Below are 230,686 nucleotides of genomic sequence, written 5' to 3'. Positions count from 1 at the left end.
TATGTAAAACAGGTAAAAGAGTTAGCGGAAAAAGAAGAAGCTCCCGTTGTAAAGATCTGTGCTAAGGTAGAAGCAGAATTAGCAGAGCTTGAAAAAGAAGAAAAAGAAGAGTTTTTGAAGGAATTAGGAATGGAAGAGCCAGGATTGAATGCTGTTATTCGAGAAGGATATAAGCTTTTAGACCTAATTACTTTCTTTACTGCTGGAGAACAGGAAGTTAGAGCATGGACTATAAAAAGAGGAACAAAAGCTCCACAAGCTGCAGGAAAAATTCACTCAGATATAGAAAGAGGATTTATACGAGCAGAAGTAACAAAGTATGAAGACCTTATAAGAGAAGGTTCTATGCAGGCATGTAAGGAAAAAGGTCTTATGAAATTAGAAGGGAAAGATTATGAAGTCCAAGACGGAGATATAATCTATTTTAGGTTCAACGTTTAATGAAATTGAAGGGATTTGTCTTAAGATCAAAGCAGTTAGGAAGTAATCTTAAACATATAACGGCATTCACAGATAAGCTTGGAAAAGTTGATTTTATTGTAAAGTTGAAGAGAGGGGATTTTCCCCTCAAATTTGACCTTTTTTCCCTTTCATCTTTTCAACTCAATCAAAAAGGAGAAGGCTACGAGCTCAAAGAAGCTGATCTAATAAAGTCGTACTTTCCAGAAAGTATGGAAAAATTTTTTTATCTAAGTAAAATTTCTAAACTCTTAGTTCCTTATCATTTAGTAGAAAGTAAAAAACTTTTTAAGCTAATTGAAGCTTACTTTTCTGTTGAAAAATCTTATAGTGTTGCTTACACGATGTTTCTTTTAAAGTTTGCTTTCATTGAAGGAATATTTCCTGTTCTTACAAGATGTGTTAATTGTAGTTCTAAGAAAGTAATTTCCTTTTCTATTGAAAAAGGAGGAGTCGTTTGTCAAAGTTGTTTAAATTCTAAGAGCTTTTCGTGGAATTTTGAACTTTCAAAATTAGCTTTAAATTTGGCAAAAAATTCTTTTGAAAAAATGAAAGATATTAAAATTTCTTATGTAAAGCTTGAAAAAATAAATAAGGTATTTGAAGCTCATATAAGGTATAGGTTGTCTTAAATATTTTGGGTTATTGCAATGGAAAGAAGTTTTGGAATATTTGAAACTGTAAGAGTCGAAAATGGTAAAGCAATCTTTGTAAACTATCACTTTAGGCGATTAAAAAAGAGCTCTAAATTACTTAAAATTCCTCTTTCGCTATCTTTAGAAGAATTCAAAAAAAGGATAGAAGAAAGTGCAGATTATGAAGTTTCTCTTGTGAGGTTAACTCTTTACAAAAATGGAAATTATAATATTTACTCTCGTCCTTGCCAGAAAAAAACCTCTGTTACACTCATTCCAGTTAATAGCATAAAACGCTATTACTCTCCTATTTCTCTTCACAAAACAATAGACATTATGGATTCCATTTATGCAATAGAAGAAGCAAGAAAATTGGGTGGAGATGAAGCCTTACTCTTTGATATTAATGGTTTTATCTCCGAAACAGCTTTTGCAAATATTTTCTTTGTAAAAGACGGTGTCTTCTTTACTCCTTCGCTTAAAACAGGCTGTTTACCCGGGACAAGAAGAGAATTTATACTTAATCTTTTAAAAGAAATGGATATTCCTATTTTTGAAGGTTTCTATAGTCTTGAAGATCTAATTTCTGCTGATGAAGTATTTATAACAAGTGCTCGATATGATGTCGCTCAAGTAAAAAGAGTAGGAAAAGTGGAATTAAAAACCCCAGCGGGTAAAAGCTGGGGAAAGAGAATTTTAGATATAATTCAAAGTTTTATATAGATTTACCATTTTCTTCCCCAACCAAATCCAAACCTTCCTCTTCCTTCGCCTCTTCTCCAGCCTCCAAACCAGCCCCAGCCTCTACCTCTTCCTCTTCCAGCTCCTCTTCCGTAACCTTTTCCACACCATCCTGCAGGAGTATCAGCTCTTACAATGTTTTCACTTCCGCATTTTGGACATTTAACCATCCAGCGAGGCTTTCCAAAAGGTTCTTCAAACTCGTGTCCACAGTCAAAACATTTAAACTTTCTCTTCGGTATTACTTCCATAGTTAGTACCTCCTAACAAATGTTTGATTTAAAATTAAAACATAAATGCGGAAAAATCAAGCTAGGTTATTCTATTAGCAAGTGTTTAAAATCTTCAAAAAAGCGAGGATATGAAGTTTTTATACAATCAACATCATCTATTTCTATAACTTCTTCAGATATTAACGAAGCAATGGTGAATGTCATGGCTATTCGGTGATCGCCGTAGGATTGAACCATGCCTCCCCTTAAAGAAGTCTTTCCTCTTATTATCATCCCATCTGGGAGCTCTTCTACTTCTGCTCCGATTGCTCTTAAATTCTCAACAGTTGATTTTATGCGGTCGCTTTCTTTAACCCTTAACTCTTGAGCATCTTTGATGATAGTTTCGCCTTCTGCCTGTGTAGCAAGAAGAGCTATTATTGGTATCTCATCTATTAATCTTGGTATTTCTTCTCCTTTTATTTCTGTCGCTTTCAGATTTGGAGAGTAAGAAACAGAAATATCTCCAACCTCTTCTCCAGATACACTTTTAATATTTTCAACTTTTACATTTGCTTTCATCCTTTTCATTACATCTAATATGCCAGTTCGTGTTGGATTTAAAATAACATCTTTTAATACTATTTCTGAACCTGGAGTAATTGCTGCACCTACTAAAAAGAAAGCAGCTGATGATATGTCTGCAGGAACGTCTATTTCAATATCTTTTTCAAGATTTCTGTTTTTACCAAGACAAACAGTTAAACCTTTAATCTCTACATCTACTCCAAATGCTCTTAGCATTCTTTCTGTATGGTCTCTGCTCTTTGCAGGTTCAGTAACAGAAACAGGTTCATCGCTAAAGAGCCCAGCAAGAAGCACTGCTGATTTAACTTGTGCTGAGGCTTTTGGACTTTTATAGTCAATTCCTTTTAACTTTCTTTTTCCGAGGATTGTTAAAGGAGGATACTTCCCTCCTTCTCTTCCAAAAATCTCTGCTCCCATCATTTTTAACGGAATAGCTATTCTATCCATAGGACGACGACGTAAGTACTGATCCCCTGTAAGGACAGAATAAAAAGGTTGTCCTGAAAGAATTCCTGATATAAGTCTTATGGATGTTCCAGAATTTCCAAGATCTATTATGTTAAATGGCTCTTTTAAAGAATGTTTCCCTTTTCCCTTTATAATAATTACATCTTTTCTATCTTCTATTTCTACACCAAGTTCTAAAAAAGCTTTTAAAGTATTAAGACAATCCTCAGAGCGCAAAAAGTTTCTTACAACAACAGTACCTTTATTTAAAGAACCTAACATTATCGAACGGTGAGAAATTGATTTATCAGAAGGAACTCTTATGCTACCCTTTAGTGTCCCTTTAAATTCTGCTCTAAACACCTTTACCTCTCCTTAGCTTTTTTCACATTACAAAGGCAGTTTGATTTAAAGAAGATACATAATCTCTAATTCCTTTTGCAATCCCTCTTGCAATTTCTTCTTGGTACCAGTTTTGCACAAGTCTTTTTCTATCAAGAGGATTTGTTAAAAAACCTGTTTCTACTAAAACAGCAGGTCTACCCGGCGTTTTTAGAACAACTATATTCCTTTTCATATCTCTTATGCCGTTAACAAGGTCATCATTAACATGAGCTTTTAAATTGTTTACTATTTTTTCTGCTAACTTGGAGCTCTCTACAAAAGTAATAGTTGTTGACATATTAAGTAAGAGTGGACTAATGCTCCAACACATGATGTCATTGCATATTCTGACCTTTTTTGCTACTTCTTTTGCAGTTATCTGTGCCTTTGCAAAAAGTGCAGGAGAAGCTTTAAAGACTGTAACACCATTCCAGTTTGGATAGTGTGGCATTGAATCTGCATGAATACTTACAAAAGCATCGGCACAGGATTTTGCGGCAATTTCTGCTCTTTTTAAGAGAGGAACGTAAACATCTTTTGTTCTTGTCATTATGACTTTAATATCTGAATAACGCTTTAATATCCTTCTTACTCTTAAAGCTATTGATAAAGTAATATCCTTTTCTCTTATTCTTGGATATTTAGAACGAATCGGCCAAACAGCCCCCGGATCTTTTCCTCCATGACCGGGATCTATAACGACAATTCTTTTCTTATTTGTTTTTAATCTACAGTTTGTAACTATAAAGTCAGGGAAAACATCTACTACTATTCGGAACGGTTTTCCTCTATAAGGCTTGAGTGCAAAAATTTTGTACTTATGGGGTTCTTTCATTACAAGTTTGACTTTGACTACATGCTTGTTAATTGGAATTACTTTTACTTCTGAGACAAGAGGACTTTTTAAACTTTTTACTATTTTGTTTGCTCTTACATTCTTTAACTTTATCCAAAGAGTTTTTCCCTTTAGAAAAGGTTCAATGTTTCTCTTGATAACTTTTCCTGTGCAATCTAAAACAATCCTTGTTCTTTCCTCATTAGAAGAATACCTAATACGCTTTATAAGCGAAATACTTGATGCATCGGCTTCTTCTAAAAAAGGAAAAAAGCAAAAGCCTCCGATAAACCCTTTTAAAATCTCTCTTCTATTCATCATGGTTATCAATTCTAACATAACTGTTTGTATAATTTTCATCCAAAAAATCTAAATTTATGGAGATAAATATGAAAGTAGAGGAAATGCTAAATATCGCAAGAAAAGCAATAAAAAACTCTTATTGTCCTTATTCTAACTTTCACGTTTCAGCTGTTTTAATTGGTAAAAAAGAATTCTATACAGGAGTAAATATTGAAAACGTTTCTTATGGATTAACTATGTGTGCTGAAAGAACCGCTATATTTAAAGCTGTTTCTAAAGGAGAAAAAAAATTTTTTTAGTATGCTAATTTACTCTCCAGACGGAATGCCTTATCCTTGTGGTGCTTGTAGACAGGTCATGGCTGAGTTTTGTTCTGAAGATTTTGAAATCATAGTAACTAATGGCAAAAAATTTGAAGTCTTTACCTTAGAAAAACTCTTACCTATCAGGTTTAAGTTATAATTTTAATGATTATCTAAAAGATATAAAGATTTTAGGAGAGGTAAATGGTAGTCTTGTTAGTCGAAGATGATGAAGATCTTGGAGAACTTTTAAAGTATAACCTTGAAAAAAATCAATTTAAAGTTGACTGGACTCTTGATGGAAAAGAAGCTTTAGAGAAAATAAAAACAAACAGTTATGATTTAATCATTCTTGATCTTATGCTCCCAGGAGCAAGTGGGCTTGATATCTGTAAGGAAATAAGAGAAAACTCCATTAATAAAGATGTTCCTGTAATTGTTTTAACGGCTCTTTCAGATGAAGATACGAAAGTAAAAGGTTTTTCCATAGGAGCTGATGATTATGTAACAAAACCTTTCAGTATGAAAGAACTCCTTGCTAGAATAGAAGCTGTCTTAAGAAGAGCTGGTTACGTTCGTAAAGCCATATTAGAGTTTGACGGAATAGTTTATGACAAAAGATCCAAAAGTGTTACAGTAGATGGAAATTCTATCTATCTAACAAAAACAGAGTTCCAGCTTCTTGAGTTTTTCCTTGAACATCCAGAACAGCTCTTTTCAAGGGAAGAACTCCTTGAAAAAATCTGGGGACACGACCATAACGAAACAACAAGGACAGTTGATGTTTATATAAGTAGATTAAGAAAGAAACTTGGAGATAAAGGAAAATATCTAAAGACTTTACCAAGACTGGGGTATAAGTTGACTAAGGAGTGATGTAGAATTATCAAACATGAACACTTATCAAGGAAACCAAAAACTAACTTTTTAAAAGAGGTGATTCATGAAAATTGTAGACCTTAGAACAGAAAGCTGGGAAAAGAATTCAGAGCTCCTAAGAATCAAAAACAGGGGGCAAGGACTTGAAAGCAAATATGCCCAGAGTGTTTTAGAGATAATTGAAAACGTGAAAAAGTTTGGAGATAGTGCGGTCTTTTCTTATGCAAAGAAGTTTGACAAAATTGAACTCACTCCAGAAAACGTTAGGGTTACTGAAGAAGAAATTGAAGAAGCGTTTAAAAAGGTTGAACCTGAAGTTCTTGAAGCTATAAAAGTTGCTGTTACAAGAGTTAGAAAATTCCATGAACACCAAAAAGAAAACTCTTACTTTGTAACTGAACCTGGAATGCTTCTTGGACAAAAGGTTACCCCCCTTGAAAGTGCTGGAATTTACGTTCCCGGTGGAAAGGCTTCTTACCCATCCTCTGTAATAATGAATGCAGTTCCTGCAAAGGTTGCAGGAGTTAAAAAAGTTGTAATGATTACTCCAGCCATTGGTTCCTTTGAAGTTAATCCTTATTCACTTGTGGCTGCAAAGCTTTCTGGAGTTGATGAGATCTACAGGGTCGGTGGAGCTCATGGAGTTGCTGCAATAGCTTTTGGTACTGAGTCTATACCAAAGGTTGATAAAATCGTTGGTCCTGGAAATATCTACGTTGCTTTAGCAAAGAAGTTTCTTTTTGGAACGGTTGATATAGATATGGTTGCAGGTCCAAGTGAAATTCTTGTAATTGCAGACGAATCCGCAAATCCAGATTGGGTTGCTGTTGACCTTTTATCTCAAGCCGAGCACGATGAACTAGCCGGTTCTTTCCTTGTTACTCACGGTGAAGAAGTTGCTAAAGCAGTTATTGATGCTCTTGAGGATAGACTTAAAAAACTAAAACGCCGTGAGATAGCTGAAAAATCTATAGAGAATTTTGGAACAGCTTTTATTACAAGAGATATCTATCATTCCTGCGAAGTAGCAAATATAGTAGCACCTGAGCACCTTGAGGTTGCGACAAAAGAACCTTTTGCTCTTCTTGATCACATAAAAAACGCTGGTGCTATCTTCCTCGGGCATTATACCTGTGAATCTTTGGGAGACTATATATTAGGACCCAACCATGTTCTACCAACAGGTGGAAGTGCAAAGTTCTTTTCTCCTCTAGGAGTTTACGATTTCATTAAACGTTCCTCAATCCTTTACGTTAGTAAAGAAGGATTTAAGCAAATTTCAGAACATGCAAGAAACCTTGCTGAGTGTGAAGGATTAGAAGCCCACAGACTTGCAGTTGAGGTAAGAGAAGCAATCAAAATACCTATAAAAACAGAAGAAAAGGTTTGAGAACGACAAAAGAGGTAAAACATGAAACATCTCATCTCAGCAGAGGACATCTCAAAGGAGCAATTTCAGGAGATATACGAACTTTCTCAGCAGGTAAAGAAAGCTTTAAGAGAAGATAGAAAGAAGTTTTCTGTCTTAAAAGGTAAGTGTATTGTAAATCTTTTTTTTGAACCTTCTACTAGAACGAGAACTTCGTTTGAAAAGGCCGGAAAGTTTCTTTCTGCAGATGTCATTAACATAAGCACTTCCACAAGTAGTGTTAAAAAAGGTGAAAGCTTAATAGACACACTAAAGAACCTTGACATGATGCATCCGGATGTTGTTGTTTTAAGGCATCCTTGTGAGGGAGCTCCATATACTGTAAAAAATTATATTAACGCTTCGATAGTAAATGCCGGAGATGGTTGTCATCAACATCCTACTCAAGCTCTTCTTGATGCAGTTACTTTGACTGAACACTTACAAACTCTTGAAGGAAAAAAAATTACCATAATGGGAGATATATCTCACAGCAGAGTTGCCAGATCTGATGCAATACTTTTTAGAAAATTAGGAGCTGAAGTTTTTGTCTATGGACCATCTCCCATGATGCCAAGATTTCCAGAAGCTATTGGTGTAAAGAAACTTTCTTCATTTGAGGAAGTTGCACAAATTTCAGATGTTGTAATTCTCCTCAGAATCCAACTTGAAAGACAATCTGCAAGGAAAGTATTTCCTTCTTTGAGAGAATATGCAGAACTCTTTGGAATGAATAAAAAAAGGCTTGAAATGTTAAAACCAGATACGGTTATCCTTCATCCAGGACCTTTTAATAGAGGAGTAGAATTAAATAATGATGTTGTTACTTCGACTCGTAGTCTTATATTTCAACAGGTTGAAACAGGACTTGCTGTTAGAATGGTTGTTCTTTCTCTTCTTTGTGGAAAAACTGAAAAACTAAAGGAGGAAATTGATGGGTAAGTTCTTAGTTTCAGGAGCTCTTTTACTTTCTGGACTTTTTATTTTTGGTTGTTTTGAAGGAGGAGTTTTAAATAAAGATTTAGTTTTCAAGAATAAAAATGGAGATGTTGTATTTAGTCATGTTTATCATGTGAAAGCTGCAAAGCAGCACTGCTCTTACTGTCATCCGAAGATTTTTCACAAAAAATTTGGAAAAGATAAATTTTCAATGCACGACATTTGGCAAGGAAAGTACTGTGGCGTCTGTCACAACGGTTCAAAAGCCTTTGATGCTAAAAATCCAAAGAACTGCTTAAGATGCCACAAACAAAAACAAAAAGGAGAGAACAAATAATGACATCTCTTCTTATAAAAGGCGGAAGGGTTATTGATCCATCTCAAGGAATAGATGGTCAATATGATGTTTTAATCGAAAATGGAAGAGTTGTAAAAGTAGAAGAGAATATATCTACAGTTGAATCCTCAAAAGTGTTAGACGTTAGAGATCTTATTGTTTCTCCTGGTTTTATAGACCTTCATTCTCACTTAAGAGATCCAGGTCAGGAATGGAAAGAAGACATAGAAAGTGGTTCTCATGCTGCTATTGCTGGAGGTATAACGTCTGTATGTTGTATGGCAAATACCGATCCTGTAAATGATAATCCTACCGTTACAAGGTATATCATTGAAAAAGCTACAAAAGTAGGACTTTGCGACGTCTTTCCTGTTGGAGCAATAACAAAAGGATTAAAAGGTGAAGAGTTAGCTGAAATCGGCCTTATGGTAAAGGCAGGTGCTGTTGCAATTTCTGATGATGGAGAAACACCAAAAGATGCAAAGCTTTTAAGAAATGCAATGGATTATGCGAAAAGCCTTGGAATTCCCGTTTTTTGCCACAGTGAAGAAAAAAGTCTTTCTGCTAGTGGACATATGAATGAAGGATATCTATCAAGTTATCTTGGAATTCCGGGAATACCAGCTGAAGCTGAAGATATTGGAACTATGAGGGATATTTTAATTGCGAAATTAACAGGAGCTCACGTTCATATTTGTCACGTATCAAGTAAAGGAGCTCTAAAAATAATAAAAACAGCAAAAGAGGAAGGAATAAAAGTTACTTGTGAAATTACACCTCATCACTTTACTTTAACAGAAGAAGCTGTTAAAAATTTTGACACAAATGCAAAAATGGCTCCACCTTTAAGAACTGAAGAAGACGTAAAAATGTGTAAAGAAGCTCTAAAAACCGGAATTGCTGATGTTATAGCAACAGATCATGCTCCTCATACAATAGATGAAAAGTTAGTAGAATTTTGCCAGGCTCCTTTTGGAATAATAGGCTTTCAAACAATGTTACCTTTATCTTTAAATCTTGTTAGGGAAGGTTATCTTTCTCTAAAAAAACTCATAGAAAAGCTATCAACAGTTCCTGCAAGAATAATAAACAAAAATGATATTGGAACGCTTAAAAAAGGAGCTCGAGCAAACATTACGATTTTTGACCCAGAAGAAGAATATACTTTTACAAAAGAGTTAGTTAAATCAAAAAGCTGTAACTCTCCATTTTTAAACAAAAAACTAAAAGGAAAGGTGAAATTTACAATTTATAATGGTAAAATAGTTTATAAAGAATTTTAAGGGAGCTTTCATGCATCAACCAAGTTTTTTTGATCTCTTTTGGCTTTTAATTATTTTCTTTTCTCTATGGCCTATCTTTCAACAGAAAAACCTTGAATGGGCAAGGCTTCGCCTCATCAGAGAAATAGAAAAAAAGAGAAAATCAAGAGTAATAACAATGATTCACCGTCAAGAAAGATTAGCTTTTATGGGCTTTCCTATTATGAGATTCATTACCATAGAAGATTCTGAAAGAATTCTAAGAGCAATAAGAATGACTCCCGATGATATGCCTATAGATTTAATTGTTCATACTCCTGGAGGTCTTGCTTTAGCAGCAACTCAGATAGCTTCAGCTCTTGTTAAACATAAAAGTCCAGTTAGAGTGATAGTTCCTCATTATGCAATGTCTGGAGGAACTTTAATAGCTCTTGCTGCAGATGAAATAGTAATGGATCCAAATGCCGTCCTTGGTCCTCTTGATCCTCAGCTTGGGCAGTTTCCAGCACCTTCAATATTAAAAGCATTTGAGATGAAAAAGAAAGAGATGAAAGATGAAATGCTAATTCTTGCAGATGTTGCAGAAAAATCCTTAGTTCAAATGAAAAACACAATAATTAAGATACTTACAGCCAAAGGACATAGTCAAGAAAAAGCAGAAAACATAGCAGATCTTCTAACTTCTGGTTACTGGACTCACGACTATCCTTTAACTGCAGAAGTTATTAAAGAAATGGGATTAAATGTCTCTACAGATGTTCCTCAAGAAGTTTACGATTTAATGGAGTTCTATTACCAACCTTCAGGACAACCTTCAGTTCAATATATTCCTGTTCCCTACGGAGAACCAAAAAAAGGAAGTGTACCGCTTAGGAAACCCCATTAGGAGTAAAAATGTTTAAGATAGGAGATAAGGTTGCCTGCCCACCTCACGGTGTCGGGATCGTTGAAGGAAAAGAAGAAAGAGAGGTGGGAGGAAAAAAAGTAATCTACTTTAGGATTTCTCTCGTGGGAAAAAGTATGTCAATTTTAGTTCCTGAAGAAAGTATTGAAAATTCAGGAATTAGACCAGTTCTATCGGAAGAAAGTATAGAAGAAATATTTAATTATCTATCGGAAATTCCTACCAACATAAGTGAAAAATGGACAGTAAGACATAGGCTTAATGTTGATAGACTTAAAACAGGTGATATAAAAGAGCTTGCAACAGTTGTTAGAAATCTTTCTTATAGGTCAAAGGAAAAAGAGCTCTCTTATTCAGAAAAAAGAATGTTTGAAGAAGCTTTTGGAAAACTTGCTGAAGAAATAGCTCTTTCCTTAGGAGAACCAGTAAAAAAAGTTAAACAGAAAATAAGAAAAATTCTTAAAGGAGTTAAAAAGCCGTGACTGTTTCTAAATTTTTCGGAGGCTTTTTCCTTTTTCTTCTGTTTGTTTCTGTTGTAATTTTTAAGCACTATGGTTTTACTTTAACCCAATCTCTCATAATTGGTATTTTTATCACTGCCGCTTCTTTTCTTTTTCACGAATTTGTAATGAAAAAGAAACTGAAGATAAGAACTATTATTCTCTTTTCTGCAGGTTTTTTCTTAGGTTTATACATCGCAAAAGGAATTACCCTTTCACTTTATTCTGTATTTACAAGCTTTCCTTATTTACAGGAAATCTTATTTATTACACTTCCCTATCTTTTTGGTTTTACAGCAGTAGAAGTTGCTAAGAATAAGCCAATTTCAGAACTATTAAAAGATGAACAAGGCCTTTACTCAACACCAAAAGTCATAGATACCAGTGCTCTTATAGACGGAAGGATTGTTGAGATTGCAAAACTTGGATTTATTGAAGGAAAAATTATCATTCCACGATTTGTGCTTGAGGAACTCCAAAATCTTGCTGATTCTACCGAACCAATGATTAGAACTAAAGGTAAAAAAGGACTTGAAATGGTTTCAGAATTAAGAAATATTGAAAAACCTTCCGTAGAAATTTATGAAAGAGACATCCCTTGGATAAAGGATGTAGATTCTAAACTTGTGGAGCTCTGTAGAAAATTAAGAGCAAAATTAATAACTACTGATTACAATTTAAATAAAGTTGCTTCAATTAAAGGGGTTGAAATCCTAAATATCAATGATCTTGCAAACGCTTTAAAACCGGTAGTTGCCGTAGGCGAAGAATTAGTAATCTTTCTTGTAAAAGAAGGTAAAGAAAAGAATCAAGCTGTAGGTTATCTTGATGATGGAACAATGGTTGTAGTTGACAACGCTAAACATTTAATAGGTCATAGAGTTAAAGTTCTTGTTAACAATTTACTTCAGACATCTTCAGGAAAGATAATATTTGCAAGAACTAAAGAGGTAGTAAAGTGAGGTTTGCTGTTATTCCTGCTGCTGGAGTTGGAAGAAGATTTGGAGGAAAAAAACAGTTTTTTGAAGTCAATGGAAAGCCTCTTATTGAGTATCCTTTAAAAATCTTTCAAAAAAGTGAACTCGTTCATGGAATTATACTTGTCCTTCCTAAGGGAGATCTTGAGTTTGGAAAAAAATTAAAAGAAAAATTTTCAAAGATTATTAGAATTGTAGAAGGAGGAAGAGAAAGACAAGAGTCTGTTTATCAAGGACTCAAATCTATTAAAGAACCCGTAAAAGAAGTTATTATCCATGATGGCGTAAGGCCTGTTATTTCAACTTCTTTAATTAGAGATTTGGTCATTTCCTTTTCTGACTACGATGTTGATGGAGTTATTTTAGGAGTAAAACCAAAAGAAACTGTAAAAGAAATAGGAGCTCCACTAGAACCAGGTGACTTTTTTGTGAAAAAGACCCTCAACAGAGACAAACTAATTTTAGTTCAAACCCCACAAATTTTCAGTTATCAAGTTCTTTTAGAGTGCCATGAAATAGCTAAGAAAGAAGAGTATTTTGCAACTGATGACTCTGCTCTTCTTGAAAAATATGGCTATTCAATAATATCAATTCCGGGTGATTACAAGAACATAAAAGTTACAACCCCGGAAGACTTAGAGATAGTTTCTACATTTCTCTCTTAACCAAGAAGTCTATCAAGGATAATTGCTGCTGCTGATCTAACAGACAAATGGTTGTAGTCAGTTGCACCCCTTATAGGTTCTAAAATGTAATCTGCGCTTTTTATAAATTCTTCTGTAAGTCCCCATCCTGTTCCGAAACAGATTATTACGTTTTCTCCAGATCTTATTCTATCTCTTAAACATTCAAATGAAATACTATTTTCATACTCTCTTGCAGATGTAACAACAACCTTAGGTTTAACTCCATTTTCTTTCTCTATTTCTTCAAGAACATTTTCAAAATAAGGAACAGCTTTTACGAGTTTTAAGGCTTCCCATCTCTTTGGGTTGTATTCTCTACCATGTCCACCCTGCCAAAATGAAAGAAGTTTATTTGCAAGCCAGAGATGGTTTTCTATTGGTTGAACAATAAAGTACTTTTTTATTCCGTATGTTCTTGATGCTCTCGCTATATCATGAATGTCAAGTGTTGTTAGCGATGTCGCAACCACTCTTTTTTCTTTATTGTAAACTGGATAGTGAAGAAGCGCTACATATACAGCCATTAATTCTCTCCATTTTTCAATTTTGCTACTGAAAGATATCAAAATTTTAACCTATTGTCTTTTATAAAAGCGATTTGTTATATAAACAGCAAAAAGATAAACTAAGATAATTTTTGGAGCAAATGATAAAACTACCGCACTGCCAAGCAAAGCTATTCCCCAAAAAAAGTCTCTGCTTTTAGACACTACTGGAGCTCTACTTAATCTTTCTGGAAGTTTTTCTATTAAATCAACGTAAGTCATTAAAAGACTTAGACTTTTTCTTCTAAATTCATTTATCGCCATTTTGGGTGCTAACTTCTTTAAGTAAGGTTTTAAAAGAGGAGGAAGTCTAAAATCGTCATATATAAGCCTTGCAATTGATTCTGTATGAGCTATTGTCTTCATAAGAATTACTAGTTCTTCAGGTAATATAATCTTAAACTTTCTTGCAGCCGACAACTCTTCATAAAATAGTTTTTCTGCGTCTATTTGTGAAAGTGGTCTGTTATAGTATCTATCAAGAAATATAAGTATCTCTCTTTTGAGCAAAGAAACATTTACTTCCTTTGTAATTGCTCCAATTCTTTTTAGAGAGTTAATTATTAGATCAGGATCTTTATTCATAACTCCTACAGAAAAAGAAAAAAATGCTGCCAGTGTGTCTGGTGATAATCTTCCTACTATTCCAAAGTCTATAAAAGCAAATTTTCCATTCTCAAGAATAAAAATGTTTCCAGGATGAAGATCTCCATGAAAAATTCCTAACTCAAAGACCATTCTATTAACAATCTTCACAAAGTCATTAGCTAACTTCTTTCTTGTTTCTTTGGGAAGATCCTTAATTTCGTTTAACTTTCTTCCTTTAATGAACTCTATTACAAGAACGTTTTCTCTTGTAAGTTCCCAAATAACTTCAGGAATGTAAAGAGAAGGTTCTTTACTTGAAAATTTTCTAAAAAGTTCCATGTATGCTGCTTCTGTTGTGAGGTTTAACTCGTTTAAAAGTACTCTTTCAAGTTCTTCAATTATCTTAAGGATTCTAAATTCTCGGAAAAAAGGAATGAAGTTTGAAAGTAAACTTACACTTTTTTTAAGAACTTTAATATCTTGTTTTATTGTTTCCTTTGCTTTAGGTCTCAGTATTTTTATTGCTACTTCTCTTCCATCTTTTAATCTTGCCCAATGTACTTGAGCAACAGAACCTGAACCAATTGGCTCACGTTCAAACTCAAGTACGTGTTCTTTAAGATACTGACAACTTTTCAATATTTCTTCTAATGGCTCTGGAGGAACTCTGTCTTGAAGTTTTTCCAGTTCTTTTACATACTCAGCAGGTAGAACATCAACTCTTGTAGATAGAATTTGTCCTATTTTTAAATAGGCAGCTCCCAAATTTTCAAAAGCTATTCGTAATCTTTGCGGGGGAGGATATCCAAGAAGAAATCGGTAAGGATGAAAGAGGAAGAAACCAATAAGCCTTACTATAATTTCAGGAATGTAATTAGTAAGGTGTTCATACGTACAAAAGTAAAGATAACCTAAAATTTGCCAAAATCTGTGAAGAAAACGCATCAGTTTTTGCTCTTTTTAAGATTTTCAACTTCTTTTTTCAGCTCTTCTATTTCTTTTTTTAGAGTTTTGATTTCCTCACGAGTTACAAGATTAACTTCCTTTAAGATTTTTTCAACTTGTCTTGATATTTCTTCTTTCTGCTTTTGAAGACCTTTTCTTAATCCATCAACAAACTTCTTTCCTTCTTCTTCAGAAACTTTTCCCTTCTCCTCAAGTTCCTTAATCAATCTTTCTGCTTTTTCGGTCACTAAGGAAATAGCTCCTATTTGGAGAAGAGCAATTTTTCTTAAAAGCTCTGTAAGGTTTTTCATGATTTCCTCTCTGATATGATTTATTTTAAAATTTATTTCAAACTTTGAAATAAGGAAGGAGCTTATTGAGAAAGTTCTTTTTGACAGCCGTTTTTTTGTTAGTGGGAGTTAACGCTCTTTCTTCAGAAATTCCTGTTCATATTACTGCTGATAGGTTAAGCGGTAATGTGAACGAAAAAGTAGTAGCCGAGGGAAAGGCCATCATAACCTATGATGATGTAGTAATTACAGGTGATAAGGCTACTTACGATAGAAAAAATGGCCTTTTAAAAGTTTCAGGAAACGTTGTCATAAAAGAAGGAGAAGTTGAGCTTCACTGTCAAAATATAGTTTACAATTTAATTACTAAAAAAACAGTTCTTGAGAAAGTTTCGGGAAGGCTTTCTCTAACTGACTACTTAAAAGCTGACAGAGTTGAAAGAATTTCCGAAGAAAAATGGATTGCATACGATGGCGAGTATACTCCCTGTTCTCACACCTGTCCAGATTGGTCTGTAGGAGCACGGAAATTTAACATTCTGATAGGAAAAAGCTTTAAAGGAAAATGGATTTCTTTCAGAATAAAAGAAATTCCCGTTTTGGTCGCTCCTTACTTAAGTGGTCCCATTGTTGAAAAGAGAACATCTGGATTTTTATTTCCTCGAATAAGTTATAGAAGTGACGATGGATTAGTCTATAAACAACCTTTTTACTTAGTTTTAGGTAGAAGTGCCGACCTCACTTTAGCCTATGAAAAGCGATTTAGAAATGGAAATGCCCAAAGTGGAGAATTTAGATATGTCCTATCTCAAGATAGTAAGGGAGATATTTATTTTTATAAAATAGATAGAAAAGAAGGAAAAGACTGGAAACTTTCTTTTTCTCACTCATTTAGTCCATCTGACTTTTTTTACGGCAGAAGTGATATAGAGCTCATTAACAGCAGAAGATTTTTTAAGTCTACAGATACTTTTAATATAGAAGAAAAAACAAAACAATACACAAAATCGGATTTAACCGTTTCAAAACTTTGGAAACATTTTATTTTAAATATAAATGCTGTTTATTTGAATAATCTTGATGGTTCCACAGATACTGTCTACCAAAGATTTCCAACTGTTAATTTTTACCTTTTAGATGTTCCAATATGGAAAACACCATTTACTCTTAGTGCCGACTCTGAGCTAACATACTTTTATAGAAAAGCTGGTAATAGCGGATATCGTTTTAACATTGAACCTGCCATAAGATATAGCAAATTTTTTGGAAGATTTAAAAACACAGCAAAATGGGCAATTTTGTTAACAAAATATCAGCATGGTGGAAAGAGAAACATATTTAAATTTTCTAATGTTTTAACTACAGACTTTCATTCCTCTATCTCTAATGATATTTCTCTTTCCTTTAATCCAGAGCTCCAGTTTCACTTCATAGAAAACGAAAATCAAAGTAACAATCCTTTCTATGATGATTCAGATAGAGTAGAAAAAGAAAAGACACTTATCCCTTCCTTAACCACTTATATTTACAAATCAGGAAAAAGCATAGGAAGATTATCTCTTAGTGCTTTTTACAACTTTTACAACAAAGAAAATCCCTGGAACTTGTGGAAGTTAGACATTGATACAAGTCCCTTCTCTTGGTTTCACTTAGAAGAAACTATTTACTACTCTCCTTATAATAATGAAATTAGAAGAACAAATACTTTCCTTTCAACAAAATTACTTAAAGTCTCAGTATGGTTAAATCATTACTACGATTTTGACTCCGTCCTAAATGCAAACTATTTAAGATGGGGTCTTTCTTTACCTATCAATAAAATTCTTTCTTTCTCTTATCAGCAAAGGTACGATTTAAAACTTTCTGAAGATAGAGAAAGGGAATACGGATTTTCTGTTAATAGAGGTTGTTGGAATGGTAGACTATCGTATAGATGGGTCAGAAACTACGACAACACTATAGATTATCAAATACTTTTAACAATAAATCTAGTAAAACTTGGAAATTACGGATATACCTTTACAGGAAAGAAAAAGTAACGCAGTCCTCACTATAGTTGACACAAAATAATGCCTTTCATATTTTTGTAATTGGCAAGTGCGCCCGTAGCTCAGTAGGATAGAGCGCGAGATTCCTAATCTCGAGGCCGCAGGTTCGATCCCTGCCGGGCGCACCATTTTTTATTTTTGTTGACTTTTTTTTAAAATTCCATAAAATTTGCATTCGCTTTTTATCACGAATAAGGAGGTTTTATTATGGCTGGACTTGATGAGCTTATGAAAGTAGTTCAGGAAAAATATAAAAGAACAGATATTCCTGAATTTAGACCTGGAGACACTGTAAGAGTTTATGTAAAGGTTAAGGAAGGAGACAAGGAAAGAATTCAGGCTTTTGAAGGCGTCGTTATCAGAAAAAGAGGCTCTGGAACAGATGCTACATTCACAGTAAGGAAGGTTTCCTACGGTATAGGCGTTGAAAGAACTTTTCCATTTAACGCTAAGGTAATAGACAAAGTAGAAGTTCTTAAGAGGGGTATCGTAAGAAGAGCAAGACTCTACTACCTCAGAGAGCGTAAAGGAAAGGCTGCTAAGATTAAAGAGAAGAAAGAGTGGATGACAAAGAAGTAATTATCCAGTTTGAGAGAGAATATTGGAATAAAGGATATAAACTGATAGCAGGAATTGACGAGGCGGGAAGAGGGCCATTGGCTGGTCCAGTGGTCGCAGCAGCAGTTATCTTCCCGCAGTCTGTCATTCCTTTTTTATTTAAAGACTCAAAAAAACTAACAGAAAAAAGAAGAAAAGAGCTATTTTTTAAAATATTTGAAAAAGCTATTTGCGTTGGTGTAGGTTTTGCTGATTCTTTAGAAATAGACAAACTCAACATCCTAAATGCTACAAAGCTTGCGGTAAAAAGAGCTCTTTCCTCTCTTCCTGTTCAACCTGATTTTCTAATCACAGATGCCTTGGAAATAGAAGAATTTAAAGACAGATCTCTTGTTTTAACTAAAGGGGACGAAAAAAGTTTTTCCTGTGCTTGTGCCAGTGTTGTTGCCAAAGTAACAAGAGATTTTATAATGGAAAAGTTAGCAGAGCTTTTTCCTGCTTACGGATTTGAAAAACACAAAGGATATCCGACTAAATTTCACATTAGTAAAATAGAGGAAATAGGGATTTCTCCAGTTCACAGGAGGAGTTTTGGAAGAGTCAGAGAGAAAAAAGAAAGGGGAATTGGGAGAGAAGATAGCTTCCCGTTATCTGTTGAAGAAAGGTTACTTTATTATCAAGAAAAATTACAAGAGCTCCTTCGGGGAGATTGATATTATAGCTTTTGATGAAACAACTAAAACACTTCTTTTTGTAGAAGTTCGTTTAAGATCTGAAAATTTTCAAGTAAATCCTCTTGAAACAGTTGATTATAAAAAGCAAGAAAGAATTAGGAAAACGGCGCTTAAATTCCTTTCAAAAATAAAGTTTCCCTATGAATCTATTAGATTCGACGTTATAGGAATAATAGACCAAAAAGGAAAATTAAAGATTGATCATGTAGAAGATGCCTTTTAAGAAAAGGTAAATTGTTGCTATAATTCGGCTGTCGTTTATATTTATGTTAAAGTTTCTAACCGTTTAGAAATGGAGGTTTTGTTTTGGCAAAGGTAAGAATTCACCAACTTGCAAAAGAGTTAGGTATGTCGTCAAAGGAACTGATTAAAAAGCTCCGGGAAGAGCTTGATATACAGGTTAAGAGTATTCATTCTGGTCTTGATGAAAAACAAGTCATGCTTGTTAAGGAATTCATTAAGCCTGTTCAGGTAGAAGTTTCTAAAGCTACTATTGAAGATAAAAGTAAAGAAAAAGAGCTCCCTAAGGAGAAAGTAGAAGATAAAACGGAAATTAAGAAAGAAGAAGTCATTATTTCCAAGGATCAAGATATCAAACAGAAGGAAGAAGAATCTATTTCTGAGAAGAAAGAAGAACAGCCTCAGAAAGTAGAAAAAGCAGAGAAGAAAAAAGAGGAAAAGAGAGAAGAAAGAAGAGAAGAAAAAAGAGAAGAAAAGAGAAAGAAAAAATCAGATGTGAGAATTCTTTCTCCTGAAGAACTTGCAAGAAGAAGGAGAAGAAGAAGAAAACCTTTCAGAAGACATGAAGAAGAAAGAAAGGTTGAAGAAAGTAGGGAAAGTAAACCTCCAAGAAGAAGAGAAAAACCTCAAAGATTAAAAAGAGAAGAGAAACAAAAACCTATAGAAGAGAAGGTAACAAGGGAGCAACTTGAAAAACTTGTAGCCTCTACAAAGGAAGGAAGAGAAAGAGAAAAACCTAAGACTGTAGAGGATATGCTTGCTGAGAAGAAAAGGGAACAAAAAGAGTTAGAAGATCAGAAGAAATTTGAAGAACTCATGAGAAAGATAGAGGAGAAAAACAGAGCTAAAAAGAAAAAGCGCAAGAAGAAAAAGAAAGAAGAAGTTAAAGAAGAGATTCCTTTTGAAGAACTTTCAGAAGAAGAACAACTTCAAAGGCTCATTGAGGAAGAGGAGAGAGCAAAAACTGTTATTATTCCAGAAGTAATTTCAGCAAGAGAATTTGCAGAAAAACTTGGTATAGATCCTACACAGCTACTTCAAGATTTAATTACTCTTGGAAAGTTCATTACAATAAATCAGCCAATAGATTTTGAAACTGCTGCAAAAGTTGCTGAAAAATACGGTAAAGTAGTTAAACTTGAAGGTGAAGAGGAAGAAGAATCACTCCTTGAAAAAGAGTTAGAAGAAACGCCAGATAAAGAAGAAGACCTTAAACCTCGTCCTCCAATTATCACTGTTATGGGACACGTTGACCACGGAAAAACAACACTTCTTGACTATATAAGAAACACTAAAGTTGCTGAAAGAGAAGCAGGTGGAATTACGCAGCACATTGGTGCTTCTGTTGTAGAAGTTGATACAAGCGAAGGAAAGAAAAAGCTTGTCTTTCTTGATACTCCCGGTCACGAGGCCTTCACAGCAATGAGAGCCAGAGGAGCTCAAGTAACAGATATCGCGGTCCTTGTCGTTGCAGCTGATGATGGTGTAATGCCTCAAACTGTTGAAGCAATAAACCATGCCAAAGCTGCAGGAGTTCCAATAATTGTTGCAATTAACAAGATAGATAAACCTGGTGCAAATCCTGATAGAGTTAAACAGGAGCTTACTCAACACGGCCTCATCGCAGAAGACTGGGGTGGTGACACTGTAATGGTTCCTGTATCTGCTAAAACGGGAGAAGGCGTTGATGAACTCCTTGAAATGATAGCTTTACAAGCAGAATTAATGGAGTTAAAAGCTAATCCAGACAAGCCTGCTCGCGGAGTTGTTCTTGAAGCAAAACTTGATAGACAGAGAGGACCTGTTGCTACACTTCTTATTCAAAGTGGAACCTTAAAACAAGGAGATGCTATTGTCGCAGGTCTTTATGCAGGAAAAATAAGAGCTATGTTTGACGATAAAGGAAAGTCTATAAAAGAAGCAGGACCATCTATGCCTGTAGAAGTTTTAGGTCTTGATGGAGTCCCACTTGCTGGTGATAAATTCTACGTTGTTAAAGACGAAAAGACAGCAAGAAAAATTGCAGAGAAGAGACAAGAACTTGCAAGAGAATCAGCTCTTGAAAAAGAAAAGAAAGTATCCCTTGAAGACCTCTTTGCACAAGTACAGCAGGGAGAAGTTAAAGAGCTAAATATTGTTTTAAAGGCAGACGCACAAGGTTCTATAGAAGCTATTAGAAAATCTCTTGAAGAACTTTCTACGGATGAAGTTAAAGTTAAAATTATTCATACTGGTGTTGGTCCTATAACAGAAAACGATATTATGCTTGCTGCCGCTTCAAACGCTATTGTTGTTGGATTTAACGTAAGACCTGATTCTGCAGCTAGAAAAGCAGCGGAAAAAGAAAAAATTGATGTTAGAACCTATAGAGTTATCTATGACATAGTAGACGAAGTTAAAAAAGCTATGCAAGGTCTTCTTACTCCTGAAGAAAAAGAAGTTTACCTTGGTTCTGCAGAAGTTAGAGCAACCTTTAAAGTTCCAAAAGTTGGAACTGTTGCTGGTTGTTATGTAAAAGATGGAGTAATTAAGAGAAATGCAGGTGTAAGACTTGTAAGAGATGGAATTGTTATTTACGAGGGTAAAATTGCTTCACTTAAAAGATTTAAAGATGATGTTAGGGAAGTGCAAGCTGGATATGAATGTGGTATAGGTCTTGAGAACTTTAATGACATCAAAGTAGGTGACATTATTGAATGCTATACAACAGAGCAAGTTGAAAAAGAACTTTAAGTTCCATTGTTTTTAGTTTAGATTTTTTTTATTCCTCCCCCTAACTGGGGGAGGAATTAGATAGATATGTTATTTACTCATTACAGAAAACCGTTGCGAGAAAGCCCTGCTTTTTAAAGCAGGGATGAATCACACGGCACAAGCCGTTGAAATCCAAATCTCCTGCAATTAAATTATAGACCATGAAAACAGCAAAAGCTGAAAAGATAAAGCAAACTCTGAAAGAAACAAAAGAGAGGAGAGAAAACCAAGTCTGCAGAGTCTATCAGCTAAAACTTCAGAACCTCTCTAAAAAGGACATCGAGAAGTTAGACAGACTCTTTTTGGAAGCCAAATGGCTTCGTAACTTTGTCGTAGCAGACATCGAAAACAGGATAAAAGACTACAAGTATAAAGAAGTAGAAATCAAAACTCCCGAAGGTTTCGACAAAAGAGAAATCAAACTTTTATCATCCCAGATGAAACAGGAGATAATAGACCAGATAAAAGACGACCTGAAAAGCCTTAAAAAGTCAAAAGAAAAAGGGAACAAAGTAGGTAAACTAAAATTCAAATCAGAAGTTAGAACGATTCCCCTCAAACAGTATGGAGTAACCTACAAGATTTCAGGAGACAGAAACAGAGTAAAGGTACAGGGAATAAAGAAGAAATTCAGGGTTTTAGGACTACATCAGATACCTGAGAATGCAGAGATAACTAAAGGATACCTCATAAAGAAACCCTCTGGATACTACCTGCACATAGTTTGTTATCTTCCGAAAGAAGAGGTAGAAAGAGAAATCAGAGAGAAACAGATACAGCAACCGGTTGGGATAGACTTAGGGATAAAGCATCAGTTAACACTTTCAACAGGAGAAAAGCTGAGCTGGTATATTCCTGAAACGAAAAGACTAAAAAGACTACAAAAGATTCTCTCCAGAAAGCAGAAAGGGAGCAGGAACTATCAGAAGGTAAAAAAAGAGATAGGAAAAGAATGGGAGTATATCTACAACAAGAGACAGGATGCACTGAACAAAGCAATCAGCTGTCTCAAAAGATTTTCGCTTATAGCGGTTCAGGATGATTCAATAGAAGGATGGAAGAAAGGGTTATTTGGTAAGCAGATACAGAACACAGGGATAGGAGGAGTAACTGCAAGGCTTAGAAGTCTTGCAACTCTTATTTCTGTGTTTTTTGTGGATAGGTATGAACCTACCACTCAAACCTGTTCATTTTGCGGATACAGACAGGAGATTTCGCTATCGGAAAGGGTTTTCAAGTGTGAAGGATGTGGGATAGAGATAGACAGGGACGTTAATTCGGCAAGGGAGATTTTAAAGGTAGCGATAGAACTGCTATTGTGGATGTTAAGGATTATTGAGAATGGAGGAGAAGGAAAACTCCTAAAAATCCTACCCGTGGACGGCGGGGAAGTAACGCCTGTGGAGAGGGGAATATCCCTCGTCGAAGCAGGAAGCCCCTCACTTTAGTGAGGGGAGGATGTCACATACTCATGAATAGCCTTTGCAGCTTTTCTTCCATCTCCCATTGCAATAATCACAGTTGAACCGCCATGGATAACGTCACCACCAGCAAAAACTCCTGGTAGATCTGTCATTAAAGTTTCAGGATCTACTAAGATTTCTCCTTTCTTACCTCTTCTTATTTCTTTAACCCCTTCAACAACAACAGGATTTGGTCCTTGTCCAATTGCCATTACTACAGTATCTACTTCAAGGAGAAACTCTGAACCTGGAATAGGTACAGGTCTTCTTCTTCCTGATTCATCTGGCTCAGATAGTTCCATCTTCACACATTCTATTGCTTTAAGCCATCCATTTTCTCCTACAAATCTTACAGGATTTGTAAGCGTTTTGAAGATAATACCTTCTTCTTTTGCATGGTGAACTTCTTCTACTCTTGCAGGCATTTCTGCTTCAGAACGCCTATAGATAACGTAAACCTCTTCAACTTCTTTTAGTCTCTTAGCCGTTCTTGCAACGTCCATTGCAGTATTACCACCACCTATAACAGCTACCCTCTTACCTGTAAATACTGGTGTGTCGTATTCTGGAAATTTATTAGCTCCCATAAAGATAATTCTTGTTAAGAACTCATTTGCTGAGTAAACACCATTAAGATTAAGACCTTCAATATTTAACATGTAAGGAAGTCCAGCTCCTGAACCAATAAATACAGCATCAAATTCTTCAAGGAGTTCATAAATAGTTTTTGTCTTACCTACGATAAAGTTAAGTTCTACCTTAGCACCCATACTAACTAGAAATTCAAGTTCTCTTCTTACTGTTTCATTTGGAAGCCTGAATTCAGGAATTCCGTAAACTAAAACTCCTCCAGCTTCATGAAGCGCTTCAAATATTGTTACCTCATGTCCCCACTTTAGCAAATCTGCCGCACATGCAATTCCAGCAGGACCAGAACCAACTATGGCTATTTTTTTACCGGTTTTTTCCTTTACTTCAACCTTCTCATAACCGACAGAAGCTTCATAATCTCCTGCAAAAGCTTCAAGAGCTCCAATAGCTACAGGATCTCCTACCTTTCCAACAACACAGGCACCTTCGCATTGAATTTCCTGTGGACAAACCCTTCCACAAACAGAAGGCATTATATTTTCTTCTTTTATTTTCCTTGCTGCTTCAACAAACTTTCCTTCCTCGATAAGCTTTATAAACTGAGGAATTGGAACGTTTACAGGACAAGCCTTCACACAAGGAGCTGTAGGACACTGAAGACATCTTTTAGCTTCTTCCATTGCAAGTTGAGGAGTGTAACCAAGCTTCACTTCTTTAAAGTCATTAATTCTTTCCTGTGGATCTCTTTCTGGAACTGGTATTCTCTTTTTTATAATTTCTCTCTTAGCCATTCTTAACCCCTCTTACAACCACAGTGTTTTTCTTGAAATCTCTCCATAGCAACTTTTTCAAGGGACTTAAACATACAGAGCCTATTCATAAGTTCATCAAAGTCAACTTCATGTGCGTTAAACTCTGGACCATCTACACACGCAAATTTCACTTCTCCTCCAACAGTTACTCTGCAGGCACCACACATTCCGGTACCGTCAACCATTATTGGGTTTAGGGAAGCTATTGTTGGAATATTATGAGGTCTTGTAAGGTCTGCGACTGCTTTCATCATTGGAACAGGACCAGCACAAATAACCATGTCTATCCTTTCACCTTCATCAATTAACTTCTTAAGAGCATCTGTAACAAGTCCTTTCATTCCATAAGAACCATCGTTAGTTGTCACTATTACTCTGTCAGCAAGTAGTTGCATCTTATCTTCCCAAAAGATTAAATCCTTCTTTCTAAATCCCATTATCACTGTAAGATTATTTCCTGCTTCTTTTACTCCCTGACAGATATGGTGGATTGGTGCTAGTCCGAGTCCACCACCTATGGCAACAACATTTCCCCAATTTTCTATATGGGTAGGTTTTCCAAGAGGTCCAACAACATCTTTCAAGATGTTACCTTCCTCAAAACAGGAAAGATGGAAGGTAGACTTTCCAACTCTTTGAACCATCAAAGTGATAGTTCCTGCTTCTGGATCCTTTTCAGCTATTGTTAGAGGAATTCTTTCGCCCTTGGCAGTTGTTCTAATAATCACAAACTGTCCTGGCTTTGCTTTTTCTGCTATTAGTGGAGCTTCAATCACAAACTCGTCAACGTTTTCTGCCAGTTCCCTTTTACTAACTATTCTGTACATTTTCCTCTCCTTCTGGGAATATTTGGAGATGAATTTTACAAAATTTTAACAACTTTTTAACATCTATTACACTTTTCCTTTGTTCTTAGCATTCCACAAGCTGCAGAGATATCCTGACCTCGAGAGTCTCTTATAAAAGCTGCGATGTTATGATCCCATAAAACTTTTTGAAATTTTTCTGTTTGTTCTTTTGAGGAAGGTTTAAACGGAGCTCCAGGATAAGAATTAAAAGGAATAAGATTAACCTTTACAGGAATTCCCTTAACCAATTTTACAAGTCTTTTAGCATCTTCTACAGAATCATTTACACCTTCTAACATTACGTATTCGATCATTATCCTTCTTATATTGTCAGCAGGATACCTTCTCAAAGCTGCCATAATCTCAGAAATAGGATATTTCCTGTTAAGAGGAACAATTTTTTCTCTTACTTCATCGGTTGTGGCATGGAGAGAAATTGCAAGTTTAACTTTGTTCATCTCTTTTGCCATTCTGTCAATTCCTGGAACTACTCCAACAGTCGAAATCGTTATTTTCCTTGTGGAAAGATCAAGCATATTTTTATCAGTCATTATTTCAACTGCTTTTTTTACATTCTCAAAATTAAGAAAAGGCTCCCCCATTCCCATAAAAACAACGTTTGAAATTCTCTTATCTTCTCCGACATCTCTTTGAACATGAATGTATTGATCAACTATTTCAGCAGCTGTAAGGTTTCTTGTAAAGCCATCCTTGGCAGTAAGACAAAATTTACATCCAACAGGACAACCAACTTGAGTAGAGACACAAAGAGTATTCCAATCTTTCTCAGGAATAAATACTGATTCAACCCTATTTCCGTCTTCAAGTTCAAAAAGGTATTTTTTAGTTCCATCCATTGATTTTTCAACTTTTACTAATTTAAGTACATCTATCTTTGCATTCTCGGAAAGAACTTTCCTTGCAGCCTTTGAAATGTTCGTCATTTCATCAAATGATTTAACTCTTTTTTTATATATCCACTGAGCTATCTGTTTAGCCCTGTAGTTTTCGAAACCAAGGCTTTGTACAAAGTTTTGAAGTTCTTCAAAGTTTAAATTCTTTATCTCAACCATTTTTTCCCCTTAAATTCGGATTTTAAACTGAGATGAAAAAAGACATATAAGAACACGTTACACTTATGAAATTTTCTTCCTTCTTTTTATCGTTTTAAAAATTCCATATACAGTAGAACCAACGAAAGCAACTGTTAAAACAAGAGATAAAACAAAACTTATCTCATTCATCTATTACCTCTGCTTCATCAATGAGCATTACAGGAATGTCATCTACTATTTTATACGCTAACTTACACTTATGGCATATCAATTTGTCTTCTTTTTCTCTATATTCAAGATCTCCTTTACACTGTGGACATGCTAAAATTTGAAGGAGTTCTCCATCTAACATTTTAACCTCCTAAAAAAGAAAATCTGTTGAAGTTCAGATAGAAGGTGGACACCCTACAATAACCTTTGAATACCACAAGGAGGTGTCCACCGATGAAACAATTGAAAAGATTCAAAGGAACATCCCTCCATATATCAAGCACAAATACAGCATTCAAAGAAACCCTGAAAGAAGGAAGAAGAGTAAAAAAGAAACTTGACCTAACAAAAGACAGAAACGTTAAAAGGAGACTCAAATGGATAGAGTACTACCACAAAACAGGCAACGCCAGAAAAACATGCAGATACTTTGGCATCAGTCCAACAACCTTCTACAAGTGGAAAAAAAGATACGACAAGTACGGGATAGAAGGACTCCAAGACAGAAGCAAAAGACCTCATAAAGTAAGACAACCACAAATAGAACCTGAAATAGAACACATCATCGTCACAATAAGGGAAAAATTCCTAACCTGGAGCAAAGAAAAGATAGCAGCCTTCATGGAAAGATACCTAAATGTAAAAATATCATCCTCTACAGTTTACAGAACTCTCAAAAGACACGGACTAATAGAAAGAACCTGGAAACTAAAAAGTACCTACAAGAGGAAGAAACAGAAAGGGAAAAAGAACCGCACCAGAAAAGGACTAAGAGCAGACAAACCAGGAACAATCCTCATGGACGTTAAATACCTCTACTGGTGCGGTAAAACCTTTTACCAGTTCACGGCAATAGACAAGTTCACCCGAATAGCATTTGCCAAGGTTTATTCTACAAAAAGCAGCAGGAGCGGAAGAAGGTTTTTTGAAGAACTTGAAAAATTTCTTCCCTTCAAGATAGAGAAAGTTCAAACGGATAACGGGAGCGAATTTTTAGGGGAGTTAGACGAATATCTTAAAAGAAAAGGGATAGAACACTACTTTAGTTATCCGAAATCTCCCAAGACTAATGCGCATGTAGAAAGGTTTATTCAAACGACAGAAAGTGAACTATGGATGATAGAAGGAACAGAACCGACTGTTGATGAGATGAATAAAAAACTTTTTGAGTATTTAAAGATTTACAACTTTCTTAGACCCCATCACTCTTTAAATTACAAGACTCCCGCTGAGAAGTTTGAGGACTATATTAGAAGTCATCAAGGTGTCCACCATGTATTGAACTCGAACAAAATCTTGACACACTAAAACATAAGGTATATTTTTCACTTACGCAATTGGAGGGGTGGCCGAGTCTGGCTGAAGGCGGGTGACTTGAAATCACCTGAGGGTCTAACCAGCCCTCCGGGGGTTCAAATCCCTCCCCCTCCGCCAGAAAATCGGGCCGGTAGCTCAGTTGGTAGAGCAACGGACTTTTAATCCGTAGGTCGGAGGTTCGAATCCTCCCCGGCTCACCATTCTTAGGAGAGGTGGCCGAGCTGGCTGAAGGCGCCCGCCTGCTAAGCGGGTGTACGGGTGAAAGCCCGTACCGCGGGTTCGAATCCCGCCCTCTCCGCCATTTATAGTTTTATTCCTACAGCACTATTTCTTATCTCTTTGGCAAGATAAAGTGCTTTATCTGCTAGATGGATAATTTTTTCAAAGTCAAGCCTTCTTTTTGCTGGATTTTCAAGTGTTAAAAATCCTATACTCACTGTAAACCTTATTTTTCTATCATGATAATGTATAAAGTGCTTTCTTACCAGATCTTGAATTTTTTCAACCAGTAATACTGCTTGATCAAAGTTAGTATGACTACAGGCAATGATGAATTCCTCCCCACCAAAACGACCGATAGCATCACTTTCTCTCAGATTATTTTTTAAGATGAGTGCCATTTCTGCAATTACTTTATCTCCAACTGTGTGACCATAGGTATCGTTAATTTTTTTAAAATAGTCAATATCAAGCAAAATTACAGAAAATGGAATGTTATACCTTTTAGCAGTTTTGAACTTTTCTAAAGCTATCTGGAAAAAACCTCTTCTATTTAAGGTATTCCCTTTGACTACTAGATGTATTAAAATGTAGTTAAATTACCACATAACTGGTAGTCAAAAGGACTCAACCCTGCTTAAAAGCGAACTACTACCCGCTATCCCCCTGCATTCGCAGAGAGACTCGCAGGATACTTTGTAGAGAAAATCTGTCAACTTAAATCTAATCGGATTACAGAGCTTAATAAACAAAAGTTTCAAGTCCTTAATCAGTCTTGGGGAGTTCTCTCCCACTCTGATTATGTTGTATGCTCCTACACAGTCAGCATTGAAAATCTTGTCTAAAACTTTGTCTTTTAAAACTCCTCTGCGTCTCCTAACAGCTTGCGTAAGTTTTTTAAGCTTGATGAGGAGTTCTTTAAGTAAATCCTTATCCCCTTCTTCTTTCGCTTTTAGATATTCTTTCCCTATTCTTTTGACCTCAAATATGTCTGCAAAGGGTGAGGTCTTTGAGGTAAATGGTTCTTCTATTTCAAAAACCTTTATCCCTAATTCTTCCGCTTTGTATTTGATAAGTTCTATTAGTCTCCTGAACGGAATTGATACAAAATGCTGGTTGTTTTTCTTTCCAAGATTCACTCCGTCCTTACTCTCTGTCGCTCCTTTCCCTATGTAGAGCTTTTTGTGGTCAGTAGCTTTTAGAACGTCAACTACCTTCCTGCTTATCTTGTGAAAGTCGTTGTCTATTTTCCTCTTTCTGTATGCCGATAGTTCTTTGAGTCTTATAAGTTTTTCTGTAATTAACTGTTTTAAGCTTTCTCCTTCTTTTTCATCTTCTACTTGCGAAAGCTTGTTCCTGATGGTGTCTATTTCCGATTGGAGTTTGCTCTTTTCTTTGTTATACCACTGGTTGAATGCTTTTATCTCTTTTCCCGAAACTATAAAGCTCTTAAGGTCTTTGTTTGTTGAAAGGAGTGTTATCAGGTTGTTGAGTCCCAAGTCTATACCTGCTACGTGCTTTCCTGTCTTTTCTACTTTCGGAAGTTCTGCTTTGTAAACAACATCTGCATAAACGTCTGTTCCAAAAAGTTTCAGTCTTATACTCTTGACTTCAAAGTCAAAGTCTTTGGGTAGTTTTACTTTCAGAAATTCTTTGTTGTTGATTCTTAAGCTTATCAGGATGCTGTCCTCTAAACGTTTAAACGTGTTTACGTTGAGTTCTACCGAAAAGTTCATCAAATACTTTAGCTTCTTCGGTTTTGGAGATCTGGGAGTCCCTTTGAATTTTTTCGGACTTTTTAGATACTCTTTGTATGCTTTCCTGTAGCTTTTGAAACTTTTCACTACGTCTCTTATAACCTGCTGAAGAATGTAATTGTTGTCGGTTTTCTTTTTCTGCTCTTTTAGAGCTTTTAAGAATCTCGTAAGTTCTTCATCTTTTAAGATGTTTTCTTTAACCTCTCTAAAACTTTTGAGTTTTTCTTCTTTCTTAGAGGAATATTCTCCTTCTTTTATGAGTCCGTAGAGGATTGACTGGTCAGTCGGATAGTATCCGTAAAGCTCTTTGTATCTCCTGATAAGAAGTATTAAGAGGTTTTTAAAGTGAGCAAGGTCAAGTAGGAGTTTCCTGACCTTTTCTTTCCTCTCTTTTCCCGATATTCTAATGTTCAAAACTCTATTTGATTGCATCTTCTAAAACCTTTCTGATTTTCCTTCGGTTGCTGTAAAACTTCATTGAAAATGAATGTAGAAGGGTAATTATCTCTTCAATTATCTCTTCTGTGTCGTTCTTCTCATTGGTGTAGTTGTTAATTACAACAATTTCCGTTCCGTAACGCTTGAACAGGTTCTCAAAAAAGTTAAATCCTGTTCTCATAAGTCTATCCTTAAACGTTATCACCACCTTAGCTATGCGGTAGGAGAGAATTTCGTTAAGTAGAAGATGAAAATCTTTTCTCTTGTCAAAGTTTAAAGCACTTGCAATATCTTTATAAACCCCGTCTATCTTCCACCCTCTTGCTATACAGAAATTTTTTGCTACTTCTATTTGGTTGATTAAATCCTGCTTCTGTTTAGGAGTTGACACTCTTGCGTAAATAACTGTTTTCCTTTCTACTGATTTTCCACTCTTTTCAAGGAGATACTTGTAAACACTTTCAGGGTCAAACTCATAGTGTCCATTGGGAAGTCTTTCAGCTTTCAAAATTCCTTCTTTTCTCAAGTTCCTAAGGGTTGACCTTGAAATCCGTAGTATTTCCATTACTTCCCTTGCTTTCATACCCTGAAATATAGTATTTCTAATACATATTGTCAAGTGTAGCTAAAAATTGATGGTTATATTTTTCTGTTTTGTTATAGATTTTATCGATATTCAATAGAGTTTGTTAAAATTTAAGAAAATTATATTGATTAAGGAAATCATATTGGAGGTGTCTTGTGGCTGCTGCTGACTATGTAGAAATCTACAAAGAGCTCAGTATGGATATTGAAAAGCACGAAGAGCTCATGAGTGCTCTTTTTCAGATTTACCCTGAAATCTTCCTTAAACAGAAGAATAGGCCAAAAGGAATGGAGTATTTTGACTGGCTGATGAGCGAGATTCACGGCAAGAGAATAGTGGAGCTCCTTGAGATAAAGAAGCAAGGTAAACCTCTTGTTGGTACTTTCTGCATATTTGTCCCGGAAGAAATCGTTATTGGTGCTGGTGGAGCTTGCTATGGCCTCTGTGGAGGTGCTCAGTTTTCAATTCCAGACGCCGAAAGGGACCTTCCGAGAAATATCTGTCCCCTTATCAAGTCTGCTTACGGCTTTAAAGTTCAGAGAACTTGTCCCTATACACAGTCTTCAGACTTCATCTATGGTGAGACAACCTGTGAGGCAAAGAAAAAGACCTGGGAACTTCTCAATAAACTCCATCCGACCCACGTAATGCACATCCCTCAGATGAAGAGAGAGAGGGAGAAGAATCTCTGGCGTCAGGAAATCTACGACTTTAAGAAACACATTGAAGAGATTATCGGTAGAGAGCTAACATTTGAAGAGCTCAAAGAGGGTATAGAGAAGATAAACAAGAAAAGAGAAGCAATGCAGAGACTTGACTATCTAAGGAGTGCAAACCCTGAAGTTGTCCCTATAAGCAGTAAGGATGGACTTTTAGTCAATCAGATATCCTTCTATGATGATCCGGACAGGTTTACGAGAAAAGTACACGAGCTTTGCGATGAGTTAGAGGAGAGAATAGAAAAAGGAATTTCTGTAGTTCCTCCAGGTACTCCAAGGATTATGGTCATTGGAACACCTATGGCTCTTCCAAACTGGAAACTACACCATGTAGTTGAAACAACGGGAGGTGTAATAATCAACGAAGAAGCATGCATAGGCCATAGATACTACAAAGACAACATTGATATTGAAGGAGCAAAAACGGTTGACGATCTTATTGAAAGGATGCTTGAAAGGTACATGAAAATAGATTGTGCTTGTTTTACTCCAAACGAAGAAAGAATAGAAAAAATAATTAGAATGTATAAAGAGAAAAAGGCTGACGGAATTATCTACTACTCACTTTCCTTCTGCCACACTTACAACGTTGAGTCTAAGAAGGTCATAGACAGGACAGGCTCCAGGCAGAGGGCATTCCGGTCCTAAGAATAGAGTCTGACTATTCAATGGAGGATGTTGGACAGATCAAGACAAGGGTTGAAGCGTTTATTGAAAGTGTTGAAGTTCAGATAGAAGGTGGACACCCTAAAATAACCTTTGAATCCCAGAAGGAGGTGTCCACCGATGAAACAATTGAAAAGATTCAAAGGAACATCCCTCCATATATCAAGCACAAATACAGCATTCAAAGAAACCCTGAAAGAAGGAAGAAGAGTAAAAAAGAAACTTGACCTAACAAAAGACAGAAACGTTAAAAGGAGACTGAAATGGATAGAGTACTACCACAAAACAGGCAACGCCAGAAAAACATGCAGATACTTTGGCATCAGTCCAACAACCTTCTACAAGTGGAAAAAAGATACGACAAGTACGGGATAGAAGGACTCCAAGACAGAAACAAAAGACCTCATAAAGTAAGACAACCCCAAACAGAACCAGAAATAGAACACATCATCGTCACAATAAGGGAAAAATTCCCAACCTGGAGCAAAGAAAAGATAGCAGCCTTCATGGAAAGATACCTAAATGTAAAAATATCATCCTCTACAGTTTACAGGGTTCTCAAAAGACACGGACTAATAGAAAGAACCTGGAAACTAAAAAGTACCTACAAGAGGAAGAAACAGAAAGGGAAAAAGAACCGCACCAGAAAAGGACTAAGAGCAGACAAACCAGGAACAATCCTCATGGACGTTAAATACCTCTACTGGTGCGGTAAAACCTTTTACCAGTTCACGGCAATAGACAAGTTCACCCGAATAGCATTTGCCAAGGTTTATTCTACAAAAAGCAGCAGGAGCGGAAGAAGGTTTTTTGAAGAACTTGAAAAATTTCTTCCCTTCAAGATAGAGAAAGTTCAAACGGATAACGGGAGCGAATTTTTAGGGGAGTTAGACGAATATCTTAAAAGAAAAGGGATAGAACACTACTTTAGTTATCCGAAATCTCCCAAGACTAATGCGCATGTAGAAAGGTTTATTCAAACGACAGAAAGTGAACTATGGATGATAGAAGGAACAGAACCGACTGTTGATGAGATGAATAAAAAACTTTTTGAGTATTTAAAGATTTACAACTTTCTTAGACCCCATCACTCTTTAAATTACAAGACTCCCGCTGAGAAGTTTGAGGAATATATTAAAAACCATCAAGGTGTCCACCATGTATTGAACTCGAACAAAATTTAACAACCGTAGAATAAATTACAAAAGTAAGAGATTACTTTCACCACCGACTCCAGAAGGAGTTGAAAACCAGCTAAGGGTGGTGAAAGGAGCGGTAGGTGAACACCTACCGCAAGGTCTTTGAACAACTGAATAGGCCGGGAAAGAGGCTCCAGTAGACGGTCCGTCTGCTTTGTGCAGGCGTGGGGTGGGGACTGGAGCGAGATAGAAGGTATCTCCGAATCTCTGCTTTTTGCAGGGATAGGAGTAGAGGGTGGAGTGAACCCACCCAGAGGGATAAGGGTAGGAATAACCTACCAAACTCCCTCAGAAGCTCCTTCCGTAAGGAAGGAGTAGTTCACTAAGTAAAAATTCTATAGTCTTTTCTGAGATTAAATCCTAATTTTAAGAAGGAATTAGCAATTTCTGAAGTTCCTTAATCTTATCTCTTAACTCTGCTGCTCTTTCAAATTCCCAATTTTTTGCTGCTTCTTTCATTTCTTTTTCAAGACGAGCTATTTCTTTAAGTAACTCTTCTTCTGTCTTTGGAGTGTTCTCCCTTTCTTCCTTCTTGTAAAAAGGCATTATTCCTGCATCTTCAAGAATACTTGTTTCAAGAGCTCTCTTTACAGTTTGAGGTGTTATACCGTATTTCTTGTTGTATTCTTTTTGAATTTTCCTTCTTCTTTCTGTTTCTTCGATTGCTTTTTTCATAGAAGGAGTAATTTTGTCAGCATAAAGAATTACTTTTCCGTTTACATTTCTTGCCGCTCTACCAATAGTTTGAATTAAAGAGGTAGTCGATCTTAAGAAACCTTCTTTGTCTGCATCAAGTATTGCAACAAGTGATACTTCTGGAAGGTCAAGACCTTCTCTTAAGAGGTTAACTCCCACAAGAACATCAAATTCTCCACTTCTTAATCCTCTTATGATTTCAACTCTTTCAACTGAATCTATCTCCGAATGCATGTATTTTGCTTTTATTCCTTTTTCAAGAAGGTATTTAGAAAGCTCTTCGGCACTCTTTTTAGTAAGTGTTGTAATAAGAATTCTTTCGTTTTTTTCTACTCTCTTTTTTATCTCAGATATTAAGTGATCTATTTGTCCTTCTGTTTTCCTTACTTCAACTATTGGATCAAGGAGTCCTGTTGGTCTTATTATCTGTTCAACAACTTTTTCAGAAACTTCAAGTTCAAAAGGTCCTGGAGTTGCAGAGACAAAAATTGCTTGGGGAACTCGCTTTAAAAATTCTTCAAAGTTTAAAGGTCTATTGTCATAAGCTGAAGGCAGTCTAAAACCATGTTCAATAAGATTATACTTTCTAGCTCTATCTCCTCTCCACATAGCCTTAATCTGAGGAACTGTTACGTGTGACTCATCTATGACAACAAGAAAATCATCTGGAAAGTAATTCAGAAGTGTAAACGGAGGCTCTCCAGGTTTTCTACCATCAAGATGTCTTGAGTAGTTCTCTATTCCTTTACAGTGACCTATTTCAAGAAGAAGCTCAATATCATATTTTGTTCTCTGTTCAATTCTCCTTGCCTCAAGTTCTTTTCCTTCTCTTAAAAAGTACTTTACTCTTTCTTCAAGCTCCTTTTCTATAGACTGAACAGCCTCAACTATCTTTGAGTAAGGAGTTGCATAGTGGGAAGCAGGATAGACTGTATAAGAATTAAACTCCTTCAAGACTTTCTGGTTGAAATAGTCAAGCATAACAATTGAATCAACCTCATCTCCAAAAAGCTCAACCCTTACAAAATGGTCTTCAACATCGGCAGGAAAAATGTCTATAACGTCACCTCTAACTTTGAAAATTCCAGGTTTTAACTCATACTCGCTTCTTTCATACCCAAGTGTTACAAGCTTTCTAATAACTTCATCTCTTTCGATTTCTTCTCCAACTTGAAATCTTAATGAAAGAGTTTTGTAGTAATCTGGTGAACCAAGGCCATAAATACAAGAAACAGAAGAAACAACTATAACATCTTGTCTTGTAAGAAGAGAAACCGTTGCAGAATGTCTCATTCTGTCTATTACAGGATTAATAGAGCAATCTTTTTCTATATAAAGATCTCTACTTGGAATGTAACTTTCTGGCTGGTAATAATCGTAGTAACTTATAAAGTATTCAACTGCATTTTCTGGAAAAAAGTTTTTTAGCTCATGATAAAGCTGAGCAGCAAGAACTTTGTTGTGAGAAATAACAAGAGTTGGTTTTTGAACTTCTTCAATGACTTTTGCAATTGTGTAAGTCTTACCGCTACCTGTAATACCAAGAAGAGTTTGGTACTTAAGACCTTTTTTAATTCCTTCAGAAAGTTCTTTTATAGCCTTAGGTTGATCTCCCTTTGGCTTAAAAGGTGAAACAACTTTAAATCTTCTTTTCATAGATTATAATTTATTCCTGTTTACAATAAATAGTTATCGGAGAAACAAGATGAGACTAAAACTTTTAACTTTATCTCTTATTCTCTGTTCTCAAGCTGTAGCTTCCGACTTCAATCTTGGAGTAAAGTTTTATAGAGATGGTCTTTATTCCCTTGCTGCAAAGACTTTCAGCGAAAATTTAGAAAATTTATCTCCAGAAGATTTTAAAAAGTACTATCAAATTATTTATCTATCGTTTCTAAATTCTAAAAACTTTAAAAGTCTTGAGGAACTAATTAACTACTGGGAAGGTAACTTTTACACATTTAAAAAAGGAGAGCTCTTAGCTTTAAAATCAATAATGAAACTTCATTCAGGTAAACCAATTAACCAGGTAATAGATAGAGAAGAGCTTATTAAACTTTCTATAGATGATAAGATAGCGTTTTTTAAAGTTCTTTCTAAATATTCCTTTTCTCCAGATGAACTTCTCTACATTGTAGATCTTTCTTCAAAAAGTACGGATTTAAAGGGAGCTCTTAAAGAAAGCGGTTTTTTGAAAAAGTGTTTGTCTACTGCACTTGAAAAAAAGAACTATCAATTAATAGATCTTCTTTTTGATGTTTACGGTAAGTGGTTTACTTCTCCAGAGGAAAGACTAGAATATGTTAAGTATCTTGAAAGAAAAAAAAGATTTTCCGAAGCTCTCTTTGAAATAGAAAAGCTTTATAAAGAATACCCAGAGGAAAAAGTAAAACTTGAACTTGCAAAAGTCTATTATCTAAATGGGAAGTACGAAGAAGCTCTTAATGCCCTTGAAAACGTTAATTCAGAAGAAGCAAAGTACTTAAAAGCATGGTGTTACTTTAAGCTTGGACATTCAGAAAAAATTCCTCAACTTATAGGTTTCAACGTATCAAGACCTCAGATTCCAGAAAAACTAAAAATTCTTTTAGATTTTTATCGTTCTACATTTTACGTGGAAAAACTAAAAAAACTATATCCTGAGCTTTATCCAAAAGCCTTAATCTTTTCATTTAGTACACAACAGCCACAATATATAGGTTCTTATCACGATCTTGGATATATTTATTACGAAAGAGGACTTTATAAAAAGTCCTTATCTATGCTTGAAAAAGCTGTTCAAAATCCAACTAACAAATTGCTTTTGCCAAGAACTTTATACCTTCTTGGAAAGATTGGTAGTCTAAATACGGAAATTGCATCTGTTGTTTACACAGAATTAATGAAGAATTACCAAAACACATCCTTTTATAAGGAAGCTCTAATACCAGCTGCAAAAAGTTATCTTTACAGTGGAAACACGGTTCTTGCTATAAAGCTTTTAAAATATGCAGAAGATCAATTAGGATTAGATACAGACGAAGTTAAAAAACTCCTTGGGATTAGCTATACAAATCAAAAAAATTTTAAAAAAGGAGTTCTCTATCTATCAAAGGTTTCCTTTAAAGACGGAGACACATCCACGATTTTAGCATTTGACTATTTCCAAATAGGCAATAAAGAAAAGGCTTTTGAAACTCTAAAAAGACAGATAAGTACAAATGGTTTATATCCCGAAGTCAACGGTGGAAGGTTAGTTTACCTTTCTAAGCTTTTAAAAAAAGAAAGCAAGATAAAAGATTTTCACTTTGAATCTCCAACTGTTCAACTTATGGCTGCTATAGTCTCAAATAATCCTAAAGAAGTTGAAAGACTCCTTCCCAAACTTCAAGGAAATGAGAAAATTGCTGCTGCTCTTTTCTTAGCACTTGAATATGAAAATTCAGCACCAGATAAAGCAATGGAATATCTTACCTTTATTTTCAACTATTCTACCGACAAATCTATATCAGGTTTTGCTAAGAAAATGCTAAATTATATTGCCTTTAAATCTAGGAACTTTGAACCTGTACTCTTTAACGATCCTAAGTTTATAGCTTACAATCCGGAAAATGGAATAACTTCTGTTGATACCTTAGTATCAAAGGCTGAAGACTATATCCAAACCGTAGAATACGGGAAAGCCTATGGACTCCTTAAGTTAGCTCTTCAAAGAACAACATTAGAAGATCTTAGAAGAAAAATCGTAAGAAGATTAGTTGAAATAGATTTAAAAGAAAGGAATTACGAGAGAGCTCTAAAGGACTTAGAACTTTTACCAAATACAAATGAGCTGAATAAAGACCTTAAAAATTACCTAAGATTTAAGGTTTTTCTTAGAATGGGTAAACTAATTGATGCTTACACTTCAGCTCAGTCTGTTAAAAATATAAACAATATTCCACAAGAAGAAAGAAGCCTTTTCTTAGCAAAACTTGCTGGTTATTACAAACTTACAGGAGAAAAGGAGAAAGCTCTAAAATTTATAAAAGAACTTCTAAATCTTGGTAAATTTTCTTCGGTAGACTACAACGACCTTGTCGGACTTGCAATTTTTGCAGAAAAACAAGAAAAACTTTCTGAAGCCGAGAAGTTAATTAACGAAGCCATTAAAAAGGCTAAAACAAAAGAGCAAAAAGCTGAATCTCTCTTCTGGAAAGCTTCAATTCAAGCTAAAAGAGGAAAAACTGAAGAAGCAATTCTTAACTATATGAAAATAAGCTATGAATACGGTGATATTGAGCCTTGGGCGTCTACCTCACTTTACAGAGCTGCTCAACTTTTTGAACAAAAAGGAGATTACGAACAAGCTTTAAAGCTTTATCAAAAAGTAATCAAGTTAAAAGCTGGAACAAAAGAAGGCGAAATAGCCGCAGAAAGGGTAAAATCTCTTTTACAAAAGCTTAAAAAGGAGGAGTGATGGCAAAACAAAATAAGTTTTTAAAACTTCTTGCAGATAGAGTTGCAAATAACCTTTTAGAAAACGAGTATGTCATTGCAGATAATCCTGAAGACTTTAAGAAAAAAATATATGAAATTCTTTATAACGATTACATAGCAGAAAAAGAGTTAGAGGAAGAAGCCGAGAAAATAATTCAGGAAAATGCAGAAGAGGTTACCTATAGAGGCGTTTCTATTCATAAAGCAAGAAAACTCATAAAAGAAAGATTAGCAAAAGAAAAGGGAATTTCTGTAGTCGGTAGTATTTTCTCCAGAGAAAAGGCAAATTATCTTGCAGGAAAAATTCTTAGGCTCATCTTAACGGATGAAGAATTAGACTATACCCAAGAAAGAGGAGTAATAAGATCAATTATAGTCAAGTCTTTTGAAGAAGTAGCAAAGTTAAGAAAAGAAATAGACAAAAACGTAAGAGAAAAAATAGCCTCTCATTCAAGACCGATTTATGAAGGAACTCCCGAATGGTATGCACTTTATAGACGCTACTATAACGAAGAATTAATAGAAAGAGGCTTAATTGACGCCGAATCTGAAGTGTAGATTTCGATACTTGCTTATTTTTTGGATTTTCTTTGTTCCATGGGCTATTTATAGTTACTTCTTTGGAGAGAATTCTTTATCTACATATTTGAAATTAAAGGAAACCTATAAACAGCTGAAGAAAGAGGAAAATTACTGGAAAAACCAAAACGAAATTCTCAAGGAAAGACTTTCTGCTTTTGAGAAAAACAAAGAATTTTACTACCACAAGCTTGCAAGGGAAATGTTTCTTAAAGGGAAAAAAGGAGAAGAGGTGATCTTACTTGTTAAGTGAAAAAATAAAGAAGAAAATTTTACCCTACGGAAAGTTTACAGAAACTTTTATAATTGATGAATTCAGTTTTGATTTTTTTGCTTTTCTTGAAACCAACTTAGTTCATACAACTTTTTTTATAAAAGATTATGAGATAAAAAGTTATTTTTATATCTTTGGAAAAAGGTTTCATCAATTATATCTAGATGATTTTAAAGAAATTTTGAACATTTCCTTATCAGTTTCTAAAAAATTACTAAAAACTCCAGAAGATCATTATCTTTCTACTTTTATTTTTATCCTTGAAACTGAAAAAACAGAAGAAAAAGTTATAGAAACTATTCAGAAAACCCTTATTTCAAAAAGCATTTGGTTTGGACTAAAAGGTTCTTATAAAGTAGGATTTGTTTTGTCTTTCAAGGAAAAACTTTTCTATCCTGAGGAAATAAAACCTTTTCTCTCTTGGCTTCTTGATTGATAGTTCAAAATGGAAAACCAAACGAAATGTGAATTCTTCCTCTTCCTTCTCCCGAAACCTTTTTGAGTTTAAATCCGTAATCAATTCTTAAAGGTCCAACAGGAGTTATGTACCTCAATCCTATACCCACAGAAGAATACCACTTTAAAAAGTTCAAGTCGACATTATTTATCTGTGGAAAAACATTACCTGAATCGTAAAAGAGAGCAAACTGCAAGTTTTTCTTAAAATTGAATCTATTTTCAATACTTAAAAGAAGATACGCATTTCCACCTATGAAGTTTCCTTTTTCATCCTTAGGTGATATCGTTCCATACTTGTAACCTCTAATACTTTCAGCACCTCCAAGATAAAAACGGTCTTGTAGTGGTACGGTACTTCCTCTTATTGGTTCTATTATTCCTACTCCTGTCCTCAATGCTATGACAGAACTTTTAAATAAAGGCAACAAATAAAGGAATTTTGTATTTACCTTATAGTAATCTGTATTTCCTCCTAAGATTAATCCCGATAGTAAAAGGGTAAGTTGAGTAAGATAACCTTTGGTTGGATTAAACGTATTATTTCTTTTATCGTAAATTTGATCGTAGTAAACTGCTCTTTTTACAAAGCGTTTTTCAGTTTGAATAGAAGTTTCGAGAATTTTTTCTCTTCCTATTTCCAGTCCCCATGTTTGTTCTAAATGTCTTGCTCTTCTACGTGTAATTGAAAAATTGTAAATGGTTCTATTAGCTATAAAACTTTCAAAGATCTGTTCTTTTTTTACTATACTATAGGAGGTTTCATAATCTTTTGACGGGAAAAAGGGCTTTCTTAGTCTAAAAACCGCATCATAACCTTCTTTTTGCCTATAATTTCCAAAAAGAGAGTACTTTATACCATAACCTAAAGGAGAAGTGCTTGATAAAAGCCCATTTAAAACATATCCGGAATGAGTTCCATATCCCACAAAACCTCTTGAACGAAGTAAAGCGCCTTCTTTTAACGTTATTACTTCATTAATACATCCGTCAGTTTTAAAATCTTCAAAGTTAACAGTTGAAAAGAGACGACTTTCTGAAAAAAGAGAATACTGCTTTATCACTTTCTTTCTTGAGTAAACTTCTCCCGGTTCCAAGACAAAAATATTCTTGATAAAGCTTAAACGAGTTCTTTTTAAACCCTGAACAAGAACATATCCAAACTTATACTTTTTACCAGGAAGAATAGAAATTGATAAGTGAACAAATTTTTTCTTTTTTTCTTCCTTTATTTTTTCTTTCACATTGATAGATACGTCTGGATATCCCTTTCCTGCGTAACACTCTAATAGTTTATCTTTAAGCTGTTCTATAACTTCTTTTGTGTAAGGAAGAGGCACACTTAGATTTAGTTTCTTTGAACAAGAAATCAAATCACCATGAATGGAGTAAGAAGTTATTAAATACTTTTTTCCTAAATTTACTTTCAAAATAAGAGTATTTTCTTTTACTGCATAAGATACATTTGCATCTTTATATCCTTTCTTTTTTAGATCAAGTTTTATCTGAGTAATAAAATTTTTTATTCTTTCTAGAGAAAAAGGTTTTCCTATAAGTTCTCTTAAACTAAAATCTCTAAAACTATTAGGAATTACTCTTACTGTTTTAATAATAGTATACTTTCCTTCATATATGATAAATGTCAAAATGACTTTTCCTGTATTTTCCTGTGTTTCTACTTTAACTTTTGCAAAAGGATACCCGTTGTTCTTGTAAAAATTCTCTATGTTTTTAATTGAATTTTCTATTTCAAACTCATCTAAGGATTTTGCTTTTTTGAAAGTTAAAAGTTTTTTAAGAGTCTCAGTTGAAAAGTGTTTGTTGCTTTTGAAGTTAATTACATACTTCTTTCCAGGTTTTACCTTAATAAATAGCTTGATACGTTTTTTTCCTTGGATAGAATAATCCTTTTTTTCAAGCAAAATTAATGAATATCTAACTGAAACGTTGTAGTAGTTTTTTTCAATAAAAAAGTTTTCTATTTTTTCAATAGCAGATTTAATTTTGTTTATGTTTACAGACTTTTGAAGAAACTTTCCAAAGGTTTTTTCTACAAAAGGTTTAAATTGTTCCGGAGCAACTATTTCAACCTTATCCACTACAAAAAGAGGACCTGTATATATATTAACTATAAGAACGTAACCTGTGGGAGTTGACTTTTTAAGAAAAGAAATCTTGCTACTTCTATAGCCAAAAGAACGAAGTTTTAAAAGAAGAAGCTGTTTAGCACTATCAAGGAGATCATTGCTTAGTTTTTTCTGAAGAAGAAGGAGCTCTACAGTTTTCAAGGATTCTGATATTTCTTTAGGAGCTCCCTTAAAAACAACTTTTCTAATTATTTCACATTTTTCAACGAAGATTTTATCTCCATGAACAAAAGTTCTATAGCCCAAAAACTCCAGTAATGCAGAAGTAACCTCTTTACAATCTGTAAATTTACATACTTCTTTAGATTGTTCTTTAATTTGTTTCAGAAGCTCTCTATCTAAATAAACATTTTTTCCAACAATAATTTCTAAACCCAAAGCTTTTAAAGGTAGAAAAATAAACAGTAAAAAAATCAACAGTCTCATACTTTACCTTTTATATAGGGTATATTTCCAAATAATACCTTTTCTACCTTTTCTTCAGAAAGAAGCTCATTTACAGCTCTTTCTGCTTCCTCTTCAAGAATTCCAAGAGCTGATGCAATTTCATCAATCGGACAGGGACGCCTTTTAACAAGGTTGTATATCTCTTCCTTTATCTCAGAAATAGGCATTTTTTTCTTTTCGGCTTTGGAAATAGCAACAATTTCCGTTGCAGGATAACCAATCTTTTTCTTTATTCTTTTCAATTCCTCAAAACTTAAACCTACAACATTATAAGCCGGTGGTCTTGCGACTGTATTAATCTGCCATTTTTGAGGCTTAAGCCTGTGAATAATCTCACCTATTCTTTCAATTTCTTCTTCGCTATCATTTATTCCTTTAACAAAAAGAGTTTCTATCCAAACTTCAGACCCACCTTTTTTAATGAGTTTTTCTATTCCCTCAACTATCATTTCAATATTTAATCCTTGAGAAGGTCTATTTATTTTCTTAAAGGTTTTTTGTGTTGCAGCGTCAAGAGAGGGTAAAATTATATCTATTCCATTTATATCCTGAAGAACATCTTCCCGATGAAAAAGAGAGGCATTCGTAAGGAGAGCAAGCTTATAAGAATAGTTTTCTTTTATCCATCTTACAAGTTCTCCAAGCCTTGAAAAAAGAGTGGGTTCTCCATATCCCGAAAAAGTTATGTAATCTATTTCCGGCTTATAACTTAAGAATTCCCTTAGTTCATCCTTTACTGTGTCAAAAGGCACGTATTCAGCTCTTTCTAAGGTTTTCTTTGTAGTTTTTCCTACTTCACAGTAAAGACAATCCATACTACAGACTTTATGAGGAACCAAATCAATTCCAAGGGATAACCCTAAGCGTCTTGAAAATACAGGACCAAAGATATAATTCATAAAAACCCCCAACCGAGTGATAAAATAAACACTCTGAAATTTATACAAAATTTAGAGTGGGGAAGGAAATGGCCGAAACCTTAAAGTACAGGGAACAGTGGAGTACAAAGCTTGGACTTATCCTTGCAATGGCCGGAAATGCAGTAGGACTTGGAAACTTCCTGAGATTTCCTACACAGGCAGCAGAAAATGGTGGTGCCTTTATGATTCCATATATGATTGCAATGCTTGTAATTGCTATACCACTTATGTGGACAGAGTGGGCAATCGGTAGATACGGTGGAGCAAAAGGACACGGAACAACTCCTGCTATTTTCCGACTTCTGTGGAAAAATCCTATAGCAAAGTATATAGGAGCTCTAGGACTTTTCATTCCTTTTGTTGTTCTCTGTTATTACATTTATATTGAATCGTGGACTTTAGGTTATTCGTTCTTTTCTCTGTTTGGAATGCTTCCCCATCCTGATTCTTCACTTCCTCAAGATCAATATTTGAAACCTTTTTCTGAATTCTTAAGTTGGTATACCAAGCCATCTCTTATTGCTTACTTCTTTTTTCTCGTAACCATAGCCTTTAATGCTTATATTCTCTATAAAGGAGTAAGTGGTGGCATTGAAAAATTTGCAAAACTTGCAATGCCAACTTTATTTATTCTCGCAACTATTTTAATGATAAGAGTAATTTTGATAGAAACACCAAATGGAACAGCAGTAGAGGGGCTTAACTTCCTGTGGCATCCAGATTTTTCACAGCTACTAAACCCTCAAGTATGGCTTTCTGCTGCGGGACAGGTTTTCTTTACATTGAGTCTTGGTTTTGGCGCAATCATTACCTATGCTTCTTACATTAAGAAAGATGATGATATTGTGGCATCTGGACTTTCGGCTGCTTCCTTAAACGAATTTGCAGAAGTTATTTTAGGAGGTTCAATAGCTATTCCTGCTGCTGTTGCCTTTTTTGGAGTAATGAATGCTCAAAGCGTTGCAGAAAGCGGTGCTTTTAATCTTGCCTTTGTAAGTTTACCAGCAATTTTCTCAAACCTTACAGGAGGAAATATCTTAGGTTTTCTTTGGTTTTTCTTATTATTTTTTGCCGGTGCAACTTCGTCAGTTGCAATCAGTATGCCTATTGTTGCCTTTCTTCAGGATGAATTTAAACTAAATAGAAAAGTTGCTGTTACTGCGACTGTTATTTTTACTTTCTTAGTGGCACAAATACCTATTTTCCTTCCAAAAGCTCTTGATGAAATGGATTTTTGGGCAGGAACTTTCTTTGTAGTTCTTTTTGCACTTCTTGAAGTTTTAATCTTTTTCTGGTTCTTTGGAGATAAAAAGGCATGGGAAGAGATAAATAGGGGAGGACTATTTAAGGTTCCACGAATTTACTACTATATTCTAAAGTATGTAACTCCTTTTTCTCTTTTCGTTATACTTACTGCGTGGAGTATTGAGATACTTCCAAAAGTTTTATCTGAAACAACAATGGAAGTTTGGATAGCAAGATTTGTAATGATATTTATTTTACTTCTTCTATTCTTTCTTGTTTACATAGCTAATAAAAGAAATGGGGAGTCAGCATGAAAGGGAGCTCTCTTCTTTTTATGATATTTTCTTGGATGCTTGTTGTCGGATTTGTCGTATTCTGCTTTACGGTTATATTGAGAGAAGGAGAAAAGAAAGTAAAGAAAAGTGAAAGAAACTTTGAGTTTGAAAGAGAGGAAATTACTTAAATGATTAGACTCAGAAGTCTGAAATTGGAAGGATTTTTGTCTCACAGGCTAACAGAATTAGAGTTTGACGATGAATCATACGTAATTCTTGGAGAAAATGCTTCAGGAAAGACATCTATTTTAAGAGGAATTTTCTTTGCTCTCTTTGGAAAAGATTTTTCTTCTGATAAGCTGGAAAGAATAGTTAATAAACAAACAAACAAACTTTCAGTTTTTCTATCCTTTTTACATAGAGGAAATCTTTATACAGTAAAAAGAAAGTTTTCTCTTGTAAGAAAAAAAAGTGAAGCAGAACTAGAAAAGAATGGGAAACCTATAGCTATAGGTGTAAAAAACGTTAACCACGTAATAGAGAAAGAATTAGGACTTGATCCAAACATCTTTAGGAATACGGTCTACATTCCTCAAGGAGAAATCCTTACCTTATTTGAAATTGCAAGGAAAGAGAAAAGACAAGTTCTAAATAGACTTTTAGGATTAGAGGAAATTAATCGGAAGCACGAAAAGGTAAAAGTTTTTATAAATAGGATAAAAGTTTTAAGAGATGCTCTTTTAGAAAAGAAAAAAAGTTTTGAGGAATTGGAAGTTGAAATAAGAAAGCTACAAAAAGAAGTAGAAAAGACTAAAAAGAGTATAGCAAAGTTAAGGGCAGAGCTTGCACAGGAAAAAGCACTTTTAGATAATCAGGAAAAACTGTGTAAAAACTATAGAGAAAAAAGAAATGAATATAACAAACTAAGAGAAAGTCTTCGAAATTTAAAAAATCTATTAGAAGGAACGACTGAAGAAGTAAAAAGGCTAAATCAAAAGATAGTTGAGATTGAAAAGCAACAAGCTCTTATTCCTCAAATAGAAAAGGAATTAAAAATTTTAGATCCGTTAAAAATGATAAGAGCTATTCTTGACGAAATTAGTCAACTTAGACTGGAAGAAAAGGAAATAGAATCAAAATTAAAAGAGCTGGAAAACATAGAAAAAGAACTTTTGGAGCTCAGTAAAAAAGTACCTAAACTTAAAGAAACTTTTCGTGAAACTGAACTGCTTTTAGAACATAAAAAGAAAGAGTTAAGAGAAACAGAAAAAGTCTTTAAAGAGCTTAAGACTTTGGAAAAGTCCTTTAGAGAGATTACGATTAGATTATCTGATAAGCAAAAAGATCTGAAAAGTTTAGATGAAAGGATTAGAGAATTACCTAGAATAGAAAAAGCAAAAGAATTAAGTAAGAAAAAGAAGGATACACTAAAAGAATTAGAGAATACGGATAAAGAAATAGCTACCATAGAAGCCAAACTAGAAGAGGTAGAAAAAAGGATAAAAATTCTTGAAAGTTCGGAAAGTCTTAGCTGTCCAGTCTGCGGTTCTCCGATGGATAAAGTAGAGAAAGAAAAATTCCTTTTAGATAGTAAAAAAGAAATAGATAATAGTATTAAGGTCTTAAAACAGCTCAAAAAAAAGAAAGAAAAGCTTAAAGAACTTATGGATTCTTTAGAAAAAAAGGTAGAAAAATTCCTTCAATTAGAAGAACGAAAAAATCAGTTAATAAGAGATCGTGAAAGATTTTTAGAAGAAGTTAAGGAATTGAAAAATAAATTGAATAAACTTTCTTTCAATTACGATAGATTGAGAAAAACCGAAGAACTCTTTACCTCTTTGAAAGAGCAAGTTGCAGCATTAGAGGAAAAGAAGAAAAATTTAGAAAGGGAAGCTAAAGAGTTAGAAACTAAAAAAGCTAATCTGTCAAAAAACTACGATACTAAACTTAAAGAAGAACTGCAAAATAGACTCAAATCTTTAAAAACAAAAGAATTCTTTTTTCTAAACAAAATCAAGAAAATAAAAGAAGAACATAATCTTTGCGTTTCTTCAGCAAAAGAAGTAGACATAAAATTAAAAGAGTTAGAAACTACAAAGGAAAAGCTGAATAAAATTCAAGGAGAAGCGAGAAACCTCAATTTTTACTATGGAGAAAAGAAGAAGAAAGAAGACTTAATAAAAAGTTTAGAAAAAGAAGTACTATCTGTTCAAGAAGAAATAGAAAAACTTAACTACAGTGAAGAAGAATATCTAACCTTAGAGGAAACTTATGAAAAGCAGAAAGAGAGAGTAGAAAGCTTAGAAAAAGAGCTCTCAAGAGAATTAGGAAAACTTGAAACCTTAGAAAAGCAATTAAAAGTAAATATTAAAAAGTTAAAACAGAAAGAAAGCGATATTAAACTTCTTGAAAGGGTAGAAAATGTAGTTAGAGTAGTTAACGCCGTTGCTGAGGGAGTTCATCCTGAAAAGGGCTTCCTTCAGAAAGTAAGGAAATCTCTTCTTCCGCAAATAGCACTATATTGTAAGGATTTCTTTGAAGAATTCGACTTTGAATTTGGGGATATAGATATATCCGAAGACTTAACTGTTACTTTTGGTATTCCTGGAAGAGGAACTATGCAAGTTGAAGAATTCTCTGGAGGACAGCAGATAGCATTTGCTTTATCTTTAAGGTTTGCAATGGCAAGATACTTTTCTCAAAACTTTGAACTTCTAATTCTTGATGAACCAACCATTCATCTTGATCAGCAAAGACGCCAAAGTCTTACAGATCTTCTTATTAAGTTAAAGAACAAAATACCACAAATGATAATTGTTACTCATGATCCAGAATTAGAAGTTGTAGGAGATAGAGTTATAAGAGTCAAAAACATAGATGGAAACTCCGAAGTCTCTGTTATGTAGAAAGTCTTAAAAAGGAGGTTTGATTGATAAAAGTAACTTTAGAGCTTAGTCCTGAAGACTTTTACACAATAGTTGGCCATCACGAGGAAAACTTAAGAAAACTTGCAGAAATTCTCAATGTAAAGCTTGGTTCTCGCGGCAACGAAATAATGATAAGTGGTAGTATGGAAAACGAAAAAAGAGCAGAACAATTTTTCAAAGATCTCGAAGATTTAGTGAAATCTGGACACAAGCTTACAAAAGCCGATGTTGATATGTACATGACTCAGCTTTCAACCGGAAGAGATTCTAAGATAAAAGAAAGTGTAGAAGAAATAGTTACTACCTATAGAGGAAAAAAGATAGTTGCAAAAACATTAACTCAGAAAAAGTATATTCAGGCAATAAGAGAAAATGACATTGTATTTGGAGTTGGACCTGCAGGAACGGGAAAAACATACTTGGCTGTTGCTGCAGCTGTTGCTCACTTTAAAAAAGGTACTGTGAATAGATTAATCCTTACAAGGCCTGCTGTTGAAGCTGGAGAAAAACTTGGTTTTCTTCCTGGAACTCTACAGGAAAAAATAGATCCATACCTTAAACCACTTTATGATGCTCTTTTTGAAATGATAGAACCAGAAAAAGTGAATTCCTTCTTGGAAAGGAATATTTTTGAAATAGCTCCTCTTGCTTATATGAGAGGAAGAACCTTAAACGATGCATTTATCATTTTAGACGAAGCTCAAAATACTACGAGAGAACAGATGAAAATGTTCTTAACGAGATTAGGTTTTGGTTCTAAAGTTGTAATTACAGGTGACATAACGCAAATCGATCTTCCTTCGAAAGAAAGGTCTGGTCTTGTAGAAGCTCTTAAGATTCTAAAAGGAATAAAAGGTATAGAGATAATTAAATTTTCAAGAGAAGATGTTGTAAGACATAGACTTGTTCAGGAGATAATTAAGGCCTATGAAGAGTATGAAAACAGAAACGATAAGTAAGTTATACCTCTATGGACTTATATTCTTAAGTGCTTTTTTCATTACATTTGTAATGTTACCTATAAGTTTTGTTAATATTCCAGTTTTAAAACCTGGAGATATAAGTCCTGTTGATATCCGTTCTCCAATTAGTATAAAAGTAGAAAATAGAGAAGCCACTGAAAAAGCAAAAGAAAAGGCAAGAAGAAAAGTAGAACCTATTTTCATTTACAACAAGGATGCTGAAAAAGAAACAGAAAAAACAGTAAAAGAATTGAAAGAAATTTCTCCTGAAGAAAAAGAGCTTATTAAAAGGCTTTTGCTATCCTATTACAAAAAAGGAATTCTTTCAGAAGTTCCTCAAGGTTACAAGCAAATAGTGGTTATCACACCTAAAGGAAAGAAAAAAAGAAAAGTCTCGGAATTTCTTACTAAGAAAAGACTAAAAGAACAATTACAGAAAGACTTATCTTTATCATTAAAAGACAAGCAGAAAGTAGAAATCATTACCAATCAAATTTTTTCTGATATTAAACCGAACTTTATCTACAGTAAAGAAAGGACAGAAGCTCTTAAAAAAGAAGCTGAATTAAAGGTAAAGCCCATTTATATTGAACTTCGGAAAGGAGAAGTAATAGTAAAGAAAGGAGAAAAGGTTACTCCTTCTGAAGTTGAAAAAATAGAAATAATTAGAAAAGAAAAGGGTAAAGGAAAAAGTTTAAATAAATATCTATCTATTTTCCTTCTCTCTCTAACTCTCTTTTATGTGATGACAAAACTTTACTCAATAATTAGCCCATCTGCAGCTGTAACAAAGAATATAATCTTTTCCTTTTCAGTTGTAATCTTAGACATATTTCTTATTAGAATTTTTACCTTTTTCTTTAAACTTCTCTTTGAAAATCTCAATATTCCTATACATGAAGGTTTACTTTACATTCCTGTATTTACCTCAACTATATTTGCTTCGATGTTTATAACTAAAAAAGTAGCAACGCTTCATATACTTCCAATCTCAATAATTCCTTCTTTTATGCTTTCAAAGCCAGAGTTTTTCATAGTTCCAGTATCAATTGGTATTATCTTTTCTTGTTTTGACTCAAGAAGATATAAAAATAGAGAAGCAATTTATAAAAGTGCTTTTACTGCAGGTGTAGCCATAACCGCAATTCAATTGATCATTCTTTTATACTACTTCAGTTTTGACTTTGATGCTGCTTTTATCATTTATCCTTTATTAACTTTATTTGGAGCACTAATAACTGCAATAACTGTTAATGGTTTAAGTCCAATTTTCATCAACATCTTCAAGTTTACAACTGATATGGTTTTCTGGGAACTCATAAACCTCAATCATCCATTACTTAGAAAGCTAGTACTAAAAGCACCAGGAACCTATAGTCACTCTGTAATGGTTGCGACTTTAGCAGAAGCAGCTGCAGAAACCATAGGAGCAAACGCACTATTGGCAAAAACAGGAGGATTATTCCACGACATAGGAAAACTAAAAAATCCGCAGGCCTTTATAGAAAATCAAACAAACGGCATTAATATACACGACAAACTTTCTCCTGAAAAAAGTGCTACTATACTAAGAGCTCATGTAGAGTGTGGAGAAGAACTTGGAAAAAAATACGGTCTTCCTGTGAAAATAATTGACATAATAAAGCAACATCATGGTACAAAGTTAATGAAGTATTTTTACCATAAAGCAAAAGAAATGTATGGAGAGGAAAAGGTCGACGAAAAAAAATTTAGATATCCAGGGCCTAAACCTCAATTTAAAGAAGCTGGAATTGTTATGCTTGCAGATACAGTAGAAGCCGCTGTAAGATCAATGAAAGATAAAAATATTAACCTTGATGAATTTATTCATAAGTTGATAATGGAAACCGTTGAGGATGGGCAGCTTAATCAAAGTGGACTTTCTTTAAAAGATATTAGTTTAATAGAGAAAGTATTTAAAAAAGTACTATCAGGCGTATATCATAATCGAATAGAGTATCCTGATGATAAAAGCGATAAGAGGAATAATAAAAGGAATTAAGTTTGCTTTAGAAGGTTGGTCTTTTGCTTTTAGAAACGATGAGCATTTTAGAATAAATTCGATTTTAAGTTTTAGCGGAGTTATTCTATCCCTTATTTTTCTTTCAGATTGCAAAGCTTTGTTAATTGCACTGATAAACTATTTAGTTTTTGTTGTAGAACTTATAAACACAGCAATAGAAAGAGCAGTTGATACAGCAACAAGCGACTATCATCTTTTAGCTAAAGCTGCAAAAGATGTATCTGCATCTGCTGTATTATCTATTGGCATTTTCGCTCTTATTGTTGATATAATGTTTTTATTACCGGTAATTCTAAAAAAAATTTAATTTAGGAGTAAATGTGGAGGAGGTAGGAAAATTATTAATATACGCAGGCGTATTTTTAGCAATTGTAGGAGTTTTTGTAATCGGTATATCAAAATTGGGGAGCTCCATACCTATTGGAAAACTTCCTGGTGATATATACATAAAGAGGGAAAACTTTGTCTTCTATTTTCCCCTTGGAACAAGCATTCTTATTAGTTTGATTTTTTTCTTTTCTTACTTTTGTTCTATTTCTATTAATGAGGAAATAAGTTATGAAAACTTTGTTATTACTACTTTTTCTTTTACTTCTTCCGATAAAAACCTATTCAGCAGTAATAGAAAAAATAGAAATTATCGGTTTGAAATGGACTAAAGAAAAATTTGTAAGAAGAGAACTTCTCTTTAAGGAAGGAGATAATTTTTCTAAGGAAAAATTAAAAAACTCTATAAGAAACCTTTTAAATACTCATCTTTTTTACAAAATTACTCCAGAAGTTAAAGAAAAAGATGGGAAAGTTACAGTAGTGCTGAAAACAAAAGAGAGATTTCCCATTGTTCCAATTCCCAAATTTCGGGCAAAGACTAATAGAGCTTTTAAAACAGGTATTGAAATTAGAGACTATAACTTCAGAGGGATGGGAAATCATATCTTTCTTGGTCTAACAAAGTGGTTTAAAAATGAACATAGTGAAAGAAATTTTTATATAAATAGTATGTTTTACAGAATAATAAAAGATAGAATAGATGTTGGTATTACTTTAAACTTCTTTAACAGTTATAACAATGTATTTACAAAAGACAACAAGGTTCTTGGAAACTACGACTTAAAAAGTTTTAAGGCCAATGTTTATATGATTGAATATTTAGATTTAGAAAAAATTCGTAGACTGATGCTCAGTTTTAGACCAGAAATAAACAAGTACTCTAACTGGATAGAAAGTACAAATCAATACTATTTAAGTTTGGGTTTTACTGTAGATAAAACTACAGATATGGTTTATTACACAGAAGGTAGTTTTTACTCTTTCTATATTGATTTTGCAGAACCTAACCTGTCAACAGTTTTTACAGGTAGTTTGATTGGCACATATAGCAATTCTCTAAAAAGAGGAAATATCAACACTCTTTCCTTTGGAGGATCAGTAGGAACGAAAATAGGATACTCTGGAAATGGATTTCTTTTAGATTCAGGTATTCCGGGATATGTTTCAGATAAAGTTAAAGGAAAGAGATTTTTTAATTTTAAGATTTTCTATAGATTAGCACTTATTAACAAGACTGTTTTCATAAAACCTACAATTGCTGGAGGAGACGCTTTTAGTAATATTCCTGATAACTTTCTCATAAGTCCGGGATTTGAAGTGGAAGCTTTCTGGGCAAGACTTGTAGATGGTATCATTAGGTTTAAAATTTTTAAGGGTATTGGTAGTGGAAGTGATGTTCAAACTTCTTTAAAACTTGGCTTTAGGTGGTAATATGAGAGTTTCTGTAGTTCAGTTTAAACCTACACTGGGGAATGTAGAGCTAAACATTGAGAAAACAATAAATTTTGTAAAAGCTGCTTTAAAAGAAGGAGCAAATTTATGTCTCTTTCCTGAATTATCCCTAACAGGTTACTATCTTCAAGATTTAACCTTTGAAGTAGCCTTTACTATAGACGATAAAAGGTTATTGCCTCTTTTAGAACTCAGCAGAAAAATAGGAATTATTGTGGGTCTAATAGAAGAAGACGAGAATCATGTTTTTTACAATTCTGCTTTCTACTTAAAGGATGGAGAAATTAAACATATTCACAGAAAAGTATATCTTCCTACTTATGGAATGTTTGATGAAGGAAGATTTGTTGGATATGGAAAAAGAGTTAGTTCATTTGAAACTGGATTTGGAAAGGGAAGCATTTTAATCTGCGAGGATCTATGGCACTTTTCAAATCTTTATCTTGCATTCCTCCAAGGGACAAAGTTCATCTTTGCTCAGTCTTCAAGTCCTGGAAGAGGATACAGAGAAGAAAACATGTTTGGAAATGCAGAAGTATGGAAGAACATGGGAGAATTCTATTCGAGAATGATGGGAAGTTATTTCTTTTACTCAAATAGAGTTGGTGTTGAAGATGGATTTGTCTTTTCAGGAAAATCATTTGTTGCTGACCCTTATGGCAACATAATTGCAGAAGCTTCAAGCTTTGAAGAAGAAATCTTGACAGTTGAAATCAATTATTCACTTATAAAATCTGCTCGCATTAATCTTCCTCTCTTAAGAGACGAAAGACCTGAAATTGTGTTAGAAAACTTACGGAGAATCCTCAATGAAGGATAAACTAAAAGAATTTTTAAAAATAAAAGACAAAACTTTTATAAGAGATGTTTTGACTTTCTTTATAAGAGAAGAATTTCATAAGGTCGGTTTCAAAAAAGCAGTCGTAGGTATATCCGGTGGTGTTGATTCTGCTCTTTCTGCATTTCTTGGAGTTATGGCTCTTGGAAAGGAGAACATTATTGGAATCTCTATGCCATATAGAACAAGTTCCAACTCTTCAATAGAAGATGCAAGACTTGTAGCAAATACTTTAGGAATAGAATTTCACGAAATAGATATAACTCCTCAAGTAGATTCTTATTATGAGATGTTTCCCGATGCTGATAACGTAAGGCGCGGTAATAAGATGGCAAGAGAAAGAATGAGTATTCTCTATGATTTTGCACATTGGAAGGGAGCTCTCGTCCTTGGAACTAGTAACAAAAGTGAACTTTTAATAGGTTATTCTACTCGATGGGGTGATGGAGTTCACGATATTAATCCCCTTGGAGATCTTTACAAAACTCAAGTTTGGGAATTGGCTGAATTTGTTGGAGTTCCTGAAAGGATAGTAAAAAAGAAACCTTCTGCAGATCTTTGGCCTGGACAAACTGACGAGGGAGAAATAGGTCTTTCTTATCATCTCTTAGATCAAATTTTAGCTGGCTATGTTGACCTAAGATTGGGAGAGAAAGAACTCATTGAAGCTGGATATGAGAAGAAAGTAGTAAAGAGAGTGCTAAAATTGGTTCAAAATTCTCAGTATAAGAGAAGATTACCTATAATCTGTAAAATTTCTCAAAGAACAGTTGATAAAGATTTCCTCTATCTTAGAGATTGGGGGCTGTAGATGATTTTAGACTTCAAGGAACTAGGAATTTGTGGAGCAAGAGAATTAAAAAAAAGAGGTGCAGATTACGGAGATCTCTTTTTCGAAAAGAGATTTACATTTTCAGCCAAATGTGAAGATAATAGAATAGAAAATGTTTCTTGTGGAATAGAAATAGGAGTGGGAATAAGGTATATAAAAAATTTTAAAACTTACTACGGTTTTACAAATAAACTAACTGAAGAATCCATAAAAGAAGTAATAGAAAATCTTGCTGCTGCTTCCCTTTCAGAAAAAGAAGTTGTTCTAGATTTTAATGTAAGAGAGCAACGCTACTGTCAGTTTGTAAACGGCACAGATTTTGATGTTCCTGTGGAAAAGAAAATAGAGTTGCTTTTAAGAGCGAATGAGGTAGCAAGATCTTACGGAGACAGAGTTAAACAGGTTACGGTTGTTTTAAGAGATTCTTTACAAGAAATTACAATAGTAAACACCAATGGAGATATAGTTGAAGACGTAAGACCAAGAGTAGTCTTCTATACTCTTGTGGTTGCTTCTGATGGAAGAGTTTTACAAACAGGCTACGAGCCAGTAGGACACTTAGGAGACTCTTCTCTTTTTGAAGAGTATCCACCTGAAAAGGTAGCTAAGTTAGCTGCAGAAAGAGCTCTTAAAATGCTCAAAGCAAAACCTGCACCGGCTGGTAAGTTTACAGTTGTAATTTCTTCAAAAGCCGGTGGAACAATGATACATGAAGCTGTAGGACATGGTCTTGAAGCTGATCTTGCTGATCAAAAACTTTCTGTTTATTCTGGAAAAGTCGGCGAACAAGTAGCTTCTGAACTTATAACTGTGATTGACAACGGTTCGATGCCAGGAAAGTATGGTTCTTCTGGATATGATGATGAAGGAGTAGCTACTCAAAAGAACGTGCTTATAGAAAATGGAATTCTTAAATGTTTTATGTACGACTTAACAGAAGCTATGAAATCAGGAAAGTTTCCTACAGGTAACGGTAGAAGGCAATCTTACATGCACGTTCCAATTCCAAGAATGACTAATACCTATATAGCTCCAGGGGAAACAGATCCTGAAGAAATAATAAAAGATACTAAAAAAGGAATTTTCGTAGTTAAAATGGGAGGAGGTCAAGTTAACACTGTAAATGGTGATTTTATATTTGAGGTATCTGAAGGTTATCTGATTGAAAATGGTGAAGTTACAGAACCAATAAGGGGAGTTTCACTCATTGGCAATGGTCCAAAAGTTCTAAAGGAAATAGATGCTGTAGGGAATGACCTTGGGTTTGCTATTGGAACGTGTGGAAAAGATGGCCAGGGAGTACCGGTTTCAGATGGACTTCCTACGATTAGAATTCCAGAAATAACTGTGGGGGGAACAAAGTGAAACTTTTAGCAGTAAAGAACATAGAAATTGAAGGTTTAGGAAGTTTTAAAGAAAGTTTTGAAAGAAGAGGTATAGAAATTCAGGAAATAGAAGCTTCTGAGTTAGAGGATATTAAACATAAAGATTTTGACATCCTTGTTCTTCTTGGTGGTCCTATGGGAGCTTATGAAGAGGAACAGTATCCTTTTCTTAAATATGAAAAAGAACTAATAAGGAGCTTTTACAATTCGGGCAAGAAAATATTAGGAATCTGCTTAGGAGCACAATTGATAGCAAGTTCCTTTGGTGCAAAAGTTTACAAAGGGAAGTTTGGAAAGGAAATAGGCTGGTATCCTATATATCCACAAGATCACTTAGAGATAATTTACAAAGATGCAATAGATGTTTTCCATTGGCATGGAGATACTTTTGATCTTCCCGAAGGTGCCGTTAGAATGGCTTCTTCTGTCATGTACAAAAATCAAGCCTTTAGAATAGGTAATCAAGTTGTTGGACTTCAGTTCCACTTAGAATTAACACCTGAAGATATAAAAAAGTGGATAGAATCTTATAAAGATGAGCTTAAATCAGCTGGTATATCTCCAGAAGAACTAATAGCAAATGACGAAAAATGGAAAAGACTAAGACTCTACTCTGATGTTTTTGTTGAATATTTTCTAAATCTATAACTTGATCTTCCTTTTTTTTAACTTCTTTTTTCTCTTTATTTTTTTCCTTTTAGAATTAGTATTTAATACTTGACATAATGCTAAATTCTAATAAGTTAATTATCAATAATAGAAATGAGAGGTAGGGATATGATAAAGAAGTTATTTCTTACTATAGCACTACTTGTCTTAATAACCTCCTGTGACAGGGAAGAAAATGTTCAGCATGTAGAAATCAAAACGGTTCATGGTGTAAAGGTTTCTAATGTTGAAACAATTAAAATCGAAAAGAAAGATTCTTTTTCTGGAACAGTCATTCCTGACAAACAGATAATGGTTTCTCCAAAAGTTGTAGGTTATTTAAAGGAAATTAAAGTAAAAGTCGGTGATAGAGTAAGAAAGGGAGAAGTCCTTGCTGTAATAGATAGCTCCGAAATTAAACCCGACGTAAAAAAAGCAAAAGCTGCTTTAAAAGAAGTAGAAGCTGCTTTAAGAGAAATAGATAAAGCAGTGGAAGAAGTTAAGGCTTTAAAATCTGCAGCAAAAGCAAACTACAATTTTACTCAAAGAACATACCAAAGGTTTAAAAGACTTTATGAATCTGAAGCTGTATCAAAACAAAAATTTGACGAGATAAAAACTAAACTTGAAGAAGCTAAATCAAAACTTAAAGCTATTGAAGCAAAAGAAGCTCAACTTCTTGAAAAGAAAAAAGGATTGTTAGCTAAAAAGGAACAGGTAAAAGCAGAGCTATCTAAAGCTTCAGCTTTTCTATCTTATACTTATCTTAAATCTCCCATTGATGGAATCGTTCTTAAAAAACTTGTTGATAACGGTAATCTAATCTTTCCCCAAACTTCCGTATTTCAGTTAGGTTCATATCCTCTTAGAGTCCATGCGTTCATCGATAGTTCTTATGCTGGCAAAGTCAAAGTTGGAGAAACTCTTCCTGTAAAGCTAAAAAATAAGGTTATTATGGGAAAAGTAACAGAAGTTGATAAAAGTGCAGATCCTGCATCTCACAAATTCGGCATAAAGGTGGATATAGGCAATCCTAAGGGAGTAATTCCTGGTGATTACGCAGTTGTGGAAATTCCTACTATCAAAGTTTCTGAGATAGTCATACCTATTTCCGCAGTTTATAGAATCGGGGCTATTGAATACGTTTTTGTGATAAAAGATGGAATTGCAAACCTTAGAGTTATTAAAACAGGAAAGAGAATTGGAAACAAGGTTATTGTTCTTTCAGGACTTCATGAAGGAGAAAAAATAGCTGTTTCAGGTGTTGAAAACTTATGTGATGGAGCAAGAGTAGAGGGGTAAAAATGAAAAATCTTGGAATAGCAGGAAATATTGCCAAAAGGTTTATTACATCAAAATTAACACCTCTTTTCCTGTTAGCTTCTATGCTTATAGGATTAGCCTCCATTGTTCTTACTCCAAAAGAAGAAGAACCACAAATTGTTGTGCCTATGGTTGACGTTTTCATTCCTTATCCAGGTGCTTCAGCTAAAGAAGTTGAAAGAAAAGTATCAACAGAGTTTGAAAGACTTATATGGGAAATAAAAGGTATAGACTACGTCTATTCTATATCAAAACCAGGAATGTCTTTAATTATCGCCAGATTTAAAGTTGGCGAAAACATGGAAGATTCTCTTGTAAGACTTTATAACCAGTTAATGTCAAATCTTGACAAACTTCCACCAGGAGCTCTAAAACCTTTAGTCAAGCCTATGGATATTAATGACGTTCCTATAGTTTCTCTTACTCTATGGAGCAACAAAAGAAGTCCTTATGAGCTAAGAGAATTGACAAAGGAGCTATGTCTTCAACTTAAACAAGTAGAAAATGTTTCAAAGACCTGGATAATTGGAGGAGATTCAAAAAGATATAAGATCTTAGTAGATCAAGATAAGTTAAAAAACTACAATCTCTCTCTTCTCCAAATAGTTCAATCTATAAAATCTGCAAATGTAAAACTTTCAGCAGGTAAAATTATAGAAAATAACACTGAGTTCCCCGTTGAAGCAGGAGAATTTATAAAAACTATAGATGATCTAAAGAATCTCGTTGTTACCGTTTATGATGGAAAACCCGTTTATCTTAAAGATGTTGCCAAAGTTGTTAATGCTCCGATAGATCCAGAAAACTATGTTTTTATTGGTTTTGGACCTAATTCCGAGAAAAAAGGTGTAGGAAAAAACTTTATTAAAGAAAACGGGAACCTCTTTCCTGCTGTTACTATTGCCATTGCTAAAAAAAGAGGAACAAATGCTGTTACTGTAGCAAAAGAGATTCTTAATAAATTCGAAGATGTAAAAAAGAAGATATTACCTTCAGATGTCCATGTTACTATCACAAGAAATTACGGAAAAACTGCTCAGGACAAGTTTGATGAGCTTATGTTCCACCTTGGAGTTGCTATTTTCGCAGTTGTTATCTTTATCGGACTTACCCTTGGTATAAAAGAAGCTTTTGTCGTATCAATAGCCATTCCAACAACTCTTGCACTAACACTTTTTGTTGATCTCTTGACGGGGTATACCCTTAACAGAGTTACTCTTTTTGCTTTAATTTTTACCCTTGGTCTTTTAGTTGATGATGCTATTGTAGTAGTTGAAAACATTCATAGACATCTAAAACTTAAAAAATTACCGCCATTACAAGCTGCTATTTATGCTGTAGCGGAAGTTGGAAACCCTACAATTCTTGCAACGTTTACTGTTATTGCAGCTCTTCTCCCTATGGCATTTGTTAGTGGTCTTATGGGTCCTTACATGAGGCCTATTCCTGTTAACGCTTCAATTGCAATGTTCTTCTCTTTAATTGTTGCATTCGTTATATCTCCATGGGCAGCATATTATCTTCTCAGGAAAGAAACAGAAAAAGAGAAGAAAAAATTTGAACTTGAAAAAACTATAACCTACAGAGTTTACAATAAGCTGGTTAGACCTCTTTTAGATTCATCATTAAAAAGATGGGCTTTTCTTTTTGGGGTTTTCCTTTTAATGATTGGATCTGTAATGATGTTCTACACAAAGGCTGTAGTAGTTAAGTTGTTGCCATTTGATAATAAAAGTGAATTTCAGGTAGTAGTTGATATGCCTGAAGGAACTTCGTCAGAAGAAACAGCACGGGTTACAAAAGCTATTGCAGATTACCTATCCAAAATCCCAGAAGTTACGGATTATGAGCTTTATATAGGAACTTCTTCTCCTTTTGATTTCAACGGCCTTGTTAGACACTATTACTTGAGAAAAGGAGGTAACGTAGCCGATATCAGAGTTAATCTTATTGATAAAGGAGAAAGAAAACGACAGTCTCACGATATTGCAAGAGAAGAAAGACCTAAGATTCAAGCCGTTGCACGTTCAGTTAATCCAAAAGCTAACGTTAAAATAGTAGAAGTTCCTCCGGGACCACCTGTTCTTTCAACTTTAGTTGCTGAGATTTATGGAAAAGACGACGACGTAAGACGTAAGATTGCCAAGCAAGTTGCAGAAATATTTAGAAAAACTCCTGGAGTTGTTGATGTAGATACGCTTGTAGATGCAGATCACTATAAATACGAAGTCAAAATAGACAGAGAGAAGGCAAGAAAATCTGGAATAACAGAAGAACAAGTAGTACAAACGGTTAATATAGCCTTGAAGGGAGCTTCTATAAGTGTAGCCCATACAGATTACGATTCTGAAGCAGTTTCTATATTCATCAGACTTCCAAGAAAGCAAAGAGAAGGAATAGATGACATTCTTAACCTTTCTGTACTTAATAAAGAAGGTAATTTGATACCACTAAGAGAGATAGCTACTATAGTAAAAGTTCCTGCCGAGAAAACCATTTACCATAAAAATCTTCACCCTGTTTCTTATGTAATTGGAGATGTAGCTGGAAAGTACGAAGCTCCTATATATCCAATACTTGCAATTAATAAATATCTTTCTGAACATCCATTACCCGAAGGCTACAAGCTTAAATATACCTTTATCCCACCATCTATGCCAAAAGATGACTTTAAACCTATGATGAAGTGGGATGGAGAGTGGCAAATTACATATGAAACATTTAGAGATATGGGAGCAGCTTTTATAGTAGCCTTAATTTTTATCTATCTTCTAATAGTCGGGCAATTTCAATCTTTTATTATTCCAATAATTATTATGATTCCTATTCCTCTAACGATGATAGGTATTATTCCTGGACACTGGTTAATGACAAAACTTCTTGGAAAAACTACCTACTTTACAGCTACTTCTATGATAGGTTTTATTGCTCTCGCTGGTATTGTTGTTAGGAACTCTATTATTCTTATGGATTTTATTTTGATGAAGAAAAGAGAAGGAGCTCCTTTGAAAGATTCAATTATTGAAGCAGGAGCTGTAAGATTTAGACCTATTGTACTTACAGCAGCCGCTGCTATAGTCGGTGCAGCGGTTATTCTTCTTGATCCTATATTCCAAGGATTGGCAGTATCTCTTCTTTTTGGTGTCTTTGCTTCTACTACTTTAACACTTATTGTAATTCCAGTTATTTACTATATGCTGGAAAAGAAAAACTGGGAAAAGACTTAAATTTGTTATAATTTTATTTTAAAGAACAAAATTGGAGGAACTATGAGAAAACTACTAATTGCTACAATAATTTTGAACATTTCCATATCTTCTTTAGCTTTTGCAGGTATCTGTGATAATACAAAACCGGAAGCAGAGTCTAAAAAAGAAACACTTCCTATGAAGTATAAGAAACTTAAAGCAGAAAATGAGAAATTAAAAGAAGAACTTAAAAAGTGCTCCGATGAAAAAGAGGCTATTAAATCTGAAATTTCTTCTCTTGAATCTAACATAGATGAACTTGAAACAACAAAAACAGAACTTGAAAGTAAGTTATCTACTTATCCATCAAAGGAAAACTTACTTTATAAAATTCAGCAACTTAAGGAAGAATTGGGGAGGAAATAATGAAGAAATTAATCGCAGTTTTATCTATAACTCTTATTGCGGGAATTTCCAATGTTCAAGCAGGTTGTCCCAAACCAGTGGAAGAATACATCCTCTACCCTCCGGACTTTGCTTTTTATCCTGAATCCCTCTTTAAAGCTTATAAAGAAGCAAAAGCAGAGCATAAGGAACTCCTTTCAAAGCTTGAAAAGTGCAAAAAAGAATTGGAACTCCTTAAAGCTAAAAAAGCAGAACTTGAGGAACGCTATAGCACTTTAAATACTGAAATTGAGAAACTTAAAAGAGAAATTGCAGAAAGAGAATCCCTTATAGCAGAACTTCAACGACTTGAGAAGCTAAGCCGTAAAAAGGTTAATAAATGTGAAGAACTTATTAGAAAGTGGGAATCACTACCTAAGAGTTACATAGTCAAAAAAGGTGACACTCTTTGGGGAATTGCTGCAAAGGACTTTATCTATGGCGATCCGTGGCAATGGCCTCTTATTTTTAAAGCAAATAGAGATAAAATTAAGAATCCACATCTTATATTTCCTAAGCAAGAGCTTGAAATACCAAGAGATATTAACTGTCAGGATATTATAGAAGCAAGAAGAGAAGCTTTGAAAACACCTCCACCTCCTGGAGTAAAACCAAAGAAAGTAGGTCCTGTTAAAGCTGAAGAAGTACCACAAACTGCTACAGATTATTTCTTGTGCAAAGAACATACAATGTGTAAAAAGTGTAGATAAAGAGGGGATAGAATCTCCCCTTCTTTCTTTTTTTGCTATATTGCTCTATCCCTCTATAACTATCTTATTTTTTCCTGTTCTTTTTGCTATATAAAGTCTTCTATCAGCTATTTTAATCAATTCATCTAAGGATTGAAGTTCTTTAACATCTTCAGGAAAATTAGCTACACCTGCACTAAAAGTTACACTTTTTCCTATCCCAAAATCGAATTTGTAGAATTCTTTTTTTATTCTATCAACAACATGAGAAGCTGTTCTTTTATCAGTATTGGGAAAGATTAATAGAATCTCTTCTCCTCCAAATCTTACAGCAAGATCAGACTTTCTTATAGATTTAAGAACAATAGTTCCTAAAGTTTTCAAAACTTCATCTCCTTTTTGATGACCAAAGTTGTCATTTATGAACTTAAAATCGTCAATATCTATCATAGCCACAGATAAAGGGAATTTGTGTCTTTGAATCAATCCTAAAACTTTTTCTGCAAATTGATTAAAATAGTTTCTATTATAGAGTCCAGTAAGAGAATCTCTAATTGCTTGAAGGCGCAAATTTTCTGTTAAAGTAATTACCCTATCTATAAGCTCTACTATTAGGACCCCCACTTGTTTAAATTCCTGAAAGTAAACTTGCTTAAGATAGTTTCTTAGTTTTTCTTTATAATTAGAAAGAACTTCCACTTCCTTTAATAGATTTTCCACAAAAACTATTGTTTTATTAAGAATGGTAAAGTTTTTATGAATACGAATACTCATTTCAAAGAAAAGGAAACCACTAAACACTAAAAAGATTAGAAACAGTGCAATATTTTGAAGAATCCACTGGAAAAGAATATCATTAAGAACATTTTCATCAAATAGAAGAGCAAATATACCTACTCTTTTTCTTTCTGTTATAAGTTGAGAAGCAAATTTTTCATATATGGGATAACAGACAAGGATTCCATCAGTTGTATAAAAGATTTTTTCTGAAGTTATATTTTTACAAAGATTAAATGACTGTTTATAATTTTCTTCTTCAGAAGAAAAATAATTTTTAGCATTTATTCTAAAATAAACTGCCTTAGAGGAGCTTATCTCTGATTTAATATTTTTTAGCTCTTGTTTAATGAGTAAATCGTTAAAGTAAATTTGAGTTGTATCGTAAAGATTTTTTCCAGCAAGAGCAGTTATATATCTTAAATGTTTTTCATACAGACAACTGAAATTATTAATCAAAACAGTAGAAAGAAAAAATATAGTTGCTCCTGATAAAATAAAAGCAAATATAGCACGCTTTATCAAAAAGCGTTTTATGGACTCCATCTTTTAACCTTCGCTGGACATGGTAGTATTCTTTCAGAAGAATTGCTTTCTAGCAAATCTAAAATTTTTTTTGACAACTCCTTAAGATCTACAGCATAAATAAAGTTTATTCCATAATTTCCTAAATCTGGAAGATTTGTGATGAGTACTTTTTTATTTTCTTTTGCAAAGTTCAGTAGTTTTAAAAGTGTTAAAACTTTCAAAATATAAGGATCAGGAAAAATAAAAATATATCTATACTTTAAGAGTTTATACTCCAAACTAAAATAATCCTTTTTTAGTCTTACGAGTTTAAGTATTGAATCCCTTTTAATATAATTTTTGGCAATTTCATAAGTTTTATCACTAACAAGAAGAGCTACCTTCTCCTTTTTTAGCTTTGTGTAGTTAAAAAAAAACTCTACTGTTTTTTGAGGTAAAGGTATAATTCTAATACCAAAAAAGTTTTGTTTCTTTTCAAGATTTAAAGCTTCAGGAAATAAAACAAAACTATAAACTATCCTTTTTTTTATATTTTCTTTCAAAGCTTTTGCTACTGCTGGAGTTCCAAGAAGAATTAAAGAACTACATTCCTTTAGTTTTCTCTTTTTAAATTCCGAAAAGGGAATTTCCACAAAGTTTTCTAACTTTTTTTCTATAAAAGAAACAACTTGTCTTGTTTCTTTTATCTGATAACTATCTACAATACAAACTGTTTGACTCATTCCTTGCTGAGAAAATACAATAAAAAAAAGAACTAGAAGGAAACTTCTAATCCTACCCATAGGTTTCGTCCTTCTCCTATCATTCCTTCTAAATTGCTTGGAGCTAAAGTTTTGTAAAAAGGATATATAACTTTTTTATCAAGTAGATTATTAACTTTAAAAGCCAATTTCAAAGAACTTTTTGGTTTTAAGAGGAAACTAAAGTTGACAAGTCCGTAACCTGGAACTTCTTTTATATTTCCTTTCTTTATTCTTGAGTATCCTTCAAAATTTATATCCCAAGAAAACTTCTCTTCTTCATAACTAATTCCACCGTTTAATTTCCAATCAGGATACGAAAGAAAAATTGTATCTTCTATATCAGTAATAGAAAATACTTTGTTAAATCCTCCGTAAATTTCAAAATTACTCAGCCTTTTACGTAAAGAAAAAATAATACCTTTTACAAGTACAGGATGTTCATAATTTTTCCATTGTTGAGTTCCAGCTACTAATGTTTGCTTGTAGATCATATCTTTAAATCGATTTAAGTAGATTAATAAACTTCCAGATAAAGTTTCTCCACGATATTCAACAGAAGGCATAAAAGAATCAACTTTTTCAAAATCTAAATTACGATTTCCCTGAAGAATTGGATTATTTTTTATGTACATTTCTTCAAATGAGGGAGCTCTAACAGCACGACCAGTATTTAGTTTAAATGTCCAAATATCAGATAGTTTGTAACGAAAAGAAAAAGAAGCCGTTTTTGCATTTCCTACATCGTTGAGTTTATCTAACCTAAAATTTAAAAGAAAACTATAAGTTTTCTTAATAAACTGGTACTGTAAATAAGGAGATATTATTGTTCTACTCACTCTATCCATTAAGATATCTGAAGAAGGAAGTTTTTGAAAAGGAATAACCTTTATCTTGCTAATATCAAAACTTAAAGAAGAAGGAATAAAGTTTGCAGAAAGATTTGTTTTGTAAAGTTGAACAACATTTAAGTCTGTTCCTCCTGAAATCTTTCCAAAGCTAGTATTATAAGTGATAAAAGTACCGATTCCTGGATTCCTTATAGCTCTTTCTTCTACGGCATAAAGACTATCAAGGAAAAACTGAGAACATATATCTACAAGACAAATATTGTATCCTCTTTTTATGTAAAACCAATTAAAATACGTATAAACATCAAAATGTAATTTACCAATATCTCTTTTGTATCCAAAACGATTTATAAAAGCCTTTCTCCTTGTATAAGACTTATCATTAACTATAATACCTACAATATTCAAAGGAAAATTATTGTCTCTATCAACTCCATAGAAATTAAGATAAAAACCGCTATCATGTTTTAATCGTAGATAGTAGGTAAGATGTTTAAAGTAAGCTGACAAATTAGAGCTTCTTCCTGTCCAGTCCACGTAGAATTCATGGGGACCTCTATCTTCTCTATAGTTAAGAGAAAAAATTCCCGATAGTTTTCCCTTTTTAAAAGACTTTATGAAATAGCTATCATTAGAAAAGTCTGTATTTACTACCGTTCCTACTTTTAAGTTTTTAACATCTTCAGCATTATAAGTAATTAAATTTATTACTGCTAAACAAGAATTTACTCCATAAAGAGAAGTCATAGGTCCATAAACTATTTCAACTCGTTTAACGTTATTGAGAGATATATTTTGATTTGTGCTAAAAGAGGAACCGTTAGAAGGATCTGTAAGAGGTACTCCGTCTATAAAAACTTGTACTTTTTCAGAAAAATAGCTTTGTTTAACACCAAAAGCTCCTATGGCTTTTAGGAAAATTTGACTTCTATAAACATAAAATTCGGGAAGATGCTTTAATAGTTCAAAGAGATTTTGAGCTTGCCATTTATCTATTTCTTCTCTCGTTATTATTTTTACAAAGCGCGGTATAGAATCATACGATACAGGCTCTTTTGTTGCAGAAATAACTTGTAGTTCTTTCATTACAAGATAGTAAGAGGTTGTCTGCGAATGAGCTAAAAGTATCGGATATATTAATAACAGAAATATAATTACAAATTTCTTCATTGTATTCCCAGTTTAAACTTATTACTTAAAATTATAGTTTATATTAGCACTTTTTTCAAATTAAAGGCTAACTGTTTTATTTCATTATCAAATACCGTCCTCATATCAAGCAAATATACATTTTCCTTTATTCTTCCTACAACTGGAACTTCCATTTCTCTCATCAAACTTTCAAGTCGTTTTACTGAAATTTTTGAAGGCTTTATTGCTACTGCATAGGTCGGAAGTTTTTGAATAGGCAAAGCTCCACCGCCAACTTCCGATTCATCTTTAACTATTTTTATTTCTGCCTTAATTTTTTCTCTGTCTAAAAGTGAATAAAGCTTTTCAGCTTTTCTTTTTATATTTTCTAACGGTTGAGAAAGAAGATTCCACGTTGGTATTTCTTTCAAAGCTTTCTCTTCATCAAGATAATAAACAAGAGTTGCCTCAAGAACAGAAAGAGTCATTTTGTCTATTCTTAGAGCTCTATTAAGAGGATGCTTTTTTATCTTCTCTATAAATTCTTTCTTTCCAACTATTATTCCTGCTTGGGCTCCTCCAAGGAGTTTATCTCCACTAAAAGAGACAACATCAGCTCCAGCTTTTAAGACGTCCTGAACAGTCGGTTCGTACGAAAGTCCCAACTTCCTAACATCAATAAAACTTCCGCTACCTAAGTCTTCATAAACTGGAATGTTGTACTTTTTTCCAAGTTCTACAAGCTCCTTCGTTGAAACAGATTCTGTAAATCCCAAAACTCTATAATTGCTTGTATGAACTTTTAAGATTAATCCAGTATTTTCGTTTATTGCATTTTCATAGTCCCAAAGATGAGTTTTGTTTGTTGTTCCTACTTCTTTTAAAATTGCTCCGCTTTGAACCATAACATCAGGAATTCTAAAAGAACCGCCTATTTCAATGAGTTCTCCTCTTGATACTACCACCTCTTTTCCTTTAGCAAGAGCCGAAAGAACTAAAAGAACTGCACCAGCGTTATTATTAACTACACAGACATCTTCAGCACCTGTTAGCTTTTTCAGTATCCATTCTAAGTTCTTATATCGCAGTCCTCTTTTGCCTTTTTCAAGATCATATTCAAGATTTGAATAACCTGTTATTATCCACTTTAAGTGCTCTGCTATCTTTTCTGAGATAGGAGCTCTACCTAAGTTCGTATGAAGAACAACTCCTGTAGCATTAATAACTCTTTTAAGCTTAGGAGAAACTAATTTCCTTAATTCATTTTTAATTTGCCCTTTTATCTTTTCTTTATCTAATTCTAAAACCTTTCCGTTAACTATATCTTTCCTTAATCTATCAAGAACGTTTCTTATAGATTCAACAAGCAAAGTCCTTGGATTATTTCCCAAAAGTTCTAAGAGTTCCTTATCCTCAACAAAAACGTCAACTTTAGGAATTCTTTTAAGAAGTTCCTTTCTCAAACTATCCCTCTCAAAAGAACAATAATTCTTAACACTTAAAAAGAGAAGGATCTTCTATCTCCATATACTTACATCTACCCATTTCATAGAGATCATTTCCATAAATATCGTTTACCACAAAAGCTGGAAAATCTTCAACAATAAGCTTTCTTATGGCTTCAGGACCAAGATCTTCATAAGCTATTATTTCTGCAGATTTTACACATCTTGCTAAATATGCCGCTGCACCTCCAACAGCTCCAAAATAAACACCCTTATACTTCTTAATAGCTTCCTTTACCTCTTTGTTTCTTGAACCTTTACCTATCATACCCTTTAGTCCTACTTCAAGAAGCTTTGGTGCGTATGGATCCATCCTATAGCTGGTTGTAGGACCTACAGAACCTATCGGTCTTCCAGGCTTTGCTGGAGCTGGTCCAGCATAGTAGATAATCTGTCCCTTTAAGTCAAAAGGTAATTCTTCACCTTTTTCAAGAGCTTCAACTATCCTCTTATGAGCTGCATCCCTTGCTGTGTATATAACTCCGGAAATTAGGACAAAATCTCCTGCTTTAAGGTTCTCTATTACAGCATCGTCTAATATAGGAGTAGTAATTTTAATTGCAGACATGCCAAAACCTCCTTCCTTTGTAGATACCATAGTATAACAAAAGGTATTAGATTTTACCGAAATTTTTTTAAAGGAGAACAATGAGAAAGTTTTTTCTCGTTGCTATAAGTATTGTTGTTGCTTTCATTATTCCTTTGTTTTTTATGGAAGAACAACAATTACCAAAGGAAGAATTTCCTCTAAGAAAAAAAACAGGAGAAAAAAGAAAAGAGACTATTCCATCCATCTTTTATATTGAAAATCCAACAGTTGAAGAAATCGTACCGATAAATTGCAGTAAAGTAGTTCCTATTGTTTACTCTCATGTTACATGTCTAAGAAATCTATCAATCGAGCAAAGAAAAAAGAAGTTCATAGATGTACTTCTTCCTGAAGTTCTGATAGCAAATGAAAAAGTTTTAAAGGAAAGAAGTTTTCTGCTAAGAACTTTAAGAAAGAAAAAACTATCAAAAAAAGAAAGACTGGAACTTAAAAAATTAAAAAAGAAATATAGAACAGATAATATTGATGAACTTCTTAGAAGAGTTAACAGTGTTCCAGTCAGTCTAGTTCTTGCACAAGGTGCAATTGAAAGTGGCTGGGGAACTTCAAGATTTTTCATAGAAGGAAACAATGTATTTGGAATGTACGCATTTTACACAACAAATAAAAAACTAAAAGCAAGGAATGGAAATGTTTATTTAAAAGTTTACGATGATATTCTTCAATCTGTAGAAGATTACATATACAATCTCAACGTCGGATGGGCCTACAAAGAATTTAGAAGAGCAAGAGAGAAAGGAGCAAGTCTAAGTTTACTTGTTAAAACTTTGGTATACTATTCCACAAAAAGAAACAACTATGTAGACTTAATAAGAAATATTATTAAGAAAAACTATCTTACTTATTATGATAAGTGTTTTTTTAATACTTCTAATAAAAAGTAACTACAAATTTGCTTCTAGCTCCAATTTAATTCTAAAATTCAAATCATTTCCATTTTGTAAAATTTTCCTAAATTAATAATAAGAGAAATTTTGTACTTTGGAGGAAAGTATGCAAATCTACATCTTTGAATGTCACAACTGTGGCACTGAATTTGAAGAGGTTATTTACACTCCTCTTCAACTCATGGAAGTAAAGTGTCCTTCTTGTGGTTCCGAAGATGTTGAAGTAGTTGAAATTGTTAATACCTGTTCACCTTTTGGCTGAGGCTAAAAATAGGGGGCAGTTTGCCCCTTTATTTTTTTACAATCTAAAGTAACATTTTCTTTTTTTTTGCCATAAATTCAAAAGAAAGTTTAAGGGAGGGATTTATGGGAACAAAAGGAAGAGAACTTGTAGGAGAACATGCTGATAAAATCATTGAACTTCTTAACAAAGCTCTATGCGACGAATGGCTTGCATACTACCAATACTGGATAGGTTCAAAAGTCGTTAAAGGGCCTATGAAAGATGCAGTAATTGCTGAACTTATCCAGCATGCAAATGACGAGCTAAGACACGCAGATATGCTTGTTACAAGGATTTTAGAACTTGGAGGAACTCCCGTTCTATCACCAAAACAGTGGTTTGAACTGACAAACTGTGGCTACGATGCTCCTGTGGATCCATTTGTAAAAATTGTTTTAGAACAAAACATAAAAGGAGAGCAGTGCGCAATAGATACTTATAGTGAAATATTGAAAATCACAAAAGATATTGATCCCATAACTTACAACATTGCTCTTCAAATTCTCACAGATGAAGTTGAACACGAAGAAGATTTACAATCTTTTCTTGAAGATTTAGAAAATCTGAAATTTTTAAAGTAATTAGAGGCAGGGAATTCCCCTGCCCCCTGCCTAATTACTCTTCTTCTTCCTTAGTAATTTCAATATGGAGCTCTTCAAGCTGCTCAGGTCTTACTGTATCTGGAGCTCCGGTAAGAAGGCACTGTCCTCTCTGAGTCTTTGGAAATGCTATAACATCTCTAATTGATTCCTCTCCTCTCATGATTGCACAAAGTCTGTCAAGTCCAAAGGCCATTCCACCGTGAGGAGGAGCGCCATACTTTAAGGCTTCAAGCAAAAATCCAAATCTTTCCTTAGCTTCTTCATCTGAAAGTCCTATAACTTTAAATACCTTTTCTTGAATGTCTTCTCTGTAAATACGAATGCTTCCTCCACCAACTTCAACACCGTTTAAGACCATATCGTAAGCTCTTGCTCTAACTTTACCAGGATCTTCAAGAAGCTTTTCGACATCTTCCTCCTTTGGACTTGTAAACGGATGGTGGAGAGCTTCCCACCTGTTTTCATCCTCGTTCCACTCAAACATTGGAAAGTCAACAATCCATAGAACATTTATCTTACTATCATCGATTAGATCAGCCATCTTTCCAAGTTTCAATCTGAGATTTGAAAGTGCAGCATTTACAACATCTGGCTTATCGGCAACAAAGAAGAGAATATCTCCAACTTCTGCTTCAAGCCTCTTTAAAATTTCATTTATTTCTCCCTCTGTAAAGAACTTAACAATTGGAGACTGAAGCCCTTTGTCTGTAACCTTTATCCATGCAAGACCTTTGGCACCGTAAATTCCAACAAACTTTGTAAGATCGTCTATCTCTTTCCTTGAAAGAGTTGCTCCACCTTTAAAGTTGATAGCTTTTACAATTCCACCATTTTCAGTAACCATTCTAAAAACTTTAAAGCTGCATTTTTCAGCAATATCTGTAATTTCCTTTAGCTCAAGTCCAAATCTTGTATCTGGTCTATCTGTTCCAAAACGGCTCATTGCCTCATCGTAAGACATAACTGGAATTTCACCAATTTCGATGCCAAGGAGCTCTTTGTAGAGCCTCCTTAAAACTTTTTCGGCAATATTCATAACATCCTTCTCACGAACAAAGGACATCTCAAAATCAACTTGTGTAAACTCAGGTTGTCTATCAGCCCTTAAATCCTCATCTCTAAAACACCTTGCAATCTGATAATACCTATCAAACCCAGCTACCATCAGAATTTGTTTAAAGAGCTGTGGAGACTGAGGAAGAGCATAAAATTTTCCTGGATAAATTCTACTCGGAACAAGAAAATCTCTTGCTCCTTCTGGAGTACTCTTTGTTAAGAAAGGTGTTTCTATTTCTATAAATCCTTCTTCATTAAAGACATTTCTTGTTATTTGATAAAGCTTGTGTCTAAAGATGATATTATCCATCATTTTCTTTCTTCTAAGGTCAAGAAAACGGTATTTGAGTCTAATGTCTTCTCCAACCTTTACATCATCATCAACTGGAAAAGGAAGAGGCAAGGATTTGTTTAGTATCTTTAGTTTTTCAGCGTAAACTTCTACTTCTCCTGTCTTTAGCTTTGGGTTTTCAGTTCCTGAAGGTCTTCTTCTGACTTCACCTTCAATAGCTACAACATACTCATCTTTTAGTTTTTTTGCCTTCTCAACCAATTCTTCACTAATCTCAGGGGAAAAAACTATCTGAATTTTTCCAGTTCTATCTCTTAAGTCTGTAAAAACAACTCCTCCGTGATCTCTTGTTGTATCAACCCATCCAGCAAGCTTTACTTTCTTTCCAATATCTGAAGCTGAAACCTCTCCACAGTAAGAAGTTCTTTCAAATTCTCCAAGATGTTCTAGCATTTTTATTACCTCTCCTTTCAAAGATTTTGCTTGTGAATTATATGTCATTATCGAAGCTCATACCTTATTGGAATTTCAACTTCAAAATCATCCTTTTTGTATTCGGGTGGAAGAGGAGGAAATTTACACTTTTTTATAAGTTTTAAAGCCGCTTTGTCAAGAACTTTGCTTCCACTTGTTTTAACTATACTAACACTTTCTAAGTTGCCCTTTCTGTCAATCACAATCTTCAGAATAACCTTTCCTTCTATACCAAATCTTTTTGCTAAACGAGGATAGAATTTCTTTTTTTCTATCTCCTCAATAATTAGTCCTATGTACTTACATTTATCAAACTCTTTCTTTCTACTTAAGGATAACGATTTATTTACAGAAGATAATGTGAAAGATTTTGTAAAAACATGCTCTTTGTAAAAGGTTTGTTTATTTTCTGTTTTTTTAGACACAAAAAAATCTTTTCTTGAAAAGCTATCTACCTGTTCTTTTTTCTGACTTTTTTCTGTTTTTTGGATGTGATTTTGTTTCATAGATTCCAAAGTCTTTGGAACTTGTGTTTTTTCTGTTTTCTTTACCTTTGCTATTTCATTTTTTTTCTCAATTATCTCCTTAGATATCTTCTTTTCTTTTCTTGTTGGTTGCTTTATCTTTTTAACTATCTTTTTCTCTACCTTTTTTCTTATTTTCTTTTTTACAGACTTTACTTTTTTAGGATAATTTTTTCTAGCTTGTTTTCTTTCTTTTTTCTGCTTGTTTTCACTTTTATTTTTCATAGATTCAGTAGAAGATATAGAAAAATCAAGAGTTACAATATTTTCTTTTTTAACTTTTTGTGATGGAACATGAAAATCAAAATAGAGAAAGGGGATATGAAGTAATAGAGAAACAAAAAAAGAAATCAAAAAAGTCTTATCTAATTTTGCCATTGTTCTCTTATGAAAAGTATCTTTTTATTTCACAGAACTCCTTTTTTCTTTTGAATTTTCAAAGAAAACCTTAAGCTCTTCTTTATTAGAGTTCCTTATCAAATTTTCTGCCTTCTCTATAGAGTCTTTAAAAGCCTTCAAAACCTTAAGAAGATTTTCTTTGTTTTCTATGCAGATATCTCTCCACATTACAGGATCACTCATTGCAATTCGAGTAAAATCTTTGAAACCTCCTCCTGTAAACTGAAATAGATTAGTTTTTAGGTCTTCTGAAAGTTTAGCTATTGCATCAACAATAGAATAAGCAACTAAATGAGGAAGATGGCTTACAGCAGCAAAAACTTGATCGTGATAAAAAGGATCCATTTCAACAACCTGCGAACCTAAGCTCTTCCAAAGAGAAACTATCTTTTCTAAAGCCTTTTTATCTGTATTTTCTGTAGGTGTAACAATAAACTTTGCACCATCAAAAAGATTTTTTACTGCATTCTCAACTCCTGATTTTTCAGTTCCGGCAATGGGATGTCCTCCTACAAAAGGTGCAAGACCTTTAAGGAATTCCTCGCACATATAAACAAGATGTCCCTTTACACTTCCGAGGTCACTAACTACGGTACCCTTAGATATGTAAGGTTTTAACTGATCTAAAACTTGCCTGTAAACCCCTACAGGAACAGCTAAAACAATTAGATCTGCACTCTTGGCTATGGAGTAATTAGTACTTCCTGAATCAATAACTCCTAACTTTAAACCTTCTTCTACTGCTTTTGGATTTATGTCTACTGCTGTTATTTTTCCTGAATATCCTTTGTGTTTAAGATTAAGGGCAAATGAACCTCCAATTAATCCAAGACCTACTATACATATTTCTTTAAAGTTCCAACTCAATTTACATCTCCATTGCTTTTAAGATTGAAATTATTTTACAAGAATTTTCAAGTGCAGAAAGGTACTTAAGTGCCTCTTCAAGAGTTTTTCCTACTGCAAATGGACCATGTGATTTTACAACAGCAACTGGTGAACTTTTTAAAAGTTTAGGTAGTTCTTGCGCAACTTCATCTGAAGAAACAACTTGTTTTGCTGAAAGAACTGGAATTTTTCCAAGCAAAAGTTTTCCTTCTGAATCAACAGGAACAATTTCATCGTAAACAAGAGAACATGCCACCGTGTAAGGAGAATGAGCATGAACTATACCTTTTACTTCTGGAAAAGCTTGATAAATTGCTCTGTGAACTTTTAGCTCTATTGAAGCATTCTTGTCAAGCATAGGATTTTCATCTACTGTTGTTACCACTATATCAATAGGCTCAAGGTAACCAAGCATTTTACCTGACTTCTTAATTAAGATATAGTCGTCTATCCGCATACTAATGTTACCACCATGAGTATCAGTTAATCCTGACTCAAAAATAATCTTGCCGACCTTTACAAGCTCCTTCTTTTCTTTTAAAAACTCATACATTTGAAATTCTCCTTCAAGTTTCAAGAATTTCTAAAAGTTTTTTCTTTAATCTCTCTTTAAAAATTTCTTCGTCTGTTATACACGATTCAGGAATTTTTTCAATAAGTGTTTCTACAAATTTTTCAGACATTTCAATTGGAATTTCGAATATTTTGAGTTCCTCTAATGCTTCATCAATTAAAAATTCACCCATAGGTCCCATAGTTTCAATTAAAATTTCCTTTAAACTCTCTAATTTATCCTGAGGTATAACAGAAGTAAAAGGTAATTTAGAAGTTGTTGTTTCTTTTTCTATTATATCTATGTCAATTTTAATGAGTCCTGCATTTATAAATTTGGAAATTTTACTTAAGCTCTCATTTAAAGGCATAAATGAAAATATCACCTCTTTTATAGGTTCTCCTTTGATAAGTCTTACTAAAATCTTCCAATCTTTCTTATCAAGAGTTACTTTATCAACAACAAGCTCTTCAGAAAAAGAAAAAGAGGAATTTTTTCTTAGCAAATCGGTTAAACTAGATGGCAACTCATCTATCTCTTTTGTAAATTCCATTATTAAATCTAAAACATTTTCATTTCCTACTTCTTCAACATTTATTTCTTCTTCAAACGAATGAAATTTTCCTCCTTCCCATAAAAAAATGTAATGCATTACAGACTTTATTGCTTCTTTAAATAGAATTTCCTTAATAAAGACTTTTTCTTTTAGTTTTTGAAGGATAGGAATATCTGTATCAAAATTAACAATCTTCCCTTCTTTAAAATAAAAGAAGACTTTTCCCTCTTTTCCTAATAGAAGAAATTTTTCGTTTTTCTCTCCTAAACTTATAATCTGAAATAAATCTATAATTTCCAAGATTGATTTAAACTCTCCTTTAAGTTCCATTCTATTCCCCTTGCTCAAAGTGAAAATACGTAGTGTATAATAATATCATATTCAGAAATTTGTAAATTTAATGGAGGGAAACTTGCGAATATCAGTAAATCAGAACATAAAGTTAGGAAGCAATGTTTATCATGTACAAACAGAATATTATAGAGTATCAAAAAAAATTGTTACAAACATTTTTAAAGGTGGTATGATTATTAAAAGACTTGAAAAGGAAATTGATACCGAAGAAAATATAGAAGAACAAACAAGAAATTTTCATGAGATTATTGTAAAACGAATTAGAAGTATCTATAAAAATTAATTTATAGAAAAACGACGGGCTAAAACCCCGCTTTAAAAAGCGGGGATACAGCAAAGGCACCCCGAAGGGGTGTTGACTTTGAACCAGTAATGGCTTACCTTGGGTTGTAATGATGAAAGTGAAAAGAGCAGTTGTTTTTGAACTTTCTCGTTTAACTGAAGAGCAGGAGATAATACTCGGATGTTTAACCTAACTACCTTGTGAAGAATAAATTAGCCAAACCCCATAAATTTGACCTATACAATAAGCTCAAATGTACTTCCATACACCTACGTTCCCTGCAATCCCGCTCAGCTCAAATAGTCCTTGAAGAACTGTCGAGAGGATGGGATAACTTCCTTAGATTTTTGGAAAACCCTAAAAAGTTTAAGAAGAAAGGGATAAAAGTAGTTAGACCACCGAAATTTGTGAATCCTGAAACACCTCATAGAGTGGTAACGTGGGATAAAACAGGATTCAGGATAAATAGAAGTAGAGTTAGATTGTCGATTTCAAGGGGTTTAAGGAAACACCTATTGGAAAAGTTTGGATTCTCACCAGAATTTTTGTGGATAGAGACAAGATACAAGGAGTTAGAGAAACTTAAAGCACTTAACGTTCAAATAGTTCCGTATAAGTCCTATGGATACGTAAGCTTTAAACTTGTAGTTGTGTATGAAGAGGAATTTCCCGAAGTTAAACCTAAAGGAAGCAAGGTATTAGCAATAGACTATGGAAAAACAAACTTTGCGACCTGTGTAATAGAAGGGAATCCTATTTCGTACATAATAGATGGAAAGGGGCTCAAGAGCTTGCTCTGGAAGAAGCTCAAGAAAATAGCGAGACTCCAGAGTAGATTGGACAATTTAAAAAACAAGGGACTACCGACAATAGCGTTAGAGAAGAAACTCCACAAGTTGTGGAAAAGCATAAAGAACCTGTTAAGGGACTATGCTCATAAAGTGAGTAACGTGATAAAAGAACTTGCGATTAGGAATGGAGTCAAAACGGTAGTAATAGGGAACATACAGGAATCAAAGAACAAAGAAAGTAACCTACCAGCGATAGTGAATCAGATGTTCAGACTAATGCCTCACGGACTTGTGTATAGATACCTTAAGTATAAGCTTGAACCGTATGGGATAGAAGTTCACCCACCGATAAATGAGAGCTATACTTCCCAGACCGACAGTTGTGATGAAAGCACAACTGTTTCAAAAAAAGGGAAAGGTCAGGGAAGGAGGATAAAGAGAGGACTTTTTCTGTCACCTGCTAAAGGAGTCATCAATGCGGATGTAAATGGAGCGAGGAATATCTTAAGGAAGTTCAAGAAAGGATGGTTTGACCTTGTAACAGGACTTGGGAAGGTAGTGAGAGTAAGGATCTACAAGTTCAATGAAAGTATCTCCGAATCTCTGCTTTTTGCAGGGATAGGAGTATGTGGTGGAGTGAACCCGCCACGAGGGATAAGGGCAGGGTAGCCTGTCAAACTCCCTCAGAAGCCTACGACTTTAGTCGTAGGTAGTTCACTGGAATAAATTGAAAGGAAGAAACAACATTTATGACCTTTGAAAATTTTTCCATACTGTTAAGTTCCTCTATATTTAAATCATATATAAGCTGCTTTAAATAATTTTTACATAAATCTTCACAAATAGAGATCTTTGAAGAGAAGTTCTTACATATCTCTTTATAAGAATCTAATCCTATTTTCTTTGATTTTATAAGTTTTTCATAAAACGTTATTACTTCCTCCCTCTTTTCTTTAAAAGAGTCCTTTCTTACGGCCCAAACTGCAAAAACAAATGGTAAACTAAATAGGTTAAACCACTCTTCTGCTAGATCGTATACGAAAGGAAACTTTTGGGTTTTAATCATTTTTAATGCATCATCTCCTATCGTTAAAAGCGCCGTTGGATTTTTTGGAAGATTTCCTTCTTTTAAAGAGTAAAAACGGTAATTCGGCTCTATTCCATAAACTTCTCTCAAAAGATACTTCAGAAGTTCCCTAGAAGTCATGGAGCTCCGTGTCAACCAAACATCCTTTCTGTGAAGCTGATGAATTGGAACAGTTGAAAGAAAAAGGACGCTAATAACTTTTTTCTTTGCAGAAATAGAAAGATTAGGTAAAAGCAAATAATTTTGACTGTTTTTCAAGTATTCGTAAGAGGAAATCACAGAAATATCTAATTTCCCTTCTCTTAACATTTTATTAAGCTCTGATGGAACTTCTTCTACAAAAACAACTCCTGAAGAATCAACTTTACCGCTAAGAAAACCATAATAAACTGGAATTGTATTAAGATACTCTATCTTACCGACTCTTAACATTAATTTTTAACCTCTCCAAAGTTCTACAAACTGAGCAAATAGAAGCAGTTGTCGGCATTTTGCAGATTTTACATTCATTAAGTTCAAGGTGTTCTTTTAATTCCTTTTCAAATATTGGCCGTGCTTTTTTAAGAAACTCTTTGTAAAATCTAAGTTTTGTTCCTGGCATTTCATGTTCTAACATTGCAAGAGAACGCTTATAAAGAATAGAAGTTGCTTCCTTAGCGTTTGGACATCCAGTCTCTAAGTACTCTATTTTGTTTAAGATAGCATAACTAACAATTTCTTTTTCAGTAAAGAAAACAAAAGGCTTTACTTTTCTCGCAAAGCCATTTTTTTCTGGTAAAACTGGATGTTGTCTTCCAAGATATCCAATTTCCCACCTAATTGTATTTGAAAGAAGAAGTGCAGATTCATCGTCTAAATTGTGACCAGTAGCAACAACTTTAAAACCTTGTTCCTTACAAATTTTGTTCATTAAGTATCTTTTAAAAGTTCCACACACAGAACAAACATCTTTTCGACCGCTTCCTTTGGCTATTTCTTCTATGGAATAACCGAACTCATCTTTGATATCAAAAATAATGAGAGGTCTTTCTATTCTTTCAGAAAATTTTTTACAAATATCAAGAGATTTTTTTGAATATTCCCAACCTTCTATACCTAAGCTTATGTGAAAACCGTAAGTTTTATAACCAAGTCTATGAAGAGCATACCAAAGAGAAAGACTATCCTTTCCGCCGGAAACTGCTATAAGAACTTTTTCATCTTTACTGAACATATTAAATTCTTTTATAGTTTTTGCCGTCTGTTTCTCAAACCATTCGATAAAATGCTCTTTACAAAGAGCTAACCTATGGTGTCTTATGTAAATAGAAGCTTTTGTTCTCTTTCCTTTGGACTTACAAATTCTACAGAGCACACTACCTCCTTAAATTTTTTAAAGTTTCAAGAATTTCTGAAACTGTAGTTGTTGCCGTTCCAAGTTTTCCAACAACAATTCCAGCTGCAAGATTTGCAATTTCTCCAGCTTCTTCAGGAGTTGCTCCTGAAGAAATAGCTAAGGTAAAAACACTTATAACGGTATCTCCTGCTCCTGTAACATCAAATACCTGTTTTGCTCTTGTCGGAATGTGCTTCTTAAACTTCCTTCCAATAATTGAAAGTCCTTGTTCGCTTCTTGTAATAACGGCATAATCAAGATTAAACCGTTCTATTAGCCTATTTCCTGCTTTTTCTGTATCTTCATTAGTTTCTGGTTTGATTCCGACTGCTTGAAAAGTTTCTTTAATATTAGGTGTCATAGTTGTAATATTTTTATAAAAAGGAAAGTTTTTTTCCTTCGGGTCAAGAATAATAGGTCTTTCTATTTTTATTTTACCCGTAATTTCAAAGAGCTCTGGAGTAACTACTCCCTTACCGTAATCGGAAATAATGACAGCGTCAAATTCTTTGTAGTTATCAGAAAGTACTTTTATTATTTCCTTTGAGACATCTTTTGAAACATAATCACTATTTTCCCAATCAACTCTTAAAAGCTGTTGTGCTCCTGCAACTATCCGTGTCTTAACAGTAGTTGGTCTATCTTTATCTTCTATAAGCCACTGTGTTTTAGCTTTAAGTTTTTGGAGGAGATCCTTTAATTTTTTTCCTTTTTCATCCTTACCTATAACACCAACAAGATAAGGAATAGCTCCAAGAGAAGAAAGGTTAGCTGCAACATTTGCTGCACCACCAGGCTTTATTGTTACTTCTTTTGCCTCAACCACGGGAACAGGAGCTTCAGGAGAGATTCTCTCTACTTTTCCAAATATATATTCATCTATCATAAAATCGCCAATGACCAATACCTTTTTCCCTTTGAAATTTTTAAGGATTTCTTCCCTAAACATTAGAGCAACCCTTCCTTTTTGAAGCTAAAGTAGGAATTACTACTCAAAACTATATGATCGAGAACTTCTATTTCAAGTAAGTATGCTCCCTCAAGTATTCTTTTGGTAACTTCTATGTCTTCTTTACTTGGAGTTGGATCGCCAGAAGGATGATTGTGAAAGAGAATAACTGCTGCTGCCATATCTTTTACTGCTGGATGAAAGACTTCTTTTGGAGAGATAGAAGTAAAGTTCATACCTCCTTTTGTTATTTCGTGAATAGAAATTAATTTTCCTTTAGTGTTAAGAGTGACTATTCCAAAAATCTCCACTGGTAGGTTATTTACTTTTGGCCAAATGAGATTGACTACATCCTCAGGAGATGTAATTTTGGGAGAATTACCATTACCTAGCAGAGCTCTTCTTCCAATTTCAAAAGAAGCTAAAAGTGTTACTGCTTTTGTTTTCCCAAGACCTTTGAATGAGACTAGCTCTTTTATGTGTGCTCGCGAAATTCCAGGAATTCCACCAAAGTATTCAAGAATCTCCCTTGATAAATCCAAAACATTTTTTCCTTTTAGTCCTGTTCTTAAAATAATAGCAAGGAGCTCTGAGTCTGTTAGATTCTCAACTCCGAACTTTAAAAGCTTTTCTCTTGGTCTATCCGATTCAGGAAGATCTTTTATGGTGTAAAAGGACATTCTTGATTCCTACTGTTATAAAAATTAAAGATGATTCCCCTCAAAAAGGGGAATCATAATCTATTATTCAGAGATTTCCCTTAAAACTCTTGCACATCTTTCACAAACATCTGGAAATTCACTATCCTGTCCAACGGTAGTACTATACATCCAACACCTTTCGCACTTTTGACCTTCAGCTTTTTTAACTTTTACTCTAACACCCTTTAAGATTTCATCATCTCCAACAGAACAACTTGGAGCTGCAGCAAACTGTTTAACTTCTGCTCCTGAAGTTATGAAGATATAAGGTAACAGTTCTTTATATCGTTCTAAAAATTCTCTTAGTTCTCCATCTACATAAACTGTGATGGAAGCTTCTAATGAGTGACCTATCATTTTGTGAGCTCTTGCTTTTTCTAGCGCTTTATTTACAAGAGACTTAACTTTCATCAACTTTTCCCATCTTTCAAGTAATTCTCCATCTGGACTTTCACAAAAGAGAGGAAACTCCTCTAAGAATACAGATTCTTTCTCTCTTCCCGGAATATAGGAATAGATTTCCTCCGCAGTAAAAGAAAGTATAGGAGCGATTAAAGTCGTAAGGCCATATAAAATTTTGTAAATTGCTGTTTGAGCACTTTTTCTTTTCTTGGAGTTAGGAGCTTCACAGTAAAGAGTATCCTTGAGAATATCAAGATAAATAGAACTTAGCTCTGTAGCACAGTAATCGTAAATTAGTCTATAGATTTTGTTAAATTTATAACTGTTATATGCATCTATAATTTCCTTAGCAAGGATAGAAAATCTATTAATAGCCCATTTATCAATTTCTTCTAATTCATCGTATACAAGAGACTCTTCAGGTGTAAAATCACTTAAATTTCCAAGCATAAATCTAAAGGTATTTCTTATCTTTTTATATACTTCAGCAACCTGTTTTAAAATGTTTTCTGAAATTTTTACGTCTTCTGTAAAGTTTTCACTGGCTACCCAAAGTCTTAGGATATCAGCTCCAAATTTCTTTACTACATCCTCTGGAGCAACAACATTTCCTAAGGATTTACTCATTTTATGGCCTTTTTCATCTAAGGTAAATCCATGAGTTAAAACAGATTTGTAAGGAGCTTCTTTCCTTGTTCCACAAGATTCTAAAAGACTTGCTTGGAACCAACCTCTATGCTGGTCAGAGCCTTCAAGATACATGTCAGCTGGCCAGGAAAGTTCTGGTCTTCTTTCAAGTACTGCTGCATGAGAAGAACCTGAATCAAACCAGACATCAAGAATATCCATTTCCTTCTTAAACTTTTCTCCACCGCACTTTGGACACTTAAAGCCTTCAGGAAGTAATTCCTTAGCCTCTCTCTTATACCAAGCATCAGCAGACTCTTTTTCAAAGATATTTGCAACATAATCTGCAATTTCTTTTGAATAAATAGTTTCTCCACATTCTTCACAGTAGAAAGCAACAATTGGTACTCCCCAAATTCTTTGCCTGGAAATACACCAGTCCGGCCTTCCTTCCACCATATTTTTGATTCTTGTTTTTCCCCACTCAGGAATCCACTGAACTTTGTCTATTTCCTTTAAAGCAACTTCTCTTAAAGTAGGATTTCCTTTATCCATAACAATAAACCATTGAGGAGTGGCTCTAAAAATCACCTTACCTTTACATCTCCAACAGTGAGGATAAGAGTGATTAATTTCTCCAGCAAAGAGGAGAGCTCCTATTTCTTTAAGCCTTTTAATAATTACAGGATTAGCCTCCCATATCTTTAATCCTTTAAGCCACGAAGGAGCTTCGTCGGTAAACTTTCCGTAATCATCAACTGGAACAAGAACTGGAAGGTTATACTTTAAACCTACCTGATAGTCTTCTTCCCCATGGCCTGGAGCAATATGAACAAGCCCTGTACCTGTATCTGCTGCTACATAATCAGCAAGTGTAACTTGTCCTTCTCTATCGATAAACGGATGTTCATATTTAATGCCTTCAAGTTCTATACCTTTAAATGTTTTAACAGTTTCTCCTAAAAGGTCTGTTTTCTCTCTAAAGTCTTCAAGAAGAGATTTAGCAATAATAAAGTGTTTTTCGCCAGAGTTTAAAACAACATACTCAAGTTCTGGATTGACAGCAACGGCAACGTTTGCAGGAAGAGTCCATGGGGTTGTTGTCCAAATAACAAGATAGGTGTTTTCGGGTAAGTTTATTCCCTTGTCATTAATTATCTTAAAAGCAACATAAATAGATGGTGATACTTCATCTGCATATTCTATTTCAGCTTCTGCAAGAGCAGTTACACAGTTAGGACACCAATAAACAGGTTTCTTTGCTCTGTGAACTAAACCTCTTTCATAAAATTTTCCAAGCTCTCTTACAATGTCTGCCTGATACTTTGGATCCATTGTTATGTATGGATTTTTCCAATCTCCAATAACTCCAAGTCTAATGAACTCTTCTCTTTGAATATTTACCCAGTTAGTAGCATATTCTCTACACTTCTTTCTGACATCAATAGGATCTACTTCGTCCTTTCTCTTTTTTAACTTCTGAAAGACAGCTCTCTCTATTGGAAGACCATGACAATCCCAACCGGGAACAAAAGGAGTTTGATAGCCTTGCATGGACTTTGACTTTACAACTATATCCTTAAGAATTTTGTTTAGAGCATGCCCGATATGGATATGACCATTGGCATAAGGAGGTCCATCGTGAAGGACAAACTTTCTGTCATATTTATGAGATTCTAAAAGCTTATTATAGAGATCTATTTCGTTCCAATACTTTAAAATTTCCTTTTCCTTCTTGGGAAGATTTCCCCTCATAGGGAATGATGTCTTCGGAAGATTAAGAGTATCTTTATAATCCTTTTTCTCCATTTATCTCCTCCAACTTGAGGCTTAATGAGAAGTAATTATATACTTTGAAAACTTAGAAAGTTGAGGAAAAAGAGTTAAAAGTTCAGTTTTATCTTTAAAAGGTCTTTTTAAAACTATTTCAGTAGCAAGTTTTTTAGAAATACCAGGAATATAAGAAAGAAGTTTGTGGGAAATATTGTTTATATTAATTGGTATAGGAATTCCAATTACAGAACGTTCTCTATGCCCTACAACAATTACATTCTTTACTTTAAAAAGCTCAAGCTTTTCTGGAATTCTTACCAAAACTGGATAACTGCCTATTTGCCTTCCAAGGGTATGTCCTCCGTCGTAGGCTTCAAGAAGTACTTCTTTAATTACTGTACCAACAGGAAATACTTTTTTCATCATCGGAAAGTCTATCTCTTCTCTTACAAACTGTTTAAATTTCTCAAACTCTTTTCTGTACTTGGTTCTTGCCTTTTTCACCATTTCAGAAATCTGTGTTCCTTCAAAAATCATAACCTGCCTTATATTTATCCTTCTAAGAAGTAATCCTTCATCAAGAATTGACTTTAAAAAATCTTTGTTCTTTTCAAAAGTCTTTTTAGTTTCGCCAGGTAAACCCACTAAAAAGTTTATTCCCGGAAGGAGTTTGTAAAGGCCATCCTTCCTTTCTTTAAAAGCACCAACTTCATTAACTATTCGAATAGCTTTTTTTATTCCTTCTGGGTTTACCTTGAGGTAGTTTTTCTTTATTACTTCCTCATCTGCAGTTTCAAGTCCAAAAGGAGCAACGTCACCTTCTGTATCGTGGTTTGCAATGCAGTAAAGAGCTCTTTTTGATTCTTCAGGATAAGCATCTATTGTTCCTGCATTTACGTTATCTATGTGAAGCGTCTTTATATCTCCTATGTTTCTTATGGAACGAAAAAGGTTACATATTACTTCAACATTTGGAATGGAGAATTCGCCAAAAGTGGAAATTGCTTTGTAGCCAAGTATATTTGGTTGTCTTCCTATTCTAAAATACTTAACTCCTGTGCTATAAAGAGCTTTTATTTCTTCAATTATCTTTTCTGGTTCTCTTTCATCCGGATGGCCATAAAAGGCTTCCGTACAGTAAGAGCAATGGTGTTTCCTTTCGCAACCCCTAAAAGTTTCTACTTCACAGATTACATAGGGAAAGTATGGATGTTCTTTAACTATAAAGGCTCCAAGTGGAGCAATTTTATCGATGTAGCTTGCAGTTCTTCTTTCTAAGAAAACACCTTCAGGTAATTGCGTACAACTTGTCAAAGTCTTTCCAATCTTATAAGCTGCAAGTTCAATATCTCCCTTTACAACCAAGTCGTAATTTTCAAAAAGAAGAGGTTTTGCTTTCACCCCTCCTTTTAAGGCAAATCCAAACTTTACAGGTCCTCCAACTACTTTGTAAATTGGAAGTTTTCCTATTTCTTCAATTTCTCTTTCTGTTATTGGTTTTCCTCCTAAATACCTTCCTGGTACTGTCATACCAGCTATAAGGAATATAGCGTCCGAGTCATTTAAAAGACTTCTTTTTTCTTCTGATTTTCTATATTCGTCTATGGTTAAATAGCTAATACTTTCTTCAGGAATTCCTGCAAGAACGAGAGCTCCAGCAACATACCTAACATAAGTAGAAATGTAAGGAGGAACTCCAAGACATGTAGGTTCATCTACATAACCGTCAAGAATTAATATCCTCAATTTCTTCCTCTCTATTAAGAAGATTGAAAAGAGTTGGTGCAAGTACTCCGGTAACAATTGAAAGAAGAATTAAGATATTTTCAAAGTGTTCGTCAATTACTCCTAACTTTTTACCTAGCTCTGCTGTAACTATCACAAGAGTTAAAGGAGCCGATAAAAGAAAACCTCCCGCTATTGCTTTTCTAAGTCCAAGACCTTCAAAAATCAGGAGTAGTGAAGGAATTATTTTTACACTAAAACTCGCAAGAACAAGAGTTCCAAGAAGTGAAAGTGTATGAATGTTAAGTTCTGGCATTTTAAAGTTTATGCCTACATAAATAAAAAATATAGGAACTAGAAAACCAAAACTTATACCTGAAAGTTTTTCTTCTATGCTTTCTGTATCTTCAAAAACAGTAGCAAAGATCATTCCTGCTATAAAAGCGCCTATTATTGGCTCTATGTGAATTATAGAGGCTGCTACTGAAAGCATAAACATCACTGCTAGACTTATTCTTATACCTATTTCTGACGGACTTTTTTCAAAGAAGAATTTGAAGCGATTAGGGTACCACCAAACAAAGCTTTTTAAAAAAAGTAAGACTAATCTAGCAGTAATTAAATACATAATTAGTTTCAAGATACCTATCCAAAACTCTATTCCAAAGTGAAATTCAATGTAGAGAGAAAAGAGAGTAAGAACCGCAATACTTACAACTTCTCCAACAATTCCTGTTAAAAATAAAGCTTTTCCAAAAGGAGTATTCAAAAGAGCTTTTTCTCTTAGAACAGAAACAACAATACCTACTGAAACAACGCCAATAGCTATTGAAACTATAGCAGGGAAAGAAAATTTAGAACCTATAAGAAATGCTAAAAAGAAAACAAAAAGAGGAATGGAAGTCAAAACTATCTTTGTTTTAAGACTCAAGGTACTAATTTCCTTAAGCTTTACTTCAAGACCGGCTACAAACATAAGAAGAAGAAAACCAAAGGATGCTAAAAAGTCTAACCATTGAGAAGGTTCTACTAAGTTAAGAACAGATTTCCCAAGAATTATTCCGTAAAGTATTTCTCCTACTGCTACAGGAATTTTCAAAATTTTGCTAAGAAAAGGTACAAATAAAATTCCCAAGGAAATTAAAATTATTGAAATAAGAGAACTCTCCATTTACTCACCCACGCATACTAAGATTGATGAACAGTTAGATCTATGAATCATATGATAAGGAGGATAAGGATTAAACCAGTTAGTTTTCCTTCCCTTCCTTGCTCCAACTATGGATAAGTCATAATTTTTAGAAATCTTTGCAAATTCGTTAACCGGATTCCCAGTACGTACTAAGAAGTCAATAGAAATTTTGTACATACTTGAAAACTTCACAATTTTGTCTTTAAGATAATTTACTTTTTCATCACTATTATTTAATCGAACATAAAGAGCTGTTAATTTTGCATCTAACAAAATGGAAAGTTCTATTCCAACTTCAAGAGCTCTAAAACTGCTAAAAGAACCTGAAACAGGAACTAAAATTTTATTAACAGGGGTTGTACCTTTTGCAATCATAACAGGTGAAAGAGTTTCTTCGGCTACTAAAATGGGAAAAGTCTTTATTCCAAAATAGAGGGGAAATTCCTTGTACTTATTAGACATAACAATTAAACCAAAATTTTCATCTTTAACTACTTCTTCTAAAAATTCTTTTTCGCAGAGCTTCAATTCTTTTAGATCTACTACCTTCTTTTCATTTGATGAAAACATATTTTTCAAATCAGAGGTTGCTTTAAAACAGGTATATATTGATACTTTAAGAAGTTTTGTATTTTCAAAGAAGAATCTTGCATCTTTTAAAACATTTTGATCTCTTTCTGGAAGAAAAATTAGTTCTTCTGTTCCAAACTGTAAAGGAAATTGAGGTTCTCCTGATCTTATAAGCCCTGCTATATACTTAAGAACTTTTGGATCTCCTACTATAAGAACCTTATCTCCGGGTTTTACTATAGTATTTCGCTGAGGAATTATAAGCTTGCTTCCTCGAAAGATTGCAACTATTTTCCATCTTCTAGATGAAAATTTTCCTACTGGATATCCAGCTATTATAGATGTAGGCATTACGGTTACTTCAACTATCTCTCCTTGGCCAAGCCCGATATTTGTGGGAGTTACTATTCCTGATTTGATCTGTCTTTCAAGAAGTGAAGCAGTTGCAACAGCCTTATCAACGTAGTTTATATCTTCCCTTTCGTACAATTCATCGTTTTCTGTGCTATTAGATACGGCAAAAACAGAAGGTACATCGAATTCTTTTGCTAATTTACACGCCTCTATGTTAACTTCATCGTCTCCTGTACAAGCTGCAAATACTTTTGCATCCTCTATTCCTGCTCTTTTAAGCATGAGTTTACTGGTACCGTCCCCTTGTAAAAGAACAACCTTATTCATTGATTCTGTATCAAGTAAATCCACTATTTTCTGTAGCTTTTCAGCATCTTCATCTATTACAGTTATAAACCAGTCTCTTTTTAATCTTTTTATAAGTTCTCTTCCAACCTCTCCTGCACCAACGATAACTAGTTTCATTAGTTCTCCTTATAGTGACATTATCTCAATTTATTATTATAGGAATTTATAGAAATTTTTCTCTTTTTGGAATTAAAAGGTTTTTATTTGAAGTTTAAGAATTTGTAGAAGATTTTAGGAAAAATTTTGCGCTAATCCTCTCCTTTTCAAAGGGGAGATACAGCGCACGGCGTAAGCCGTTTTTTGACTATGCGTGTGTGAAGAATAAGCGTTTTTACTTTGGTTTACTCCGTAATTTGTTATACTATATGTATGAGCAAAACAAATCTGAAATCCAACGTAAAGAGAGGTAGAACCTGCGTATATAACTGCAACTACCACATAGTTTTTTCAACCAAATACAGGAGAAAGGTATTAACTCCAAAGGTAGAGGAATATCTGAAAAAGGTGATTATAAAAACAGGGATAGAGAAAGGCTTTGAAGTAGCTATGATAGAAGTTGGAGAACAAGATCACGTTCACATATTTGTATCTGCACATCCCAAAATAGCACCTTCCTACATAGTGAAGATGATAAAGGGAATAAGTGCGAGAAAGTTGTTTTTGAAATTCCCCGAGCTTAAAAAGAGGTTGTGGAAAGGACACTTGTGGAATCCCTCTTACTACATAGAAACCATAGGCTCAATTTCTGAAGATGTGATACGCAAATACATAGAGAACCAAAAGAGGAAGTAGATGCTCTACGTTTACAGGTTCAGACTTTACCCTAAGAAAGGACAAGTAGAGTTTTTAAACCGTCAAATAGGTCATTGCAGGTTTGTTTACAACAAGCTTCTTGAAATAGCTAAAGAGTCTTATGAAAAAGAAGGAAAAAAGTGGAACTACTATGAATACAAGAGACTACTGCCAAAACTTAAAGAGGAATTTCCGTTTCTTAAAGAAGCTAACAGTCAATCGCTTCAAGAAGCCGTAAAGTGGCTTGATAGAGCGTTCAAGAACTTCTTTAAAGGACTTGCGAAATCTCCCAGATTCAAGAGTAAAAAGAGAGTAAACAGCGTATCAATTCCTCAGCATTTCCGTATAGAGGGAGACAAAATCAAAATACCAAAACTCAAAACACCGATAAAGTTCAAAAAGCACAGGGAGATAGAAGGAAAAATAAAGAGCATCTCAATAACCAAGTTACCTTCTGGAAAGTTCTACCTTAACGTCCTTGTTGACAGGGAAATAGAACCACTTCCAGAAACAGACAAAGTAGTAGCAATAGACGTAGGACTCAAGTCTTTTTGCACCCTCTCAACGGGAGAGAAGATAGAAAATCTAAGACACCTGTTAAAGACGGAAAAAAGACTTAAAAAGCTCCAGAGGAAGCTATCAGGGAAGATAAAGGGAAGCAACAAATACCTAAAACTGCAAAAGAAGATAGCAAAACTCCACGAAAAGATAACGAACCAGAGGAACGACTTTCTCCATAAGCTAAGCAAAAGGATAGTCGGCGATAACCAAGTCGTGATAGTGGAAGATTTAAACGTCAAAGGGCTACTTCAAAACGGCAACCTTTCAAAGCACATAGCTGACGCAAGCTGGAGGAAGTTCATCACCTATCTGGAGTATAAGGCGAAGCTCTACGGTAGGAAACTCATCAAGGTAAATCCATTCTATCCGTCGTCAAAACTTTGTTCTGTGTGTGGATATAAAAATGAGAATCTCAAGCTGTCTGATAGAAGATGGGTATGTCCTAACTGTGGAACTGAACACGATAGAGATTACAATGCTGCTCTAAACCTGCTAAGAGAAGGACTCAAATTACTCAAGGGGTCGCTCACCTTACGAGCGGTAGGGGTGGAACGCCCCGAACTTATGCCCGTGGAGAGTGCGAGTGCACTCGTTGAAGCGGGAAGCTCCTCATTTCAATGAGGAGTAGTTCACCTACGTTAAATTCTTTCAGAACTTAAACTTTGTTATATAATCCATTCTGCAAAGTTTTAGGTTTGAGGTAAGAAAATGGCAATCTCAAAGATTAATGATGTGAAAAAGGAAATTTTAAAGAAAATTGAAGAAGTTTCTTCTTTAGAAGAACTTGAGAAGTTGAGAGTAGAGTTTATAGGTAGAAAGGGAAAGGTAACAGAACTTTTAAAATCTATACCTACACTTCCACCTGAGGAAAGAAAGGAATTTGGAAAAGCGTGTAACATCCTAAAAGGAGAAATAGAATCTCTTATAAAAGAAAAGCAAAGCTATTTCAAGGAGATTGAAAAAAAGAAAAAGTTAGAAAAAGAAAAGATTGACGTTACCTTACCAGGAAGAAGAAAGCCTCTTGGCTCTTTACATGTAGTAACAAAGACATTGAAAGAAATAGTTAGTATTTTCACTAAAATGGGATTTTCGGTTGCAGAGGGTCCTGAAATAGAAACAGATTTTTACAACTTTGAAGCTTTAAATATTCCAAAGGGACATCCCGCAAGAGAGATGCAGGATACGTTTTACATTTCAGAAGACGTTGTTCTTAGAACTCATACCTCTCCTGTTCAAATAAGAGTAATGGAAAAACACCAACCTCCAATTCAAATAATTGCTCCTGGTAAGGTTTATAGGAAAGATGCCGATGTTACTCACACACCAATGTTTCACCAAGTTGAAGGTTTAATGGTTGACCAAAAGGTAACTTTTGCTGACCTAAAAGGAGTTTTAGAGCTTTTCTTAAAAGAAATTTTTGGTTCGAGCACTAAAGTTCGATTTAGACCGTCATACTTTCCATTTACAGAGCCAAGTGCTGAAGTTGATATTGGCTGCGTAATATGTGGTGGCAGCGGGTGCAAAGTTTGTAAGGGAACAGGATGGCTTGAAATCTTAGGATGCGGAATGGTTGATCCAGCAGTTTTTAAAGCAGTTGACATAAATCCTGATATTTATCAGGGGTTTGCCTTTGGTATGGGAGTAGAGAGAATAGCAATGCTCAAGTATGGAATTGATGACTTAAGACTCTTTTTCGAAAATGATCTTAGATTCTTAAGACAGTTTAGAGGTATGTAAAATGAGGATAACTTATAACTGGTTAAAAGAATTTATAAATATAGAAGATTTATCTGCGCAGGAAATAGCAAATATTCTCACAGATGTTGGAATCGAAGTTGATTCTGTTAGATATGCTGCAGAAAATCTTGAAAAGGTTGTTACAGGAAAGATTGTTGAGATAACCAAACATCCTAATGCAGATAAACTCAAAATCTGTCAAGTTGATGTCGGAAACGAAGTTCTTCAAATAGTTACTGGAGCTGACAACGTTTTTGAAGGAGCTGTTGTTCCCGTTGCTCTCCATGGCTCAAAACTTCCAATTGGAGTGAGAATAAAGAGAAGTAAACTCAGAGGTGTTGTTTCAAATGGAATGTTATGTTCAGAGGAAGAATTAGGGTTAACAGATTCTTCTTCTTCTGGAATAATGATTCTTCCTGATAATGTTGAAATTGGAAAAGATGTTAAAGAAGTCTTGAGTCTAGATGATTGGATAATTGAGTATGAAATAACTACAAATAGACCTGATGCTCTTTCTATTCTTGGAATTGCAAGAGAGCTAAAAGCAGTTCTCAATAGACCCGTTAAATTACCACAAAATGATTTTAAAGAAGGAAACTTTGAAGCAAAAGAAGAAGCATCTTTATCAGTTCTTGATAGTGGGGCATGTCTAAGATACGATGGATTTATTCTTAAAGGAATAGAGAACAAGCCGTCTCCTTTGTTTATGCAAATAAGACTTTATCTTGTAGGTTTAAGACCAATAAATGCAGTAGTTGATGTTACTAACTATGTAATGTACGAGTTAGGACAACCTCTTCATGCTTTTGATCTTGAAAAACTTTCCGGAAGAGAAATTATCGTAAGAAGAGCTAAGGATGGAGAGACTATAGTAACACTTGATGGAGTTGAAAGAAAACTTACACAAGATGATCTTGTAATAGCAGATGCTGAAAAAGCAGTTGCTGTAGCTGGAGTAATGGGAGGAGAGGAAAGCGGTACTTCTTTGTCTACTAAAAATATTTTCTTAGAATCTGCACACTTTGAGCCAATGACAATAAGGAAAACTTCTAAGAGATTATCTCTTTCTACTGACTCTTCTTATAGATTCGAAAGAGGAGCAGATATTGAAATTACGGAATTTGCAGCAAGAAGAGCTCTTCATCTCATTCAAAAATTCTGTGGTGGTAAAGTGGCTAAAGGAAAACTTTCTTTCTATCCAAAACCTTATACTCCAAAGGTAATTGTTTTTAATCCTGAAAAATCTACTAAAATACTTGGAGTTAATATACCTCCAAGGAAATCTTTTGAAATTCTTGCAAATCTTGGATTTACTGTAAAGAAAGAACAAAATTACATAGTTGTCAAAGTTCCTTCTTGGAGAAAGTACGACGTAGCAAGAGAAATTGATCTGATTGAAGAAATTGTAAGAATCTATGGAATGAAAAATGTTATAAGTACTTATCCTTTAATGCATACAGATGTTAATAAGAACCTTGAATACGATAAGTTAAATGAAGTAAAAGAATTTCTAACTGCTTTTTCTTTGAATGAAGCAATAAACTACAGTTTTATAGGAGAAAAGCTCTATAGATTCTTTGGACTTTCAGTTGAAAATCTTATTAAAATTTCTAACCCACTTTCTGAAGAGTGGGTTTACATGAGAGATAAAATATTTCCAAGCCTTGTTCAGAATGCTGTTTTAAACATTAATAGAAATGAAAAAGATGTTTTCCTTTTTGAGATTGCAAAGATCTTTGAAAATAAAGGAGAAAAGCTTCCTGAAGAACATCTCCATCTTGGAATTCTTCTTACAGGAAAGATTCCTGAAGGTATACTTAGTGAAAGAGAAGTAGATTTTTATGATTTAAAGGGAATAGTAGAAGGTTTACTTGAACTTCTAAAGCTTGAAGGAAAATTTGAATCTTTAGACAATGTAGAATATCTTCATCCCGGACAGAGTGCAAAAGTCATTGTAAATGAAAAAGAAATTGGTTTTATAGGAAAGCTTCATCCTGATGTTCTTGAAAGATTGGATATAAAACAAGATGTTTTTGTTGGAGAACTTTCCTTGGATAGACTTTTGGAATTTTCTAAGGAAAGAGAAATCTTCTTTAAACAAATTCCAAAATTCCCTCCAGTAACAAGGGATATTGCAGTTTTAGTAGATGCTGACATGCCTGTTGGAAAACTTGAAGAAGTTATAAAAAGTTCTGCTAAGTATCTTGAAAAGTTGAAACTTTTTGACCTTTACAAAGGAAAGGGAATTCCTGAAGGTAAAAAGAGTGTTGCATTTTCATTAGTCTTTAGATCAAAAGAAAAAACCTTGTCAGACGAGGAAGTAAATAAGATATTGAATGGTATAATAAAAGCACTTGAAAAATTTGGAGCTACACTTAGGGCATAAGAGGAAGATTGTGAGCTTACCTGAAACTGTAGAAGTTGTTATATGTGGTAGAAAATTTAACATAAAAACAGATAAAGACCCCGAATATGTCAAGTCCCTTGCTCAAAAATTGGAGTCCATAGTTGAGAAGATAAGAGCAGGCAACAGCAAGGTAACTTTTGATAAAGCCTTGATTGTTGCCTCTTTTTACATACTTGATGAAAACGAGTCTTTAAGAAAACGGATTCAAGATCTCAGTACAGAAAATAAGAAACTTGAGGAAGGAGCTAAAATACTTAAGAAATTAGCTCCCTGATCTTCCCTTATGCCCCTTGTATTAAAGGGGTTTGAAGTTGAAAAGTCTTCTAAGAGAAGAAATAAAGAAAAAACGTCTTTTGTTACCAGAAAATGAAGTCAAAGCGAAAAGTATCAAGATAGTAAAAAAGCTCTGGGAAATTATTCCTAAGGAAGCAGAAATCTTCATGTTTTATGCTCCTTTTAAAAAGGAAGTAGATCTTTTACCATTTGCAAGAAAGCTTCTTTCTATTGGGAAGCGTGTAGTGTTTCCGCGAGTTTCTGAGAAAGACATAATTCCTCTAGAAATTTTTTCTTTAAAGGATTTATCTCCTGGATACCTATCAATTCTCGAGCCTCCCTTAGAGTATTCTCGGGTTATAAAGAAAATTGATGTTGTGTTCGTTCCAGGAATAGTTTTTGATTTACACTGTTTTCGGATAGGGTATGGAGGAGGATTCTACGATAGATTCCTTGCCAAACAGAAGGTAAGAACTAAAATTGGTATTTGCTTTGATTTTCAGATTGTGGAAAGGGTACCTCACGATCCTTTTGACATCCCGATGGATGTTGTAGTTTCAGAAAAAAGAGAGATAAGGAGGAATGAATGGAGCTAATACTTGTTGCGATACTAGCAATTCTTACAGGACTTACTGTTGGTTATATAGTTGGAACAAAGAAAAGTCATATTGAAACTGAAAAGATAGAAAAGAAGATAAAAGAAGAAGCTAAGGAAGACGCACAGAAAATTCTTGAAAAAGCAAAGGAAGAAGCTTCAGAGTTAAAAGAAAAGGCAGAAAACCTTTTAAGGGAAGCTAAGGAAAAGTTTGAAGAGATGAAAAAGGAAGCTTTCCTTCGTGCTAAGGAAGAGATTCTCAAAGAAAAAGAGAAATTAGAAGAAGAACTAAAAGAGAAGAAAAGAGAGCTCTCTGAGTTAGAAAAAAGACTTCTTCGAAGGGAAGAATATTTAGATAAAAGAGAATCAACTCTTGATAAAAGAGAAAATAACCTTGATAGGAGAGCAGACTTTCTTGATAAGTTAGAAAAAGAGTTAGAAGAAAAAAAGGCTGAAGTTGAAAGGCTTGAAGCAGAACTTCTTGAAAAAGATATGAAAATAACGCAGCTCATAGAAGAAGAACTTAGGAAACTCGAAGAAATTGCTGGAATGAGTCAAGAAGAAGCTCAAGAAGAGCTAATGAGGCGTATGGAAGAAGAAATAAGAAAAGATCTTGCTATTCGTTATAAACAAATAGAAGAAGAGTTCGAGCAAACAGTAGAAAAAAAGGCTAAGAGAATACTTGCAACTACTATACAGAGACTTGCTACTGACCAAGTAGCTGAAACAACAATAGCTGTTGTTGATCTTCCAAACAATGAGATGAAAGGAAGAATTATTGGTAGAGAGGGTAGAAACATTAGAGCTTTTGAACTTGCCACAGGAGTGGATCTCATAATTGATGACACTCCTGAAGCTGTTACGATTTCATCTTTTGATCCTATAAGAAGAGAGGTTGCGAGAATTGCTCTTGAAAGATTGGTTGCAGATGGAAGAATTCATCCAGCAAGAATAGAGGAAGTTGTCGAAAAAGTTAGAGAGGAAATAGATCAAGAAATACTAAATGCTGCTGACGAAGTTCTCTTTGAACTTGGAATTGATAATGTCCACCCAGAACTCAAAAAACTTCTTGGAAAACTTAAATACAGAACAAGTTATGGTCAAAATGTCCTTCAACATGTGAAAGAAGTTGCTTATCTTGCAGGTATGATGGCTGCAGAAATAGGAGCTGATGTTCAGCTTGCAAAACGTGCAGGACTTTTCCATGACATAGGGAAAGCAGTAACGCACGAAGTAGAAGGCTCTCATGCTCTTATAGGAGCAGATATTCTTAAGAAATATGGAGAACCAGAAGCAGTAATAAATGCTGCTGCTGCTCATCATGGAGAAGCAGAATTTACAACTGTTGAATCAGTTCTTGCTGCAGTAGGAGATGCTTTAAGTGCCGCAAGACCTGGAGCAAGGAGAGAAAGTTTAGAAGCTTACATTAGAAGAATTGAAAAGCTTGAAAGTATTGCAGAATCTTTCCCTGGTGTGATGAAGGCGTTTGCTATCCAAGCTGGTAGAGAAGTAAGAATAATGGTTGAGCCAGATAGAATTACTGATGAAGAAGCTGCTTTTCTTGCTCATCAGATATCAAAGAAAATAGAGGAAGAAGTTCAATATCCTGGACAAATAAAAATTACTGTAATAAGAGAAACGAGAGCTGTCGATTATGCAAAATAATCAGCGTAATGTAGGGTAAGGACAAGATGGCTACAGATAACAAAAAGTTTCTAATCGTAGGAACAGCAGGGCACATAGATCACGGAAAAACCTCTCTTATAAAGGCACTTACTGGTATAGATACTGATCGCTGGGAAGAAGAGAAAAAAAGAGGAATGACTATAGATTTAGGATTTGCAAATCTTCAACTTCCAAGTGGAATTTTTGTGGGGATTGTTGATGTTCCTGGACATGAAAAGTTCATAAAAAATATGCTTGCTGGAGCTCACGGTATAGATTTCGTTCTCTTCGTAATTGCGGCAGATGAAGGAATTATGCCGCAAACAGAAGAACATCTTACTGTATGTCAAATGCTTGGAACAAAGAAAGGAATTATTGTCCTTACAAAGAAGGACTTGGTTGATGAGGAATGGTTGGAGCTTGTAAAAGAAGAGCTTAAAGAATATTTTGAAGGAACTTTTTTGGAAAATGCACCTATTGTCCCCGTTTCTTCAAAAACTGGAGAAGGAATAGACAAACTTATTTCAGAAATTGACAAATTAGCTAGGGAAACTTCTCCTAAGATTAAAAAAGGTATTTTAAGACTTCCAGTTGATAGATCTTTCACTGTAAAAGGTTTTGGAACTGTTATAACTGGAACTCTCATATCAGGAAAAGTTTCTGTTGGAGATAACGTTGAAATACTTCCACAAAAAAAACAAGTAAAAGTTAGAGGTGTTCAAGTTCACGGTAAAAGCGTAAGTGAAGCTTTTGCAGGACAGAGAACAGCCCTTAATCTTTCTGACGTTTCAAAGGAAGAGGTCGAAAGAGGAAATGTAATAGCTACTCCATCTTTTTTAAGACCAACCGATAAAGTGGATGTAGAGTTAATTCTTTCAAAAAATGCAGATGTGATTATTCAGTCAGGGCATAAAGTTCACTTTCATCATCTTACAAAAGACGTAGAGGGAGAAGTTTATTTAATAGATAAAGAAGAACTTCTTCCAGGCGATAAATGTTTTGCACAGATAAGATTAAAAGAAGAAATCATTCCTGTTTTTGAGGATAGATTTGTCATCAGAAACTATTCTCCAGCAAGAGTTATTGGTGGAGGAGAAATTCTTAATCCTCTCCCTGAAAGAAAATTTAGAAAAAGATTTAAGAAAGAATGGCTTGAAGATCTAAAAATTTTCAAAGGAAAAGAAAAAGAGAAAATCCTTTGCTATTATGTTGAAAAGTTTCCAGGTAAATTTTCTAAAAAAGATTTTGTTCAGTTAATAAACCTTTCTCCAGATGAAGTTGAGAAACTTATTGAGGATGTGATTTCAAAGAAAAGCTTGTTGTCTTTCGGAGGTAAGCTTTATTCAACAAAGTATGTTGAGGAATTAAAAGAGAAAGTTACATCCACTATCGAAAAATACCACAGAGAATATCCAATTTCAGAAGGAATGAATAAGGAGTCCTTAAGAACGAGCTTGAAAATTCCTACTGAGTTACTTTCACAGGTTATCAAAGAACTTGTAGAAATGAAAAAATTTGAAGATGCTGAAGGAATTGTAAAAATTTCAGGTTTTGTTCCTAAAGCAGAAGGAACTCGTTTTGAGAAAATCATAGAAAAGGTAGAAAATACACTTAAATCCTTTAATTTTGCTCCACCTGATTTAAAGGAATTGCTTTCAAACTTATCTATACAGGAGGAAGATTTAAACCTCGTAGTAAACTACCTTGTAAACAGGAAAAATTATGAAAAGATAGGTGATTTCCTCTATCATCCAGAAAGCATGAAGAAAATAAGGGAAATACTCAAAAACCACTTTATGAAGAAGGAAAGTTTAAGTGTTGGAGAGTTTAAAGATTATTTAGGTATTTCAAGAAAGTATGCTATTCCTCTCTTAGAGTATTTTGATAGAACTGGTGAGCTTGTAAGAAAAGGAAACGAAAGGATTAAAGGGAATTTAAAGTAGATGGGAAATGTTATTTTAAACGTTATCCTACCTTTATATCTTCTCATATTTTCAGGATTTCTTATAGGAAAACTTAATCCTAAGCTAAAAACTGATACGATATCATTTATAGTTCTTTATCTTTTTGCTCCTGCCTTGATATTTACTTCCTTTAGAAATATAGAAATTTCCCTACATAACCTTTCTTGTATTACCTTTACAGCACTTGGGGTTTTCCTCGGAGTTTTCTTCTTATCCTTAATTGTAGAGACTTTCTTTCTAAAAAGAAAAAATGAAGCCTTTGAAATTTCCTCTACAGTTATGAATGCTGGTTACTTAGGAATTCCTTTGATATATCTAATGTTTGGAGACAATGGAATTCCTTATGCAATAACTTTTATGGTTGTCATGGCAGTTCTTCACTTTACATTAGGAATATTTATTCTCCAAAGAGAGAACCTAAAGGAAGGTTTAGTATCTGTTTTGAAAATTCCTCTTATTTATGCAGTCATCTTTGCATTCTTTACAAAAGACGTTTTCATACCTCAAGGTATTGAAAAAGTAATCAAGCTTGCTGGAGATGCTACTCTTCCTCTTATGCTGGTTTCAATAGGTATAAGCCTATCAAGAATAAAACCTTCAGAAATTGCTTTCAGTTTTTGGGGAACTGTTTTAAGATTTTTAGGTGGTTTTTTTACTGCTGTTTTATTTACAGCTTTATTTAACTGTCCAGACTTAATCAAAAAGGTATTGATAGTTCAATCTTCTTTGCCATCTGCAATTTTAAATTACGTTTTGTGTGAAAGATTTAACAAATCTCCAGAAGTAGCTGCATCTATCATTTTTGTTTCAACACTACTTTTTCCTATATGGTTAATAATTTTGGGAATCTTTGTTTGATTGTTGAAGTTGACTATAATTAACATTCACTTTTTAAACCAAGATTTTTATTCTGCGGAGGAGCCATGAAGATAGGAACTCCCCTTTCTCACAATTCTACGCAAGTACTTCTTCTTGGAAGCGGTGAACTTGGAAAAGAATTTGCTCTAGAGGCTTTAAGACTTGGAATAGAGGTTATAGCTGTTGATAATTATCAATTTGCTCCAGCACAGCAAGTAGCGCAGAGGTTTTATGTTATAGATATGAAAGACGGCAGCCAAATAAAGAATATAGTTTATAGAGAGAAACCTGATTTTATAGTTCCGGAAATTGAGGCAATTGATACTGATGTTCTTTTAGAACTTGAAGAGGAAGGCTTTAATGTTGTTCCTTGTGCAAAGGCTGTAAAGTACACAATGGATAGAATAGGAATAAGAAGATTAGCAGCAGAGGAACTTGGACTAAAAACTTCAAAATATCGCTTTGCCTCGGATTTGGAAAGTTATAAGAAAGCTGTTAAAGAAATAGGTCTTCCTGTTGTTGTAAAACCGGTTATGAGTTCTTCAGGAAAAGGACAAAGTATAGTTAGAAAAGAAGAGGAAATAGATGAAGCATTTTTCTATGCTCAAAGAAATGCAAGAGGTAAAGGTAATGCTGTTATTATTGAAGAGTTTATAGATTTTGATTTTGAAATTACGCTTTTAACTGTTAGAACTAAGGAACAGGGAACTCTTTTCTGTGAACCAATTGGTCATGTCCAAGTTGATGGAGATTATCAAGAAAGTTGGCAACCTCAACCTATGACAGAAACAGCTCTTAAGAGAGCAAAAGAAATGGCAAAAGCCATTACCGACGCTCTTGGAGGTTACGGCATATTTGGCTGCGAATTTTTTGTAAAGGAAGATGAAGTTTGGTTTAGTGAGGTTTCTCCTCGCCCTCATGATACTGGAATGGTAACGATGATTACTCAAAACATGAGCGAATTTGAAATTCACTTAAGAGCAATTTTAGGACTTCCTATGGATATAAAACTAATATCACCAGGAGCTTCTCACTGTTTTCATGCCAAAGGTTTTGGAGTTGCTCCAAGATATGAAGGAATTGAAAAAGCTCTATCAATTCCAGATACAACGGTAAAAATTTTTGGTAAACCTACTACAAGGCCAAGAAGGAGAATGGGAATAACCTTGGCTACTGCTGATACTGTTGATGAAGCAAGAAAGAAAGCTAAGGAAGCAGCACTAAAAATAAAGGTCATTGAAAGTTAAAAAGTTATTTCTCTTTTACTTTAACTTTTTTTATTCTCTTTTTTTCTACATCTTCAACTATTATTTCGGCCGTTTCAAGGTCTATTTTTTCCCTTTTTTTAGGAAATCTTCCAAGTTTTGAGAGTATAAGACCAGCAACTGTAACATAATCAGGACTTTTAGGAAGAGGTTTTTTAAGTAGTTTGTTTAATTCCTCTATTTCCACAGAACCATCAGCTAGGATTTCATTTCCTTTCTTAGTAATTGAAAGTTTAGACTTATCAAATTCATCTTCTATTCTTCCAACAATTTCTTCAAGTATGTCTTCAAGAGTTAAAATTCCAAGAGTTGAACCATACTCATCAACAACAATTGCCATTTGATCGCTGGATTTCCTAAATTCTTTAAGTGCATCAAATATACTCATGTATTCTGGAAATACGAGAATTGGTCTCATGAGTTCCTTTACAGATATTTCTCCACTTTCTGTATTAAGAAGATCTCCTATAGAAATGTAACCAACTATATCATCAAATCTCTTTCTATAAACAGGAAGTTTTGAGAAACCAGACTTTTCTAAAAGACTTAAGGCACTTTTTACAGGTGCATTTTCATTTACCGCAACAACATTTAAGAGAGGAACGTAAATATCTCCAACTGTTTTTTCTCTAAGCTTTAAGATATTTTTAAGAATATTTCTTTCCGTTTTTTCTACTGGAAATCTTGAGGAGCTCTCCACAAGAAGCTGAAGTTCCTCTTTTGTTACAAATGGATTTTGCTCGGATTCAGCTCCAACTAACTTTGCAAATGTTTTTGCAAAAGTTATAACAACAAAAGAGATAGGTTTAAAAAGATAATAAAAGAGATAAATTGGATAGACAATCTTAAAGGCTATTTGGTGGGAGTACTTTTGAAACAGGCTTTTAGGAATTAGTTCTCCAAACGTCAAAGTTATCGGAGTAAATGTCAAAACAGTAACAATTTCTGGATAAGCAGACAATTGGGGAAATACTTTAATAATATCTCCAAGTATCAAAGTTGCATAAATTGTTGAACCTGTAACAGTAGAAAGATTGGTACCTATTAAGGTTGTTGTAAGTAGTTTTTCAGGTTCAGAAAGAAGCTTGTTCAAAAGCTTTGCAGCCTTATCTCCCTTCTGCAATCTTTTTTTAAGTTCTACTTTTGGAAGAGAAACTATTGCTATTTCGCTTCCTGAAAAGAAACCTTCAGAAAGAACACATAAAAGTATTAAAAAAAGAGCCCAACCTTCCATTACTTTTCTTTCTCCACAATAACTGATGTAATTCTATTTCCTTCCATTTCATCAACTGTAAACTTGTAACCCTTATAGGTAATAGATTCTCCTTTTATCGGGATTCTTTTTGTAAGAGCCATGATAAGTCCAGCTACAGTATCAACCTCTTCCAATACTGGATCTTCTTCTAAGTTAAGTAGCTCTTTTATTTCTTCGATGGAAGTATCACCTGAAATTAGATATTTATTTTCAGAAATCTTTTTTATCTCTTCTGTTATTTTCTTCTCATCCGGTATTTCTCCAACAATCTCTGTTAAAATATCATCAAGAGTCACCAAACCAGCTGTATTTCCATACTCATCAATAACTATAGCCATGTGTTTTTTTGATCTTTGCATTTCTTCAAGAAGTCTATCAAGAGTGAGAAATTCTGTTACAAAGTAAGGTTTATCAATAAAATGACTTACTGGTTTTTCAAGATCTTCAGGATTTAATCTCAAAGGCAAAATTTTCCTTGTGTATAAAACTCCAACGATTTCATCAAGAGAGTTATCATAAATAGGTATCCGTGAAAACTTTGTTTTCTTTATCTTTTCAATTGCTTCTTTTACAGGTGTATCTTTTTGAATGGCAAAAATTTTATGTTTAGGAACCATTATTTCCTTTACGTCTGTTTCTCCAAGGTCAAGAGTTCTATCTATTAGCTCTTTTTCTTCAGTTGCTATAGTTCCCTCTTCTGCTCCTTCAGAAACTAAGATCATGAACTCTTCATCTGTTAAAACTTTAGGTTTATTAAAGAGCTCTATCCCAAAAGGTTTTAACAAGATAGAAGCAAATTTAACAAAAATCAACCTAAAAGGAGCTATTAGTATACTGACTAGCTTTATAAAGCTTAAAATAAAAAAGGCATATCTTTCACTATACTTGATTGCAAGAGTTTTAGGAGTTACCTCACCAAAAATAAGTAAAATTACGACGGTAATGGGTACGGATAAAGTTGCTCCTAACTCTTTGCCAAGGAGTTTTACAAAGAGTGTTGCAGATGTAGCAGCTATTGCTATGTTTACCATTTCGTTACCAACAAGAATTGTAGCAATAAGATTTGCAGGATTTTGAAGAAACTTTAAGATTTCTTCCGCTTTTCTGTTTCCTTCCCTTGCAAGTCGTTCAAGTCTTAAGGTATTAAGAGAAAAGAAAGCGGTCTCTGAAGCTGAAAAGAGACCGGAAAGAAGAACAAGAATGGGCAAAGCTATATAATAAATGGTTAAATTATCTGATTCCATTTTAGTTACTTTCCCTGTGGAGCATTCTATTTATAATAAAGTTTTGAATAGCTGTAATTATATTGTTCGTTAACCAGTAGAGAACTAAACCTGCTGGAAAACTTGCAAACATAAAAGTAAAAACAACCGCCATTATCATGAATATTTTTTCCTGTTGAGGATTAGTAGTTGGTGTTAATTTCTGCTGAAGAATCATTGAAGCACCCATTAAAATAGGCATAATGAAGGTGGAATCAGGCATTGAAAGATCAGGAACCCAAAGGAAAGAAGCTCCTTTTAGTTCGACTGCATTGAGAAAAATCTCATATAAAGCAAAGAAAATAGGTATTTGAAGAAGTATTGGAAGACATCCACCCATTGGATTTACACCAGCTTCTTTGTATAGCTTCATCATTTCTTCATTGAGTTTCTGTGGATTGTCTTTATACTTGTTTTTTATCTCTTCAAGCTTTGGAGCTAATTCCTGCATCTTTTTCATAGATTCAAAGCTTTTATGAGTGAGTGGATGAAGGATTATCTTTATTAAAATTGTAAGAACTATAATAACCAATCCCCAATTTGGAATAAATTGATGAAGAAATAGAAAGAACTTAAGGAATGGCTTTGCAAGAAATCCAAAGATTCCAAAATCTATTGCTTTATCCATTCCTAAACTTTCGAGCTGATTTAACTCTTTTGGACCACCGTAGAAAATACCACTTCCTATGAATCCCTTTATAACTGTATGGCTGTTAATATTTTCTATAGAAACAGGAAAATCTGTATCTTTTATTGCCATCAGGAAGTATTTATCCTCTTCCCCTGCCCACTTTACATTTTTAAAACTAATGGGAGTCTTTATTTCCTGTGGTTCCAGCCTTTCGATTCCTTTCTCTGTTTCAACAACAGGACCAATATGTCCCATTCTTGAGGTATGAGCTTCATTTACCCTAATATCTGGTCCAATAAGAGTTATTAACTTTTCTCCTTTGAGCTCTGTCTTAACGTCTATTCTGTAAGAATCAGGATAGAAAGTTAGCTCTTTAACAAACTTCCTACCGTCTTGGAGACTTCCTTCTAACTTTAGAATAACTGCTTTATCTTTTACTAGAACCTTTTTCATAGATGGAGTAAGAGAAATATTGGCAAGTTCTTTTGATAGCTTTTCATCAGTTGATATTGTCATTAATGGAAATATTCCCATCTTTTTTGAAAATTCAGAAACAAGCTGAGCATTATATTTTTTTACCGTTAGCGATAAAAGTTTACCGTTTACAGTCGAAATTTCAGCAGAATAAAGAGGAGTTTTTACTTTAACAACTTTTCCTATTTCTCTAGATTCAGGTATATCTACTTTCACAACATGTTCTTGTTTTAAAGCTTCCTTAACATTTTTTCTTTCTTCATTCTTTCCAAAGAAAAATTGAAACCCTAAAACTAAAATAAACGCTAGCAAAGCTGCTTGAACTATTGAAAGTAGCTTGTTCTTTTCCATCTTCCGTCTCCTATGGGTAATCTATTCCACCTTTTGAAAAAGGATTGCACCTTAAAATTCTGTAAATTGCTTTTATACCACCTTTTAAAAGTCCATACTTTTCAATTGCCATAACTGCATAGTTAGAGCAAGTAGGATAGTACCTGCAACTTGCAGGTAAAAAAGGTGAAAAAAACTTCTGATAACCTCTTATAAGTAAGATTACTAATGAGTTTATCTTTCTCACTCTTCCCTCAGAATATCTGCTTTCTTTGCAAGCTTTAAAAAATCACTTTCAACATCATGGTACTTTTTTCCCAAAATTCCTTTCCTTGCAATAAAGATAATATCAACTGGTTTAAGCTTGTGCTTATTTAATCTGAAAACTTCCCTCATTAATCTCTTGGCTCTGTTTCTATCTACTGCTCTTTTTGAAATTTTCTTTGAAGCTATAAAACCAGCTCTTGGATAATCAACATTATTTGACACAAAGTAAAAAGCCACGGTGACACCACCGAGGCTTTTTCCGGAATCGAAAACTCTTTTAAAATCAGATTGTTTTCTTAGCCTTTCGTGTTTTTTGAACGTGAAATTTATCTTCTTCTCCACTCGTCACTTACCGTAAGTTTCTTACGTCCCTTCTTTCTTCTTCTTCTGAGAATTTCTCTTCCGCTTTTTGTTTTCATTCTTGCTCTAAATCCATGAACTCTTTTACCGTGAAGCCTACTTGGCTGATATGTCCTTTTTGTTGACAATTTACACCTCCTTTAATCTTAGCGTAATTGATACGTGGAATTATAATCCAGAGGAAGGATTTGTCAAAAGAGTGTTCGAGTTCAATACATGGTGGACACCTTGATGACTTCTAATATAGTCCTCAAACTTCTCAGCGGGAGTCTTGTAATTTAAAGAGTGATGGGGTCTAAGAAAGTTGTAAATCTTTAAATACTCAAAAAGTTTTTTATTCATCTCATCAACAGTCGGTTCTGTTCCTTCTATCATCCATAGTTCACTTTCTGTCGTTTGAATAAACCTTTCTACATGCGCATTAGTCTTGGGAGATTTCGGATAACTAAAGTAGTGTTCTATCCCTTTTCTTTTAAGATATTCGTCTAACTCCCCTAAAAATTCGCTCCCGTTATCCGTTTGAACTTTCTCTATCTTGAAGGGAAGAAATTTTTCAAGTTCTTCAAAAAACCTTCTTCCGCTCCTGCTGCTTTTTGTAGAATAAACCTTGGCAAATGCTATTCGGGTGAACTTGTCTATTGCCGTGAACTGGTAAAAGGTTTTACCGCACCAGTAGAGGTATTTAACGTCCATGAGGATTGTTCCTGGTTTGTCTGCTCTTAGTCCTTTTCTGGTGCGGTTCTTTTTCCCTTTCTGTTTCTTCCTCTTGTAGGTACTTTTTAGTTTCCAGGTTCTTTCTATTAGTCCGTGTCTTTTGAGAACCCTGTAAACTGTAGAGGATGATATTTTTACATTTAGGTATCTTTCCATGAAGGCTGCTATCTTTTCTTTGCTCCAGGTTGGGAATTTTTCCCTTATTGTGACGATGATGTGTTCTATTTCAGGTTCTGTTTGTGGTTGTCTTACTTTATGAGGTCTTTTGTTTCTGTCTTGGAGTCCTTCTATCCCGTACTTGTCGTATCTTTTTTTCCACTTGTAGAAGGTTGTTGGACTGATGCCAAAGTATCTGCATGTTTTTCTGGCGTTGCCTGTTTTGTGGTAATACTCTATCCATTTGAGTCTCCTTTTAACATTTCTGTCTTTTGTTAGGTCAAGCTTCTTTTTTACTCTTCTTCCTTCTTTCAGGGTTTCTTTGAATGCTGTATTTGTGCTTGATATATGGAGGGATGTTCCTTTGAATCTTTTCAATTGTTTCATCGGTGGACACCTCCTTGTGGTATTCAAAGGTTATTGTAGGGTGTCCACCTTCTATCTGAACTTCAACAAAGAGATAAAATAAATTTGAATCCTAACTTCCTATCTTTTTTGTAGAGCTCTATAGTCTTTTGAAGATCTTCTTTTCTAACTTTAAGCTTTTTTAAGAACTCTTCGTTTTTAATCAAGTGGTATCCAATAAACTGCAAAAGATTTCTTGGTGATCTTGAAAACTTAGCGCTTTCAAAGTCAATAATTCTACACTTCTTTCCATCAAAAATGAGATGTTTTTCTCCTTTAATTTCAGAGTGTTTAATAAAAACTTCGTCAAGAAGATAACAACTTTTTAAAGTCTCCTTGATAACAAAGTAAGGATTAAAGTTATTCATAGCAAATTTAAAAGTTTTTCCTTCTATAAACTCCATAACTATAAATTCTGAATTGTGTAGAAAAGGAGTAGGAGCAGGATTTTCCTCTTTTAATTTGTCTGAAAGATACTTAAGAATTTCATATTCCCTTTTCAAAAAATTTTCTTTCTGTACATCAGAACGTGAAACTTTCACCGCAACAGTCTTTTCTTTGTAAATACCTTTGAAAACAACACCTCTATACCCTTTAGATATAAAAGATACAAGCTCTATGTTCTTTTCCTTTAAAAGTTTTAAAAGCTCTTTTACCCTTTCTTCTCTTCCAGCAGGATAGTCTAAGTATCTATAAAATTGTGAAGTCTGGGATACCATACTTTTCCTTTAAACATTTTTTTATTAAAGCTTTCTTCGTAAGCTGAAGTACTTTTTTATGCCAATAAATATTATAAGGAGCTAGTAATTTTTCTGCATATTTTCTACATTCTTTTCTAAAAGGTGAATTTTTATAGAGAAAACTATAAAAAGTTTTTTCAAAATTTATAAGTTCCTCTTCCAATTCCTTAATATCTTCAATTTTTTTCAATTCTTTTAATTTTTCAAGAAGAGAAAAATCTTCTACTCCTATCTCAAGCAGTATAGACTGTAAAATTTTGTAAAGTTTTTCAAGCTTTGCATAGGGAATAACTTCTTTTCTTAGCGCTCCTAGGGCAAATTTAGCTTCATCTTGAGCATACTTTCTAAATTTTTTTACAACTAATTCATCAATATCTTTGAGAGAAAATCTCTTGGGAAGTTCTTCATCACTAAGTGCTAAAAGTACAAATCCAAGAGGTATATTTAATGAATACCATCTTCTAACTACGGATAAATCGTTAGAACCTGAAAAGAAAAACTTTCCTGGATACGCTTCTTCAAGTCCTATTTGAATTTCATCTATGTATTCGCTGAGACTCTTGTCTTTATCCATTGAGAAAACTCCTGATACATCTTCCGTATCTCCTTCTTGAGAAGTTCAATTCTATCACTGTAAAAGATATACTCTCCAAAAATTCTTTTTTCTGTTTCCGCCCATCTGATCTGCCTGTAAAGCTTTATTGCTTTCTTGAATTTCTTTTCCGTATCTCCAAGGAGAGAAAGAACTTCAAAAGTATTGCCTATCCTCTTTTTTATAAAGAGCTGATAGATATAACTGATAAACTCAAGGTCAACAACTCCTCCGCATGAATATTTTATGTCTTTTTGTCCTTTTCCGAGTTCTCTCTCAAGGACTTTTCTCATTTCAAAGATTTCATTAAGAGTTTCAAAATCTAGTGGCTTTTCAAAGAGAAACTTTTCAACAATTTTTTCTGTTTCTCCTTTTAGATTTCCATAAAGGAATCTAAACCTTGTGAAGGCAAGTCTTTCCCAAACTCTTGCTGTTGTTTCTGTATACTTTTTAAAGTAATTAATCGTAAAAACAAGCTCTCCCTTTTCTCCAAAAGGCCTTAACCTTGTATCAACTTCGTATCCAAGGGATTCAAGTCTCTTTATTATTTCGAGTGCTTTTTGATTATCCTTGGAAGGTAAGCTTGAAAAGAAAAGGAGGTCTATATCAGAACCGATGTTCATTTCTCTGCTACCGTGTTTTCCTACAGATGCAAGAGAGAAATCAGGTCTAACTTCAGTGTAGATAATGTCTAAAAGAAAATCAACAATAGCAGTTATTTCCTTTAAAAATTCTTCTATTTTCACTCTTCCAAGTCTCAATCTAAGTAAAGCTCTTATTTCAGATAAGTTTTTAACAAAACGAAGATTTTTAAACTCTTCAAAGTCCTTTTTTAGTCTTTCTACAGTAATAGGCTCCTCTATATACGTAGGATTGAACATCAGGTCTACAATTTCGGGAGTTTCTCTAAAACGTTTTATGAAAAATTCTTTCGTTGAAAGAAGATAGAAAAGGAGTTTCAAAGCGTGTATTTCTGAAAGAATAGAGAAAAAGAAAACTCTACCTTCTTCCTTTTCAAAAAAGGAAACAAGATTCTTCATAGTATTTTTTGAGCTTGGTACTTCAAAAAGAAGTTCTAAAAATCTATCTCCCATAACATCAAGTGTGTTAACCTCTTCAGGAGAAAGAGTTTTTAAGTTAAGAAGAACTTCTATAAAACGTTTAACTTCTAAAGGCTCTCTAAATCCCATTTTCTCAAGATCTTCAGCAGTAACAACTGAAAGTGGTTTCCTGTCACCTGTAGGGAAGAATTTATTAAAGTAAGCATTAACAGTTTTCATTATCTGATTTAGTTTTTTGAGAAAGGATTCTCTATCTTTAAATCCCATTTTTCTTGCTAATTCTTCTGCTTCTTCTCCTTCAGGATGAAAAGTTTGTGTCTGTCTAAAATTTGTTATCTGAAGCATGTGCTCAGCTTGTCTAAGAAACAAATAAGAACTCCTTAAATCAGAATACTCCTTTTCCGTTATAAATCCCCACTTTAAAAGCCTTTTAAGAGCAATGAGAGTATTCTGCGACCGAATCTGTGGATACTTACCGCCATAAATCAGCTGAAAAGCTTGAACAATGAATTCTATTTCTCTTATTCCTCCTTCCCCTAATTTAAGGTCTATTTTCTTTCCTTTTTTGTTTACTTTGCTCTTAATGAGCTCCTTTAGTCTTAAAACCTCTTCAATTAACGTTAAGTCAACGTACTTTCTGAAAATAAAAGTTTTTGCCAACTTAAGAAATTCTATTCCCGTTCTTTTTACATCACCAGCAGAAGGTCTTGCTTTAAGAAGTGCAAACCTTTCCCACGGACGAGCAACAGCAGTATAGTACTGTTCAAGAGCTTCTATATCATTACAGATAGGACCTAAGGTACCATTTGGACGAAGTCTGAGATCAATAACCATACATATACCTTCTTCTGTTTTCTTTGATAAAAGATCAGTAATGTAATTTGAAAGAAGAACAAAGTAATCGTGGTTTTGAAGTTTTCCGTAATTTCCTCCTGTAGTTTCTCCATACCTACTTTCATAAACGTAGAGAAGATCTATATCTGAAGAGTAATTAAGCTCAAAACCTCCAGCTTTTCCCATATCGATAACGATATAACCTGAAGAAGGTTTTCCATATCTTTTTTCCATTACACTTTCTGCAAACTTTAAAGTTGCTTTGATTATAGAATCATGAATAAGAGTCACATCTCTTACTAACTCTTCAAAATCAGCAAGTTTCAGAATGTCTCTTAAAACGACCCTTGCCATCTGAAAGTTTTTATAAATTCTAATTCTGTTCATGAATTGTTTTTCAGTTTCTCCTTCAATAGTTGGAACAAAAAAGTCAGAAGGGAAAAAACTTTTTTTGTAGATTGTTTTAAGTTTTTCAAGAAGTTTAATATGTTTTATTAAAAACTCTCCTAAAAATGAAGAATAGGAAAAGAGAATTACAATGTGAAAAAGAAACTCGTCAGCAAGAAATTCTGGAATCTGGTGCGATAACCTTTCTCTTAGCTTTTCTGTATAAATAAGAGCTCTCCTTTTATTTGGCAAACCTTCATAACCTTCAATAAAATCAAGCACTTTCTGCCATTCAGTTTCAAAAGTACTTCTACACTTATTCATTAGAAATTCCATCAGTTACTCCTTTTCTCTTCTATGGAAAGCCCCAGGTATTCCCATTTCCTCCCTGTACTTTGCAACCGTTCTTCTAGCTATTTTAATTCCCTCTTTCTTCAGGATTTCAGCTATTTTACTATCGCTCAAAGGTTTCTTTTTGTTTTCTGATTCAATTATCTCACGAATCCGACTTTTTATTTTGTCTATTGATTCTCTCGAAACACTTTTAGGGAAGAAAAATCTAAAAGGAAAGATACCGAAAGGAGTTTCAACAAACTTATCTTTTACAGCGCGACTCACAGTTGATTCATGAATTGAAAGCTTCTCAGAAACCTCTTGATAACTTAAAGGTTTAAGTGTTTTCCCATCATTTAAAAATTCTCTTTGAACTTTAAAAACCACTTCTCCAATTTTTTTTAAAGTCTCATTCCTTTGTTCAATTGCCTTTTTAAGAGCAAGAGCTCTTTGATACTTTTCGCTTATATATTTTTTTATTTCTCCTGTTGTAGCAAAGCGCAGATAACTATTGTTAATTCTTAAGTTAAATTGTCTAAAGAATAAAACTTTTACCACTAATTGTTCATTTTTTAGATAAACTCTTAAATCTGGAGTTATTATTGTATTTAATTCTCCTAAGTTTCCAGGTTCTGGATCAAGACGCTTTAAACATTCTATAAACTTTTGATACTCATCTTCTGTTAATCCTGTTGCTTTCATAAAACGCTGTTTTCCTTTTTTTAGTAATTCTAATTTTTCTACAGCTTTTATAAATTTCTTAGAAATTTGGAGCTCTTCCATTTGAACAGCAAATATTTCGCTTAAGGTGTAAGAAGCACATCCTACCGGTGAAAATCTTTTTACTTGTTCTCTTACCTTTTTTACTTTTTCAGCAGAAACAGATAATTTTCTTGCAATTTCCTCTTCAGAAACCGTTAAATATCCTTTCTGGTCAAGATTATCTACAATGTATAAAGCAATTTCAAATTCTTGAGGATTAAGCTCTAAACGTGCCTGTTCAAGGAGGATATCCCTTAAAGAAGGAGAAGTGGGAATGGTTAATGTCATTTCTTCTTTTGGCTCATACAGATAAATATTTCCATCTTCTATGATAAAGTCTGAAAAAATATCTTCATTTTTTTCATCTTTTTCTTTTGTCTCTTCTTCCATTTCAAGAAGAGGATTTTCCTCTAATTCATTAAGTACTACTTCTTCAAGTTTTAAAATTGGAAGTTGAAGAAGCTCTAAGTTGAGTAAAAGCCCTGGAGTAAGCTTAAGTTGAAGAGCTAATTTACCAATTTGTTTTAGTTCCTGATCCATTAATCTCCTATGATAGAATTTTTACTATGAAGATAAGATATGCTTTTATTTGTCTGGTGGTACTGATTTTTCTTGTAACCGGATGTGGAGTAGTTAGAACTTCTCCTTTTGGAGAAACTTCTTTAATTTTTATTCCTACATCTCAAGAAGTTGCCTTAGGAAGACAGTTAGCTAAAGAAATAGAAAAAAGAGAGAAACTATGTAAAGATCCTGTTATAAATGAATATGTTGCTTCTATTGGAAAAAAAATAGCAGCTGTTTGTGGTAGACGTGATATTACCTATAAGTATAAAGTTATTGAATCAGATGAATTAAATGCCTTTGCTCTTCCTGGTGGATGGATATATGTATATACAGGTTTATTAAAAGCTCTAAAGAATGAAGCACAGCTTGCTTTTGTTCTTGCACATGAAACAGGACATGTAGTTGGAAGACATGCAATAAGAAGACTTCAGTTAATTTACGGAATTAATTTTCTCCTTTCTTTAACTCTTGGTGGTAAAAATTTAGGTCCGGCAGAAAAGGAAGTTATTAAAGTTCTTTATTCCTTAGTGGTAAATGGTTATACGAGAAAGGAAGAGTTAGAGGCTGATGCTATGGGAGCTTACTATACAGGAAAAGCTGGCTGGAATCCAGTTGCTTCTGTTGAAACTATAAAGATTCTTGATTCTCTTATGAAGTTTAAACCCTCTGGAGTTACAGAGCTCTTTATGGATCATCCAACCAACCAAAAGAGAATAGTGAATTTAAACCGCTGGATATCCAATTTTCCAAGGGAGTGGCTTAAAAATCCTTTTTATGAAGATCGCTATAAAGATAATGTTCTTCGGAGGCTTAAGATTGAAAACTCTAAACATAGGAAAAGAGACAATTCTTCAAGAAGCAAAAGCTTTGAAAAATTTAGCAGAGCATCTTGATGAAAATTTTGAAAAAGCAATTGACATACTCTATAAGACTAAAGGTAGAGTTGTTCTTACTGGAATTGGCAAATCAGGATTAATCTGTAAGAAAATAGCAGCTACCCTTTCAAGCACAGGAACTCCTGCATTTTTTCTTCATCCAGCCGATGCTGCTCATGGTGATCTTGGCATGATTAAAGGAGATGATACTGTTATAGCTATTTCAAATAGTGGAGAAACTGCTGAACTTTTAAATATTATTCCAATAATAAAAAGTTTTGGAATTCCTATAATTGCAATAACAAATAATCCTGAATCGTCTCTTGCAAAACTTTCAGATGTAACACTTCTTCTTCATGTTAAAAAAGAAGCCTGTCCACTTGGCCTAGCACCTACAACTTCAACAACTACAACTTTAGCTTTAGGTGATGCTATTTCGGTAGCACTAATGAAACTAAAAAAGTTTAAAAGCGAAGATTTTGCAAGATTTCATCCTGGTGGAAAGTTAGGAATAAGATTAGCTAAGGTTAAGGATATTATGAGAAAAGGGGATTCCGTTCCAATAGTTTCTCCTGAAACTTCTTTAAAAGAAATCATTTATGAAATATCGTCAAAAAAACTTGGAGCTACATTAGTTGCAAAAAATGGAAGACTTATTGGAATAATCACTGACGGAGACTTAAGAAGGGCTTTTGAAAAACAAATTGATTTTAATATGAAAGCTTGTGAATTAATGACTAAAAATCCAAAAACAATTTCAGGAGAAGTTTTTGCTGAAAAAGCAATAGAGCTTATGGAAAAGTACAAAATTACTGTTCTTCCTGTTGTTAAAAACGATAAAAAAATCGTAGGAATTATTCACATGCACGACATCTTAGGAAGGAGAATAAGTTAATCCTTAAATTTTTGTGATAAAATCTATTAATAGAATTTATGAAATTTTGGAGGGGAAAATGGCACGTGGAAGAAAACCTGGAAAAAGAGCTCATAAAACCGTAAAGCTTTCACTTCCAAAAAAACTTTATTTCATTCTTTACGGAATTGCAGGAAATAATGAGCAAAAAATGAACAAACTTATAAGATTAATTATTGAAGAAAAATTAGAAAACACTACTATCTCTGAATTGGCTCAGATGTTAGAAACTCCAAAGAAGGAAGAAGAAAAGGAAGAATAACTATACTATTTTTAAGCTCTTTAGAAGGGCCTTTCCTTTGTGAAGGGTCTCTTCGTATTCTTTTTCTGGTTCTGAATCCCAAACTATTCCAGCTCCTACTTGTAAGAATCCAATTTTTCCTCTAAAAAGAAGAGTTCTAATAACTATGTTTAAATCCATTGTATCGTTAAATCCTATATAACCAACAGAACCTGTGTAAAGAGAACGTCTTGTTGGTTCAAGTTCGGCTATTATTTCCATTGTTCTTACCTTTGGAGCTCCAGTAATTGTTCCACCTGGAAAAACTGCCTTTATGAGATCTATACTGTCCATTCCTTCCTTAATTATTCCTTTAACATTTGAAACGATGTGCATAACGTGAGAATACTTCTCCTTTACCATGAGTTCATCAACTTCAACAGTTCCATATTTACAAACTCTACCTAAATCATTTCTTTCAAGATCAACAAGCATAATATGCTCAGCTCTTTCCTTTTCTGAAAGAAAGAGTTCTTGTTCTAAGGTTTGATCCTCAATTTTGTTGCTACCTCTTCTTCTTGTTCCTGCGATAGGTCTTGTTTCAACTCTTTTTCCTTCTCTTTTTATTAACCTTTCAGGAGAACAGGAAACAGCTTTATATTCCCCAAAATCAAAGAAAAATGAAAAAGGAGATGGATTAATTTTTCTTAATCTATCATAAAGAGCTACGTAGTCTCCTTTAAAAGAAATATCTATTCTCTGAGAAAAGTTAACTTGAAACGTATCACCCTTAGAAATGTAATTTTTAATTTTTTCAACAGATTCAAAAAAATATTTTTTTGTCATATTAAATCCAATAATAGAAGCAGAAAATTCTCCAAAAATTAGTGGTTCTGTTGAAATCTTCGGTATTTCAGAAAACGAAATAACCCAAAATTCCCCTTTTAGGTTATCAAATATCATTGTAATTTCTGGTAAGAAAAAATAAATATCAGGAAGACCAATATCATCTAGTTGTTTACTTTCTATATTCTCTATATATCTATTTGCATCATAGGATATGTATCCATATATTCCGAAAGGAAGAAAATCAACTATAAACTTTTTTGAAAGGTTTCTATGAAACTCCCTTAGCTTATTAAAACCTTCTAAATCGTTCTTTATACTTAGTTCTTCCTTTATTCCAATTGCAATTACTGAATATCTGCCTGTTTTACTATTTACAGATGCTGAATCTAAGAATAACTTAATAGGATAACCCCTTTTCACTAAAAATTTAAAAGCTTCATAAGGAGGTACAAAAGAAAGTCTCTTTATCTTCAAACAAATTCCTCCAAAAGTTTTTGAGAAAAATATATATAGGTTAGAGCAATTGTGCTATTATTTTCACTTACAAGCTGTAAGGAGGCACTAATGAAACTTTCAGGTGCAGAGATTCTTCTTGAAGCCTTAAGACTTGAAGGAGTAGAAGAGATATTTGGATATCCAGGTGGAGCTGTTCTTGATATTTACGATAGACTACCTTTTTCTTCTCTTAAACACTATCTGACAAGACATGAGCAAGGAGCCGCTCATGCTGCTGATGGTTATGCAAGAGTAACAGGAAAAGTAGGAGTCTGTTTTGCCACTTCTGGGCCAGGAGCTACAAACCTTGTTACAGGTCTTGCAACGGCTCAGATTGACTCTGTTCCTATTGTTGCCTTTACTGGAAATGTTCCTACTTATATGATAGGGAACGACGCTTTTCAAGAAGTAGATACGGTTGGAATCACAAGACCAATCACTAAGCATAACTTCCTTGTAAAAGACGTTAGGGATTTAGCAGATACAATCAAGAAGGCATTTCATATAGCAAGGACTGGGCGTCCAGGAGTTGTTTTAGTTGATCTTCCAAAGGATGTAACAAGAGAACTTACAGATTTCTTTGAAGAAGAGTATAAATCTCCAGTGCAAATAAGAAGTTATAAACCCGTTTTGAAAGGTCATCCAGGACAGATAAAGAGAGCAGCTAAGGCAATAGCCTCGGCAGAAAGGCCTGTCCTTTACATAGGAGGAGGAGTTGTTTCTTCGGGAGCTTCTGAGTTAGTTGTGAAAATGGCCGAAGTTGCAAATATTCCAATGGTTGCAACCTTGATGGGACTTACTGCCGTTCCAGGAAATCACCCTTACTTCTTTGGAATGCTTGGAATGCATGGAACGTATGCAGCAAATATGGCAGTAACCGATTGTGATCTTCTTATAGCTATTGGGGCAAGATTTGACGATAGGGTTACTGGAAAGCTTTCAGAGTTTGCTCCAAATGCAAAAGTTATTCATATAGATGTTGATAGTGCAGAGATAGGAAAGAACAAGCCTGTGGACATTCCTATTGTTGGTGATGCTAAGCTTGTTATGGAGGAGCTCCTTCCTGAAGTTGAAAAACAAGTTTCTAAAAATAAAGAGTTTTTACTTTCCCGTGAAAAGTGGTTAATGAAAGTAAAAAGTTGGGCTGAGAGATATCCTCTTTACTACGAACCAAGCGATAGGGTTATAAAACCTCAATTTGTAATAGAGAAACTATGTGAAGTTACCAAAGGAGATGCAATAATCACTACAGATGTCGGACAGCATCAAATGTGGGTTGCTCAGTACTATAAGTTCAGATTTCCAAGACAGCTTGTAACTTCTGGTGGACTTGGAACAATGGGATTTGGTGTTCCTGCTGCAGTTGGAGCAAAAGTAGGAAGACCTGATAAAACTGTATTTTGTATCTCAGGCGATGGAAGCTTTCAGATGAACATGCAGGAGATAGTTACTGCCGTTCAGTACAGCATTCCAATAAAGGTTGCCATAATAAACAATGGATTTTTAGGAATGGTCCGGCAGTGGCAGGGAATCTTTTATGATAAAAACTATTCTCAGGTTCACCTTGATGTTCAGCCAGACTTTGTGAAACTTGTTGAAGCAATGGGTGGAGTTGGAATTAGGGTAGAAAAACCCGAGGATGTGGAGAAAGCTTTAAAGGAAGCAATGACAATTAACAATAGACCTGTCGTAATAGATTTTGTTGTTGATAGAGAAGAAGATGTATTTCCAATGGTTCCTCCAGGAGGAGTTCTCCACGAGATGATACTTCCAAAGTATGGTAAAAAGAAAATTAAAAAGGCAATCTGAGAGGCAGTTATGGAAAGGCCACTTCACAGAAAACATGTGATAAGCGTTTTGGTGGAAAATCAGCCTGGAGCTCTTGCAAGAATAATTGAGCTCTTTAGCTCAAGAGGTTACAATATAGAAAGTCTAAATGTCGGTCGTACAGAAGACCCGACTATATCTAGAATAACCATGGTTGCAAAAGGAGATGAACACACTATTGAACAGATAGTTAAGCAACTTCGAAGAATAATAGATGTTTTTAAAGTAAGAGATTTAACAGATAAAAAGAAGTTAGATAGAGAGCTCTTGATAGTAAGAATAAACGTTGACTCTAATGAGAAGAAAGAAGAAGTAAAGAGACTTGTAGATATTTTTGGAGCTCAAATAGTTGACTTATCTCAGGATACTTACACTGTCGAGTTAACTGGAGATGAGGAACAGATAGATGCATTTTTAGAACTTATAAAACCTCTTGGAATTAGAGAAATGGCAAGAACAGGTAGAGTGGCTATGGTAAGAGCTCTGCAAGGAGACACTTTTGACGAAAAGTGAAAACTTGAATATAAAGTGGAGGTAAAGATGGCAAAAGTCTACTACGATGAAGATGCAAGCCTAGAGTACCTTAAAGACAAAACAGTAGCCATTTTAGGTTACGGAAGTCAAGGACATGCTCACGCTCTTAACTTAAGAGATAGTGGAGTAAATGTTGTTATCGGTTTAAGACCTGGTAAATCTGCTGAAAAAGCAAAAGCTGATGGCTTTGAAGTTCTCCCACCTGATGAGGCTACTAAAAAAGCTGATGTTGTAATGTTCCTTCTTCCAGATCCTGTCCAAAAGAAAGTTTATGAAGAGGCCGTTAAACCAAATCTTAAAGCTGGAATGGCTCTTGCTTTTGCTCATGGATTTAACATTCACTTTAACCAAATTGTTCCACCAGAAGATGTTGATGTTTTCATGGTAGCTCCAAAAGGACCAGGACATCTTGTTAGATGGACATATCTTGAAGGTGCTGGAGTTCCTGCACTTGTAGCAGTTTATAAAGATGCAACAGGAAAAGCTAAAGAGATCGCTCTTGCATATGCAAAAGGAATTGGAGCAACAAGAGCAGGAGTAATAGAAACAACATTTAAAGAAGAAACAGAAACAGACCTTTTTGGAGAACAGGCAGTTCTTTGTGGTGGTGCAGCTGCTCTTGTTAAAGCTGGATTTGAAACACTTGTTGAAGCCGGTTACCAGCCAGAGGTTGCCTACTTTGAATGTCTTCATGAACTAAAACTTATTGTTGACCTTATGTATCAACACGGGCTTGCTGGAATGAGATATTCCATCTCTGATACTGCTGAATATGGGGATTACACAAGAGGTCCGAGAGTCATTGATGAAAGAGTGAAGGAAAATATGAAGAAGATACTTAGAGAAATACAAACAGGCGAATTTGCAAGAGAATTTGTCCTTGAAGCTCAAGCTAATTATCCTGTTCTTAATGCTTATAGAAAAATGGAAGCTGAACATCCTATTGAAAAGGTAGGTAAAGAGCTCCGTGAGATGATGCCTTTCTTAAAGACACAAAAGAAAGAGTTAAAATAAGTATATTAGTAGGGAGGATTATTTCCTCCCTTTAAACTCTTTTTTTAAAACTTCTTCTGATTTTCTCTCAAATTCTTGAGCTAGAACTTTGAGTTCTTTCTCTTCTAAATCTTTAGACAATTCAGAATAAATAGCAGCAGCCTCTAAATATCTTCCTATCTTTTCAAAACTTTCGGCAACAGCTTTTTTTACAAAAGTATCATGAGGATTTTTAATCAAGTAAGGCACCGCTACATCTATTATTTTTTCATAGTTTTCTTCCTTTAAGAGTTTAGAGATAAGTAATTGAAAATTAATACTGTTATTTTTTTCTTTTTTGTACATTAATTTAGTTGCTAATTTACTCAGAATAAAGAAAATAATCAAAATTAACAAAAAAGCTATAAGGAATAACTTAACGAAGAAGTTTTTCCTATCTTTTTTTCCATCTTTTATGTCCTTTGCTGTAATTTCAGAAAGTTTCACTTTAGATTCTGTGAAATCTTCTTTTTCGAAGACTGACTTATTTTTTTCAAAATTGTCTTTTTCCGTTGTTAAATCTTTTTCTTTTTTAGTTTCTACTACTTTAGTTTCAGTAGAGACATTAGCTACAGCAATTTTTGTACTTTTATTTTCTTTAGAGTGTTTTTTTTCTTTTAAACTATTATTTTTAATTTCTCCTTTTTTTGAAAAAGTTTTATGATTAGTAACAGTTTGAGATGCCCCTTTAGAAAGGAAATTTACTCCTTTAGATGAAAATCTAATTCTTGTAATATAAAAATCCTTAATTTTTTCTCTTAAATTAAATTTCCTAATAAAAGCTTCTGCCTCTTTACTGCTTTTAAAGAAACCTACTCTAACTTTATATCTACCATTTCTATAGCTAATTCTGGCATAAGGTAGATTTTCTACTTTTTTTACTCTTTCTTCTGCTTTTTCCTTGTCTATAAACGAACCAACTTGGATTGTATAAACACGTTTACCTTCCCACGGAAGAGAAGAAGCTAAAGAGAAAAAAGGTATAAAGAGAAAAAAAATCCCCAATATTGCCCGTATCATCCTTTCAGTTCTTTCCTTAAAGATTTTACTTCCAATTCTAAATCATGAATAATATCAAGCATTTGTTTAAGAGATTCTGTAACTGGATCTGGAAGTTTTCCATGTTCAAGATCAATTTTTGTGGGTTTAATTCCATTTCTCCTTATTACTTTGCCTGGAATTCCTACAACAGTTGAATTTGGAGGAACGTCTTTAACTACAACTGAATTTGCTCCTATCTTACAGTTATCACCTATTTTAACAGGACCAAGTACTTTTGCTCCTGCACCGATAACTACGTTGTTTCCTATAGTTGGGTGTCTTTTCCCTTTTTTAGTGCTGGTTCCTCCAAGCGTAACTTGATGATAAATTGTAACGTCATCTCCTATTTCTGTCGTTTCTCCTATTACTACTCCCATTCCGTGATCAATGAAAAATCTTCTTCCTATTTTTGCTCCTGGATGTATTTCTATTCCTGTTAACCATCTAGAAAAGTGAGAAACTAGCCTTGCTAGTAGCCTTAAATTATGATTCCATAGCCAATGAGCGATTCTATGAAGCCAAACAGCATGAAGACCAGGATAGCATAAAAGTACTTCTACTATACTCCTTGCAGCAGGATCTCTTTCAAAGACTACTTTTATATCTTCTTTGATCCTTTTTAGCATTCCTTCTCCTGTCTTTAAATGTTAAAATATCGTCTGCCAAACGGGAGGAGATTTGCATGGATAACAAGTGTGGAAAACATTATAAGAAATATACCGAATATGCTAAGCGTTTTGAAATTCTATCAAATCCTATAAGAATAGGAATAATAGTAGCTCTTGCTGATGGTCCTAAAAAACCTAAGGAAATAAGAGCATTACTTGGTGTTCCTCAGCCTCTTCTTTCACAGCATGCCTCGGTTCTTAAGGAAATGGGAATTATTGAGAGAGTAGATAAGTTCAATGTCAAATCTCCTTGCCAATTAAAGGATAAAACTATTTTAGACATTCTTAAAGCAGCTGGAATTAAAGTGTAACTATCTAATCTTTAATAAACTCAAAGCAATTAGTGCAAGAATTATTGAAATGATCCAAAATCTAACTGTTATTTTGGGTTCTTCCCATCCTTTTTTTTCAAAGTGGTGGTGAAGTGGTGCCATTTTAAATATTCTTTTTCCTTCTCCATACTTTTTCTTAGTGTATTTAAAGTAGTATCTCTGAACAATTACTGAAAGAGTTTCTAAAACGAATACACCTCCAGCTATAGCAAGAATGAACTCTTCTTTTGTAATTATCGCTATTGTTCCAAGAAGAGCTCCGAGCGAAAGAGAACCGACATCTCCCATAAAAACTTCTGCAGGATATGTATTAAACCATAAGAATACTAAGGAAGCTCCAATAATGGCAGCACAAACAATTGCTAATTCACCAGCTCCAGGTACATAAGGAAGATTAAGGTAAGTGGCAAGTTTTACGTTTCCAGCAATGTAAGAAAAGACTAAAAAAACAAAACTAGTTGTTATGACAGGCCCTATTGCAAGACCATCAAGTCCATCTGTAAGGTTAACAGCGTTTGAAGCGCCCACGATTATAAATACTACCCAAGGAATAAAGAAATATCCAAGATCTATGTGAAGATTTTTAAAAATAGGAAAATAGAGCTCTGTAGAAAATCCTAATTCAAATAAAACTACTGCTATAACAGTTGCTATAGCAACTTGAGATAAAAACTTCCTTTTTTCTGAAAGCCCTTCAGGATTTTTTAGTCTTGCCTTTATGTAATCATCTACGAATCCTATTATTCCAAATCCCACAACGGCTAAAAGGCACAACCAAATAAAAGGATTAGAAAGATTATTCCATAAAAGTACCGTAAGAACGAGTACAGTAATTATGAGAAGGCCTCCCATAGTAGGAACTTTTTTCTTCTTGTGAGTTTCAGGAAGGTATTCCTTTATTGTCTGTTTAAACTGAAGACTTTTTAGTTTTCTTTCAAAATAGGGATAAAGAAGAAATCCTAAAGTCATAGCTGTAATTGCAGCATAAATACTTCTAAAAGTTATGTATTTAAAGAGTATTATTCCTAATAACTGGTAAAAAATAAGGTAAAGCATTTTTTTACCTCTCCATCTTTACATCAAAATAATCTCTTAATCCATCTCCAAGAAAATTAAATGCCATTATAACGATAAAAATTGCAAACCCTGGGGAAAGCACCCAAGGATAAGCAGAAAGAGTATGAACGTTACTTGCCTCTGAAAGCATATTACCCCACGATGGATAGGGCTCTTGAATTCCTAATCCTATTAAGCTAAGAGCAGATTCACCAAGAATATAACCAGGAATAGTAAGAGTTGCTGCAATAATAACATAAGAAAGAGTATTTGGAATAATATGCTTAAGTATTATGTAAAAATGACTTCCTCCAAGAACTTTAGCTGCCTTTACAAACTCTAATTCTCTTATAGATAAAACCATTCCTCTTATAACCCGTGAAAGCCCTGTCCAACCTATAAGAGATAAAATTGCAACGATTATAATAAAGACCAAAACACTTGGCATATCAACAGGAAACATTGATCTAAGAGCAAGCATGAGATAAAAGGCAGGAAACGCCATGAGAATCTCTATAAGTCTCATTAATACACTATCTACAACACCTCCAAAATAGCCTGCAATTGAACCAATTAAGATTCCTATGGAGAAAGAGATTAAAACCCCAATAAGTCCAATTGTTAAAGATATTCTCGTTCCGTAAAGAAGTCTTGAAAAAATGTCTCTACCTAATCTATCTGTTCCAAAAAGGAAAATATGACCGTTTTTAACACCAAAAAAATGGATGTCTGTTTTTATAAGTCCTAAAAGATAGTGAGTATGGCCTCTAACAAAAAACTCAACTGGATAAATCTTTGAATAATCAGTTTCATAAGTTTTCGTTACAGGATCAACGAGTTTATGACCGTAAACAAAAGGTCTCAAGTGAAACTTTCCTTCTTTGTCAAAAAAGTGAATAGGAGTAGGAGGGTGATAAGGATTGTGTCTAAATTGAACATCATAAGGATAAGGAGCTAAGAAATCTGCAAAGAGAGCTACAAAGTAAAGAAAGAAAATTAAGGTAAAAGAAAAAGCTGCTAACTTATTTTTTGTATAAAGGCCTTCTAGAAAGAGTACTAACTTATCTACCAATTTTTCCTTCTACCTCTTTTTCTCTTATTCTTGGATCATTAATTGCAAGAAGTATATCTGCTATAAGATTTCCAAGAACCAACATTATACCTCCAATATAAAGAGACCCCATAACAAGAAAAAGATCTTGAGACATAACCGCATCAAACATTAATCTTCCTAAGCCCGGCCACGCAGTTATTATCTCAATAAGGGCAGCTCCAGAAAGAAGTCCAGCAATATCAAAACCGATGAGAGTCAAAAATGGATTTAGAGCATTTCTAAAAGCATGTTTTATTACAACTATTTTATAAGGTAATCCTTTTGCTATTGCTACTTTTACATAGTCCTTATTAAGCTCATCAATAATTGTACTTCTAACAAGTCTCAAAAGTCCTGCTATGCTTCCAATAACAAGAACAGTTAATGGAATTGCCATATGCCAAAGCCGGTCAGCAATTTTTCCGATAAAAGAGAGTTCTTCGTAGTTTTGCGAAACCACTCCACCAATTGGAAAAATTCCCGTTTTTGCTGCCATATACATCAGAATAAACGCTAAGAAGAAGTTGGGAATAGAGATTCCAAAGAAAGAGAAAAAAGAAATTATTCTGTCAAGAAGTTTTCCATTGTAGACACCAGCAATTATTCCCAAAGGAACTGATATAAGCCACGAAAGGATAAAAGAAGAAACTGTAAGTTCTAATGTGTTTAGTAATCTTTCTCCTATCAGTTCTGTTACAGGTTTGTGATAGGCAAATGAGTAACCTAGATGGAAGTGGAGTGCGTTCCAGAGCCAGTGAAAGTACTGGATAACGATGTTTTGATCGAGACCGTAAAGCTTTCGGAGCTCCTTAATTGTTTCTTTCGATATAGAAGGATTCATTTCTAATTGTGTAAAAAAGTCCCCGGGAGCAAATTTAATAATGAAAAAAGAAACAAATGTCATTCCAACAACAATAGGAATCATTTGAAGAAGGCGTTTCAGAATATATTTAAACATTGGATCTTCTTACTTTCTTCCGTATTCTGTTACGATTTGATTCCCGCACTTAAAGACCTTTTTGATTTCAAACCTTTTAACTGCATCAAGAGTCTTAAAACCTTCTCCTGATACAAGAGATGGAACATCATCTCCACCAACTACTACAGGAAGATGTATTAATCTTATTTCATCAATAAGATCGTTTTTTATAAGCTCCCAGTTAACTTTGCTTCCACCTTCTACCATGAGTTTTCTAATTCCCATTTCATATAACTTAGAAAAGAGCTCTGCAAAATCAACTTTTTCGTTGCCTGCAACAATAACCTGAACTCCTTTTTCTTTTAACTTTTCTATCTTCTCGGCTGGAGCTTTTTTTGAAACAGCAATAACAGTAGGAGCTACTTCTGTGTTTAAGATATTAGCATCAAGAGGTATATCTCCAGTTGATACTGGAATAATTCTGGTAGGATTTTTTCCTTTAACATATCTTACCGTAAGGTTTGGGTTATCAATCCTTATGGTATTTGCTCCAACCATAATTCCATCACATTCAGCTCTTATCTGATGTAAGTACTTATTAGCTTCCTCATCCATCAGCTTCATTATTTCTTTACTCGAGACACCTTTTGCAAGAGTTAATTTTCCGTCAATAGTTACTTCTGAAACTATAATTACATAAGGTCTTTCCATCTTTACTCCTCGTACTCTTTACCGTAGTGCTTGTATAGATAAAAAACTCTATGAAGCAGAGAAAGTAGGGACATAACAGCTATAAATTCTATTCCGTAGGTTAAGCTTTTTGAATAAAAAGGATATATGATTGACGAAGTAAACAAGACTAAAAAGGTCTCAGGTCTGCCAAAAAAACCCGTATTTTCAAGAGGATCTTTAATCTTTCCGGTAGTTCTCTCTTTATAACCAATTTCTGCATATACAACAGGTTTTATAAATGTGTGAAGCATAGTAGAAACAACCGCCAAAAGAGCTACCCACTCATTAGCATATTTTAATGCTACTGCTCCGAGCACAAAGCCATCTACCCACTTATCTGCCAACCAATCAAAAACAGCTCCAAATTTTGTAGCTTTTCTATTACTAACTGCAACATAACCGTCACATAAGTCAAGAATTCCAGAAGTGAAAAGCATAAATGCTCCAATAACCGGATGACCTAAAAAGTAAAGTATAGCAGCAATAGTTCCCGTAATAACTGCACTCAAAGTAATAAAATTTGGAGAGATGTTTGCCTTTGCTAAAACCCAACCAAACGGCGAATAAAGTTTTTTTAGCGTTTCTCTTTTGCTGGTAATGTTCATTACACTCTCCCTATACTCTCATAGACACAAAACTGTCTCATTACAGAAGGTTCCCAAATATTCCTGCCGTCAATAATAACTTTTCCTTTAAGTTTATCAAATTCTACTTCCTTAAATTCATTCCATTCTGTTATGAGAATGAGAGCATCTGCTCCTTCCAGTGCTTCATACTTATCGTCAACAAATAATAGTTTTTCTCCAAAAGTTTTTATTTCTTCTTTAAATACTTTTTTTGCGTTTTCCATTGCTACAGGATCATATGCTTTTACCTTTGCTCCCAAACTAAGAAGTTTTCTAACTAGTGGTATAGACGGAGCTTCTCTCATATCATCAGTCTCTGGTTTAAATGCAAGTCCCCAAACTGCAATAGTTTTATCTTTTAACTCAGGAATATGCTTTAAAAGTTTTTCTATAGGTCTTAGCTTTTGCTTCTCATTCACCTTCATGACAGAAGATAAAAGTTTTGGTTCCTCACCTACAGACTTAGCAGTATGAATTAAAGCCTTTACATCCTTAGGAAAACAACTTCCTCCAAAACCACAACCTGCATTTAAAAAGTAAGGGCTTATCCTATGGTCAAGACCCATACCTCTTGCTACAACCGTTACGTCTGCTCCCAATTTTTCGCAGATGTTTGCTATTTCGTTAATGAATGAAATCTTAGTAGCAAGAAAGGAGTTTGAAGCATACTTAATCATTTCTGCAGTTGGAAGATCTGTTATAAGCATTGCAGGTTGAAGTTTTTCATATAAAGAAGCAACCATTCCAGCTATATCTCTATTGTCTGCTCCAACAACTACTCTATCTGGTTTCATAAAATCTTCTACAGCTTTCCCTTCTCTTAAGAATTCAGGATTTGAAACAATTTCAAATCTTTCTTCAGGATTTTTTATTCCTCTTTTTTCAAGAAGAGATTTTATAAATTCTTTTGCCCATCTTCCTGTTCCAACAGGAACTGTTGATTTGTTTACAATGATCTTGAAATCTTCATTTCCTATATATTCAGCTATGCTTTTATAGGCACTTTCAACGTACGACAAATCTGCTGAACCATCTTCTTTTGAAGGAGTCCCAACAGCTATAAAGATAAAGTCGGAGTTTTTAACGGCATATTCATAATCAGTTGTGAATTCGATATTTCCCCTTTCCAGAGCTCTCCTTAAGATTCTATCAAGACCTGGTTCATATATTGGAACTTCTCCCTTTCTTAATAGCTCTATCTTTTTCTCATCAATATCAAGTCCAATAACTTTGTGTCCCAAATAGGCAAAGCAAGCTCCGGATACAAGACCAACGTACCCTGTACCTATTACTGCTATCCTTTTTGATGACATTTGACTGCCTCCTTTAGTGCTAATCCGTAAAGTAATCCTAACTCACTAACCGTCAATTTATCCTTCTTAAAGACTTCACAAAAGATAGAGAAAAAAGCAAGTCCAGGAATTATCACATCAGCTCTGTTTTCTTCAAGCCCAACTATTTTTTTCCTTTCTTCAATTGTCATGGAGAAGAGCCTTTGATACCACTTTTTAATTAGATTCTCTGTTACAACATATCCATGAACAATCTCTGGCTTATAAACTGTCATCTGTTCTTCCATTGCAACAACAGAAGTTATGGTTCCTCCGACAGCATAGACAACGAAGTTCTCTTGCGGAATTTCCTTTTTTACTTTTACCAGTTCGTTTCTTATAAAAGTTTCCACTTCTTTAAGTTCACTTTCTTCTGGGGGATCCGACTTGATAAAGGTTTCGTGGAGGAAAACAACGCCAAATTTTAAACTGTTTAGATACTCTACTTTATTCTTACTACCGAAAACGATTTCTGTGCTTCCACCTCCAAGGTCGACTGTCATAGCCTTTCCTGAAGGGTTAAAATGGAGAACGTTGGCAGTGAAAACAACTTCAGCCTCCTCTCTGTCTGAGAGAATTTCGATTTTTAAGCCCAGATCTTCCACTTTTGATATGAATTCTTTTGCATTTTCTGCCAATCTTGCAGCTTCTGTGGTAACAACTATTATTTTTTCTACACTATGCTTCTCGGCCAGCTCTCTAAACTCTTTAAGTGTCTCAATGGTCCTTTCAATACCTTCTTTTGATAGTTTTCCTGTTTTCTTTACTCCCTCTCCAAGTCTTGTTACTCTTCCTGTCTTGAAAATTTGTTCAACTTTCCCATTTTTAACATCTGCTATCAAAAGCCTTGTTGAATTGGTTCCGATATCAACAGTAGCTATTCTCAAGAGCCTACTTCCTCCTATGTATAATTGAATAAAAATTCTACACCAAAAATGGAGATGATATAAAAGATGTCACCCCCTGAAATTCGGGACTATAGTAAAGAGGCAACCTTTAAAGGCAGGAGGCTGGATTTTTCCCTGGGGAATAAGCCCCGTGCGTGGAGATTAGCCGATGCCTCCTGCCGGCTAATTATAGTGGCGGGAAGCGCCGTATTGGAGTATGGGAATAGTCCCGAAGCAGAGGTTGCAAAACACAAAACATATCAGGGGGTAGAGATGAAGGAGAAGGTAGAGAAAACACTGTATGTCGGAGTGGACTACCACAAAAACAGCTTTACAGCAGCTTATTTAGATTGTCTGACAGGGATACTTAATACCAAGAAGTACGAAGCAGAAGAGTTAGAGAAATTTAAAAATCACCTAACAACTTTTAGGAAAAAAGGATATTCAGTAAAAGTTGCGGTAGAAACCTTAACAGGAGTAACATTTTTTACGGAGGAGATAAGGAACTGCGTTGATGAAATAACTTACGTTAACACTAACAAATTTAAGAACATTCTAAAAGGTGTTAACAGTGCTAAAAACGACAGGATAGATGCAGAAACGATAGCCATTTACTATGAAATGGGCTTACTTCCGACAGTTTACGTCCCGACGAGAAAAGAAAAAGAGCTAAGGATAAAGATGAAAGAGAGAGATAGCTTTGTAGATATGAGAAAAGGGGTAATTAACAGACTTCATAGCCTATTGCTTGAATATGGGATAAAGACAAACAAGAGAGAACTCACCACGAAGAAAGGGATGGAAAGGATAAAGGAAGAAACGAAGAAGAAAGTGCCTCCGTCATTACGAGAAACGATATGGAGGCAAATAGAAACAATAGAATACTTAACAGATAAGATAAGAGAGACAGAAGAAGATATCAAGAGTTTTATAGGAGAAGATGAGGAGCTTAAGGGAAAAGTAGAACTTCTAAAAAGCATACCTGGAGTAGGAGATATAGTAGCTATAGCCTTTATATCTGCCGTATGTAACGAAGAGAGGTTTGAAAACGGAGACAAGGTAGCGGCTTATTTTGGACTTGTTCCTCGTGTTAATAGCAGTGGAGACGAAGTTAGAAATGGAAGGATAACAAAGAAAGGGGACAGCAGAACGAGGAACAAGATTATCCAGGCTACGAGAGCGTTATTGAACAGCAAGTTAGACAATTCAGTTAAAAGATTTTACGAAGGGTTAGTTAAGAAAGGTTTAGAGAAGAAGAAAGCGCTGATAGCTGCGGCGAGGAAATTGGTTAAAGTAATGTTCGCAGTTTTGAGAGAGAGAAGGCAATTTATGGATTTTGTTGAAAATAAATGCAACCTCTGTGTTGGGGGTTGACATCTTTCATAGGAGAAAAAATGTTTACAGGTTTAGTGGAAGAAGTAGGAAGAGTTCTTTCCTTGAAAAAGAGTTCTCAATCTGCTGTTTTAAAGATCGGATGTCAAAAGATAACAGAGGATATAAAAATCGGGGATAGTATTTCTGTTAATGGCGTTTGCCTAACTGTTGTTTCTTTTGAAAAAGACTCTGTTACTTTTGATGTTTCTGCTGAAACTTTAAGAAGAAGTAATATTGGAATCTTGAAAACCAACGATTTTGTGAATCTTGAGAGAGCTTTAAGATTTTCTGATCGTCTTGGTGGACATATCTTACAGGGGCATGTTGACACTATAACAAAGGTAGTAGGGATAAAAAGAGAAGGAACAGGATTTTTATTTTCTTTCAAACTGCCACCAGCATACAGACATTTAGTTGTAGAAAAAGGTTCTATTGGAATTGACGGAATAAGTCTTACAATAGCAACTCTTTTTGCAGATACTTTTTCAGTTGCTGTTATTCCTCACACCTATAAGAACACAACCCTGAAGTTTAGAAAGCCAGGTGATATTGTCAATCTGGAGTTTGATATTATTGGGAAATATGTAGAGAAAATGTTGAGAATTCAAATAGGCAAAAGGCAATAAGTAAGGAATAAAAGTGGGAAGTTCTGACAACAAGGAAAGATTGTATTGCATCAATCACTTGATTATCGAACACCCGACGAGGTATACTACGGTAAAGAGGTATTAAAAAGGATAGAACAGTGGTGTAAAAATAGGGGACCATCTCAGGGTGTGGTTGTGTCAATAATTTTGTGTAAGCCATTAGGAGTGCCTCCTGGAGAACATATCTTGAATCTCCTCCTTAGCCTCAAGGAATCCATTAACCACCCTGTTAGACCATCTATCATTAAGCATTGCTACCCTAAGATAAACAAACTTTTCAACAGCACCAACCGACGGTAAAGCTCCTATTACCTTAACCCTCTTCCTTATCTCCTTTATCGTCCTTTCTATCAAATTCGTCGTGTATACCACTCTCTGTATGGACTCCGGATACCTGAGGAAAGTAAGGAGCTTATAAAGTTCCTGCTCCCACGACTTTACTACCTTCGGATACTTTGCTCCCCATTTTTCCTTAAACTTCTCAAAACCTCTTAGCGCATCCTCTTCCGTAGAGACTTGATATATCCTTTTCAGATCCTTCGCCACTTTCTTCCTGTCCTTAGCTCGAACTTTGTTCAAAGTATTTTTGACCTTGTGAACCACGCAGGTCTGAAAATCAGCTTTCGGAAAGTACTCCTTTATCCTTTCTTCAAGTCCAGTAATTCCATCTGCTACAAAAAGGAGTACTTCTCTTACTCCTCGGTCATAAAGTCTTTTTATCATCTCTGCCCAGCTTTCAGCCCCTTCTGATGGGTTAACTTCAAAATCCAGGATTTGTTTGTAACCGTCCTCATCTATGCCGATAACAAAAAGGACAACTTCCTTTTCAACGGTATCTCTTCTAACAGATAGCCACATCCCATCAAGCATTATGACGGAGTATCTACTTTTGAGTTTTTTCTGTTTCCATTTGTTTATCTCCTCTAAAGTCACCTGAGATATTTGACTAATCGTTGAAGGTGAGTATTTAAGCTCAAATGCACTTTCAAGAGCCTGTGCTACTGCTCTTGCACTCATACCAGAAGCAAACATCCCAAGTATTAAATCTTCAAGATTGATATCTCTTCTTCTATAAGGTTCTATCAGTTTTGTTCTGAATTTTCCTTCTCTATCTCTCGGAACTCGCAGGTTTTCAAGCTTACCAATAACAGTATCTAAGTTTCTTACGTAAAAGCCGTTCTTTGTTCCTCCATTTTCTTTAAGAAACACTTCCCTCTCAGCTACCATGATTGATTCTAAAGTCTGTTTTACCACTTCTTTAATGATGTCTGGTAAAATCTTTTGTAGTTTCATCTTGACCTCCTGGGGTTATGGGTTTTTTGGGTTTGTTCCCCAGGAGGTTACTCCATTTTTCCAGCTTACACAAAATATCGTACACTACCCAGGGTGTTCCCCAGGAGGGTATCCCATTTTTCAAGCTTACACAAAATTCTTGACACTACCTTGAGTTACTGATTAGATTGAAGCTACTTATTCATTTATGAAATTGTCTAGTCTATTACTTTGTACTTTGGCTATTCAATGATTTAGAGGACGTGATAAAAACATTTTTCATACTTTTCTTATCTATCCAGTATTTTTTATATTCTGTTCCTGCTATAGCGGAAACCGTGTCTTTTGTGTAAAGTTTTAAATCTACTTTTACGTTTAGGTTTGAATTTCCTTTATTTATTCTAAATGTTTTTGGTTTTCCATTTTCTTCAAATATGCTTTTGTATCCATCTATTTTTTCTAAATATGAAGAATATACACTACCTTTGGGGTCTATAAATAAAATTTTATAGTCATTTCCTTTTTTTAACCAAAAAACAAAATCAGGAATGAATTTTTTTGTTTTTCCTTGGTTCACATAAGGTATATAAATCTCTTTATCTAAATGCTCATCTAATTTACTAAACATCCACCAATCGTAATGCTTATCTATGTCATCTATTATTTCTAATAGGTTTGCGATAAAGTCATATTCACTTTCTATGTTGATTATATGTTTTATCCAGTCTTTTTTTTCTTTAGTGTAGATAATTGGTATGTAATAGTGCTGTAATAGTTTTCTTATTTTTACATCATCTATTTCTTGCTGTAGTAATGATTTTATAGTGTTTTCAATTATATTTCCTTCAATTCCCTGTCCTTTTAGAGTTTCCTTTATGATATTAGCTTTATTTACATCGCTATCTTTTACTTTTTCTACTGCTTTTACAAACTTATCCTTATAATCATTTCTAACTTTTATTTTTCTAAAATGGACTATTTTGTCATTTACAGGTATAAACTCATTAAAGTCTTCTGTTTCGGCATTTATATGATTTATAAGTGAATTTATAAGCATTTTTATATCTTTATAGTTTCTGTTTTTATCTATTGCTATGTATTTGTTACTTTCTTCTACTATCTTTTTTAATGAGTTATAGGTTTCAATATCTGTTTCATATTCAAGTATAAACCTTTCTACTGGCATTAATTGAAAGTATATTTTTAAAATGTCTAAATTCTCTTTACTCATTCTAAACTTAACAGGATAGGCTTGATTTATTATTTTTTCTTTATTTTTTGCATATGAAGGTATTAGCAATAATAGGTTTTCTTTTTTTATCCTTTCATTCTTCCATAAGGATACTTCTTCAAATCCTTCAGATTTTTTTACAAGTTCTAATTCTTTTAGTATTGTTTCTATTGCTTTTTTGTTTGTTGCATATACTAAAAGGGTTTCTAATGTTTTTATCTCTTTTTTATATTCTTCCAATTTTTGATTTAATGATTGATTGTTAACTGCTAATCTATCTAATCTTTTTCTTTGGTTTGGTAAAGGTTCTATTCTTATTCCTCTACCTATTGCTTGCAAAACAAACTTTTTTGCATCTGTTCCTGTTCCTATGTTTATAAAGGTAATTATGTTTGGTCTATTGCTATCCCATCCTTCATAAAATGCTCTACTTCCAAGTAGTATGTTTATTGGACTATCTGGATTGTTTAGGTTCTCAAAATATCCTTTTTCTTCATAGCTTTCATTTTCTTTATATTCTGTTAGATTTTCTTTTATCCATTTTGATATATCACCTATTTTTATAAGTGCAAATGGTTTATCTGATGTATCAAGTTTTAGTGCTATTTCTTGTTTCTGGTTTGGATTTATTATGTATTCTATATTCCCACCTGTGCTTGAGTTATACACATATTGGTAAATATGATTTTTATCTATCTTTTCTACAAACTCATTTATAAAATCTAATGTGTAGCTTCCTTCTCCAAGTGTGTATTTTGCATTTTTAAATTCTTCTATTAGTTCATTTTTGGCTTCATTAAATAAATTTTGGTCTATATTTTTTCCGATTTTGGCTAATTCTTTAAATACTAATTTTAAATCTGCGTCTTTTGTGTTTACTGAATTCATTAAAAATATTAATAATGGATTGTGATATAGGTTTTCATCTTTTATCTTTTCGTATGCTTTTTTTACTGCTGTAAGGTTTATTAGGTTCTTTAAGATTATTTTTCTTTTTGCTTTCTCGTTAAAATCTGATTTTTCTTTAAATGCATTTATTTCTTCATTTGATACGTATATCTGTTTACCATATCCTTTATTTATAAATTCGTTTAGGTTAAGGTTGTAAACTGTTGAGACTATATCAATAGCTTCTGTAAACGTTGCAGAAAAGTTAAATAAAAAACCTTTTTGTGTTAGGATTGAAAATATATTCTGTCTTTTACTTTCTTGTGAGTCTCCTTTATGTGCTTCATCTAATATTAAATACCAATTTCCTATTAGCTTTTCGTTTTGGTTTTCTAAATAATCTCTAAAGTTTAGTATGTTTTCTTTTCTTTCATCTGATATTAAATCTGACCTGTAAATAAATACTCTGTTTGAAAAGTCTTTTTGATTTTTTTCTTTTTCATAATCTTTTAATGAGATTAGCTTTATTTGATTTTCAAGTGATTTTCCTTGATTGTATTCTTCTACATGTTTTTTAAATGCTTTAAGTAAGTCCTGTCTATAGGTTAGAAACATTATTTCTTTTTTAGGAATTAGTCCAAGTTTCATTAGTTTATGAAGTAGTGTTATTAGTTTTACTATGATTAGTGTTTTTCCACTTCCTGTTGCCATCCAAAATGACATTCTGTTTGAAATTTCGCTAAATGGTATGTATTCATTACCTTTATTGTCTATTTCTACATTGAAAAATTCTTTTAACAATTCTGCGTGTTTATTTCCTTTTAGTTTTATATGTAAGTCTTCGTATATATCTAAATCTTTATATATTTTTGCAAATTCTTCTTTGTTTTCCTGTAAGTCTTCAAAGTATTTCCATAATATCTTTAATGCATTTTCAAGTGCTTGCTGTTGATAGTCAAATAATGTTTTTTGTGTTGAAAATGTGTTATCTAATATATCCCAGTTTGGATTTTTTATTTCTATTTCTTCGGCTATTTGTTGTAGTTTTATATAAGGCTGTGCTTTTAATTTTGTTGCCATAGTTATCACCTTAAATGTTTAATAGTTTTGCTAAAGTTTTGTTGTTTATATTTTCTTTTGCTTGATTAAAGCTTATTCCTAATACATTTGATATACTTTCTGCAATGTCTATTTCTTTATCTGGATATAGGTTCTGTATATTTATATTACCTTCTTCATCAACAACTCTTGCTAATTTTTTATCAAATATAAATGGCTCTGCTTTTGAAGATTTAAAATCTTCTCCTAAAACATTAGCTAATTTTTCATAATATTCTTCTACATCTATGTCTGCATATTCTATTGTTTTTAATATATCTTCATACTGCTCAAGTTCATAGTACTTGAAAAATCCACCTGCCTTTTTATCATTATATAGTTCTTTTACATCTTTATCTTTACTTATGCCTGATTTGTCATAGAATAAAACTTTTTTCATCCTTGGTAGTATTACTGAGTAAAAATGTTCCCCAAGCTCTACTCCTATCCATTTTCTTTTTAACTTATGTGCTACTGCTGTTGTTGTTCCAGATCCAAGGAAGAAGTCTAAGATTATATCTCTTTCGTTTAAGGTTGATTGGATAACTCTTTTGAGTAATACTTCCGAATTTTCGGTTTTAAATCCCCAAGTCGGAACTGTAGAATATCCAGGAATATCTGTCCAATTACTTCCTAATTTTCTCTTGTCTAATAATATCTTAATTTTTCCATTTTCTATTTTTAATCTTCCCTTAGCATACATCTCATCAATATTATCCTGCGAATATGCCCATCTCCTGTATTTTGGAGGATAAAACTCTTTGCCTTCCACTACTCTTGGAGGATTATCTTCTACATCTGATGGACGAGTCCCTAGATCCACCCATTTTGGTTTTTCTCTGTCCATCAATTGGTTTATAAAATAAAACTTATTTGTTTTACCAAATACATAAAGATTTTCTGTTTCTTCTATTAAATTAACATCTCCTGTTTTAGGTAAAGATTGGTTTCTTTTAATATCTATTTCATTTCTAAAATTCTCCTTCCCAAAAATCTCATTTAAAAGCATTCTTACATACATATTTCCATTGTAATCACATCTTACAAAAATACTTCCCTTTTCATTCAATAACTCTTTAGCTAAAGAAATTCTATTTTCAAGCATTGTTATCCAAGTAGAATCTTTATAATTCACATTATAGTAATAATCTGCTTCTTGCTCTTTGTTAAACGGCGGGTCAATATAAATAGTTTGTATTTTTTCTTTATGCTTTGGCAGTATTGTATTTAATGCTTGCCAGTTTTCACTTTTTATTAATCTTCCATCTAACTCTTCATCTATGTCAAATATTTCTTCTATTTTTTCTTTTAATCCATTAAAGTATTTTGTATCAACAGGTAAAAACTTCCATTTTTCGTTTAACTCACCATTTTTTAATATCCCATCTACTCCAAAACCTTCTTCTATTATGTCTAATAAATACCATTCCTCTAATTGATTTTTTATTTGATGATTCTCAAATCTTTCCTTATAAGATTTGTAATTCTCTTTTATCTTCTTTAACTGGTTTATACTCTTTTTAAATTCTTTTTCCTGCTCTTTTAACTGGCTTATTATTTCTTCTAAAATTTCTTTTCCTTCTTCTTTATTTGCTATTCTATCAAGTGTTATTACATAGTTTGAGTTAAATACTAATCTTGGTTTTTCCCATATCTTTCTTAATTCATCTTCAAATTGTGCTATAAACTCTATTATCCTATAAGCTATATTCTTTAATGCTTGAAGCTCTTGGAATCTTTTTAAATCAAAACTTGCTTCCTGTGAAAAGAGATACTGATACATCCATAAATCAAACTGTTCTTTTAAAAACTTTTCTGCATTTTTGTTTATGAAGTAATCTACATTTGCCTGTTTTTCAAAGGTTTTTATTGCTTTATTTAGATATTCTTCTGTCAATCTTGAGTGTTTGTATACTTTTTTTACCTGCTTTATTATTTCTTTTTCTTTTGTTTTCTTTCCTCTTTCGGAATATAAAACTTTTAATACTATAGTTCCATCTTCTTTTACTTCTTTTAATTCATAAATTAACTGTTTTTTTTCATTTGCTTTTTTTAGTTCTATTTCTGATGCGTCAAAGTAAAAAGTTAATGCTTCTTCTGGTATTTCTACTTTCATGGAACGAATTATTTTGTCTGTTTTTATGTAATAAAGCATATGCGTTTTCCAAAATAGGCTTACATCTTCTTTATCTGATAAGATTTGTTCAAAATCTGTATTGGAATCAAACTCACTTGGCTTAAAGTAAACTTCTTTCTTTCCTTCGTTTTTATAAACTTTATCGTATATCTTGTAGTAAAGCGGTGTGTATGAAAAATATATACTTCCTGTTTCAGAAAAATATCTGTGAAAGAATGAATATAGTTTTTGATAGAGTTCTTCTTTAAAATCTGGAAAATCTTTTAACTGCTTGTCTATATACTCTAAGAGATTTGGTTTTAAATAATTTTTAAAATATTTTCTTTTTACCTTCAGAAGATTTACATATCCACTTTTACCTTCTACTTCTGCTCCTGCAAATAAATCCTCAAGTATATTCCAAAATTTTTCTTCATAAACTTTTCTTTCTATTTTCATCTTTTAGGCTCCTGCAATCGTTCGAAAACGAATTACTTTGTGTGAAGTATATCAAAAATCTTCCAACCTGTTCTATATCTAACTCTATACACTACAACTTGTCAAAGCCAAGGAATACAATAACTGTGAAGAGAAATTCTCAAAAAGATAGTTATTCCTAAGCTTATCTTCGAAAAATCAATATAACACACAGTAGCGTAACTAACAAACATTAACGCTATCAAGATTCTTTCTCTTTTTCTTATTCCTTAAGCCCATTTCACCTAAGCCAATTTGATGGCGCCCGTAAGGGCGCCAGAAATTATTCCTCAACTTCTACGGTTACTTCTTCACTGTGCCAGAGGCCGTGAAGATTGCAGTATGCATGGGCAGTAAGGGTTGTTGTTTCTTCAAGTTTTACTTTAAAAATAACTTCTGATGCAGCCTTTTCAGGTTCAAGATCTGCTTTTGCTACCAAGAAGTCTCCAGCCCAAAGGGATATATGCGCAATCCAATGTTCTTTTGTATTTGGATGTGCAATATCCTTACCAACAACAACCTTTACATCAAACCACTCACCCTTTTTTACTTTTGCAGGTGCTTCAATTACGGGTGTATGTTTTCTTTTGCCTTCTGGTTCTGGACCAAATACTTTCATCTTTCTCTCCTTATATTTAAATGGTTATTACCCTAGCATTCCTTTAACAATTACGTCAACAGCCTCGTCTTCGTCAAGTCCTTTTGCCATCAAGGTTTCAAGTTGTTTCTTATCAATGCTACCAACAGCAGCCTCATGTGTTACTTTTGCAGTTTCGTTATTAACAACAACTATAGGAATAGCTTTTACTGTAACTTCATTGCCTCTTACTATTTCTGAACAGTCAATGTGACCTCTTGAGTAATCTCCAAATCCATAAGTTTCTCCGTAAAACTCAGCTTTAGTGTTGCCAAGAGCCATTAATCTACTCTTAGCTATAGCTTTAGAGTACTTACCTTTTAGATACATGATATCTTTCACATATATATCATCTCCATCTCTTCCTGCTATTTTTGTTTCAATATCTGCAGTTGCATAGTCAAGAATGTCAACGGTGTATTCTATTCTGACCTTTCCTGCATTATTTGAATCTATTTTGAAAAGACTCTTATAGGAACCTTTTTCTTCTACTACACCTTCTGACTTAGCGTCTATTAAAATATCTATATCCTTCTCGTGATAGTGAATTTCAGAAACTTCAAGAGAAGCTCCTTTTCTTACTCTAAAATTAGTTCTACTTATGTGTTTGATATTCTTACCCTTAAAGGCACAATGGGAAACCATCTTTACTTTTGAGTTTTCGCCAATATCTATAGTAATATCAATAAGTTGATCTCCTGGACTAAGTTTTGAAAGACACATATGGACTGGCTTCTCAACTGTAATATTTGGAAGAACTTTTAAGCTAACTTTTATTCTGTCATCTAAAACCTTTTTTTCAAGCAGAATTCCTGGATAAGGAACTTCCTTAACAACTTTATGCCCTTCAATGACAATAGAAGGATTTTTAAGTACATCTTCTGGCAATCCTAAAGAAAGGATATTATTTAGAAGTTTATCTATCTTTTCCATCTTTTTCCCCCTTTAATTCAAAGTCTAACACATCACAAACTTTACATTCTTCAAACTTTCTCTTTATGGTTTGAGGATCTGACGTATCAAGAACCTTTCCAGCACATAGTAAGGAAGCTCTATCAGCAACGTCAAGAAGTTTTTCGTTGTGAGTAATCATTAAGATTGTTATTCCTTCATCTCTCATAGTTTCTAAAATTTTTTGAATATCCTCTATTGAGGTAAAGTCAATTCCTGAGTCTATTTCATCAAGAATTACAAACTTGGGTTTGAGAGCAAGAATGCTTGCCAGCTCTACTCTCTTTCTTTCTCCACCAGAAAGAGACTCATCAACATACCTTTTAAGGTAGAGCTCAGGAACTAAACCTACTTTCTCTAGACATTTCTTAATATCAACATTTGGATTATTTTTCCCAGAGAGTTTTAAGTACTCTTCTATGGTTATTCCTTCAAATCTTGCAGGTTCTTGCCAAGCAAGAGTTATTCCGAGCCTTGCTCTTTCATAAATCTCAAGACCATTAATAATCTTTCCATCAAAGACAATTTCCCCTTCTGTTGGAGTTTTCAGATTATCAATTCCCATAATGAGCTTTGCAAGAGTTGATTTCCCTGCACCGTTTGGACCTAAAATGGCGTGAATTTCTCCTTTTCTGACAATTAGATTTATTCCCTTAAGAATTAATTTTTCATCAATAGTTAACTTTACATTGTTAATTGCCAGGATTGGTGCCATTATTACCTCCTTCTATGTTTAATTTAAGTTTAATACCAAAATCACGCAATGTCAAAACTTTTTTTCATCTTAATAAGAATAATTTTTATTAAATAGTCTTTTTCTTAAAATTGTTAAAGGAGTAGTTCACACTGATGACGAAAGAAAAAAAGAAAGAAAAGCAAACTGGGGAAAAATTCTTTCAGTAGTTTGAAATTACATAGGCACCTTTCTTAAGGTGCCCATACTTAATGATTAGAAAGATTATTTTTCTTCCTCATTTTTCTTATCTGTTTCATCTTTTTCAGGTTCTTTAACAATAATCTTAACTTCTTTCCTTGCAGAATCTGCTTTAGGAAGTCTAATTTCAAGTATTCCCTTATCATAAATTGCTTCTATTCCTTCCTCTTTTACTTCTACTGGTAAAGGTATTACCCTTTGGAACTCTCCGTAAAAGCTTTCACTAAAGAAAACGTTCTCCTTCTCATCTTTCTTTTCTTGCTTTTTAACACCTTTTATAATGAGGTAGTTTCCTCTTACTTTAACGTCTATACTGTCTTTGTCAAGACCTGGCATTTCAGCCTTTACAACTACCTCATCTGGAGTTTCGTACATTTCTATTCGTGGCTCAAAACCTGCTTCAAATCCAGGAAATTCTCTTCCAAAACCTCTCATCATTTCAGACATAAATCTTTCCATTTCCTGGAACTGTCTGAAGATATCTTCAAAAGGATCATATCCTCCTCTTCTTCCAAAGAATCCTCCAAACATTTCTCCCTCCTTAAAATAGTTTTTTAATTAAATTTAACCTCTGTTTTAATTTTATGCTTATAAAATTTGTTTGCAAGAGAAAGTAAAAAAAACATTATTGTATGTTTCGTTCTAGAAAGCTAATTAAGAAGTGCGTTTTCGCTATAATGATTTCCTATAACTTTTTCTTCATAGCAAAAAATTTGCTTTTCACTTTAAATCGTAATCATTAGTAGCATTTTGCAGACTTTATAAACTGTAAGACTTTTTTCTTATCTTTTTTTCCTGGTTCAATCTCAACTCCACTGCTTACATCAATAGCATAAGGATTGACTTCTTTGATAGCTTTAGCAACGTTTTCAGGGTTTAGTCCACCAGAAAGAATGAGAGGAACGTCAAATCTTTCCTTAACTGCTTTTGCAATCTCCCAGTCAAAAGTTTTTCCTGTTCCCCCGTAAGAATCTTTTGAGTAAGTATCAAGGAGAATAGCTCTTACCTTTCCAATGTAAGGCTCTATTTTTTCAACTTCCTCAACACTTTTCAATCTAAATACCTTTATTACCCTATCCTTTCCGATATACTCACACTCTTTTGGAGTTTCATCTCCATGAAGCTGTGCAAAATCTAAGTGAGCGTAACTAAGGATTTCAAGTACATTTCTTGGATCCTCATTAACAAAAACTCCTGCTTTTAGTATAAAAGGAGGAAGATTTGATGTAATTTTCCTTATTTCCTTTGCTTTTATAAATCTTTTACTTTTTGGATAGAGAATAAATCCAAGTACATCTGCTCCTGCCTCAGTAGCTATTAAAGCATCTTCTAAACTTGTTAATCCGCATATTTTGACTTTTACCATTTTTTCTCCTTGCATATGTTAAACATAAATTCCATTTTTGTTAACATTATTTTATATTATACGAAAAGTGAAGGAACACTGGATGGCAGTGGATTTAACATTTTTTTTAAAAAGAAAGAGTTTTAATAAGCTCTTTGCATTTATCAATTTAAAAGTTGCTTTATTTCTTGCTTTTATATTTTTCATAGGAAATATTCTTAACTATGTTTCAGGAAATATTGAACTTTTTAGAGTTTGGCGTACGTTAGCTCTTTATTATATTGGTCCAGGATTAATTCAAGTCGTTGTATCTTTATTAATTTACTATAAAGATTCTTCAAAATTGGGAATATTAGTATTTACAGCACCTATTTTAGCTTCGTTGATAGATCTTTTTTTTAATACGGGCGTTAGTTTTATATCCGAGACTTACTTTATTATTTTAAATTTCTTATATCTTCTCTTCTACGGTTGGAAAAATTTTTTGGTTGTGGTCTATGTGCTTTTCCTCACTATAATTTTTATTAATTATCCCAATAAGTTAGTAGCTCCATCAATTGTTTTTTTTGAATTTTCATTTTTGCTTGCACTTATAGTTTCCTGTATTTTCGGAATATTTGGAAACATAGTCTTAAAACTTTTTGAAATACAAGAAATTATGAGAAATCTTCAAGAAAAGTTTTCTTTTTTAAGACTAAAGGCTGTTTTATTCAAACTTATGTCCTTTTTAGAGGTAAATTTTATAGAAATAAAGACAGACTTAGAAAATTTTTATCTTAAATTAGGAAGACTTAAATCTGATTATGATGAGTTCAAATTCCATCCTATAATAATAAGAATCGGTAAATCAAAACGACATATGTATAGGAAAACTCTTATACCTTTTACTATAAAGTTACTTATTCCTATTCTTTTAAATAAAAGGCACATAATCTTTGAAGAAAAAAGATTAAATGAAATCATAAAATCTTTTACAAGAGCCATTGAGCTCCGGGATCCTTACACTAGGGGTCATTCAGAAAACGTTGCGTATTACGCATGTGAAATAGGAAAAGCTTTAGGATTAGATGAATCAGAACTAAAAAACTTAAGAAAAGCAGCACTTTTGCACGATATTGGAAAAATAGCAATTCCTGATAAAATCTTATTAAAGCCATTAAAATTGACTAAAGAAGAATTTGAAATTGTTAAATTTCATTCCATAGTTGGATATTCTTTGCTTAAGGAAATAAAAGGAATGTCTTGTATTGCTGACGCAGTAAAACATCACCATGAAAAATGGGATGGTTCTGGTTATCCTGATGGTCTAAAGGGCGAAGAAATACCATATCTTTCAAGAATTCTTGCGATAGCTGATGTCTATGATGCTTTAACTTCGAAAAGACTTTATAGATCTGCTTTTTCAAAAGAAGAAGCCTTAAAATTTTTAAACGAAAACAGAAAATTTTTCGATCCGCGAATTCTTTCCGTTGCTATGAGTGTTTTAAAGAAAATACCTATAGCCGCAGATTACAAAACGAATTTCGTAGAATCAGAGCTCCTTGATAAAGTTAGAAAGCTAAGTTCGTGGGACAATATAAAGATAGGTAAATCCTTTCCTAAAGAGTTAAGTTTTCTTGCAGTTGATTTAAGAAATCATAAAGAATTTAACTATGAAAACTTTGTAAAGGATATTATTTCCAAATTTTCAAATCTTAACTGGTTACAAATTGTAGAAGTAGATAAATATCGACTTTTTATTATTGTCGATAAACAAGACGTTAACAAGCTCTATGATTATTTAAAAGACTTGAAAGCTGTTGTTAGATCTTATTCTTAAAGCTCAAATCAACTGTTATAATGCAATTATTAAAGAGATTGCACAAGCGAAAAAGGAATATATTTTAGCTTATTTGATTTTGAAAACTATATAGAGAGGTAAAGTGTATGTTTGAAACAAAAGTTCCGATGAGAAAATGTTCTTTTTGTGGAAGAGATCAGTCAAAAGTGGAGGCTCTTATAACAGGTCCAAACGGTGTAGCAATATGTAATTTCTGTGTCGATGAATGTTATGAACTTATCCATGGAGAAGGGGAAAAGAAAAAAGGAGCTCCAGTAAAAGTTGATAAGCTTCCAACTCCAAAAGAAATAAAAGAGTTTTTGGATCAATACGTTGTTGGTCAAGAAGAAGCGAAAAAAGTACTTTCAGTTGCAGTCTACAATCACTACAAAAGAATTATGTCAAACGAAGATACTTCTGAAGTTGAGCTTGAAAAGAGTAACATCTTACTAATTGGTCCTACAGGTTCAGGAAAGACCCTTCTTGCAAGGTCTCTAGCAAAACTTCTTGATGTTCCATTTGCGATAGCTGATGCTACAACTCTGACAGAGGCTGGATACGTTGGAGAAGACGTTGAAAACATTCTCCTCAGACTTATTCAGGCTGCTGACTTCGACATAGAGAAAGCTGAAAGAGGAATTATTTATATAGATGAGATTGATAAGATAAGCAGAAAGAGTGAAAACCCTTCTATAACAAGAGATGTTTCCGGAGAAGGTGTTCAACAAGCTCTTCTTAAAATCCTTGAAGGTACCATAGCAAACGTTCCTCCACAAGGAGGTAGGAAACATCCCCACCAGCAGTACATACAAATAGACACTTCTAACATTTTGTTTATCTGTGGCGGGGCATTTGTAGGACTTGAAGATATAATTGCTAAAAGAATAGGTAAAGGTGGAATGGGCTTTACTGCCGATGTCAAAAGAAATAAACTTGAAAGAAGTGAACTTCTTAAACATGTTGAACCTGACGATCTTGTAAAGTTTGGTTTAATTCCGGAACTTATTGGAAGACTTCCAGTTATTGCAACTTTAAACGAATTAACTGAAGAAGACCTTATAAGAATACTCAAAGAACCAAAAAATGCTCTTGTTAAGCAGTATAGAAAACTTCTTGAGCTTGAAGGAGTCGAATTAGAATTTACTGATGGAGCTCTAAGAGAAATTGCAAAGGAAGCTATAAGACGTAAAACAGGAGCAAGAGGATTAAGAGCAATAATGGAGAAACTTATGACAGATGTAATGTTTGAAGTTCCACATAGAAAGGACATTAAAAAGGTTATAATTGACGCTGAAGCAGTAAAAAACTGTAAACCAAAATACGAGCTTACAAAAGCTTCCTAATGGAGGGATTGTGAGACGGTTTCTAATCGCTGGAAACTGGAAAATGCATAAAACAGTTTCTGAAGCTATAGAGCTTGTTAGAGAATTAAAAAATCTTGTTAAAGATGTTAGTGATAGAGACATTCTAATATGTCCACCTTTCACAGCTCTTTATCCAGTTTCTAAAGAGCTTGAAGGTTCAAATATTACTCTTGGTGGACAAAACATGTACTTTGAAGAACAGGGAGCTTTTACAGGAGAAATTTCTCCTTTAATGCTCAAAAGCGTAGGATGTTCTTACGTTATTCTTGGACACTCTGAAAGAAGACACATTTTTGGTGAATCAGACGAACTGATAAATAAAAAAGTTCTTTCTTCCATTAATCATGGTCTCATTCCAATACTTTGTGTTGGTGAACTTTTAGAGGAAAGAGAAAACGGAAAAACAAAAGAAGTTGTGGAAGAACAGATAAGAGAAGGCCTAAAAAATGTTAACAAAGACGCTGAATTTGTTATAGCTTACGAACCTGTTTGGGCAATTGGAACTGGTAAAACGGCAACTCCTGAGTTAGCAGAAGAAGTTCATTTGTTCATTCGCGAAGTACTTTCTGATATGTTTGGAAATGAAAAGGCAAGTTCTGTGAAAATTCTTTATGGAGGAAGTGTAAAGCCTGAAAATGCTGCTGGTCTTTTAAAGATGGAAAATATTGATGGAGCTCTCGTTGGAGGAGCAAGTCTTAAAGCTGAGAGCTTTGCAAAAATAGTTAAGTTTGATATGGAGGCGTGATGTTTACTGCTTTACTAATCTTTCACGCAATTATTGCTCTTCTCCTTATAATTGTTGTTTTAATTCAACCTGGAAAAGGAGATACAAGTTCTCTTCTTGGTGGAGGAAGTGCATCTTCAGCTTTTGGGGCTGACACTGGAGCAGTTCTTACAAAAACAACAGCTATATTGGGAGCTCTTTTTATGCTTAACTCATTAATTCTTTCAGTAGTTGGTTCAAAGCTTGCTCAAGAAAACTCAGTAGTTGAGAAAGTTAAAGTGGAGAAAACAAAATGAGAGTTTTAGCTCTTTTACTACTTTTGTTTTCTCTTTTCTTTTCTTCATGTCAGCAGAGCGAAACTAAAGGTGTAATAACAAAAGAAGCAGCTACCATTACTCCTTATTTTTCTCCGAGAGGAGGCTGTACTTCAGCGATAATTTCTGAAATTGAACATGCTCGAGATTACATAGATGTTGCTGTCTTTAGTTTTACAAGTAAACCTATAGCAAGAGCTCTTATAAAAGCTCACAAAAAGGGAGTAAAAGTAAGAGTAATCATTGACCAAGGTACAGCAAGAGCTAGAAACTGTGTTGGTCCAATATTAGAAGCTGAAGGTATTCCTGTTAGGTACAAAAGAGGAAGCGGTGGTGGTTTAATGCATAATAAGTATGCAGTAATTGACGGAAAAACACTTATAACTGGAAGCTTTAATTGGACAAGAAGCGCTGAGAAAAGAAATGATGAAAACTTAGTTGTAATAAAGAATGCTAACGAAGTTATAAAAGCTTACAAAGATAATTTTGAAAAGCTCTGGAAATTGGCAGGTCTTACAAATTGAAAGTTCTTGAATCTTTAAAAGGAAAGTTCTTTTCAGAAAGAGAAAGAATAAAACAATTACACTTGCAAAAAGAAACAGGGTTTACGGTTGCTGATGAACTTAGAAAAGCACTTGATTCTCTTTTAAAACCTGCATTCAAAGAGTTTTTTGGCAAATGGGATATTCCTGTTGTATTTTATGCACTTGGAGGTTATGGCAGAGGAGAACTCAACTTCCATTCAGATATAGATGTAAACCTTATCTACTCAGGTAAACTTTCTGAAAGTCACCTTGAAGACATAGAAGCTTTCTACTACTTCCTGTTATCTTTAAAGCTTGATGTTGGATTTGCTCCGCGTAGTGTTAAGGAAGCTTTAGAACTTTCAGAAGCAGATCTTTCCGTTTTTACTAATCTTTTCCAAAAAAGATTTCTTGCTGGTAGTAAAAGTCTTGACTCTGAATTTTCAAGGAACTTTAAATCCTTTGTCAAAAAGAATAAAAACTCTCTTGTAGAAGAGATTATTATTGCTAGAAACGACAGATATGATCGATTTTATAAAACTGTTTATTATCAGGAACCAAATGTAAAAGAAAGCAAAGGTGGATTAAGAGATCTCCATGAAGCATTTTGGATTGCAAAAATTGTCTATTCGATAGAAAACTATTCAGGATTTTTGGATGAAAAAATTATCGATTGGAAAAGTTTTAGGGATGTCATATCGGCCTATGACTTCCTTTTAAGAGTAAGAAATCAGCTTCATATATCTTCAGGAAGAAAAAGCGATATTCTTTCTTTTGAAATGCAACCAGTTGTGGCTGAGTACTTTGGCTTTTCTGAAGATAGGAAAGGAATAGAACAATTTATGAAAAACTACTTTAATTCGGCTATAGATCTTTCTGTTATAACTAAGGAAATAATAAAGAAATCCTTAGAACAAATAGAGAAAAAACAAAAAAATTTCATTTACCACCTTTTATTTAAACCAAAAGAGTTAATAGAAGACACATTTTATGTGCATGAAGGAGCTCTTTACGTTGACGAAGAAAAGGAAAGTAGTGTTGTAAAAAATCCGCTTCTTATCCTAAAAGGTTTTAAAATAGTTCAAGAAAAAGGACTTGAACTTTCTGCCAATGCTTTTTCTCTTTTTAAACTTTCTGCAGAAACAACTAGGGAGAAATTTAGAAAAAAGGAAGTCTTAGCTAAATTTAAGGAAATCCTTCTTAAAGCTAAAAGGCTTTCTTATACGCTTGAACTTATGCACGATTGTAAAGTTTTAGGAGCTCTCATTCCTGATTTTGAAAGACTCAGAGGACACTTTCAATTTGATACTTATCATAAGTTTACAACTGATATTCATTCAATACTTACTGTTCGGGAAGTTGAAAAGATAGAAGAAAAAGGAACGAAAAAGACTTCTGTTAGAGAAAAACAGGACTTTTTCCAAATACTTCAGGATTTAGAAAATCCTTACATTCTTTACATAGCTGCTCTCTTTCATGACATAGGCAAAGGAAAACCTGGAAAACATGAGATAGTTGGAGCGGGATTAGCAAAGAAGTATTTATCTGAGATGGGATTTTCTTCTGAAGAAGTTGAAGAAATAGCGTGGCTTATAAAAAATCATCTTCTTATGTCTCATATAGCTTTTAGACGGGATATTTCAGATCCAGAACTAATAGAACAGTTTAAAAACGAATGCGGTACGGAAGAAAGATTAAAGAAGCTCTTTCTTTTAACCTATGCAGATATAAAGGCTGTAGGACCTGGGGCTTGGGATAACTGGAAGAGTTCTCTGTTGTGGAAACTTTATAATGCCACTCACTTTCTCTTTATTGAAGGAAAAAGTGCAGAAGAATTAGTAGCAGAAAAGTTAAAAAGAAGAAAAGAAAAAGTTAAGAAATTAGTTGAAGGAAAAATAAAAGCTCAATCGATAGAAAAATTTTTTAAAAATGCAGATAGAGATTATTTAATAACTTATCCGTCAGATGAAATAGCTAAACATCTTCTTTTAATGAAAGAAATAAAAAAAGAAGAAAAAGACTATGCAATTTATTATGAAAGCTATCCAGATATTGGATTTACAAAAGTCACAATTGTTACAAAGTATAAAAGAGGTTTGTTTAATAAGATTGCGGGAATACTTTCTTACCTAGGATTAAATATAAAAGGAGCCAACATTAATAAAGCTATAGAAGATGAATGTGATTGTATGGTCTATACAATTCATGTATCTACTATTAGTGGAGAGTCTGTCCCTTGTGAAAAATTGGAAAGTTTTGAAAAACTTTTAAAAGAGCTCTATTCTGGAAACTTAGATTTTGAAGACTTTCCACAAAACATTATAAGACCAAAAGGTTTTAGGAGAAATATTCCTCTTCCTGTAAACAAAGTAAAAATAGACAATAAAACATCTGATAGATACACAATTGTTGAAGTGTCTACATATGATAGACTCGGAGTTCTTTATGCAATAACGAAAGTTCTTCTTGAAATGAATACAAGACTTAGAAGAGCTATTATAGCCACGGAAGGAAATAGAGTAATAGATAGCTTTTACATTACAGATATGGAGTATCGTAAAATAACGGATGCAAAATTACTAAAGGAGATAGAGGAGAAGATACTTCAGGTTATCAAATGAAAAATATAAAATTGACCATTGAATACCTTGGTACTAATTACTTTGGATGGCAAATTCTTCCTGAAAAACCAACAATTCAAGGTGAAATTATAAAAGTTCTTGAAAGAATTTTACAGCATCCAGTAAAGCTTACTGGTGCAAGCAGAACTGACGCAGGAGTTCATGCTTTTGGACAAGTAGCAAATTTTAAAACGAAAAAAGAAATACCTCTTTACAAATTACAATCTGCATTAAACGGTCTTTTACCTCCAGATATAAAGATTATCTCTGTTGAAGAAGTTCCCTTAGAGTTTGACTCAAGGAGATGGGCTAAAGGAAAAAGATATAGATATAGGATTTTTAATAGAAAAGTTCCTTCTCCTTTTGAATACAAACGTTCGTGGTTTGTTCCTTATCAGCTTGACATCTCTTTGATGGAAAAAGCAAAGGAATTCTTGATAGGAACGTTTGATTTCACTTCTTTTTCTAAATCCGATAGAAATGTAGATATAAATCCTGTTAGAACTGTGGATAATATCGAAATAGTAAAAAAAGAATCTCACATTGATTTCATTTTTTATGGAAGATCCTTTTTAAGACATATGGTAAGAATTATGGTTGCTACTTTAGTTGAAGTTGGAAAAGGAAAGCTTAGACCTGAAGATATTAAGGAAATAAGAGAAAAGAAAAACCGAAAGTTTGCTCCTTTTTTGGCACCTCCTGATGGACTATATCTTGAAAAAGTCTACTATGATAACTATTCTTATTGAGAACAATTTTCATTTAGAAAAAGGAGAGAAATATGGCTAAGTTTGTAACTCTTATAATTTTAGATGGTTTTGGGTACAATCCAAAGAAAGAAGGGAATGCAGTTGCCTTAGCAAATACTCCTTTTTGGGATTATCTATGGGAAACATATCCAAGAGGTCTGCTTGCAGCATCAGGTGAAGCTGTAGGTCTTCCGGAAGGACAAATGGGAAACTCAGAAGTAGGTCATATGAACATTGGTTCTGGAAGAATAGTTTGGCAGGACATAGTTAGGATTACAAAGTCAATAAAAAGCGGTGAATTTTTTGAAAATCCTGTTATAGAAAAAGCTATAGAAACAGCTAAGAAAAAAGGGAAAAAGTTACACTTAATAGGACTTCTTTCTGACGGAGGTGTACACAGTTACATAGAGCACCTTTTTGCACTACTTGAGTTTGCAAAGAAAAAGGAATTAGAAAAAGTTTGTGTTCATGCAATTCTTGACGGTAGAGACACTCCTCCTAAGAGTGCTGAAAAGTACTTAAGAGCTCTTATCAAAAAAGTCAATGAACTTGGCATTGGAAAAATTGCCACAATGGGTGGTCGCTACTACTACATGGACAGAGATAAAAGATGGGATAGAACAGAAAAAGCTTACGATGCGTTAGTTTTAGGAGAAGGGCTTAGATGTGATGATCCAATAAGAGCTCTTTTTGAAGCCTATGAAAGAGAAGAAACAGATGAATTTGTTAAACCTTACGTTATTTCTCCAGACTGTCTTGTAGAAGATGGAGATGTTCTTTTCTTTTATAACTTTAGAGCTGATAGAATGAGACAAATAGTTTCTGCTTTGGCAATTCCTGAGTTTAATGGTTTTGAGAGGAAAAAAGTTATTAAACCGTCATATGTTGCAACAATGACTCTTTATGATGAAACCTTTCCTTTTGACATAGCCTATCCTCCCCAGGATTTAAAGAATGTTCTTGGGGAAGTTATCTCAAACTTAGGGTATAAACAGTTAAGAATTGCCGAAACAGAAAAATATGCTCACGTTACCTATTTCTTTAATGGTGGTAAAGAAGAACCTTTTAAAGGAGAAGAAAGAATTCTTGTTCCATCACCAAAAGTTTCTACTTATGATAAAAAGCCGGAAATGAGCGCTTATGAAGTAACTGATAAAGTTGTAGAAAGAATAGAAAATGGAGATTACAAACTTATAGTTCTTAATTATGCCAACCCAGATATGGTAGGACATACTGGAAACTTAGAAGCTGCTATAAATGCTATAGAAACGGTGGACAAATGTCTTAAAAAAGTAGTAAAAGCAACCCTAATGAAAGGGGGAACCTGTATAGTAACGGCAGATCATGGCAATGCTGAACAGATGATAGATCCTGAAACTGGAAACCCTTGGACCGCTCATACTACAAATTTCGTTCCATTTGTTGTTATTACAGGTAAATGTGGTTCTTTTGGTGTTAAAAGAAGAGAAAAACAAGATGTGGAACTTCCTTCTGAATTTGATGGAATTCCTGTAATTGGAATTTTAGGAGATATTGCTCCTTCTATTCTTTATATCTTAGGAGAAAAAATTCCTCCAGAAATGACAGGAGATGTTATTGTTAAGGGGAGCTAAAAGCTCCCCTTAATTAAACTGGAACGTTAAATTCTCTAAGAACTTCGTTAAGAGATGTTTTCTTATCCGTAGATTCTTTTCTTTTACCAATAATAAGAGCACAAGGAAGTCCGTATTCTCCGGCTGGAAACTTCTTAATTCTCGTTCCTGGAATAACCACACTTCTTGCAGGAACTCTGCCTCTGTATTCAACAGGTTCATCGCCAGTAACATCTATAATTTTTGTAGAAGCAGTTATCACAACTCCTGCTCCAAGAACAGCTTCTTCTTCAATAACTGCACCTTCAACAATGATACATCTTGAACCTATAAAACAGTTGTCCTCAATGATTACAGGAGTAGCATTTGGAGGTTCAAGGACTCCACCAATACCTACTCCACCAGAAAGATGAACGTTTTTTCCTATTTGAGCACAGGAACCAACTGTAGCCCATGTATCTACCATTGTCCCTGAACCTACATAAGCCCCAATGTTAACATAAGAAGGCATAAGAATAGCTCCTTGTTCAATAAATGAACCATATCTTGCAGTTGCTGGGGGAACAACTCTAACTCCGAGCTTTTCCCAGTTCTTCTTTAATGGGATTTTATCGTAGTACTCAAAAGGTCCAACTTCCATTACTTTCATTTCAGAAATTGGGAAGAAAAGAAGAATAGCTTTCTTTACCCATTCGTTAACCTTCCAGTTTCCAACACTTATTCTTTCAGCAACTCTGATTTTACCTTTGTCAAGAAGATCAACAGCTTCTCTTATAGCCTCTTTATACTTTTCGTCTTTTAAAAGTTCTCTGTTTTCCCAAGCTTCTTCTATCATTTTCTTAAGTTCTTCCATTTTTACCTCCAATTAACTTATTTTTTTTCAGTAATAGAGCTTAATACTCTTTAACTCCAAGAATATGATACACTTTGAGAAAAAAGTCTTCAAGGAATTAAAGATGGGTATTAAAAAATTTCTTATTAAAACAGCCTATCAAAGAAGAGAATGTTTAAAAATTTCAAGGCAGGAAATTAAAAGATTTCAAGAAGCTGTAAAAGAAATATGGGTTCACTTTAATCCAGAACCAGAAATTCCTGATTGTATTTCTGCAGTTGATGGAAGTAGAAACAGAAAAGAGTTTGCCGGTTATATTCTATATGCTGTAGGTGCTGGATCTGTTTCCTTTAGAAAAGGAAAACTATCTAACGAAGAAAATTATTTAGTAGATGTTGACATTTTGAAACCTGAGGAATACTCTGACGCAAGGCTCCGAATACTTATGGGAATTTTGGAAATAAAGGAAGCTTTGAAAACTGCAGAAAAAGTTTCTTACGTTTTTATCGATGGCTCAATAATTGGGTCAATAATAAGACCTACAGTATTTTCCTACGAAATAGAGGTAGAAATCAAAAAAGAGGTTGAAAAGTTATTTAAAGAGCTTGTAAAAAACTTTTCTCTTTCAAAAATTGATTCAAAAAACTTTTACTCAAAAATAGAAAATTTTGCTACTGGAAAGGCTTTTCCTGTAGCAGCTGGATATTTAGAATACTTAGAATACCTTTATTCTCTTTATTTGCTGTTAGAAAACTTTTCTAAAAAAATTGTTGCCATTTCAAAGCGTTCCGATTCAAGAAACTACGATCTTGATACTATTCTTCCTGATATTACAGTTCTTAATTATCTAAATCTATCGGTGGGTTTTAGTAAACCGGTTAGTTTGGAGATACAAAAAGAAAAGAAGTTTAGTTTTCCCAAACCATTTGAAAAGGAGTTAAGAAAGTTTTCATTTAAATCATACTTTGTAAAACTTCCAAAAGGAGCAGGCGTTTATAAGATAGAAACTCAGGTCGAACCAGAAACTCTTTTTCCAATACTTAAATACTTTTCAATAAGAGGTTATCCATATCCCTTAAAGGCTATCCATGAAAAAGTAAAGATAACAAATAAAGACATGGAAGATATAATTTCAATACTTAAAATAAAAGGTATCACAGGAAGAGAAGGCCTTGGAGAGTAGAAATCCTTTTTTTGGAAAAGTCGCTGAAAAATATGACATGTTTTTTGAAACTTCGTACGGTAAAGCTGTTTTTGAATTAGAAAAACAGCTTCTCCTGAAGGTTTTAAGCAGAGAAAACTCTTTACTTGAAGTTGGATGTGGAACGGGATTTTGGTCAAAGGTTTTGATAGAGGAAGATTTTAAAGAACCTACTGGAATTGATATTTCCAAAGATATGTTAGCCATTGCCAAAAAGAAAGGACTAAAAAAACTTGTCCTTGGGAATGCTGAGTTCCTTCCTTTTAAGTCCGATTCTTTCGATACTGCTTTTTTTGTAACAAGTTTAGAATTTATAAAAAATAAAAAAAGAGCCTTTGTAGAAGCAGTGAGAGTTTCAAGAAAATCAGTAGTTGTCGCATTCCTAAACAGGTATTCTTTTCTTTGTCTTTATAGAGCTCTCCGTTCTTTTTTTAAAGAATCCATTTATACACCAGGAAACTTTTTAACCGTTGACGAAGTAAAAAATTTGAGCAAATATGCTGGAAGTGTTTTAAAAGAAAAATTTCTTATTCCTGGTAAACTTCACTCAACCTTAAGTTTATCAATTGATGGATTTGTGAATAAAAAATGGGAAGAGTTAATAGGTTTTGATACTCCTTTTGGTGGATTCACAGTATTAAAATTCTATATTAGAAAACGTCATGGAAATAGTAAAAGAGATAGATATTGAAGAAGCCTTAAAGAAAGGTTTTGTTTTCATCGATGTCAGAACAGAGGAAGAATTTGAAGAATTTCATATACCTGGTGCCCTTAACATTCCCCTTTTTACAAAAGAGGAAAGAGAAAGAATTTCTGAAATTTACTACTTACAAGGAGAAAAGGAAGCTCGATTTTACGCACTTGAAATAGCAGGACCCAAACTTCATGTAATAGCGAAAAAGATCAAGGGAATAAAAGATAAATATAAAAATGTTGTCGTTTACTGTTGGCGTGGTGGAATGCGAAGTTTAGCTGTCGCCTCAATTTGTAATTTAACAGGAGTTCATGTTCTAAGACTTTCAGGTGGATATAGAGCTTTTAGACACTATATTTTGAAAAGACTTGAAGAAATATGTAAAAAGATAAATTTAATTGTTCTTTATGGTCCTACAGGTGTTGGAAAAACAAGAATTCTTAAAAAACTTAAAAAAGAAGGTTATCCCGTTATTGATTTAGAAGATTTAGCAGGTCATAGAGGCTCTGTTTTTGGAGGAATAGGTTTAAGTCAACCTTCTCAAAAAATGTTTGATTCTCTTTTATGGCTTGAACTGGAAAAACTTAAAGATTACCCTTATGTAATTACTGAAGGAGAAAGTAAAAAAATTGGGAAACTCTTTATACCGGATTCTTTTTGGAGAGCAATGGAAAGAGGAAAAAAAATTCAAATAATTACACCTTTAGAAGAAAGAATAAAGGTATCTATGGAAGATTATGGAGTTGGAAGATTTTCGTCAGATATCTATATAAAAGCTTTAAGTAGGATAAAGAAAATACTAGGAGATGAAAAATATAATGAAATAAAAAAACTCATAGAAGAAGAAAGTTACTATGAAGCTATCAAAGAACTAATGGTTAACTATTACGATAAACTTTATAGACGTTCAACCCCTGAGGTTGAAAGAACAATAACAGCAAGAAATGTGGAAGAGGCTATTAGTAAGTTAAGATTAGAACTTGACTGTTAAATTTTTTCCTGCTGATTTTGCATCATACAACGCTTTATCGGCAAAATCTATAAGTTGTTCAACATCTACATCTTTTTTGCCCATAGGATAAAACACATGATAACCAATACTTACAGTTACTGATATTTCCTGTCCTTCATATTTAAAAGTATAACTTTCTACGAGCTTTCTTATTCTTTCAAAAACATCTTTAGCAGTACTTTCATTAGTATTATAAAGAGCAATAAGTATTTCTTCTCCTCCAAATCTTACAGCTAAGTCGTTTTCTCTAATGTTATTTATAACAATTTCTGCAATCTTTTTTAGGATATAATCACCGGCAAGATGACCGTATGTATCGTTAATTCTTTTAAAATTATCTATGTCTAACATTCCTATAGCTATTGGTTTATTTTCTCTTAAAGCTAGTTTGATAATTTCTCGTAATCTTTTAAGTCCAAATCTTCTGTTATAAAGTCCTGTTAACGGATCTATCGAAGACTCTCTTCTGAGTAGTTTGTAAATGTAAGCGTTTCTAAATGCTTGAGCCATAGAATGTCTAATTCTTCTATAAAATGCTACTTCTATTCCTTTGAACTTGTCTGTTTTTCCTAAGATCATTGCACCTTTCCAAGATTCAGTAACAAGGGGAACAATGCAAACTGATTTTAACTGAAATTTACCTAGAAAATTCACAACGATATTATTGACATTTATTACCTTTACCTTATCATTTTCAATGAACTCATTAAGACCATCAAGTATAGTGGATTCAAAATTAGCAAAGAATATAGGTTTCATTTCACCTTTATCTTGGGAGTAAAAACAAATAGCTATTACTCCAAATCTATCATAGAGAAACTGATACACTTTGGATGCAAGAATCTTACTTTCCAGTGTTTTTCCAAAAATGTCGTTAATTTCTTTTTGATACTGATTGAGAAGTTCATCTTCGTATACTGTATTGAGAAAGAAGAGTAACTCTTTAGAAAATTTAGAAAGGAAATCATTTCCTTTAACTGAAAAATTAGAAATTTCAAGATATGCTTTCATTTCATTTATTTTTCCAACTTTTTTTACTCTTCTGAGTCTAGATAGTAGATTAGATAGAGATTCAAAATATGACTTTAAACTACCTTCAATAAGTGTAAAATATATGAAAATTCCTAAAGCAAAATTAGAAAAAAGAGATGTGGTAAACTCTAAGTATCCTAGTTCAAAAGAAGGATTTATGAATTTTAAAACTAATGGAGTAAGTATCCCTGAAAGGGCAGTCATTAATGCAATGTCTCGAAGAAGCCTTTTCTTAATTTCCATTTTAACCTTCTTTGTAAGGAGCAGATTTGAAAAAGAGGGCAGTGGTTTTAAAGTATAATAAAGCTAAAGATAACGCTCCCAAAGTTGTTGCAAAGGGTGAGGGTATCTTAGCTGAAAGAATACTCGAGCTTGCCCAAAAACATAATATCCCCATAGTAGAAGATAAAGAACTTGTTTCATTTCTTTTAAAACTTAACATTGGAGAAGAAATTCCTCCTACTCTTTATAAAATTATAGCAAAAATTCTAAGTTATGCATATAACGTTATTCACCAAGAATATCCTTCAAAATAGCTTCAGAAAGTCTGTGAATATCTATAGAGTAGTTACCTTCCTTTATAGCTTTTTTGATTTCTTCTATTTTTTCTTTTGAAGGAGGCTCAAGACTAATATTGATATTTAACTCTTCTGAGAGCTCTACTATTACTCCTTTATTCTTTTGATTCTCAGCTTCCGTTGAAGACTTCTTTTTTTCACCAGTTTTTGAAAAGTTAACTTCTTTTCCTATAAGCTTCAAAATCTCTGAACTGAGATTATTTATTTTCAATGTTCCATCCTCCGAGGATTTAGAATAAATCTATACCATATAGATATTATCGGAAAAACAGAAGAAAAATTTACAGTAAATCCAGCGAGAAAACTCTGCTTTTCAAAGCAGGGATAAATCGCACGGCGTAAGCCATTGAAGTAACAAACATTGAAAGATATATTTAGAAGTGTTATGAAAAAAGCAGAGAAAATCAAGAAAACTTTAAAAGAGACAAAAGGAAAGAGAAAAAATCAAGTCGGTAAGGTCTATCAAATTAAGCTCCAGAACCTATCAAAACAAGATGAGGAAAACTTAAATCGTCTGTTCTTAGAAGCTAAGTGGCTCTATAACTACATCGTTGCAGACATTAAGAACCGACTAAACAGTACAGCTTGGAAACTAAAAGAAGTAAAAATTAAAACACCTAAAGAAATTGAAAAAAGAGAAATAAAAACCCTCTCTTCTCAAATGAGGCAAGGAATAGTAGATAGGATAAAACACTCCCTAAAAGCTTTAAGAAAAGCAAAAGAGAAAGGACTCAAAGTAGGAAAACTCCAGTTCAAGAGCGAAGTAAGAAGCATACCGTTAAAGCAGTATGGAATAACCTACAAAATATCTAGAGACAGGAATAGAGTAAAGATACAGGGAATCAAGAAAAAATTTAGAGTATTAGGACTGCACCAAATACCTCAAAACACAGAAATAGCAAATGGAATACTTGTTAAAAAATCCTCTGGATACTACCTGTATGTAACCTGTTACCTACCAAAAAACGAAGTAGTAGAAGAGATAAGGAGAAACCGAATACCTAAAGCCGTAGGTATAGACTTAGGAATAAAAGACCAGCTGACCCTATCAACTGGTGAAAAGATAAGCTGGTATATACCTGAGACAGGTAGAATAAAGAAACTCCAAAAAAGACTTTTAAAGAAGCAGAAAGGTAGCAATAACTACCGAAAAATAAAGTTCCTCATTCAAAAGGAATGGGAATACATACAGAATAAGAGGAAAGATACCCTCAATAAGGTAGTAAGCCACCTCAAGAAGTTCTGCCTGATAGCGGTTCAAGATGACCCTATAAAGAGCTGGCACGAGGGATTATTTGGCAGGCAAGTTCAGAACACGGGGATAGGAGGAATAACTGCAAGGTTAAGAAACCTTGCGACTCTTATTCCTGTGGTATTTGTGGATAGATATACACCTACTACACAAACCTGTTCTAAGTGCGGGAATAGACAGAAAATCCCTCTTTCTGAAAGGGTATTTAAGTGTGAAGTTTGCGGATTTGAACTTGATAGGGATTGGAAGTCAGCGATAGAAATACTGAAAGAGGGATTAAGGAAGATAAAAGGAGAAGGAAAACTCCTAAAAACCCTACCCGTGGACTGCGGGGAAGTTAAGCCTGTGGAGAGGGCGACAGCTCTCGTTGAAGCAGGAAGCCTACCACTAAAGTGGTAGGAGGATGTCACCACCAGGTTTCTTCTCTTGCTTCTAAAATAGTTTCAATGATTACTATAATTACAGAAAAAATATTTGCTACAAGAGCTCCCCATGCAAAAGCTTCCACAAGGGTAGACCTCGTCCCCAATTCATAGAAAATAAGAGCAGGTATTAAGTGTAAATCTGCTGCAAGACTTGTTGCTAATAGCTCAGCACTTAAAGTTTTCTTACTTCCGAGTTTAAGTATTGTAGCTATAAGATTAAATACGACAGAAGCTATAAGTTCATAAGGATCTCCATCATAAACAAAACCTACAGTTGTGGTTAATGACATCATAATAAAGAAAGTAGTCCCTACTTTACTCCAGTCCATGAAGTCGCTCCTTTATTTTCTTCTTAAGCATTGCACTTCTTGCAGTTACTTTTCCTTTAAAAAGAACTTTTACAGCTTCTTCCAACTTTTTCTTAGGTGCTACAACAACAAGTATATCAAGAGGTTCTATTTTTATATCTCCTCCTGGAGTAAATATAACTTTTTCATTAGTTTTCTTTACTGCTATAACTGTTATTCCAAACTTTTTTCTAAGATCAAGCTCTTCAAGGGTTTTTCCAATAACAGGAGAATCTTCTTCAACTACAAGCTCTTCTATATCAATAAATGTATGTTCACCAAAGAGAATTTCCTCTAAAAGTGATCTTTCGCCAAATATAGGAGGTTTTCTTGCCAAAATTGCTACTCTTTTTGAGATTATGGATGGGATAGTTTCAACGTGATCTGCTCCAACTAATTTTAGTTTTTCTTTAAATTCTTCCTTCTTAACAAGAGCTAAAATGAAAAACGGTGATATTTCATTTTTTGTTACAACATTTTTCACAGTTAATGTTATAGCAAGATTTCTATAGTCATCCATTGTTGCTATTATTGCTCCAATGGCTTTTTCAATACCTGCTAAGTAGAGAGTATTTTCATCTGCAGGGTCAAGTTGGAGGTAATAGTTAACTTCGTGTTCCTTAGCAAAATTCTCTAAATCCTCCGATGTATCGACAACAACAACGGGAATTTTGTGGTATTTCATTTCTTTTATCAATTGAAGAACATAGTCATTCACTCCAAAAACAATATAATGGCCTTTTAGTGCAGAAATATCAGAAACCATCTTTCTAAACCTCAATATTTTTTTTACTTCACCAGAGGTAACAATGTTTATTAAAACAGCAATAGAATATCCCATTACACTGCCGACACCAAGAGTCATGACTAGAACGTTAAAAATTCTTGCTTTTGCATCCATATCCCACATTTCGCCGTAGCCAATTGTCGTAACAGTAAGAATAGTCATATAGAAAGCTTTTAAGAGATCTACATCAGAAATTAGCATATAACCAATGGTTGAAAGCATTACTGCAAGGAGAGCTACAATGAGAGGAGCTCTAAACTTCATTAAAATTTCAAGAACTCTTTCCTGACCATACTTTGGAGGAATTCGTTTTTCTATTTTCCTCAAAAATCCTCCAGAAAATTTCACTTTTGTTTAATTATGGTTAATGTTTCAAGATCAAATACCATATTATCATAAGCTGCAATAACTTTTACTCCTGTTCTTTTTGAAATTTCAGCGGCTATTTCCCATGGTTTTGCGTTTAGCATCGTTCTTCCAAAATGAGTAAGAATTGCTACTTCTGGTTTTATTTCACCAATTATTTTTTCTGCACAAATAGCAGAGAGATGACTTATTCTTGGATTAGGTTCTTTTAATGTAACGTTTAAAATTAACAAATCACTTGCATCTTTATACTTTTCCTCTATCTTTTCAAAGTAAGCTGTGTCAGAGATATATCCAATATTTTTTTTCCAATAAAAGATCATTCCGTAAGTTTCAACGCCGTGAGTATTGCGAACAGGAAAAGTTACCTTCAGATTATGTGATATCTCAAAATTCATACCTTCTCTTATTATTACTGTTTCTTCAATATTTCTTCTCGTATACTGAAGAACAACAGGATCTATCTCAATTGCATCTTCAGGACAAAGCAAAATCCCCCTTTTTCTCTTTCCTCCGAGAGTCATTGCTTCAAGGATGTGATTGACATCAGCACAGTGGTCAAGATGTCTGTGAGAAAGTATGACAAAGTTAACCCAATTAGGTTCTAAACCTTTTTTATAAGAGTGGATAAAAGCTCCTGGACCTGGATCAACATGGATATTAGTTCCTTCAAAATTAAACCACAATCCACCAGCTTGTCTTTGAAATCCAAAAGCTACATATCGAGAACCACCAGTCCCAAGGAAAACAAGTTTATTGTGAACGGTTTCTTTTGTTAACTTCAAGCTGGACAAATACCCCTCTTGCTACTCCTTATAAAATTAACAAAATCTATAACTTCGGAAAAATTCTTAAATTCTTCTTCTACTTCACTCAACGAAATTTGTATTGGTTCAGCAGTTTTAAAAACTTTTTCAAAAGTTGCAGTAAGAGCTCTAATTGTTTTTCGGGAAAAACCTCTCCTTTTTAGACCAACAATGTTTATACCTGTTAATCTTGCACGATTGCCTTGAGCCATAGTAAAAGGAGGAACATCTCTATGAACGGCAGAGGCTCCCCCAACCATTGCATGTTTTCCAATTCTTACAAACTGATGTATACCTGTAAGGCCACCGACAATCGCAAAATCGTCAATAACTACATGACCTGCAACTTGTACAGAGTTTGCAATAATAACATTATTGCCAATAATAACATCATGAGCTATATGAGCATAAGCCATAAGAAGGACATTATCACCAATTTTAGTTACTAATCCTCCTCCCTCTGTCCCTCTATGAATAGTAACATATTCCCTTACTGTAACTCTGTTTCCAATTATTACTTTTGAAGGTTCTCCTTTATATTTTAAGTCTTGAGGTTCTACACCGATCGTAGCACCAAATATTGTGCATTCCTCACCTATAGAGGTATCCCCTTCAATTACAGCACCTTGTTTTATAACAGTGTTTTTACCTATTTTTACCTGTTTACCGATATAAGAAAAAGCACCTATAACAACTCCTTCATCTAGTTCAGCACCACTTTCAACAATAGCAGTTGGATGAATAGTAACCATTACTTCCTCGCTATCATTGCCATAATTTCAGCTTCGCATACAACATCTTCTCCAACATAAGCTGTACCTACCATCTTGGAAAGTTTCTTCTTTATAGTTTTAGGCTCAAGAACAAACCTTACTGTATCTCCCGGCCTTACAGGTTTTCTAAATCGTGCTTTATCTATTCCCATGAAATAGACAACATATTCTTCTGGAGTAATGTCAAAAGATTTAAACATTAAGACGCAACCTACTTGTGCCATTGCTTCAATAAGGAGAGCTCCTGGCATTATTGGATGTCCAGGAAAGTGTCCTTGAAAATACGGTTCATTTATAGTCACGTTCTTAATTCCAACTATTCTCTTTTTTGGTTCAAATTCAATAATTTTATCTACAAGAAGAAAAGGATATCGATGGGGAATAAGTTTCATAATTTCCATTATATCTATTTCCATATTTCTTCCTCCACTTCTTAGATTTTCCGGAGTAAAACTACAGATTGTGCCGATATTCCTTCTCCTCTTCCTTCAAATCCAAGTCTTTCTGTAGTTGTAGCTTTTATAGATATTCTATCTACAGGAATTTCAAGAACTTTTGCTATATTCTTCCTCATCTGAAATTTGTAAGGAAATAATTTAGGCCTCTGAGCAATAATTATAGAGTCAACATTCTCTATTTGATAACCTAAATTTTTAATCTTTTCATTTACTTCCTTTAAAAGAATTAAACTAGAAATACCTTTATACTTTTCGTCACTATCAGGAAAGTGCTCTCCTATGTCACCAAGAGCCACTGCTCCTAAAATTGCATCACATATTGCATGAACAAGAACATCTGCATCTGAATGCCCCTTCAATCCTTTTTCAAAAGGAATTTTGACACCACCAATTATTAAAGGATAACCCTCTTCAAGTCTATGAACATCGTATCCTATTCCAATTCTAAACATTTAAACCAATCTACTCCTTACAAGTTTTTCTATTTCTTCTCTTATTATTTTTTCTGCTAACTCCGGAACAACTTCCCATATAATTTCGCGGATGGCTTTTTCTATTTCAGGTCTAAGAATTTCTTTTAACCTTTCTGAATCTATATCCATATTAGGAGATTTAGACGCAGATACATCTTCTTTTAAAGGTTCTTCCTTAGAAATTTCAGTTTGGGTATGTTTAGATATTTTGTCTTCTTCATTTTCTAATTCTATTATTTCCTCAGATACTGATGGTACAACTTCCATTTCGTCAGTAGGAATTATCTGAATTTCTTCTTCTTCTTCTTCTTCTTCTTCTTCTTTTTCTTTTTCAATTAAAGGTAATTTGCTTGCTTTAATAATTTCTCCAGGAAGAACAATTTCCAATTCTTCTTCTTTTCTAAATTCAGGAAGTTTTTTCTTAATTTCACTTAGAACAGACAATAGTTCCTCTACAGTAAAAGGTTTCTTTAAGACTTCCGTAGCTCCAGAACTTTTTAGTTTTTCTTCATTAAGCCCATCTTGTTCGTAACCTATTACTAAAACAGGAAATCCAAACTTTACCGCATCAGATAAAACATCTAAAGCAGTACCATTTTGAAGAGTCATATCTAAGATAATTACATCGGGTTTTTCTTGAGAAATCTTATTAAGAACTTCTTTTAACGTATAAGCATGAATAACTGTTATCCCTCTTTCTTTTAAAACCTTTTCTAAAAGGATATGCCAAGTTTTTTTATCATCGGCATAAAGAATTTTCATTTCTTAGCTCCTTCTATTTTCTTCCTGATTTCAGAAAGCATGATTACCAACTCTTTCGAAGTAAGAGCCTGCTTATCAAGATCTTTTAAAAGTTCCTCTTTATCTGGATTTTTAAGAGAGTTAGCAAGAGTAATAAGTTCACTTTTTACCGCTCTTGCATTCAATTCTTTAGCTAGCTTGATAGCCGAATCAATAGAATCCAGAAAGGTTTTCAACTCCTGTATGTTTGAGTTTTCTTGTCTTTTCATGAGTAAAGACTGTAAATCTGTTCTAACAATAATGAGGCTATCCTTTATCTGTGTTAACAAAGATTCATCTAAAGAAGGCAAATTAAATTTAATATTTTTGATAGCTAAAAGAGCTCTTTCTAAAGCTTTAATGCTTTCTACTGATAGATTTTGATTTTTAAGTTCGTCTAGTAAAACTTCCAACTCTTTAGTAAGCTCATTTATCTTTTTCTCTACTTCGGCAATAGAGGTTTCTGAGAATTCTGTAATTCTGTTTTTAACTTCTTTGGCTAAAGTTTCTATTTTAGCCAAAAGAAAAGATAATTTTTCTTCGTATTCCTTTTCTTTTTTCACTTCTTTTAATCTTTCTTCTATTTCTTGGCCTTTAAAGGAAAACTTTCCTACGATAAAACCTATAATCATTCCTAACGTTCCAAAACTTGCGGCAACAATTGCTGTAATAGCTCCTAAGTCCATAATTCTACCCTTAAATTATTTAGGCTAAATCAACTCTAAACTAAGTATATCGTAAATCCTGCTTATAGGTAAACCCATAACATTAAAAAAGTCCCCTTCTATTTTTTCTATAAATAAAGCGCCTATTCCCTGTATTCCGTAAGCACCTGCTTTATCAAGAGGTTCTTCTGTAGAGACATACCACTCTATTTCAGATAAAGATAATTTCTTAAATTTAACTTTACTTTCTTCAAATGAGCTTATTAATCTACCATCTGGGAAACGAAGAGAAAAGCCGGTTATAACTGTATGCCATCTTCCTGAAAGTTTTTTTAAAAAATTTAAAGCTTCTATTTTATCTTTTGGTTTTCCAAGGATTTTATTATCAAGAATAACTATTGTATCAGCTGCAAGTGCAATCTCTTCCTTCTGCTGGTTATCCTTTACACTGAGAACCTTCTTTTCTGCATTTTTCACTGCTGTTTCAATAGGAGAAGAAAGAATTTCTTCTTCAACCGAAGATTTTAAGACTCTAAAAGAAATACCAACCATCGATAGAATTTCTTTCCTTCGGGGAGAAGAAGAAACAAGAAGTAGTCTAATATCATCTATTTTCATCTATAACTCCCAAAACTTTTAGCATTTCTTTTGCAGCTTGCTGTTCAGCACTTCTTTTGGACTTTCCAGTAGAAACAGTTTTTAAGTCTTTTACCCTGCATTCAACCGTAAAAATCTTCTCGTGTTCAGGACCTTCTGCCTTTATAACTGAATACGAAGGAATAACCTTAAATTCTTTCTGGGTAACTTCTTGAAGAAAACTTTTAAAGTCTTTATAAGTAACAGCTTCCTCAAGTATTTCCCATAACTTCATAAGAAAATTTCTTTTGAATACTTCTTTAGCATTCTCAAATCCACCATCAAGATAAATAGCACCAAAAAGAGATTCAAAAACATCACAAAGTATGGAGCTCTTTTCCCTTCCTCCAGAAAGATGCTCTCCCTTTCCAAGGTATATATAACTTCCTAAATCTACCGTTTTCGCAAGTTCAGAAAGGGAAGGTTCACTTACAAGAAAAGCTCTTATCTGTGAAAGTTCTCCTTCCGTTTTTGTAGGAAAACGTTTTATTAACTCCTCACTTACAATAAGTCCTATTACTGCATCTCCAAGAAACTCAAGAACTTCATAATTTTCCTCGCTATCCTTTTCAAAAGAAAAGGATTTGTGCGTTAGTGCCTTTTTCAAAAGTTTCTTATCCTTAAAAAAGTAGTTTATCTTCCTTTCGAGCTCTTCAAAACTCTTTTTCTCCAAACCTTATACCCTCTTAAGCACTAAACAAGCGTTAGTTCCGCCAAACCCAAAAGAATTCTTTAGAACATAGTTTACGTTCATCTCTATAGCCTCATTTGGTACATAATCAAGATCACATTCAGGATCTGGCTCTTCGTAGTTTATGGTTGGAGGAATAACTCCCGTTTGAAGTGTCAAGACAGAAGAAATAACCTCAACTCCTCCAGCAGCACCAAGAAGATGTCCTATCATAGATTTAATACTACTTATTTTTAATTTATAAGCATGATCCCCAAAGATACTTTTTATAGCTAAAGTTTCGTAAAGGTCATTAAATTTAGTTGAGGTTCCATGGGCATTCACATATTCAATCATTTCGGAAGAAATTTTTGCATCCTTTAAAGCATTCCTTATAGCTCTTGCCGCTCCTTCACCACCTGGAGCTGGAGCTGTCATGTGATATGCATCACCACTTGTTCCGTATCCTACAACCTCAGCAAGTATTGGAGCTCCTCTCCGTTTAGCGTGTTCATACTCCTCAAGAACAACTATTCCAGCACCTTCACCCATTACGAAACCGTTTCTATTTTTCTCAAAAGGTCTGCTGGCTTTCTCTGGTTCGTCATTTCTTGTAGAAAGAGCTCTTGCCGCAGCAAATCCGGCAATACTTAGAGGAGTAATAGCACTTTCAGCTCCTCCAGCTATCATAACATCAGCATCACCATACTTAATTGTTCTATAAGCTTCTCCAATAGCGTGAGTTCCTGTAGCACAGGCAGTTACGACAGAGATATTTGGACCTTTAAAACCGAATTTTATTGATACAAGACCGGAAGCCATATTTATAATTTCCATTGGAACACAATACGGAGAAACTCTTTTAGGTCCTTTTTCCAAAAGAGTTTTATGCTGGTCTTCAATTGTTGTAATTCCACCTATTCCTGAACCGATTAAAACACCTACTCTTTCTGGATTAATTTTGTCAGATTCTAAACCTGCACTTTTTACAGCCTGGACAGCAGCTCCCATAGCAAACTGAATAAAAGGGTCTGTTCTTCTAACTTCTTTTTTATCAAAGTACTTTAAAGGATCAAAATCTTTTACTTCAGCTGCTATTTGAACAGGATAGTTAGATGCATCAAATTTAGTTATTTTAGATACTGCCGATTTTCCGGCTGTAATATTTTCCCAAAAAGTTTTAGAATTACTTCCTGCAGGAGAAACTACACCAATACCTGTAATAACTACTCTTCTCATGTTCTGTCTCCTAAGTCTTAAGATTGATTAATATTTTGGACAAAATTATATAATAAAAAGGAGTAATAGAAACATCACAAATAACTTAAGAAAGTTTTTTTTATGTAGAAAAGGAAACGAGCAACGTTGATATAGAGAAAAATGTAATGAAAGGGGGTTGTCATGGTTATTCAAGTAAGTCCTAAAGAAGTAGATTACGATACTTTAGCATTGAGAGTTTTTTTAAAAGCTCTCGAAATTATAGGAGGACCACGAAAACTTTTTGAGTACAGGAATTTAACATGGATTCCAAGTCTTATGGAAGCTGCTTATGCTGTTGTTTTAAAAGAAGAGGGATTTAAAACCGAAGATGAAATTGCAGAATTTATAGGAATTACAAAGCAAACCGTAAGAAACATACTCTCTGCAGATCCTGAAGTTGTCTTATTAAAACTTCAAGGAGAACTTGAAGCAAAAGATGTAAAAGTTCATACCGCTGGTGGACTTGCCAAGCTTGCCTATCAAGAAGTAAAAGCAGGAAGAGACTATATTCCGTTTGTTATTTCAGTTTGCGAAACTTACGTATCAAAACTTTTAGGAATAGCATGGCCAGTAGAGGTTCTTACTGCTATTAAAGGAATGGATTTTCCCGTTGATGAAACAAAAAAAGATGAACTAAAGAGTAAATTAGTAGGAATAAGAATAAAGGATTATTCTGCACCAGAAGTAATTGATAGAATAGAGTTCCCTATTAAAAGTCCAGCAGATCTTCTTCATAAATTAAGTGAAGCTGTGAAAGGTTAAAGCAAAGGAAAGCATAATGCTTAAAGCTGATGAAGATAAACTAAAGGAATTTATCTTTAAGCGCTTAGGAATTTCTTCTAAATCGCTAAAGGATGGAGAGGAAGATTGGCTTAAGTATCTTGTTAACTCAAAATTAGCTACAGAAGAAAAACTTTTATCTCTTCTTTCTGAATATTTTAAAGTTCCCTCCGTTGATTTAAGAAGGATTTCTATTCCTCCGATAATTGCAAAAATTATTCCAAGAACTACTGCCGAGAAGTTCATTTTAATTCCATTTGCAAAATCAGGACCAACTTTAAAATTAGCAATGTTTGATCCTTCAGACATTCAAACGATAGAAAAAGTCCGCTTTTCAACTGGATTTAGAATACAGCCTTTTGTTGCCTTGCCATTTAGAATTAAGGAAAAGATAGAAAAAATTTATGGAAAAGCTGAAGAAGAATTTTTTTCAAAGCTAAAAAATGAGCTTATTAGAGAAAAGGAAAAAGACTTAGAAACGGAAGAAATTAATCTCAGTTCTAATATTGTCTCTTTAGATGACTTAAAGCAGCTTGCAACTCAAGCTCCTATAGTAAAGTTAGTTAATGCAATAATTATAGAAGCTCTTAATAAAGGAAGTAGTGACATTCACATTGAACCTTTTGAGAAAGAGCTCAGGATTAGATACAGAATAGATGGAGTTCTTCACTTAGCCGCAAAGTATCCTTCAGAAGTAAAAGATGCTGTTGCAGCGAGATTAAAAGTACTTAGCAATCTCGATATAGCTGAAAAAAGACTTCCTCAAGATGGAAGAATAAAAGTTAGATTTAAAGGAAGAGAAATTGACTTTAGAGTTTCTACTGTACCAACAATTTATGGGGAAAAAATTGTTTTAAGGATTCTTGATAAGGAAAGTCTAAAACTTGATCTTTCAGAATTGGGATTAGAGGATAGAGAATATAAGCTACTTACAAGAGCAATACGTTCTCCTTATGGAATGATTCTTGTAACAGGTCCAACAGGTTCAGGAAAAACTACTACTCTTTACTCTTCGCTCCTTGCAATAAATACTCCTGAAATCAATATAATGACTGTCGAAGACCCTGTTGAGTATAATCTTTATGGAGTTAATCAAGTACATGTTAAACCAGAAATAGGATTAACTTTTTCAAGAGCTCTAAGAGCTTTCTTGCGTCAAGACCCAGACGTTATAATGGTTGGAGAAATTCGAGATACTGAAACTGCAGAAATAGCTATTGAAGCAGCTCTTACGGGACACCTTGTCCTTTCTACTCTTCATACAAATGATGCTCCAAGTACAGTTACAAGGCTTATTGATATGGGAATAGAAAACTTTCTCGTTTCATCTTCAATTATATTGATTGTTGCTCAAAGACTAGCAAGACGTATATGTCCTTACTGTAAAGAACCTTATCAGTATCCTTTAGAAGTTTTAAAAGAAATCGGTTTTACCGAAAAAGAGATTTTTTCTTTTCAACCGTTTAGAGGCAAAGGTTGTGAACAGTGCAATTTTACCGGTTATAAAGGAAGAGTAGCTCTTTATGAAGTTATGGAAATGACACCAGAAATAAGAGATGCAATAATCAAAGGAAAAAATACTGACGAAATAAGAAAAATAGCGGTAAAATACGGAATGAGAACATTAAGAGAAATTGGAAAGGCTAAAATTTGCAAAGGAATAACAACACCAGAAGAAGTTCTTCGGGTTACAAGGAACTATTGATATGAAAGGGCTGGCAGGAAGGAGAAAGCTACTGAGAATATTCATCAGTCTTGAGGATAAGTTTGAAGGAAAACCCCTTTGGGAATACATACTGGAACTCGTTAAAGAGAACAACATTGCCGGAGCTACTGTTTTAAAGGCAGTTGCTGGGATAGGAAGTCACTCTGAATTTAAAACTTTCTCGGTCTGGCGTCTTTCCCAAAACTTGCCAGTTGTTATTGAAATAATAGATAGAGAAGAAAAAATTAGGGAGTTTTTGAAAGTTCTTGATAGAATAATCGAAGAAGGACTTGTAGTCCTTGAAGACGTGGAAGTAATAGCCTACAGACACAGGAGCTGAGATGCAAATAGGAACTGTAGAGCTGGGTAGTATTCCAAGGGTAATCGTTGCACTGAACGACACAAGGCTGAAGGAGAACCTTGAGAAAGCGAGAGAGTTGAAGATTGACCTTATTGAAGCAAGAGTAGACCTACTAAGTGAAGTAAGTAGAGAATTTATCAAGAACTTTCTGGACGGAATAGCCGATTTTGGATTTTATACAGTATCAACTCTAAGACCGGACTGGGAAGGTGGTAAATTTAAGAAGAGCGAACAGATAAGACTTGAGCTTTTTAAAGAGATTGTAAAACACCCTGCTACAGGAGCTGTTGATATCGAACTCCGATCCGAAATCTTGCCGGATGTAAAAAATCTTGTTAGGAAGGAACACAAAGTTTTAATCGTCTCCTACCACGACTTTGAAAAGACACCAGCAGAAAAGGAAATAGAGGAAATTTTCAATAGAGCTGTTGAATCAGGTGCTGACATAGTTAAACTGGCTTTTACTGGAAGGAAAAAAGAGGATGCAGCAAAAGTTTGCTGTACTCTAAGTAAATTTAACCACCCCAAAATTTTCATGGTAATGGGAGAAAGTGGAAAGTTTACACGAGTAGTTGGATTTTCCTTCGGTTCGCTTTTAACCTACACATTCTTTGGAAAACCTGTAGCTCCAGGACAGATAGAAGCAGAAAAACTTATAAAATTACTTTGTGAATTTTATCCTGAATTTGAAAAAGAAAAAATAAGGTATAATCTATCATCATGAGCACAGATAGCTTTATATATACAACAGCTGTTTTATATGTTATTTCAGCTTTGCACTATTTGCTGTTTCTTGTTCTTAGAAAAGACAAACTTGCTACTGTTGGTCTTTATGGTGCAAGGATTGGCTTTTTAACAAATCTAATAGCAGTTATTCTTCTTGCAGGAACAGGGGGAGGAGTATCTCTCTTTACAGAGAAAGGAGCTTTTTTGCTCTTTGGTATTAGTACTGTTTCTATTTTTCTTTACTTTTCTACAAAGCATAAGTTTTCAATATCAGGAACATTTCTTATGCCCTGGGCAGCAATTTCTTTAATCGTTGCTTCTTTAGCATCAGGAATTCCTAAAAATATCTTCCCTGTTGGAGTAGTAGGGGTTACACACATTGTTTCTGCATTTCTTGGATACAGTGCTTTTGTCTTTGCAGCTATAACATCTCTTATATACCTAATCTTTGAGAGACACTTAAAGAAAAAGAAATTCTCGGTGTTTTATCACAAACTAACGTCTCTTTCTTTATTGGAGTCTATTGTATATCATTCGCTTACAGTAGGATTTATGTTCATAACAATTTCGATGTTTGCAGGAGCAATTTGGTCTGAAAAAATTTTTGGTTCTTACTGGTCTTGGCATCCTAAGGAAATAGCAACACTTGTTACCTGGTTTACATACGCTGGCATTATCCACCTATATCTTTACAACAATTGGAAAGGAAAAAAGCTTTGCTATATGTCTATGTTTGGCTTCTTATTGATAGTATTAAACTTTTTAGGAATAAACTTTTTTTCAGACAAAGATATCCATTCATTTAAGGGGTAGTGATGGGAGATCTTAAGTTATGCTGCCTAGGGTTAAGCCATAAAACAGCTCCAGTTGAAATAAGAGAAAAGTATGCTTTCAAAGGAGATGAAATAGAAAATGCTCTTCTTCAGATGAATTCAATTTCTTCTGTTGAGGAATGCATAATTCTTTCTACATGTAACCGCGTTGAAATTTACTTTACTTCAAGGGCTTCTAATCCTTTCAAGGAAATATACGAATTTTTAATCGAGAGAAAGTCTGCTACAGTAGAAGAAATTAACCAATTTTTCTACAAAAAGGAACAAAAAGAAGCTATCAAGCATGGATTTTATGTAGCTTCGAGTCTTGACTCAATGGTGGTTGGAGAACCACAGATAGTAGGACAGTTTAAAGACGCATTTCAAACTGCAAAAGAACTTGGAACGATTGGAACTGTAATGTGTCGCTTCTGTGAAACAGCTTTAAAAGTTTCAAAAAGAGTGAGAACAGAAACAGGAATTTCAAAAAATGCAGTTTCGATTAGCTTTGCTGCTGTTGAACTAGCTAAAAAGATATTTGGAAACTTTTCAGGAAAGAAAGTTGCAATAATCGGTGCAGGTGAAATGGCAGAACTAGCTGTAAAACACCTTCTCTCAAATGGTGTATCAGAAGTTTTTGTAGTTAATAGAACCTTTGAAAGAGCTGTTAAGTTAGCAGAAGAATTTGGAGGTAAACCCTTTCCACTTACAGAACTTAACACGGTGCTTCAAGCTGTAGATATAGTTATAAGCTCTACAGGAGCTCCTGGTTACGTTCTAACCCCGGAAAATGTTGTTCCTGTATTTGAAAAGAGAAAAAATTCACCAATGTTTTTCATAGATATCGCTGTTCCAAGAGATATTGATCCAGCGCTGAATGAAGTAGAGGGACTTTATGTTTATGACATAGATGACCTTAATGAAGTTGTAAAAGCAAACATTGAAGAAAGATTAAGAGCAGCTGAAATTGCAAAGAGAATAATAGAAGAATATGTAGATAGATTTATTAAGTGGCTAAAGGAACTCGAAGTTGCTCCTTTAATAGCAGAACTAAAGGAGAAGGCAGAAACAATAAGGAAAACTGAAATAGAAAAGAGACTATCTAAACTTAATCTTACAGCTCAACAGACACAGGAGGTAGAAAATCTTACAAGAGTAATAATTAATAAACTTCTTCACCAGCCGATTACAAGTGTTAGAAAAAAGGCAGCAGAAGAAGAAAGAAATCAAGTAGTTCAGATATTCAGAGAAATTTTCGGACTTGGGAAGGAATAAGTAAGAGATAAACTTTAAGGAGTAAGTGATGAAAATAAGAATAGGAACAAGAAAAAGTAAGTTAGCTCTCTGGCAGTCTGAATGGGTAAAAGAACAAATAGAAAAAAAATTTCCAGAAGTTGAAGTTGAGCTTATCAAAATAACAACAAAAGGAGACAAAATTCTTGACGTTCCTCTTGCAAAGATTGGCGACAAAGGACTTTTTACCAAGGAAATAGAAGATGCAATGCTTAAAGGAGAAGTTGATATAGCTGTTCATAGCTTAAAAGACGTTCCAAGTAAACTTCCTGAAGGGTTAAAGCTAATAGCCTTTTCAGATAGAGAAGATCCAAGAGATGCTCTTCTTTCCTGTGGAAAATATACACTCGATACGCTTCCAGAAGGAGCTGTTGTTGGAACGAGCTCTCTTAGAAGAAAAGCTCAACTTAGAATTTTACGTCCAGATCTTGAAATAAGAGACCTAAGAGGAAATGTTGATACAAGGATTAGAAAACTTAAAGAAGAACAGTATGATGCAATAATTCTTGCAGCAGCAGGAGTAAAAAGACTAGGTTGGGAAAATGAAATTGATGAAATTCTTTCTTCAGACAAGATGATTCCTTCTGTTTCCCAAGGAATTCTTGGAATTGAAGGTAGAGAAGACGATCCAGAAATAGAAAGAATAGTCAAAGAGGCAATAAACTCAAGAGAGTCAGAAATAGCTGCAACAGTTGAAAGAGCTTTTCTAAGAACAGTCGAGGGTGGTTGTCAAGTTCCACTTGGATGCTATGCAGTAGTAGTAGAAAATAGAGTTCATGTAAGAGCCTTTATTTCGGATTTAAATGGTAGGTTCTACTATAAAGAAGAAGGTGTCTTTAAAGTAGAAAACCTTGAAGAAGCTGATATGGTAGGAACTGGAGTTGCAGAAAGACTTCTTTCTGCTGGTGGAAAGAAAATTCTTGATGAGCTGATGAAATGTCAGTAAGAGTATTTTTTTCAGCAAATTTAAAAGAAAATCAAAAAGAAATTCTTAAAAAGACAGGCTTTGAGCCTGTCTCAATTCCTCTTATAAAGACTGTTCCTTTTGAATTTTCCGCTGAGGAAGTACTCAAGTTTTCGCCTAATTTTACGGTCATTTCAAGCAAAAATGGAGTTAAACATTTCTTTTCAAAGATTTCTCCTGAGAAAATTAGAAGTTCAAAATTCATTGCAGTTGGAAGTTCAACTGCAGAAAAACTTAAGGAAATAGGCATAGAATCTTTAGTCCCCGAAAACTTTAGTGGCGAAGGACTTGTAGAACTCCTTAAAACTATCAACCTAACAGGTAAAAGATTCCTTATCGTAAGGCCAAAAGTTGCCAGAAAAGTTGTTTCAGAATTCTTAAGAGAAAAGGGAGCAGAGGTTAAAGAAGTAGTTGTCTATGAAACTATAGTAAACGAAGATATAAAGGAAGACTTGATAGCAGAAATAGAGAAAGGTTTTGAAATATTAGCTTTTACAAGCCCTTCCAACTTTAAATCTTTTTTAAAGCTTACAGGTGAAAAAGGAAAAGTAATTCTAAATGAGGGAAAAATTATTCCTATAGGTCATGTAACTCAGAAAGCAATAGAAAAATTAGGTTTTAAAACTTGGAAATTACCTTCGAATTACACTATTGATGGAATTTTGAATTTAATTCTTCAAGGAGGCAGCGATGCTAATAGGGAAATTTCCTGAACTAAGACTTAGAAGGCTTAGAAAAAATGAAAATATCAGAAGAATGGTCAGAGAAAACTATCTTTCAGTTAACGATTTTATATATCCTCTCTTTATCGTTGAAGGAGAAGGAGTGAAAGAAGAAATTCCTTCAATGCCAGGGCAGTATAGATATTCAATTGATAGGCTTGTTGAAGAAGTTCAAGAGGTCAAAGAGCTTGGAATTCCGGCAGTAATTCTTTTTGGAATTCCTGGCTATAAAGATGAACTTGGAACTGATTCTTATTCAGACGAAGGAATAATTCAGAGAGCTCTAAGAGCCATAAAGAAAGAAGTTCCTGACATGTATGTCATTACAGATGTTTGCTTTTGTGAGTACACATCTCACGGACACTGTGGCTATCTAAAATGCCATGGAGAAACTTGCGAAGTTGATAACGATAAAACTTTAGAGCTCCTTAAAAAACAGGTTGTCTCTCACGCTCAAGCTGGAGCTGATATGGTAGCACCTTCTGGAATGATGGACGGAATGATAAAAGCAATTAGGGAAGCTCTTGATGAAGAAGGATTTAAAGATATTCCAATAATGTCATATGCCGCTAAGTATGCCTCAGCTTACTATGGACCTTTTAGAGATGCAGCAGAATCTACTCCAGCCTTTGGAGATAGACGCTCCTATCAGATGGATCCAGCAAATTCCGATGAAGCTTTAAGAGAAGTTGCTCTTGATATTCAAGAAGGTGCAGATATCGTAATGGTTAAACCTGCACTTTCTTACATGGATATTATAAGACGGGTAAAGGAAACATTTAAATATCCTGTTGCAGCTTACAATGTAAGTGGTGAGTATTCAATGGTTAAAGCTGCTGCAATGAAAGGTTGGATAGATGAAAGAAAAGTAGTTCTCGAAACACTTCTTTCAATGAAAAGAGCAGGTGCGGATTTAATTCTTACTTATCATGCAAAGGACGCTGCAAAATGGCTTAAAGATGGAGGGATGGAATCAATCTAACCCCTGTTGTTGAAGTTCAGATAGAAGGTGGACACCCTACAATAACCTTTGAATACCACAAGGAGGTGTCCACCGATGAAACAATTGAAAAGATTCAAAGGAACATCCCTCCATATATCCAGCACAAATACGGCGTTCAAAGAAACCCTGAAAAAAGGAAGAAGAGTAAAAAAGAAGCTTGACCTAACAAAAGACAGAAATGTTAAAAGGAGACTCAAATGGATAGAGTACTACCACAAAACAGGCAACGCCAGAAAAACATGCAGATACTTTGGCATCAGTCCAACAACCTTCTACAAGTGGAAAAAAAGATACGACAAGTACGGGATAGAAGGACTCCAAGACAGAAACAAAAGACCTCATAAAGTAAGACAACCACAAACAGAACCTGAAATAGAACACATCATCGTCACAATAAGGGAAAAATTCCCAACCTGGAGCAAAGAAAAGATAGCAGCCTTCATGGAAAGATACCTAAATGTAAAAATATCATCCTCTACAGTTTACAGGGTTCTCAAAAGACACGGACTAATAGAAAGAACCTGGAAACTAAAAAGTACCTACAAGAGGAAGAAACAGAAAGGGAAAAAGAACCGCACCAGAAAAGGACTAAGAGCAGACAAACCAGGAACAATCCTCATGGACGTTAAATACCTCTACTGGTGCGGTAAAACCTTTTACCAGTTCACGGCAATAGACAAGTTCACCCGAATAGCATTTGCCAAGGTTTATTCTACAAAAAGCAGCAGGAGCGGAAGAAGGTTTTTTGAAGAACTTGAAAAATTTCTTCCCTTCAAGATAGAGAAAGTTCAAACGGATAACGGGAGCGAATTTTTAGGGGAGTTAGACGAATATCTTAAAAGAAAAGGGATAGAACACTACTTTAGTTATCCGAAATCTCCCAAGACTAATGCGCATGTAGAAAGGTTTATTCAAACGACAGAAAGTGAACTATGGATGATAGAAGGAACAGAACCGACTGTTGATGAGATGAATAAAAAACTTTTTGAGTATTTAAAGATTTACAACTTTCTTAGACCCCATCACTCTTTAAATTACAAGACTCCCGCTGAGAAGTTTGAGGAATATATTAAAAACCATCAAGGTGTCCACCATGTATTGAACTCGAACATAGGCTTGGTTATCGCCTTGCTTAAATTATATCAAACAACGGCTTACGGCGTGCGCTGTATCTCCCCTTTGAAAAGGAGAGGATTAGCGCAAAATTCTTCCTAAATGTTAATATTTCCTTATTAAAAGGAGGTTGATTTAAGATGCGAAAAATAGATATTGGAAAAGAGCTCCAACATCTTATCGGTAAAGAAAAAGTTAAATCTTCTCTTGACTGGAGAGTTATTTATTCTTATGACGGTACTCCTACAGGATATAGAGGAATTCCTGATGTTGTTGTTTTTCCTGAAACCACTGAGGATGTTTCAAAAGTTCTAGCTTTTGCAAATGAAGAAAGAATTCCTGTATATCCAAGAGGAGCAGGTTCAGGCTTAACTGGTGGTGCGGCACCGGCATCAGAAGGTGGAATTGTGATTTCAACCGAAAAAATGAATAGAATTCTTGAAATAGATGAAGATAATTTAGGAGTTCTCACAGAACCAGGTGTTGTAACTTATGACCTACAAAAAGAAGTAGAAAAGAGAGGACTTTTCTATCCACCTGATCCTTCAAGCTATAAGTATTCAACCATTGGTGGAAACATAGCTGAAAATGCTGGTGGTCCAAGGTGTGTAAAGTACGGAGTTACTAAAGATTATGTAATGCAATTAGAAGTTGTCTTTGCTGATGGTACTGTTGCAAATGTTGGCTCAAAAGCAGTTAAATCTGTAGCTGGATATAATTTAAAAGATTTAATAGTAGGTTCAGAAGGAACTCTTGCTTTTATAACTAAAGCATATCTAAAGCTTATTCCTGCTCCCGAAGCTGTTAGAACTGCTATGGCTATTTTCCCCAAAGTAGAACAAGCAGCTCAGGCTGTTGCAGATATGTTTAAAGCAAAAGTAATTCCAACTGCTTGTGAATTTCTTGACAAAAATTCAATTATAGCTGTTGAAAACTATGCAAAATTAGGATTGCCTACCTATGCTGAAGGTTTATTAATCATCGAGGTAGATGGATATGAAGCAATAGTTGACGAGCTTATTAATAGAGTAGCAGAAGTATGTAAAAAGGCAGGAGCAGAAGAAATAAAAATAGCAACAGATTTACAAGAACGAGAAGCTATCTGGACTGCAAGAAGAGCGTTATCTCCTGCAATTGTGCAGTTAAAGCCTAAAAAAATAAATGAAGATGTTGTTGTACCAAGAAGTAAAATTCCTGATTTAATTAAAAATGTCTATAAAATTGCCGATAAATATAATTTGATGGTGGTTAATTTTGGTCATGCTGGTGATGGAAACATTCACGTAAACTTTATGTATGAGCCAAAAGAAGAGGATAGAGTAGAAAAAGCAGTGAGAGAAGTTTTCCTTCTTACTCTTGATTTAGAAGGTTCTGTTTCAGGAGAACATGGAATTGGTTGGATGAAAAAAGAGTTTTTACCATTAGAAGCTAAGGATGCACTTGAGAAAATGAAAGCTATTAAAAGAGCTCTTGATCCAAATAACATCCTCAATCCTGGAAAAATTTTCTAATTATAAAAAGGAGAAAGAGAGGAATTAAATGGATATAGCAACTCTTATAGGAATAGCAGGTGCTTTCTTACTTATAATCATTTCTATTGTCATTGGTGGTAGTCCTGGAGCTTTCATTAACGTACCTTCATTACTTATCACCGTAGGTGGCGGTATTGCTGCCGGAATGGCAGGATTTCCTCTTGGAGAGTTTATTAACGGTTTTAAAGCAATCTTAAAGGCTATTAATCCAGGAATGCCTAATCCGATTGAAACTATTGATTTTCTTACGGATGTAGCAAAGAAAGCAAGAAAAGAAGGAATATTAGCCCTTGAATCAGACATTGATGCTTTTTATGGAAGGGATTCATTTTTTGGAGACGTTATGAGAATGCTTATTGATGGGCTTGAAATAGAAGAAATTAAAAGTACAGCAGAAAGCTCAATGGCTCAGATTGAACAAAAATTATCCACGGAAGTTGCTGTTTGGGAAACTTTAGGAGACCTCTTTCCAGCTTTTGGTATGATAGGAACTCTCATTGGTTTAATTCAAATGCTTCAAAACTTAAGTGATCCTTCTGCTCTTGGTCCTGGTATGGCTGTTGCTATGATTACAACGCTTTATGGAGCTATACTGGCAAACGTACTTTGTATACCTGTTGCTAAAAAATTAAAATATTACAAGGATTTAAGACTTCTTTATTTAGAAGCTTACCTTCTTACTGCTGAAGCAATAGAAAAAGGATTGAATCCTAACCTTTTAAAACAAAAACTTGCTGGATTACTAGGAGTAGAAATTAAAGAGGGATAATGGCAAGAAAGAAAAAGGAGGAGTGTAAAGCTCCTCCAGCATGGCTTACTAGTTTTGGTGACTTAATGTCTCTTCTTTTAACATTTTTTATTCTTCTTTATTCAATGAGTACTATTTCTTTAGAAAAATTTTATCAAGCTATAAAAGGAATTATTCAAGCGTTTGGTGGACACTATGTTATACATGAAGAGAGAGTTATCCAAGGAAAAAGAATTCCTTTAGATTTTCCCGATATGTATCCTAAGATGAAGACTCGCAGAGCGATAGAACAAAAATTACAAGAAATTCATCAAATGCTCAAGAAAATGGGAGTAAAATCAGAAATAGCAAAATATGGAACAAGTATCAGATTGAGAATTAATACTGATAAATTGTTCCCTCCAGGAAGTGAAAAACCTTACAAAGAAACAATACCTCTAATAATGGAAATGTGTAAAAAATTAAAGGAATTGGAACTTCCAATAACTATAGAAGGTCATACAGACAATGTTCCAATACGTTCAAAAATTTTTCCATCTAATTGGGAACTTTCTGCTGCTAGAGCTGTATCCGTTTTAAGACTTTTTATACAATGTGGTTATGATCCTAGAAAATTATCGGCTGCAGGTTGTGGTCCTTATAGACCTATAGCTCCAAATACAACTCCTGAAGGAAGAGCAAAAAACAGGAGAATAGAAATTGTTATCCATTTACCAGGGTGATGGATAGAGAAAATGGCAAGAAAAAAGAAAGAAGAGTGTAAAACAGCTCCAGCGTGGCTTACTAGTTTTAGTGACTTAATGTCTCTTCTTTTAACTTTTTTCATTTTACTTTATTCTATGAGTACTTTAGATGTAACAAAAGCTATAAAATTTCTATCTTATTTTCAAGGAGAAAAAGCAAAGAGCTTTGAACATATATCGGTTGTTAAGCCTATAAAAATTTATACTACTGATCTAGCTAAAAAAATAAAGAAAATAATAAAAAGAATACTTCCTGCTTATGGATATCAAATTGTTGTGACTCAAGAGTATGTTCTTCTGAGACTATTTAATAAAGTCCTTTTTAAACCAAATTCGTTAGAGTTAACTCCTAAAGCAAAAGAAGCTCTTGATAAAGTAGCAGAAATAATAAAAAAGCTTCCAGGAAATTATCAAGTTAGAATAGAAGGACATACAAGTATTGAAGAACCGACAAAGTACTTACCCTATATTCATGATGATTGGGATTTGTCAATCAGGAGAGCTACAACTGTTGCAAAGTATTTGGTTTCAAGGGGAGTAAACCCTAAAAAGATTATAGCTGTTGGATACGGAAATACACGACCACTTTATACCTGGAAAAATCCCATACTACAAGCAAGAAATAGAAGAGTTGAAATTTACTTAGAAATTGCAAAGAATAAAGAAGAAAAAGAAAATAAGCAAGAAATAAAAAAAGAGGAGAAAATACCAAAAACAGTAGAAAAGAATAGACAATCCTCTAATTCAGAAAAACGTTAAGCTTTTTTCTTAAGGCATATTCTTTCATCTTTTTCTTTGCTCTTGTTTCCAATTGCCTAACTCTTTCACGGCTAATGCCAAGTTTTTCACCAATTTCTCTAAGAGTCTTAGGTTCATTTCCGTCAAGACCAAATCTCATTATGATTATTTTCTTTTCCTGAGGAGTAAGCTGTTCAAGCATTTCCTGTATACTCTGCTTTAGCTCTTCCTGTACCACTTTTTCCTCTACTTCTGCAGTTCCTTCTCCTTTCAAGAAGTCTTTAAACGTTGTGTCTTCTTCATCTCCTATGGGAGTATCAAGAGAAAGGGGTACTTGACAAACAGTTAAAAGTCGTTCTATTTCTTTTGGTTCCATTCCTACATATTCTGCAAGTTCTTCTGTTGTAGGTTCTCTGCCAAGTTTTTTTAGGAGCTCTCCATAAGAACGGGTAATTTTATTAACAAGAACAGCCTGTTTAACAGGAATTTTTACTGCTCCTGTTTGTTGAGCGAGAGCTTGCATAATAGATTGTCTAATCCACCAAACTGCATAAGAAATGAACTTTACACCTTTGTCTGGATCAAACCTTCTTGCTGCTTCAATTAGTCCTAATATTCCTTCTGCAATAAGATCGTGGAGAGGAAGTCCACAACCTAAATACTTCTTTGCCACGCTAACTACAAATCTCAAGTTTGACTCTACAAGTTTCTTTAATGCTTCTTTATCACCAGCTTTGGCCCTTTTAGCATATTCTATTTCCTCTTCTCGTGAAAGAAGAGGAATCTTTGATATTGACTTTAAAAAAGCATCAAGAGAGTCTTTATCCGGAACAAAAGACTCAATAAGCGATGGATCAATCTGCTGGTTAAATAGGTCTACTTCAGACGGTAAAGATTCGTCTATAGCATCAATAGGATTATCCAGTTCAAAGTTTTCTTCATCTTCAAAGAAAAAACCTTTCTCCTCCATATTCTTACTCCTTATTCTTCAGAGGTTAAAACGAGGAAAATTACATTTTCTCCTCTTACTACTTTAAGAAGTACACCAGAACCATTTGCTTTCTTTATAATAGAAAGTAAATCGTCCACACTTCTCATTATTTCCATACTTCTTGGAGTTGTTCCTGCTTTAACAATAACATCTCCTTCTTTAAGTCCTGCATCATCTGCAGGAGAACCTGGTTTGACTGTAGTAACAATTAAACCGTCTTTTATCCATTTAGGAATTCCAATTCTTTTCTTTAACTCTGGGGTAAGTTTTTGAACGGAAAATCCATACTTTGAAAGTAAGTTTTCCATTGCTACCTGTTTTGAACCCGGCATTTCTCCAATTTTTATAGTAAGAACTTTCTTTTGACCGTCTCTTATTATCTTTACCTTCACTTTCTCGCCAGGTTTTGTGTTAATAACCTTAAGTTGAAGATCAGAAACATTCTTCACGGGTTTTCCGTTGAACTCAACTATTATATCTCCACTCCTAAGGCCTCCTTTTTCTGCAGGACTATCTTTTACAACTTTTGTAACAAGAACTCCTTTCTTAACTCCAAACTTTTTAGCGATTTCTGGTGAAAGATCTTCGATGTATACACCTAACCATCCTCTTATGACTTTTCCATATTTTAGTAAGTCATTCATAACTTTTTGTGCAATATTAATAGGCACAGCAAAGCCAAGACCTTGAGCATTTCTAACAATTGCTGTGTTTATTCCAATTACTTTTCCGTGGATATCACAAAGTGGACCACCACTATTACCAGGATTGATTGCTGCATCTGTCTGAATGAAGTTTTCAATTGGATTTAAACCAAGACCATGTCTTCCTTTTGCAGAAACAATTCCATGTGTAACTGTCCAGTTAAGACCATAGGGATTCCCAACTGCTATAACAAACTCTCCTACCTTTATATTATCAGAATCTCCAAGTTCAACGGTTGGAACTTTCTTATTTCCTATTTTAATCTTAATAAGAGCTATATCAGTTTTTGGATCTTTTCCAACAACTTTAGCTTTGTAAATCGAACCATCACTCAATTTTACTTTTATCTTTGTTGCCTTATCGATAACGTGGTTGTTAGTAAGGATATAGGCCCAACCATTTTTTACTTTCACAATAAAACCTGATCCTAAAGATTTAGTCTTAAATTCGTCAGGCATATTGTCAAAAGGAAATGGAATGCCAAAGTGGAAGAAAAAGTCTCTGAATTCAGGAGGAATTGGTGGATGCTTAAATTTTACTTCTGATACAGTACTAATGTTGACTACAGCAGGTTTTACCTTTTCAGCAACACTTTCAAAAACTTTTTCCAAGGACTCTACAACATTGTAATCTTGAGGGGTTGGTTTAACCTCTTGTCCAAAGGAAGGAAGAGAGAATAAAAATGTAGCGGTTAAAGACAAAGTTACGCCTTTTAGAAGCTGTCTTGTGTTCATCGCACACCTCCTTTTATTTAGTTACCGTTTGCAAGAACTATTTTTTTAACAAGTTTTTCACTTAAAATTCTTTTTGCCCCAATGTAGCGCTTTCTAAAGTAACGACTATCAAGAGAAGATATAGCAAGTCCATGATACATTGACGAAAAATGTACAAATTTACCGTTTCCAATGTATATACCTACATGAGATGGAAATCTTGCATATGTTCTAAAAAAAACAAGATCTCCCACTTTTAATTCCTCTTTTAAAACAGGAACTCCAACGTTAAACTGAGCTCGAGCAGTTCTTGGTAGATTAATCCCTAACTTCCTATAAACATACATAGTAAATGAGGAACAATCAAGTCCATATTTTGGATTACCTCCACCAAAAACGTAAGGGGTATTTTTGAGATTTTTAAAAACTTTTGCAAGTACCTTTAAGAGAGCACTTTTATATTCTGGATCTTCCAAAATGGAAAGATTCCAGTTATCATACGGAACATCAAGAGGAGTAGAAAGTGCATCAGCTAAGCGTTCACCTTCTTCTAATACAACAGTAGTTATGGGGTATATTTCATTTCCTGCTTTGACCATACTATTAGAAACTGTGTTATCTGCTTTTTTTTCAAGAAAAGTTATAGTTTCTAAGCTTTTTTTGGGTTTAAATCTCCTACCCGGAACTATAAGCTTTTGACCAGGACGTATGATATTACTCCTTAAACCATTAAGTCTTTTTATTTTTCTAATAGTTGTTTTAAACTTCTTTGCAATTGTATAAAGAGAATCGCCTCTTTTAACCGTATAGATGTCTCCATATGCTTGAGAAGCAAACAGCATCAAACTAAGTAAAACTATAGAAAACTTCTTCACCTTTTCTTCTCCTAAAACCTTGACATCTATTTTATCACAAGGAATGAACAGCTCCTTATGATTCATTTATTTGGCTCTGTACGTATCTGTAGTAATTAAAGAGACCGTCTACCGTTCCATTCTGTATATTGGAGATGAGCTCTTCAAAGAGCTGGAAAGCTTCCTTTTTAAATTCTACGATTGGATCTCTTTGACCGTAACCTCGCCAGCCTATACTTTCTTTAATATGGTCAAGTGCTAATAGGTGTTGTCTCCAGTAATGATCAAGAGTTTGAAGCATAATCATTCTCTCTATTTCTCTAAGCTGTCCCTCTCCGACTAATTTTTCCATTTTTTCGTACTCTTTTACAAGTCTATCATATATAAGCTTTACAAGTTTTTCTCTATCGTCGTGAGCATCTTCAATAGACAAGTTCATCAGTTCATCATAAGTAGACGGAATGTTAAACTCAAAACCAAATCTTGCTTCAAGAGCTTTCTTTAAAGCACTTAAATCCCACTCATCTGGCAATACATTAACAGGTGCATAGTTTTCAACCATTTCTTTGGCAACTTCTTCCATAAAGTAGAGGATATCTTCCTTAAAGTCTTCTCCCTCAAGAACTTTATTTCTCTGATCGTAGATAACTTTTCTTTGAACGTTGTAAACTTCATCGTACTCTAATAGTCTCTTTCTTATCTGGAAGTTTTGCTGTTCAACTCTTCTTTGTGCATTCTCTAAAGCTTTTGAAACCATTTTATGAGTAATAGGTTCATCATCTGGAACATTCATCATTTCCATCATTTTCTTGATTCTATCCGAACCAAATAACCTTAAAAGATTATCTTCAAGAGATAAAAAGAACCTTGATTCTCCAGGATCACCCTGTCTTCCTGCACGACCCCTAAGCTGGTTGTCTATACGTCTTGATTCGTTTCTTTCTGTACCAATTATGTAAAGGCCTCCAAGTGCTTTTACTTTCTCTTTTTCTTCTTCGGTTATTTTTTTGTATCTTTCAAAAGTTTCTTTGTATATTTCCTGATACTTTTCCTCTCCTACTTTTTCTGGAGTAATTCCTTTCTTTTCTAATTCTTTTTTTGCTAAGAATTCAGGATTTCCACCAAGAAGAATGTCTGTACCGCGACCTGCCATATTTGTAGCAATTGTTACTGCTCCAAGCCTTCCAGCCTGGGCAACAATTTCGGCTTCTCTTTCATGATGCTTAGCATTCAAAACTTGATGAGGAATACCTTTTTTCTTTAAAAGTCTTGAAAGATACTCAGATGCTTCAATTGAATTTGTTCCTACAAGTACAGGTCTTCCTTTTTTGTAGTTTTCTTCAATTTCTTTTACGACAGCATTATACTTTGCTTTCATAGTTTTAAATATCAAATCAGGATGGTCTTTTCTTATCACAGGTTTGTTTGTAGGTATAACTACAACATCAAGACCATAAATTTCCTTAAGCTCAGCAGCTTCTGTCTCAGCAGTACCGGTCATTCCAGCAAGTTTTTTATAGAGTCTGAAGTAATTTTGGAGCGTGATTGTTGCAAGAGTTTGGTTTTCAGCCTCTATCTTAACTCCTTCTTTTGCTTCAACAGCTTGGTGAAGCCCATCGCTCCAGCGTCTTCCAGGCATTATTCTTCCTGTAAATTCGTCAACTATAACTACCTTTCCATCTTTCACAACATAATCAACATCTTTTTTGAAGAGATGGTGAGCTCTTAAAGATTGAATAATCGCGTGAAGAAGGTCTGAAAATTTGGGATCATAGAGATTAAAGTCTTTAATCCCTGTCATACTTGAAACTATTTTTTCTACTTCTCTAATTCCTTCATCCGTTAATACAGCTGTTTTTGTCTTTTCATCAACTTCGAAATGCTTGTCCTTTTTAAGTTGTCTCACAATAGCATCTGCAATGTAGTAAACATCAACGTTTTCTTCGGAAGGTCCGGATATAATTAAAGGAGTTCTTGCTTCATCAATAAGAATAGAATCTGCTTCGTCAACGATGGCAAAAAAGAGCTCTCTTTGAACTTTTTCATCTTTTGAAAATGCCATATTATCTCTTAAGTAATCAAAACCAAACTCACTGTTAGTTCCATAAGTTATATCTCTTGAATACATTTCTTTTCTTTGCTCTTTTTCCATATTATTTTGGAGATATCCAACTGAAAGTCCTAAGTAGTTATAAACTGGTCCCATCCATTCAGCATCTCTTTTTGCTAAATAGTCGTTTACAGTCACAACATGAACACCTTTTCCTGCAAGAGCATTAAGATAGACAGGAAGTGTAGCAACAAGTGTTTTACCTTCTCCTGTTCTCATTTCAGCAATCTTTCCTTGGTGAAGGACCATTCCACCAATTAATTGAACATCGTAATGGCGCATTCCAAGTGTTCTTTTAGCTGCTTCTCTTACTGCAGCAAAAGCTTCAGGAAGGATTTTGTCCATGTATTTAAACTTTTCTTTATCATCTTCAATTTTTGATATTTCCTCTTTCCACTTAGTAGTTAATGCTCTTAGGTCTTCTTTTGATTTTTTTTCAAATTCTGGTTCTAAAGCATTTATCTTTTCAACTATTGGTTTTAATTTCTTTATTTCCCTTTCGTTTTTACTTCCAAAAATCTTAGTTAGTATAGCATTAAGCATTAATTCCTCCTTTTAAAGTCTTGAAAATTTCTTGTTAGCTATATTTACTTAAAGAAAACTTTAAACGATTGGAGATGCACGAGGAGGGAAGGAAACAAATCGGAAGTCAATTCTCGTACTATATTCGACCTGTTCTTTAAAAGATTCTTTTTGATTGCAAATTTTTACTTGTTCTGTTTTTTCCTCTTCTCTTTTTTGAGAAATATTTAAAGCGTAATGATCGCTATAGTGGTACTCTACTTGATGATGAAAGGAAATACTCCCTACTTCCGAGTAACCGTAGACAAAAGCAGTTATAAAGAATATTCCAACAACTAATTTTTTCAGTTTCATAACCGAAGATTATCAAAAATTTCTTTAAATTTCAAAAGTTAAGCTACTGCCTGGCTCTATAATCACTACTTTATCTTGCAAATTACAAATATAACTGTAAGTTTTCAGCCTTTCAACGGCTTTTTCCTTCTTCAGGTAAAAAGGAAATAGATGCCATGTCCCAAAGTGTATGGGTATTAGATAATTAGCTTTTAAAATTTTAAAACCTTTAACTGCTTCTTCAGGTGTTTGATGAAACTTTCTAAAAGGAAAAGGCATAAAACCACCTATAGGGAGCATTGCAAAATCTATATGAGGAGTTTTCTCTAGAATTTCTTCATAGAAAGAACAGGAAAAGGTGGTGTCTCCTGCAAAGTAGAATCTTAAGCCATCTACTTCAAAGACAAATCCACCGACACCTGTATCCGGATGAAGAAGGTTTCTTCCTTTATTGTGAAGAGCAGGAGTCTTTATAATTTTGGTTCCTTTAATTAGCGTTGATTCGAAATCTTTTAGTTCAATAACTTTGTGTCCAGTTCTTATTACTTTTTTACAATTTTCTGGAGTTACAACAATAAAGTTTCCGTTTAACTTCTTTAATGTTTTAAGATCAAGATGGTCATAGTGAGCATGAGAAATAAGAACTAAATCAGGAGAAACCTCTTCTGGAGAAACTGGAGGAGGTAAAATTCTTTTAATGCCTCCCGCAGAACTTGTAAGGAAGGGATCTGTAAGTATTGTTAAATTTTCCTTCTTTACGAGAAAGGTAGAATGCCCTAAATTTCTTATCAGTAATTTTTTCTTATCCTTTTTCATTTCAATTTAGTTTATACCATACTATTCCTGGAGTTAGACCGATGAAAAAAGGGTTTAGAGATATAGAAGAGTATTTCCTTCAGGCTGAAGCAAGACGTGTTCAGGAAAAGACAAAGAAAGTTGTTCCTCAAAGAAATAGAGAAAATCTTATTAATCAGATAAAGAATCTTAATGAAAAACTTAAAGGAAAAGATAAGAAGATAAAGGAACTTTTCAGAGAGATAACTGAACTCAGAAACCAAATAAGAGAACTTAAAAAAGAAAAGGAGGCTTTTGAATCTCAGACTAAAGAGATTGAAAGATTAGATGAATATAAGAGGAAAATAGAATCTCTAACTCAAGAATTAGCTCAACTTAAGGGAGAATTAGCAGAAAAGAATAAAAAGATAGAATCTTTAAAAACAGCAGATGTTCCAAAGCCTAGAGTTGAATTGTTTATAGAAGTAGCTCTTAACTCCTTATCATCTCTTGTAACTGGAAGAAACGATTTTAAAGTCCTTTTTTCTAGAAGATTCAGAAAAGATTTAGTAAAAGAAGTTTCTGTAAGACCCTTTCTTTTTGAAAGTTTTATCTCTGCACTGTCAAGGATTGATACAACCTCAAGGCTTTTAAAAAGAGATAAAAAAGATATTTACCGTATAAGAGTTACTTCTCCTTATGGAGAGTTTAGAGCTATCTATACAAAAATAGCTCCAGATACAATTAAGCTTCAAAGGTTTGGTCCAAGAGAAACTATCTACGAAGAGCTCAATAGCTCTAAATGGAGTCTTGATTGAAGGAATGGCTAAAGGAGCTCCAAAATTTAGTTAGAAATATTGAAAGTATAGAAAAGTTTTTTCCTTTAACAGATGAAGAAAAGGAAAGTTTTAAAAAGGTTACTTCCATTTATCCTTTTCTCTCTACTCCTTACTATCTTTCTCTTGCAGTTAAAAGTTGTGCAATAAAAAGAATGATTTTTCCTAACATAATGGAAATTAGTGAAGCTATTCAGTCGAAAGGAGAAGAAGATCCATTAAGTGAAGAAAGAGATAAAAAAACTCTACACCTTACTCATAGGTATCCAGATAGAGTGCTCGTTGTTACTACAAATTTCTGTCCTACTCTTTGCCGATTCTGTATGAGAAAGAGAAATTGGAAGAAAAAGACCTTTTTTATTAGTGATACTGAAATAGAAAATGCACTTAACTATATAAGGAAAAACGAAAATATCAGAGATGTTCTCATTTCAGGAGGCGATCCTTTATTCTTACCAATTGAGAGGTTAAAGAAACTTCTTTTTGGTTTGAAAGCTATTGACCACGTCGAAGTTGTAAGAGTAGGAACAAGAGCTCCTGTAACTTTACCTCATAGACTTCTTGACGATGATTTACTCGAAGTTTTAGAAAAGGCAGAAAAAGTTTGGGTGAATACTCACTTCAATCATCCTGATGAAATTACTGAACTTTCAAAAGAAGCTGTAAAGAATCTTCTAAAAGCCGGAATACCTGTAAATAATCAGACAGTTCTTTTAAAGGGAATTAATGATTCTGCAGATATTTTAGAAAAACTATTTAGAAATCTTCAAAAAATAAAAGTAAGACCTTACTATCTCTTTCACTGTGATCCTGTAAAGGGGGTAATGCACTTTTCTACTTCTATAACAAAAGGAATAAAAATCTTAGAAAAACTTTTTAAGAGAATTTCTCCCTTTGCTATACCTTACTATGCAGTAGATGGACCAGGAGGAAAAGGAAAAGTTCAAATACTTCCAGATAGATATAAAAAGGAAGGGAATTTTTACATCTTCAGAAGTTTTAATGGCGAAACATTTAAAATGTCAGATATGTAAAGGCCAGACCCTTACCACACACACCCTTCAGGCTTACCGTTGCTCCCTTCCGGGCCTGGCGGGGTTCACCTTCCGGGTGTTGTGGAGGACCCGGCCAATCACTTTTGCCTGTTTAATGAACTAATGGCGGAGGGGGCGGGATTCGAACCCGCGGTACCCCTTGTGGGGGTACACACGATTTCCAGTCGTGCCCCTTCAGCCAGACTCGGGCACCCCTCCATGCGAAAGTTAAATATAGTCATCAAAGTCAGAATGACAATGTTTTCCCTAATTATTTAGTTCCAAATTTCCTTCTTTTTTCCTTTAGAAATTTTTGGAGATCTTTCAGATTTTTCGTATTTATGACATCTTCTTTTCTAACCCATCCTCTTCTTGCTGTTCCAACTCCAAGTTTTATCATCCACATGTGATCAACGTGGTGTGAATCTGTGCTTATTACAAGCTTTACTCCAAATTTAACTGCCAATCGACAGTGAATATCTTTTAAATCCAAACGATTGTAGTAAGCATTAACTTCAAGCGCTGTTCCAGTTTCAGCAGCTTTTTTCATTATGGCTTCAATATCAAGAGGATATCCTTCTCTTTGTCCTATAAGTCTTCCTGTTGGATGAGCTATTGCATTAACATAAGGATTTTCCATTGCCTTTATTATTCTTTCTGTATTATCTTGAGTAAATCGAGAGTGAATAGCCGCAACAACAAAATCTAGTTGAGATAAAATTTCGTTATCATAGTCAAGACTTCCATCAGGGAGAATATCTACTTCCATTCCTTTAAGGATTCTTATTTTTCCTTTAAATTTTTCATTCAACTTATCTATCTCTTCATTTCTTCTTAAAACATCTTCTTCTGAAAGGCCATTGGCAACTTTTAAGGATTTTGAATGATCGGTTATGGCTATGTACTTATAGCCCATTTTTAAAGCCTTTAGTGCTATCTCTTCAATAGTCGAAACCCCATCTGACCAGTTTGAGTGAATATGAAGGTCTCCTTTTATGTCTTTGTAGTCAATGAGATTGGGTAACTTGTGTTCTAAAGCTGCTTCGATTTCTCCTGTATCTTCTCTTATCTCAGGAGGAGGAGTTTCCATTCCAAGAGCTTTATATATTTCCTCCTCAGTTTTTCCGGCTATTTTTTCTTCTTCTTTAAACAATCCATATTCGTTAAGTTTATATCCTTGCTTAAGACAAATAGTTCTTAAGTGAATATTGTGAGCTTTTGAGCCTGTAAAGTACTGAAGAGCAGCACCGTAAGACTCTGGTTCAGTAACCCTTAAATCGACTTGCTCTCCTTCTTCAACAATTACTGTTGCTTTCTTTGTTCCTTTCCATAAAACTTCTTTTATATTTGGAAGATTTACAAAAGCCTCGATAATTTCAAGGTTCTTTCCAGTTGCAAGAATGTCTATATCTCCAACAGTTTCTTTCATTCTTCTTGTTGAACCAGCAACTGAAATTCTCTCTACAGCCGAATGTTCTTTAAGCAAATTAATTATTCTATCTGCAATGAAAACTGCTACTCCTAAGAGAATTCTTCCACCATTTTTTTCAAGGAGCTCTATTCCTTTTTTTATCTTTTCTACTTTTTTAAGTCCAAATCCCGGAAGTTTTAAAAGTTCTCCCTTTTCAATAGCCCTTTTAAGGTCTTCAACGCTTCTTATTCCCAAGGTTTCATAAAGAAGCTTGACTGTTTTTGGGCCTACTCCCGGAATATCTAAAAGAGAGAAAATAGTGTCAGGTACTTGTTGTTTCAATTTTTCAAATTCTTCTATTTTTCCAGTTTTAAGAAACTCTATTATCTTGGCCTGGAGTTTCTGTCCTATTCCCGGAAGTTCCAAAAGTTTTCCTTCTCTTGCTAAAATTTCTATGTCTTCTGATAAATCTCTAATTAATCTTGCTGCATTTCTATAAGCTCTAATGTGATAAGGATTATCTTCTTTGAATTCGAGTATGTCAGCCCATTCATCAAATAGATTTGCAAGTTCTTTATTTTTCACTTTTTTCTCCTTGAGATTAAATTCTATATAATTTTATCGTCATGAAAGAGATGGAACTTAGAAGAGACAATTATTGTTTTGTATGTGGAAAGGAAAATCCAAAAGGAATGCATCTAAGCTTTCATAGAGAAAATGGCAAAGTAAAAGCCCGTTTTTCTCTTGAAAAGTACTACCAAGGATATGATAATGTAATTCACGGAGGAATTATTTCTCTCATCTTAGATGAGGCTATGGCTTATCTTCAAAACTACGAAGAAAGATTTCTTACAGGAAAAATAACTGTTAAGTTTTATAATCCTCTTTTAGCTGGCCAAGAAGTTATCGTCATTGCTGAAGTCAAGGAAGAAAAGAAGAAAATAAAGATAACAAAAGCAGAAATGGTAAGGGTTTCGGATGGAAAAAAAATTGCCGAAGCAGAAGCAATAATGTTTGTAAAAAGGGAGACTAAATGAATCGTTTGATAATTTCTTTAATTTTTCTCCTAATTCCTCTAACTTCAGGAGCTCAAGAAGTAAAAGTTTTAACTGATGCAGTTTCTCTTAGGAATCTTCCCGAAGGAGAAATTGTTAAGACCATTAATGGTGGTGAAACAAGATTTCTCTTTAACAAGTACTCTTTTTGGGGTAAGTTAAGTAAGGGATGGGTAAATCTTGATTATGTTGACTATACTCTTCCAGACTATGTAACAACAGGACACGTTAAACTTAAAATTGCGGTTGTAACTTCTCCCTGCGAAGCAGAAACAGATAATGGCTCTATTTTTTTAGAAGAAAACAGCGTTATACTACTTGGAACAGAGAAAGAAGATAAAGTTTTTGGCTGGTACAAAAAAACGCCTGTTGCCGTAAAGAAGGAAAATGTTTATGTAGAAGACGTTACCTTCAATATTGCTTCTTTGAATAAAGCTTTAAAAATTTACTCTGATTATGGAAAAACTTTTGAGTTTTTACCTGGAGAAGTTATTCTTATTGACAATAACAATAGAGTCCTTTATAAAGACCATTTATGGAACACAGTAGAATTTGAAATGCTCAAGTCCAAAGAGGTTGATATTTCTTCCTTAGAAGAAGAAATCAATCATTTAATAGACATATTTAATGGTGCCAAGTATTCTGCTCCAATTTCTGAAAGAATTGGTTACTATGCCAAACTCTTACCTGTTGATTATTCTTCTTTTAAAGTTTTGAAAACTCCTCAGGGAGTAGGGTTAAAAGTAAAACTCAAATATCAATTTTTCTATCGAGATGGGAAACCAGTAGAAGGAAGAAAAACAAGACTTATCTTGAAAAAGTCTAATTTCAATTTTTGGAAAACAATTTCTGATATGTGTTTTGAGTCAGGAGTAAATAAATTTGTTGAAATTGAGGTATATAGATTTAATGGAGAAGGAGGTTTTTCAAAGGAAGGTTTCATAGCTTCAAGCTACCACTATTACAAAGAGGGAAAACTTAAAACACTTGAAGACTTTATTAACTATTCTGAGTCAGAATTCAGCGATGACCTTTGGTTCTTTGCAGATGAAGTTTATGAGAGGCTTGAAAATGGGAATTAGAGAAAACGTTAAAAGAATAAAAGAACGTATAGAAAAGGCCTGTGAAAGAGCAAAGAGAAATCCAGACGAAGTTTTTATTCTCGCAGCTTCAAAAACAAGAGCTCCCGAAGAAATAAGAAAGGCCTTTGAAGCAGGAATTAAATTGTTTGGTGAAAATAGAGTTCAAGAAGCAAGGGAGAAAATACCTCTTTTATCAGACATTCCGATTGAATGGCATATGATTGGACATCTCCAAAAGAATAAGGTCAAGTATGCTGTAAACCTTTTTAAGGTTATTGAATCTGTTGATTCTAAGGAACTTGCAGATGAATTGGAAAAAAGACTTTCTAAGATTGGAAAAAAACTAGAAGTTTTTATAGAAGTAAAACTTTCTCCTGAAGAAACTAAGCATGGTTGTTCTCCTAATGAAGTTGAGGAACTTGCAAGATACGTGTTAGAACTAAAACATTTAGATCTAAAAGGATTAATGACTGTTCCTCCCTATTTTGAAGATGTAGAACTTGTAAGACCTTACTTTAGAAGATTAAGAAAAATAAGAGATAGATTAGAAGACTCTCTTGGAATGAAAATTCCTCACCTTTCAATGGGAATGTCTCACGACTTTGAAGTAGCAGTAGAAGAAGGAGCTACAATTGTTAGAATTGGAACCGCTATTTTTGGTCCAAGAAACTACTAAAAATTATTGGAGGAGTTATGGCTAAAGAGCTTATTATTCATGTAAAAGATGCTAATAACAAGAAAGTTGTTACAGCAGCTTTAGAATCTGGTGTTTTTGCACTTTTACTTGATAAACCTGAAAGCAAAAAAGTTAAACAACTTGCCAAGGTTAAGACAATAGCTCCTGATGGAGATTACAAACTTGGCGATGAGTTTATTATAGTTGAAATAAAAGGGAAAGAAGACGAGGAAAGAGCGGCACAGCTTTTGAAGCAAGGAAAAAACGTTATAGTAAAGACAACCGACTGGACTATTATTCCTCTTGAAAACCTTCTTGCTCAAGGTGACAACGTTTATGCCTGGGTAAGAAACGCGGAAGAGGCAAAGACTGCTATTACTATTTTAGAAAAAGGAGTAAAAGGTGTTGTGCTTGACACTGAAGATGTAAACGAAATTAAAGCTGCAGGGGAAGCTGTAAATCTTGCAGGTGAAAATGTTAAGCTAGAAATTGCAAAAATAAAAAAAGTAAAACCCTTAGGAATGTGTGATAGAGTTTGTATAGATACCTGTTCGAATATGACAAGGGGAGAAGGAGCTCTTGTTGGTAATTCATCAGCTGGAATGTTCCTTGTTCACGCAGAAACTGAATCAAACCCATACGTTGCGGCAAGACCTTTTAGAGTTAATGCTGGTGCCGTTCATATGTATGTAAGGCTTCCAAACGGTAGAACCAAATATCTTTCAGAAATTGAAAGCGGTGATGAGATTCTCATTTATAACTATAAAGGCGAGGGCAGAGTTGCTTACGTAGGTAGAGCAAAAGTAGAAAGAAGGCCCATGCTTCTTATAGAAGCTGAAACAAAAGATGGAAAAAAAGTTGCTGGAATCTTGCAAAACGCTGAAACAATTAGATTAACTGCTCCAGATGGTACTCCTATTTCAGTAGTAGATTTAAAAGAAGGAGATGAAGTTTTAGTTTATACAGAAGATCCTGGAAGACACTTTGGTATGAAGGTAAGAGAAACGATAGTGGAAAAGTAAGGTGGGGGAACATTATGGCTGAAAATTTTTTCAGAGAATTAATGACTGATGCACTTGCAAAATCTCCGGAAGAACTTTCAAAAGTTTTGGGAGAGCCTTCTAAGATATGTGACATTTTTGTTCAAAGAATATACAAGGACGAAAGTCTTCAAAAATTTGTATGGGGGGTTTCTGTAGTAATATTTGAAGGAGACGAACTTGTTGAATCTTCCACGTATGCAACCTTTCATAGATGGAACTTAGCGAAAAAATATGCAAAAGCTCTTGTAGATTTCTTCAAGCAAAAAGGTTACGAAACCTATTTAAAAGGAGAATTAGGAGAATGAAAGCATTAGTTACCGGCGGAGCAGGATTTATAGGTTCTAATCTCGCATTAGAGCTCCAGAAAAGATACAAAGATATAGAAGTTTTCGTTCTTGATGACTTTTCTTCTGGTCATTTTAAAAACTTAATCGGATTTGAAGGAGAAATCATAACTGGTTCAATTACAGAACCCGAAACCATAGAAAAACTTAGAAAATATGGATTTGATGTTATCTTTCATCAAGCAGCAAACGCCAATACAACAGATACAAACCAGCGAAAAATGATGGAAGCTAACTACGAAGCTTTTAAAGACTTATTGGAAATTGCTAGAGAAAGCAAAGCAAAAGTTATTTATGCTTCATCTGCAGCAGTTTATGGAAACGGTCCAGCTCCAATGAAAGTTAATCAAGAATTACTACCCGAAAACATTTACGGTTTTTCAAAATACGCTATGGATATGCTTGCCTATAAGTTTATGAAGGAAAATCCAACGATATCCGTTGTTGGTCTTAGATACTTTAACGTTTACGGTCCAAGAGAAACTTACAAAGGTAAAATGGCAAGTATGGTTCTTCAATTAACCGTTCAAATAATGAAGGGGAAAAGGCCAAGACTTTTCAAGTGGGGAGAACAAAAAAGGGACTTTGTTTATGTAATGGATTGTATAGAAGCAAACATAAAAAGCTTTGAAGCAAATAAAAGCGGAATTGTAAATATCGGAACAGGAAAGGCAAGAAGTTTTAATGAAATCGTTGATGTAATAAGAAGAACGCTAAACGTAGATGTTGAAATTGAATATTTTGATAATCCTTACGATTTCTATCAAAACTATACAGAAGCTGATCTTACAGAAACAAAGGAAATATTAAACTGGTATCCAGGAACACAAATAGAAGAAGGAATTCCTGCTTACATAAAGTGGATTAAAGAGAATGTAAATATTAACAAGTTACCTTACTAATTTTTCTTTTTGCTTCCCTTTCTTAAAGGAGGATAGTTCCTCCTTATTTCCTTTTTTTTAGAAATCAAGACACTATCAAGTAGCATTTAGAGGAGTTTTATACTATCTTTGTATTTAGCTTAAAAAGTTATTTTAATATAGTTGACAAGATTATTGAATATAACTAAATTAAAATTTAAGGATTAAGGAGGGTGGCAGTGATTGATAAAGATACGCCAGTTTATATGATTAGTATCGTTGCTAAAATTGCTGGTGTTCATCCTCAAACTCTTAGGTTTTATGAAAATGAAGGACTTATAAAACCTTCAAGGACTGAGGGGAGAACCAGACTTTACTCTGAAAGAGATCTTGTTAGAGTTAAAAGAATAGTTTCTCTTACAAGAGAAAGAGGAGTTAATGTTGCAGGTACTCATTTAATACTCAAACTTGAAGATGATCTTGAAAAACTTTTTACTGCACTTGCACAGCAACTTGATGATAGTGCAAGAAGTATGCTCATAACACTACTTAAAGAATTACGGTTTGAGGAGCTTGATACAGAAAAGCTCCTTGATATTCTTAAAAAATAAATCCAATAAAGAAGGAGGGAAAAATGAACATCTGGGATGTTTTAAGTGGAAGAGCAAAGGATGCAATTCTTCTTTCTCAGGAAATTGCAAGACAACTTGGGGAAAGATATGTAGATACAGAACATCTTTTGCTTGCAATGGTTGAACTTCCAGGTTCACCTATACTTGACATATTTACGTTAGCAGGTTTTGATCCTGTAAGAGCTAAAAGATTTTTAAGAGAGCAAGTTGATAGAGTTGGAAGACTTGGACTTCCTTCAAGCTATACAGGGTACGATGAAATCTACATTACACCTACAATGAAAAAAGTTTTTGATGCAGCAATAGATATTGCCCGTCAGATGAAAGCAAGAAATGTTGATCTTGAGCACCTATTTCTAGCATTTTATGAAGTGCCTGAAAGTATGGCTTATAGGATTCTTCTCAAGGCTGGACTTGAAAAAGAAGAAGCATGGAATGCTGTTAAAAAGTACAGAGAAGGCAGAAAGAAACTTTCAAGAGAAATAAGAGGAAGAGCCGGAAGAGGCGGAAAACAAGTTCCTGAAATCTTGAGGAAGTTTGGAATTGATCTTACAGGTCTTGCAGAAGAAGGTAAACTTGACCCTGTTATTGATAGGGAAAATGAAATTAAAAGGGTTATTCAAATACTTTCTAGAAGAACTAAGAATAACCCTGTGCTTGTTGGTCCAGCAGGTGTTGGTAAAACAGCAATTGTTGAAGGTGTTGCTCAAAGAATTGCAAACGGTGAAGTTCCTGATGAATTAAAAGACAAGAGAATTGTTGCTCTTGATATGGCTTCTCTTGTTGCTGGTACAAAGTACCGTGGTGAATTCGAAGAAAGACTAAAACAGGTTCTTGATGCAGTTAAAGAGGAAGGAAACATCATTCTCTTTATTGATGAACTTCACACTGTTGTTGGGGCAGGTGCGGCAGAAGGTTCAATGGATGCTGCAAACATTATGAAACCTGCTCTTGCAAGAGGTGAATTCAGAGTTATTGGTGCTACAACGGTTGACGAGTTTAGAAAGTACATTGAAAAAGATCCAGCACTTGAAAGAAGATTTGCTCCTGTATGGGTAGAAGAACCAAGTATAGAAAGTGCTATTAAGATGCTCAAAGGCTTAAAACCTAAGCTTGAAGAACACCACAAAGTAAAAATTACAGACGATGCGATTGAAGCTGCAGTTAAACTTTCTAAAAAGTACATTCAAGGTAGGTACTTACCAGATAAAGCTATAGATGTTCTTGACGAAGCATGTGCGAGGAAAAAGATAGAAGCCACCTACATGTCTCCTGAACTTGCTGAACTTAAAGAAAAGCTACATGCTTTAAGAGCAGAACTTGATGAAGCTGTTAAGAACGAGGAGTTTGACAAAGCTGCTAAGCTAAAGAAAGAAATTAAGGATATTGAAACAAAGATTAAAGAACTTGAAGAAAAACAGGAGAAGATGAAAGAAGAAGGTGAAAATGTTCCAGTTGTAACGGCTGAAGACATTGCTGAAGTAATTTCCGAAATGACTGGAATTCCAGCATCTAAGCTTCAAGAGGAAGAAATTCAGAAACTTCTCAAGATGGAGGAAGAGCTCCATAAAAGAGTTATCGGTCAAGAAAGAGCTATTAAAGCAATTTCTGAAGCTATTAGACGTGCAAGAGCAGGACTTCAGCCACCAAATAGACCTCTTGGTTCATTCCTATTCCTTGGACCAACGGGAGTTGGTAAAACTGAACTAGCAAAAACTCTTGCTGAATATCTCTTTGGGGATGAAACTGCAATTATTAGACTTGATATGTCTGAGTATATGGAAAAGCACGCAGTTTCTAAACTCATTGGTGCACCTCCAGGATACGTTGGCTATGAAGAGGGCGGACAACTTACAGAAGCAGTTAGACGTAAGCCTTACAGTGTAATCTTACTTGATGAGATTGAAAAAGCGCATCCAGACGTGTTTAACATCTTGCTACAAATTCTTGATGATGGAAGGCTTACGGATGCAAAAGGTAGAACTGTTGACTTTAGCAATACAGTGATAATCATGACATCCAACGTAGGTTCTGAATATCTAATGAATCTTTCTAAAGAAGAGTTTGAAAAGAGATATGACGAGATTAAAGAGCAGATAATGAACGAACTTAAAAAGAGATTCAGACCTGAATTTCTTAATAGAATTGATGAAATAATCATCTTCCATCCACTTTCTGAAGAAGAGATCAAGCAAATCGTTGACCTTCTAATTACAAAGCTCAACAAGAGACTGGAAGATAGAGGAATTAAAATCGTTCTTACAGAAGAAGCAAAATCTGCACTTGCTAAGAAGGGTTATGTTCCAGAGTTTGGAGCAAGACCTCTAAGAAGAACCATACAAAGAGACATTGAAACACCGTTATCTGTAAAAATACTAGAAGGTACAGTAAAGGATGGAGATAAAGTTAAGATCGACTACGACAAAGAAAAAGGTGAATTCACTTTTGAAGTAGAAAGGGAAATTCCTCCAAAACAGGCTGAGATAAAAACTGCAGAAGATTCTGACGAGAAGGAAGAAGACGAAAAGAAAGAATAACTAAAAGAGGGTGCTCTGCACCCTCTTTCTATTTTAACTTAAATTAATTTTTACTTTTTGAGGCTCAGGTGCTGGCTTTCCAATAAACCAACCCTGACCAAGTGAAACTCCAATGTCTTTCATTATTCTGTAAGTCTCTTCATCCTCTATAAATTCTGCCAATGTTCTAATTCTAAAAATTCTTCCTATATCAACAATAGATTTTACAATCGCTAGATCTTTAACGTCTTTCTTTGCATTCTTTATAAAGTCTCCATCTACTTTCAAGACATCTACAGGAAACTTTTTTAAGTACACAAAATTTGAGTAACCTGCTCCAAAATCATCTACTGCAATACCAACGTGAAATTCTTTGAACATTCGAAATATACTTTTTGCTACTTCTTCTTGTATTAACTTTTGAGATTCTGTTATTTCGAGAGTTATATTCTCTAAGTTAATGGAATAAGTTTTTGCAATTTGAAATATATTATTTAGTTCTTTGACGAAATATTTCATTGAAATGTTAAAAAAAAGCTTGTATTCTTTATTTAAATATTTGATAGCCTTTAGAAATAACTGTTTATCTATTTCAGGCGTTAAAGAAAAGGTATCTGCTATACTAAAAACATAATCTCCCTTCAAAAGTTCATTTTTATAAAATATCCTTGCTAAAACTTCATATCCAAATATTTCACCTGTTCTTAGTGATACAATAGGTTGAAAGTAGGGTTTAACACTGTTATCTCTTATAGCTTCTATAAGTTTTTTTCTAATATCTTTCATCTTTTGAAAATCTCTTATTCGTGACTTTTCATCAATAAATATTGTGTTTTTTCCACTTTCCTTTGCTAAAAAAAGAGAATTTTCTGCTTTAGAGAAAACTTCTAAAGGATGTTTTCCTTTACTAGTTCCTGCACTAACAGTAATTGCTATTAATTCATTTCTTTTTTTAAAAAGCATTCGATTTATATGTTTATAAAAAATTTCCTTAATTCTTATTAATGGAATGTCATCAAACAATGCTATTGAAAATTCATTAGAATCTGTCCTTGCTATAAAAATTTCAGAAAAGTAAGTTTGAAAAACTTCCTTAATACGATTTCCACAAGCTTTTAGTATACTATCTCCTACATCATAACCATAGGATAAATTTACAAATTTGAAGTCATCTATATCAAAGATGACAATAATTATTTCTCTATTATCATTTGATTTCTTTCCCAATAAATCAAAGAAAGCCTTTCTTGAAAAAAGACCTGTTATTTCGTCTACCATAAGCGAAGATCTTCTCTTTCTTCAAGTATTTCTCTAACTTGATTAACGTCTTTATCTCCACGTCCTGAAAGGTTAATAACTACAAGTTGATCTTTTAAGTCTTCCTTATGTTTTATCACCCAGGCAATTGCATGGGAGCTTTCAAGGGCTGGAATAATTCCTTCTGTTCTTGAAAGAATCTGAAAAGCTTCAAGAGCTTCATCGTCAGTTACTGCATAATATTCTGCTCTTTTTATATCCTTTAAAAGAGAGTGTTCAGGACCAACTCCAGGATAATCAAGACCTGCAGAAACTGAGTGAGTAGGAGTAACTTGTCCATCTTCGGTTTGAAGAAGATAGGATTTAGCACCGTGGAGAATTCCTACTGTTCCCTTGCACAGGGTTGCAGCGTGTTTATCTGTGTCAAGGCCGTATCCACCAGCTTCAACGCCGATAAGTTTTACAGATTCATCTTCAATGAACGGATAGAAAATTCCTATTGCGTTACTTCCTCCACCGACACAGGCAACAATGGTGTCTGGTAATCTTCCCTCAGCTTCTAATATTTGCTCTTTTGCTTCTCTTCCAATAACAGATTGGAAATCTCTAACCATTTCAGGATAAGGATGAGGACCAACTGCTGAACCGATTATATAGTGAGTAGTCCTTACGTTTGTTACCCAATCTCTTGTTGCTTCGTTTACAGCATCTTTTAAAGTCCTGCTACCGCTTTTTACAACTTCTACCTTAGCACCAAGAAGTTCCATTCTAAAAACGTTTAGAGCCTGTCTCCTTACGTCCTCTTCTCCCATGTAGACAACACACTCTAAACCTAAAAACGCACAGGCAGTAGCCGTTGCAACTCCATGCTGCCCAGCTCCTGTTTCGGCAATTATTTTCTTTTTACCCATACGTTTTGCAAGAAGTGCCTGACCTAAGGCATTATTTATCTTGTGAGCTCCTGTATGATTCAAATCTTCTCTCTTTAAATAAACTTTAATTCCATTTCCAAGATATTGCGAAAATCTTTTGGCATATTGCAAAGGTGTAGGACGTCCAACGTATTCTTTAAGTAGCTTATTGAACTCTTCTTGGAATGATGAATCGTTCTTGATTTTGTAATAGTTTTCCTCGAGTTCTGAAAGAGCTGCCATCAAAGTTTCAGGAACGAATTTTCCACCGTATATTCCAAATTTCCCCTTACTATCTGGATAGTTATACAAAGTTTAACCTCCCTATTTAATAACTCCACTTGCAATACCCCACCTGTGAGCATACATCCTTCCATAAGGTCTTGCACTAACAGGAACAATTTTTACAAATGGCTCAGATAGTATTTCATCAACTGAAATATTAAAGGCTTCAGAAAAGCCTTTGAGCTCTTCTCTTAAAATCTTCATATCCTCTTCATTTACTTCAAAAACCTTAACTTCCTTACCTAAGTACCTTTGCGGAACTTCTCCTCTTACGTACATAACTCCGCCGTGCATTCCAGTTGCACAATAGTCTCCTACTATATCTTCTCCCGGTTTTTTATCTAATCCAAGAAGAATTAGTCTTCCACCAGCCATATATTCACCGAAAAAGTTACCTGCCTTACCTCCAACTATAAAAGTTGGGATTAAATCTTTGTAACCCTTCATATGAATTCCAACCCTATAGCCGACATCTCCCTCTATGTAAATCTTTCCTCCCCTCATTCCATATCCACAAACATCTCCTGCATGACCTCTAACTATAATCTTTCCAGCCATCATGGTATTTCCAACACCATCTTGAGCATTTCCCAAAACTTCTATTTCAGGACCATAAAGGAATATTCCAAGATCGTTTCCAGCAATACCATGAATGTCAATTTTTACATTTCCCCTTATACCCGTTCCAATGTATCTTTGACCGTAAACTTCTTTGAGAATAATTTTCTGAGCTCCTTTTTTTACGAGCTCTTTAATCTTTTTATTTACCTCTTTATAATGTGCAGTCCCACATATAACTTCATATATCCCTTCTGAAACTTGTCTCACTTCCATTTTCAGCTCCTTTTATGCAGGATAGCAGACGTCTTCTTCTTTACAGTCTTTCATTAGGGCTATTACAGGTTCTCCAGCCTTTGGCATCCATACCTTTTCAGGTTCTTTACAGACAACTCTTATTGCAGATTCTTCACTTGCCATATAAACTGTATCTCCATTAACAGCAGCAACAAAAGGTCTTAGTTTAATTCTGTCATTGAATCCAATAACTCCATCCTTAAAGGCAAAAAGCATTGCAAATGGGCCATTGAGCATTGCTGGAGCGTAAACAGTCCTTATCATTTTAGCCATTTCGTAAAGCTTTTCCTTTTCAAGTTCTTTGTAACGATTAATATCTTTCCAAAAAGGAGCAGCCATAGCCATAAAAACAGCCCTTATTGGGAGCCTATGTTTTCTAAATAAAAGGTCAAATAGATATGCACCAACTTCTGTATCTGTTAAAAGAGTACACTTATAACCGAACATCTCAATGTATCTCTTGTTAGTTCCATAAGAAGTAATTTCTCCATTGTGAACAATTGCCCAATCAAGGAGTGTAAATGGGTGAGCTCCTCCCCACCATCCGGGAGTATTTGTAGGAAAACGAGTATGAGCAAGCCATATATAACCTTCGTACTCCTTTATCTCAAAGAAATCACCTATTTCATCAGGATGGCCTACTCCTTTAAAAGCTCCCATATTCTTTCCGCTTGAGATAACATATGCTCCTTTTACTTTATCATTAATTGTCATTACAACTCTTACTACCATATCCTCTTCTGTTTCAAGAGGAAGTATGGCATCTTTTTTAGGCTCCACAAAGTATCTATAGAAAATGGGAGGTTTCGTCTTTTTATATAGAGAAGGAACATTTTTTGTAGGTATTATTTCACTTTTAACAATCTTAAAAAATTTATTCAAAACAGCATTAACTTCTGACTCAACATCTATATCATCGAGCATTACATGAAAAGCATAGTACTCTGCCATTTCCGGATATATTCCATAAGCTGCATAACCTGCACCCATTCCGTTTCCACGTTCTTTCATGGACGTAATTGAGTCATATATGTATTTACCAGATATTTTTTTTCTATTTCTATTAACTATTCCTGCAAGGCCACAGCCCGACATCTCGCATCTTTCAATCATTCTACAGGCCTCCAGTCCTTATATCCTGTTTTATCTTTCTCCAGTTTTTCTCTTCTCCAATCTCTTGGAAGGTCAACAAGACCAAAGTCAAGAGAAATAAGTCTATCTTTGATATTAGAAACATCTATCTTTTGTCTTATGAGATTGGTTAGAATTCCAACTCTATCTATTTCTCCAATTGCAACAAATCCTACAAGCTTTCCATCTTTCAAGATTGCCTTTCTATAGTATCCTTTCTTATCAAATTTGTCGTTAACTAAAACCTCATAGCTATCATCGGGAGGTTCAACGATTCCGGCATTTAGAACAGGTTTGTCTAAGAACTTGAGGGAATTAAGAGGTAATCCGCCTAAGTACTCTATCTCTTTTCCTGCCATATTAAGACCTGCAATAAGTCCTTGTTCAAATGCTAATGGAAAGAGAGGTAGATTTTTTCTTATTCCGTCGGTAATGTCTTTACACTCTACACAATCTCCTGCAGCAAAAATATCAGGTATATTTGTTTTCATAAAGTCATCTGTGATTATTCCTCTGTTTACTCTAATTCCCGCTGCCTTTGCAAGTTCAACATTAGGCCTTACACCTATAGCAATGACAACAGCCTCTGTTTTTAGAACCTCTCCACTTTTTAGTCTAACACTGTTTACTTTCTCTTCCCCTAAAATCTCTTCAACAGTATCGTTAAATTTAAATTGAACTCCTTTTTCTCTTAACATCTTTTCTACTATTTCTGAACCTCTCTTATCAAGAGCTTTTCCTAAAACCCTATCAAGGAGTTCAACGACAACAACTTCCTTTTCAATTTCTCTTAAGTAGTAAGCAACCTCAAGGCCTATAAATCCAGAACCAATAACTACAATTCTCTCTACGCTGTTTTTCTCAAGATATTCCTTCATTTTCTTAGCACTATTTAATTCAGTAAAGGTAAAAACTCCCTCTTTTTCACTTCCAGGAATAGGTGGAACAAAAGGAACAGCACCAGTTGAAATTAAAAGCTTATCGTAAAGTACAGTTTCCTTAGATTCTAAAACCACAAGTTTATTTTCTGTGTCTATATTAACAGCTTTAGAGCCAAGCATTAATCTAACATTGTTCTTTTTAAAGAAATCTTCACCTCTGTAAAGGAGCTTTTCTTCAGAATAGTCTATTAAAACATCTGCAATCATAGGTTTTGAGTAACATCTATCTTCGTAGGAAATAACAACTATTTCACCTTCTTTATCAACTTTTCTAATTCCTGTTATACATCCAACTGCTGCTGCACTGTTTCCTATTATCACGTATCTCATTCTCTCTACCTCTCAAAGTCGTAAATCAGAGCTCTATTTGGACAAGCTTCTACACAAGCAGGAAAACCTCTTCCTTCACAGATGTCACATTTAAATGAATGTTTCCTTTCAAGATGAGGATGGGCTGCTCCAAAAGGACAAACTAAAACACATCCCCAACAAGCCACACATTTTTCTTCATTGAGTATAACTTTTCCACTTTCATCTTGAGTAATTGCTCCAGAAATACAAGCATCAAGGCAAAATGGATGTTTGCAATGTCGACACATAAGGGAAAGAGATACAGGTCCTTTTACTTCTACGGTTGCTCTTGGAAGAAGTCCTTCAAGCTTGCAAGCTTTAATAGGATCTTGAGTTTCACTATGAACCATTGTACATGCAACTTCACAATATCTACATGAAATGCAGTTATCCTCTATTGGATAGACCTTCATAAGCTTTCTCTTCTTTGACATCTTCACCTCTCCTACATTCCGGCAGGAAGTACGCCAAGGATTTTATTCTCCTGTTCAGTAAGTCCCCAGCTTCTAAGTCTTAGTCTGTTTCCTTTGATACTTTCTATTGCATTTATTCCCATTGCTCCAAGGAGCTCTTTAATATCGTGTGCCCAAGCCCTCAATAAGTTGTAAAGATTTTCTGCAACTATATCTGGATTTAATCTCTTTGCAAGTTTTGGATCATTTGTAGTTATTCCCCACGCGCATCTTCCTGTATGGCACTGTTGACACTGGGTACATCCAGCTGCGAGTTTAGCAACTGTTCCAATGTAAACTGCATCAGCCCCAAGAGCGATTGCCTTAAGAACATCAACTGCATTCCTAAAACCACCTGCTGCAATGAGAGAGACTTCGTTTCTTAGACCTTCTTTTCTGAGTCTGTCGTCAACAGCAGCAATTGCAAGTTCTATTGGAATTCCAACATGATCTCTTAAAGCTTTTGGAGTGGCTCCTGTTCCTCCTCTTATCCCATCAATTGCAATTGCATCTGCTCCAGCGTGAGCTATACCACTGGCAATAGCTGCTACATTATGGACTGCTGCTATTTTCACAAAAACAGGCTTTTCGTAGTTTGTGGCCTCTTTAAGGGCATAGATAAGCTGTCTTAAATCTTCAATTGAGTAAATATCATGGTGAGGAGCAGGAGAAATCGCATCAGAACCTACAGGAATCATTCTGGTTTCTGCAATTCCTTCATTAACCTTTTCACCTGGTAAATGTCCTCCGATTCCTGGCTTTGCTCCCTGTCCTATTTTTATTTCAATAGCTGCTGAGGTTTCAAGATAGTCTAGATCAACCCCAAACCTTCCTGAAGCCACTTGAACAATAGTAGAGTCTTTAAATTCTCTTAAACTTTTGTGTAGTCCACCTTCTCCTGTATTCCAAAAAGTTCCAAATTCTTTGGCGGCTATTGCCATTGCTTTTTGAAGATTAAGGTTGATAGAACCATAAGACATAGCTGAGAAAATAACAGGTATTTCGAGTTCAAGCTGTTTTCCGATTTTTGTCTTTATACTTATTCCATCTTCGTCAAATTCAACTTGATCAGTCTTTCTACCGATATAAGTTTTTAGTTCCATAGGCTCTCTGAGAGGATCAATTGGTGGGTTTGTTACCTGACAGGCATCAAGTAGAAGGTGGTCAAAGTAATTCTTTATTGGTTTATCGTTTCCAGTAGAAGTAAGAATTACTGCTCCTGTAAGCATCTGAGTGTGTATGTCTCTTATAGCTTCTTCTGTCCAGTTGGCATCTGGATGGAAAGTTGAAGGATTTTTAACTACTTTAATAGCGTCTGTAGGACAGAAAGCTTCACATCTTTTGCAGTTAACGCAGTTTTCATTACGGTTTACTATCATTTCAAGATCTTCGTCGTAGTAAGTGGCATCAAACGAACACTGATCTACACAAGATTTACATCTCACGCATTTGTAGTCATCCCTTAGAACCATAAAAGGATAAAAAGCAACTTGAGGCTTCCTAAAAAGCATTATGTACACCCCCAAAAGTGGTAAAGGGAATTTTACAAAAAATTTAAGACTTTTTAAAAGAACAAAAAAAGAAACTGTTGCCTTATGATACAATAGCATTGCTTAAAAGGTAAAGTTTATTTGCTAATTTGGAGAAAAATGGCTTACGTTGCAATACCTAGAAAGTATAGACCATCCAAGTTTTCAGAAGTAACTGGACAAGAGTATATTACTAACACTCTGAAAAACGCCATAAAAACAGGAAGGTTTGCTCACGCTTACGTATTTGCCGGCCCAAGGGGTGTAGGAAAAACGACAACAGCAAGAATTGTTGCAAAAGCCCTTAATTGCGAGAGTTTAATAGACGGAGAACCTTGTAACGAATGCTCTAACTGTCAAGCAATTTCAAAAGGTTCTTTTCCAGATGTTATAGAGATTGATGCTGCTACAAACAGAGGAATTGATCAGATAAGAGAACTAAGAGAGTCTGTTAATTATGCTCCAGTAAAAGGAAAGAAAAAGGTTTATATTATTGACGAATTCCATATGCTTACAAAAGAGGCTTTTAACGCTCTTCTCAAAACCTTGGAAGAACCCCCTGAGCATGTTGTTTTTATTCTTGCGACTACAGAGATAGACAAAATACCTCCAACTATACTTTCTAGATGTCAGAAGTTTGTTTTTAGAAGAATTCCTAAGGATTTAATGGTTGAAACTCTCAAAAGAATATGTGAAAAAGAAGATGTAAGTTATGAAGAAGAGGCTCTTTATCTTATAGCCACAGCTTCAGAAGGATGTATGAGAGATGCTGAAAGCCTTCTAGACCAAGCTATAGCTTTAGGTAATGGATTGGTTAAAACATCTTACATATCTGAATTCTTAGGAGTTCTTACGGGTAAGGAAATTTTTGAAATTCTTAGTTTATCTTTTTCAGGAAAAAAACGGGAACTAAGGGAAAAGTTAAAAAGGCTAGAGAGTCAAGGATACAATCCGCTTTTTATTGTTAAGCAACTTTTGGAAAAAGTTGAAAGAGAGTTTATCGAAGGTAAAAATTTCTCTGAAGAAGAACTCCTTGCAGCTTTCAAAATTCTTTCTGATGCTCATAAAGTTGTAGCTACTCATCCTTACCCGTATACAGCTCTTTTCTTTTACCTTTTTAAACTGTCTTACTTTAAAGACTTAAAGAGAATAAGTGAGCTATTATCGGGAAAATTAGAACTTTCAGTTCTTGAAAAAAAAACAGAAAACACTGAAGAAGAAATTAATAGTTTAGAGGATATATACATAAAGGAAGTAAACGATAAAAAGGAATTTGTAGAGATCATTCCAAAAAATAGAACTGCTTACGAACTTCTCAAAGATAGAATAGGAGAACTTGAAAAAAGATTTGGAAAAAGAGTGAAGATTCTGGAGATATCTAACGGAAACGGAAAAAAAGAAGTTAAAATTTCCCAGGAATCTGAGAAAAAAATAGACAAGCTTTTAAAAACTTTTAATGCAAAACTCCTTCCAGGTTATCCGAAGGTGATAGATGAAGGTTCTAATAGTTGACGATGAAAGAACTATAAGAGAAACGGTAAAAGAGATTCTTGAAGATGAAGGCTTTGAAATCTTTATAGAAGAGGCAGGTTCTAAAGTCATAGGTGCTATTGAGAAACTTAAACCAGATATACTAATTCTTGATCTTTTTCTTCCTGGAATTTCAGGTATGGAAATCTTAAAAGAGCTCCATGAAAGAGGAATCACTCAAAGTTTGGCAGTAGTGATTATTTCGGGTCATGGAACGGTTGAAACTTCTGTAAAGGCTATGAAATTGGGAGCTTTTGACTTTTTAGAAAAACCTATTAAATACGATAAACTTATTGAAGTTATTGAAGATGCAAAGAAATACTTATCTTCAGAAAATTCTATAGGTGGAGCTGTTGATTACCTTTCAAATCTTCCTCTCAAAAAAGCAAAAGAGGAATTTGAAAAGACTTATATCAAACAAGTGCTTAAACGATTTAATGGCGATTTAAAAAAAGCAGCTACCTTTATGGAAATTGATATTTCAAATCTATATAGGAAGTTAAATAAATACGGATTAAATCAATAATGTTTGTATTTGACTTTTTAAATGGAATAGGTCTTTTAGCGTTTGCAGCCTCAGGTGTTTTTAAGGGTATTAACAAAAAACTTGACCTTCTTGGGATTACTACTCTTGGTTTTCTGACTGCTTTAGGTGGTGGAATAATTCGGGATATAATAGTTAACAAAACTCCAACAGCTTTTATAAGCTATAAAGACATTAGCATAACAATAATCGGAATAATTCTTTCTCTTTTTTTCTATGTGAAATTTAAAAAAGATTTGTCGACAAAAAAAGTAATTAAATATTTTGATGCTGTAGGACTTGCAGCTTTTTCTGTTACGGGATTTATAATTGGTATGGAGAATGACATAAATTCCTTTGGTATAGTTCTCTTAGGATTAATTACTGGTACAGGCGGTGGTTTAATCAGCGATATTCTTACTGGAGAAGTACCTTTCATTCTTAAAGAAGACTTTTATGCTTCTTGTTCTATCATTGGTGGAATTGTTTTTGTTTTTCTTGAAAAGCTTCAAGTTTCTTTTGAAATCACATCCTTGATAACACTTTGTCTTGTATTTATAGTTCGAATTCTTGCAATAGAAAAAGGATGGTCTCTTCCAAGAGTTGGAGGAAAATTTTGAATTGGATGGAGAAAGAGCTTGAAACTTTAAAAAAGAGACAGCTTTATAGGGAATTAAAAGTTCTTTCGTCACCTCAAGGAAAAAAAATTATCATAAATGGCAGGGAAGTTTTGAATTTTTCTTCAAACGATTATCTTTCTCTTGCTTCAAAGTTTAGCTGTGAATGCCTTGAAAACTGGAAAAGTGGAGCCGGGGCTTCACGATTGGTTTGTGGTAATTTTGAAGTTCATGAAGTTTTAGAACAAAAACTTGCTGAATTAAAAAAAACAGAATCAGCTCTTCTTTTTTCAACAGGTTACATGGCAAATGTAGGAGTAATTTCAACTTTAGCTAAGGAAGGAGACTTAATACTTTCTGACGAACTAAACCATGCTTCAATAATCGATGGTTGTAGACTCTCTAAAGCAGAAGTAAAGATCTTTAAACACTGTAGCGTAGAAGAACTTGAGCTCATCCTTTCAAAAGAAAGAAAAAATTATAGAAGATGTTTTATTGTTACAGATTCTATTTTTAGTATGGATGGAGATGTTGCTCCTCTTGATAAACTTTTTCAGTTAAAAGACTTGTATGACGCGGTTTTGATCATAGATGATGCTCATGCTACAGGAGTTGTTGGTTGGTCTTCTTTAGAAATTTTTGATTTAATTCCTGACGAAAGAACAGTCATAGTTGGAACTCTTGGTAAAGCTCTTGGAACTTTTGGAGCTTTTGTTGCTGGAAGCAAAATTTTAAAAGGCTATCTCATAAATAAGTGTAGGAGTTTCATCTTCACAACAGCACTTCCTCCATACATTGCTTGTCAAACTCTTAAGAATTTGGAACTTGTCCCTAAAAGAATGAAAGCACTCCAGAAAAAAATTGAATTTTTTAAGAATTTGACAAGAATAAACTCAATGTCTGCAATTTTTCCATTTATAACTGGGAGTGAGGAGTCTGCACTTAAGCTTTCTAAATCACTATGGGAAAAAGGAATTTTTGTTCCTGCAATAAGACCACCTACGGTAAAAAAGAGCAGACTAAGAATAGCTATAAACTATGATCACACATTAGAAGAACTAAAGTTTCTTGCAGAAATTTTATGTTCTATACCAAGGATTTAATCAAGGACTATTTAAGAGATAGTTTAAAAATCTTCGTGATAAAATAAAAGATGGCTCCCCGGGCCGGCCTCGAACCAGCGACCTGGTGGTTAACAGCCACCCGCTCTACCCGCTGAGCTACCGGGGAACCTTGCTGGTGAATAATATAGGAAACTGCCCTTCTCTTGTCAAGGGGTTGTTCGAGTTCAATACATGGTGGACACCTTGATGACTTCTAATATAGTCCTCAAACTTCTCAGCGGGAGTCTTGTAATTTAAAGAGTGATGGGGTCTAAGAAAGTTGTAAATCTTTAAATACTCAAAAAGTTTTTTATTCATCTCATCAACAGTCGGTTCTGTTCCTTCTATCATCCATAGTTCACTTTCTGTCGTTTGAATAAACCTTTCTACATGCGCATTAGTCTTGGGAGATTTCGGATAACTAAAGTAGTGTTCTATCCCTTTTCTTTTAAGATATTCGTCTAACTCCCCTAAAAATTCGCTCCCGTTATCCGTTTGAACTTTCTCTATCTTGAAGGGAAGAAATTTTTCAAGTTCTTCAAAAAACCTTCTTCCGCTCCTGCTGCTTTTTGTAGAATAAACCTTGGCAAATGCTATTCGGGTGAACTTGTCTATTGCCGTGAACTGGTAAAAGGTTTTACCGCACCAGTAGAGGTATTTAACGTCCATGAGGATTGTTCCTGGTTTGTCTGCTCTTAGTCCTTTTCTGGTGCGGTTCTTTTTCCCTTTCTGTTTCTTCCTCTTGTAGGTACTTTTTAGTTTCCAGGTTCTTTCTATTAGTCCGTGTCTTTTGAGAACCCTGTAAACTGTAGAGGATGATATTTTTACATTTAGGTATCTTTCCATGAAGGCTGCTATCTTTTCTTTGCTCCAGGTTGGGAATTTTTCCCTTATTGTGACGATGATGTGTTCTATTTCAGGTTCTGTTTGGGGTTGTCTTACTTTATGAGGTCTTTTGTTTCTGTCTTGGAGTCCTTCTATCCCGTACTTGTCGTATCTTTTTTTCCACTTGTAGAAGGTTGTTGGACTGATGCCAAAGTATCTGCATGTTTTTCTGGCGTTGCCTGTTTTGTGGTAGTACTCTATCCATTTCAGTCTTTTTTTAACGTTTCTGTCTTTTGTTAGGTCAAGTTTCTTTTTTACTCTTCTTCCTTCTTTCAGGGTTTCTTTGAATGCTGTATTTGTGCTTGATATATGGAGGGATGTTCCTTTGAATCTTTTCAATTGTTTCATCGGTGGACACCTCCTTGTGGTATTCAAAGGTTATTGTAGGGTGTCCACCTTCTATCTGAACTTCAACAAATCTAATAATTAAGAGCAAACTTCTTTCCATTTACTTTCAAAAAACATTAGGTATGGTTTTACAATAGCTTCATTTTTCGTATATAGTCCATTTGGAACTCCTTTTTCATCAAAATAAACAATTAAAAGCTTTTTGTCATCTACTATAAGTAAATACTGGCAGTAAACAGATGCTTCACAATATTTACCTCCGAGTTTTTCTATTTCATCTTTACAAAATTGATCAAATTCTCCTATAGCAGCAAGCTCTACATTTCTTTTCATGTATTTACTAAGATTTCCTTTGCATTCCAAAATAAATAGAGGTTTATTACCGGCTATTTTTATGGTAGATTCTGCTGAAGAAATCATAGATATAGCTTGATTGACAATAGATTCTTTTCCTTCCATGACAAAAATTTGAGAACCTTTATCAAGAAGTGATTTTGTTTCTGGAATTCTCTTTTCAAGTTCATCAATTAATTTCCGTAGATTATCTTCCCTTATCTCAAACTCAAGTCTCATTTGACGTAATCTATTGGTAAGAGCTCTTCTTACTGGTAAAGGAACATATTTTTTTGGTATTGTGTTTTTTGTTTGTATTAGTCCTTTTCTTTCTAAGGACTTCAAGGCATCATAGATTCTTTGCTGTGGTATTTTAGATTCTCGAGCAACAGACGTGGCAGCTGATTCTCCAAGAAGAAGAAGGACATAGTATGCTTTAGCTTCATAAGTATTGAGTCCGTATTCTTTTAAAAGATTTACAACATCCTCATCTATTTCGATCTTCATTTTTACTCCCAAACAGAAAAATCTTTCTTAAAAATCTACAAAAACTTGACAAAATTTTAAATACTAAATGCGCTGGACTATTTAATAGTGGTTGTAATCAATTTATTTTCTATAGTCTCCATAAAACGATATCTTTAAATTGCTCTCTATCATAAATACCTTTTACATCAATAACTATTGGTTTTGAAACGGAAATTCTTTTAAAGAACTCTGGTGTTAGCTTTTTAAATTTGTCATGTTTTACAGCAATTATCACAGCATCGTAAGGTGCTAATTCTTCAGGAGAGTTTAAGAGCTCTATTCCATACTCTTTTTTTACTCCGTAGATTTTAAGTTTACTTTAGGAGTTCCTTATAAAGTTGCAAAGTTTTTTCTGTAACGTTTTTTATATCAAATTCTTGCGCCGTTTTCCTTGCGTTCTCTTTCATGTTTTCGTTGTTTAAGTTTTCCAGTCCTTTTAGTAGTCCCTGATACAGAGAATCAACGTTTCCCGGTTTAACTGTTATTCCATTTTCCATGTGTTTTAAATAACTTCTTATTCCACCAATATATGAAGCTACCACTACTTTTTTCATAGCCATAGCTTGAAGAAGAGAACTCCCTAATCCTTCGTTAATAGAAGGAAAAACAAAAAGATCTGTTTCTTTTAATATTTGAGGAATATCTTTTCGGAATCCAAGAGAAATAACATGCTTTTCTATTTTTTTTTCTTTTATCATATTTTGAGCTTTTTCGCTTTGCGTATCTCTACCAACCAGAAGTAGTAACAGTTTTTTTTTCTTTCTTTTTTCTAAAATCCTTTTAAAGGCGTCAAATAATATATTATGTCCTTTCACTTTCTGAAAATTTGCTACATGAGTAATTACAATGGTTTCTTTATCAATTTTTATTTCTTCTCGAAGTTTTGAGTTAACTAGGGGACTAAATTTATCTATCTCTATTCCATCAGGAATAACAGAAATTTTCTTTTTTCTTAGAAAGAATCTTTTCTTTAATCTATTTTTTACTTCATTAGAAATAGCAATTATTGCATCTGTATTAATGTTGTATTTTGTTAAAGATGATAGGAATGATACATCGTAGTTAACCCTTCTAGTATAAACAATTTTAGGTTTTTTTTTACAAAAAAAAGAGGCACACCATATATACCAATGAGCTGCTGGTATATGAGTATTAACAACGTCATATTGCTTAATAAGCTTGGCTAATTTTTTTGCATTTTTAATACTGATTTTCTCTGTTCCAGGAAAGTAAAATCTCTTTATCCCAAGCATTTTAGCTTTTTCATCAAGAAGACTTCCTTTAATAGTAAGTATACCTGTTTCATGCCCTAATTCATTCATATACTTTGCTAATAAAAGACACTGTTCGGTTCCACCGCTCCAAGTTCTTGAGGTTGTTGCCTGAAGAATTCTCATTTTACTCCTCTTTTTTACTTAAGACTTATTCTAAATTGAATATCACATAGCTTCCTATATTCTTCAAGATTTGCGTAAAGTTCTTCATGACTGCCAACTCCTATAATTTTACCTTCTTTTAAAAAGATTATTAAATCGCTATTAATAATCGTCGAAAGTCTATGGGCGATCGCAATGAGAATTTTATCTTTAAACTTCTCGTCAAGAGCTTTTTGAACAGCTGCTTCTGTTTCAGAATCGAGAGCACTTGTAGCTTCATCTAAAATCAAAATATCCGGATTTTTCAACACAGCTCTTGCTATTGCAATTCTTTGCTTCTGTCCGCCAGAAAGTTGAATACCCCCCTCACCTATTAGAGTATCGTAACCTTTGGGAAGAGAGACAATAAAATCATGAATGTTTGCAATCTTTGCAGCTTTAACTATTTCATCAAAAGAGACTCCAGGATTTCCAAGAGCTATATTTTCTTTTATTGTCCCTCTAAATACAATAATATCTTGACTTACAACACCTATCTTTCTTCTGAGAGATTTAAGTTTAAAATCTTTTAGGTTAATACCATTAACTTCTATGTTACCTTTAGTTGGATCATAAAATCTAGGGATTAAGTTTATCAGCGTACTTTTACCACTACCAGATTTTCCTACAATTGCATATTTTTTCCCTTTTTCAAAAAGAAAGTCTATACCTTTTAAAATGAAATCTTCGGATTTGGGATATTTAAAGTAGATATTATTAAAATATAAAAAATTTATAGGCTCTTTTAGTTCTCTCGAACCATCTTTTAAGTGGTATTCATCAGGTAATTCAAGAATCTTCCGTATTCTTTCTGCCACTGAAGCAGATTGTTGAATTTTATTATATTCCCGTCCCAACTTTCTAATTGGATCATAAGCCATTACAAGAGCAATAATAAAGGAGAAAAAATCTCCGGCAGTGAGTTCTCCAGCGATTATTTTTTTTCCTCCGTAAAGCATAAGTAATCCGACAATTATTGAAGCTGTTAACTCAACAACAGAAGGATATATTCCTTCTATCTTTCGAATCTTCATGAATTCCTTAAAATATTTGTAATTATCTTTTTGGAACAATTTTAATAATTTTTCTTCTAGGCCTAAAAGTTTAATTTCTCTTATATTTCTTGCACCTTCAAAAAGATGATTGGTTATTGCAGCAAGTTTGTCCTGCATTCTATCAGTATATCTTTTTATTCTTTTTCCAGTTTCAGAAATCATGAAACCTATCAATGGCAGTCCAATTAATCCAAAAAATGCGAGTTTAAAATCAAGATAAAAAACAACAATTATTAATCCTATAGCTGTCAAAAGATTCCTTAAAAAGGTAGCAATTTGTCTTGATGTAAAATCCTGAAGGAGAGAAGTATCATTAATAACTTTAGAAACAAAGGTTCCAGGAGATTCCCAAAATTGATCAAGTGGAAGTTTTAATATTTTCTCGTATAGCTCTTCTCTTAGTTTAGCTATAACACTCTGTCCTATATAAGCCATTGTGTAATAATTAATGAAGTATACTATTCCCTTTATTAAAACTAAGCCTAAAAGAATTAAAGGTATAAGATTAATCATTCTTTCGTTTTTGCTAACAAAGACAGTGTTAACTATGTCTTTTACAAAATATGCTAAATAAGAGGTAATACCTGCATGAAGAAACATAGTGATAAAAGCTACTGCAAATAATAATTTCATATCCTTTAAATACTTAAGTATCCACCACGGAAAAGAAACCTTTTTTATGTCTTCCATCATTTTCATAACCTTGTGTATATTTCATAAAGCTTTTCAAAATATCTATCGATAATAAAATTTTGAATTACTTCTTTAGCTTTCACAGCTAAAGTATCTCTTATATCTTTACAAATATAAAGATTTTCTATTCCCTTAGCTATAGACTCAGGCGATATTCCACTTATAAATGAGGCTTCATAAGCTATTTCCTTAGATGGTATTTCCTTAGATGGTACATTTTCAGAAATCAAAGAAGGCAATCCTAAATACATTGCTTCAAGATGAGAAAGAGGTAAACCCTCTACTTTAGAAGGTAAAATAAAAACATTTGAAACCTTTAGATACTTAAATGGATTATAACTAGCTCCTGCAAAAACTATGTTTCTAAGTTGTAAATTTTTTGCTAATTCTTTTGCATTTTTTTCCAGTTTTCCACTTCCTACTATTAAAAGGTAAAGATTTTTTCTTTCTTTCAAGTATGACATTGCCTTTATTAAATTCAAAATGTTCTTGTTGTCTGTAAGTCTTCCAACAAAGCAAAAGACAACACCATCTTCTGGAATTCCCAATTCTTTCCGTGTCATTTTTTCTTTCTTTAGAAAAGTTTCTATTCTTTCGGGTACTATAAAGTTATATAATACCTTTTTATTAGGACAGTAAGCATTATAAAGAGGATCTACACTTTCCATTACTGCTTTAGATACGTAGATAAAGCTGTCAATATATTTACTTATAAACCTGTACTTTTTTATTCTCTTTTCTCCACCAATAAAGTGGAAGTTGTGAATATGTGCTATTCTTTTTACTCTCAGTCCTAATGAAGCAATAACACCTATGAAGTCTACTGGATAACTATGAAAGTGTAGTATGTCTACTTCAAGTTCTTTTAGTAACTTTCTTAGCTTAAGGTAAATATCAAAGTTTGTTGTTTTCAATTTCTTTTTGGAACTTAAAAAGTATACATTCTTCTCTTCTTCTAACTCCTTTAGAAAGCCTCCCTCCCTGCAAAAAACAATTAAATAGGGTTCTATCTCTTTAACATGTTCCTTCATATACTTAAATAAATCTATTACAAGTCTTTCTATTCCACCAAAACTAGCACTTCTAACTAGAAGGGCAACCTTCTTCATCATGATTCCCTACCTTTAAGAAAATTTTTTCCTTTATTAGCATTTTCTGATAATCTAAACATAAGTAACCACGTTGGTAGAGTAGGATCTTTTAAAAAAACGAAAATCATTCCAAAAAAGTGAATAACCAGGGGGATACTTCCCCATAACAAGAGAAACAATTTCTCTTTTTCCTTTTCCAAAGTAGCAATGAATAGTAAAACTTTATAGATTATAAGTATTTCAATAAGAACTCCTATTAATCCTTTCTCAACAAATTCTGATAACAGAAAGATAGATTCATACTTTCCTTGACTGTGATTGAGAGAATAAGGATGTGGAAGATAAGCTCCACAGTTTTCCCCATGTCCTATGAGAATATTTACAATTCTTCCTTCTGTAAAATCAGATTTGATAATACTAATTGCATCCAAGGCAATTTTATCTCTATTACTTGAAGATAATTGAATAATTTCTTTAAAAGAGGAGTGAGAAAGATTGTAATTTCTTTCTGCAGATACATAAATTACGCCTGATGCTAAAGTAAAAATAGAAACAAAGAGAATAGGTATAATAACCTTTTTCCTTTGAAAAAGCTTTGAGAATAAAAGGATAAGTATAATGCTAGTTAAAAAAAATGCCAAAATAAAAGACCGTTTTCCGGCAACAATAATGCCGCAAACACTCAAGATAAAAAGGACTATATGAGAAATAAGCTTCAAATTAACCTTTTTTTTCCTTAAGAAATTTTCTATAGCATGGAAAAGATAAAGAAACGAAAAAATGGAAAAGAATCTTCCTGCCTTGAAAGCCTTACCCCAAAACATTTTTTCAATACCTGTAAAAAAATGGCGGTAGTAAAATAGGATTAATCCGACAACTCCAACCATATATGTAGCCTTATAAGTATCTTTTAAAACCTTTAAAGAAGAGTTTCTGTCGACAGGAAAAAAATAAATGTATAAAAGTCCTACTTCTACAAATGCTTCAAAGATGGCTTGAGGATTAAAAACTAACGTTGAAGTAAACGTTATAGTTGATAAAAGAATAATGTACTTACCAAGTAATCCTATTTTTATCTTATCTTTCCCTAATAAAAAAGCAAAAATTATGTAAAGTAACCCAATCCCTAAAAGAAAATTCATCAGAGCAACAGAAACGAAAGTAGAAACGATAAGAAGAATAAGATAAATTAATTTTATATTAGGTTTCCACTCTCTAGCGATTTCTATAGCTTTTTCCAATTTAGTTCCTTCGCTTTTCTTTTTAGTTTTAAAACATTTTTATACGGATCTCCCTTTTCAAAAGCAGCACGGACAACAGCAACTCCTGCAGGTTTGCACTTAAGAACATCATCTACATTTTTTTCGTTTATTCCACCTGTAGCAACGACCGGAATTTTTGAGATTCTTACTGCCTTACACAAAAGATCAGTACCGGTAACGGGATCAGGATTTTCTTTGGTAGTTGTAGGAAAAACGGGGCCAAATCCTATATAATCTGCAAGCATTTCTTCATTTGCTCTTTTGACTTGATTCAAATTGTGAGTTGAAAGACCAACAATAAAGTCATTTCCAACTATGGCTTTTATAGCATTTACAGGTAAATCCTCTTGACCAACATGAACACCATCTGCTTTGACAGCAAGAGCTAAATCAAGTCTATCATTAACTATAAAAGGAATGTTGTAACGTTTAGTTATTTCTCTTACAACAAGAGCTTCTTCATACATTTCCTTTGTGTTTTTTTTCTTTGCCCTATACTGAATAATAGTAGCACCACCAAGAATTGCCTTTTCTACTGATTCTGCAATGTTAGATATATTTAGAAATCTTTCATCGGTGATAACGTAAAGGGAAAAATCTATCCCCAATCTTTCAATCCTCTAATCTTCATAGTCTTTTAATGGTAGGGCCGAGGGGTTTCGAACCCCTGACCTCCACCGCGTCAAGGTGGCGCTCTCCCACTGAGCTACGGCCCTATATTGATGATGTAGGAATAATATAATATTTCAAAGGAATTTGGCAATATCCTAAAGAGGGTGTTTGAAAATTGCCAAAATTAAGAAAAAAGCCTATCCTCTCCGGTATGAAAGCGAAAAGACTAAATTTCCACAAAGTACTCAACCTATCAAAAACATACATGAACCGGAGAGGACAGGCTGTACTGGTATATTTATATCCTTTTAAAACCAAAAGAGGAAGACCCAAGAAATACCCTGACGAGATAATTCTTACCCTTCTTTTCCTCCAAGTAGCCTGGAACCTATCATTCAGAGACCTTGAATATTTGGCAGTTCAGATATTTGGAAGAGAGAATATTCCTGATTTTTCAACCTATTATTACCGACTCAAGCAACTACCTTCCATTCTCCTTGTAGATTTTCTGAACTTTGTCTCTCGAAGACTCTTAGGGAAGTATCATAAAGAACTAAGATTTCTGATAATAGATGGAACTGGCTTCAAATACAATGAGATTTATCCATTGAAAATTCTAAGAGGCAAAGAGATAAAGGAGGTAAAAAGCCACGTTAAAGTTGTTGTATTAAGCGTTCATCTAAAAGATGGAAAAAGGTTCATTCTTACTGCATTACCTGGAGAGAGTTACGCTTCGGAAGTGAAACTTGGAGAGAAAATAGTTAGGTGGTTAAACGAAAGGGGATTTATATGGAGAGCTTTGAAAGGAAAGCCATTTTTAGGAGACAAAGCTTATGACAGCATTAAGTTTATTGAGCTTGTTCTGTTAGTAGGCTTAAAGCCTTACATAAAGGTGAGAGAAACATTAAGGAAGGGAATTAAATCTGAGATTAGGCTTAAATGCAAAGAGCTTTTAGAATCTGATGAAATTTACAGGTTTAGAGGACTGATAGAGAGTATTTTTGGAGAAGTTAAGCAGGATGTTGGAAGTTACGAGAAAACAAAGAGCTTTCATATAGCTCAACTGTTTGTTTTAGCTAAGTTTATCCTCTTTAACATGGGAGTTTTGTTCTTTGTCTGGATGATTTTTCAAACACTCTCATATCCTAAAAAAGAGAGATTGGAGATGATATAAAAGATGTCACCCCCTGAAATTCGGGACTATAGTAAAGAGGCAACCTTTAAAGGCAGGAGGCTGGATTTTTCCCTGGGGAATAAGCCCCGTGCGTGGAGATTAGCCGATGCCTCCTGCCGGCTAATTATAGTGGCGGGAAGCGCCGTATTGGAGTATGGGAATAGTTCCGAAGCAGAGGTTGCAAAACACAAAACATATCAGGGGGTAGAGATGAAGGAGAAGGTAGAGAAAACACTGTATGTCGGAGTGGACTACCACAAAAACAGCTTTACAGCAGCTTATTTAGATTGTCTGACAGGGATACTTAATACCAAGAAGTACGAAGCAGAAGAGTTAGAGAAATTTAAAAATCACCTAACAACTTTTAGGAAAAAAGGATATTCAGTAAAAGTTGCGGTAGAAACCTTAACAGGAGTAACATTTTTTACGGAGGAGATAAGGAACTGCGTTGATGAAATAACTTACGTTAACACTAACAAATTTAAGAACATTCTAAAAGGTGTTAACAGTGCTAAAAACGACAGGATAGATGCAGAAACGATAGCCATTTACTATGAAATGGGCTTACTTCCGACAGTTTACGTCCCGACGAGAAAAGAAAAAGAGCTAAGGATAAAGATGAAAGAGAGAGATAGCTTTGTAGATATGAGAAAAGGGGTAATTAACAGACTTCATAGCCTATTGCTTGAATATGGGATAAAGACAAACAAGAGAGAACTCACCACGAAGAAAGGGATGGAAAGGATAAAGGAAGAAACGAAGAAGAAAGTGCCTCCGTCATTACGAGAAACGATATGGAGGCAAATAGAAACAATAGAATACTTAACAGATAAGATAAGAGAGACAGAAGAAGATATCAAGAGTTTTATAGGAGAAGATGAGGAGCTTAAGGGAAAAGTAGAACTTCTAAAAAGCATACCTGGAGTAGGAGATATAGTAGCTATAGCCTTTATATCTGCCGTATGTAACGAAGAGAGGTTTGAAAACGGAGACAAGGTAGCGGCTTATTTTGGACTTGTTCCTCGTGTTAATAGCAGTGGAGACGAAGTTAGAAATGGAAGGATAACAAAGAAAGGGGACAGCAGAACGAGGAACAAGATTATCCAGGCTACGAGAGCGTTATTGAACAGCAAGTTAGACAATTCAGTTAAAAGATTTTACGAAGGGTTAGTTAAGAAAGGTTTAGAGAAGAAGAAAGCGCTGATAGCTGCGGCGAGGAAATTGGTTAAAGTAATGTTCGCAGTTTTGAGAGAGAGAAGGCAATTTATGGATTTTGTTGAAAATAAATGCAACCTCTGTGTTGGGGGTTGACATCTTTCATAGGAGGAAATATGAACTTAGAAAAGGGTATATTTGAAGCTCTTGAAAAATTGAACAAACCTTTAAAGGCAAGAGAAATTGCAAAATTTTTAGGTATTCCTGTAGAAGAAAGAGCAGAGCTCCGCGAAAAGCTTAAAGAACTTTCGAAAGAAGGAAAATTAGTAAAACTCAAGGGAGCTAAATATGCTCTTCCTGAAAAACTAAATCTTATCGTTGGAAAACTTTGCGTTTACAGAGAGGGTTACGGTTTTGTAGACCCCATAAATGGAGGAAAAGGAGTTTTTGTTCCAGGCAGAAATATGAATGGTGCTATGAATGGAGATATAGTAGCTGTAGAAATTGTAAAAGAGTTTAAAGATGGTCGAAAAGAAGGCAAGATAGTCTCTGTTATAGAAAGAGCTATTAAGAAAGTAGTTGGAAGAGTAGAAAAAACAAGAAGATATTGCTTTGTTATTCCAGAAGACAAAAGAATTCGTTACGATATCCTCCTTACCTCAGAAGATTGTGAAAAAGTAGAAAATGGTGATTACGTAGTAGCTGAGATAATTTCTTACCCTTCAGAAACAAGAGGTCCTGTCGGAAGGCTTTTAGAAAATCTTGGGAAAACAGGACCGAAATTGGATATTGAGCTCATTATTAGAAAGTACGATCTTCCGGTAGAGTTTCCACCGGAAGCTCTTGAGGAAGCAGAAAAAATATCAGATGTAGTTATAGAAGAAGATCTAAAAGGAAGGGTTGATTTAAGAGAACAACTCTGTTTTACAATCGACGGGGAAAATGCAAGAGACTTTGACGATGCTGTTGCAATAGAAAAACTATCCGATGGAAACTATAAACTCTATGTTCATATTGCTGATGTTTCTCATTATGTTAAGCCTGGAAGCGCTCTTGATAGAGAAGCTTATAAGAGGGGAACAAGCGTATATTTTCCAGATCGTTGTATACCAATGCTTCCAGAGAAGCTTTCAAATGGTATTTGTTCTCTTAATCCAAATGTTGATAGACTTACCTTTACCTGTGAAATGGTTATAAATAAGAAAGGAATTGTTGTTGACTACAAAATCTACGAAAGTGTTATTCATAGTAAGGCAAGACTTACGTATACTATTGCTCAAAAAATAATAGATGGTGATAAAGAAGCTATAGACAAGTTTCCACATGTCGTTGAGTCTTTAAAAACCATGTACGAACTTGCTCAAATCCTTTACAAGAAGCGTTATAAAAGAGGTTCCCTTGACTTTGATCTCCCTGAACCTGTTGTTGTTCTTAGCACTGAAGGTGAACCAATTGATATCTATAGAGCTGAGAGACTTTGGGCTCATAGGATAATTGAGGAATTTATGATTGCTGCAAATGAAACAGTTGCAGAATATATGTTCTGGACAGATTATCCAAGCGTTTACAGAATTCACGAATCACCCGATAGAGAAAAACTTCAGGAATTCTTAAACTTTGTTAGATCCTTGGGAATAAGGGTTCCGTCAGTGAAAAATGACATCCAACCTAAAATGCTTCAAAAGATTTTAGAAGAAGTAGAAGGAAAGTCTGAAGAGAAATTAGTAAACTACTTAATGCTTCGTACTATGGCAAGAGCTAAATATTCACCTGATAACGTTGGTCATTTCGGTCTTGCCTCAACCTACTACACTCACTTTACATCACCTATTAGGCGTTACGCAGACTTGCAACTTCATAGACAGGTAAAAATGGCTCTCAATGGGGAGTTTAATTCTGAAAACATTCCTTTGTGGGAAGAAAAGTTAGAGCTTATCTGCAAGCATGTTACTGAAAGATCTATAAATGCTGATGAGGCAGAAAGAGATGTAATTGAACTTAAAAAGCTTCAGTTCGCTAAAAAACACATAGGAGAAGTTTTTGAAGCAATGATCACTGGTATTTCTGAACAAGGTCTTTATATCGAAACAATTGAACAACTAATTCCTGGTTTTATTCATGTTGCAAATTTAAGAAATGATTACTACATCTGTATCCCTAAACAATACTGTCTTATTGGAGAGAAAACTAGAACTATTTTTAGGATAGGAGATAGACTTCTTGTAAGACTAATTAATGTTGATGTTGAAAATAGAAAAGCAGACTTTGATTTTGTTAGGAAATTAAAGTAATAAGGAAAGAAAACATGAAGACTGCTATTATCTATGATGATGTATTTTTAAAACATGATTTACCTAAACATCCAGAAAACAGTTTGAGATTGAAATACTTTTTAAAGAGCTTACCTCAGTTTGATTTTCCCATTTTAAAACCAAAACCTGTAAGTTTTGAGTCTTTGGAAGCAGTACATAGTAAAAACTACATCGATAGTGTAAGACTATCTTGTCGGGAGTACTCTCCCGGCTTTTTTGATCCAGACACTTACTATAATTCTTATACTTACAACTCAGCAGTTTTTGCTGCTGGAGCAGTAGAAAAAGGAGTAGAACTTCTTTTAAATAATAAATACGAAACGGTTTTTTGTGCAGTTAGGCCTCCCGGTCATCACGCAGAAAGAGATAGAGCAATGGGATTTTGTATTTTTAACAATGTTGCAATTGGTGCTGTAAGAGCTCTTCTTTTAGGAATAAAGAAAATATTTATTGTTGACTTTGATGCTCACCATGGAAACGGTACTCAGCATACTTTTTACATAAATCCAAAAGTTTTTTATTTCTCTACTCATCAGTATCCTTTTTATCCAGGAACAGGAAGTAAAGAAGAAAATAATGAACACATTTTAAACATTCCAATACAAGAAGGTTCTGGTGATACAAAATACAAAGAAGTCTATGGAGAAATCTATAGAAAATCCATAGAAACCTTCAAGCCTGAAATTATTCTCGTTTCTGCTGGTTATGACCTTCATAAAGACGATCCACTCTCAAATCTTGAAGTTACTGATAAGGGAGTTCGATTTATATTAGAACAGATACTTTTGTCTGCCAAAGAACTTTCTATTCCCATTCTCTTTACCTTAGAGGGAGGATATAACTTTCATGCACTTGAAAGGTGTGGAAAAATTACATTCCAACTACTTAAATCAATCTAATTGAGTAGGCTTTCCTAAATAAAATCCTTGTCCATAATCTATACCGAGTTCTTCAACTTTTCTTAAAATCTCTTCAGAGGAAACAAATTCAGCTATAGTTTTGATATTTAATTCTTTACAGAAAAGAACTATGTGCTTAGTAAGAATTTCCACTTCCTTAGAATCAGGAATTTTTTTTATGAGACTTCCATCTATTTTAATGTAATCAGGTTTTATGGTGGAAATGTATTCAAAGTTAGAATATCCACTTCCAAAGTCATCAATTGATAGTTCAGCATTGAGCTCTTTTATTTTAGAGTAAAACTCTTTTAAAATTTCAAGACTGTTAAAAGCTTCTGTTTCAACAATTTCAAAACATATATTAGCAGCTATTCCTGAATTTTTAACTCTTTCAAGGAGCCAATTCTTCATTTCAGTAGAAGCTAAATCTTCTGAAGATATATTCATAGAAATTTTAATATTTCTCTTTTTAGCTATTTCCAAAGCCTTTTCCATTAATCTCTTTGATAACTTTAGATATATACCTGTTTTCTTAGCTATTGGCAAAAACTCATTTGGAGATAATAGCTTTCCTTCTTCATCAAACACTCTCATTAAAACTTCATATTTTTCAACTTCTCCAGTTTTAAGATTAACTATAGGCTGAAAGAAAGGAACTATTCGATCATTTTTTATAGCTTCTTTTAATTTTGAAGCAACGATAATGTTCTTATGGAGATCTTGATATATTTTCTGAAGTTCTTTATCAAATACATAAAGATTCATATTTCTTTTCTTTGCTTCTTGTTCTGCAATTTCTGCTTTTATTATTAAATTATCTTTGTTAGTTGATATTCCTGCTGTAACATCTAACTTGAATTTTAATCCTTCTATTTCAAAAGTTTCTTCTTCTAAGCTCTTTATAAGATTCTTTATAAAACCTATAAAGAATTCATCACTTAGACTTTTACTACAAGTTAAAACGCCAAACCTATCTCCTCTAATCCTATAAACATTAGTTTCTTTCGATTCTTTCTTAACAATTTTCTTTAAGTTCTTAGCAAACAAACTTAAAATTTCATCTCCTTTCGTTAAACCAAATAGTTCGTTAAGTTCTTTAAAGTTTCTTATATTAATTAGAGCAAAGTATACTTTTTTAGAAGGATCTATTTTTCTGATGTCTTCTTCTAACTTACGTCTATTAGACAGCTTTGTAAGTTCATCTTTATAGACTTTTATAATAAGTGTTCTTCGTGCTCTTTGTAGTAATCTGTTTTTCTTTAACACTTCTTCTAAAGAGAAGTTCAATTTTTTCAATAGGAATAGAATTACTACCATAGAAATTGTAAGAATTATTAACAATACTAAAATTGCAAAGAGTACTCCTTTTTTTATTTTTCTTAAGAGCTCTTCTTTTAAACTTATTATTTCTTTGGTTATATCAATTTTTTTAACATAACTTCCTACTACTAAATTCCATTGTGGAAATAATCTAACATAATAAATTCTATCTTTATCATTGAAGAAAATTCCTTTTCTAAGTTTTTCTTTATCTACCTGTTTTAACCTAGGAAGAAAATTAGTACTTAAAACAGTGTCTTTTTTGTTGTCGTTCAAATCAACTACAAATAAATTAAAACTAGAATGTTCCTTAATGTGTTTCTTAAAACACTCTTTTATATATTCTTTTAAGTTTTGACTAGAAGTACCTCCTACTATCCAATTGTATGGTTTAAAGAGTTTTACAAAATAAATCCTTTCACTTGTCCAGACAGTTCCTTGATTTTTTGGTGAGTAAAGAACAACCGTTAAAAACTTTTTGAAGACAGAAATTTCTTTTTCATCGTTTTCATTCCAAATGTTTTTTCTTTCTATCGTTGGAAGTAAAGGACTTAGAACGATAGAGCCTTTTATAGAGTCTATGAATATGTATGTCTGATCGTTTAATGAATTATGCTTTCGCAAAGCTTCTTTTATTAAATTTTTTATCTTTTCATCGTTATGATTCTCTTTTTTACAATTTCTATAAATGGATTTAGCAATATTATACGCTTCTAAGACATTTTCTTCAATTTTTTTTTTAATCTCTTCTTTGATTCTCTTTCCAATTCTCGAAAAGTAGAAAATGTAGAATCAACTATGTTCTTTATTCGTTTTCCATTTTGACTAACAACTGCAATATATATTGTTCTTTCGAGCTCATTTTGAAAAATTTTTAGGTTAAAAACGAAAATAAAAAAAATTACTGAGAAAGCTATAAAAATAATAGCAACTAATCCTTTTATAAGTCGGATATCTTTTTGCTTTCTTAGATTCACTTATTCTCCTGTGGAACTTCCAAAATTTTTGTAGTAAGAATAACTGTTTTAATTATAGGAGATAATCTACTGAAAATCTATTTAAGAAAATAAAAATTTACTTTTTCTTTATAAGAAGAAAAGTATAAAATAACTTGACAACTAAAGTGAGGGTGTTTGAAAATTGCCAAAATTAAGAAAAAAGCCTATCCTCTCCGGTATGAAAGCGAAAAGACTAAATTTCCACAAAGTGCTCAACCTATCAAAAACATACATGAACCGGAGAGGACAGGCTGTACTGGTATATTTATATCCTTTTAAAACCAAAAGAGGAAGACCCAAGAAATACCCTGACGAGATAATTCTTACCCTTCTTTTCCTCCAAGTAGCCTGGAACCTATCATTCAGAGACCTTGAATATTTGGCAGTTCAGATATTTGGAAGAGAGAATATTCCTGATTTTTCAACCTATTATTACCGACTCAAGCAACTACCTTCCATTCTCCTTGTAGATTTTCTGAACTTTGTCTCTCGAAGACTCTTAGGGAAGTATCATAAAGAACTAAGATTTCTGATAATAGATGGAACTGGCTTCAAATACAATGAGATTTATCCATTGAAAATTCTAAGAGGCAAAGAGATAAAGGAGGTAAAAAGCCACGTTAAAGTTGTTGTATTAAGCGTTCATCTAAAAGATGGAAAAAGGTTCATTCTTACTGCATTACCTGGAGAGAGTTACGCTTCGGAAGTGAAACTTGGAGAGAAAATAGTTAGGTGGTTAAACGAAAGGGGATTTATATGGAGAGCTTTGAAAGGAAAGCCATTTTTAGGAGACAAAGCTTATGACAGCATTAAGTTTATTGAGCTTGTTCTGTTAGCAGGCTTAAAGCCTTACATAAAGGTGAGAGAAACATTAAGGAAGGGAATTAAATCTGAGATTAGGCTTAAATGCAAAGAGCTTTTAGAATCTGATGAAATTTACAGGTTTAGAGGACTGATAGAGAGTATTTTTGGAGAAGTTAAGCAGGATGTTGGAAGTTACGAGAGAACAAAGAGCTTTCATATAGCTCAACTGTTTGTTTTAGCTAAGTTTATCCTCTTTAACATGGGAGTTTTGTTCTTTGTCTGGATGATTTTTCAAACACTCTCCAACTAAAGTTGACAACAATACTTTTTAAAAGGTATACTATTAATTAAAAATCAGAACAGGAGGTAGCTATGAGAGGGCTAATGAAATTAGCCACCATAGCAGCTGCAGGTATTTTATCACTTGGTATTTATACTACCGATGCAGCTGCTAAGTACGACTACACAAACTACTCAGCATCTGGTCTCTCCAAAGAGTCATCCCAGTGTCTTGACTGTCACCGCAAGGCTACACCATTTGTAGTAAACGACTGGAAGAGATCAAAGCACTTTTACAACGGAGTAGGATGTTACGAATGTCACAAGACAGACGAATCTAACCCAGCAGCATATGACCACTACGGATTCACAATTTCAACACTAGTAACACCAAAGCAGTGTGGAGTATGTCACCCAAAAGTTGCAAAAGAATACATGGACTCAATTCACGCACACTCTGGATTAATTTCCCAGAAAGCAGAAGCTAAGTCTGGTGGAAACTTTGCAGTAATCGTAATGCAAATGATGGGATGGGACAAGAACACAGTAATACCGCACCAAACAACAAACGGAGAATCTACATGGGACGATATAATAAACGACCCATGCTGGCCATACGCTGGAGTACCAAACAACCTCAAGACACCAAGACCAAAAGCATCAGCAGTAATTAAGATCTTTGCGAACTGGGGATGTTACTCCTGTCACGGAACAAAGATAGAGATAGCGAAAAAGACGAAAGACAAGGTAGTATTTGACCTACGTACATGGCCAATGATAGGGGCAGGAACTATCAACCCAGACGGAACAATAGGAAACTGTGCAGCATGTCACCCATTCCACAGCTTCAGACTCAAGATAGTAAGAGCAGGAATAGGAGCATGTGGAAGATGTCACGAATCTGAAGACCATCCAAACTACGAAATGTTTGGAAAATCAATGCATGGAGCAATGTTCTTATCTCAGTTTGATGAATGGAACATGGATGCCCCAGCAATAAAGGCTGGTCAAGACTACTTTGCGCCGACATGTGGAACATGTCACATGGGAGCAGTATATCAAGGAGATAAAATGATATATGCTCCAACCCACAACCCAGCTTCAATCTGTAAGTGGAAGCTTGGAATGTGGAAGTTAGTATTTGTAAGGAAAGCGGGAAGACCACACCCAGGACTACCAAGCGTTAAGTATCCGACAGATGGAATCAAGAACAGAGAAAGAGCATTTGCGATGTGTACCCAGTGTCACACCAAGCAGTGGGTAGCAAACTGCTTCATAGGTGGAGACCTCACAATGGGAGTACTTGACTACTTCAGAAGAGTAGCGTTCCAGGTTGAGAGAGACCTTGAGAAGGCGGGACTTAACACACCACTTGACAGGAAGATAGTAAGAGACATTGGAGCGATGGCAGTTAGACCAACAGAGATAGCGATGTTCCACTATGCACCAGGATACATTTGGTGGGAAGGAATCTACAGGGTTGCATTTGAGCTTGTAGAGTGGCTTGAAAGCAGTGTAGAGCCAAGACTTGGAGCAGATTACGTAAGCAAGTACGTATCCTGGATTAAGAAGCACGTGAAGAAGGTAGAGAAGTACAAGAAGAAGCATCACATTCACTAATAATTAGGAAATAATCTTTAAAGGGAGGAGAGTCTTTTGATTCTCCTCCCTTTATTTTTTTGTGGAGTAAAAGATTTAATTAAAGAAGAAATTAAGGAAGAAGAAAAAAAGAGTAAAAAAGAAGAAGGAAAAGAATGTAAAAAAAAAGAACTAAGATTTTAACTTTGCTGAATTGGTTGCTGAAAATTTAAAAGGTAACCTATAAATTCTCTTGCTAACATGTTAAGAGAACAATCTTTATGTATCAATAATGAAAATTTTCTTGTTATTTGAATATCTTTTGTTTTTATGATCTGTACGGTAGAGTCATCTTTTACTGCTACTTCAGGAACAAAAGCTATAACATTAGGATTTTTGGAAACGAAATTAATTATGGAAGTTGTATTTCCAATCTCAGCAAATATTTTCATATTGCTAAAGGTAATATTAAATTTAGAAAGTATCTCTTCTATTAAATTTCTTGTACCTGAACCTCTTTCTCTCACTACAATAGGATACTTTAATAGATCCTCTATAGAAAGAACATCAGGAATGGGACTTTCTTTTGCTTTTATTAGTACTAATTTATCTTCTTTTATTGGAATAATACTTAAAGCTTCGTCTTCAGCTTTTCCTTCTACAATACCAAAATCAAAATAACGAGAAAGGATATTTTGAACAACCTCTTCAGTGTTACCTATAAGCATTTCAATACTAATATCCTTATTCTGAATAAAAGATTGAATTATTCCAGGAATAAACCAATTTCCAACAGTAGTGCTTGCTGCAAATCTTAGTTTTTCTCTTGTATTTTTTGATAGTTTAATCATTAAATTCTTAATTCTATCTAGGCTTTCTATTGCTATGTCTATTTCTCTGTAAAGAATTTCTCCGTAAGAAGAAAGAGTAAAAGATTTCCCTTTTCTAACAAAAAGAGGAGCTCCAAGAAACCTTTCAAGACTCTTTATCCTGTTTGTTATAGCCGGTTGGCTAACATTTAGTACCTTAGCTGCTGCAGAAAAGCTCTTTAAATCCACTACAAGCTTAAATGCCTTAAGAGTATTATAATCAACCATTTCTTCTCCTCGTAATAACTTTTAGTTAATTTTCCTGTTGAGCTTTTTTGAGAGCTCTTTTAAGTATATCCTTGATATCATCAAATATTTCGTTATCATATGCCTTCTTTATGAGCTTAACGTTTTTCTTCAATTCTTTTGGATTTAAGTTAGCTAAAGCTATAGCAGCATTTTTTCTAATAGTATCATCAAGCTCAAGATTTGTAATGAGTTCATAAAGTATTTTTACGCTATCTTTACAATCAACTTGCCCTAAAGCCCAAATAGCTGCAGCTTGTACATCGTTTGATTTGCTATACACGTTTTTCTCTATGAAATTACAGTAGTTTGTAAGTTTATGTTTACCAATGTAAGTAAGCAAAGCTATTTTCGTGATATCATCACTATCATCAATAAGGGAATTTATTACCGATGGAGGAAGATTTGTCTTTATAGTAGCTAGTCTTAAAGCAAACTTCTTTTTAAAAGTTGGTTTTATTAAGAGTTTCTTTATTAATTTATAAGCATTTTGATGGTCTGTTGCGATAAGAGCATCAAAAGCTAAAGACTTTAAATCCTCATTAGTACTTTTTGTTAAAATTTTTTCTAGCTTAGGAACGATATCACCTGTAGGATAATACTTGAAATAGGTTAAAGCTACTAACTTATCTTCATCCTTTCTAGAGTTAAGTAGTTTCATCATATAATTCTTTGCTGGTTTATACTGATGGATACCAAGAATTTCAGCAAATTTTGTTCTTAAGTCACTTTTATTTTCCTGCTTTAAAAGTTTAAAAATCTTTTTATCACACAGTCCTTTATATTGAAGTAAGGCCATTAAAGCGTATCTTTTTATATTAGGATTTTTACTATCAACTAACTTACACATCAACTTACCTACTTTTTTATCATCAAAATCTACAAGAGCCGAAACTATACTTTCCTTAACTCTTTCTGATTTTTCCTTTTTAAGAGCTTTTAAAAGACAATCTTCTGCCCTTTTATCATCAAAATTTCCTAAGCCATCTGCTGCAGCAGCTCTTACCTCCTCATTTTTATCCTTTAAAAGCATTTCACAAAACTTAGGGATATATGCTGGATCTCCTGTCTGTGATAGATAAAAAACAGCTGCTTTTCTTACAGCTGGATCTGGATCGTTAAGTTTAAATATTTTTAATTCGTTAGCACTATTAGCGTTAGCAACTATAGGCGAAATAGAGAGAAAAAGAAAATAAATGAGTTTTTTCAGTCTCATAATTTATTGACCTCCTAATTTAGATATTAAGTGGAATGTGTAAATGGATTATATTACATCAATTTAAAAATGTCATCTTCTAAGTCATGAAGTTCTTTTTCTTTCATCTATAGGTTTAGGTTATCAAGATTTTAAATATTGCTTTTTTAGTAAAAATTAAAGTATTGTAGAAATTTTATCTTTGAACTTCAATACTACCTAAGTAGTTATTATTATTAAACCTCTTTAAATTAAATTTCTTTTATTTTATTAAGCTTTCTCTTGAAAATTTAAAAAAATTTTTTTCCAAAAATTGATAAAACTTAAATAAAGGAAAGGCTTTTTAATTATTTTTAATCCAGTGTAATCAAAAGTTTCTCTTTAAATAGTGAGAGTGTTTGAAAAATCATCCAGACAAAGAACAAAACTCCCATGTTAAAGAGGATAAACTTAGCTAAAACAAACAGTTGAGCTATATGAAAGCTCTTTGTTCTCTCGTAACTTCCAACATCCTGCTTAACTTCTCCAAAAATACTCTCTATCAGTCCTCTAAACCTGTAAATTTCATCAGATTCTAAAAGCTCTTTGCATTTAAGCCTAATCTCAGATTTAATTCCCTTCCTTAATGTTTCTCTCACCTTTATGTAAGGCTTTAAGCCTGCTAACAGAACAAGCTCAATAAACTTAATGCTGTCATAAGCTTTGTCTCCTAAAAATGGCCTTCCTTTCAAAGCTCTCCATATAAATCCCCTTTCGTTTAACCACCTAACTATTTTCTCTCCAAGTTTCACTTCCGAAGCGTAACTCTCTCCAGGTAATGCAGTAAGAATGAACCTTTTTCCATCTTTTAGATGAACGCTTAATACAACAACTTTAACGTGGCTTTTTACCTCCTTTATCTCTTTGCCTCTTAGAATTTTCAATGGATAAATCTCATTGTATTTGAAGCCAGTTCCATCTATTATCAGAAATCTTAGTTCTTTATGATACTTCCCTAAGAGTCTTCGAGAGACAAAGTTCAGAAAATCTACAAGGAGAATGGAAGGTAGTTGCTTGAGTCGGTAATAATAGGTTGAAAAATCAGGAATATTCTCTCTTCCAAATATCTGAACTGCCAAATATTCAAGGTCTCTGAATGATAGGTTCCAGGCTACTTGGAGGAAAAGAAGGGTAAGAATTATCTCGTCAGGGTATTTCTTGGGTCTTCCTCTTTTGGTTTTAAAAGGATATAAATATACCAGTACAGCCTGTCCTCTCCGGTTCATGTATGTTTTTGATAGGTTGAGTACTTTGTGGAAATTTAGTCTTTTCGCTTTCATACCGGAGAGGATAGGCTTTTTTCTTAATTTTGGCAATTTTCAAACACCCTCTTTAAATAGTTGACATGGCTATCAAATTTTGATAAATTTGCCATAAGTTACTATAAGACATTAATATATAATTACGAGTACACAAGTGTAAAAATCTTAAAAGGAGGTGTAGGATGAGGAAGTTCCTCGCAGTCTCAACAGTCTTCATGTTATCTCTTGGTTCTGTAGCTGCCTTCGGGCAAGAAGTTTCAAACGACGAAGTTTTAGAAAAGCTTCAGCAATTAGAACAAAAAGTTGCTGAGCTGGAAAAAGAAAACGAAAGCCTTAGAAGTCTTGTAAGAAAGTCTGGTTATACTGTTATGCCAAGAAAGAGAACAGAGAAGCTACAAGTTGATGGTAGAATTCTTTTAAGATGGGACCAAACTAATTTTGATTACGAGGGAGGAAATAATAAAAACATATATGGAGAAAAAGCAAATGGATTAGTAGCAAGGAAAGTAAGATTTAGATTCCATGGAAATCTTAATGACAATATTGGTTATATGATTCATGTTAGAGCAGATAGAGGAGAAACAGTAGAGCTTTGGGATGCATTCATTGATTATAAGTTTGATGCAGTTCCTTTAAAACTTAGAATGGGACAGCAGAAAATACCTGTTTCAATGTCATATCTTAAACCTGGTCCAAAGATTATTTTCCCAGAAAGACCAATTGCTGTTAGAAAAATGGGTTCTCATAATAGAGATCTTGGTATAAGAGCAATCTTCTCTCCAATGAAGAAACTAAAACTAGAAGCTGCTGTTATGGATGGTGAAGGATTTTCTACTTTAAGAAATGATGACAAGAAATACTCTTACATTCTTGCTGTAGATAGTACTCCTATTAATAGTTCTGACTTTAAGTGGAGGATAAGAGCAGCTTATGAAGGGGGTTATGGTTGGGCTGCTTACAATGATAAAAAAGTAGCTAAGAGAAACCTTTTTGATCTTGAAACAAAACTTGATATTAAGCCTGTAAACTTAGCTTTAGAAGCAGGTTACCTTCATGATAATCCTAACAAAAGTACTGTAACAAAATATGCTTTAAAAGGAAATGTTGCTGGTTATTATCTCCAAGCAGATTATGCTGTCCCTGGATTACAAAAGCTTCATTTAATTGGAAGATACTCCGAATTTGATAAAGACACTGATGTTTCAAACAATGAAGAGAAGTATGCATCTGCTGGTTTTTACTATCTCCTAAATGGCTGGCAAGCTGCAATTAGGGGAGCTTATGTTCATGTGATTGATACTGCTTCAAATCAAAAAGATTTAATTTCTGCTGAATTCCAGCTTCTATTCTAAAAAACAAAAAAGGAGGTTTTCATAATGAAAAGAAGGGACTTTGTTAAGGGATTGCTTGTAGCTTCCGGTGCAGGGCTTATGAGCCTTCCAAAAGCTGGTTTTGCTGAAGAGGCTCCTGCTGCCGGGGCCTCCCCTAATATGGAAAATGCTCCTTTTCTTCCTTGGGGTTATGTAGAACTTGACCCTGAAGAAGCAATGAAACGTGGTTATCTTGGATACTTCGTTGGTGAATGTTCAGCAGG

General features: G+C 34.0%; 221 protein-coding genes, 7 tRNA genes, 1 other RNA gene and 1 pseudogene (2 of these 230 running past the window's edge). 122 read left to right on the top strand and 108 right to left on the bottom strand.

What is annotated here, in order from left to right; all coding sequences use genetic code 11:
• The 3 genes in view from ychF to DESTER_RS03680 are tightly spaced (at most 18 nt apart) and all read left to right on the top strand, a layout consistent with a single transcriptional unit that may run on beyond the window.
• On the top strand, nt 1-441 hold the end of the coding sequence (gene ychF, locus DESTER_RS03690; protein ID WP_013638318.1) for a redox-regulated ATPase YchF. The gene continues 660 nt to the left of window position 1, outside the view; the window shows 441 of its 1,101 coding nt (coding positions 661-1,101); the start codon falls outside the window, past its left edge; its stop codon occupies nt 439-441.
• Nucleotides 441-1,091: a DNA repair protein RecO gene (recO, locus tag DESTER_RS03685; protein WP_013638317.1), complete on the top strand. Its 651-nt coding sequence runs from the start codon at nt 441-443 to the stop codon at nt 1,089-1,091. Before ychF ends, recO begins: the two co-directional genes overlap by 1 nt.
• Before the next feature lie 18 nt (nt 1,092-1,109).
• Nucleotides 1,110-1,817 (top strand): aminotransferase class IV, encoded by a 708-nt coding sequence (locus DESTER_RS03680; protein WP_013638316.1) that lies wholly within the window; start codon nt 1,110-1,112, stop codon nt 1,815-1,817.
• 2 nt (nt 1,818-1,819) lie between these two features.
• Here the strand turns inward: DESTER_RS03680 and DESTER_RS03675 are convergent, their stop codons facing one another.
• From DESTER_RS03675 to DESTER_RS03665, 3 genes are all read right to left on the bottom strand, one after another.
• On the bottom strand, nt 1,820-2,086 hold the full coding sequence (locus DESTER_RS03675) for a hypothetical protein (RefSeq protein WP_013638315.1): 267 nt from the start codon (nt 2,084-2,086) through the stop codon (nt 1,820-1,822).
• Between the two features lie 66 nt (nt 2,087-2,152).
• Entirely contained in the window at nt 2,153-3,445 is a 1,293-nt protein-coding gene (gene aroA, locus DESTER_RS03670; RefSeq protein WP_013638314.1) for a 3-phosphoshikimate 1-carboxyvinyltransferase, read from the bottom strand.
• A gap of 22 nt (nt 3,446-3,467) precedes the next feature.
• On the bottom strand, nt 3,468-4,661 hold the full coding sequence (locus tag DESTER_RS03665) for an N-acetylmuramoyl-L-alanine amidase family protein (RefSeq protein ID WP_013638313.1): 1,194 nt from the start codon (nt 4,659-4,661) through the stop codon (nt 3,468-3,470).
• 29 nt (nt 4,662-4,690) lie between these two features.
• Here DESTER_RS03665 and DESTER_RS08390 point away from each other — a divergent pair, with 29 nt between their 5' ends.
• The 11 genes from DESTER_RS08390 to ispD all read left to right on the top strand — a co-directional run bounded on the left by DESTER_RS08390 (nt 4,691) and on the right by ispD (nt 12,777).
• Nucleotides 4,691-4,903, top strand: coding sequence for a cytidine deaminase (locus tag DESTER_RS08390; protein WP_244829562.1), 213 nt, complete (start codon nt 4,691-4,693; stop codon nt 4,901-4,903).
• A 1-nt stretch (nt 4,904) separates the two neighbouring features.
• Entirely contained in the window at nt 4,905-5,066 is a 162-nt protein-coding gene (locus DESTER_RS08385; protein WP_244829560.1) for a hypothetical protein, read from the top strand.
• Nucleotides 5,067-5,110: 44 nt separating this feature from the next.
• On the top strand, nt 5,111-5,782 hold the full coding sequence (locus DESTER_RS03655; RefSeq protein WP_013638312.1) for a response regulator transcription factor: 672 nt from the start codon (nt 5,111-5,113) through the stop codon (nt 5,780-5,782).
• Nucleotides 5,783-5,849: 67 nt separating this feature from the next.
• Nucleotides 5,850-7,175, top strand: coding sequence for a histidinol dehydrogenase (gene hisD, locus DESTER_RS03650; RefSeq protein ID WP_013638311.1), 1,326 nt, complete (start codon nt 5,850-5,852; stop codon nt 7,173-7,175).
• Between the two features lie 21 nt (nt 7,176-7,196).
• Nucleotides 7,197-8,135 carry an aspartate carbamoyltransferase catalytic subunit gene (locus tag DESTER_RS03645; RefSeq protein WP_013638310.1) on the top strand — a complete coding sequence of 313 codons (939 nt, stop codon included), beginning with the start codon at nt 7,197-7,199 and terminating at the stop codon, nt 8,133-8,135.
• Entirely contained in the window at nt 8,128-8,469 is a 342-nt protein-coding gene (locus tag DESTER_RS03640; protein ID WP_013638309.1) for a c(7)-type cytochrome triheme domain-containing protein, read from the top strand. Before DESTER_RS03645 ends, DESTER_RS03640 begins: the two co-directional genes overlap by 8 nt.
• Entirely contained in the window at nt 8,469-9,752 is a 1,284-nt protein-coding gene (locus tag DESTER_RS03635; RefSeq protein ID WP_013638308.1) for a dihydroorotase, read from the top strand. The genes DESTER_RS03640 and DESTER_RS03635 overlap by 1 nt, the downstream gene beginning before the upstream one ends.
• Nucleotides 9,753-9,762: 10 nt before the next feature.
• Nucleotides 9,763-10,617, top strand: a complete 855-nt coding sequence (locus tag DESTER_RS03630) for an SDH family Clp fold serine proteinase (protein WP_013638307.1) — start codon at nt 9,763-9,765, stop codon at nt 10,615-10,617.
• An 8-nt stretch (nt 10,618-10,625) separates the two neighbouring features.
• Complete coding sequence (locus DESTER_RS03625) at nt 10,626-11,117, top strand: CarD family transcriptional regulator (RefSeq protein ID WP_013638306.1); 492 nt, start codon at nt 10,626-10,628, stop codon at nt 11,115-11,117.
• Nucleotides 11,114-12,097, top strand: coding sequence for a PIN/TRAM domain-containing protein (locus DESTER_RS03620; protein WP_013638305.1), 984 nt, complete (start codon nt 11,114-11,116; stop codon nt 12,095-12,097). Before DESTER_RS03625 ends, DESTER_RS03620 begins: the two co-directional genes overlap by 4 nt.
• A complete protein-coding gene (ispD, locus tag DESTER_RS03615) occupies nt 12,094-12,777 on the top strand; it encodes a 2-C-methyl-D-erythritol 4-phosphate cytidylyltransferase (RefSeq protein WP_013638304.1) in 684 nt (227 codons plus the stop codon). The genes DESTER_RS03620 and ispD overlap by 4 nt, the downstream gene beginning before the upstream one ends.
• Here the strand turns inward: ispD and DESTER_RS03610 are convergent.
• From DESTER_RS03610 to DESTER_RS03600, 3 genes are read right to left on the bottom strand one after another with little or no spacing between them, the layout of a single operon-like run.
• Entirely contained in the window at nt 12,774-13,322 is a 549-nt protein-coding gene (locus DESTER_RS03610) for an RNA methyltransferase (protein WP_013638303.1), read from the bottom strand. The two genes, ispD and DESTER_RS03610, sit on opposite strands and share 4 nt — an antisense overlap.
• A gap of 51 nt (nt 13,323-13,373) precedes the next feature.
• Entirely contained in the window at nt 13,374-14,876 is a 1,503-nt protein-coding gene (locus DESTER_RS03605) for an ABC1 kinase family protein (protein ID WP_013638302.1), read from the bottom strand.
• The gene (locus DESTER_RS03600) at nt 14,876-15,187 is read right to left on the bottom strand and encodes a phasin family protein (RefSeq protein ID WP_013638301.1); all 312 of its coding nucleotides are present in this window, start codon (nt 15,185-15,187) and stop codon (nt 14,876-14,878) included. Before DESTER_RS03600 ends, DESTER_RS03605 begins: the two co-directional genes overlap by 1 nt.
• A 65-nt stretch (nt 15,188-15,252) precedes the next feature.
• Here DESTER_RS03600 and DESTER_RS03595 point away from each other — a divergent pair, with 65 nt between their 5' ends.
• The 7 genes from DESTER_RS03595 (at nt 15,253) to DESTER_RS03565 (ending at nt 22,948) form a co-directional block, all read left to right on the top strand.
• Nucleotides 15,253-17,205 carry an LPS-assembly protein LptD gene (locus tag DESTER_RS03595; RefSeq protein WP_013638300.1) on the top strand — a complete coding sequence of 651 codons (1,953 nt, stop codon included), beginning with the start codon at nt 15,253-15,255 and terminating at the stop codon, nt 17,203-17,205.
• A gap of 60 nt (nt 17,206-17,265) precedes the next feature.
• Nucleotides 17,266-17,342, top strand: a tRNA-Arg gene (locus DESTER_RS03590).
• 100 nt (nt 17,343-17,442) lie between these two features.
• Nucleotides 17,443-17,793, top strand: a complete 351-nt coding sequence (rplS, locus tag DESTER_RS03585) for a 50S ribosomal protein L19 (RefSeq protein ID WP_425477277.1) — start codon at nt 17,443-17,445, stop codon at nt 17,791-17,793.
• A complete protein-coding gene (locus tag DESTER_RS03580; protein WP_013638298.1) occupies nt 17,775-18,485 on the top strand; it encodes a ribonuclease HII in 711 nt (236 codons plus the stop codon). Before rplS ends, DESTER_RS03580 begins: the two co-directional genes overlap by 19 nt.
• Nucleotides 18,427-18,729, top strand: coding sequence for a YraN family protein (locus DESTER_RS03575; RefSeq protein WP_052296558.1), 303 nt, complete (start codon nt 18,427-18,429; stop codon nt 18,727-18,729). The genes DESTER_RS03580 and DESTER_RS03575 overlap by 59 nt, the downstream gene beginning before the upstream one ends.
• Nucleotides 18,730-18,812: 83 nt before the next feature.
• Entirely contained in the window at nt 18,813-21,479 is a 2,667-nt protein-coding gene (gene infB / locus DESTER_RS03570) for a translation initiation factor IF-2 (RefSeq protein WP_013638296.1), read from the top strand.
• 182 nt (nt 21,480-21,661) lie between these two features.
• On the top strand, nt 21,662-22,948 hold the full coding sequence (locus DESTER_RS03565; RefSeq protein ID WP_013638295.1) for an RNA-guided endonuclease InsQ/TnpB family protein: 1,287 nt from the start codon (nt 21,662-21,664) through the stop codon (nt 22,946-22,948).
• Here DESTER_RS03565 and gltA read toward each other — a convergent pair.
• The 4 genes from gltA to DESTER_RS03545 all read right to left on the bottom strand — a co-directional run bounded on the left by gltA (nt 22,945) and on the right by DESTER_RS03545 (nt 26,621).
• Entirely contained in the window at nt 22,945-24,345 is a 1,401-nt protein-coding gene (gene gltA / locus DESTER_RS03560; RefSeq protein ID WP_013638294.1) for an NADPH-dependent glutamate synthase, read from the bottom strand. The two genes, DESTER_RS03565 and gltA, sit on opposite strands and share 4 nt — an antisense overlap.
• A gap of 2 nt (nt 24,346-24,347) precedes the next feature.
• A complete protein-coding gene (locus DESTER_RS03555; protein ID WP_013638293.1) occupies nt 24,348-25,193 on the bottom strand; it encodes a sulfide/dihydroorotate dehydrogenase-like FAD/NAD-binding protein in 846 nt (281 codons plus the stop codon).
• 56 nt (nt 25,194-25,249) lie between these two features.
• The gene (rlmN, locus tag DESTER_RS03550) at nt 25,250-26,287 is read right to left on the bottom strand and encodes a dual-specificity RNA methyltransferase RlmN (RefSeq protein ID WP_013638292.1); all 1,038 of its coding nucleotides are present in this window, start codon (nt 26,285-26,287) and stop codon (nt 25,250-25,252) included.
• Nucleotides 26,288-26,450: 163 nt separating this feature from the next.
• Complete coding sequence (locus DESTER_RS03545; RefSeq protein WP_013638290.1) at nt 26,451-26,621, bottom strand: Trm112 family protein; 171 nt, start codon at nt 26,619-26,621, stop codon at nt 26,451-26,453.
• 92 nt (nt 26,622-26,713) lie between these two features.
• Here DESTER_RS03545 and DESTER_RS03540 point away from each other — a divergent pair, with 92 nt between their 5' ends.
• The 4 genes from DESTER_RS03540 to DESTER_RS03525 all read left to right on the top strand — a co-directional run bounded on the left by DESTER_RS03540 (nt 26,714) and on the right by DESTER_RS03525 (nt 28,097).
• Entirely contained in the window at nt 26,714-27,787 is a 1,074-nt protein-coding gene (locus DESTER_RS03540) for an IS481 family transposase (protein ID WP_013638289.1), read from the top strand.
• Between the two features lie 31 nt (nt 27,788-27,818).
• Nucleotides 27,819-27,913, top strand: a tRNA-Ser gene (locus tag DESTER_RS03535).
• Nucleotides 27,914-27,920: 7 nt separating this feature from the next.
• Nucleotides 27,921-27,996 (top strand) — tRNA-Lys (locus DESTER_RS03530).
• A gap of 6 nt (nt 27,997-28,002) precedes the next feature.
• Nucleotides 28,003-28,097, top strand: a tRNA-Ser gene (locus DESTER_RS03525).
• A gap of 1 nt (nt 28,098) precedes the next feature.
• On the opposite strand, the gene DESTER_RS03520 is transcribed toward DESTER_RS03525, so the two are convergent.
• From DESTER_RS03520 to DESTER_RS03510, 3 genes are read right to left on the bottom strand one after another with little or no spacing between them, the layout of a single operon-like run.
• Nucleotides 28,099-28,599, bottom strand: a complete 501-nt coding sequence (locus DESTER_RS03520; protein ID WP_274530078.1) for a GGDEF domain-containing protein — start codon at nt 28,597-28,599, stop codon at nt 28,099-28,101.
• A gap of 33 nt (nt 28,600-28,632) precedes the next feature.
• A complete protein-coding gene (locus tag DESTER_RS03515; RefSeq protein WP_013638288.1) occupies nt 28,633-30,204 on the bottom strand; it encodes an RNA-guided endonuclease InsQ/TnpB family protein in 1,572 nt (523 codons plus the stop codon).
• Nucleotides 30,191-30,793 (bottom strand): IS607 family transposase, encoded by a 603-nt coding sequence (locus DESTER_RS03510; protein ID WP_013638093.1) that lies wholly within the window; start codon nt 30,791-30,793, stop codon nt 30,191-30,193. The genes DESTER_RS03515 and DESTER_RS03510 overlap by 14 nt, the downstream gene beginning before the upstream one ends.
• Nucleotides 30,794-30,951: 158 nt before the next feature.
• Between DESTER_RS03510 and DESTER_RS03505 the strand changes: the two genes are divergently transcribed.
• From DESTER_RS03505 to DESTER_RS03500, 3 genes and pseudogenes are all read left to right on the top strand, one after another.
• A complete protein-coding gene (locus DESTER_RS03505; RefSeq protein ID WP_218914924.1) occupies nt 30,952-32,163 on the top strand; it encodes a double-cubane-cluster-containing anaerobic reductase in 1,212 nt (403 codons plus the stop codon).
• Nucleotides 32,151-32,408, top strand: a complete 258-nt coding sequence (locus DESTER_RS08330) for a 2-hydroxyacyl-CoA dehydratase family protein (protein ID WP_218914929.1) — start codon at nt 32,151-32,153, stop codon at nt 32,406-32,408. The genes DESTER_RS03505 and DESTER_RS08330 overlap by 13 nt, the downstream gene beginning before the upstream one ends.
• Nucleotides 32,302-33,365, top strand: a pseudogene (locus DESTER_RS03500) (IS481 family transposase). Before DESTER_RS08330 ends, DESTER_RS03500 begins: the two are co-directional and overlap by 107 nt.
• A 381-nt stretch (nt 33,366-33,746) precedes the next feature.
• Here the strand turns inward: DESTER_RS03500 and uvrB are convergent.
• Complete coding sequence (uvrB, locus tag DESTER_RS03495) at nt 33,747-35,732, bottom strand: excinuclease ABC subunit UvrB (protein ID WP_013638286.1); 1,986 nt, start codon at nt 35,730-35,732, stop codon at nt 33,747-33,749.
• A gap of 49 nt (nt 35,733-35,781) precedes the next feature.
• On the opposite strand from uvrB, the gene DESTER_RS03490 reads away from it, so the two are divergent.
• From DESTER_RS03490 to DESTER_RS03475, 4 genes are read left to right on the top strand one after another with little or no spacing between them, the layout of a single operon-like run.
• The gene (locus DESTER_RS03490; protein WP_013638285.1) at nt 35,782-38,514 is read left to right on the top strand and encodes a CDC27 family protein; all 2,733 of its coding nucleotides are present in this window, start codon (nt 35,782-35,784) and stop codon (nt 38,512-38,514) included.
• On the top strand, nt 38,514-39,092 hold the full coding sequence (locus DESTER_RS03485; protein ID WP_013638284.1) for a DUF507 family protein: 579 nt from the start codon (nt 38,514-38,516) through the stop codon (nt 39,090-39,092). The genes DESTER_RS03490 and DESTER_RS03485 overlap by 1 nt, the downstream gene beginning before the upstream one ends.
• Nucleotides 39,070-39,366 (top strand): FtsB family cell division protein, encoded by a 297-nt coding sequence (locus DESTER_RS03480; protein ID WP_013638283.1) that lies wholly within the window; start codon nt 39,070-39,072, stop codon nt 39,364-39,366. Before DESTER_RS03485 ends, DESTER_RS03480 begins: the two co-directional genes overlap by 23 nt.
• Nucleotides 39,356-39,823, top strand: a complete 468-nt coding sequence (locus tag DESTER_RS03475; RefSeq protein ID WP_013638282.1) for a DUF8052 family protein — start codon at nt 39,356-39,358, stop codon at nt 39,821-39,823. The genes DESTER_RS03480 and DESTER_RS03475 overlap by 11 nt, the downstream gene beginning before the upstream one ends.
• Nucleotides 39,824-39,827: 4 nt before the next feature.
• Here DESTER_RS03475 and DESTER_RS03470 read toward each other — a convergent pair whose 3' ends face one another.
• Together DESTER_RS03470 and DESTER_RS03465 are read right to left on the bottom strand one after the other, a co-directional pair.
• Nucleotides 39,828-42,416 carry a BamA/OMP85 family outer membrane protein gene (locus DESTER_RS03470; protein WP_013638281.1) on the bottom strand — a complete coding sequence of 863 codons (2,589 nt, stop codon included), beginning with the start codon at nt 42,414-42,416 and terminating at the stop codon, nt 39,828-39,830.
• Nucleotides 42,413-43,336: a radical SAM protein gene (locus tag DESTER_RS03465; RefSeq protein ID WP_013638280.1), complete on the bottom strand. Its 924-nt coding sequence runs from the start codon at nt 43,334-43,336 to the stop codon at nt 42,413-42,415. Before DESTER_RS03465 ends, DESTER_RS03470 begins: the two co-directional genes overlap by 4 nt.
• Before the next feature lie 68 nt (nt 43,337-43,404).
• Here DESTER_RS03465 and DESTER_RS03460 point away from each other — a divergent pair, with 68 nt between their 5' ends.
• From DESTER_RS03460 to DESTER_RS03390, 16 genes are all read left to right on the top strand, one after another.
• Nucleotides 43,405-44,916, top strand: coding sequence for a sodium:neurotransmitter symporter family protein (locus tag DESTER_RS03460; RefSeq protein WP_013638279.1), 1,512 nt, complete (start codon nt 43,405-43,407; stop codon nt 44,914-44,916).
• Nucleotides 44,913-45,065: a hypothetical protein gene (locus DESTER_RS08290; RefSeq protein ID WP_013638278.1), complete on the top strand. Its 153-nt coding sequence runs from the start codon at nt 44,913-44,915 to the stop codon at nt 45,063-45,065. The genes DESTER_RS03460 and DESTER_RS08290 overlap by 4 nt, the downstream gene beginning before the upstream one ends.
• The gene (locus DESTER_RS03455; RefSeq protein WP_013638277.1) at nt 45,066-47,783 is read left to right on the top strand and encodes an AAA family ATPase; all 2,718 of its coding nucleotides are present in this window, start codon (nt 45,066-45,068) and stop codon (nt 47,781-47,783) included.
• Between the two features lie 23 nt (nt 47,784-47,806).
• Nucleotides 47,807-48,763, top strand: coding sequence for a PhoH family protein (locus DESTER_RS03450; RefSeq protein ID WP_013638276.1), 957 nt, complete (start codon nt 47,807-47,809; stop codon nt 48,761-48,763).
• Entirely contained in the window at nt 48,732-50,789 is a 2,058-nt protein-coding gene (locus DESTER_RS03445) for an HD family phosphohydrolase (protein WP_013638275.1), read from the top strand. Before DESTER_RS03450 ends, DESTER_RS03445 begins: the two co-directional genes overlap by 32 nt.
• Nucleotides 50,752-51,117: a diacylglycerol kinase family protein gene (locus DESTER_RS03440; RefSeq protein WP_013638274.1), complete on the top strand. Its 366-nt coding sequence runs from the start codon at nt 50,752-50,754 to the stop codon at nt 51,115-51,117. The genes DESTER_RS03445 and DESTER_RS03440 overlap by 38 nt, the downstream gene beginning before the upstream one ends.
• A gap of 13 nt (nt 51,118-51,130) precedes the next feature.
• Nucleotides 51,131-51,469 carry a DUF2905 domain-containing protein gene (locus DESTER_RS03435; RefSeq protein ID WP_083801968.1) on the top strand — a complete coding sequence of 113 codons (339 nt, stop codon included), beginning with the start codon at nt 51,131-51,133 and terminating at the stop codon, nt 51,467-51,469.
• Nucleotides 51,369-52,571, top strand: a complete 1,203-nt coding sequence (locus tag DESTER_RS03430; RefSeq protein WP_013638273.1) for a POTRA domain-containing protein — start codon at nt 51,369-51,371, stop codon at nt 52,569-52,571. The genes DESTER_RS03435 and DESTER_RS03430 overlap by 101 nt, the downstream gene beginning before the upstream one ends.
• A gap of 1 nt (nt 52,572) precedes the next feature.
• Nucleotides 52,573-53,412 carry a nitrilase-related carbon-nitrogen hydrolase gene (locus tag DESTER_RS03425; RefSeq protein ID WP_013638272.1) on the top strand — a complete coding sequence of 280 codons (840 nt, stop codon included), beginning with the start codon at nt 52,573-52,575 and terminating at the stop codon, nt 53,410-53,412.
• Nucleotides 53,402-54,241, top strand: coding sequence for an NAD+ synthase (locus DESTER_RS03420; RefSeq protein WP_013638271.1), 840 nt, complete (start codon nt 53,402-53,404; stop codon nt 54,239-54,241). Before DESTER_RS03425 ends, DESTER_RS03420 begins: the two co-directional genes overlap by 11 nt.
• Entirely contained in the window at nt 54,242-55,627 is a 1,386-nt protein-coding gene (locus tag DESTER_RS03415) for a TldD/PmbA family protein (RefSeq protein WP_013638270.1), read from the top strand.
• The gene (locus DESTER_RS03410) at nt 55,624-56,295 is read left to right on the top strand and encodes a GMP synthase (RefSeq protein ID WP_013638269.1); all 672 of its coding nucleotides are present in this window, start codon (nt 55,624-55,626) and stop codon (nt 56,293-56,295) included. Before DESTER_RS03415 ends, DESTER_RS03410 begins: the two co-directional genes overlap by 4 nt.
• A 129-nt stretch (nt 56,296-56,424) precedes the next feature.
• Entirely contained in the window at nt 56,425-57,597 is a 1,173-nt protein-coding gene (locus DESTER_RS03405; protein WP_013638268.1) for an efflux RND transporter periplasmic adaptor subunit, read from the top strand.
• 2 nt (nt 57,598-57,599) lie between these two features.
• Complete coding sequence (locus DESTER_RS03400) at nt 57,600-60,845, top strand: efflux RND transporter permease subunit (RefSeq protein ID WP_013638267.1); 3,246 nt, start codon at nt 57,600-57,602, stop codon at nt 60,843-60,845.
• Between the two features lie 42 nt (nt 60,846-60,887).
• The gene (locus DESTER_RS03395) at nt 60,888-61,232 is read left to right on the top strand and encodes a DUF3450 domain-containing protein (RefSeq protein ID WP_013638266.1); all 345 of its coding nucleotides are present in this window, start codon (nt 60,888-60,890) and stop codon (nt 61,230-61,232) included.
• Nucleotides 61,232-61,960, top strand: a complete 729-nt coding sequence (locus DESTER_RS03390) for a LysM peptidoglycan-binding domain-containing protein (RefSeq protein ID WP_013638265.1) — start codon at nt 61,232-61,234, stop codon at nt 61,958-61,960. The genes DESTER_RS03395 and DESTER_RS03390 overlap by 1 nt, the downstream gene beginning before the upstream one ends.
• A 45-nt stretch (nt 61,961-62,005) precedes the next feature.
• On the opposite strand, the gene DESTER_RS08040 is transcribed toward DESTER_RS03390, so the two are convergent.
• The 5 genes from DESTER_RS08040 to DESTER_RS03365 are packed head-to-tail and all read right to left on the bottom strand — an operon-like array spanning nt 62,006 to nt 68,039.
• Complete coding sequence (locus DESTER_RS08040) at nt 62,006-63,241, bottom strand: GGDEF domain-containing protein (RefSeq protein WP_169308664.1); 1,236 nt, start codon at nt 63,239-63,241, stop codon at nt 62,006-62,008.
• Between the two features lie 8 nt (nt 63,242-63,249).
• The gene (locus DESTER_RS03380) at nt 63,250-64,026 is read right to left on the bottom strand and encodes a hypothetical protein (RefSeq protein ID WP_013638263.1); all 777 of its coding nucleotides are present in this window, start codon (nt 64,024-64,026) and stop codon (nt 63,250-63,252) included.
• Complete coding sequence (locus DESTER_RS03375) at nt 63,999-66,005, bottom strand: TonB-dependent receptor plug domain-containing protein (RefSeq protein WP_013638262.1); 2,007 nt, start codon at nt 66,003-66,005, stop codon at nt 63,999-64,001. Before DESTER_RS03375 ends, DESTER_RS03380 begins: the two co-directional genes overlap by 28 nt.
• A 38-nt stretch (nt 66,006-66,043) precedes the next feature.
• On the bottom strand, nt 66,044-67,429 hold the full coding sequence (gene selA / locus DESTER_RS03370; protein ID WP_013638261.1) for an L-seryl-tRNA(Sec) selenium transferase: 1,386 nt from the start codon (nt 67,427-67,429) through the stop codon (nt 66,044-66,046).
• A gap of 28 nt (nt 67,430-67,457) precedes the next feature.
• Nucleotides 67,458-68,039 carry a Fe-S-containing hydro-lyase gene (locus DESTER_RS03365; protein WP_013638260.1) on the bottom strand — a complete coding sequence of 194 codons (582 nt, stop codon included), beginning with the start codon at nt 68,037-68,039 and terminating at the stop codon, nt 67,458-67,460.
• Nucleotides 68,040-68,119: 80 nt separating this feature from the next.
• On the opposite strand from DESTER_RS03365, the gene DESTER_RS03360 reads away from it, so the two are divergent.
• From DESTER_RS03360 to DESTER_RS03355, 3 genes are all read left to right on the top strand, one after another.
• Nucleotides 68,120-68,965 carry a glucosaminidase domain-containing protein gene (locus DESTER_RS03360; RefSeq protein WP_013638259.1) on the top strand — a complete coding sequence of 282 codons (846 nt, stop codon included), beginning with the start codon at nt 68,120-68,122 and terminating at the stop codon, nt 68,963-68,965.
• A gap of 109 nt (nt 68,966-69,074) precedes the next feature.
• Complete coding sequence (locus DESTER_RS08150; RefSeq protein WP_013638258.1) at nt 69,075-69,230, top strand: FmdB family zinc ribbon protein; 156 nt, start codon at nt 69,075-69,077, stop codon at nt 69,228-69,230.
• 104 nt (nt 69,231-69,334) lie between these two features.
• Complete coding sequence (locus DESTER_RS03355) at nt 69,335-69,832, top strand: ferritin-like domain-containing protein (RefSeq protein WP_013638257.1); 498 nt, start codon at nt 69,335-69,337, stop codon at nt 69,830-69,832.
• Nucleotides 69,833-69,866: 34 nt separating this feature from the next.
• Here DESTER_RS03355 and aspS read toward each other — a convergent pair whose 3' ends face one another.
• The 5 genes from aspS to DESTER_RS03330 are packed head-to-tail and all read right to left on the bottom strand — an operon-like array spanning nt 69,867 to nt 74,925.
• Complete coding sequence (gene aspS, locus DESTER_RS03350) at nt 69,867-71,654, bottom strand: aspartate--tRNA ligase (RefSeq protein ID WP_041737377.1); 1,788 nt, start codon at nt 71,652-71,654, stop codon at nt 69,867-69,869.
• A gap of 47 nt (nt 71,655-71,701) precedes the next feature.
• Nucleotides 71,702-72,577 carry an energy transducer TonB gene (locus DESTER_RS03345; RefSeq protein ID WP_013638255.1) on the bottom strand — a complete coding sequence of 292 codons (876 nt, stop codon included), beginning with the start codon at nt 72,575-72,577 and terminating at the stop codon, nt 71,702-71,704.
• A 24-nt stretch (nt 72,578-72,601) separates the two neighbouring features.
• On the bottom strand, nt 72,602-73,465 hold the full coding sequence (locus DESTER_RS03340) for a prephenate dehydrogenase (RefSeq protein WP_013638254.1): 864 nt from the start codon (nt 73,463-73,465) through the stop codon (nt 72,602-72,604).
• Between the two features lies 1 nt (nt 73,466).
• A complete protein-coding gene (locus DESTER_RS03335; RefSeq protein ID WP_013638253.1) occupies nt 73,467-74,039 on the bottom strand; it encodes a class II aldolase/adducin family protein in 573 nt (190 codons plus the stop codon).
• Between the two features lie 13 nt (nt 74,040-74,052).
• A complete protein-coding gene (locus tag DESTER_RS03330) occupies nt 74,053-74,925 on the bottom strand; it encodes a DUF4388 domain-containing protein (protein ID WP_013638252.1) in 873 nt (290 codons plus the stop codon).
• 82 nt (nt 74,926-75,007) lie between these two features.
• On the opposite strand from DESTER_RS03330, the gene DESTER_RS03325 reads away from it, so the two are divergent.
• Nucleotides 75,008-75,232: a hypothetical protein gene (locus DESTER_RS03325; protein WP_013638251.1), complete on the top strand. Its 225-nt coding sequence runs from the start codon at nt 75,008-75,010 to the stop codon at nt 75,230-75,232.
• A 200-nt stretch (nt 75,233-75,432) separates the two neighbouring features.
• Nucleotides 75,433-76,692: an RNA-guided endonuclease InsQ/TnpB family protein gene (locus tag DESTER_RS03320; protein WP_052296556.1), complete on the top strand. Its 1,260-nt coding sequence runs from the start codon at nt 75,433-75,435 to the stop codon at nt 76,690-76,692.
• A gap of 22 nt (nt 76,693-76,714) precedes the next feature.
• Here the strand turns inward: DESTER_RS03320 and DESTER_RS03315 are convergent, their stop codons facing one another.
• The 8 genes from DESTER_RS03315 to DESTER_RS03280 form a co-directional block, all read right to left on the bottom strand.
• The gene (locus DESTER_RS03315; RefSeq protein ID WP_013638250.1) at nt 76,715-77,542 is read right to left on the bottom strand and encodes a menaquinone biosynthesis protein; all 828 of its coding nucleotides are present in this window, start codon (nt 77,540-77,542) and stop codon (nt 76,715-76,717) included.
• The gene (locus DESTER_RS03310; RefSeq protein WP_013638249.1) at nt 77,526-78,464 is read right to left on the bottom strand and encodes a PP-loop family protein; all 939 of its coding nucleotides are present in this window, start codon (nt 78,462-78,464) and stop codon (nt 77,526-77,528) included. The genes DESTER_RS03315 and DESTER_RS03310 overlap by 17 nt, the downstream gene beginning before the upstream one ends.
• Nucleotide 78,465: 1 nt before the next feature.
• Nucleotides 78,466-79,434, bottom strand: coding sequence for a D-glycero-beta-D-manno-heptose-7-phosphate kinase (rfaE1, locus tag DESTER_RS03305; protein WP_013638248.1), 969 nt, complete (start codon nt 79,432-79,434; stop codon nt 78,466-78,468).
• Nucleotides 79,434-80,114, bottom strand: coding sequence for a RadC family protein (gene radC, locus DESTER_RS03300; RefSeq protein ID WP_013638247.1), 681 nt, complete (start codon nt 80,112-80,114; stop codon nt 79,434-79,436). The genes rfaE1 and radC overlap by 1 nt, the downstream gene beginning before the upstream one ends.
• A gap of 63 nt (nt 80,115-80,177) precedes the next feature.
• Nucleotides 80,178-82,973 (bottom strand): isoleucine--tRNA ligase, encoded by a 2,796-nt coding sequence (ileS, locus tag DESTER_RS03295; protein WP_013638246.1) that lies wholly within the window; start codon nt 82,971-82,973, stop codon nt 80,178-80,180.
• Between the two features lie 21 nt (nt 82,974-82,994).
• Nucleotides 82,995-84,683, bottom strand: coding sequence for a radical SAM protein (locus DESTER_RS03290; RefSeq protein WP_013638245.1), 1,689 nt, complete (start codon nt 84,681-84,683; stop codon nt 82,995-82,997).
• Nucleotides 84,664-85,833, bottom strand: coding sequence for a cation:proton antiporter (locus DESTER_RS03285; RefSeq protein ID WP_013638244.1), 1,170 nt, complete (start codon nt 85,831-85,833; stop codon nt 84,664-84,666). The genes DESTER_RS03290 and DESTER_RS03285 overlap by 20 nt, the downstream gene beginning before the upstream one ends.
• Nucleotides 85,834-87,243, bottom strand: coding sequence for an NAD-binding protein (locus DESTER_RS03280; RefSeq protein ID WP_013638243.1), 1,410 nt, complete (start codon nt 87,241-87,243; stop codon nt 85,834-85,836).
• A 252-nt stretch (nt 87,244-87,495) separates the two neighbouring features.
• Here DESTER_RS03280 and tnpA point away from each other — a divergent pair, with 252 nt between their 5' ends.
• The 10 genes from tnpA (at nt 87,496) to purT (ending at nt 99,225) form a co-directional block, all read left to right on the top strand.
• Nucleotides 87,496-87,918 (top strand): IS200/IS605 family transposase, encoded by a 423-nt coding sequence (gene tnpA, locus DESTER_RS03275; RefSeq protein WP_013638242.1) that lies wholly within the window; start codon nt 87,496-87,498, stop codon nt 87,916-87,918.
• A complete protein-coding gene (tnpB, locus tag DESTER_RS03270) occupies nt 87,919-89,100 on the top strand; it encodes an IS200/IS605 family element RNA-guided endonuclease TnpB (protein WP_013638241.1) in 1,182 nt (393 codons plus the stop codon).
• Nucleotides 89,101-89,187: 87 nt separating this feature from the next.
• Nucleotides 89,188-90,216: a phenylalanine--tRNA ligase subunit alpha gene (gene pheS / locus DESTER_RS03265; protein ID WP_013638240.1), complete on the top strand. Its 1,029-nt coding sequence runs from the start codon at nt 89,188-89,190 to the stop codon at nt 90,214-90,216.
• A gap of 1 nt (nt 90,217) precedes the next feature.
• Complete coding sequence (gene pheT, locus DESTER_RS03260; protein WP_013638239.1) at nt 90,218-92,602, top strand: phenylalanine--tRNA ligase subunit beta; 2,385 nt, start codon at nt 90,218-90,220, stop codon at nt 92,600-92,602.
• A 10-nt stretch (nt 92,603-92,612) separates the two neighbouring features.
• A complete protein-coding gene (locus DESTER_RS03255) occupies nt 92,613-92,897 on the top strand; it encodes a cell division protein ZapA (RefSeq protein ID WP_013638238.1) in 285 nt (94 codons plus the stop codon).
• Between the two features lie 37 nt (nt 92,898-92,934).
• Nucleotides 92,935-93,492: a 5-formyltetrahydrofolate cyclo-ligase gene (locus tag DESTER_RS03250; protein ID WP_013638237.1), complete on the top strand. Its 558-nt coding sequence runs from the start codon at nt 92,935-92,937 to the stop codon at nt 93,490-93,492.
• The gene (gene rny / locus DESTER_RS03245; protein ID WP_013638236.1) at nt 93,483-95,156 is read left to right on the top strand and encodes a ribonuclease Y; all 1,674 of its coding nucleotides are present in this window, start codon (nt 93,483-93,485) and stop codon (nt 95,154-95,156) included. The genes DESTER_RS03250 and rny overlap by 10 nt, the downstream gene beginning before the upstream one ends.
• 26 nt (nt 95,157-95,182) lie before the next feature.
• Entirely contained in the window at nt 95,183-97,099 is a 1,917-nt protein-coding gene (selB, locus tag DESTER_RS03240; protein WP_013638235.1) for a selenocysteine-specific translation elongation factor, read from the top strand.
• A complete protein-coding gene (locus DESTER_RS03235) occupies nt 97,100-97,978 on the top strand; it encodes an AEC family transporter (RefSeq protein ID WP_013638234.1) in 879 nt (292 codons plus the stop codon). It begins immediately after the preceding gene.
• 65 nt (nt 97,979-98,043) lie between these two features.
• On the top strand, nt 98,044-99,225 hold the full coding sequence (gene purT, locus DESTER_RS03230; RefSeq protein ID WP_013638233.1) for a formate-dependent phosphoribosylglycinamide formyltransferase: 1,182 nt from the start codon (nt 98,044-98,046) through the stop codon (nt 99,223-99,225).
• A 4-nt stretch (nt 99,226-99,229) separates the two neighbouring features.
• On the opposite strand, the gene DESTER_RS03225 is transcribed toward purT, so the two are convergent.
• From DESTER_RS03225 to rpoN, 11 genes are all read right to left on the bottom strand, one after another.
• The gene (locus DESTER_RS03225) at nt 99,230-100,477 is read right to left on the bottom strand and encodes a hemolysin family protein (RefSeq protein ID WP_013638232.1); all 1,248 of its coding nucleotides are present in this window, start codon (nt 100,475-100,477) and stop codon (nt 99,230-99,232) included.
• Nucleotides 100,477-101,742, bottom strand: coding sequence for a hemolysin family protein (locus DESTER_RS03220; protein ID WP_013638231.1), 1,266 nt, complete (start codon nt 101,740-101,742; stop codon nt 100,477-100,479). Before DESTER_RS03220 ends, DESTER_RS03225 begins: the two co-directional genes overlap by 1 nt.
• A gap of 1 nt (nt 101,743) precedes the next feature.
• On the bottom strand, nt 101,744-103,216 hold the full coding sequence (gene yidC, locus DESTER_RS03215) for a membrane protein insertase YidC (RefSeq protein ID WP_013638230.1): 1,473 nt from the start codon (nt 103,214-103,216) through the stop codon (nt 101,744-101,746).
• Between the two features lie 10 nt (nt 103,217-103,226).
• Nucleotides 103,227-103,442 (bottom strand): membrane protein insertion efficiency factor YidD, encoded by a 216-nt coding sequence (yidD, locus tag DESTER_RS03210; RefSeq protein WP_013638229.1) that lies wholly within the window; start codon nt 103,440-103,442, stop codon nt 103,227-103,229.
• Nucleotides 103,439-103,804: a ribonuclease P protein component gene (gene rnpA / locus DESTER_RS03205; protein ID WP_013638228.1), complete on the bottom strand. Its 366-nt coding sequence runs from the start codon at nt 103,802-103,804 to the stop codon at nt 103,439-103,441. Before rnpA ends, yidD begins: the two co-directional genes overlap by 4 nt.
• Nucleotides 103,789-103,950: a 50S ribosomal protein L34 gene (gene rpmH, locus DESTER_RS03200; protein WP_013638227.1), complete on the bottom strand. Its 162-nt coding sequence runs from the start codon at nt 103,948-103,950 to the stop codon at nt 103,789-103,791. The genes rnpA and rpmH overlap by 16 nt, the downstream gene beginning before the upstream one ends.
• 40 nt (nt 103,951-103,990) lie before the next feature.
• On the bottom strand, nt 103,991-105,079 hold the full coding sequence (locus DESTER_RS03195) for an IS481 family transposase (RefSeq protein WP_013638226.1): 1,089 nt from the start codon (nt 105,077-105,079) through the stop codon (nt 103,991-103,993).
• Nucleotides 105,080-105,141: 62 nt separating this feature from the next.
• A complete protein-coding gene (locus DESTER_RS03190) occupies nt 105,142-105,816 on the bottom strand; it encodes a tyrosine protein kinase (protein WP_013638225.1) in 675 nt (224 codons plus the stop codon).
• Nucleotides 105,788-106,411: a hypothetical protein gene (locus DESTER_RS08245; RefSeq protein WP_013638224.1), complete on the bottom strand. Its 624-nt coding sequence runs from the start codon at nt 106,409-106,411 to the stop codon at nt 105,788-105,790. Before DESTER_RS08245 ends, DESTER_RS03190 begins: the two co-directional genes overlap by 29 nt.
• Complete coding sequence (locus DESTER_RS03180; RefSeq protein WP_013638223.1) at nt 106,378-109,047, bottom strand: [protein-PII] uridylyltransferase family protein; 2,670 nt, start codon at nt 109,045-109,047, stop codon at nt 106,378-106,380. The genes DESTER_RS08245 and DESTER_RS03180 overlap by 34 nt, the downstream gene beginning before the upstream one ends.
• A 3-nt stretch (nt 109,048-109,050) precedes the next feature.
• A complete protein-coding gene (gene rpoN / locus DESTER_RS03175; protein WP_013638222.1) occupies nt 109,051-110,346 on the bottom strand; it encodes an RNA polymerase factor sigma-54 in 1,296 nt (431 codons plus the stop codon).
• 26 nt (nt 110,347-110,372) lie between these two features.
• On the opposite strand from rpoN, the gene DESTER_RS03170 reads away from it, so the two are divergent.
• From DESTER_RS03170 to DESTER_RS03160, 3 genes are read left to right on the top strand one after another with little or no spacing between them, the layout of a single operon-like run.
• Nucleotides 110,373-111,263 (top strand): M48 family metallopeptidase, encoded by an 891-nt coding sequence (locus DESTER_RS03170; RefSeq protein ID WP_013638221.1) that lies wholly within the window; start codon nt 110,373-110,375, stop codon nt 111,261-111,263.
• Nucleotides 111,187-112,140, top strand: a complete 954-nt coding sequence (locus DESTER_RS03165) for a KpsF/GutQ family sugar-phosphate isomerase (protein WP_244829558.1) — start codon at nt 111,187-111,189, stop codon at nt 112,138-112,140. The genes DESTER_RS03170 and DESTER_RS03165 overlap by 77 nt, the downstream gene beginning before the upstream one ends.
• Before the next feature lie 58 nt (nt 112,141-112,198).
• Nucleotides 112,199-112,420: a hypothetical protein gene (locus DESTER_RS03160; protein WP_013638219.1), complete on the top strand. Its 222-nt coding sequence runs from the start codon at nt 112,199-112,201 to the stop codon at nt 112,418-112,420.
• Here the strand turns inward: DESTER_RS03160 and DESTER_RS03155 are convergent, their stop codons facing one another.
• On the bottom strand, nt 112,421-113,701 hold the full coding sequence (locus tag DESTER_RS03155; protein ID WP_013638218.1) for an anthranilate synthase component I family protein: 1,281 nt from the start codon (nt 113,699-113,701) through the stop codon (nt 112,421-112,423).
• 90 nt (nt 113,702-113,791) lie between these two features.
• Between DESTER_RS03155 and ilvB the strand changes: the two genes are divergently transcribed.
• The 3 genes from ilvB to ilvC are packed head-to-tail and all read left to right on the top strand — an operon-like array spanning nt 113,792 to nt 117,097.
• Complete coding sequence (ilvB, locus tag DESTER_RS03150; protein ID WP_013638217.1) at nt 113,792-115,531, top strand: biosynthetic-type acetolactate synthase large subunit; 1,740 nt, start codon at nt 113,792-113,794, stop codon at nt 115,529-115,531.
• 9 nt (nt 115,532-115,540) lie between these two features.
• The gene (gene ilvN / locus DESTER_RS03145; protein ID WP_013638216.1) at nt 115,541-116,062 is read left to right on the top strand and encodes an acetolactate synthase small subunit; all 522 of its coding nucleotides are present in this window, start codon (nt 115,541-115,543) and stop codon (nt 116,060-116,062) included.
• 27 nt (nt 116,063-116,089) lie between these two features.
• Complete coding sequence (gene ilvC / locus DESTER_RS03140) at nt 116,090-117,097, top strand: ketol-acid reductoisomerase (RefSeq protein ID WP_013638215.1); 1,008 nt, start codon at nt 116,090-116,092, stop codon at nt 117,095-117,097.
• Between the two features lie 18 nt (nt 117,098-117,115).
• Here ilvC and DESTER_RS03135 read toward each other — a convergent pair whose 3' ends face one another.
• Both DESTER_RS03135 and cysE read right to left on the bottom strand, forming a co-directional pair.
• Nucleotides 117,116-118,120, bottom strand: coding sequence for an SPOR domain-containing protein (locus DESTER_RS03135; protein ID WP_169308663.1), 1,005 nt, complete (start codon nt 118,118-118,120; stop codon nt 117,116-117,118).
• 11 nt (nt 118,121-118,131) lie between these two features.
• On the bottom strand, nt 118,132-118,782 hold the full coding sequence (gene cysE / locus DESTER_RS03130; RefSeq protein ID WP_013638213.1) for a serine O-acetyltransferase: 651 nt from the start codon (nt 118,780-118,782) through the stop codon (nt 118,132-118,134).
• A 56-nt stretch (nt 118,783-118,838) separates the two neighbouring features.
• Between cysE and DESTER_RS03125 the strand changes: the two genes are divergently transcribed.
• The gene (locus tag DESTER_RS03125) at nt 118,839-119,135 is read left to right on the top strand and encodes an ArsR/SmtB family transcription factor (protein ID WP_013638212.1); all 297 of its coding nucleotides are present in this window, start codon (nt 118,839-118,841) and stop codon (nt 119,133-119,135) included.
• On the opposite strand, the gene mraY is transcribed toward DESTER_RS03125, so the two are convergent.
• From mraY to DESTER_RS03090, 7 genes are read right to left on the bottom strand one after another with little or no spacing between them, the layout of a single operon-like run.
• Nucleotides 119,136-120,212, bottom strand: a complete 1,077-nt coding sequence (mraY, locus tag DESTER_RS03120) for a phospho-N-acetylmuramoyl-pentapeptide-transferase (RefSeq protein ID WP_013638211.1) — start codon at nt 120,210-120,212, stop codon at nt 119,136-119,138. It abuts the gene before it with no gap.
• Between the two features lie 4 nt (nt 120,213-120,216).
• Nucleotides 120,217-121,284 (bottom strand): ABC transporter permease, encoded by a 1,068-nt coding sequence (locus DESTER_RS03115; protein WP_013638210.1) that lies wholly within the window; start codon nt 121,282-121,284, stop codon nt 120,217-120,219.
• Nucleotides 121,274-122,263 (bottom strand): ABC transporter permease, encoded by a 990-nt coding sequence (locus tag DESTER_RS03110; RefSeq protein ID WP_013638209.1) that lies wholly within the window; start codon nt 122,261-122,263, stop codon nt 121,274-121,276. Before DESTER_RS03110 ends, DESTER_RS03115 begins: the two co-directional genes overlap by 11 nt.
• Nucleotides 122,264-122,272: 9 nt before the next feature.
• Nucleotides 122,273-122,935, bottom strand: a complete 663-nt coding sequence (locus tag DESTER_RS03105) for a 2,5-diamino-6-(ribosylamino)-4(3H)-pyrimidinone 5'-phosphate reductase (protein WP_013638208.1) — start codon at nt 122,933-122,935, stop codon at nt 122,273-122,275.
• 2 nt (nt 122,936-122,937) lie between these two features.
• On the bottom strand, nt 122,938-123,561 hold the full coding sequence (locus tag DESTER_RS03100) for a CDP-alcohol phosphatidyltransferase family protein (RefSeq protein WP_013638207.1): 624 nt from the start codon (nt 123,559-123,561) through the stop codon (nt 122,938-122,940).
• Entirely contained in the window at nt 123,561-124,895 is a 1,335-nt protein-coding gene (locus DESTER_RS03095; RefSeq protein ID WP_013638206.1) for a UDP-glucose dehydrogenase family protein, read from the bottom strand. The genes DESTER_RS03100 and DESTER_RS03095 overlap by 1 nt, the downstream gene beginning before the upstream one ends.
• Nucleotides 124,877-125,800, bottom strand: coding sequence for a Ppx/GppA phosphatase family protein (locus tag DESTER_RS03090; protein WP_013638205.1), 924 nt, complete (start codon nt 125,798-125,800; stop codon nt 124,877-124,879). The genes DESTER_RS03095 and DESTER_RS03090 overlap by 19 nt, the downstream gene beginning before the upstream one ends.
• Nucleotides 125,801-125,866: 66 nt before the next feature.
• On the opposite strand from DESTER_RS03090, the gene DESTER_RS03085 reads away from it, so the two are divergent.
• A complete protein-coding gene (locus tag DESTER_RS03085) occupies nt 125,867-127,174 on the top strand; it encodes an IS110 family RNA-guided transposase (protein ID WP_013637888.1) in 1,308 nt (435 codons plus the stop codon).
• A gap of 20 nt (nt 127,175-127,194) precedes the next feature.
• A complete protein-coding gene (locus DESTER_RS03080; RefSeq protein ID WP_013638204.1) occupies nt 127,195-127,800 on the top strand; it encodes a riboflavin synthase in 606 nt (201 codons plus the stop codon).
• A 180-nt stretch (nt 127,801-127,980) separates the two neighbouring features.
• On the opposite strand, the gene DESTER_RS03075 is transcribed toward DESTER_RS03080, so the two are convergent.
• From DESTER_RS03075 to DESTER_RS03040, 8 genes are all read right to left on the bottom strand, one after another.
• Nucleotides 127,981-129,114 carry an IS256 family transposase gene (locus tag DESTER_RS03075; protein WP_013638203.1) on the bottom strand — a complete coding sequence of 378 codons (1,134 nt, stop codon included), beginning with the start codon at nt 129,112-129,114 and terminating at the stop codon, nt 127,981-127,983.
• Between the two features lie 205 nt (nt 129,115-129,319).
• Nucleotides 129,320-132,292 carry a DEAD/DEAH box helicase family protein gene (locus DESTER_RS03070; protein WP_013638202.1) on the bottom strand — a complete coding sequence of 991 codons (2,973 nt, stop codon included), beginning with the start codon at nt 132,290-132,292 and terminating at the stop codon, nt 129,320-129,322.
• Nucleotides 132,293-132,302: 10 nt separating this feature from the next.
• The gene (locus tag DESTER_RS03065; RefSeq protein ID WP_013638201.1) at nt 132,303-134,885 is read right to left on the bottom strand and encodes a site-specific DNA-methyltransferase; all 2,583 of its coding nucleotides are present in this window, start codon (nt 134,883-134,885) and stop codon (nt 132,303-132,305) included.
• 301 nt (nt 134,886-135,186) lie between these two features.
• Nucleotides 135,187-135,522: a class II SORL domain-containing protein gene (locus DESTER_RS03060; protein WP_013638200.1), complete on the bottom strand. Its 336-nt coding sequence runs from the start codon at nt 135,520-135,522 to the stop codon at nt 135,187-135,189.
• 27 nt (nt 135,523-135,549) lie between these two features.
• On the bottom strand, nt 135,550-136,473 hold the full coding sequence (locus DESTER_RS03055; RefSeq protein WP_013638199.1) for a SufB/SufD family protein: 924 nt from the start codon (nt 136,471-136,473) through the stop codon (nt 135,550-135,552).
• The gene (locus DESTER_RS03050; protein WP_013638198.1) at nt 136,457-137,206 is read right to left on the bottom strand and encodes an ABC transporter ATP-binding protein; all 750 of its coding nucleotides are present in this window, start codon (nt 137,204-137,206) and stop codon (nt 136,457-136,459) included. The genes DESTER_RS03055 and DESTER_RS03050 overlap by 17 nt, the downstream gene beginning before the upstream one ends.
• Before the next feature lie 243 nt (nt 137,207-137,449).
• Complete coding sequence (locus DESTER_RS03045; protein WP_013638197.1) at nt 137,450-137,956, bottom strand: Hsp20/alpha crystallin family protein; 507 nt, start codon at nt 137,954-137,956, stop codon at nt 137,450-137,452.
• A gap of 208 nt (nt 137,957-138,164) precedes the next feature.
• Nucleotides 138,165-138,791 carry a phosphoribosylanthranilate isomerase gene (locus DESTER_RS03040; RefSeq protein ID WP_013638196.1) on the bottom strand — a complete coding sequence of 209 codons (627 nt, stop codon included), beginning with the start codon at nt 138,789-138,791 and terminating at the stop codon, nt 138,165-138,167.
• Nucleotides 138,792-138,873: 82 nt separating this feature from the next.
• On the opposite strand from DESTER_RS03040, the gene DESTER_RS08035 reads away from it, so the two are divergent.
• The 8 genes from DESTER_RS08035 (at nt 138,874) to gpmI (ending at nt 148,498) form a co-directional block, all read left to right on the top strand.
• Entirely contained in the window at nt 138,874-140,589 is a 1,716-nt protein-coding gene (locus tag DESTER_RS08035) for an HD-GYP domain-containing protein (protein ID WP_013638195.1), read from the top strand.
• A 107-nt stretch (nt 140,590-140,696) separates the two neighbouring features.
• Nucleotides 140,697-141,932, top strand: coding sequence for an ATP-dependent Clp protease ATP-binding subunit ClpX (gene clpX, locus DESTER_RS03030; RefSeq protein WP_013638194.1), 1,236 nt, complete (start codon nt 140,697-140,699; stop codon nt 141,930-141,932).
• 10 nt (nt 141,933-141,942) lie between these two features.
• Nucleotides 141,943-142,698, top strand: a complete 756-nt coding sequence (tpiA, locus tag DESTER_RS03025; protein WP_013638193.1) for a triose-phosphate isomerase — start codon at nt 141,943-141,945, stop codon at nt 142,696-142,698.
• Complete coding sequence (gene secG, locus DESTER_RS03020; RefSeq protein ID WP_013638192.1) at nt 142,698-142,973, top strand: preprotein translocase subunit SecG; 276 nt, start codon at nt 142,698-142,700, stop codon at nt 142,971-142,973. Before tpiA ends, secG begins: the two co-directional genes overlap by 1 nt.
• Nucleotides 142,970-143,515, top strand: a complete 546-nt coding sequence (locus tag DESTER_RS03015) for a phospholipase D family nuclease (RefSeq protein ID WP_013638191.1) — start codon at nt 142,970-142,972, stop codon at nt 143,513-143,515. Before secG ends, DESTER_RS03015 begins: the two co-directional genes overlap by 4 nt.
• Nucleotides 143,512-146,136: a [protein-PII] uridylyltransferase gene (glnD, locus tag DESTER_RS03010; protein WP_013638190.1), complete on the top strand. Its 2,625-nt coding sequence runs from the start codon at nt 143,512-143,514 to the stop codon at nt 146,134-146,136. Before DESTER_RS03015 ends, glnD begins: the two co-directional genes overlap by 4 nt.
• A complete protein-coding gene (gene truA / locus DESTER_RS03005) occupies nt 146,133-146,885 on the top strand; it encodes a tRNA pseudouridine(38-40) synthase TruA (RefSeq protein ID WP_013638189.1) in 753 nt (250 codons plus the stop codon). The genes glnD and truA overlap by 4 nt, the downstream gene beginning before the upstream one ends.
• 32 nt (nt 146,886-146,917) lie before the next feature.
• A complete protein-coding gene (gpmI, locus tag DESTER_RS03000) occupies nt 146,918-148,498 on the top strand; it encodes a 2,3-bisphosphoglycerate-independent phosphoglycerate mutase (protein ID WP_013638188.1) in 1,581 nt (526 codons plus the stop codon).
• Between the two features lie 13 nt (nt 148,499-148,511).
• Here the strand turns inward: gpmI and DESTER_RS02995 are convergent, their stop codons facing one another.
• Nucleotides 148,512-149,330, bottom strand: a complete 819-nt coding sequence (locus tag DESTER_RS02995) for a 2,3,4,5-tetrahydropyridine-2,6-dicarboxylate N-succinyltransferase (RefSeq protein WP_013638187.1) — start codon at nt 149,328-149,330, stop codon at nt 148,512-148,514.
• A 103-nt stretch (nt 149,331-149,433) separates the two neighbouring features.
• On the opposite strand from DESTER_RS02995, the gene DESTER_RS02990 reads away from it, so the two are divergent.
• Genes DESTER_RS02990 through mnmH form a run of 3 tightly spaced genes read left to right on the top strand, consistent with a single transcriptional unit; the run spans nt 149,434 to nt 152,195 of the window.
• Nucleotides 149,434-150,492 carry a DNA double-strand break repair nuclease NurA gene (locus DESTER_RS02990; RefSeq protein WP_013638186.1) on the top strand — a complete coding sequence of 353 codons (1,059 nt, stop codon included), beginning with the start codon at nt 149,434-149,436 and terminating at the stop codon, nt 150,490-150,492.
• Nucleotides 150,482-151,201 carry a class I SAM-dependent methyltransferase gene (locus DESTER_RS08030; protein WP_013638185.1) on the top strand — a complete coding sequence of 240 codons (720 nt, stop codon included), beginning with the start codon at nt 150,482-150,484 and terminating at the stop codon, nt 151,199-151,201. Before DESTER_RS02990 ends, DESTER_RS08030 begins: the two co-directional genes overlap by 11 nt.
• The gene (mnmH, locus tag DESTER_RS02980; RefSeq protein WP_013638184.1) at nt 151,173-152,195 is read left to right on the top strand and encodes a tRNA 2-selenouridine(34) synthase MnmH; all 1,023 of its coding nucleotides are present in this window, start codon (nt 151,173-151,175) and stop codon (nt 152,193-152,195) included. The genes DESTER_RS08030 and mnmH overlap by 29 nt, the downstream gene beginning before the upstream one ends.
• Here the strand turns inward: mnmH and DESTER_RS08025 are convergent.
• A complete protein-coding gene (locus DESTER_RS08025) occupies nt 152,178-153,491 on the bottom strand; it encodes a GGDEF domain-containing protein (RefSeq protein ID WP_013638183.1) in 1,314 nt (437 codons plus the stop codon). The two genes, mnmH and DESTER_RS08025, sit on opposite strands and share 18 nt — an antisense overlap.
• 26 nt (nt 153,492-153,517) lie before the next feature.
• Between DESTER_RS08025 and DESTER_RS02970 the strand changes: the two genes are divergently transcribed.
• Nucleotides 153,518-153,784, top strand: coding sequence for an EscU/YscU/HrcU family type III secretion system export apparatus switch protein (locus DESTER_RS02970; RefSeq protein ID WP_013638182.1), 267 nt, complete (start codon nt 153,518-153,520; stop codon nt 153,782-153,784).
• On the opposite strand, the gene DESTER_RS02965 is transcribed toward DESTER_RS02970, so the two are convergent.
• Nucleotides 153,756-154,037 (bottom strand): flagellar biosynthesis anti-sigma factor FlgM, encoded by a 282-nt coding sequence (locus DESTER_RS02965; RefSeq protein ID WP_013638181.1) that lies wholly within the window; start codon nt 154,035-154,037, stop codon nt 153,756-153,758. The genes DESTER_RS02970 and DESTER_RS02965 overlap by 29 nt on opposite strands.
• Before the next feature lie 150 nt (nt 154,038-154,187).
• Here DESTER_RS02965 and DESTER_RS02960 point away from each other — a divergent pair, with 150 nt between their 5' ends.
• Nucleotides 154,188-155,477, top strand: a complete 1,290-nt coding sequence (locus tag DESTER_RS02960) for an RNA-guided endonuclease InsQ/TnpB family protein (protein WP_244829557.1) — start codon at nt 154,188-154,190, stop codon at nt 155,475-155,477.
• 7 nt (nt 155,478-155,484) lie between these two features.
• Here the strand turns inward: DESTER_RS02960 and DESTER_RS02955 are convergent, their stop codons facing one another.
• Genes DESTER_RS02955 through fabF form a run of 11 tightly spaced genes read right to left on the bottom strand, consistent with a single transcriptional unit; the run spans nt 155,485 to nt 163,503 of the window.
• Nucleotides 155,485-155,832 carry a DUF6394 family protein gene (locus DESTER_RS02955; protein WP_013638179.1) on the bottom strand — a complete coding sequence of 116 codons (348 nt, stop codon included), beginning with the start codon at nt 155,830-155,832 and terminating at the stop codon, nt 155,485-155,487.
• Complete coding sequence (locus tag DESTER_RS02950) at nt 155,819-156,964, bottom strand: potassium channel family protein (protein WP_013638178.1); 1,146 nt, start codon at nt 156,962-156,964, stop codon at nt 155,819-155,821. The genes DESTER_RS02955 and DESTER_RS02950 overlap by 14 nt, the downstream gene beginning before the upstream one ends.
• A gap of 17 nt (nt 156,965-156,981) precedes the next feature.
• Nucleotides 156,982-157,797, bottom strand: a complete 816-nt coding sequence (locus tag DESTER_RS02945) for an MBL fold metallo-hydrolase (protein WP_013638177.1) — start codon at nt 157,795-157,797, stop codon at nt 156,982-156,984.
• Nucleotides 157,785-158,561, bottom strand: a complete 777-nt coding sequence (gene lpxA, locus DESTER_RS02940) for an acyl-ACP--UDP-N-acetylglucosamine O-acyltransferase (RefSeq protein ID WP_013638176.1) — start codon at nt 158,559-158,561, stop codon at nt 157,785-157,787. Before lpxA ends, DESTER_RS02945 begins: the two co-directional genes overlap by 13 nt.
• Nucleotides 158,561-158,998: a 3-hydroxyacyl-ACP dehydratase FabZ gene (gene fabZ / locus DESTER_RS02935; RefSeq protein ID WP_013638175.1), complete on the bottom strand. Its 438-nt coding sequence runs from the start codon at nt 158,996-158,998 to the stop codon at nt 158,561-158,563. Before fabZ ends, lpxA begins: the two co-directional genes overlap by 1 nt.
• A gap of 17 nt (nt 158,999-159,015) precedes the next feature.
• Nucleotides 159,016-159,492 carry a 2-C-methyl-D-erythritol 2,4-cyclodiphosphate synthase gene (gene ispF / locus DESTER_RS02930; protein ID WP_013638174.1) on the bottom strand — a complete coding sequence of 159 codons (477 nt, stop codon included), beginning with the start codon at nt 159,490-159,492 and terminating at the stop codon, nt 159,016-159,018.
• On the bottom strand, nt 159,493-160,275 hold the full coding sequence (locus tag DESTER_RS02925) for a response regulator (protein ID WP_013638173.1): 783 nt from the start codon (nt 160,273-160,275) through the stop codon (nt 159,493-159,495).
• A complete protein-coding gene (locus DESTER_RS02920; RefSeq protein ID WP_013638172.1) occupies nt 160,272-160,979 on the bottom strand; it encodes a hypothetical protein in 708 nt (235 codons plus the stop codon). The genes DESTER_RS02925 and DESTER_RS02920 overlap by 4 nt, the downstream gene beginning before the upstream one ends.
• 24 nt (nt 160,980-161,003) lie before the next feature.
• Complete coding sequence (locus DESTER_RS02915) at nt 161,004-161,561, bottom strand: Maf family nucleotide pyrophosphatase (RefSeq protein WP_041737710.1); 558 nt, start codon at nt 161,559-161,561, stop codon at nt 161,004-161,006.
• Nucleotide 161,562: 1 nt separating this feature from the next.
• Nucleotides 161,563-162,267, bottom strand: coding sequence for a ribonuclease III (gene rnc / locus DESTER_RS02910; protein WP_013638170.1), 705 nt, complete (start codon nt 162,265-162,267; stop codon nt 161,563-161,565).
• A gap of 3 nt (nt 162,268-162,270) precedes the next feature.
• The gene (fabF, locus tag DESTER_RS02905) at nt 162,271-163,503 is read right to left on the bottom strand and encodes a beta-ketoacyl-ACP synthase II (RefSeq protein ID WP_013638169.1); all 1,233 of its coding nucleotides are present in this window, start codon (nt 163,501-163,503) and stop codon (nt 162,271-162,273) included.
• A gap of 162 nt (nt 163,504-163,665) precedes the next feature.
• Here fabF and DESTER_RS02900 point away from each other — a divergent pair, with 162 nt between their 5' ends.
• From DESTER_RS02900 to DESTER_RS02835, 14 genes are all read left to right on the top strand, one after another.
• Nucleotides 163,666-164,286, top strand: a complete 621-nt coding sequence (locus DESTER_RS02900) for a regulatory domain-containing (RefSeq protein WP_013638168.1) — start codon at nt 163,666-163,668, stop codon at nt 164,284-164,286.
• A 16-nt stretch (nt 164,287-164,302) separates the two neighbouring features.
• Nucleotides 164,303-166,009 carry a type IV-A pilus assembly ATPase PilB gene (pilB, locus tag DESTER_RS02895; RefSeq protein WP_013638167.1) on the top strand — a complete coding sequence of 569 codons (1,707 nt, stop codon included), beginning with the start codon at nt 164,303-164,305 and terminating at the stop codon, nt 166,007-166,009.
• A gap of 1 nt (nt 166,010) precedes the next feature.
• A complete protein-coding gene (locus tag DESTER_RS02890; RefSeq protein ID WP_013638166.1) occupies nt 166,011-166,349 on the top strand; it encodes a DUF190 domain-containing protein in 339 nt (112 codons plus the stop codon).
• Nucleotide 166,350: 1 nt separating this feature from the next.
• Nucleotides 166,351-167,094: a type I 3-dehydroquinate dehydratase gene (aroD, locus tag DESTER_RS02885; protein ID WP_013638165.1), complete on the top strand. Its 744-nt coding sequence runs from the start codon at nt 166,351-166,353 to the stop codon at nt 167,092-167,094.
• Complete coding sequence (locus DESTER_RS02880; RefSeq protein ID WP_013638164.1) at nt 167,091-167,909, top strand: cytochrome C assembly family protein; 819 nt, start codon at nt 167,091-167,093, stop codon at nt 167,907-167,909. Before aroD ends, DESTER_RS02880 begins: the two co-directional genes overlap by 4 nt.
• 2 nt (nt 167,910-167,911) lie before the next feature.
• Entirely contained in the window at nt 167,912-169,183 is a 1,272-nt protein-coding gene (gene hemA, locus DESTER_RS02875; protein ID WP_013638163.1) for a glutamyl-tRNA reductase, read from the top strand.
• A 28-nt stretch (nt 169,184-169,211) separates the two neighbouring features.
• Nucleotides 169,212-170,147, top strand: a complete 936-nt coding sequence (gene hemC, locus DESTER_RS02870) for a hydroxymethylbilane synthase (RefSeq protein WP_013638162.1) — start codon at nt 169,212-169,214, stop codon at nt 170,145-170,147.
• Nucleotides 170,138-170,878, top strand: a complete 741-nt coding sequence (locus DESTER_RS02865; protein ID WP_013638161.1) for a uroporphyrinogen-III synthase — start codon at nt 170,138-170,140, stop codon at nt 170,876-170,878. The genes hemC and DESTER_RS02865 overlap by 10 nt, the downstream gene beginning before the upstream one ends.
• The gene (gene hemB, locus DESTER_RS02860; RefSeq protein WP_013638160.1) at nt 170,856-171,869 is read left to right on the top strand and encodes a porphobilinogen synthase; all 1,014 of its coding nucleotides are present in this window, start codon (nt 170,856-170,858) and stop codon (nt 171,867-171,869) included. Before DESTER_RS02865 ends, hemB begins: the two co-directional genes overlap by 23 nt.
• Nucleotides 171,870-171,944: 75 nt before the next feature.
• On the top strand, nt 171,945-173,105 hold the full coding sequence (locus DESTER_RS02855; protein WP_013638159.1) for an IS481 family transposase: 1,161 nt from the start codon (nt 171,945-171,947) through the stop codon (nt 173,103-173,105).
• 38 nt (nt 173,106-173,143) lie between these two features.
• The gene (locus DESTER_RS02850) at nt 173,144-174,514 is read left to right on the top strand and encodes an FAD-binding oxidoreductase (protein WP_013638158.1); all 1,371 of its coding nucleotides are present in this window, start codon (nt 173,144-173,146) and stop codon (nt 174,512-174,514) included.
• Nucleotides 174,515-174,542: 28 nt separating this feature from the next.
• Nucleotides 174,543-175,304 (top strand): motility protein A, encoded by a 762-nt coding sequence (locus DESTER_RS02845; RefSeq protein ID WP_013638157.1) that lies wholly within the window; start codon nt 174,543-174,545, stop codon nt 175,302-175,304.
• Nucleotides 175,304-176,005 carry an OmpA/MotB family protein gene (locus DESTER_RS02840; RefSeq protein ID WP_013638156.1) on the top strand — a complete coding sequence of 234 codons (702 nt, stop codon included), beginning with the start codon at nt 175,304-175,306 and terminating at the stop codon, nt 176,003-176,005. Before DESTER_RS02845 ends, DESTER_RS02840 begins: the two co-directional genes overlap by 1 nt.
• 12 nt (nt 176,006-176,017) lie before the next feature.
• A complete protein-coding gene (locus tag DESTER_RS02835) occupies nt 176,018-176,785 on the top strand; it encodes an OmpA/MotB family protein (RefSeq protein WP_013638155.1) in 768 nt (255 codons plus the stop codon).
• Here the strand turns inward: DESTER_RS02835 and DESTER_RS02830 are convergent.
• The 6 genes from DESTER_RS02830 to DESTER_RS02805 are packed head-to-tail and all read right to left on the bottom strand — an operon-like array spanning nt 176,766 to nt 183,808.
• On the bottom strand, nt 176,766-177,734 hold the full coding sequence (locus tag DESTER_RS02830) for a sigma-70 family RNA polymerase sigma factor (RefSeq protein ID WP_013638154.1): 969 nt from the start codon (nt 177,732-177,734) through the stop codon (nt 176,766-176,768). The two genes, DESTER_RS02835 and DESTER_RS02830, sit on opposite strands and share 20 nt — an antisense overlap.
• 11 nt (nt 177,735-177,745) lie before the next feature.
• Nucleotides 177,746-179,194: a DegQ family serine endoprotease gene (locus tag DESTER_RS02825; RefSeq protein WP_013638153.1), complete on the bottom strand. Its 1,449-nt coding sequence runs from the start codon at nt 179,192-179,194 to the stop codon at nt 177,746-177,748.
• A 17-nt stretch (nt 179,195-179,211) separates the two neighbouring features.
• Nucleotides 179,212-180,114: a C40 family peptidase gene (locus DESTER_RS02820; RefSeq protein ID WP_013638152.1), complete on the bottom strand. Its 903-nt coding sequence runs from the start codon at nt 180,112-180,114 to the stop codon at nt 179,212-179,214.
• On the bottom strand, nt 180,104-182,680 hold the full coding sequence (secA, locus tag DESTER_RS02815; RefSeq protein ID WP_013638151.1) for a preprotein translocase subunit SecA: 2,577 nt from the start codon (nt 182,678-182,680) through the stop codon (nt 180,104-180,106). Before secA ends, DESTER_RS02820 begins: the two co-directional genes overlap by 11 nt.
• A gap of 60 nt (nt 182,681-182,740) precedes the next feature.
• Nucleotides 182,741-183,013 carry a hypothetical protein gene (locus DESTER_RS02810; protein ID WP_013638150.1) on the bottom strand — a complete coding sequence of 91 codons (273 nt, stop codon included), beginning with the start codon at nt 183,011-183,013 and terminating at the stop codon, nt 182,741-182,743.
• Between the two features lie 24 nt (nt 183,014-183,037).
• On the bottom strand, nt 183,038-183,808 hold the full coding sequence (locus DESTER_RS02805) for an MBL fold metallo-hydrolase (RefSeq protein WP_013638149.1): 771 nt from the start codon (nt 183,806-183,808) through the stop codon (nt 183,038-183,040).
• A 41-nt stretch (nt 183,809-183,849) separates the two neighbouring features.
• Here DESTER_RS02805 and DESTER_RS02800 point away from each other — a divergent pair, with 41 nt between their 5' ends.
• Nucleotides 183,850-184,584 (top strand): coiled-coil domain-containing protein, encoded by a 735-nt coding sequence (locus DESTER_RS02800; RefSeq protein WP_013638148.1) that lies wholly within the window; start codon nt 183,850-183,852, stop codon nt 184,582-184,584.
• Entirely contained in the window at nt 184,581-185,636 is a 1,056-nt protein-coding gene (locus DESTER_RS02795) for a KamA family radical SAM protein (RefSeq protein WP_013638147.1), read from the top strand. The genes DESTER_RS02800 and DESTER_RS02795 overlap by 4 nt, the downstream gene beginning before the upstream one ends.
• On the opposite strand, the gene ffs is transcribed toward DESTER_RS02795, so the two are convergent.
• The 3 genes from ffs to polX all read right to left on the bottom strand — a co-directional run bounded on the left by ffs (nt 185,635) and on the right by polX (nt 187,632).
• Nucleotides 185,635-185,732: signal recognition particle sRNA small type (ffs, locus tag DESTER_RS07945), an RNA gene on the bottom strand. The two genes, DESTER_RS02795 and ffs, sit on opposite strands and share 2 nt — an antisense overlap.
• A 28-nt stretch (nt 185,733-185,760) precedes the next feature.
• Nucleotides 185,761-185,855, bottom strand: a tRNA-Ser gene (locus tag DESTER_RS02790).
• Nucleotides 185,856-185,907: 52 nt separating this feature from the next.
• A complete protein-coding gene (polX, locus tag DESTER_RS02785) occupies nt 185,908-187,632 on the bottom strand; it encodes a DNA polymerase/3'-5' exonuclease PolX (protein WP_013638146.1) in 1,725 nt (574 codons plus the stop codon).
• Between the two features lie 50 nt (nt 187,633-187,682).
• On the opposite strand from polX, the gene DESTER_RS02780 reads away from it, so the two are divergent.
• The 8 genes from DESTER_RS02780 to DESTER_RS02745 all read left to right on the top strand — a co-directional run bounded on the left by DESTER_RS02780 (nt 187,683) and on the right by DESTER_RS02745 (nt 195,276).
• Entirely contained in the window at nt 187,683-188,084 is a 402-nt protein-coding gene (locus tag DESTER_RS02780; RefSeq protein WP_013638145.1) for a PaaI family thioesterase, read from the top strand.
• Entirely contained in the window at nt 188,081-189,184 is a 1,104-nt protein-coding gene (locus tag DESTER_RS02775) for a hypothetical protein (protein ID WP_013638144.1), read from the top strand. The genes DESTER_RS02780 and DESTER_RS02775 overlap by 4 nt, the downstream gene beginning before the upstream one ends.
• Entirely contained in the window at nt 189,174-189,860 is a 687-nt protein-coding gene (locus DESTER_RS02770) for a YggS family pyridoxal phosphate-dependent enzyme (protein WP_013638143.1), read from the top strand. Before DESTER_RS02775 ends, DESTER_RS02770 begins: the two co-directional genes overlap by 11 nt.
• Before the next feature lie 17 nt (nt 189,861-189,877).
• Nucleotides 189,878-190,882, top strand: coding sequence for a 3-dehydroquinate synthase II (locus tag DESTER_RS02765; protein ID WP_013638142.1), 1,005 nt, complete (start codon nt 189,878-189,880; stop codon nt 190,880-190,882).
• Nucleotides 190,883-190,896: 14 nt separating this feature from the next.
• Nucleotides 190,897-191,208: a hypothetical protein gene (locus tag DESTER_RS02760; RefSeq protein ID WP_013638141.1), complete on the top strand. Its 312-nt coding sequence runs from the start codon at nt 190,897-190,899 to the stop codon at nt 191,206-191,208.
• Nucleotides 191,205-192,149: an ADP-glyceromanno-heptose 6-epimerase gene (gene rfaD, locus DESTER_RS02755; protein ID WP_013638140.1), complete on the top strand. Its 945-nt coding sequence runs from the start codon at nt 191,205-191,207 to the stop codon at nt 192,147-192,149. Before DESTER_RS02760 ends, rfaD begins: the two co-directional genes overlap by 4 nt.
• Before the next feature lie 197 nt (nt 192,150-192,346).
• Complete coding sequence (locus DESTER_RS02750) at nt 192,347-192,718, top strand: MerR family transcriptional regulator (protein ID WP_013638139.1); 372 nt, start codon at nt 192,347-192,349, stop codon at nt 192,716-192,718.
• A gap of 23 nt (nt 192,719-192,741) precedes the next feature.
• Nucleotides 192,742-195,276: an ATP-dependent Clp protease ATP-binding subunit gene (locus DESTER_RS02745; protein WP_013638138.1), complete on the top strand. Its 2,535-nt coding sequence runs from the start codon at nt 192,742-192,744 to the stop codon at nt 195,274-195,276.
• 33 nt (nt 195,277-195,309) lie between these two features.
• On the opposite strand, the gene DESTER_RS02740 is transcribed toward DESTER_RS02745, so the two are convergent.
• From DESTER_RS02740 to DESTER_RS02710, 7 genes are read right to left on the bottom strand one after another with little or no spacing between them, the layout of a single operon-like run.
• Entirely contained in the window at nt 195,310-196,533 is a 1,224-nt protein-coding gene (locus DESTER_RS02740) for an EAL domain-containing protein (RefSeq protein WP_013638137.1), read from the bottom strand.
• Entirely contained in the window at nt 196,527-197,735 is a 1,209-nt protein-coding gene (trpB, locus tag DESTER_RS02735; protein ID WP_013638136.1) for a tryptophan synthase subunit beta, read from the bottom strand. The genes DESTER_RS02740 and trpB overlap by 7 nt, the downstream gene beginning before the upstream one ends.
• A 12-nt stretch (nt 197,736-197,747) precedes the next feature.
• Nucleotides 197,748-198,542: a GltB/FmdC/FwdC-like GXGXG domain-containing protein gene (locus DESTER_RS02730; RefSeq protein ID WP_013638135.1), complete on the bottom strand. Its 795-nt coding sequence runs from the start codon at nt 198,540-198,542 to the stop codon at nt 197,748-197,750.
• Nucleotides 198,543-198,554: 12 nt separating this feature from the next.
• Nucleotides 198,555-199,676: a class II glutamine amidotransferase gene (locus tag DESTER_RS02725; RefSeq protein WP_013638134.1), complete on the bottom strand. Its 1,122-nt coding sequence runs from the start codon at nt 199,674-199,676 to the stop codon at nt 198,555-198,557.
• Nucleotides 199,673-200,965: an NAD(P)/FAD-dependent oxidoreductase gene (locus tag DESTER_RS02720; protein WP_013638133.1), complete on the bottom strand. Its 1,293-nt coding sequence runs from the start codon at nt 200,963-200,965 to the stop codon at nt 199,673-199,675. Before DESTER_RS02720 ends, DESTER_RS02725 begins: the two co-directional genes overlap by 4 nt.
• A 5-nt stretch (nt 200,966-200,970) precedes the next feature.
• Nucleotides 200,971-201,420: a 4Fe-4S dicluster domain-containing protein gene (locus tag DESTER_RS02715; RefSeq protein ID WP_013638132.1), complete on the bottom strand. Its 450-nt coding sequence runs from the start codon at nt 201,418-201,420 to the stop codon at nt 200,971-200,973.
• A gap of 11 nt (nt 201,421-201,431) precedes the next feature.
• Nucleotides 201,432-202,949: a glutamate synthase-related protein gene (locus DESTER_RS02710; protein WP_013638131.1), complete on the bottom strand. Its 1,518-nt coding sequence runs from the start codon at nt 202,947-202,949 to the stop codon at nt 201,432-201,434.
• Nucleotides 202,950-203,087: 138 nt separating this feature from the next.
• Between DESTER_RS02710 and dnaX the strand changes: the two genes are divergently transcribed.
• From dnaX to DESTER_RS02690, 4 genes are read left to right on the top strand one after another with little or no spacing between them, the layout of a single operon-like run.
• Complete coding sequence (gene dnaX, locus DESTER_RS02705; protein ID WP_013638130.1) at nt 203,088-204,479, top strand: DNA polymerase III subunit gamma/tau; 1,392 nt, start codon at nt 203,088-203,090, stop codon at nt 204,477-204,479.
• Nucleotides 204,460-205,023, top strand: a complete 564-nt coding sequence (locus DESTER_RS02700) for a response regulator (protein WP_013638129.1) — start codon at nt 204,460-204,462, stop codon at nt 205,021-205,023. Before dnaX ends, DESTER_RS02700 begins: the two co-directional genes overlap by 20 nt.
• Nucleotides 205,023-205,640 (top strand): trimeric intracellular cation channel family protein, encoded by a 618-nt coding sequence (locus tag DESTER_RS02695; RefSeq protein WP_013638128.1) that lies wholly within the window; start codon nt 205,023-205,025, stop codon nt 205,638-205,640. The genes DESTER_RS02700 and DESTER_RS02695 overlap by 1 nt, the downstream gene beginning before the upstream one ends.
• A 5-nt stretch (nt 205,641-205,645) precedes the next feature.
• Nucleotides 205,646-206,740 carry an aminotransferase class I/II-fold pyridoxal phosphate-dependent enzyme gene (locus tag DESTER_RS02690; protein ID WP_244829579.1) on the top strand — a complete coding sequence of 365 codons (1,095 nt, stop codon included), beginning with the start codon at nt 205,646-205,648 and terminating at the stop codon, nt 206,738-206,740.
• A 51-nt stretch (nt 206,741-206,791) separates the two neighbouring features.
• On the opposite strand, the gene DESTER_RS02685 is transcribed toward DESTER_RS02690, so the two are convergent.
• From DESTER_RS02685 to DESTER_RS02640, 10 genes are all read right to left on the bottom strand, one after another.
• Nucleotides 206,792-206,867 (bottom strand) — tRNA-Asn (locus tag DESTER_RS02685).
• Nucleotides 206,858-207,973, bottom strand: coding sequence for an IS481 family transposase (locus DESTER_RS08020; protein WP_013638126.1), 1,116 nt, complete (start codon nt 207,971-207,973; stop codon nt 206,858-206,860). The genes DESTER_RS02685 and DESTER_RS08020 overlap by 10 nt, the downstream gene beginning before the upstream one ends.
• Nucleotides 207,974-208,051: 78 nt before the next feature.
• Nucleotides 208,052-208,813: a TrmB family transcriptional regulator gene (locus DESTER_RS02670; RefSeq protein ID WP_013638125.1), complete on the bottom strand. Its 762-nt coding sequence runs from the start codon at nt 208,811-208,813 to the stop codon at nt 208,052-208,054.
• Nucleotides 208,814-208,922: 109 nt separating this feature from the next.
• Entirely contained in the window at nt 208,923-209,114 is a 192-nt protein-coding gene (locus DESTER_RS08240; RefSeq protein ID WP_274530075.1) for a UDP binding domain-containing protein, read from the bottom strand.
• A gap of 34 nt (nt 209,115-209,148) precedes the next feature.
• A complete protein-coding gene (locus DESTER_RS02665) occupies nt 209,149-210,231 on the bottom strand; it encodes a glycosyltransferase family 4 protein (protein WP_013638124.1) in 1,083 nt (360 codons plus the stop codon).
• A gap of 14 nt (nt 210,232-210,245) precedes the next feature.
• Nucleotides 210,246-211,997, bottom strand: coding sequence for an ABC transporter ATP-binding protein (locus tag DESTER_RS02660; protein WP_013638123.1), 1,752 nt, complete (start codon nt 211,995-211,997; stop codon nt 210,246-210,248).
• A gap of 2 nt (nt 211,998-211,999) precedes the next feature.
• Nucleotides 212,000-213,109: a glycosyltransferase gene (locus tag DESTER_RS02655; protein ID WP_041737355.1), complete on the bottom strand. Its 1,110-nt coding sequence runs from the start codon at nt 213,107-213,109 to the stop codon at nt 212,000-212,002.
• Nucleotides 213,106-214,329, bottom strand: coding sequence for a hypothetical protein (locus DESTER_RS02650; protein ID WP_013638121.1), 1,224 nt, complete (start codon nt 214,327-214,329; stop codon nt 213,106-213,108). The genes DESTER_RS02655 and DESTER_RS02650 overlap by 4 nt, the downstream gene beginning before the upstream one ends.
• Nucleotides 214,314-214,958: a thiamine phosphate synthase gene (gene thiE / locus DESTER_RS02645; RefSeq protein WP_013638120.1), complete on the bottom strand. Its 645-nt coding sequence runs from the start codon at nt 214,956-214,958 to the stop codon at nt 214,314-214,316. Before thiE ends, DESTER_RS02650 begins: the two co-directional genes overlap by 16 nt.
• Before the next feature lie 33 nt (nt 214,959-214,991).
• A tRNA-Val gene (locus DESTER_RS02640) sits at nt 214,992-215,066 on the bottom strand.
• 71 nt (nt 215,067-215,137) lie between these two features.
• On the opposite strand from DESTER_RS02640, the gene DESTER_RS02635 reads away from it, so the two are divergent.
• From DESTER_RS02635 to DESTER_RS02620, 4 genes are read left to right on the top strand one after another with little or no spacing between them, the layout of a single operon-like run.
• Entirely contained in the window at nt 215,138-216,136 is a 999-nt protein-coding gene (locus DESTER_RS02635) for an IS5-like element ISDeth1 family transposase (protein WP_013638119.1), read from the top strand.
• A 3-nt stretch (nt 216,137-216,139) separates the two neighbouring features.
• Nucleotides 216,140-217,447, top strand: a complete 1,308-nt coding sequence (locus tag DESTER_RS02630; RefSeq protein ID WP_013638118.1) for an IS110 family RNA-guided transposase — start codon at nt 216,140-216,142, stop codon at nt 217,445-217,447.
• A gap of 20 nt (nt 217,448-217,467) precedes the next feature.
• Nucleotides 217,468-219,582 (top strand): ribonuclease R, encoded by a 2,115-nt coding sequence (gene rnr / locus DESTER_RS02625; protein WP_013638117.1) that lies wholly within the window; start codon nt 217,468-217,470, stop codon nt 219,580-219,582.
• Nucleotides 219,583-219,596: 14 nt separating this feature from the next.
• The gene (locus DESTER_RS02620) at nt 219,597-220,502 is read left to right on the top strand and encodes a histone deacetylase family protein (protein WP_013638116.1); all 906 of its coding nucleotides are present in this window, start codon (nt 219,597-219,599) and stop codon (nt 220,500-220,502) included.
• Here the strand turns inward: DESTER_RS02620 and DESTER_RS02615 are convergent.
• The gene (locus tag DESTER_RS02615) at nt 220,494-222,554 is read right to left on the bottom strand and encodes an EAL domain-containing protein (RefSeq protein WP_338009589.1); all 2,061 of its coding nucleotides are present in this window, start codon (nt 222,552-222,554) and stop codon (nt 220,494-220,496) included. The two genes, DESTER_RS02620 and DESTER_RS02615, sit on opposite strands and share 9 nt — an antisense overlap.
• Nucleotides 222,536-222,799 carry a hypothetical protein gene (locus tag DESTER_RS02610; RefSeq protein WP_013638114.1) on the bottom strand — a complete coding sequence of 88 codons (264 nt, stop codon included), beginning with the start codon at nt 222,797-222,799 and terminating at the stop codon, nt 222,536-222,538. The genes DESTER_RS02615 and DESTER_RS02610 overlap by 19 nt, the downstream gene beginning before the upstream one ends.
• A 163-nt stretch (nt 222,800-222,962) precedes the next feature.
• Between DESTER_RS02610 and DESTER_RS02605 the strand changes: the two genes are divergently transcribed.
• The 3 genes from DESTER_RS02605 to DESTER_RS08480 all read left to right on the top strand — a co-directional run bounded on the left by DESTER_RS02605 (nt 222,963) and on the right by DESTER_RS08480 (nt 225,685).
• Nucleotides 222,963-223,934, top strand: a complete 972-nt coding sequence (locus DESTER_RS02605; RefSeq protein ID WP_013638113.1) for an IS5-like element ISDeth1 family transposase — start codon at nt 222,963-222,965, stop codon at nt 223,932-223,934.
• A 62-nt stretch (nt 223,935-223,996) separates the two neighbouring features.
• Nucleotides 223,997-225,523 carry a multiheme c-type cytochrome gene (locus DESTER_RS02600; protein ID WP_013638112.1) on the top strand — a complete coding sequence of 509 codons (1,527 nt, stop codon included), beginning with the start codon at nt 223,997-223,999 and terminating at the stop codon, nt 225,521-225,523.
• Between the two features lie 36 nt (nt 225,524-225,559).
• Nucleotides 225,560-225,685: a hypothetical protein gene (locus DESTER_RS08480; protein WP_013638111.1), complete on the top strand. Its 126-nt coding sequence runs from the start codon at nt 225,560-225,562 to the stop codon at nt 225,683-225,685.
• On the opposite strand, the gene DESTER_RS02595 is transcribed toward DESTER_RS08480, so the two are convergent.
• From DESTER_RS02595 to DESTER_RS02585, 3 genes are all read right to left on the bottom strand, one after another.
• Nucleotides 225,682-226,578, bottom strand: a complete 897-nt coding sequence (locus DESTER_RS02595) for a LysR family transcriptional regulator (protein ID WP_013638110.1) — start codon at nt 226,576-226,578, stop codon at nt 225,682-225,684. The two genes, DESTER_RS08480 and DESTER_RS02595, sit on opposite strands and share 4 nt — an antisense overlap.
• Before the next feature lie 25 nt (nt 226,579-226,603).
• Entirely contained in the window at nt 226,604-227,812 is a 1,209-nt protein-coding gene (locus tag DESTER_RS02590) for a HEAT repeat domain-containing protein (protein ID WP_013638109.1), read from the bottom strand.
• A gap of 332 nt (nt 227,813-228,144) precedes the next feature.
• Nucleotides 228,145-229,146, bottom strand: coding sequence for an IS5-like element ISDeth1 family transposase (locus tag DESTER_RS02585; protein ID WP_013638108.1), 1,002 nt, complete (start codon nt 229,144-229,146; stop codon nt 228,145-228,147).
• Nucleotides 229,147-229,274: 128 nt separating this feature from the next.
• On the opposite strand from DESTER_RS02585, the gene DESTER_RS02580 reads away from it, so the two are divergent.
• Nucleotides 229,275-230,444, top strand: coding sequence for a porin (locus tag DESTER_RS02580; RefSeq protein ID WP_013638107.1), 1,170 nt, complete (start codon nt 229,275-229,277; stop codon nt 230,442-230,444).
• A gap of 24 nt (nt 230,445-230,468) precedes the next feature.
• On the top strand, nt 230,469-230,686 hold the 5' end (the start) of the coding sequence (locus DESTER_RS08015; protein WP_013638106.1) for a C-GCAxxG-C-C family protein. The gene runs 814 nt beyond the window's last position; the window shows 218 of its 1,032 coding nt (coding positions 1-218); its start codon is at nt 230,469-230,471; the stop codon falls past the right edge of the window.

Origin of the sequence: Desulfurobacterium thermolithotrophum DSM 11699, from assembly GCF_000191045.1 — a bacterium.
GTDB lineage: Bacteria > Aquificota > Aquificia > Desulfurobacteriales > Desulfurobacteriaceae > Desulfurobacterium > Desulfurobacterium thermolithotrophum.
The sequence above is the reverse complement of the archived record's forward strand: the minus strand, read 5'-3'. Positions and strand labels throughout refer to the sequence as shown.

Excerpts from the sequence above, each read along its gene's own strand:
- recO (WP_013638317.1), top strand. The coding sequence starts at position 441 with ATGAAATTGAAGGGATTTGTCTTAAGATCAAAGCAGTTAGGAAGTAAT.
- DESTER_RS03680 (WP_013638316.1), top strand. The coding sequence starts at position 1,110 with ATGGAAAGAAGTTTTGGAATATTTGAAACTGTAAGAGTCGAAAATGGT.
- DESTER_RS03675 (WP_013638315.1), bottom strand. The coding sequence starts at position 2,086 with ATGGAAGTAATACCGAAGAGAAAGTTTAAATGTTTTGACTGTGGACAC.
- DESTER_RS03665 (WP_013638313.1), bottom strand. The coding sequence starts at position 4,661 with ATGAAAATTATACAAACAGTTATGTTAGAATTGATAACCATGATGAAT.
- DESTER_RS08390 (WP_244829562.1), top strand. The coding sequence starts at position 4,691 with ATGAAAGTAGAGGAAATGCTAAATATCGCAAGAAAAGCAATAAAAAAC.
- DESTER_RS08385 (WP_244829560.1), top strand. The coding sequence starts at position 4,905 with ATGCTAATTTACTCTCCAGACGGAATGCCTTATCCTTGTGGTGCTTGT.
- DESTER_RS03655 (WP_013638312.1), top strand. The coding sequence starts at position 5,111 with ATGGTAGTCTTGTTAGTCGAAGATGATGAAGATCTTGGAGAACTTTTA.
- hisD (WP_013638311.1), top strand. The coding sequence starts at position 5,850 with ATGAAAATTGTAGACCTTAGAACAGAAAGCTGGGAAAAGAATTCAGAG.
- DESTER_RS03645 (WP_013638310.1), top strand. The coding sequence starts at position 7,197 with ATGAAACATCTCATCTCAGCAGAGGACATCTCAAAGGAGCAATTTCAG.
- DESTER_RS03640 (WP_013638309.1), top strand. The coding sequence starts at position 8,128 with ATGGGTAAGTTCTTAGTTTCAGGAGCTCTTTTACTTTCTGGACTTTTT.
- DESTER_RS03635 (WP_013638308.1), top strand. The coding sequence starts at position 8,469 with ATGACATCTCTTCTTATAAAAGGCGGAAGGGTTATTGATCCATCTCAA.
- DESTER_RS03630 (WP_013638307.1), top strand. The coding sequence starts at position 9,763 with ATGCATCAACCAAGTTTTTTTGATCTCTTTTGGCTTTTAATTATTTTC.
- DESTER_RS03625 (WP_013638306.1), top strand. The coding sequence starts at position 10,626 with ATGTTTAAGATAGGAGATAAGGTTGCCTGCCCACCTCACGGTGTCGGG.
- DESTER_RS03610 (WP_013638303.1), bottom strand. The coding sequence starts at position 13,322 with ATGGCTGTATATGTAGCGCTTCTTCACTATCCAGTTTACAATAAAGAA.
- DESTER_RS03605 (WP_013638302.1), bottom strand. The coding sequence starts at position 14,876 with ATGCGTTTTCTTCACAGATTTTGGCAAATTTTAGGTTATCTTTACTTT.
- DESTER_RS03600 (WP_013638301.1), bottom strand. The coding sequence starts at position 15,187 with ATGAAAAACCTTACAGAGCTTTTAAGAAAAATTGCTCTTCTCCAAATA.
- rplS (WP_425477277.1), top strand. The coding sequence starts at position 17,443 with ATGAAAGTAGTTCAGGAAAAATATAAAAGAACAGATATTCCTGAATTT.
- DESTER_RS03565 (WP_013638295.1), top strand. The coding sequence starts at position 21,662 with ATGAAAACAGCAAAAGCTGAAAAGATAAAGCAAACTCTGAAAGAAACA.
- gltA (WP_013638294.1), bottom strand. The coding sequence starts at position 24,345 with ATGGCTAAGAGAGAAATTATAAAAAAGAGAATACCAGTTCCAGAAAGA.
- DESTER_RS03555 (WP_013638293.1), bottom strand. The coding sequence starts at position 25,193 with ATGTACAGAATAGTTAGTAAAAGGGAACTGGCAGAAAACGTTGACGAG.
- rlmN (WP_013638292.1), bottom strand. The coding sequence starts at position 26,287 with ATGGTTGAGATAAAGAATTTAAACTTTGAAGAACTTCAAAACTTTGTA.
- DESTER_RS03545 (WP_013638290.1), bottom strand. The coding sequence starts at position 26,621 with ATGTTAGATGGAGAACTCCTTCAAATTTTAGCATGTCCACAGTGTAAA.
- DESTER_RS03540 (WP_013638289.1), top strand. The coding sequence starts at position 26,714 with ATGAAACAATTGAAAAGATTCAAAGGAACATCCCTCCATATATCAAGC.
- DESTER_RS03515 (WP_013638288.1), bottom strand. The coding sequence starts at position 30,204 with ATGCAATCAAATAGAGTTTTGAACATTAGAATATCGGGAAAAGAGAGG.
- DESTER_RS03510 (WP_013638093.1), bottom strand. The coding sequence starts at position 30,793 with ATGAAAGCAAGGGAAGTAATGGAAATACTACGGATTTCAAGGTCAACC.
- uvrB (WP_013638286.1), bottom strand. The coding sequence starts at position 35,732 with ATGAAAAGAAGATTTAAAGTTGTTTCACCTTTTAAGCCAAAGGGAGAT.
- DESTER_RS03490 (WP_013638285.1), top strand. The coding sequence starts at position 35,782 with ATGAGACTAAAACTTTTAACTTTATCTCTTATTCTCTGTTCTCAAGCT.
- DESTER_RS03485 (WP_013638284.1), top strand. The coding sequence starts at position 38,514 with ATGGCAAAACAAAATAAGTTTTTAAAACTTCTTGCAGATAGAGTTGCA.
- DESTER_RS03470 (WP_013638281.1), bottom strand. The coding sequence starts at position 42,416 with ATGAGACTGTTGATTTTTTTACTGTTTATTTTTCTACCTTTAAAAGCT.
- DESTER_RS03465 (WP_013638280.1), bottom strand. The coding sequence starts at position 43,336 with ATGAATTATATCTTTGGTCCTGTATTTTCAAGACGCTTAGGGTTATCC.
- DESTER_RS03460 (WP_013638279.1), top strand. The coding sequence starts at position 43,405 with ATGGCCGAAACCTTAAAGTACAGGGAACAGTGGAGTACAAAGCTTGGA.
- DESTER_RS08290 (WP_013638278.1), top strand. The coding sequence starts at position 44,913 with ATGAAAGGGAGCTCTCTTCTTTTTATGATATTTTCTTGGATGCTTGTT.
- DESTER_RS03455 (WP_013638277.1), top strand. The coding sequence starts at position 45,066 with ATGATTAGACTCAGAAGTCTGAAATTGGAAGGATTTTTGTCTCACAGG.
- DESTER_RS03445 (WP_013638275.1), top strand. The coding sequence starts at position 48,732 with ATGAAGAGTATGAAAACAGAAACGATAAGTAAGTTATACCTCTATGGA.
- DESTER_RS03440 (WP_013638274.1), top strand. The coding sequence starts at position 50,752 with ATGATAAAAGCGATAAGAGGAATAATAAAAGGAATTAAGTTTGCTTTA.
- DESTER_RS03430 (WP_013638273.1), top strand. The coding sequence starts at position 51,369 with ATGAAAACTTTGTTATTACTACTTTTTCTTTTACTTCTTCCGATAAAA.
- DESTER_RS03425 (WP_013638272.1), top strand. The coding sequence starts at position 52,573 with ATGAGAGTTTCTGTAGTTCAGTTTAAACCTACACTGGGGAATGTAGAG.
- DESTER_RS03420 (WP_013638271.1), top strand. The coding sequence starts at position 53,402 with ATGAAGGATAAACTAAAAGAATTTTTAAAAATAAAAGACAAAACTTTT.
- DESTER_RS03415 (WP_013638270.1), top strand. The coding sequence starts at position 54,242 with ATGATTTTAGACTTCAAGGAACTAGGAATTTGTGGAGCAAGAGAATTA.
- DESTER_RS03405 (WP_013638268.1), top strand. The coding sequence starts at position 56,425 with ATGATAAAGAAGTTATTTCTTACTATAGCACTACTTGTCTTAATAACC.
- DESTER_RS03400 (WP_013638267.1), top strand. The coding sequence starts at position 57,600 with ATGAAAAATCTTGGAATAGCAGGAAATATTGCCAAAAGGTTTATTACA.
- DESTER_RS03395 (WP_013638266.1), top strand. The coding sequence starts at position 60,888 with ATGAGAAAACTACTAATTGCTACAATAATTTTGAACATTTCCATATCT.
- DESTER_RS03390 (WP_013638265.1), top strand. The coding sequence starts at position 61,232 with ATGAAGAAATTAATCGCAGTTTTATCTATAACTCTTATTGCGGGAATT.
- DESTER_RS03380 (WP_013638263.1), bottom strand. The coding sequence starts at position 64,026 with ATGGGTAGGATTAGAAGTTTCCTTCTAGTTCTTTTTTTTATTGTATTT.
- DESTER_RS03375 (WP_013638262.1), bottom strand. The coding sequence starts at position 66,005 with ATGAAGAAATTTGTAATTATATTTCTGTTATTAATATATCCGATACTT.
- DESTER_RS03365 (WP_013638260.1), bottom strand. The coding sequence starts at position 68,039 with ATGTCTGCAATTAAAATTACTACTCCTATATTAGACGATGCTGTAATA.
- DESTER_RS03360 (WP_013638259.1), top strand. The coding sequence starts at position 68,120 with ATGAGAAAGTTTTTTCTCGTTGCTATAAGTATTGTTGTTGCTTTCATT.
- DESTER_RS08150 (WP_013638258.1), top strand. The coding sequence starts at position 69,075 with ATGCAAATCTACATCTTTGAATGTCACAACTGTGGCACTGAATTTGAA.
- DESTER_RS03355 (WP_013638257.1), top strand. The coding sequence starts at position 69,335 with ATGGGAACAAAAGGAAGAGAACTTGTAGGAGAACATGCTGATAAAATC.
- aspS (WP_041737377.1), bottom strand. The coding sequence starts at position 71,654 with ATGCTAGAACATCTTGGAGAATTTGAAAGAACTTCTTACTGTGGAGAG.
- DESTER_RS03345 (WP_013638255.1), bottom strand. The coding sequence starts at position 72,577 with ATGGCAAAATTAGATAAGACTTTTTTGATTTCTTTTTTTGTTTCTCTA.
- DESTER_RS03335 (WP_013638253.1), bottom strand. The coding sequence starts at position 74,039 with ATGTATGAGTTTTTAAAAGAAAAGAAGGAGCTTGTAAAGGTCGGCAAG.
- DESTER_RS03330 (WP_013638252.1), bottom strand. The coding sequence starts at position 74,925 with ATGGAACTTAAAGGAGAGTTTAAATCAATCTTGGAAATTATAGATTTA.
- DESTER_RS03315 (WP_013638250.1), bottom strand. The coding sequence starts at position 77,542 with ATGTTAAGAGTCGGTAAGATAGAGTATCTTAATACAATTCCAGTTTAT.
- rfaE1 (WP_013638248.1), bottom strand. The coding sequence starts at position 79,434 with ATGTTTAGGGAAGAAATCCTTAAAAATTTCAAAGGGAAAAAGGTATTG.
- radC (WP_013638247.1), bottom strand. The coding sequence starts at position 80,114 with ATGTCCTTTTACACCATAAAAGATCTTCCTGAATCGGATAGACCAAGA.
- ileS (WP_013638246.1), bottom strand. The coding sequence starts at position 82,973 with ATGGAGAAAAAGGATTATAAAGATACTCTTAATCTTCCGAAGACATCA.
- DESTER_RS03285 (WP_013638244.1), bottom strand. The coding sequence starts at position 85,833 with ATGGAGAGTTCTCTTATTTCAATAATTTTAATTTCCTTGGGAATTTTA.
- DESTER_RS03280 (WP_013638243.1), bottom strand. The coding sequence starts at position 87,243 with ATGAAACTAGTTATCGTTGGTGCAGGAGAGGTTGGAAGAGAACTTATA.
- tnpA (WP_013638242.1), top strand. The coding sequence starts at position 87,496 with ATGAGCAAAACAAATCTGAAATCCAACGTAAAGAGAGGTAGAACCTGC.
- tnpB (WP_013638241.1), top strand. The coding sequence starts at position 87,919 with ATGCTCTACGTTTACAGGTTCAGACTTTACCCTAAGAAAGGACAAGTA.
- pheS (WP_013638240.1), top strand. The coding sequence starts at position 89,188 with ATGGCAATCTCAAAGATTAATGATGTGAAAAAGGAAATTTTAAAGAAA.
- pheT (WP_013638239.1), top strand. The coding sequence starts at position 90,218 with ATGAGGATAACTTATAACTGGTTAAAAGAATTTATAAATATAGAAGAT.
- rny (WP_013638236.1), top strand. The coding sequence starts at position 93,483 with ATGGAGCTAATACTTGTTGCGATACTAGCAATTCTTACAGGACTTACT.
- selB (WP_013638235.1), top strand. The coding sequence starts at position 95,183 with ATGGCTACAGATAACAAAAAGTTTCTAATCGTAGGAACAGCAGGGCAC.
- DESTER_RS03235 (WP_013638234.1), top strand. The coding sequence starts at position 97,100 with ATGGGAAATGTTATTTTAAACGTTATCCTACCTTTATATCTTCTCATA.
- purT (WP_013638233.1), top strand. The coding sequence starts at position 98,044 with ATGAAGATAGGAACTCCCCTTTCTCACAATTCTACGCAAGTACTTCTT.
- DESTER_RS03225 (WP_013638232.1), bottom strand. The coding sequence starts at position 100,477 with ATGGAAGGTTGGGCTCTTTTTTTAATACTTTTATGTGTTCTTTCTGAA.
- DESTER_RS03220 (WP_013638231.1), bottom strand. The coding sequence starts at position 101,742 with ATGGAATCAGATAATTTAACCATTTATTATATAGCTTTGCCCATTCTT.
- yidC (WP_013638230.1), bottom strand. The coding sequence starts at position 103,216 with ATGGAAAAGAACAAGCTACTTTCAATAGTTCAAGCAGCTTTGCTAGCG.
- DESTER_RS03195 (WP_013638226.1), bottom strand. The coding sequence starts at position 105,079 with ATGAAACAATTGAAAAGATTCAAAGGAACATCCCTCCATATATCAAGC.
- DESTER_RS03190 (WP_013638225.1), bottom strand. The coding sequence starts at position 105,816 with ATGGTATCCCAGACTTCACAATTTTATAGATACTTAGACTATCCTGCT.
- DESTER_RS08245 (WP_013638224.1), bottom strand. The coding sequence starts at position 106,411 with ATGGATAAAGACAAGAGTCTCAGCGAATACATAGATGAAATTCAAATA.
- DESTER_RS03180 (WP_013638223.1), bottom strand. The coding sequence starts at position 109,047 with ATGGAATTTCTAATGAATAAGTGTAGAAGTACTTTTGAAACTGAATGG.
- rpoN (WP_013638222.1), bottom strand. The coding sequence starts at position 110,346 with ATGGATCAGGAACTAAAACAAATTGGTAAATTAGCTCTTCAACTTAAG.
- DESTER_RS03170 (WP_013638221.1), top strand. The coding sequence starts at position 110,373 with ATGAAGATAAGATATGCTTTTATTTGTCTGGTGGTACTGATTTTTCTT.
- DESTER_RS03160 (WP_013638219.1), top strand. The coding sequence starts at position 112,199 with ATGGCACGTGGAAGAAAACCTGGAAAAAGAGCTCATAAAACCGTAAAG.
- ilvB (WP_013638217.1), top strand. The coding sequence starts at position 113,792 with ATGAAACTTTCAGGTGCAGAGATTCTTCTTGAAGCCTTAAGACTTGAA.
- ilvN (WP_013638216.1), top strand. The coding sequence starts at position 115,541 with ATGGAAAGGCCACTTCACAGAAAACATGTGATAAGCGTTTTGGTGGAA.
- ilvC (WP_013638215.1), top strand. The coding sequence starts at position 116,090 with ATGGCAAAAGTCTACTACGATGAAGATGCAAGCCTAGAGTACCTTAAA.
- cysE (WP_013638213.1), bottom strand. The coding sequence starts at position 118,782 with ATGCTAAAAAGGATCAAAGAAGATATAAAAGTAGTCTTTGAAAGAGAT.
- DESTER_RS03125 (WP_013638212.1), top strand. The coding sequence starts at position 118,839 with ATGGATAACAAGTGTGGAAAACATTATAAGAAATATACCGAATATGCT.
- mraY (WP_013638211.1), bottom strand. The coding sequence starts at position 120,212 with ATGCTTTACCTTATTTTTTACCAGTTATTAGGAATAATACTCTTTAAA.
- DESTER_RS03110 (WP_013638209.1), bottom strand. The coding sequence starts at position 122,263 with ATGTTTAAATATATTCTGAAACGCCTTCTTCAAATGATTCCTATTGTT.
- DESTER_RS03105 (WP_013638208.1), bottom strand. The coding sequence starts at position 122,935 with ATGGAAAGACCTTATGTAATTATAGTTTCAGAAGTAACTATTGACGGA.
- DESTER_RS03100 (WP_013638207.1), bottom strand. The coding sequence starts at position 123,561 with ATGAACATTACCAGCAAAAGAGAAACGCTAAAAAAACTTTATTCGCCG.
- DESTER_RS03095 (WP_013638206.1), bottom strand. The coding sequence starts at position 124,895 with ATGTCATCAAAAAGGATAGCAGTAATAGGTACAGGGTACGTTGGTCTT.
- DESTER_RS03085 (WP_013637888.1), top strand. The coding sequence starts at position 125,867 with ATGTCACCCCCTGAAATTCGGGACTATAGTAAAGAGGCAACCTTTAAA.
- DESTER_RS03080 (WP_013638204.1), top strand. The coding sequence starts at position 127,195 with ATGTTTACAGGTTTAGTGGAAGAAGTAGGAAGAGTTCTTTCCTTGAAA.
- DESTER_RS03075 (WP_013638203.1), bottom strand. The coding sequence starts at position 129,114 with ATGAAACTACAAAAGATTTTACCAGACATCATTAAAGAAGTGGTAAAA.
- DESTER_RS03070 (WP_013638202.1), bottom strand. The coding sequence starts at position 132,292 with ATGGCAACAAAATTAAAAGCACAGCCTTATATAAAACTACAACAAATA.
- DESTER_RS03065 (WP_013638201.1), bottom strand. The coding sequence starts at position 134,885 with ATGAAAATAGAAAGAAAAGTTTATGAAGAAAAATTTTGGAATATACTT.
- DESTER_RS03060 (WP_013638200.1), bottom strand. The coding sequence starts at position 135,522 with ATGAAAGTATTTGGTCCAGAACCAGAAGGCAAAAGAAAACATACACCC.
- DESTER_RS03055 (WP_013638199.1), bottom strand. The coding sequence starts at position 136,473 with ATGGAAAAGATAGATAAACTTCTAAATAATATCCTTTCTTTAGGATTG.
- DESTER_RS03050 (WP_013638198.1), bottom strand. The coding sequence starts at position 137,206 with ATGGCACCAATCCTGGCAATTAACAATGTAAAGTTAACTATTGATGAA.
- DESTER_RS03045 (WP_013638197.1), bottom strand. The coding sequence starts at position 137,956 with ATGTTTGGAGGATTCTTTGGAAGAAGAGGAGGATATGATCCTTTTGAA.
- DESTER_RS03040 (WP_013638196.1), bottom strand. The coding sequence starts at position 138,791 with ATGGTAAAAGTCAAAATATGCGGATTAACAAGTTTAGAAGATGCTTTA.
- DESTER_RS08035 (WP_013638195.1), top strand. The coding sequence starts at position 138,874 with ATGGCAGTGGATTTAACATTTTTTTTAAAAAGAAAGAGTTTTAATAAG.
- clpX (WP_013638194.1), top strand. The coding sequence starts at position 140,697 with ATGTTTGAAACAAAAGTTCCGATGAGAAAATGTTCTTTTTGTGGAAGA.
- secG (WP_013638192.1), top strand. The coding sequence starts at position 142,698 with ATGTTTACTGCTTTACTAATCTTTCACGCAATTATTGCTCTTCTCCTT.
- DESTER_RS03015 (WP_013638191.1), top strand. The coding sequence starts at position 142,970 with ATGAGAGTTTTAGCTCTTTTACTACTTTTGTTTTCTCTTTTCTTTTCT.
- truA (WP_013638189.1), top strand. The coding sequence starts at position 146,133 with ATGAAAAATATAAAATTGACCATTGAATACCTTGGTACTAATTACTTT.
- gpmI (WP_013638188.1), top strand. The coding sequence starts at position 146,918 with ATGGCTAAGTTTGTAACTCTTATAATTTTAGATGGTTTTGGGTACAAT.
- DESTER_RS02995 (WP_013638187.1), bottom strand. The coding sequence starts at position 149,330 with ATGGAAGAACTTAAGAAAATGATAGAAGAAGCTTGGGAAAACAGAGAA.
- DESTER_RS02990 (WP_013638186.1), top strand. The coding sequence starts at position 149,434 with ATGGGTATTAAAAAATTTCTTATTAAAACAGCCTATCAAAGAAGAGAA.
- mnmH (WP_013638184.1), top strand. The coding sequence starts at position 151,173 with ATGGAAATAGTAAAAGAGATAGATATTGAAGAAGCCTTAAAGAAAGGT.
- DESTER_RS08025 (WP_013638183.1), bottom strand. The coding sequence starts at position 153,491 with ATGGAAATTAAGAAAAGGCTTCTTCGAGACATTGCATTAATGACTGCC.
- DESTER_RS02955 (WP_013638179.1), bottom strand. The coding sequence starts at position 155,832 with ATGGACTGGAGTAAAGTAGGGACTACTTTCTTTATTATGATGTCATTA.
- lpxA (WP_013638176.1), bottom strand. The coding sequence starts at position 158,561 with ATGGTTACTATTCATCCAACTGCTATTGTTGAAAGTGGTGCTGAACTA.
- fabZ (WP_013638175.1), bottom strand. The coding sequence starts at position 158,998 with ATGGAAATAGATATAATGGAAATTATGAAACTTATTCCCCATCGATAT.
- ispF (WP_013638174.1), bottom strand. The coding sequence starts at position 159,492 with ATGTTTAGAATTGGAATAGGATACGATGTTCATAGACTTGAAGAGGGT.
- DESTER_RS02925 (WP_013638173.1), bottom strand. The coding sequence starts at position 160,275 with ATGAAAATTCTTTATGCCGATGATAAAAAAACTTGGCATATCCTTTTA.
- DESTER_RS02920 (WP_013638172.1), bottom strand. The coding sequence starts at position 160,979 with ATGGACTTAGGAGCTATTACAGCAATTGTTGCCGCAAGTTTTGGAACG.
- fabF (WP_013638169.1), bottom strand. The coding sequence starts at position 163,503 with ATGAGAAGAGTAGTTATTACAGGTATTGGTGTAGTTTCTCCTGCAGGA.
- DESTER_RS02900 (WP_013638168.1), top strand. The coding sequence starts at position 163,666 with ATGGTTATTCAAGTAAGTCCTAAAGAAGTAGATTACGATACTTTAGCA.
- pilB (WP_013638167.1), top strand. The coding sequence starts at position 164,303 with ATGCTTAAAGCTGATGAAGATAAACTAAAGGAATTTATCTTTAAGCGC.
- DESTER_RS02890 (WP_013638166.1), top strand. The coding sequence starts at position 166,011 with ATGAAAGGGCTGGCAGGAAGGAGAAAGCTACTGAGAATATTCATCAGT.
- aroD (WP_013638165.1), top strand. The coding sequence starts at position 166,351 with ATGCAAATAGGAACTGTAGAGCTGGGTAGTATTCCAAGGGTAATCGTT.
- DESTER_RS02880 (WP_013638164.1), top strand. The coding sequence starts at position 167,091 with ATGAGCACAGATAGCTTTATATATACAACAGCTGTTTTATATGTTATT.
- hemA (WP_013638163.1), top strand. The coding sequence starts at position 167,912 with ATGGGAGATCTTAAGTTATGCTGCCTAGGGTTAAGCCATAAAACAGCT.
- hemC (WP_013638162.1), top strand. The coding sequence starts at position 169,212 with ATGAAAATAAGAATAGGAACAAGAAAAAGTAAGTTAGCTCTCTGGCAG.
- DESTER_RS02865 (WP_013638161.1), top strand. The coding sequence starts at position 170,138 with ATGTCAGTAAGAGTATTTTTTTCAGCAAATTTAAAAGAAAATCAAAAA.
- hemB (WP_013638160.1), top strand. The coding sequence starts at position 170,856 with ATGCTAATAGGGAAATTTCCTGAACTAAGACTTAGAAGGCTTAGAAAA.
- DESTER_RS02855 (WP_013638159.1), top strand. The coding sequence starts at position 171,945 with ATGAAACAATTGAAAAGATTCAAAGGAACATCCCTCCATATATCCAGC.
- DESTER_RS02850 (WP_013638158.1), top strand. The coding sequence starts at position 173,144 with ATGCGAAAAATAGATATTGGAAAAGAGCTCCAACATCTTATCGGTAAA.
- DESTER_RS02845 (WP_013638157.1), top strand. The coding sequence starts at position 174,543 with ATGGATATAGCAACTCTTATAGGAATAGCAGGTGCTTTCTTACTTATA.
- DESTER_RS02840 (WP_013638156.1), top strand. The coding sequence starts at position 175,304 with ATGGCAAGAAAGAAAAAGGAGGAGTGTAAAGCTCCTCCAGCATGGCTT.
- DESTER_RS02835 (WP_013638155.1), top strand. The coding sequence starts at position 176,018 with ATGGCAAGAAAAAAGAAAGAAGAGTGTAAAACAGCTCCAGCGTGGCTT.
- DESTER_RS02830 (WP_013638154.1), bottom strand. The coding sequence starts at position 177,734 with ATGGAGGAGAAAGGTTTTTTCTTTGAAGATGAAGAAAACTTTGAACTG.
- DESTER_RS02825 (WP_013638153.1), bottom strand. The coding sequence starts at position 179,194 with ATGAACACAAGACAGCTTCTAAAAGGCGTAACTTTGTCTTTAACCGCT.
- DESTER_RS02820 (WP_013638152.1), bottom strand. The coding sequence starts at position 180,114 with ATGAATCATAAGGAGCTGTTCATTCCTTGTGATAAAATAGATGTCAAG.
- secA (WP_013638151.1), bottom strand. The coding sequence starts at position 182,680 with ATGCTTAATGCTATACTAACTAAGATTTTTGGAAGTAAAAACGAAAGG.
- DESTER_RS02810 (WP_013638150.1), bottom strand. The coding sequence starts at position 183,013 with ATGAAACTGAAAAAATTAGTTGTTGGAATATTCTTTATAACTGCTTTT.
- DESTER_RS02805 (WP_013638149.1), bottom strand. The coding sequence starts at position 183,808 with ATGAAAAAGGATAAGAAAAAATTACTGATAAGAAATTTAGGGCATTCT.
- DESTER_RS02800 (WP_013638148.1), top strand. The coding sequence starts at position 183,850 with ATGAAAAAAGGGTTTAGAGATATAGAAGAGTATTTCCTTCAGGCTGAA.
- DESTER_RS02780 (WP_013638145.1), top strand. The coding sequence starts at position 187,683 with ATGGAACTTAGAAGAGACAATTATTGTTTTGTATGTGGAAAGGAAAAT.
- DESTER_RS02775 (WP_013638144.1), top strand. The coding sequence starts at position 188,081 with ATGAATCGTTTGATAATTTCTTTAATTTTTCTCCTAATTCCTCTAACT.
- DESTER_RS02770 (WP_013638143.1), top strand. The coding sequence starts at position 189,174 with ATGGGAATTAGAGAAAACGTTAAAAGAATAAAAGAACGTATAGAAAAG.
- DESTER_RS02765 (WP_013638142.1), top strand. The coding sequence starts at position 189,878 with ATGGCTAAAGAGCTTATTATTCATGTAAAAGATGCTAATAACAAGAAA.
- DESTER_RS02760 (WP_013638141.1), top strand. The coding sequence starts at position 190,897 with ATGGCTGAAAATTTTTTCAGAGAATTAATGACTGATGCACTTGCAAAA.
- rfaD (WP_013638140.1), top strand. The coding sequence starts at position 191,205 with ATGAAAGCATTAGTTACCGGCGGAGCAGGATTTATAGGTTCTAATCTC.
- DESTER_RS02745 (WP_013638138.1), top strand. The coding sequence starts at position 192,742 with ATGAACATCTGGGATGTTTTAAGTGGAAGAGCAAAGGATGCAATTCTT.
- DESTER_RS02740 (WP_013638137.1), bottom strand. The coding sequence starts at position 196,533 with ATGGTAGACGAAATAACAGGTCTTTTTTCAAGAAAGGCTTTCTTTGAT.
- DESTER_RS02730 (WP_013638135.1), bottom strand. The coding sequence starts at position 198,542 with ATGGAAGTGAGACAAGTTTCAGAAGGGATATATGAAGTTATATGTGGG.
- DESTER_RS02725 (WP_013638134.1), bottom strand. The coding sequence starts at position 199,676 with ATGATTGAAAGATGCGAGATGTCGGGCTGTGGCCTTGCAGGAATAGTT.
- DESTER_RS02720 (WP_013638133.1), bottom strand. The coding sequence starts at position 200,965 with ATGAGATACGTGATAATAGGAAACAGTGCAGCAGCAGTTGGATGTATA.
- DESTER_RS02715 (WP_013638132.1), bottom strand. The coding sequence starts at position 201,420 with ATGTCAAAGAAGAGAAAGCTTATGAAGGTCTATCCAATAGAGGATAAC.
- DESTER_RS02710 (WP_013638131.1), bottom strand. The coding sequence starts at position 202,949 with ATGCTTTTTAGGAAGCCTCAAGTTGCTTTTTATCCTTTTATGGTTCTA.
- dnaX (WP_013638130.1), top strand. The coding sequence starts at position 203,088 with ATGGCTTACGTTGCAATACCTAGAAAGTATAGACCATCCAAGTTTTCA.
- DESTER_RS02700 (WP_013638129.1), top strand. The coding sequence starts at position 204,460 with ATGAAGGTTCTAATAGTTGACGATGAAAGAACTATAAGAGAAACGGTA.
- DESTER_RS02695 (WP_013638128.1), top strand. The coding sequence starts at position 205,023 with ATGTTTGTATTTGACTTTTTAAATGGAATAGGTCTTTTAGCGTTTGCA.
- DESTER_RS02690 (WP_244829579.1), top strand. The coding sequence starts at position 205,646 with ATGGAGAAAGAGCTTGAAACTTTAAAAAAGAGACAGCTTTATAGGGAA.
- DESTER_RS08020 (WP_013638126.1), bottom strand. The coding sequence starts at position 207,973 with ATGAAACAATTGAAAAGATTCAAAGGAACATCCCTCCATATATCAAGC.
- DESTER_RS02670 (WP_013638125.1), bottom strand. The coding sequence starts at position 208,813 with ATGAAGATCGAAATAGATGAGGATGTTGTAAATCTTTTAAAAGAATAC.
- DESTER_RS02665 (WP_013638124.1), bottom strand. The coding sequence starts at position 210,231 with ATGAGAATTCTTCAGGCAACAACCTCAAGAACTTGGAGCGGTGGAACC.
- DESTER_RS02660 (WP_013638123.1), bottom strand. The coding sequence starts at position 211,997 with ATGATGGAAGACATAAAAAAGGTTTCTTTTCCGTGGTGGATACTTAAG.
- DESTER_RS02655 (WP_041737355.1), bottom strand. The coding sequence starts at position 213,109 with ATGATGAAGAAGGTTGCCCTTCTAGTTAGAAGTGCTAGTTTTGGTGGA.
- DESTER_RS02630 (WP_013638118.1), top strand. The coding sequence starts at position 216,140 with ATGTCACCCCCTGAAATTCGGGACTATAGTAAAGAGGCAACCTTTAAA.
- rnr (WP_013638117.1), top strand. The coding sequence starts at position 217,468 with ATGAACTTAGAAAAGGGTATATTTGAAGCTCTTGAAAAATTGAACAAA.
- DESTER_RS02620 (WP_013638116.1), top strand. The coding sequence starts at position 219,597 with ATGAAGACTGCTATTATCTATGATGATGTATTTTTAAAACATGATTTA.
- DESTER_RS02600 (WP_013638112.1), top strand. The coding sequence starts at position 223,997 with ATGAGAGGGCTAATGAAATTAGCCACCATAGCAGCTGCAGGTATTTTA.
- DESTER_RS02595 (WP_013638110.1), bottom strand. The coding sequence starts at position 226,578 with ATGGTTGATTATAATACTCTTAAGGCATTTAAGCTTGTAGTGGATTTA.
- DESTER_RS02590 (WP_013638109.1), bottom strand. The coding sequence starts at position 227,812 with ATGAGACTGAAAAAACTCATTTATTTTCTTTTTCTCTCTATTTCGCCT.
- DESTER_RS02580 (WP_013638107.1), top strand. The coding sequence starts at position 229,275 with ATGAGGAAGTTCCTCGCAGTCTCAACAGTCTTCATGTTATCTCTTGGT.